At 62.8% G+C, this 226632-nt stretch carries 220 protein-coding genes, 1 tRNA gene and 1 other RNA gene (2 of these 222 running past the window's edge); 129 read left to right on the plus strand and 93 right to left on the minus strand.

All coding sequences use genetic code 11. From position 1 onward, the window contains the following. Positions 1-306: the 5' portion of a D-Ala-D-Ala carboxypeptidase family metallohydrolase gene (locus HB375_RS06230; RefSeq protein ID WP_205800080.1), read on the minus strand. The gene continues 69 nt to the left of window position 1, outside the view; only the first 306 of its 375 coding nucleotides appear in the window; the start codon lies at positions 304-306; the stop codon falls past the left edge of the window. A gap of 497 nt (positions 307-803) precedes the next feature. On the opposite strand from HB375_RS06230, the gene HB375_RS06235 reads away from it, so the two are divergent. Further along, positions 804-1205, plus strand: coding sequence for a DUF4112 domain-containing protein (locus HB375_RS06235; protein ID WP_167672110.1), 402 nt, complete (start codon positions 804-806; stop codon positions 1203-1205). 87 nt (positions 1206-1292) lie between these two features. On the opposite strand, the gene HB375_RS06240 is transcribed toward HB375_RS06235, so the two are convergent. From HB375_RS06240 to HB375_RS06265, 6 genes are all read right to left on the minus strand, one after another. Next, on the minus strand, positions 1293-2087 hold the full coding sequence (locus HB375_RS06240) for an ABC transporter ATP-binding protein (RefSeq protein ID WP_167672111.1): 795 nt from the start codon (positions 2085-2087) through the stop codon (positions 1293-1295). Then, positions 2080-2805, minus strand: a complete 726-nt coding sequence (locus HB375_RS06245) for an ABC transporter permease (protein WP_167672112.1) — start codon at positions 2803-2805, stop codon at positions 2080-2082. Before HB375_RS06245 ends, HB375_RS06240 begins: the two co-directional genes overlap by 8 nt. After that, entirely contained in the window at positions 2805-3527 is a 723-nt protein-coding gene (locus HB375_RS06250) for an ABC transporter permease subunit (protein WP_167672113.1), read from the minus strand. The genes HB375_RS06245 and HB375_RS06250 overlap by 1 nt, the downstream gene beginning before the upstream one ends. An 80-nt stretch (positions 3528-3607) precedes the next feature. Next, on the minus strand, positions 3608-4453 hold the full coding sequence (locus HB375_RS06255) for a transporter substrate-binding domain-containing protein (RefSeq protein ID WP_167672114.1): 846 nt from the start codon (positions 4451-4453) through the stop codon (positions 3608-3610). A 226-nt stretch (positions 4454-4679) separates the two neighbouring features. Further along, a complete protein-coding gene (locus tag HB375_RS06260; RefSeq protein WP_167672115.1) occupies positions 4680-5525 on the minus strand; it encodes a lysine/arginine/ornithine ABC transporter substrate-binding protein in 846 nt (281 codons plus the stop codon). Positions 5526-5649: 124 nt separating this feature from the next. Then, positions 5650-6348 carry a fumarylacetoacetate hydrolase family protein gene (locus HB375_RS06265; RefSeq protein WP_167672116.1) on the minus strand — a complete coding sequence of 233 codons (699 nt, stop codon included), beginning with the start codon at positions 6346-6348 and terminating at the stop codon, positions 5650-5652. 139 nt (positions 6349-6487) lie between these two features. On the opposite strand from HB375_RS06265, the gene HB375_RS06270 reads away from it, so the two are divergent. Continuing rightward, positions 6488-7957: an FAD-binding oxidoreductase gene (locus HB375_RS06270; RefSeq protein ID WP_167672117.1), complete on the plus strand. Its 1470-nt coding sequence runs from the start codon at positions 6488-6490 to the stop codon at positions 7955-7957. Further along, on the plus strand, positions 7954-8877 hold the full coding sequence (locus HB375_RS06275) for a sugar kinase (RefSeq protein ID WP_167672118.1): 924 nt from the start codon (positions 7954-7956) through the stop codon (positions 8875-8877). The genes HB375_RS06270 and HB375_RS06275 overlap by 4 nt, the downstream gene beginning before the upstream one ends. Here the strand turns inward: HB375_RS06275 and HB375_RS06280 are convergent. From HB375_RS06280 to mbfA, 3 genes are read right to left on the minus strand one after another with little or no spacing between them, the layout of a single operon-like run. Continuing rightward, entirely contained in the window at positions 8864-9349 is a 486-nt protein-coding gene (locus tag HB375_RS06280) for a YbaK/EbsC family protein (protein ID WP_167672119.1), read from the minus strand. The genes HB375_RS06275 and HB375_RS06280 overlap by 14 nt on opposite strands. Continuing rightward, on the minus strand, positions 9346-10257 hold the full coding sequence (locus HB375_RS06285) for a metallophosphoesterase family protein (RefSeq protein ID WP_167672120.1): 912 nt from the start codon (positions 10255-10257) through the stop codon (positions 9346-9348). The genes HB375_RS06280 and HB375_RS06285 overlap by 4 nt, the downstream gene beginning before the upstream one ends. Positions 10258-10311: 54 nt before the next feature. Further along, positions 10312-11283 (minus strand): iron exporter MbfA, encoded by a 972-nt coding sequence (mbfA, locus tag HB375_RS06290; RefSeq protein WP_167672121.1) that lies wholly within the window; start codon positions 11281-11283, stop codon positions 10312-10314. A gap of 339 nt (positions 11284-11622) precedes the next feature. Between mbfA and HB375_RS06295 the strand changes: the two genes are divergently transcribed. Next, positions 11623-12105 (plus strand): NUDIX domain-containing protein, encoded by a 483-nt coding sequence (locus tag HB375_RS06295; protein WP_167672122.1) that lies wholly within the window; start codon positions 11623-11625, stop codon positions 12103-12105. A 151-nt stretch (positions 12106-12256) separates the two neighbouring features. Beyond that, positions 12257-12757, plus strand: a complete 501-nt coding sequence (locus HB375_RS06300) for a GNAT family N-acetyltransferase (RefSeq protein ID WP_167672123.1) — start codon at positions 12257-12259, stop codon at positions 12755-12757. Positions 12758-12853: 96 nt separating this feature from the next. Here HB375_RS06300 and HB375_RS06305 read toward each other — a convergent pair whose 3' ends face one another. The 4 genes from HB375_RS06305 to HB375_RS06320 are packed head-to-tail and all read right to left on the minus strand — an operon-like array spanning position 12854 to position 19706. After that, on the minus strand, positions 12854-14926 hold the full coding sequence (locus tag HB375_RS06305; protein WP_167672124.1) for a hypothetical protein: 2073 nt from the start codon (positions 14924-14926) through the stop codon (positions 12854-12856). 16 nt (positions 14927-14942) lie between these two features. Next, entirely contained in the window at positions 14943-17750 is a 2808-nt protein-coding gene (locus HB375_RS06310; RefSeq protein ID WP_167672125.1) for a DUF4159 domain-containing protein, read from the minus strand. 2 nt (positions 17751-17752) lie between these two features. Further along, the gene (locus HB375_RS06315) at positions 17753-18679 is read right to left on the minus strand and encodes a DUF58 domain-containing protein (RefSeq protein WP_167672126.1); all 927 of its coding nucleotides are present in this window, start codon (positions 18677-18679) and stop codon (positions 17753-17755) included. 10 nt (positions 18680-18689) lie between these two features. Continuing rightward, positions 18690-19706 (minus strand): AAA family ATPase, encoded by a 1017-nt coding sequence (locus HB375_RS06320; protein WP_167672127.1) that lies wholly within the window; start codon positions 19704-19706, stop codon positions 18690-18692. A 200-nt stretch (positions 19707-19906) separates the two neighbouring features. Between HB375_RS06320 and HB375_RS06325 the strand changes: the two genes are divergently transcribed. From HB375_RS06325 to HB375_RS06340, 4 genes are read left to right on the plus strand one after another with little or no spacing between them, the layout of a single operon-like run. After that, on the plus strand, positions 19907-20506 hold the full coding sequence (locus tag HB375_RS06325; RefSeq protein ID WP_167672128.1) for a DUF1285 domain-containing protein: 600 nt from the start codon (positions 19907-19909) through the stop codon (positions 20504-20506). Further along, positions 20506-21144 (plus strand): CoA pyrophosphatase, encoded by a 639-nt coding sequence (locus HB375_RS06330; protein WP_167672516.1) that lies wholly within the window; start codon positions 20506-20508, stop codon positions 21142-21144. The genes HB375_RS06325 and HB375_RS06330 overlap by 1 nt, the downstream gene beginning before the upstream one ends. Further along, positions 21141-21398: a DUF6111 family protein gene (locus HB375_RS06335; RefSeq protein ID WP_167672129.1), complete on the plus strand. Its 258-nt coding sequence runs from the start codon at positions 21141-21143 to the stop codon at positions 21396-21398. The genes HB375_RS06330 and HB375_RS06335 overlap by 4 nt, the downstream gene beginning before the upstream one ends. Further along, positions 21395-22636: a tRNA nucleotidyltransferase/poly(A) polymerase-related protein gene (locus HB375_RS06340; protein WP_167672130.1), complete on the plus strand. Its 1242-nt coding sequence runs from the start codon at positions 21395-21397 to the stop codon at positions 22634-22636. The genes HB375_RS06335 and HB375_RS06340 overlap by 4 nt, the downstream gene beginning before the upstream one ends. Positions 22637-22647: 11 nt before the next feature. Here the strand turns inward: HB375_RS06340 and hemF are convergent, their stop codons facing one another. Both hemF and HB375_RS06350 read right to left on the minus strand, forming a co-directional pair. Beyond that, positions 22648-23541 (minus strand): oxygen-dependent coproporphyrinogen oxidase, encoded by an 894-nt coding sequence (hemF, locus tag HB375_RS06345; protein ID WP_167672131.1) that lies wholly within the window; start codon positions 23539-23541, stop codon positions 22648-22650. After that, positions 23538-24032, minus strand: coding sequence for a tRNA (cytidine(34)-2'-O)-methyltransferase (locus HB375_RS06350; RefSeq protein ID WP_167672517.1), 495 nt, complete (start codon positions 24030-24032; stop codon positions 23538-23540). Before HB375_RS06350 ends, hemF begins: the two co-directional genes overlap by 4 nt. A 118-nt stretch (positions 24033-24150) precedes the next feature. Between HB375_RS06350 and HB375_RS06355 the strand changes: the two genes are divergently transcribed. The 5 genes from HB375_RS06355 (at position 24151) to HB375_RS06375 (ending at position 29929) form a co-directional block, all read left to right on the plus strand. Next, positions 24151-25998, plus strand: coding sequence for an ABC transporter ATP-binding protein (locus HB375_RS06355; RefSeq protein WP_167672132.1), 1848 nt, complete (start codon positions 24151-24153; stop codon positions 25996-25998). 191 nt (positions 25999-26189) lie between these two features. Then, the gene (petA, locus tag HB375_RS06360) at positions 26190-26753 is read left to right on the plus strand and encodes a ubiquinol-cytochrome c reductase iron-sulfur subunit (protein WP_167672133.1); all 564 of its coding nucleotides are present in this window, start codon (positions 26190-26192) and stop codon (positions 26751-26753) included. Between the two features lie 35 nt (positions 26754-26788). Beyond that, entirely contained in the window at positions 26789-28066 is a 1278-nt protein-coding gene (locus HB375_RS06365) for a cytochrome b (protein WP_167672134.1), read from the plus strand. 23 nt (positions 28067-28089) lie between these two features. Continuing rightward, complete coding sequence (locus HB375_RS06370; protein ID WP_167672135.1) at positions 28090-28929, plus strand: cytochrome c1; 840 nt, start codon at positions 28090-28092, stop codon at positions 28927-28929. A gap of 130 nt (positions 28930-29059) precedes the next feature. After that, positions 29060-29929, plus strand: a complete 870-nt coding sequence (locus tag HB375_RS06375; RefSeq protein WP_167672136.1) for an S-methyl-5'-thioadenosine phosphorylase — start codon at positions 29060-29062, stop codon at positions 29927-29929. Positions 29930-29936: 7 nt separating this feature from the next. Here the strand turns inward: HB375_RS06375 and HB375_RS06380 are convergent, their stop codons facing one another. After that, entirely contained in the window at positions 29937-30128 is a 192-nt protein-coding gene (locus HB375_RS06380) for a hypothetical protein (RefSeq protein WP_167672137.1), read from the minus strand. Between the two features lie 53 nt (positions 30129-30181). On the opposite strand from HB375_RS06380, the gene HB375_RS06385 reads away from it, so the two are divergent. Beyond that, positions 30182-30727, plus strand: coding sequence for an adenine phosphoribosyltransferase (locus HB375_RS06385; protein WP_167672138.1), 546 nt, complete (start codon positions 30182-30184; stop codon positions 30725-30727). A gap of 15 nt (positions 30728-30742) precedes the next feature. Next, positions 30743-31324: an HD domain-containing protein gene (locus tag HB375_RS06390; RefSeq protein ID WP_167672139.1), complete on the plus strand. Its 582-nt coding sequence runs from the start codon at positions 30743-30745 to the stop codon at positions 31322-31324. A gap of 4 nt (positions 31325-31328) precedes the next feature. On the opposite strand, the gene HB375_RS06395 is transcribed toward HB375_RS06390, so the two are convergent. The 10 genes from HB375_RS06395 to HB375_RS06440 all read right to left on the minus strand — a co-directional run bounded on the left by HB375_RS06395 (position 31329) and on the right by HB375_RS06440 (position 39381). Next, positions 31329-32330 carry a MaoC family dehydratase gene (locus HB375_RS06395; protein ID WP_167672140.1) on the minus strand — a complete coding sequence of 334 codons (1002 nt, stop codon included), beginning with the start codon at positions 32328-32330 and terminating at the stop codon, positions 31329-31331. A gap of 49 nt (positions 32331-32379) precedes the next feature. Further along, positions 32380-33048: a deoxyribonuclease V gene (nfi, locus tag HB375_RS06400; protein WP_167672141.1), complete on the minus strand. Its 669-nt coding sequence runs from the start codon at positions 33046-33048 to the stop codon at positions 32380-32382. 72 nt (positions 33049-33120) lie between these two features. After that, positions 33121-33300, minus strand: coding sequence for a hypothetical protein (locus HB375_RS06405; protein ID WP_167672142.1), 180 nt, complete (start codon positions 33298-33300; stop codon positions 33121-33123). Between the two features lie 73 nt (positions 33301-33373). After that, positions 33374-34471 (minus strand): redox-regulated ATPase YchF, encoded by a 1098-nt coding sequence (gene ychF / locus HB375_RS06410; protein ID WP_167672143.1) that lies wholly within the window; start codon positions 34469-34471, stop codon positions 33374-33376. A gap of 4 nt (positions 34472-34475) precedes the next feature. Further along, positions 34476-35099, minus strand: a complete 624-nt coding sequence (gene pth / locus HB375_RS06415) for an aminoacyl-tRNA hydrolase (protein WP_167672144.1) — start codon at positions 35097-35099, stop codon at positions 34476-34478. A 5-nt stretch (positions 35100-35104) separates the two neighbouring features. Further along, the gene (locus HB375_RS06420) at positions 35105-35527 is read right to left on the minus strand and encodes a hypothetical protein (protein WP_167672145.1); all 423 of its coding nucleotides are present in this window, start codon (positions 35525-35527) and stop codon (positions 35105-35107) included. Positions 35528-35623: 96 nt separating this feature from the next. Then, a complete protein-coding gene (locus HB375_RS06425; RefSeq protein ID WP_167672146.1) occupies positions 35624-36244 on the minus strand; it encodes a 50S ribosomal protein L25/general stress protein Ctc in 621 nt (206 codons plus the stop codon). Between the two features lie 311 nt (positions 36245-36555). Beyond that, positions 36556-37488, minus strand: a complete 933-nt coding sequence (locus tag HB375_RS06430; RefSeq protein WP_167672147.1) for a ribose-phosphate pyrophosphokinase — start codon at positions 37486-37488, stop codon at positions 36556-36558. A 153-nt stretch (positions 37489-37641) separates the two neighbouring features. Further along, positions 37642-38154 (minus strand): hypothetical protein, encoded by a 513-nt coding sequence (locus tag HB375_RS06435; protein WP_167672148.1) that lies wholly within the window; start codon positions 38152-38154, stop codon positions 37642-37644. A gap of 66 nt (positions 38155-38220) precedes the next feature. After that, a complete protein-coding gene (locus tag HB375_RS06440) occupies positions 38221-39381 on the minus strand; it encodes a benzoate/H(+) symporter BenE family transporter (protein WP_167672149.1) in 1161 nt (386 codons plus the stop codon). Positions 39382-39496: 115 nt separating this feature from the next. Between HB375_RS06440 and uvrC the strand changes: the two genes are divergently transcribed. From uvrC to HB375_RS06460, 4 genes are all read left to right on the plus strand, one after another. After that, positions 39497-41644: an excinuclease ABC subunit UvrC gene (gene uvrC / locus HB375_RS06445; RefSeq protein WP_167672150.1), complete on the plus strand. Its 2148-nt coding sequence runs from the start codon at positions 39497-39499 to the stop codon at positions 41642-41644. 96 nt (positions 41645-41740) lie between these two features. Further along, entirely contained in the window at positions 41741-42337 is a 597-nt protein-coding gene (pgsA, locus tag HB375_RS06450) for a CDP-diacylglycerol--glycerol-3-phosphate 3-phosphatidyltransferase (protein ID WP_167672151.1), read from the plus strand. A gap of 7 nt (positions 42338-42344) precedes the next feature. Then, positions 42345-42596 carry a molybdopterin converting factor subunit 1 gene (moaD, locus tag HB375_RS06455; RefSeq protein WP_167672152.1) on the plus strand — a complete coding sequence of 84 codons (252 nt, stop codon included), beginning with the start codon at positions 42345-42347 and terminating at the stop codon, positions 42594-42596. Between the two features lie 15 nt (positions 42597-42611). Next, a complete protein-coding gene (locus HB375_RS06460; protein ID WP_167672153.1) occupies positions 42612-43067 on the plus strand; it encodes a molybdenum cofactor biosynthesis protein MoaE in 456 nt (151 codons plus the stop codon). Here the strand turns inward: HB375_RS06460 and HB375_RS06465 are convergent. Continuing rightward, positions 43064-43633 (minus strand): GNAT family N-acetyltransferase, encoded by a 570-nt coding sequence (locus tag HB375_RS06465; protein ID WP_167672154.1) that lies wholly within the window; start codon positions 43631-43633, stop codon positions 43064-43066. The genes HB375_RS06460 and HB375_RS06465 overlap by 4 nt on opposite strands. A 92-nt stretch (positions 43634-43725) precedes the next feature. On the opposite strand from HB375_RS06465, the gene HB375_RS06470 reads away from it, so the two are divergent. The 6 genes from HB375_RS06470 (at position 43726) to HB375_RS06495 (ending at position 48088) form a co-directional block, all read left to right on the plus strand. Then, on the plus strand, positions 43726-43974 hold the full coding sequence (locus tag HB375_RS06470) for a hypothetical protein (protein ID WP_167672155.1): 249 nt from the start codon (positions 43726-43728) through the stop codon (positions 43972-43974). 499 nt (positions 43975-44473) lie between these two features. Continuing rightward, positions 44474-45394, plus strand: a complete 921-nt coding sequence (locus HB375_RS06475) for an extensin-like domain-containing protein (RefSeq protein WP_246728370.1) — start codon at positions 44474-44476, stop codon at positions 45392-45394. Between the two features lie 78 nt (positions 45395-45472). Beyond that, a complete protein-coding gene (locus HB375_RS06480; protein WP_167672157.1) occupies positions 45473-45901 on the plus strand; it encodes a hypothetical protein in 429 nt (142 codons plus the stop codon). Between the two features lie 65 nt (positions 45902-45966). Next, entirely contained in the window at positions 45967-46563 is a 597-nt protein-coding gene (locus HB375_RS06485; protein ID WP_167672518.1) for a ribonuclease T2 family protein, read from the plus strand. An 8-nt stretch (positions 46564-46571) separates the two neighbouring features. Continuing rightward, positions 46572-47420, plus strand: coding sequence for a 23S rRNA (adenine(2030)-N(6))-methyltransferase RlmJ (locus tag HB375_RS06490; protein WP_167672158.1), 849 nt, complete (start codon positions 46572-46574; stop codon positions 47418-47420). A 65-nt stretch (positions 47421-47485) separates the two neighbouring features. After that, positions 47486-48088, plus strand: coding sequence for a glutathione S-transferase (locus HB375_RS06495; RefSeq protein ID WP_167672159.1), 603 nt, complete (start codon positions 47486-47488; stop codon positions 48086-48088). 60 nt (positions 48089-48148) lie between these two features. Here HB375_RS06495 and HB375_RS06500 read toward each other — a convergent pair whose 3' ends face one another. After that, entirely contained in the window at positions 48149-48892 is a 744-nt protein-coding gene (locus tag HB375_RS06500; RefSeq protein WP_167672160.1) for an outer membrane protein, read from the minus strand. Positions 48893-49193: 301 nt separating this feature from the next. Between HB375_RS06500 and HB375_RS06505 the strand changes: the two genes are divergently transcribed. Next, a complete protein-coding gene (locus tag HB375_RS06505) occupies positions 49194-49949 on the plus strand; it encodes an SDR family oxidoreductase (protein WP_167672161.1) in 756 nt (251 codons plus the stop codon). Here the strand turns inward: HB375_RS06505 and pgeF are convergent. The 3 genes from pgeF to lgt are packed head-to-tail and all read right to left on the minus strand — an operon-like array spanning position 49939 to position 52646. Continuing rightward, positions 49939-50706 (minus strand): peptidoglycan editing factor PgeF, encoded by a 768-nt coding sequence (gene pgeF / locus HB375_RS06510; protein ID WP_167672162.1) that lies wholly within the window; start codon positions 50704-50706, stop codon positions 49939-49941. The genes HB375_RS06505 and pgeF overlap by 11 nt on opposite strands. Before the next feature lie 3 nt (positions 50707-50709). Next, on the minus strand, positions 50710-51786 hold the full coding sequence (locus HB375_RS06515) for a class I SAM-dependent methyltransferase (protein ID WP_343232359.1): 1077 nt from the start codon (positions 51784-51786) through the stop codon (positions 50710-50712). Then, on the minus strand, positions 51783-52646 hold the full coding sequence (lgt, locus tag HB375_RS06520; RefSeq protein ID WP_167672163.1) for a prolipoprotein diacylglyceryl transferase: 864 nt from the start codon (positions 52644-52646) through the stop codon (positions 51783-51785). The genes HB375_RS06515 and lgt overlap by 4 nt, the downstream gene beginning before the upstream one ends. Positions 52647-52774: 128 nt before the next feature. Here lgt and HB375_RS06525 point away from each other — a divergent pair, with 128 nt between their 5' ends. The 6 genes from HB375_RS06525 to HB375_RS06550 all read left to right on the plus strand — a co-directional run bounded on the left by HB375_RS06525 (position 52775) and on the right by HB375_RS06550 (position 56262). Next, positions 52775-53023 carry an accessory factor UbiK family protein gene (locus tag HB375_RS06525; RefSeq protein ID WP_167672164.1) on the plus strand — a complete coding sequence of 83 codons (249 nt, stop codon included), beginning with the start codon at positions 52775-52777 and terminating at the stop codon, positions 53021-53023. A gap of 284 nt (positions 53024-53307) precedes the next feature. Then, positions 53308-53808 carry a type III secretion system chaperone family protein gene (locus HB375_RS06530; RefSeq protein ID WP_167672165.1) on the plus strand — a complete coding sequence of 167 codons (501 nt, stop codon included), beginning with the start codon at positions 53308-53310 and terminating at the stop codon, positions 53806-53808. Between the two features lie 69 nt (positions 53809-53877). Further along, positions 53878-54705, plus strand: coding sequence for a pyrroline-5-carboxylate reductase (gene proC, locus HB375_RS06535; protein ID WP_167672166.1), 828 nt, complete (start codon positions 53878-53880; stop codon positions 54703-54705). Between the two features lie 70 nt (positions 54706-54775). Then, positions 54776-55471, plus strand: coding sequence for a TetR/AcrR family transcriptional regulator (locus HB375_RS06540; RefSeq protein ID WP_167672167.1), 696 nt, complete (start codon positions 54776-54778; stop codon positions 55469-55471). 18 nt (positions 55472-55489) lie between these two features. After that, positions 55490-55849 (plus strand): tRNA-binding protein, encoded by a 360-nt coding sequence (locus tag HB375_RS06545; protein ID WP_167672168.1) that lies wholly within the window; start codon positions 55490-55492, stop codon positions 55847-55849. Further along, positions 55849-56262: an NUDIX domain-containing protein gene (locus tag HB375_RS06550; RefSeq protein ID WP_167672169.1), complete on the plus strand. Its 414-nt coding sequence runs from the start codon at positions 55849-55851 to the stop codon at positions 56260-56262. The genes HB375_RS06545 and HB375_RS06550 overlap by 1 nt, the downstream gene beginning before the upstream one ends. On the opposite strand, the gene HB375_RS06555 is transcribed toward HB375_RS06550, so the two are convergent. Genes HB375_RS06555 through HB375_RS06565 form a run of 3 tightly spaced genes read right to left on the minus strand, consistent with a single transcriptional unit; the run spans position 56251 to position 58874 of the window. After that, positions 56251-57609: an ATP-binding protein gene (locus HB375_RS06555; RefSeq protein ID WP_167672170.1), complete on the minus strand. Its 1359-nt coding sequence runs from the start codon at positions 57607-57609 to the stop codon at positions 56251-56253. The two genes, HB375_RS06550 and HB375_RS06555, sit on opposite strands and share 12 nt — an antisense overlap. Beyond that, on the minus strand, positions 57606-58325 hold the full coding sequence (locus HB375_RS06560) for a response regulator (protein ID WP_167672171.1): 720 nt from the start codon (positions 58323-58325) through the stop codon (positions 57606-57608). The genes HB375_RS06555 and HB375_RS06560 overlap by 4 nt, the downstream gene beginning before the upstream one ends. A gap of 30 nt (positions 58326-58355) precedes the next feature. Then, a complete protein-coding gene (locus tag HB375_RS06565) occupies positions 58356-58874 on the minus strand; it encodes a MarR family winged helix-turn-helix transcriptional regulator (RefSeq protein WP_167672172.1) in 519 nt (172 codons plus the stop codon). A 162-nt stretch (positions 58875-59036) separates the two neighbouring features. On the opposite strand from HB375_RS06565, the gene HB375_RS06570 reads away from it, so the two are divergent. The 4 genes from HB375_RS06570 (at position 59037) to HB375_RS06585 (ending at position 62207) form a co-directional block, all read left to right on the plus strand. Then, positions 59037-59927 (plus strand): branched-chain amino acid aminotransferase, encoded by an 891-nt coding sequence (locus HB375_RS06570; RefSeq protein WP_167672173.1) that lies wholly within the window; start codon positions 59037-59039, stop codon positions 59925-59927. Positions 59928-60170: 243 nt separating this feature from the next. Beyond that, positions 60171-60446, plus strand: a complete 276-nt coding sequence (locus HB375_RS06575; protein WP_167672174.1) for a DUF3072 domain-containing protein — start codon at positions 60171-60173, stop codon at positions 60444-60446. 102 nt (positions 60447-60548) lie between these two features. Beyond that, positions 60549-61130, plus strand: coding sequence for a hypothetical protein (locus tag HB375_RS06580; protein ID WP_167672175.1), 582 nt, complete (start codon positions 60549-60551; stop codon positions 61128-61130). A 78-nt stretch (positions 61131-61208) separates the two neighbouring features. Continuing rightward, on the plus strand, positions 61209-62207 hold the full coding sequence (locus tag HB375_RS06585) for a Tim44 domain-containing protein (protein WP_167672176.1): 999 nt from the start codon (positions 61209-61211) through the stop codon (positions 62205-62207). A gap of 72 nt (positions 62208-62279) precedes the next feature. Here HB375_RS06585 and HB375_RS06590 read toward each other — a convergent pair whose 3' ends face one another. Both HB375_RS06590 and HB375_RS06595 read right to left on the minus strand, forming a co-directional pair. After that, entirely contained in the window at positions 62280-62651 is a 372-nt protein-coding gene (locus tag HB375_RS06590; RefSeq protein ID WP_167672177.1) for a hypothetical protein, read from the minus strand. A gap of 97 nt (positions 62652-62748) precedes the next feature. Beyond that, positions 62749-63489 (minus strand): BON domain-containing protein, encoded by a 741-nt coding sequence (locus tag HB375_RS06595; RefSeq protein WP_167672178.1) that lies wholly within the window; start codon positions 63487-63489, stop codon positions 62749-62751. Between the two features lie 346 nt (positions 63490-63835). Here HB375_RS06595 and HB375_RS06600 point away from each other — a divergent pair, with 346 nt between their 5' ends. Together HB375_RS06600 and infA are read left to right on the plus strand one after the other, a co-directional pair. Further along, complete coding sequence (locus HB375_RS06600; RefSeq protein ID WP_167672179.1) at positions 63836-64045, plus strand: cold-shock protein; 210 nt, start codon at positions 63836-63838, stop codon at positions 64043-64045. A 91-nt stretch (positions 64046-64136) separates the two neighbouring features. Continuing rightward, entirely contained in the window at positions 64137-64418 is a 282-nt protein-coding gene (gene infA, locus HB375_RS06605; RefSeq protein ID WP_009494617.1) for a translation initiation factor IF-1, read from the plus strand. Positions 64419-64437: 19 nt separating this feature from the next. Here the strand turns inward: infA and HB375_RS06610 are convergent, their stop codons facing one another. Next, positions 64438-64986, minus strand: a complete 549-nt coding sequence (locus HB375_RS06610) for a sigma-70 family RNA polymerase sigma factor (RefSeq protein WP_167672180.1) — start codon at positions 64984-64986, stop codon at positions 64438-64440. Continuing rightward, positions 64983-65195 carry a NepR family anti-sigma factor gene (locus HB375_RS06615; protein WP_167672181.1) on the minus strand — a complete coding sequence of 71 codons (213 nt, stop codon included), beginning with the start codon at positions 65193-65195 and terminating at the stop codon, positions 64983-64985. Before HB375_RS06615 ends, HB375_RS06610 begins: the two co-directional genes overlap by 4 nt. Positions 65196-65425: 230 nt before the next feature. Here HB375_RS06615 and HB375_RS06620 point away from each other — a divergent pair, with 230 nt between their 5' ends. Both HB375_RS06620 and HB375_RS06625 read left to right on the plus strand, forming a co-directional pair. Beyond that, positions 65426-65584, plus strand: coding sequence for a DUF3309 domain-containing protein (locus HB375_RS06620; protein WP_167672182.1), 159 nt, complete (start codon positions 65426-65428; stop codon positions 65582-65584). A gap of 332 nt (positions 65585-65916) precedes the next feature. Further along, positions 65917-67236: a sensor histidine kinase gene (locus HB375_RS06625; RefSeq protein WP_167672183.1), complete on the plus strand. Its 1320-nt coding sequence runs from the start codon at positions 65917-65919 to the stop codon at positions 67234-67236. A gap of 20 nt (positions 67237-67256) precedes the next feature. Here HB375_RS06625 and uvrB read toward each other — a convergent pair whose 3' ends face one another. Together uvrB and HB375_RS06635 are read right to left on the minus strand one after the other, a co-directional pair. Further along, positions 67257-69974: an excinuclease ABC subunit UvrB gene (uvrB, locus tag HB375_RS06630; RefSeq protein WP_167672184.1), complete on the minus strand. Its 2718-nt coding sequence runs from the start codon at positions 69972-69974 to the stop codon at positions 67257-67259. 62 nt (positions 69975-70036) lie between these two features. Beyond that, positions 70037-70867, minus strand: a complete 831-nt coding sequence (locus HB375_RS06635; protein ID WP_167672185.1) for a class I SAM-dependent methyltransferase — start codon at positions 70865-70867, stop codon at positions 70037-70039. A gap of 319 nt (positions 70868-71186) precedes the next feature. Between HB375_RS06635 and HB375_RS06640 the strand changes: the two genes are divergently transcribed. Beyond that, positions 71187-73370, plus strand: a complete 2184-nt coding sequence (locus HB375_RS06640; RefSeq protein WP_167672186.1) for an esterase-like activity of phytase family protein — start codon at positions 71187-71189, stop codon at positions 73368-73370. A 98-nt stretch (positions 73371-73468) separates the two neighbouring features. Here HB375_RS06640 and HB375_RS06645 read toward each other — a convergent pair whose 3' ends face one another. Then, entirely contained in the window at positions 73469-73699 is a 231-nt protein-coding gene (locus tag HB375_RS06645; protein ID WP_167672187.1) for a hypothetical protein, read from the minus strand. A gap of 166 nt (positions 73700-73865) precedes the next feature. Beyond that, a complete protein-coding gene (locus HB375_RS06650; protein ID WP_167672188.1) occupies positions 73866-74255 on the minus strand; it encodes a DUF3775 domain-containing protein in 390 nt (129 codons plus the stop codon). Positions 74256-74434: 179 nt separating this feature from the next. Between HB375_RS06650 and HB375_RS06655 the strand changes: the two genes are divergently transcribed. From HB375_RS06655 to HB375_RS06670, 4 genes are all read left to right on the plus strand, one after another. Continuing rightward, complete coding sequence (locus HB375_RS06655; protein WP_246728372.1) at positions 74435-74689, plus strand: SemiSWEET transporter; 255 nt, start codon at positions 74435-74437, stop codon at positions 74687-74689. 31 nt (positions 74690-74720) lie between these two features. Continuing rightward, the gene (locus HB375_RS06660; RefSeq protein ID WP_167672189.1) at positions 74721-75491 is read left to right on the plus strand and encodes a C13 family peptidase; all 771 of its coding nucleotides are present in this window, start codon (positions 74721-74723) and stop codon (positions 75489-75491) included. A 79-nt stretch (positions 75492-75570) separates the two neighbouring features. Continuing rightward, positions 75571-75912, plus strand: a complete 342-nt coding sequence (locus HB375_RS06665; protein WP_167672190.1) for a DMT family protein — start codon at positions 75571-75573, stop codon at positions 75910-75912. 119 nt (positions 75913-76031) lie between these two features. Next, positions 76032-77288, plus strand: a complete 1257-nt coding sequence (locus HB375_RS06670; protein WP_167672191.1) for an MFS transporter — start codon at positions 76032-76034, stop codon at positions 77286-77288. Here HB375_RS06670 and HB375_RS06675 read toward each other — a convergent pair. Next, positions 77285-78424: a PQQ-dependent sugar dehydrogenase gene (locus HB375_RS06675; protein WP_167672192.1), complete on the minus strand. Its 1140-nt coding sequence runs from the start codon at positions 78422-78424 to the stop codon at positions 77285-77287. The genes HB375_RS06670 and HB375_RS06675 overlap by 4 nt on opposite strands. Before the next feature lie 148 nt (positions 78425-78572). Next, complete coding sequence (locus tag HB375_RS06680; protein ID WP_167672193.1) at positions 78573-79553, minus strand: Bug family tripartite tricarboxylate transporter substrate binding protein; 981 nt, start codon at positions 79551-79553, stop codon at positions 78573-78575. A 122-nt stretch (positions 79554-79675) separates the two neighbouring features. Between HB375_RS06680 and HB375_RS06685 the strand changes: the two genes are divergently transcribed. From HB375_RS06685 to HB375_RS06700, 4 genes are all read left to right on the plus strand, one after another. Beyond that, the gene (locus HB375_RS06685; protein ID WP_167672194.1) at positions 79676-80878 is read left to right on the plus strand and encodes a pyridoxal phosphate-dependent aminotransferase; all 1203 of its coding nucleotides are present in this window, start codon (positions 79676-79678) and stop codon (positions 80876-80878) included. A gap of 139 nt (positions 80879-81017) precedes the next feature. After that, positions 81018-81491 (plus strand): DUF992 domain-containing protein, encoded by a 474-nt coding sequence (locus tag HB375_RS06690; RefSeq protein ID WP_167672195.1) that lies wholly within the window; start codon positions 81018-81020, stop codon positions 81489-81491. A gap of 166 nt (positions 81492-81657) precedes the next feature. Further along, complete coding sequence (locus HB375_RS06695) at positions 81658-83697, plus strand: elongation factor G (protein WP_167672196.1); 2040 nt, start codon at positions 81658-81660, stop codon at positions 83695-83697. Between the two features lie 144 nt (positions 83698-83841). Next, a complete protein-coding gene (locus tag HB375_RS06700) occupies positions 83842-85569 on the plus strand; it encodes an AMP-binding protein (protein ID WP_167672197.1) in 1728 nt (575 codons plus the stop codon). 370 nt (positions 85570-85939) lie between these two features. Here the strand turns inward: HB375_RS06700 and HB375_RS06705 are convergent, their stop codons facing one another. From HB375_RS06705 to HB375_RS06715, 3 genes are all read right to left on the minus strand, one after another. Further along, the gene (locus HB375_RS06705; protein WP_167672198.1) at positions 85940-86830 is read right to left on the minus strand and encodes a LysR substrate-binding domain-containing protein; all 891 of its coding nucleotides are present in this window, start codon (positions 86828-86830) and stop codon (positions 85940-85942) included. Between the two features lie 112 nt (positions 86831-86942). Continuing rightward, positions 86943-87905, minus strand: a complete 963-nt coding sequence (trxB, locus tag HB375_RS06710; protein WP_167672199.1) for a thioredoxin-disulfide reductase — start codon at positions 87903-87905, stop codon at positions 86943-86945. Beyond that, positions 87906-88937, minus strand: coding sequence for a mitochondrial fission ELM1 family protein (locus HB375_RS06715; RefSeq protein WP_167672200.1), 1032 nt, complete (start codon positions 88935-88937; stop codon positions 87906-87908). Between the two features lie 115 nt (positions 88938-89052). Here HB375_RS06715 and HB375_RS06720 point away from each other — a divergent pair, with 115 nt between their 5' ends. Next, positions 89053-89535 (plus strand): winged helix-turn-helix transcriptional regulator, encoded by a 483-nt coding sequence (locus HB375_RS06720; RefSeq protein ID WP_167672201.1) that lies wholly within the window; start codon positions 89053-89055, stop codon positions 89533-89535. Here the strand turns inward: HB375_RS06720 and HB375_RS06725 are convergent. The 4 genes from HB375_RS06725 to carB form a co-directional block, all read right to left on the minus strand. Then, a complete protein-coding gene (locus HB375_RS06725) occupies positions 89528-90043 on the minus strand; it encodes a hypothetical protein (RefSeq protein ID WP_167672202.1) in 516 nt (171 codons plus the stop codon). The genes HB375_RS06720 and HB375_RS06725 overlap by 8 nt on opposite strands. Before the next feature lie 110 nt (positions 90044-90153). After that, entirely contained in the window at positions 90154-92505 is a 2352-nt protein-coding gene (locus tag HB375_RS06730; RefSeq protein WP_167672203.1) for a hypothetical protein, read from the minus strand. Between the two features lie 203 nt (positions 92506-92708). Next, a complete protein-coding gene (greA, locus tag HB375_RS06735; RefSeq protein WP_167672204.1) occupies positions 92709-93182 on the minus strand; it encodes a transcription elongation factor GreA in 474 nt (157 codons plus the stop codon). A 105-nt stretch (positions 93183-93287) separates the two neighbouring features. Next, a complete protein-coding gene (gene carB / locus HB375_RS06740) occupies positions 93288-96794 on the minus strand; it encodes a carbamoyl-phosphate synthase large subunit (protein WP_425515163.1) in 3507 nt (1168 codons plus the stop codon). Positions 96795-96946: 152 nt separating this feature from the next. Between carB and HB375_RS06745 the strand changes: the two genes are divergently transcribed. Both HB375_RS06745 and HB375_RS06750 read left to right on the plus strand, forming a co-directional pair. Continuing rightward, positions 96947-97342: a GtrA family protein gene (locus tag HB375_RS06745; protein WP_167672206.1), complete on the plus strand. Its 396-nt coding sequence runs from the start codon at positions 96947-96949 to the stop codon at positions 97340-97342. Between the two features lie 167 nt (positions 97343-97509). Beyond that, the gene (locus HB375_RS06750) at positions 97510-98760 is read left to right on the plus strand and encodes an MFS transporter (protein ID WP_167672207.1); all 1251 of its coding nucleotides are present in this window, start codon (positions 97510-97512) and stop codon (positions 98758-98760) included. Positions 98761-98770: 10 nt separating this feature from the next. On the opposite strand, the gene HB375_RS06755 is transcribed toward HB375_RS06750, so the two are convergent. The 4 genes from HB375_RS06755 to carA all read right to left on the minus strand — a co-directional run bounded on the left by HB375_RS06755 (position 98771) and on the right by carA (position 102231). Beyond that, positions 98771-99460 (minus strand): class I SAM-dependent methyltransferase, encoded by a 690-nt coding sequence (locus tag HB375_RS06755; protein ID WP_167672208.1) that lies wholly within the window; start codon positions 99458-99460, stop codon positions 98771-98773. A 119-nt stretch (positions 99461-99579) separates the two neighbouring features. Beyond that, positions 99580-100431: an AraC family transcriptional regulator gene (locus HB375_RS06760; protein ID WP_167672209.1), complete on the minus strand. Its 852-nt coding sequence runs from the start codon at positions 100429-100431 to the stop codon at positions 99580-99582. 65 nt (positions 100432-100496) lie between these two features. Beyond that, a complete protein-coding gene (locus tag HB375_RS06765) occupies positions 100497-100871 on the minus strand; it encodes a hypothetical protein (RefSeq protein ID WP_167672210.1) in 375 nt (124 codons plus the stop codon). A gap of 157 nt (positions 100872-101028) precedes the next feature. Beyond that, on the minus strand, positions 101029-102231 hold the full coding sequence (gene carA, locus HB375_RS06770; RefSeq protein ID WP_205800082.1) for a glutamine-hydrolyzing carbamoyl-phosphate synthase small subunit: 1203 nt from the start codon (positions 102229-102231) through the stop codon (positions 101029-101031). A gap of 144 nt (positions 102232-102375) precedes the next feature. Here carA and HB375_RS06775 point away from each other — a divergent pair, with 144 nt between their 5' ends. From HB375_RS06775 to rpoD, 3 genes are all read left to right on the plus strand, one after another. Next, the gene (locus tag HB375_RS06775; RefSeq protein WP_167672212.1) at positions 102376-102834 is read left to right on the plus strand and encodes a GatB/YqeY domain-containing protein; all 459 of its coding nucleotides are present in this window, start codon (positions 102376-102378) and stop codon (positions 102832-102834) included. A 246-nt stretch (positions 102835-103080) separates the two neighbouring features. Continuing rightward, on the plus strand, positions 103081-104973 hold the full coding sequence (gene dnaG, locus HB375_RS06780; RefSeq protein ID WP_167672213.1) for a DNA primase: 1893 nt from the start codon (positions 103081-103083) through the stop codon (positions 104971-104973). Between the two features lie 191 nt (positions 104974-105164). Then, positions 105165-107165, plus strand: coding sequence for an RNA polymerase sigma factor RpoD (rpoD, locus tag HB375_RS06785; RefSeq protein WP_167672214.1), 2001 nt, complete (start codon positions 105165-105167; stop codon positions 107163-107165). A 41-nt stretch (positions 107166-107206) separates the two neighbouring features. Here the strand turns inward: rpoD and HB375_RS06790 are convergent, their stop codons facing one another. The 6 genes from HB375_RS06790 to HB375_RS06815 all read right to left on the minus strand — a co-directional run bounded on the left by HB375_RS06790 (position 107207) and on the right by HB375_RS06815 (position 113477). Then, a complete protein-coding gene (locus HB375_RS06790) occupies positions 107207-108481 on the minus strand; it encodes an MgtC/SapB family protein (protein ID WP_343232360.1) in 1275 nt (424 codons plus the stop codon). Between the two features lie 83 nt (positions 108482-108564). Next, a complete protein-coding gene (locus HB375_RS06795; RefSeq protein ID WP_167672215.1) occupies positions 108565-109404 on the minus strand; it encodes an endonuclease/exonuclease/phosphatase family protein in 840 nt (279 codons plus the stop codon). Positions 109405-109424: 20 nt separating this feature from the next. Beyond that, positions 109425-110228 carry an ABC transporter permease gene (locus tag HB375_RS06800; protein WP_167672522.1) on the minus strand — a complete coding sequence of 268 codons (804 nt, stop codon included), beginning with the start codon at positions 110226-110228 and terminating at the stop codon, positions 109425-109427. 86 nt (positions 110229-110314) lie between these two features. Beyond that, on the minus strand, positions 110315-111145 hold the full coding sequence (locus HB375_RS06805) for an ABC transporter permease (RefSeq protein WP_167672216.1): 831 nt from the start codon (positions 111143-111145) through the stop codon (positions 110315-110317). A gap of 107 nt (positions 111146-111252) precedes the next feature. Continuing rightward, a complete protein-coding gene (locus HB375_RS06810; RefSeq protein WP_167672217.1) occupies positions 111253-112389 on the minus strand; it encodes an ABC transporter substrate-binding protein in 1137 nt (378 codons plus the stop codon). 11 nt (positions 112390-112400) lie between these two features. Next, the gene (locus HB375_RS06815) at positions 112401-113477 is read right to left on the minus strand and encodes an ABC transporter ATP-binding protein (protein WP_167672218.1); all 1077 of its coding nucleotides are present in this window, start codon (positions 113475-113477) and stop codon (positions 112401-112403) included. A 223-nt stretch (positions 113478-113700) separates the two neighbouring features. Between HB375_RS06815 and HB375_RS06820 the strand changes: the two genes are divergently transcribed. Continuing rightward, positions 113701-114123, plus strand: coding sequence for a YkgJ family cysteine cluster protein (locus tag HB375_RS06820; RefSeq protein ID WP_167672219.1), 423 nt, complete (start codon positions 113701-113703; stop codon positions 114121-114123). On the opposite strand, the gene HB375_RS06825 is transcribed toward HB375_RS06820, so the two are convergent. From HB375_RS06825 to HB375_RS18120, 3 genes are read right to left on the minus strand one after another with little or no spacing between them, the layout of a single operon-like run. After that, positions 114092-115051, minus strand: a complete 960-nt coding sequence (locus tag HB375_RS06825; protein WP_167672220.1) for an efflux RND transporter periplasmic adaptor subunit — start codon at positions 115049-115051, stop codon at positions 114092-114094. The two genes, HB375_RS06820 and HB375_RS06825, sit on opposite strands and share 32 nt — an antisense overlap. Before the next feature lie 3 nt (positions 115052-115054). After that, the gene (locus tag HB375_RS18115) at positions 115055-115195 is read right to left on the minus strand and encodes a DUF1656 domain-containing protein (RefSeq protein ID WP_343232361.1); all 141 of its coding nucleotides are present in this window, start codon (positions 115193-115195) and stop codon (positions 115055-115057) included. Next, complete coding sequence (locus tag HB375_RS18120; RefSeq protein ID WP_167672221.1) at positions 115165-117330, minus strand: FUSC family protein; 2166 nt, start codon at positions 117328-117330, stop codon at positions 115165-115167. Before HB375_RS18120 ends, HB375_RS18115 begins: the two co-directional genes overlap by 31 nt. A 216-nt stretch (positions 117331-117546) precedes the next feature. Between HB375_RS18120 and HB375_RS06840 the strand changes: the two genes are divergently transcribed. Both HB375_RS06840 and HB375_RS06845 read left to right on the plus strand, forming a co-directional pair. After that, positions 117547-118770, plus strand: a complete 1224-nt coding sequence (locus HB375_RS06840; protein ID WP_167672222.1) for an MFS transporter — start codon at positions 117547-117549, stop codon at positions 118768-118770. 86 nt (positions 118771-118856) lie between these two features. Continuing rightward, positions 118857-119225, plus strand: coding sequence for an antibiotic biosynthesis monooxygenase family protein (locus HB375_RS06845; protein WP_167672223.1), 369 nt, complete (start codon positions 118857-118859; stop codon positions 119223-119225). Positions 119226-119227: 2 nt separating this feature from the next. On the opposite strand, the gene HB375_RS06850 is transcribed toward HB375_RS06845, so the two are convergent. Then, positions 119228-120559, minus strand: coding sequence for a cytochrome c peroxidase (locus HB375_RS06850; protein ID WP_246728373.1), 1332 nt, complete (start codon positions 120557-120559; stop codon positions 119228-119230). A 1-nt stretch (position 120560) separates the two neighbouring features. Then, a complete protein-coding gene (locus HB375_RS06855; RefSeq protein ID WP_167672224.1) occupies positions 120561-121424 on the minus strand; it encodes a hypothetical protein in 864 nt (287 codons plus the stop codon). Positions 121425-121554: 130 nt separating this feature from the next. Between HB375_RS06855 and HB375_RS06860 the strand changes: the two genes are divergently transcribed. Further along, on the plus strand, positions 121555-122214 hold the full coding sequence (locus HB375_RS06860; RefSeq protein ID WP_167672225.1) for a Fe2+-dependent dioxygenase: 660 nt from the start codon (positions 121555-121557) through the stop codon (positions 122212-122214). Between the two features lie 4 nt (positions 122215-122218). Here HB375_RS06860 and HB375_RS06865 read toward each other — a convergent pair whose 3' ends face one another. Next, a complete protein-coding gene (locus HB375_RS06865) occupies positions 122219-122839 on the minus strand; it encodes a TIGR02466 family protein (protein WP_167672226.1) in 621 nt (206 codons plus the stop codon). Between the two features lie 170 nt (positions 122840-123009). Between HB375_RS06865 and HB375_RS06870 the strand changes: the two genes are divergently transcribed. Both HB375_RS06870 and HB375_RS06875 read left to right on the plus strand, forming a co-directional pair. Further along, positions 123010-124194, plus strand: coding sequence for an adenylate/guanylate cyclase domain-containing protein (locus HB375_RS06870; RefSeq protein ID WP_246728416.1), 1185 nt, complete (start codon positions 123010-123012; stop codon positions 124192-124194). Positions 124195-124404: 210 nt separating this feature from the next. Further along, positions 124405-124959, plus strand: a complete 555-nt coding sequence (locus tag HB375_RS06875; RefSeq protein WP_167672228.1) for a hypothetical protein — start codon at positions 124405-124407, stop codon at positions 124957-124959. Positions 124960-124961: 2 nt separating this feature from the next. Here the strand turns inward: HB375_RS06875 and HB375_RS06880 are convergent, their stop codons facing one another. Further along, entirely contained in the window at positions 124962-125591 is a 630-nt protein-coding gene (locus HB375_RS06880) for a hypothetical protein (protein ID WP_167672229.1), read from the minus strand. A 158-nt stretch (positions 125592-125749) separates the two neighbouring features. Beyond that, positions 125750-126238 (minus strand): GAF domain-containing protein, encoded by a 489-nt coding sequence (locus HB375_RS06885; RefSeq protein ID WP_167672230.1) that lies wholly within the window; start codon positions 126236-126238, stop codon positions 125750-125752. A gap of 187 nt (positions 126239-126425) precedes the next feature. Here HB375_RS06885 and HB375_RS06890 point away from each other — a divergent pair. Both HB375_RS06890 and HB375_RS06895 read left to right on the plus strand, forming a co-directional pair. Next, positions 126426-126501: transfer RNA gene (locus tag HB375_RS06890), tRNA-Ile, on the plus strand. A gap of 291 nt (positions 126502-126792) precedes the next feature. Next, complete coding sequence (locus HB375_RS06895; protein ID WP_167672231.1) at positions 126793-127380, plus strand: demethoxyubiquinone hydroxylase family protein; 588 nt, start codon at positions 126793-126795, stop codon at positions 127378-127380. 200 nt (positions 127381-127580) lie between these two features. Here the strand turns inward: HB375_RS06895 and HB375_RS06900 are convergent, their stop codons facing one another. The 4 genes from HB375_RS06900 to HB375_RS06915 form a co-directional block, all read right to left on the minus strand. Further along, positions 127581-129281 (minus strand): flotillin family protein, encoded by a 1701-nt coding sequence (locus HB375_RS06900; protein ID WP_167672232.1) that lies wholly within the window; start codon positions 129279-129281, stop codon positions 127581-127583. Between the two features lie 23 nt (positions 129282-129304). Then, positions 129305-129961, minus strand: coding sequence for an OB-fold-containig protein (locus HB375_RS06905; RefSeq protein WP_167672233.1), 657 nt, complete (start codon positions 129959-129961; stop codon positions 129305-129307). Positions 129962-129973: 12 nt separating this feature from the next. Continuing rightward, positions 129974-131131: a PspA/IM30 family protein gene (locus tag HB375_RS06910; RefSeq protein ID WP_167672234.1), complete on the minus strand. Its 1158-nt coding sequence runs from the start codon at positions 131129-131131 to the stop codon at positions 129974-129976. A 218-nt stretch (positions 131132-131349) separates the two neighbouring features. Further along, positions 131350-132870 carry an MFS transporter gene (locus tag HB375_RS06915; RefSeq protein ID WP_167672235.1) on the minus strand — a complete coding sequence of 507 codons (1521 nt, stop codon included), beginning with the start codon at positions 132868-132870 and terminating at the stop codon, positions 131350-131352. A gap of 136 nt (positions 132871-133006) precedes the next feature. Between HB375_RS06915 and HB375_RS06920 the strand changes: the two genes are divergently transcribed. The 3 genes from HB375_RS06920 (at position 133007) to HB375_RS06930 (ending at position 137370) form a co-directional block, all read left to right on the plus strand. Next, on the plus strand, positions 133007-133855 hold the full coding sequence (locus tag HB375_RS06920) for a cytochrome b/b6 domain-containing protein (RefSeq protein WP_167672236.1): 849 nt from the start codon (positions 133007-133009) through the stop codon (positions 133853-133855). Then, positions 133852-134628 (plus strand): molybdopterin-binding protein, encoded by a 777-nt coding sequence (locus tag HB375_RS06925; RefSeq protein WP_167672237.1) that lies wholly within the window; start codon positions 133852-133854, stop codon positions 134626-134628. The genes HB375_RS06920 and HB375_RS06925 overlap by 4 nt, the downstream gene beginning before the upstream one ends. A gap of 204 nt (positions 134629-134832) precedes the next feature. After that, positions 134833-137370 carry a calcium-binding protein gene (locus HB375_RS06930; protein WP_167672238.1) on the plus strand — a complete coding sequence of 846 codons (2538 nt, stop codon included), beginning with the start codon at positions 134833-134835 and terminating at the stop codon, positions 137368-137370. A gap of 32 nt (positions 137371-137402) precedes the next feature. Here the strand turns inward: HB375_RS06930 and HB375_RS06935 are convergent, their stop codons facing one another. The 3 genes from HB375_RS06935 to HB375_RS06945 are packed head-to-tail and all read right to left on the minus strand — an operon-like array spanning position 137403 to position 141226. Beyond that, positions 137403-138992 (minus strand): sensor histidine kinase, encoded by a 1590-nt coding sequence (locus HB375_RS06935; RefSeq protein ID WP_167672239.1) that lies wholly within the window; start codon positions 138990-138992, stop codon positions 137403-137405. Further along, entirely contained in the window at positions 138989-139687 is a 699-nt protein-coding gene (locus HB375_RS06940) for a response regulator (protein ID WP_167672240.1), read from the minus strand. The genes HB375_RS06935 and HB375_RS06940 overlap by 4 nt, the downstream gene beginning before the upstream one ends. A gap of 9 nt (positions 139688-139696) precedes the next feature. After that, entirely contained in the window at positions 139697-141226 is a 1530-nt protein-coding gene (locus HB375_RS06945) for a DUF4153 domain-containing protein (protein ID WP_167672241.1), read from the minus strand. 90 nt (positions 141227-141316) lie between these two features. Between HB375_RS06945 and HB375_RS06950 the strand changes: the two genes are divergently transcribed. The 8 genes from HB375_RS06950 (at position 141317) to HB375_RS06985 (ending at position 148749) form a co-directional block, all read left to right on the plus strand. Beyond that, the gene (locus tag HB375_RS06950) at positions 141317-141565 is read left to right on the plus strand and encodes a hypothetical protein (protein ID WP_167672242.1); all 249 of its coding nucleotides are present in this window, start codon (positions 141317-141319) and stop codon (positions 141563-141565) included. A gap of 74 nt (positions 141566-141639) precedes the next feature. After that, positions 141640-143166 carry an ABC transporter substrate-binding protein gene (locus HB375_RS06955; protein ID WP_167672243.1) on the plus strand — a complete coding sequence of 509 codons (1527 nt, stop codon included), beginning with the start codon at positions 141640-141642 and terminating at the stop codon, positions 143164-143166. Between the two features lie 73 nt (positions 143167-143239). Further along, complete coding sequence (locus tag HB375_RS06960; protein WP_167672244.1) at positions 143240-144181, plus strand: ABC transporter permease; 942 nt, start codon at positions 143240-143242, stop codon at positions 144179-144181. Continuing rightward, positions 144181-145047 carry an ABC transporter permease gene (locus HB375_RS06965; RefSeq protein WP_167672245.1) on the plus strand — a complete coding sequence of 289 codons (867 nt, stop codon included), beginning with the start codon at positions 144181-144183 and terminating at the stop codon, positions 145045-145047. The genes HB375_RS06960 and HB375_RS06965 overlap by 1 nt, the downstream gene beginning before the upstream one ends. Before the next feature lie 3 nt (positions 145048-145050). After that, positions 145051-146274: an amidohydrolase/deacetylase family metallohydrolase gene (locus HB375_RS06970; protein ID WP_167672246.1), complete on the plus strand. Its 1224-nt coding sequence runs from the start codon at positions 145051-145053 to the stop codon at positions 146272-146274. Next, the gene (locus tag HB375_RS06975) at positions 146271-147284 is read left to right on the plus strand and encodes an ABC transporter ATP-binding protein (protein ID WP_167672247.1); all 1014 of its coding nucleotides are present in this window, start codon (positions 146271-146273) and stop codon (positions 147282-147284) included. The genes HB375_RS06970 and HB375_RS06975 overlap by 4 nt, the downstream gene beginning before the upstream one ends. Continuing rightward, positions 147281-148267, plus strand: a complete 987-nt coding sequence (locus HB375_RS06980; protein WP_167672248.1) for an ABC transporter ATP-binding protein — start codon at positions 147281-147283, stop codon at positions 148265-148267. Before HB375_RS06975 ends, HB375_RS06980 begins: the two co-directional genes overlap by 4 nt. Continuing rightward, positions 148264-148749, plus strand: a complete 486-nt coding sequence (locus HB375_RS06985; protein WP_167672249.1) for an Atu1372/SO_1960 family protein — start codon at positions 148264-148266, stop codon at positions 148747-148749. The genes HB375_RS06980 and HB375_RS06985 overlap by 4 nt, the downstream gene beginning before the upstream one ends. Positions 148750-148768: 19 nt before the next feature. Here HB375_RS06985 and HB375_RS06990 read toward each other — a convergent pair whose 3' ends face one another. Next, positions 148769-149575, minus strand: coding sequence for an IclR family transcriptional regulator (locus tag HB375_RS06990; protein WP_167672250.1), 807 nt, complete (start codon positions 149573-149575; stop codon positions 148769-148771). Positions 149576-149682: 107 nt separating this feature from the next. Between HB375_RS06990 and HB375_RS06995 the strand changes: the two genes are divergently transcribed. From HB375_RS06995 to HB375_RS07010, 4 genes are all read left to right on the plus strand, one after another. Further along, complete coding sequence (locus HB375_RS06995) at positions 149683-150882, plus strand: aminotransferase class V-fold PLP-dependent enzyme (protein WP_167672251.1); 1200 nt, start codon at positions 149683-149685, stop codon at positions 150880-150882. Between the two features lie 181 nt (positions 150883-151063). Continuing rightward, a complete protein-coding gene (locus tag HB375_RS07000) occupies positions 151064-152068 on the plus strand; it encodes a patatin-like phospholipase family protein (RefSeq protein ID WP_343232363.1) in 1005 nt (334 codons plus the stop codon). A 78-nt stretch (positions 152069-152146) separates the two neighbouring features. Next, complete coding sequence (locus HB375_RS07005; RefSeq protein ID WP_167672252.1) at positions 152147-152386, plus strand: DUF3297 family protein; 240 nt, start codon at positions 152147-152149, stop codon at positions 152384-152386. 160 nt (positions 152387-152546) lie between these two features. After that, positions 152547-153848 carry a flavin monoamine oxidase family protein gene (locus HB375_RS07010; protein WP_167672253.1) on the plus strand — a complete coding sequence of 434 codons (1302 nt, stop codon included), beginning with the start codon at positions 152547-152549 and terminating at the stop codon, positions 153846-153848. Between the two features lie 7 nt (positions 153849-153855). Here HB375_RS07010 and HB375_RS07015 read toward each other — a convergent pair whose 3' ends face one another. The 3 genes from HB375_RS07015 to HB375_RS07025 all read right to left on the minus strand — a co-directional run bounded on the left by HB375_RS07015 (position 153856) and on the right by HB375_RS07025 (position 157098). Further along, the gene (locus HB375_RS07015; RefSeq protein ID WP_167672254.1) at positions 153856-154200 is read right to left on the minus strand and encodes a DUF5335 domain-containing protein; all 345 of its coding nucleotides are present in this window, start codon (positions 154198-154200) and stop codon (positions 153856-153858) included. Between the two features lie 64 nt (positions 154201-154264). Continuing rightward, positions 154265-154711, minus strand: a complete 447-nt coding sequence (locus HB375_RS07020; protein ID WP_167672255.1) for a host attachment protein — start codon at positions 154709-154711, stop codon at positions 154265-154267. Between the two features lie 59 nt (positions 154712-154770). Further along, the gene (locus HB375_RS07025; RefSeq protein WP_246728374.1) at positions 154771-157098 is read right to left on the minus strand and encodes a tetratricopeptide repeat protein; all 2328 of its coding nucleotides are present in this window, start codon (positions 157096-157098) and stop codon (positions 154771-154773) included. Between the two features lie 742 nt (positions 157099-157840). Between HB375_RS07025 and HB375_RS07030 the strand changes: the two genes are divergently transcribed. After that, positions 157841-159643, plus strand: a complete 1803-nt coding sequence (locus HB375_RS07030; protein WP_167672256.1) for a sensor histidine kinase — start codon at positions 157841-157843, stop codon at positions 159641-159643. 68 nt (positions 159644-159711) lie between these two features. Here HB375_RS07030 and HB375_RS07035 read toward each other — a convergent pair whose 3' ends face one another. Then, positions 159712-159951 (minus strand): hypothetical protein, encoded by a 240-nt coding sequence (locus HB375_RS07035; RefSeq protein WP_167672257.1) that lies wholly within the window; start codon positions 159949-159951, stop codon positions 159712-159714. A gap of 308 nt (positions 159952-160259) precedes the next feature. Between HB375_RS07035 and HB375_RS07040 the strand changes: the two genes are divergently transcribed. Genes HB375_RS07040 through cls form a run of 4 tightly spaced genes read left to right on the plus strand, consistent with a single transcriptional unit; the run spans position 160260 to position 162791 of the window. Beyond that, a complete protein-coding gene (locus tag HB375_RS07040) occupies positions 160260-160496 on the plus strand; it encodes a hypothetical protein (RefSeq protein ID WP_167672258.1) in 237 nt (78 codons plus the stop codon). 2 nt (positions 160497-160498) lie between these two features. Continuing rightward, positions 160499-160798, plus strand: coding sequence for a hypothetical protein (locus tag HB375_RS07045; protein WP_167672259.1), 300 nt, complete (start codon positions 160499-160501; stop codon positions 160796-160798). A gap of 3 nt (positions 160799-160801) precedes the next feature. Continuing rightward, complete coding sequence (locus tag HB375_RS07050) at positions 160802-161305, plus strand: phage holin family protein (RefSeq protein WP_205800083.1); 504 nt, start codon at positions 160802-160804, stop codon at positions 161303-161305. Positions 161306-161354: 49 nt separating this feature from the next. Further along, a complete protein-coding gene (cls, locus tag HB375_RS07055; protein ID WP_167672261.1) occupies positions 161355-162791 on the plus strand; it encodes a cardiolipin synthase in 1437 nt (478 codons plus the stop codon). A gap of 15 nt (positions 162792-162806) precedes the next feature. Here the strand turns inward: cls and HB375_RS07060 are convergent, their stop codons facing one another. The 4 genes from HB375_RS07060 to HB375_RS07075 form a co-directional block, all read right to left on the minus strand. Beyond that, the gene (locus HB375_RS07060) at positions 162807-164627 is read right to left on the minus strand and encodes a DEAD/DEAH box helicase (protein ID WP_167672262.1); all 1821 of its coding nucleotides are present in this window, start codon (positions 164625-164627) and stop codon (positions 162807-162809) included. A 98-nt stretch (positions 164628-164725) separates the two neighbouring features. After that, complete coding sequence (locus tag HB375_RS07065; RefSeq protein WP_167672263.1) at positions 164726-165046, minus strand: hypothetical protein; 321 nt, start codon at positions 165044-165046, stop codon at positions 164726-164728. A gap of 63 nt (positions 165047-165109) precedes the next feature. Continuing rightward, positions 165110-165577, minus strand: a complete 468-nt coding sequence (locus tag HB375_RS07070) for a ribonuclease H family protein (protein WP_167672264.1) — start codon at positions 165575-165577, stop codon at positions 165110-165112. Beyond that, positions 165574-166407, minus strand: a complete 834-nt coding sequence (locus tag HB375_RS07075) for an exonuclease domain-containing protein (RefSeq protein ID WP_167672265.1) — start codon at positions 166405-166407, stop codon at positions 165574-165576. The genes HB375_RS07070 and HB375_RS07075 overlap by 4 nt, the downstream gene beginning before the upstream one ends. 130 nt (positions 166408-166537) lie before the next feature. Between HB375_RS07075 and HB375_RS07080 the strand changes: the two genes are divergently transcribed. From HB375_RS07080 to HB375_RS07190, 23 genes are all read left to right on the plus strand, one after another. Beyond that, the gene (locus HB375_RS07080) at positions 166538-167602 is read left to right on the plus strand and encodes a 3-carboxy-cis,cis-muconate cycloisomerase (RefSeq protein ID WP_167672266.1); all 1065 of its coding nucleotides are present in this window, start codon (positions 166538-166540) and stop codon (positions 167600-167602) included. A 378-nt stretch (positions 167603-167980) separates the two neighbouring features. Next, the gene (locus HB375_RS07085) at positions 167981-168859 is read left to right on the plus strand and encodes a hypothetical protein (protein WP_167672267.1); all 879 of its coding nucleotides are present in this window, start codon (positions 167981-167983) and stop codon (positions 168857-168859) included. 63 nt (positions 168860-168922) lie between these two features. Further along, positions 168923-170170: an extracellular solute-binding protein gene (locus tag HB375_RS07090; protein WP_167672268.1), complete on the plus strand. Its 1248-nt coding sequence runs from the start codon at positions 168923-168925 to the stop codon at positions 170168-170170. Positions 170171-170228: 58 nt separating this feature from the next. Beyond that, positions 170229-171161 carry a carbohydrate ABC transporter permease gene (locus tag HB375_RS07095; protein WP_167672269.1) on the plus strand — a complete coding sequence of 311 codons (933 nt, stop codon included), beginning with the start codon at positions 170229-170231 and terminating at the stop codon, positions 171159-171161. Further along, on the plus strand, positions 171158-172027 hold the full coding sequence (locus HB375_RS07100; RefSeq protein ID WP_246728375.1) for a carbohydrate ABC transporter permease: 870 nt from the start codon (positions 171158-171160) through the stop codon (positions 172025-172027). Before HB375_RS07095 ends, HB375_RS07100 begins: the two co-directional genes overlap by 4 nt. A gap of 10 nt (positions 172028-172037) precedes the next feature. Beyond that, positions 172038-172718: an N-acetylmannosamine-6-phosphate 2-epimerase gene (locus tag HB375_RS07105; RefSeq protein ID WP_167672270.1), complete on the plus strand. Its 681-nt coding sequence runs from the start codon at positions 172038-172040 to the stop codon at positions 172716-172718. Positions 172719-172733: 15 nt separating this feature from the next. Then, positions 172734-173804: an ABC transporter ATP-binding protein gene (locus tag HB375_RS07110; protein WP_167672271.1), complete on the plus strand. Its 1071-nt coding sequence runs from the start codon at positions 172734-172736 to the stop codon at positions 173802-173804. 86 nt (positions 173805-173890) lie between these two features. Continuing rightward, positions 173891-174841: a protein-methionine-sulfoxide reductase catalytic subunit MsrP gene (gene msrP / locus HB375_RS07115; protein WP_167672272.1), complete on the plus strand. Its 951-nt coding sequence runs from the start codon at positions 173891-173893 to the stop codon at positions 174839-174841. Further along, on the plus strand, positions 174841-175485 hold the full coding sequence (gene msrQ / locus HB375_RS07120; protein WP_167672273.1) for a protein-methionine-sulfoxide reductase heme-binding subunit MsrQ: 645 nt from the start codon (positions 174841-174843) through the stop codon (positions 175483-175485). Before msrP ends, msrQ begins: the two co-directional genes overlap by 1 nt. A 66-nt stretch (positions 175486-175551) precedes the next feature. Continuing rightward, the gene (gene modA / locus HB375_RS07125; RefSeq protein WP_167672274.1) at positions 175552-176367 is read left to right on the plus strand and encodes a molybdate ABC transporter substrate-binding protein; all 816 of its coding nucleotides are present in this window, start codon (positions 175552-175554) and stop codon (positions 176365-176367) included. Further along, complete coding sequence (gene modB / locus HB375_RS07130; protein ID WP_425515164.1) at positions 176364-177059, plus strand: molybdate ABC transporter permease subunit; 696 nt, start codon at positions 176364-176366, stop codon at positions 177057-177059. The genes modA and modB overlap by 4 nt, the downstream gene beginning before the upstream one ends. Then, positions 177059-178165: a molybdenum ABC transporter ATP-binding protein gene (gene modC / locus HB375_RS07135; RefSeq protein WP_167672529.1), complete on the plus strand. Its 1107-nt coding sequence runs from the start codon at positions 177059-177061 to the stop codon at positions 178163-178165. The genes modB and modC overlap by 1 nt, the downstream gene beginning before the upstream one ends. 73 nt (positions 178166-178238) lie before the next feature. Then, positions 178239-179501: an aminopeptidase gene (locus tag HB375_RS07140; RefSeq protein WP_167672275.1), complete on the plus strand. Its 1263-nt coding sequence runs from the start codon at positions 178239-178241 to the stop codon at positions 179499-179501. Between the two features lie 169 nt (positions 179502-179670). Next, positions 179671-181554: an ABC transporter ATP-binding protein gene (locus HB375_RS07145; protein ID WP_167672276.1), complete on the plus strand. Its 1884-nt coding sequence runs from the start codon at positions 179671-179673 to the stop codon at positions 181552-181554. A gap of 26 nt (positions 181555-181580) precedes the next feature. Next, a complete protein-coding gene (locus HB375_RS07150) occupies positions 181581-183107 on the plus strand; it encodes an ABC transporter substrate-binding protein (RefSeq protein ID WP_167672277.1) in 1527 nt (508 codons plus the stop codon). 40 nt (positions 183108-183147) lie between these two features. Continuing rightward, positions 183148-184071, plus strand: coding sequence for an ABC transporter permease (locus HB375_RS07155; RefSeq protein WP_167672278.1), 924 nt, complete (start codon positions 183148-183150; stop codon positions 184069-184071). A gap of 5 nt (positions 184072-184076) precedes the next feature. After that, the gene (locus tag HB375_RS07160; RefSeq protein WP_167672279.1) at positions 184077-184934 is read left to right on the plus strand and encodes an ABC transporter permease; all 858 of its coding nucleotides are present in this window, start codon (positions 184077-184079) and stop codon (positions 184932-184934) included. Next, on the plus strand, positions 184931-186679 hold the full coding sequence (locus tag HB375_RS07165; RefSeq protein WP_167672280.1) for a M14 family zinc carboxypeptidase: 1749 nt from the start codon (positions 184931-184933) through the stop codon (positions 186677-186679). The genes HB375_RS07160 and HB375_RS07165 overlap by 4 nt, the downstream gene beginning before the upstream one ends. A 115-nt stretch (positions 186680-186794) precedes the next feature. Next, positions 186795-188753 carry a mechanosensitive ion channel family protein gene (locus tag HB375_RS07170; RefSeq protein ID WP_167672281.1) on the plus strand — a complete coding sequence of 653 codons (1959 nt, stop codon included), beginning with the start codon at positions 186795-186797 and terminating at the stop codon, positions 188751-188753. A 42-nt stretch (positions 188754-188795) separates the two neighbouring features. Beyond that, positions 188796-190139: an erythromycin esterase family protein gene (locus tag HB375_RS07175; RefSeq protein WP_167672282.1), complete on the plus strand. Its 1344-nt coding sequence runs from the start codon at positions 188796-188798 to the stop codon at positions 190137-190139. An 86-nt stretch (positions 190140-190225) separates the two neighbouring features. Then, positions 190226-191878 (plus strand): energy-dependent translational throttle protein EttA, encoded by a 1653-nt coding sequence (gene ettA, locus HB375_RS07180; protein WP_167672283.1) that lies wholly within the window; start codon positions 190226-190228, stop codon positions 191876-191878. Between the two features lie 9 nt (positions 191879-191887). Then, positions 191888-192574, plus strand: coding sequence for an SDR family oxidoreductase (locus tag HB375_RS07185; protein WP_167672284.1), 687 nt, complete (start codon positions 191888-191890; stop codon positions 192572-192574). Between the two features lie 107 nt (positions 192575-192681). After that, entirely contained in the window at positions 192682-194160 is a 1479-nt protein-coding gene (locus tag HB375_RS07190) for an AMP nucleosidase (protein ID WP_167672285.1), read from the plus strand. Positions 194161-194214: 54 nt separating this feature from the next. Here HB375_RS07190 and HB375_RS07195 read toward each other — a convergent pair whose 3' ends face one another. Continuing rightward, complete coding sequence (locus tag HB375_RS07195) at positions 194215-194568, minus strand: hypothetical protein (RefSeq protein ID WP_246728377.1); 354 nt, start codon at positions 194566-194568, stop codon at positions 194215-194217. Positions 194569-194799: 231 nt separating this feature from the next. Here HB375_RS07195 and HB375_RS07200 point away from each other — a divergent pair, with 231 nt between their 5' ends. From HB375_RS07200 to metH, 4 genes are read left to right on the plus strand one after another with little or no spacing between them, the layout of a single operon-like run. Then, complete coding sequence (locus HB375_RS07200) at positions 194800-195813, plus strand: ArsR/SmtB family transcription factor (RefSeq protein WP_167672286.1); 1014 nt, start codon at positions 194800-194802, stop codon at positions 195811-195813. Continuing rightward, complete coding sequence (gene metF, locus HB375_RS07205) at positions 195813-196724, plus strand: methylenetetrahydrofolate reductase [NAD(P)H] (RefSeq protein WP_167672287.1); 912 nt, start codon at positions 195813-195815, stop codon at positions 196722-196724. Before HB375_RS07200 ends, metF begins: the two co-directional genes overlap by 1 nt. Then, positions 196721-197272 carry a hypothetical protein gene (locus HB375_RS07210; protein ID WP_167672288.1) on the plus strand — a complete coding sequence of 184 codons (552 nt, stop codon included), beginning with the start codon at positions 196721-196723 and terminating at the stop codon, positions 197270-197272. Before metF ends, HB375_RS07210 begins: the two co-directional genes overlap by 4 nt. A 17-nt stretch (positions 197273-197289) precedes the next feature. After that, positions 197290-201039, plus strand: a complete 3750-nt coding sequence (gene metH / locus HB375_RS07215) for a methionine synthase (protein ID WP_167672289.1) — start codon at positions 197290-197292, stop codon at positions 201037-201039. A gap of 87 nt (positions 201040-201126) precedes the next feature. Here metH and HB375_RS07220 read toward each other — a convergent pair whose 3' ends face one another. The 6 genes from HB375_RS07220 to HB375_RS07245 all read right to left on the minus strand — a co-directional run bounded on the left by HB375_RS07220 (position 201127) and on the right by HB375_RS07245 (position 206478). Next, complete coding sequence (locus tag HB375_RS07220; RefSeq protein ID WP_167672290.1) at positions 201127-202359, minus strand: ABC transporter permease; 1233 nt, start codon at positions 202357-202359, stop codon at positions 201127-201129. Then, positions 202356-203081: an ABC transporter ATP-binding protein gene (locus HB375_RS07225; protein WP_343232364.1), complete on the minus strand. Its 726-nt coding sequence runs from the start codon at positions 203079-203081 to the stop codon at positions 202356-202358. Before HB375_RS07225 ends, HB375_RS07220 begins: the two co-directional genes overlap by 4 nt. Positions 203082-203091: 10 nt before the next feature. Then, positions 203092-204525, minus strand: a complete 1434-nt coding sequence (locus HB375_RS07230) for an efflux RND transporter periplasmic adaptor subunit (protein WP_167672292.1) — start codon at positions 204523-204525, stop codon at positions 203092-203094. Between the two features lie 80 nt (positions 204526-204605). Next, a complete protein-coding gene (locus tag HB375_RS07235; RefSeq protein WP_167672293.1) occupies positions 204606-205379 on the minus strand; it encodes an N-acetylmuramoyl-L-alanine amidase in 774 nt (257 codons plus the stop codon). Positions 205380-205386: 7 nt separating this feature from the next. After that, on the minus strand, positions 205387-206112 hold the full coding sequence (locus HB375_RS07240; RefSeq protein WP_167672294.1) for a TerB family tellurite resistance protein: 726 nt from the start codon (positions 206110-206112) through the stop codon (positions 205387-205389). A gap of 87 nt (positions 206113-206199) precedes the next feature. Then, the gene (locus HB375_RS07245) at positions 206200-206478 is read right to left on the minus strand and encodes a hypothetical protein (RefSeq protein ID WP_167672295.1); all 279 of its coding nucleotides are present in this window, start codon (positions 206476-206478) and stop codon (positions 206200-206202) included. Between the two features lie 321 nt (positions 206479-206799). On the opposite strand from HB375_RS07245, the gene HB375_RS07250 reads away from it, so the two are divergent. From HB375_RS07250 to ftsZ, 18 genes are all read left to right on the plus strand, one after another. Next, positions 206800-207549 (plus strand): lytic transglycosylase domain-containing protein, encoded by a 750-nt coding sequence (locus HB375_RS07250; RefSeq protein WP_167672296.1) that lies wholly within the window; start codon positions 206800-206802, stop codon positions 207547-207549. Positions 207550-207595: 46 nt separating this feature from the next. Beyond that, positions 207596-207985: RNase P RNA component class A (rnpB, locus tag HB375_RS07255), an RNA gene on the plus strand. Positions 207986-208296: 311 nt separating this feature from the next. Beyond that, positions 208297-208794: a division/cell wall cluster transcriptional repressor MraZ gene (gene mraZ, locus HB375_RS07260; protein WP_167672297.1), complete on the plus strand. Its 498-nt coding sequence runs from the start codon at positions 208297-208299 to the stop codon at positions 208792-208794. After that, positions 208791-209840 carry a 16S rRNA (cytosine(1402)-N(4))-methyltransferase RsmH gene (gene rsmH, locus HB375_RS07265; protein WP_167672298.1) on the plus strand — a complete coding sequence of 350 codons (1050 nt, stop codon included), beginning with the start codon at positions 208791-208793 and terminating at the stop codon, positions 209838-209840. The genes mraZ and rsmH overlap by 4 nt, the downstream gene beginning before the upstream one ends. After that, on the plus strand, positions 209837-210214 hold the full coding sequence (gene ftsL / locus HB375_RS07270; RefSeq protein ID WP_167672299.1) for a cell division protein FtsL: 378 nt from the start codon (positions 209837-209839) through the stop codon (positions 210212-210214). Before rsmH ends, ftsL begins: the two co-directional genes overlap by 4 nt. A gap of 5 nt (positions 210215-210219) precedes the next feature. Then, positions 210220-211983, plus strand: coding sequence for a peptidoglycan D,D-transpeptidase FtsI family protein (locus HB375_RS07275; RefSeq protein ID WP_425515165.1), 1764 nt, complete (start codon positions 210220-210222; stop codon positions 211981-211983). Then, positions 211983-213446 carry a UDP-N-acetylmuramoyl-L-alanyl-D-glutamate--2,6-diaminopimelate ligase gene (locus HB375_RS07280; RefSeq protein ID WP_167672300.1) on the plus strand — a complete coding sequence of 488 codons (1464 nt, stop codon included), beginning with the start codon at positions 211983-211985 and terminating at the stop codon, positions 213444-213446. The genes HB375_RS07275 and HB375_RS07280 overlap by 1 nt, the downstream gene beginning before the upstream one ends. Next, positions 213443-214876 (plus strand): UDP-N-acetylmuramoylalanyl-D-glutamyl-2,6-diaminopimelate--D-alanyl-D-alanine ligase, encoded by a 1434-nt coding sequence (locus HB375_RS07285; protein WP_167672301.1) that lies wholly within the window; start codon positions 213443-213445, stop codon positions 214874-214876. Before HB375_RS07280 ends, HB375_RS07285 begins: the two co-directional genes overlap by 4 nt. 3 nt (positions 214877-214879) lie before the next feature. Further along, on the plus strand, positions 214880-215965 hold the full coding sequence (mraY, locus tag HB375_RS07290; protein WP_167672302.1) for a phospho-N-acetylmuramoyl-pentapeptide-transferase: 1086 nt from the start codon (positions 214880-214882) through the stop codon (positions 215963-215965). Positions 215966-215969: 4 nt separating this feature from the next. Continuing rightward, a complete protein-coding gene (gene murD / locus HB375_RS07295) occupies positions 215970-217364 on the plus strand; it encodes a UDP-N-acetylmuramoyl-L-alanine--D-glutamate ligase (protein ID WP_167672303.1) in 1395 nt (464 codons plus the stop codon). A 4-nt stretch (positions 217365-217368) separates the two neighbouring features. Continuing rightward, the gene (locus HB375_RS07300; protein ID WP_167672304.1) at positions 217369-218514 is read left to right on the plus strand and encodes an FtsW/RodA/SpoVE family cell cycle protein; all 1146 of its coding nucleotides are present in this window, start codon (positions 217369-217371) and stop codon (positions 218512-218514) included. Beyond that, on the plus strand, positions 218511-219629 hold the full coding sequence (gene murG, locus HB375_RS07305) for an undecaprenyldiphospho-muramoylpentapeptide beta-N-acetylglucosaminyltransferase (RefSeq protein WP_167672305.1): 1119 nt from the start codon (positions 218511-218513) through the stop codon (positions 219627-219629). Before HB375_RS07300 ends, murG begins: the two co-directional genes overlap by 4 nt. Then, complete coding sequence (gene murC, locus HB375_RS07310) at positions 219626-221041, plus strand: UDP-N-acetylmuramate--L-alanine ligase (protein ID WP_167672306.1); 1416 nt, start codon at positions 219626-219628, stop codon at positions 221039-221041. The genes murG and murC overlap by 4 nt, the downstream gene beginning before the upstream one ends. Further along, positions 221038-221955: a UDP-N-acetylmuramate dehydrogenase gene (gene murB, locus HB375_RS07315; protein ID WP_167672532.1), complete on the plus strand. Its 918-nt coding sequence runs from the start codon at positions 221038-221040 to the stop codon at positions 221953-221955. Before murC ends, murB begins: the two co-directional genes overlap by 4 nt. Before the next feature lie 21 nt (positions 221956-221976). Beyond that, positions 221977-222900: a D-alanine--D-alanine ligase gene (locus HB375_RS07320; protein WP_167672307.1), complete on the plus strand. Its 924-nt coding sequence runs from the start codon at positions 221977-221979 to the stop codon at positions 222898-222900. Further along, a complete protein-coding gene (locus HB375_RS07325; RefSeq protein ID WP_167672308.1) occupies positions 222867-223841 on the plus strand; it encodes a cell division protein FtsQ/DivIB in 975 nt (324 codons plus the stop codon). The genes HB375_RS07320 and HB375_RS07325 overlap by 34 nt, the downstream gene beginning before the upstream one ends. Further along, positions 223838-225160, plus strand: coding sequence for a cell division protein FtsA (gene ftsA, locus HB375_RS07330; protein WP_167672309.1), 1323 nt, complete (start codon positions 223838-223840; stop codon positions 225158-225160). The genes HB375_RS07325 and ftsA overlap by 4 nt, the downstream gene beginning before the upstream one ends. Before the next feature lie 105 nt (positions 225161-225265). After that, positions 225266-226632 carry the 5' portion of a cell division protein FtsZ gene (ftsZ, locus tag HB375_RS07335; protein WP_167672310.1) on the plus strand. 373 nt of this gene lie beyond the right edge of the window, so the window shows 1367 of its 1740 coding nt (coding positions 1-1367); its start codon is at positions 225266-225268; the stop codon falls past the right edge of the window.

Raw genomic sequence — 226632 nt, forward strand, 5'->3', positions numbered from 1 at the left:
TTCGGGACGCGAGCGTAAATACGCCATCAGACCCCTCGTGCGGGAGTGAACCCGCATGTCGATGGCTCGACAGGAGAGGTGGAGCGAGTGGCGCGCCCCTCCGGCGCGCCAGTTATGGCCGGCGGTTCTGTGGGTGGATTCGATGCTGACAGTGCCGAACTTGGCCGCGATGTCGCCCACAACCTCCCTAAGATCGCCGGGCAGGCACTTTGTTGGCGCGCTGGCTTGGACGGTGATGGCGCCCTGCTCAACATAGGCATAGAAGCCGGACAAAGTCCTGGGGCCTTGCGAGGGAAGGCTCCCCATTTTCGATGGGGGCTTCAAGCTATCTGCCGGAGGCAAGCTTGCGAAGCGGAGCGGTTGCTCCTCGCCGCTTTCGGCATGGACCGATGCAACAGGTACTCCTGACAAAAACGCGCTCGCCAAAAGCACGAGCCAAGGCGCTCGATGGACTCGAGGGACGGTGCTCATCGGGTCTCTCCCCGTCTTGAGCCCCCACTTCCACTGACCGCGTGCAAACGATCAGCGCGACGGTTTACGTCGCTTAGTGGCCAGTCAACTGGCGTTGGCCCCCCGTACAGCGAAGCTAACTAAACTGCTTGTTTAGGAAGACAAGTGTGCAATCGAGGTATTAATTGGTTGCTTGTTCGCAAAGCGTGGGAAAACAAGGCAGTAAATGAGATTCTTTAGGCTGGAGTTTTTGTATTTTTCTTGAAATAAAGTTGCGATCCCTCAGCCTTGTGGGGGATGGTCACAAGACACACATTCTGCCTCGGTGGCGTTACGTTCACGGAGAGTGAGGAATGGCAGCATCCGGTGCCGGGTACTTCGATTACGTCAAGGTTGTCGGTTCGAGCCGTGAGGAGACCATTGCGCGCGTAACATTGGTCGCCACGCTTCTCGATAGCGCCTTCCGCATTCCGGGCTTGAGGCGCCGCATCGGGCTCGACGCGGTAATCGGCCTTGCTCCCGGCGTCGGCGATCTGATCGCTGCGGCGCTCGGCAGCTACATCATCTGGGAGGCGAGCAGGCTCGGCCTGCCACGGCGGAAGATCGCGCGGATGATTGCCAATCTGGTTTTCGACACCGCCATCGGCGCCGTCCCCGTTGCCGGAGACGCCTTCGACATCTTCTTCAAAGCGAACATGCGAAACCTGCGCATCATTCATGAACATTTCGGCATGCGGAAACGCGGGCCCTCGTGAAATCGACGGCTCCGGCGTTCACATTGGCGAGCGCTGAGCTGTCTTCAGCCTCATGAAAAAGGCGCGGTCGGGGCCGCGCCTTTTTTCTTATCGATGGCTTGAGATGAACTGCTTGAAGCGTTCCGATTTCGGCGCGCCGAACACCTCAGCGGGCGGGCCTTCTTCTTCCACCACGCCCTTGTGGAGAAACACGACGCGGTTCGACACATCGCGGGCGAAGCCCATTTCGTGCGTCACCACCAGCATCGTGCGGCCCTCTTCAGCCAGCGAGCGCATGACGCGCAGCACTTCGCCGACGAGTTCGGGGTCGAGAGCGGATGTCGGCTCGTCGAACAGCATCACGTTGGGCCGCATCGCGAGCGCGCGCGCAATGGCCGCACGCTGTTGCTGGCCGCCGGAGAGGTGAGAGGGATATTGATTGCGCTTGTCGGCAATGCCGACCTTCGCGAGCAATTCCTCGGCCTCCGCAATACACTCCGCCTTGGGGCGCTTCTGCACATGGACGGGCGCTTCGATCACGTTCTCAAGGATGGTCATGTGGGACCAGAGATTGAAGCTCTGGAACACCATCGCCACACGCGAGCGGATGCGGTCGACCTGGCCGCGATCCGCAGGCTCCATGCCGCGCCGGCCTTGTTTCAGCTTGATCGTCTCGCCGCCGATGCGGATGTCGCCGGAATCGGGAACCTCCAGCATGTTGATGCAGCGGAGCATGGTCGACTTGCCAGAGCCGGAAGCGCCGAGGATCGAGATCACATCGCCCTCCTTCGCATCGAGCGACACGCCCTTGAGGACCTCGAGCGAGCCGAAGCTCTTGCGAAGATTGCTGACGGAAACGGCGGGAGTGGTCTGAGATGACACGGATGTGACTCCACTAGACATGGACGGCCTCCAAAGCCGGCTTGACGGCCGGCGGACGGCGCAGGTGGGGCGAAAGCCACCACTCGATTGCCATGATGATGCGCGTGATGGTGAAGTTGAGGATCAGGTAGATGACCCCGGCAACCACGAAGACTTCGACGGCGCGGAACGTCTGCGAGATCAGCTTCGCGGCAATGCCCGTCACTTCCATCATGGTGATGATGGAGGCCAGCGACGTCGCCTTGACCATGAGGATGAGTTCACTGCCATAGGCCGGCAGCGCCTGACGCACGGCGATGGGGAACACGATGCGGCGGAAGAGCAGGAAGCCCGACATGCCGCAGGCCCGCGCCGCTTCAACCTGCTGGTGCGGCACCGACTGCAATCCCCCGCGAATGATCTCGCTGGCATAGGCGGCGGTGTTGAGCGTCAGCGCGAGAATGGCGCACCAATAGGGTTCGCGGAAGAAAGTCCACAATCCCCATTCCTGCAGAGTCGGGCGGAACTGGCCAAGGCCGTAATAGATCAGGAAGATCTGCACGAGTAGTGGTGAGCCGCGAAACACGAAGACATAGGCCCGCGCGAACCAGTCGAGCACCTTCACGCCGGACATGCGCATGAGCGCGAGCAGCATGGCGAAGACGGCGCCGAAGGCGACCGAGGTGAACGCGAGGTTCAGCGTCAATGGCACGCCGCTAAGGAGGCGCAGGAAGGTGTCCTGCATGAATTCGAAATCCATCAGGAAGCCCTCCGCATGCCGCGCATCGAATGGGTTTCCGCGCGCTGGAACAGGTATGTCGAAACCCAGGTGATGAGGAGATAGAGAATGGCTGCCGTAACGTAGAAATCGAACGGACGGCGCGTGGAACCTGCGGCGATATGCGACTGGCGCAGAAGCTCAACGAGGCCGGTGACCGAGATCAGCGCGGATTCTTTGAGAACCAGCTGCCACGTGTTTCCGAGGCCGGGGATCGCATAGCGCAGAACCTGCGGAGCGATGATGCGGCGGAACATCAGCCAGCGATGCATGCCGACCGAACGCGCCGCTTCGATCTCGCCGCGGCTGACGACCTGAAACGCGCCCCGGAACACTTCGGCCTGGTAGGCCCCGGAGACAATGCCGATGGCGAGCGCGCCGGTGAGAAACGCCGGTACGCCGATGAAGCCATCCTCGCCGAAGAGGCTCGCGATGGCGCCGAGTGCTGCGCTGCCGCCGAAATAGAACAGGTAAATGACGAGAAGATCGGGAATGCCGCGGAGAATGGTGGTGTAACCGTCCGCGACGCTACGGGCGACGAGGCCGCCCGAAAGCTTCGCCCAGGCCACGAACGTGCCGAGGACGGAGCCGGCCAGGAAGCCGCAAAGAGCAACGGCCAGCGTCATGCCTGTCGCGGTGAGCAACGCGAGGCCCCAGCCTTGCGGCCCGAACCCGACGAGCTCGAAATAGCTCAAGTGCTGCACGATTGAATATCCTGCTGGGCGTCATCCCCGCGAGGCGCGGGGATGACCGTGTGCGGGAAGGTCTTTATCGCGGAAGAGCCTTAGCTCTGCGGCGACATATCGACCGTGAACCACTTTTGGGTGAGCTTCTGGATTGTGCCGTCCTTGATCGCGTCCTGGATGGCCGCGTCGAACTGGCCCCTCAGCTCAGTCTCACCCTTGCGCAGACCGACCGCGACGCCACGTCCGAGAACGCCGCCCGACATGCCGCCACCGGTAATCATCATGTTCTTGAATTCCGGCTGGTCGAGCGTCGCCTTCAGCGAGGAATGCGCGGCGAAGATTGCGTCCACACGGCCCGCCGCGAGGTCGAGATCGTGCTGCTCGGTGGTCTTGTACTCGCGGATGGTGATGACGTCCTTGAGATACTTTTCCAGGAACGCCGAGTTCACGGTAGAGCCCTGGACGCCGACGGTCTTGCCCTTCAGAAGGGTCTTCCACTCGTCGATCATCGTCTGGGCGCCAGCAGCATCCTTATCCAGGTTGGCGCGCTGTCCAAGGCCCGCCAGTTTTGCGATGGCTGAGCCCTTCATGGTCGCGAAGCCATGGAGACCGGAGGCGTAGGGGCGCGAAAAGTCGATGACCTCAAGGCGTTTGTCGGTGATGTTCATGCCGGCCATGATGGCATCGTATTTCTTGGCGTTGAGCGCCGGAATGATGCCGTCCCAGTCCTGGGCGACGATCTCGCACTTGACCTTCATGCGGGCGCAGAGGTCGTTGGCGAGGTCGATCTCGAAGCCTTCGAGCTTGCCGCCCGCGCCCGTGAAGTTCCACGGAGCATAGGCGCCTTCGGTGGCGATCTTGACCGTCTTGCCCTGGGCTGCCGCGCCGCCGATGGCGAGGGCGGAGGCCAGCAGGCCAAGGCCGAATGCCTTGAACAGTTTCATCGTCGTTCCCTGTTATTGAACTTGTTGAGCCGTTTCACCCGATCTCCCGGCGGACCCGCAGGGAGCGGTGACCGGCCCGAAAAGTAACAGCCAAAAGCCAAGCCAGCGCAAGCCCCCATGGTGCCGATTAACCCGATCGGGCTGACGTTTTCAGTCGCACTTTGCCTTGGTTCATACAAAAAGGGCGCGGTCGGAACCGCGCCCTGTCGTGTTGTTGATAGCCGGATCAGCTCTTCGGGCTGATGTCGACCTTGAACCACTTCATCGACAGCTTCTTGACCGTGCCGTCCTTGATGGCGGCATCGATCGCCTCGTTGAAAGCCTTCTTCAGGTCCTGGTCCTGCTTGCGCAGGCCGACGCCGACGCCGGCGCCGAGCATGCCGCCGGTGATCGACGGGCCGACCAGGGCGTAGTCCTTGAATTCGGGCTTCTCGAGCGTGCCCATGATCGAGGTCGCATCCGCGAGAACCGCATCGATGCGGCCGGCGGCGAGGTCGAGGTCGTGGGCTTCAGTGGTCTTGTACTCGCGGATTTCGGCGGTGCCCTTCAGGTACTTGTCGGCGAAATTCGCGTGGATGGTCGAGCCCTGGACGCCGACGGTCTTGCCCTTCAGGAGCGCCTTGGTGGCCTCGATCGCCTTTTCGGCATCAGCCTGCTGGTTGGTCAGATTGAAGGCCTGGCCGGTGCCCGGCATCTTGGCCAGCGGTGAGCTCTTGGCGACGAGGAAGCCGTTCGGGCCGTTGGCATAGGCGGCAGAGAAATCGATGGTCTTCTTGCGCTCTTCGGTGATGCTCATGCCGGCCATGATGGCATCGTACTTCTTGGCGTTGAGCGCCGGAATGATGCCGTCCCAGTCCTGGGCCACGATCTCGCACTTGACCTTCATGCGGGCGCAGAGGTCGTTGGCGAGGTCGATCTCGAAGCCATCGAGCTTGCCGCCCGCGCCCGTGAAGTTCCACGGAGCATAGGCACCTTCGGTGGCGATCTTGACCGTCTTGCCCTGGGCCGCCGCGCCGCCGATGGCGAGGGCGCTGCCGACGAGGGCCAGACTGACGGTTTTGAAGAACTTCATAATCGTTCCCTTGTTTTGAGAGACTCGCGCTTGGCGGCGAGCCTTGCTTCCCGCGATCGTGGAGACCGCGCCGAAACGCAGTAACCGCCAATCCGGCAAAAAAGGCAAGCGCCGGTTGCAGGGGCTAAACAACTCTTAGAGTGATCTGGCCCAGCCCCTCGATTGCTCCGGTCATGGTCTGACCTTGCGCCACCGCGCCCACGCCCTCAGGGGTGCCGGAAAAGATGACATCGCCGGGGAAAAGCTCGAAATAGGCCGAAAGATAGGAAATTTGTTCGGCCACGGACCAGACCATGTCCGAGAGGTCAGCCTTCTGGCGCTGAACCCCGTCCACGCTCAAGGAAATCGTTCCGCTCGTCGGGTGGCCGACACGGGATGTGGGGAAAAGTGGGCCGACTGGCCCCGAATGGTCCGCCGCCTTGCCGAGTTCCCAAGGGCGGCGCAGTTGCTTGGCCTCGTCCTGAAGGTCGCGGCGAGTCATATCAAGGCCGACGGCGTAGCCGAAGACATGGTCGAGCGCCTGCGAGACCGGGATATCCCGGCCGCCCTTGGCGAGCGCGACCACCATCTCGATTTCGAAATGATAGTTCGCGGTCTTGGGCGGGTAGGGGTGATCGACCGTCCGGCCCTGGGGCACGACCTGCAGCGCATCGGCCGGCTTCATGAAGAAGAACGGCGGTTCACGGGTCGGATCCCCGCCCATCTCCCGCGCATGGGCAGCATAGTTGCGCCCGACGCAATAGACCCGGCGCACGGGAAATAGATCGCTCGAATCGGCGATTGGAAGGGCAGGGAGCTGGGGAGCAGGAATGACATAAGCCATTGGGAAATCCGCGAGCGCTGGTGGGTTATGGGGTTCTCTGAGCCCGGCCTTCCTGTGAGGCTGGCCGGACTTCTTCTTCCTACACCTTGCGATCCGGGCCACAAGACGCAATGACTAGGTTCGCTTACGAGGAGTGAGGATGGCGATCCCGTCGGCCGTCGGCAAAACCCTGATCGAGACCCTGACCGCGAGGCTCGGGGAAGCCTCCGTTTTGACCGACGCGGGGTCCAAGGAACCCTATCTCACCGAGACGCGGGGCCTTTATCGGGGGGATGCGCTTGCCGTGGTGCGGCCTCGCGACTGCGACGAGGTGTCGTTCGTCGTCGGCGAATGTGCCCGGGCCGGTATCCCGGTCGTGCCGCAGGGCGGCAATACGGGGCTTGTGGGCGGCGGCGTGCCCTTCGGCGGGGTGGTCCTGTCGCTGACCCGTCTCGACCGCATTCGCGAGATCGACGGCTCGAACGCCACGATCACCGTCGAGGCCGGCTGCATCCTCAAGACGGTGCAGGATGCGGCGGATGCGGCGGGCTATCTCTTTCCGCTTTCGTTGGCCTCCGAAGGCTCATGCCGGATCGGCGGCAACCTCGCGACGAACGCGGGCGGCACCGCTGTCCTTCGCTACGGCAACATGCGCGAACTGGCCCTCGGCCTCGAAGTCGTGCTCGCGGACGGACGCGTCTGGCACGGCCTCAAAGGGCTTCGCAAGGACAACACGGGCTACGACCTGCGCGATCTTTTCATTGGCTCGGAAGGCACGCTCGGTGTCATCACGGCGGCGGTGCTGAAACTTTTCCCCAAACCACAGGCGCGGGTGACGGCGTTCGTGGCGACGGCCTCGACGCATAAAGCGCTGAACCTATTCGAGCGGCTGCGCGAGAGCGCCGGCGATCAACTCACCGCCTTCGAATACCTGCCGGAGTTCGGCCTCGAGATCGTGCTCAAGCACAAGTCCGGCGCGGTCCGCCCGCTCTCTGATCGCTATCCATCGTACGCACTGATCGAATTGTCGTCGCCACAAAAGGACGCTGATCTACAAGGCCGTCTTGAGACCATTCTCGGGGCGGCGATGGAAGATGGGCTCGTGGACGACGCGGTGCTCGGGTCGAGCGAGGCGCAGAGCCTCGCGCTCTGGGCGCTGCGCGAAAGCCTGTCGGAAGTGCAACGTTACGAGGGCGGTTCGATCAAGCACGATGTCGCCGTGCCCGTGTCGCGCGTTGCGGAATTTATCGAAGCCGCAACCAAGGCCTGCGAGGCGGAGATGCCGGGGTTGCGCGTCTGCGCCTTCGGCCATTTTGGCGACGGCAATATTCACTTCAACCTGTCGCAGCCCGTCGGCATGGACAAACAGGCCTTCCTCGCAGAGTGGGGCCGCTTCAACCACATCGTCCACGATATCGTCAACGCCATGGGCGGATCGATTTCCGCCGAGCATGGAATCGGCCTCATCAAGCGCGATGAGCTGAAGCTCTACAAGGACCCCGTTGCGCTCGACCTGATGCGCGCGCTTAAACAGACTCTCGATCCTCAAAACATTCTCAACCCCGGAAAGGTCATCGCGCTCGGCGACAACAAATCCGCATCGTTTTCGGCACTCACAGGACAATCATGAAATCGATCGATCTTCTGACCTTCGGCGAGCCGTTGATGGAGTTCGCCGAGGTCGAGCGACAGGGTGAGCGACTCTATCTGCCGGGCTTCGGCGGCGACGTGTCCAACACCGCCGTTGCGGCTGCGCGGCAGGGCGCGAGGGTTGCGATTTTCACGGCTGTTGGTGGCGACTCGTTCGGGCAAGATTTTCTCAAACTCTGGGATCGGGAAGACATCGACCGCTCGTCGGTGATCGTGCGCAAGGACGGGCGCACGGGCGCTTACTTCATCAGCTATGGCGAGGAGGGGCACGTCTTCTCCTATGCGCGGGCTGGCTCGGCCGCGAGCCTTGTGACAGTTGGCGAATTGCCGTTGGCGCAGATTGCGGCATCGCGCGTGCTGCATGTTTCCGGCATCAGCCAAGCGATTTCCGAGAGCTGCGCCGATGCGGTCTTCGGCGCTATCCGTCACGCGAAAGCGAGCGATACGGTTGTCAGCTACGACACCAATTTGCGCCTGCGGCTTTGGCCGCTTGATCGTGCGCGCGCGATCATTCACGGCGCAGTCGCGCTGTCCGACATCGCGTTGCCCGGCCTCGACGATGCACAGCAACTCACAGGCCTCGACCGCGCGGAGGACGTCTGCGCGTTTTATCTCAATCTCGGCTGTAGCGTCGTCGCGTTGACTATGGGCAAATCAGGCACGATGGTTGCGACGTCGGACCGTCTCGAGGTCATTCCGGCGCGCCCCGTGTCGGCCATCGATGCGACCGGCGCGGGCGATACCTTCGACGGCGCTTTTCTGGCGGAGTGGGTGGTTCACCGCGACGCGTTCCGCGCGGCGGCTTATGCGAATGCGGCGGCGGCTCTTTCGACGCTCGGACGAGGCGCGGTTGCGCCCATGCCGCAGCGCGCGAAGGTCGAGGCGTTCATTCGCCAGTGACGGCGATAACGGTCGCGTCGACCGCCTGAGCGAGCGCTTTCGGCTCAACGGAAAACACCGTTTGCGGTGTGCCGGCGGCAGCCCAAACGACAGGGTGATCGAGAAGATCGCGATCGATGAACGTGCGCATCGGCGTGTCGTGCCCGAAAGGCGGTATGCCGCCGATGGCATAGCCGGTCCACGCCCGCACCTGTGCCGCGTCGGGGCGCGTCAACGCCTCGCCGATGGTGCGCGTTACGCCTTCCTGATCGACACGGTTTTTGCCGGAGACGAGCAGAAGATAAGGGGTGCCGCTCGTCGCCCCTTGAAAAACGAGAGACTTGACGATCTGGCCCACGGCGCATTCACACGCGGCGGCGGCTTCCTCCGCCGTACGTGTCGATTGCGGCATCTCGCGAATGAGAACATCGAGACGAAGCTCCGCAGCTGCGCGCTGCACGCGCTGCGTGCTGGGAGGAAGTTGAACGTTCATGAGTCCTCCGCAAGTGTATGGGGTGTAAGCGAGAGAAGGCCGAGGCTGCCGAAGCTTCCATCCGGCTTCAATCCGCGCCGCTCCGCCCTGATCGTGAATCCGGCTTCCGTCTGGTTGATCTCGAAGAGATGATAGCCCGCGCGGTGCGTCGCTGTTCCGCTGCCCGCAGAGGCGGAGGGCGCACCGACAACCGGCATGAGGCCCCGCGGCCCCGGCAGATGCGCCACCGATCCCACATGGTTGTGACCGTGCAGGACAAGCTCGGCACCAACCCGCGCGATCATCGCTTCGAAGGCGCGTGCGTCTTTGAGATTACGACCGGCCGATGTGCCGCCGACATGCGGTGGGTGATGGATCAGCACGATGCGAAAACAAGATTCATCCTCCCCCAGATCGCGCAAAAGATGCTCCGCCGCCATCATCTGCTGGCGGCCGATCCGTCCGCTCGCGATGAAGGGCATTGTCGGGATCGCGGAAGAAAGACCGATCAGCGCGATGGAGCCGTAACGGCGCAGAAACGGAAACACGCGCTCCGATCCGTCGTCGCTTCGTGTCCAGGGGCCGACCTCCCGCAGCAATCCCTCGAGTGCACCTGGCACATAGGCATCATGATTGCCGGGCACGAAGCTGACATGCTCGGGATCGCCCAAGCCTTCCAGGAACACGCGCGACGTCGCCCATTCGCTCGGCAAGCCGATATTGCAGGTGTCGCCTGTGCAGGCGATGTGTGTTGGGTGCTGTGCGCGAAGATCCGCGACCAGCGTGGCCAAAAGGGCCATGTCGTGCGCTTCGCGGCGGCTGCGTTGCCAGTTGATCCAGCCGGTCAGGCGCTTGCTCATCAATTGCCGCAGCTGGGGCCGGGGAAGCGGCCCCACATGGGGGTCTGAGAGATGCGCGAGGCGGAACATGGCGGCCCGATGGTTGGAAAGGCCGGCGAGAGTTCGCCGACCCGGCCGCCCGCGTCAAGCGCTGCCGATAAAGATGCCGGCGAGCAGCACCAGCACACCGCCGACAATGACCTGGAAGGCCGCCCTCAAGAAAGGCGTATCCATGTACTTGGTGCGGACCCACGAGATCGCGACGAGTTCGACAGCGACCACGAGGGAGGCGATGGCCGTTGCGAGGAGGAAGGCGTTCGGCCAGGAATCGGGAATGAGATAGGGGAGGGTGTGGCCCAGGCCACCGACGGCGGTCATCAGGCCGCAGATGATGCCCCTGATCAGGGGCGATCCGCGCCCAGTGATGGCGCCGTCGTCGGAAAGCGCCTCGGTCAGACCCATGCTGATGCCCGCGCCCACGGAGGCCGCAAGGCCGACGAGGAAGGTTTCCCAGTTGTTCTGGGTGGCAAAGGCTGCCGCGAAAAGCGGGGCGAGGGTCGAGACGGAGCCGTCGATCAGGCCGGCGAGGCCGGGCTGGACATATTGCAGGACGAACAATTTCCGGCGGGCATGTTCTTCTGCCGCTTCGACGTTTTCGTTGAGGTGAGCCTCGTGCAGCTCGTTGGCCTTGCGTTCATGGCCACGCTCCACCTCCGCCAGCTTGGTGAAAAGCTCGCGAACGCCGACATCGAGGGTCTGCTGCGCCGCCTTGTCATAGAAGTTGGCGGCCTGCAGCTCCATCACCTCGGCCTCGCGACGCATCTTGTCGAGGTCGAGATGGGGGCTCCACCAGAAGGCGCGGCGCTTCAGGAAACCGCGCACGTCCTCGCGGCGGATCGGCGGCAGATGTTCGCCGAAGCGGGAGCGATAGAAATCATAAAGGGAGTTGCGGTGGTCCCGCTCCTCATCGGCCATTTCGGCGAAGATGTCGGCCGAGGCAGGAAAATCGGGACGGAGGCGATCCGCGAAAGCCTGATAAATCCGTGAATCTTCCTCTTCATTGGCAATGGCGAGGGCGACAACCTCGCGCTCGGACAGTTCCGAGAGACTCTTCATCGATAGCTCCTGTTTAGAAATATTCTAAACAGGAGCGGGGCCGTTGCAAGCCTGTTGGGAAAACTTGTCCCCCGAAAGGGGCTGATTAATACTGGGCGCCGGGGATCAGGGTCGAATAGACCGTGCGATCCTCAAGATCGAGAGCGGGCGACCAAGTGAAACGGGCCGTGCGGTTCAGACGGGCAAGAAGCAGGGAGAGGAACATGGGAGCACCTTTTGGTTGGCGCCCTTCTACTCCTGCGTGGAATGCATGTCACGCGCCTTAACCAAGGGACAGATATGCGTCTCATGTATAGGTTTGTTCATGTTCCTGTAATCTTGTTGTGATTTGTTGATGCGATGTCCGATACGCCCGAGCCGAAAGTGATCTCCCGCTTCATCAGTTGGGGACTGCATACCTATTGGCGGTTCTCGCGTGGCTTGACGCTCGGGGTGCGAGGCGTGGTCCTCGACGCCGAGAACCGCGTCTTCCTCATCCGGCACACCTATGTTCGCGGCTGGCATCTGCCGGGCGGCGGCGTCGAAACGGGCGAGACGGCGCTGGAGGCCCTAACGCGCGAATTGCGCGAGGAGGGCAACATCGTCATCGATGAAGCCCCTAGCTTGTGGGGCATTTTCTTCAACTCCAAGACGTCGCCGCGCGACCATGTGCTCGTCTATGTAATCCGCGAATACTCGGTTCTTGGCCCCAAGACGCCCGACAGGGAGATTGCCGAGGCCGGTTTCTTCCCCCTCGACCGGCTGCCGGAGGGAACGACCCGTGCAACCCGGCGTCGGCTGGCCGAGATATTCGAGGATGCGCCGCCCACAATCACCTGGTGAGAAGAGTTTGCACCGCCCCCCGGACACTGCTATGGCCAAGGACACTTAAGGGAACGCTCCGGCTCATGACCATCATTCGGATCTCGCGACGACGAAACGGCTGATCTCGATTCAGTCGCCATTGCTTTTCGTTCTCGCCCCGAGTCCGTCCATGACCGAACTCTCTCTCTTGATCCGCACTGAACAGCCCATCGATTCCGAGGCCATCGAGCGCCTGCACGAGCGCGCCTTTGGGCCTGGACGGTTCGCCCGCACGGCCTCACGGCTGCGCGAGGGCGCGCCGCATTTGATGGACCTGTCCTTCACCGCGCTCGTCGGCACTTTGCTCGTCGGCTCCGTGCGCCTGACGCCGGTCCTAGCGGGTAAGGAACCCGCTCTGATGCTCGGGCCGCTGACCGTCGAGCCCGCGTTCGAAAACCGCGGGATCGGCGGCGCATTGATGCGCCGTTCCCTGGACGCGGCGCAGGAGAAGGGGCATTCGCTCGTGCTCCTTGTCGGCGACGAGCCGTATTATCGCCGGTTCGGCTTCAAGCGCGTGCCGCGCGATCTACAGCTACCCGGGCCGGTCAATCCGGACCGCTTTTTAGCGCTTGAATTGGCGGAGGGCGCTCTTCTTCGCGCCAAGGGAATCGTTTCCGCTCTTCCGGTCTAGAGCATCCGATCTGACAGGATCATATCGGATGCTCTATCTTATTTCTCTTGCCGCATTTTCCTCGCCGAACCGGTGTCCACTTCGTCGGAAAATGCTCTAGGCTTGCCTGCGACCCTCGGCGACCCAGGCCGCGAGCGTCGTTCCAACCAGAAGCAGAAGGCCGAGGAAGCCAAGCGCCATCGGGATCACGGTGACGCCACGCACGATGGCGCTATCGCTCGGCTTGACGCCGATCCAATCGCTCCCGGCAAGACGTGAGCTGGAGCGGATTTCAAGAATGCGGGGAATGGTGATGCTCTTCTCGCCCGCCATCGCCACGCGCCGCACCGAGCCTCCGTTCGCCTCGGCGATGGGGCGCAACAGCTCCGTGTTGCTGAACACGTCGGTCAGTTCGCGCGGGTTCGCGGGTCCTACACTGACGAAGGCGACGAGGTCGCCGGAACGTAGGGTGTGAAGGCCCGTCTCGTGGCTTTGCACCTGCGCTGAAAACAGCCCCGGCTTGTCGGGCCTGAGCGTGATGGTGCTTTGCGTGCCGCTCGGCGCGATCAGGGTCACGGGGTCCACCGTGTCCTTCATGGTCTGCCGTTCGATGCGAATGTCACGCCCTGCGGCCGAGGCGCGCAGAGCTTCCTCTTCAAGCGCGGGCTCCTTCATCAGCCAATGCGCGAGGCGCCGCAGCAAGTCGAGATGCGGACCGCCATCCTGATAGCCGCGTGCCCAGAGCCAGGCATGGTCGGAGAGCAGAAGCGCGACGCGGCCCTTTTCCTCACGTCGTAGAACGAGAAGCGGCAGATCGTTCGCACCTGACATGACCGTATCGCCGGATCGGACCTGCGCGCCGATGATGCGCAGCCAATCGCCCCAGGACGGAGGCTGCGTCTCCGAGCCGGGCAGTTCACGCGTCACCGGATGCCGTGTGCCGGTTGCGGTAATCGCAGCCTTGTAAGGGCGCTCCACGATGCGCCCGTCCGGAATGCCGGGGATGATCGGAGACAGGCGCGTCTGGGCAAGGCTGTCATAGCCCGCGAATTCCGGCCCCGCTCCGACAAGCAGCGCTCCGCCTTCGCGGACATAGCGCACGATGTTGTCGAAATAGGCCGCAGGCAGAATGGTTTGGTTGGCGTAGCGATCAAAGATGATGAGGTCGAAATCCTTGATCTTCTGCTGGAACAGTTCGCGCGTCGGAAAAGCGATCAGCGATAGCTCATTGATCGGCGTCGCATCCTGCTTTTCGAGCGGACGCAGAATCGTGAAATGGACGAGATCGACATTCGCATCCGACTTGAGCAAGTTGCGCCATGTGCGCTCGCCCGCATTGGGTTCACCGGACACGAGCAGAACCCGCAGCTTCTCGCGAATGCCTTCGATGGGCACGACCGCGCGGTTGTTTGCGAGCGTCAGTTCGTCCGGCAATCCTTCCACTTCGAGTTCGATGACATTCGGTCCGCCGTGCTCGATCCGCACCTGTACGGAGAAGGGCGTATCCGCCTTGACCATTTGGCGATTAAAAATCTGCCCGTCGCGGCGAATGGTGACGAGCGCCGATCCCGTGCCGCCGCGCTCCATCACCTCGGCGCGGATGGTCTGGTCTTTTCCGACGATGCCGAAGCGGGGCGCTTCGAGAAGCTTGATCTGCCTGTCGCGCTCGTCGGGTCGCCCGGTGATGAGGGCGTGGATCGGCGCCTTGAAGCCCAGGCTGTCGGCGCTGGAGGGAATGTCGTGCACGACACCATCTGTGACGAGAATGACGCCTACCAGGCGATCCGGTGGCACGTCGGCGAGTCCGTTGGACAAAGCGGCGAACAGGCGCGTGCCGCCATCACTGCCGTCGTCGCCCGCCTCGATAAAGCGCGGCTCGACATTGGCGAGGCCTCCGAAGCGGCGCTGCAACTCGGCTTTGACCTGATCCGTCATCGCCTGCCGGTCGCCGAGCGTCTGCGAGGTCGTGCGGTCGATGACCACGGCCACGATGTCCTTCACCTTCTCCCGTTCTTCCTGAACGAGCGACGGATTGGCGAGTGCCAGCAGAATGAGGCCGAGGGCCAGCGCTCTCAAAGCGGCGAGAAACCCGCGCGATACGAAGGCCAGTACCGTCAGCATGGCGACGACGGCGGCCAACGACCACAGCGCGTAGGTTGGGATGAGAGGGGAGAAGCCGATTGAGAGCAAAGATTACCTCCTCACCCTATTGACCGATGCGCTCGAGCAACGCCGGAACATGGACCTGATCGGCCTTGTAGTTTCCGGTGAGCGCATACATGACGATGTTGATGCCGCCGCGATAGGCCAGCTCCCTCTGGCGCAGCTGGTCGTTGCCGACGACCGGGTAGAGATATTCCCCGCGTTGGCCGACGGCCCACGCCGCCGCGAGATCATTCGACGTGAGGATGATCGGAGACACGCCGTCGCCGGAGCGTGCCGGACGCGCCTGCTCGCCCTCGGCCTGCGGTGGCAGCGCCTCGATCCATGTCTGGCCCGTGGCGTAGCGGCCCGGGAAGTTGTCGAGAATGTAGAAGGTCTTGGTCACCACGTGGTCGCGCGGCACCGGTTCAAGCTCGGGAATATCCAGTGTCGCGAGCATACGGCGCAGATATTGCCCCTCCGGGCTGACGACGCCGTCGGGCCTGCTGTTGAGCGCATCGCGCGTGTCGAAGATCACCGTTCCGCCGCCTTTCATGAAGGCATCGAGGTGTCGGGTCGCTGCTTCGCTTGGCGGTGGCCTGTTCGCGACAATCGGCCAATAGATCAGCGGGTAGAACGCCATCTCGTCCCTGGCCGGATCGATGCCGATAGGCTCGCCGGGTTGCAGCGCTGTGCGTTGACCGATGACCTGCGTCAATCCGGAGAGACCAGCCTTGCTTGTCGCATCGACCTGGGGATCGCCGGTGATCACATAGGCAAGCCGCGTCACGAGGGCGGAGGCGATGTCCTCCCGGGGAGCGGGCTGCCTGAGTTCCTGTGCGCGAAGAGGGGAGCCGGAGGCGGCAATCAAAACCGCCGCGAGGACGAGGGCCGCGCCGGTTCCAGCGCGACGAAGGCGTCCTGACAAGAATGCCAGATGGCCGCCAAGCCAAAGTGACGCCACCGTATCGATCAGCAGGAGAATGAGTGCGAGCGTGAAGAGCGGCGCGCGCAGGTCAACCGTCTGCGCGCCGGCGAGCGGCGCTTCGCGCGCCTTCAACGGTGCGAAGTTCAAAGCCGCAAGACGGTCGCCGGGGATCAGCGTGTTGACGACAAAACTGGAATCGACGGGGCCATAAAAGCCGGGCGGATGTTCGCCGTTGGCGCGCTCCGCATAATCCCGCGTCACGGCGCGGGCATTCGCGGGCGGTGAGGTGAAGGCGCCGTAGCCGTCCAAGGTCAGGCGCGGCGCAACCAGCTGATTTTGTGCGCCGGGCGCCTCTGTGCTCATGTCACGCGTCGATCCTGCGAGCGCAACGATCCGGCGCAGCATGTCGACGAAAAGACCTGACAGCGGCAGGTTCGACCATGTCGTGTCCGCGGTCACGTGAAAGAGCACGATCAAACCATCGCCACGCTTATCCGCCGTGACAATGGGCGTGCCGTCGACGAGTGCTGCCCAGATCTTGGAGGGAAGATCCCCTTCGGGCTCAGCGAGAATCTGACGGCGGATGCCGATTTCATCTGGAACCTTTAGCCCAAAGAATGGGCTCTCGCGCGTGAAGGGCGCAAATGTCTTCGGCGTGTCCCAGGACAGCGTGCCGCCAAGTGTTCTGCCACCTCGACGCAAATGCACCGGCACGAGCTCGTCATTGCCGGCGGCAAGCCGCGATCCAGCAAAGCGCAACAGCAATCCACCCTGCTCAACGAAGGCGGTGGCTCTCGAAAGCGATTCCTGATCAAGCCCTCCGACATCGGCAAGAACGAGCACTGACACCTGTTCGTCGATCAGCTGGTTCACCGCGTCCGCCACGGCGCCGTGGCCTAAGCGAATTTCGCCGTAAGGGGCGAGGGCGCGCTCGATGTAGTAGAGCGGCGACAGCAGCGGCTGAGCCTGTTCGGATGTGCCACCGAAGATCAGCCCGACGCGACGGCGCTTTCCGCTCTCGTCGAGAAGGCTCACCGCTCCGGCCGAATTCTCACCCAGAACCTCGAACCGCGCGATTGCATTTCTCACTTCCGTCGGCACGTCGAAACTGACGGAGGTTTCTGTCGCATTGGGCGCGAAGGCGAAACGCGCATCGGCTAGCGGAAGGTTCTTCAGGTCGAGGGCGCGAATGATTCCGCTATCGCGGCCGTTCGGTTCTGCTCGCACAATCCGGACACGCGGCTGTCCTCCCGTCGTCTCGATGCCTGCGAGCGCGATGGGCGGCGCGCGCTCGGCCCTCAAGACGGTGATGCGATGTCCTTCAGCCAGGCGGGCGAGCCCGTCGATGAAGCCCTGTCCATCAACGCCCGCGACGCCGTCGCTGATCCAGACGATCTCGGCATCCGGCGTGTCTTTCAAGAACTTTGCGATGGAGTCGAGATGGGCTTGGCGATTGGGGAGATGCGGCTGCGGCTTGAACGAACGCAGACGCTCGAGCGCATCCGCGGGATTCGAGGGCTGCACGACAGACGGCTCGGCTGCTGTCGCAAGCACGGTGACAACACGCCCCTCCCGCGCTGCACCCTCGATGCGCTCGGAGGCGATGGTCATGCGCTCGCGCCAATCGTGCGCGGCGGCAAAACCGTTGTCGACGATCAGGAGGAGCGGGGAGCGGCTTTCGCCTTCCGCCAGCGGGTTCCAGATCGGGCCCGCCGCCGCGACGATCAGGATGGCCGCGAGAACGAGCCGCAACAGCAGCAGCCACCACGGGGTGCGCGCGGGCGTCTCGCGATCAGGACGGAGGTCGGCGAGAATTCGCAAAGGAGGAAAATCGATCCGCCTCGGCTGCGGCGGCGTGATCCGCAACAACAGCCAGATGGCCGGCAGCGCCGCCAGCGCCACAAGGACCAGCGGCGCAGTAAAGGTCAGCGGAGGGCCGAGCATCGCTACCGCCCTCCCAGTCCGAGGCCTCGCGAAGAGGTCACGAGGTTGAGCACGTGCAAAGCCGCTTCGCTTGCAGGGCGGTCTGTTCGGTGGATCGTGAGCGTCCAGCCGCGGCGGCGGACCAGTTCACTGACTTCCGCGCGGTGCCTTTCGATGCGCTCGCGATAAGACTTGCCCCAACTCTCGGCATCGCCGATCCGCAGCGAAAGGCCTTCTTCAAGATCGTGCAGGATCGCTTGCCCCTGAAACGGGAAGGTCTCCTCGACCGGATCGACGATCATGACCAGATGGCCCCGCGCGCCGTGGCCCGAGATGCCCTCGATCACGGCGGCGATTTCGCCGGGGAGAGAGAGAAAATCGCTGACGAGGATGGCCTCGTGGAATGCGGGGATGGGGGCCTGCGGCGGCAGATCGTCGGTCAGTGCTCCGTGATCGGCCACCATGGCCTCCGCCATGAGTTCCGCGATGCGGCTCGTCGCGCGGGGCGGCATGAGGCCAAGCAATCCCGCTCGCTCTCCGGCATCAACGCTGCAATCGGCAAGGGCAAGGCCCAGCACGATGGCCCGTTCGATCTTGGGGGCCTGTGCGAGGCTTGAGGCAAAGCCCATCGATGCGGAGCGGTCGATCCAGAACCAGATGGTTTGCGTCGTCTCCCATTCTCGCTCGCGCACATAAAGCCGGTCGTCACGGGCGGAGCGTCGCCAGTCGATGCGTTGCGCCGCCTCGCCGGTAACGAAGGGCCGGAATTGCCAGAAACTTTCGCCTGGCCCTGCGCGCCTGCGGCCATGAAGACCATGTGAGAGGTTGGCCGCGACGCGCCGCGCCTCCAGCACGAGACGAGGCATGCGCTCCGAAAGGGAAAGCGCCGTTTCGGTTTCGCGATGACTTGGGAAGCGTGCGCTTTCCGGGAGAACCCGGACACGGGCCATGCGCGAATTCCTAACCTGTCAGCCGCGAGGTCAGGCGGCCGATGACGGTCTTGACGGTTTCTCCCTCAGCGCGGGCGGAGAAAGTCAGCGCGATGCGATGCTTCAGCACGGGCTCGGCCAACGCGACCACGTCGGCGATGGAGGGGGCGACACGGCCTTCGATGAGCGCGCGGGCGCGGACGGCCAACATGAGGGCCTGACTGGCGCGCGGGCCAGGGCCCCACAGCAGCTTGTCGGTCACTCCTTCCAGAGGCTCGCCTTCGGGCCGGGCTGAGCGCACGAGATCGAGAATCGCATCGACCACGCTTTCCCCGACGGGGAGGCGCCGCACGAGGCGCTGCGCGTTCATGAGGCCGTCGGCGTTCATCGCCGCGACGGGCTTATGGGCTTCGACGCCGGTCGTTTCGATGAGGATGCGCCGCTCGGCGTCGCGGTCGGGGTAGCCGACGTCGATTTGCAGCAGGAAACGGTCGAGCTGAGCTTCGGGCAGGGGGTAGGTGCCCTCCTGCTCGATGGGGTTTTGCGTGGCGAGGACGTGGAAGGGCTGGGGCAGATCGTGCCGCTCGCCGCCGATCGACACGTGATGTTCCTGCATCGCCTGCAGCAAGGCCGATTGCGTGCGCGGGCTCGCCCGGTTGATCTCGTCGGCCATCAGAAGCTGGGTGAAGACGGGGCCCTTCACGAAGCGGAAGGAACGCCGTCGGTCGGCCCCCTCGTCGAGAACCTCCGAGCCCAGAATGTCGGAGGGCATGAGATCGGGGGTAAACTGCACCCGGCGCGCATCGAGACCCAGCACAATGCCCAAGGTCTCCACGAGCTTGGTCTTGGCCAGGCCCGGCACGCCGACCAGAAGCCCGTGGCCGCCGGCGAGCAGCGTGATGAGCGTCAGATCGACGACTTTTTCCTGGCCGAAGATAACCGAATGGATCGCTTCCCTAGCTTGGCCGACCGTCTCGAGCGTCGCCTCTGCATTTCGGATGATGGCGTCGTCCAGGGCGGTAGGAGCTTGAGCGATGCTGGCCGTCATGAGGGAATCTCCACCGTTCGCGTCCGCCCCGAAGACAGCTACTTTGCCTTCGGTCGCTCGTTCGATGCAAGCGGGTCGGTGCGCCGCATCCGGGGTTTTGTGAGCTGGACGGAAAAATCGGTAACACTATGCTCTAGGAATTATCCAATGATGGCATTTCGTCGATCCTCGGGGTTCAATTTCTTGTTCACGCTTGCGTCATGACACATTCGGCGACACCTGCACCCGGTAGCGCACTGACGCGCCTCATCGAAACGCTCGGCCCCGGCGCTGACCGCAAGGGCTTGCCGCCCGTGGAGCGTTGGAACCCGGCCTATTGCGGCGAGATCGACATGCGCATCGCGGCGGACGGGACCTGGCACTATATGGGCTCCCCCATTCGCCGGCCGGCTCTGGTCAAGCTGTTTTCGACCGTTCTGCGCAAGGACCCGGAGCGCTACGTGCTCGTCACCCCGGTCGAGCGGGTCGGCATTGTGGTCGAGGACGTGCCCTTCGTCGCGGTCGAGATGGCGGTCGAAGGGGAGGGCGAGGCCCGCGACATCGTATTCCGCACCAATGTGGACGATCTGGTCCAGGTGGGGCCCGACCATCCCCTGCGCTTCGAGCTGGAGGAGGGAGGGGGTGTGAAGCCTTATGTCGGCATTCGGGGAGGTTTGTGGGCCCGCCTGACGCGGGCGCTCGCGCTCGATCTGATCAATCTGGCCGAAGAGCGGCAGGTCGAGGGCGTGGCCGTGTTCGGTGTCGCGGTGAAAGGTGCCTTCTTTCCCATCGCTCCGGTTTCGGAACTGAGCGCTTCGTGATGGAGCTGGCCCCGTTGGACGCCGACCATTTCCTTGCGCTCGCGGTCGAGCGCCTGCGCTCCGAGCCGCCGGACCCGACCGATGCCCTGTCCAATCCGCGCGGGGATCACAGCATCGACGAGGAGCCCCTCGTTCATCCGCTTAACCCGAAGATCGCCGCCGTACTCGTGCCCATCGTGACGCGGGACGAGCCAAGCGTGCTCTTGACCGAGCGCGCGGCGCAACTGCGGCAGCATTCGGGGCAGATCGCCTTTCCGGGCGGCCGCGTCGACCCGACCGACGCCTCCGTTCTGGCGGCGGCTTATCGCGAGGCCGAAGAAGAAATCGGGCTGGAGCGACGCTTCATCAGCCCGCTCGGCTATCTCGATCCCTATTTGTCCACGACCAATTATCTGGTCATGCCGGTCGTGGGCCGGGTCGAGCCTTCATACACGCTCAACCTTAATCCGCTTGAGGTGGCGGACACTTTCGAGGTTCCGCTGAGCTTTCTCATGGACCCCGCCCATCACGAACTGCATGCCCGGGAGTGGAAGGGCCGGGTGCGCCGCTACTATGCAATGCCTTATCAGGAGCGTTACATCTGGGGTGTGACGGCGGGCATCATCCGCAATCTCTATGAGAGGCTCTACACGCCATGACGCGGGCGATCATCCAGGAGTTGCTGCTTTTCTTCCTGCCATTCGCCGCCTTTGCCGTTTACCTCATCGTCCGTCGCCGCAATCCGCTGGCATGGTCGTCTTGGAGCGATCAATCGGTCTGGCTCGTGATTGCGGGTTTGGTTGTCGTTATTGGGTCACTGCTCGCAGCTGGCATTTTCACGGACCACGAGACCGGCGCTTTTGTGCCGACCCATATCGAAAATGGAAAAGTCGTTCCCGGGCGGTTCAAGTGATTCAGTCTCTCAACCAAAAGGCACTGGCTGACCTTTTGCGGCTACCCCACCTGGCGCGACTGCTCGCGGCTTTCAACGGGGATGGCGTCGAGACGCGCATCGTCGGTGGCGCGGTGCGCAATGCCCTGCTCGGACGGCCCGTGATCGATCTGGACTGCGCCACGACGATCATGCCCGACCGCATCATGATGCTCGCGGAGAAGGCCGGGTTCAGGGCTGTCCCGACAGGAATCGACCATGGCACGATCACCGTGATTGTGGATGGCGAGCCTTTCGAGGTCACGACGCTCCGCGAAGATGTGGAGACGGACGGACGCTACGCGGTTGTCCATTTCGGCCATGACTTCGAAGCCGATGCGCGGCGGCGCGATTTCACCATGAACGCGTTGTCGCTGGGCGCAGACGGTCGCATTTATGACTATACCGGCGGCGTCGACGATCTCGCGGCAAGGCGCGTCCGTTTCATCGGCGACGCGCACACTCGCATCCGCGAGGATTACCTGCGCATTCTGCGGTTCTTTCGCTTCCATGCAGAATACGCGGAAGGCGATCCTGATCCTGAAGGGCTCGCCGCTGCCGGTGTCGAGCGCGAGGGACTCGGCATCCTCTCGCGCGAACGCATCAGGCATGAACTCCTGCGGCTGCTGGTCGCGAGAAGGGCGGAGGACACGGTTCGGGTTCTCGCAGAGCACGGTTTTTTGACATGGCTTCTGGACGGAGCCGCCGAATTCGGACGCTTCCGTAAAATGATCACTGCGGATGCAGCGAAGCCTGTTGCGATCTGGCGGCTCGCAGTGCTTGCCGTGATGGTCGAGCAGGACTCCGAGCGACTGCGCGAGCGCTTGAGATTGTCGAACGACGAGGAAAACAAGCTCGCTGCTTACGCCAAAGTCCTCTGCATTCTCAAAGCCTCTGCTTCTTCGCTCGACGCGGTTGCCATTCGCCGCCTCGTCGCCGAGCACGGAGTCGAGACGCTGTCCGTCGCTCTTTCGGCTATTGCCGGCGAGCCCACGCCTGTCGTTCGGGACGACGCGCTGAGCGCGCTTCGTCGCTTCGAGAGCGGGGAGGAGCCAGTGCCGGTCTTCCCATTGCGCGGTGCAGATCTCGTCGAACGCGGCATTCCCAAGGGACCGAAGATCGGCGAGCTTCTTGCACTGGCGCGCGAGACTTGGCTTGCCGGGGGCTGCCGCACGGATGAAGAGACTACCACGCAATTGCTACGCGGCATCCTCGACTAGTCGGAAACGATTTAGGGCCAGCGAACCGTCGGCGGCATGGACGAGAGGATCGACTCGATATTGCCGCCGGTCTTCAGCCCGAAGATCGTGCCGCGGTCGTAGAGCAGATTGAACTCCACATAGCGCCCGCGCCGCACCTGCTGCTCGATCCTGTCCGCCTCGGTCCAGGGCGTCGTGACATTGCGGCGGACGATTTCCGGATAGATCTTCAGGAAGGCTTCCCCGACATCGCGGGTGAAAGCGAGGTCTTCTTCCCGGTCGCCGGTCCAGTGATAGTCATAGAAGATGCCGCCGATGCCACGCGGCTCGTTGCGATGCTTGAGAAAGAAGTACTCGTCGCACCAGTTTTTGTACTTCTCATAAGGGGCATCCGGGTGCCGGTCGCAGGCCGCCTTCATGGTCGCGTGGAAGGCGAGAGTATCCGGGTCGTCTTGCGTCCGACGCCGGTCGAGAACCGGCGTCAGATCGGCACCGCCGCCAAACCACGCCTTTGTCGTCACCACGAACCGGGTGTTCATGTGAACGGTCGGCACGTTCGGGTTCCAGGGATGGGCGATGAGCGAGATGCCGGAGGCCCAGAAGCGCGGGTCCTGATCGGAGCCCGGAATCTGGCCGCGAAATTCGGGGGCGAATTCGCCATGCACGGTCGAGACATGAACACCGACCTTTTCAAACACGCGGCCGCGCATCATGGACATGACCCCGCCACCACCCGGAGCGCCGCTGTGGTCCTTGCGCTCCCAAGGCTTGCGCTCGAAACGCCCCGGCGCAGAGGCCTCCGGCGGAAGCGGGGCCGTCACCTCGTCCTCCAGCGCCTCGAAGGCGGCGCAGATCCGGTCACGGAGCGAGGCGAACCAGATCGGCGCTTCCGCTTGCAGGTGAGCGATGTCGGCGTTGTCGGTCATGGTGTAGGCGCTCCGGGTGCCGGGGTGGCTGGGATGGGAAAGGCTTTAGTCTGCCGCAGGGACTCTCCCAGAAGCATCGCCGCGGTCACGGCGACGTTGAGGGAGCGAAGGCCCGGCTGCATGGGAATGACGATCCGAGCATCGGCGGCTTCATGCACTTCGTCCGGCACCCCCGCCGACTCGCGGCCCACGAGGATGATGTCCTCCGGCGCGAAGGCAAAATCCGTGTAGGGCACCGAACTCTTGGTGGTCGCGAGAACGAGGCGGGCTTTGTTTTCCTGACGCCAGGCCTCGAAGCTCCGCCACGAGATGTGACGGGTGATCGCCGTGTGGCCGATATAGTCCATGCCCGAACGGCGCAGGTTCCGGTCCGAAACGTCGAAACCGGCCGGCTCGATGATCTCCACCGGCACGCCGAGGCAGGCCGCGAGGCGCAGCATGGTGCCGGTGTTCTGCGGAATGTCCGGTTGATAGATGGCGAGGCGAGGCATGGCATGCGTCATCGGGGCTCGTCGCATCCGCGTCAAGTGACCCCTTCGCCGCTCTCCCCTCCGGCCATCGTTATGCTAAGGAGGCTCGCGCGAGGGTTGAGGGTGGAGATTGAGCACAATGTACCGGCGACTGGAAAAGAAGATCGACCCCTTTGCCCCCTTCGACGAAGACCAGACCCCTCCGGCGACCGTGGCAGCCTTCTCCTGGCACTATCTGAAGCCGATCAAATCCTGGTTCGTGATACTTTTCATCGCCTCGTTGGTCGTCGGCCTGTTCGAGTCTTCTCTTTATGTCCTCATGGGCTGGTTGGTGGACCTTCTGGCTCACGCGACCCCCGACCGGTTCTGGGCCGACCATGGCAACACGCTGTTGGTAGTGGGCGGTGTAGTCCTCTTCATGAGGCCGATTCTGCACTTTATGCATGAGGCGATCACGAACCAGATCATCGTGGCACAGAGCACCAACATGATCCGCTGGCGGACCCATGTTTATACGCTCGGCCATGCCTTGAGCTATTTCCAGGCGGATTTCGCCGGGCGCCTCGCTAACCGCATCACGCAAGCGGGCTCCGCGATCCGCGAAATCGCGGTGACGGTGCTCGATACGCTGCTCTATGTGGCAATCTTCGCCTTTATCGCTTTGGGCATGTTCTCCTCGGTCAGCCCCTGGCTCGCCCTGCCCATGGGGCTGTGGATCATCGGCTATGTGGCTCTGCTCAACTTCTTCGTGCCCCGCGCGAGAGAGCGCTCCGTCAAGGTCGCGGATGCGCGCTCGGTCCTGGTGGGCCGCGTGGTGGACAGCTACACCAACATCCTGACCGTCAAGCTCTTCGCCCGTGGTGCGGAGGAGCGCTCCGCCGTCCGTGATGCCCTCAGCGCTCATACCCAGGCCTTTTTGCATTCCTTCCGGCTCATCACGAGCGTCTCGGGCATTCTCGCGATCATGAACAGCATCCTGCTGGTCTCGACCGGGGCGCTCTCCGTGACTTTGTGGATGCGAGGGGCCATGACGAGCGGCGAGGCGGCCGCCGGTCTGGCTCTCGTGATGCGCATCCTCGCTATGTCGGGCTGGGTCATGCAGACCGTGCGCGGCGTCTTCGAGAATATCGGCATCGTCCAGGAGAGCATGGAAACTATCGCCCGCCCGCACGGCATTGTGGACGCGCCCGTGGCTCCGGCGCTTCAGGTGGCGAAAGGGGAGGTCCGTTTCGAGGACGTGTCTTTCCACTATGGCAAGGAGGATGGGGTTATCGAGCGCCTCAACCTGACGATTCGGGCGGGAGAAAAGGTCGGGCTCGTCGGTACCAGCGGAGCGGGCAAGACAACCATCACCTCCCTCCTGCTGCGCCTCCACGACGTGGAGGGCGGGCGGATTCTGGTGGATGGGCAGGATATTTCGAAAGTCAGCCAGGACAGCCTGCGCTCCTCCATCGCCGTCGTGACCCAGGACACCTCGCTCCTCCACCGCTCGATCCGGGACAACATCGCCTACGGGCGACCAGGCTCGCCGGAGCAGGACATCGAGGAGGCGGCGCGCCTTGCCCATGCGCACGACTTCATCATGCAGCTCGAGGATCACCGCGGGCGGCGGGGGTATGACGCACATGTGGGCGAACGGGGCGTGAAGCTCTCGGGCGGACAGCGCCAGCGCGTCGCCATTGCCCGCGTCATCCTCAAGGATGCTCCGATCCTGGTGCTGGACGAGGCGACCTCCGCCCTCGATTCCGAGGTCGAGGCGGCGATTCAGGAGTCCCTGTCGACCCTGATGGAGGGCAAGACCGTACTCGCCATCGCACACCGCCTGTCCACCATCGCAGCCCTCGACAGGCTCATCGTCATCGAGCGCGGGCAGATCGTGGAGGAGGGGAGCCACGCCGAGCTTCTGAAGCGGGACGGGCTCTATGCGCGGCTCTGGCGGCGCCAGTCGGGTGGGTTCCTCGGAGCCGAAGAAACCGCGGTGATCTGAGATTTCTCATCTGGAACAACTCCAATCCGGCTATGGACAGCCGCGCTTCGCCGTGCCAAAGAGCCTCTGCGCGGCGACCCCCGGTCGCATTGCGCGCGCGTTGGCGCGTATGCTTGTTCCGACAGGAGGCAGCGTGCCGAATGCCTGGGTTACCAAGCATTTTCAAGCGCGCGGTTCTCGTTTGTTGAAGAATGCTGGAGAGCCAAGTGGCCGAGACCACCACAGCCATCGCTGAGCCGACACGGCGCGATTTCCTCTTTATCGCCACGGGCGCAGCCGCCGCCGTCGGTGGTGCAGCCCTCGTTTGGCCCTTCATCCAGTCGATGACGCCTGACGCTGCGACCATTGCGGCGGGCGCGCCCGTCGAGGTCGATCTGACCCCGATCGCCGAAGGGCAGATCGTGAAGGTCTTCTGGCGCGGCAAGCTCATCTTCGTCCGTCACCGGACCCCGGCCGAGATCAAGGCCGCCGAGGATGTGAACGTCGCCTCCCTGCGCGACCCGCAGCCCGACGCGGCCCGCGTGAAGCCCGGCCATGCCCAGTGGCTCATCGTTTACGGCAACTGCACCCATCTCGGCTGCGTTCCGCTGGGTCAGCAGGGCGAGTACAAGGGCTGGTTCTGCCCGTGCCACGGTTCGGTGTTCGACACCTCTGGGCGCGTTCGCGGCGGTCCGGCGCCGATCAACCTGCCGATCCCGCCCTACACCTTCGCGTCCGACACCAAGATCGTTATCGGTCAAGGCGCCACTGCGTAACCCTTCGGCGACGATCCATTCGATCAGGCGATATCATGAGCCAGCATTCCTCCACCTACGTTCCCAAGAGCGCCTTCGGCAAATGGTTCGAGAGCCGTCTGCCTATTGCGAGCCTCATCCATTCCTCGTTCATCGCTTATCCGGTGCCGCGGAACATCAACTATTTCTGGACCTTCGGCGCGATCCTCTCCTTCATGCTCGCGTCGCAGATCCTGACCGGCGTGTTCCTGGCGATGTACTACACGCCGCACGCGTCGCTGGCTTTCCAGTCGGTCGAGCACATCATGCGCGACGTGAACTTCGGCTGGCTCATCCGTTACATGCACGCCAACGGCGCTTCGATGTTCTTCGTCGCCGTGTACATTCACATCTTCCGCGGCATCTACTACGGGTCGTATAAGGCTCCGCGCGAGATCCTCTGGATCCTCGGCGTGATCATCTACGGCCTGATGATGGCGACCGCTTTCATGGGCTACGTGCTGCCGTGGGGCCAGATGAGCTTCTGGGGCGCGACCGTGATCACCAACATCCTGGCGGCGATCCCGGTGATCGGCGACACGATCCAGAGCCTGCTCTGGGGCGGTTACTCGGTCGGCAACCCGACCCTGAACCGCTTCTTCTCGATCCACTACCTGCTGCCGTTCATGATCGCGGGCGTCGTCGTCCTGCACGTCTGGGCGCTGCACGTTCCGGGCCAGAACAACCCGACCGGCGTTCCGATCAAGTCGGACAAGGACTGGGTTCCGTTCACGCCGTTCGCGACCATCAAGGATCTGTTCGCCACCGCGGTGTTCATGCTCGTCTTCGCGTGGTTCATCTTCTACATCCCGAACTATATGGGTCACGCGGACAACTACGTTCCGGCGAACCCCTCCGTGACGCCCGCGCACATCGTTCCTGAATGGTACTTCCTGCCGTTCTACGCGATCCTGCGCGCCATTCCGGACAAGCTCGGCGGCGTCATCGCCATGTTCGCCTCCATCGCGGTCCTGGCCTTCCTGCCGTGGCTCGACACCTCGAAGGTGCGCTCCACCTCCTACCGTCCGCTCTACAAGCAGTTCTTCTGGATCCTCGTGGCCGATACGCTGCTTCTGGGCTGGCTCGGCGCCAAGCCGCCGGAGGGCTGGTACGTCATCGTCTCGCAGATCGCGACCGCCTATTACTTCATCCACTTCCTGGTCATCCTGCCGCTGCTCGGCTTCATCGAGCGCCCGCTGCCGCTGCCGAATTCGATCCTCGAATCCGTGCTCGGCCAGAAGGGTGGGGCAGGCCTGCCGTCCGGCGCCAATGCCGAGCCGCAGTCCAAGGGCTGATGCGAGCGCTGGGGAATAAGAAAATGATGAAGCGTACTCTTCTCATCGCCGCCGCCGTTCTCGGCCTGTCGGCTCCGGCCATCGCTTCGGAGGGCTCGACCCCTCCGCAGCTCAAGTGGAGCTTCTCCGGTCCTTTCGGTAAGTTCGACGAGGCTCAGCTCCAGCGTGGCTTCAAGGTCTATCGGGAGGTTTGCTCCTCCTGCCATAGCCTGAACTACGTCGCCTTCCGCAACCTGGCGCAGCCTGGCGGGCCCGGTTTCTCCGAGGCCCAGGTCAGGGCGCTCGCGGCGGAATACAAGGTCCAGGACGGCCCGAACGAGGCCGGCGACATGTTCGAACGTGCGGGCCGCCCGGCCGATCATTTCCCGGCTCCGTTCCCGAACGAGAACGCTGCAGCCGCGGCCAATGGCGGCAAGGCTCCCCCGGATCTCTCGCTGATGCCGAAGGCGCGCACCTACGAGCGCGGCTTCCCGTGGTTCATCTTCGACATCTTCACCCAGTTCGCGGAAACCGGCCCGGACTACGTGGTTGCTGTGCTCAACGGCTATCATGAGGCTCCCGCAGGCTTCTCGGTTCCGGCTGGCGGTCACTACAACACGTCCTTCCCGGGCAACGTGATCGCGATGCCGAAGCCGCTGAGCGACGGCCAGGTCGAATATCCGAAGGGACCCGACGGCAAGTCGCCGGTTCCTGAGACGGTCGACCAGTACGCCCGAGACGTGACGGCGTTCCTGATGTGGACGGCAGAACCTCACCTCGATGCCCGCAAGCGCATCGGCTTCCAGGTGATGCTGTTCCTCCTCGTCCTCTCCGGCCTCCTCTACTTCACGAAGAAGAAGATCTGGGCCCGCGTCGAGCACTAAGACGCACTGGATTGAACCGATTTGAGAAAGGCCCCTTCCGGGGCCTTTTTCTTTGGATCGTCCGAGGGTGGCGGTGGTGTTGCGGCCGGTGCTCGCCCTATGGTTTCCTTAAGAAGAGCGGGACCATCACATGACGAAAGCGGTTTTGGGCATCATCGGCGGGTCGGGCGTTTACGATCTGCCGGGGCTGGAGGACGTGCGCGAGGAGCGAATCTCGTCTCCCTTCGGCGAGCCGTCGGATGCCCTGCGGATCGGGCGCGTCGGTAACACGGAGGTGGTGTTCCTTGCCCGCCACGGACGGGGGCACCGCTACTCGCCTTCGGATATCAACTACCGCGCCAACATCGACGCGATGAAGCGGGCAGGGGTCACTGACCTGATCTCGGTTTCGGCCTGCGGTTCCTTCAAGCAGGAATACTACCCGGGCTTTTTCGTACTGGTGGACCAGTTCGTCGACCGCACTCACAAGCGCGAGACGTCCTTTTTCGGCAAGGGCTGCGTCGCGCATGTGCCGATGGCCCATCCGGTCGGCCCGCGCCTGCAGGAGCGCATCGCCGAGGCTGCGAAGACTGAGGGCATTCCCTTCAGCCGTGGCGGCACGCATGTGACCATCGAGGGGCCGCAATTCTCCACTTACGCCGAATCGATGACCTACAAGAACCTCGGCTACGACGTGATCGGCATGACGGCGATGCCGGAGGCCAAGCTCGCCCGCGAGGCCGAAATTACCTACGCCATTATCGCCATGGTGACGGATTTCGATTGCTGGCACCCCGAGCATGACGATGTCGATGTCGCATCCGTCGTCGCGGTGGCGCAGAAAAACGCGACCAAGGTCGCCCGGCTCGTCGCCCGCGTGGCGCGCGATTTTCCGGCGGAGCACGAGCCATGCCCCAAAGGCTCCGACCGCGCCCTTGATGGCGCCATCATGACTGCGCCCTCTGCCCGCGACCCAGAACTTCTCAAAAAACTCGACGCCGTGGCGGGCCGGGTGCTCTAAAATCTCATCACGTCATCATCCCGCCCATGTGACCGAAGCCGAACAGGAGCCGGAAGATCCAGCCGATGAAGGCCAGGATCAGGGCGACGATGAAGGTGGCGGGGATTGCGGCAAGCGCGGCCTTGACGAAAAAGAGGACGAGGCTTCCAAAGGGGATATCGATATCCGTCAGGACGGTCCGGGAGGACGGTTCGGGCATGGCGAAACTCCGCTAAGTATCTTCAACCTTCCTGACCTATGGCAGACTTTCCTATGGACCAGCGCCTCGTTACCGATCTCAAAGCCGCGATCCGCTCGATTCCGGATTATCCGAAGCCCGGCATCATCTTCCGGGACATTACGACCCTGCTCGGTGATGCACGCGCCTTCCGCCGTGCAGTGGACGAGCTCGTTCACCCCTTCGCCGGCGGACGTGTCGACAAAATCGCGGGCATCGAGGCGCGCGGTTTCATTCTCGGCGGAGCGATGGCGCATCAGCTCTCCTCCGGCTTCGTGCCGATCCGCAAGAAGGGCAAGCTGCCGCACGAGACCGTGCGGATTGCCTATTCGCTTGAATACGGCGTCGATGAAATGGAAATCCACACGGATGCCATCGGCCAGGAAGAGCGTGTCGTCCTCGTCGACGATCTGATCGCAACCGGCGGTACGGCGGTTGCTGCAACGCAGCTCCTGCGCCAGATGGGCGCGAACATCGTCGCTGCCTGCTTTATCATCGACCTGCCCGATCTCGGCGGCGCGAAAAAGCTGCGCGATCTCGGGGTCGAGGTGCGTAGCCTCGTCAGCTTCGAAGGGCACTAGCATTACGAGCGGGCCATGACCGCCGAGGACATGAAAGGTGCTCTCGATTTTCTGAAGAGCGCCGAAAAGCTGAAAGACACCCTCCGCAGCGGGCACACGTCCGGCGGGCGGCCGGAGAGCACAGCGGAGCATACGTGGCGGCTCTGCCTGATGGTTATCGTCTTCGCGCATGAACTGCCCGGCATCGACATCGCGAAGCTTTTGAAATTGTGCATCGTGCACGATCTCGGCGAGGCCTTGAGCGGTGATATTCCAGCGATCATGCAGAGTGCCGACACCAACAAGAGCGAGCAGGAACGCGCCGACCTCCAGGTGCTGACGCAATCGCTGCCGCCTGCTCAACGCAGCGAAATTCTCTCGCTCTGGGAGGAATACGAGGCCGCCTCATCGCCCGAGGCCGTATTGGCGAAAGGCTTCGACAAGCTCGAAACCATTCTGCAGCACAATCAGGGTCTTAACCCGGCCGACTTCGATTACGCCTTCAACCTGACCTATGGACTGAAGCAGACGTCCCGCCATCCGCTGATCGCAAGCATCCGCACGATCCTCGACGAGGAGACGCGCGCTCATGCGTTAAAGCAGAACCCGAATATGTGAACGATTATCGCTCAGGCCGTCTCTCCCAAAACACCGAGCCGTCGAACGAAATCACCTCTTCGCCCCGCTGGTTGATGCCGGTGTTGTGGTGGAAGGCGAGCCCCCAGCCCGGACGTGAGGCGGAAACGCGCTTGCTCACCAGCGTCGAGCGATAGGTGATGGTGTCTCCCGCATAGACGGGCTTGAGCCATTTCAGGTTGGTGAAGCCGGGGGAGGACCCGAGCCGCGCCGGACGCTCGCCCCGCGCGAGCGCTTCCATACGGACGTGCTCGCGATAAGCGATCATCTGCTTCATCCAGATGCTGACCGTGTGCCAGCCCGAGGCGCAAAGACCTCCGAACAAACTTTTCTTGGCGGCCTCCGGGTCCACGTGGAAACGCTGTGGATCGTATTGTTTGGCGAAACGGATGATGTCGTCCGGGTGGAATGTGTAGGAGCCGAGTTCATCGGTCTCGCCCGCCAGCAGGTCCTCGAGATAGGGATTGGCCGAGATGGCCTGGGTCTCGCGCACGGGCGCCGGATCCGTGTGAGGAGCTGCTGCCGGGATCGCCGGCACCTCCACGCCGCGACGGGCGAACATGATCCAGTTGCCCTGGGACATGACGGTTTCGTCGTTCTGGTTCAGCAACTCGCCGTGAAACTGAACGAGGCCGATGGTGGGGCGGCTTTTCGAGGGGCGCGTGTCGAGGATCGTCAGCCGCGACCGAAGCGTGTCGCCGGGGCGGACGGGGCGCATCCATTTGACCTCATCGATTCCGGGCGATCCCATGGATGTGGAATCGAGCAGCAACTCATCGGCCAGAAGCCGCATGTTGATGGCGCAGGTGTGCCAACCCGATGCGATCAGCGTGCCGACAAAACTATCCTTGGCCGCGATCTCGTCGACATGAAAAGGCTGCGGGTCGAATTCGCGCGCGAAGGAGATGATGTCTTCCTTCGATACCGAAACAGGACCGAGCATATGGGTCGAACCGGGCACGAAGTCTTCGAAAGCAAAGCGGGGCATGGGCTTGTCTGTCTGGGCGGGAGGCGGCGCGAAGTGGTCCGCGCTCTCTTCAAAGAGAAAACTGTCCGGCGGCGTTGTGCGCCAGACGGATCGGCTCGGGCAATCGGTATTTAGGCGAACATTGCAGGACGAGCGCCGCCGCGCTCGGAATGTCGGCGAGATGGCCCGGCGAGATAAACATGGGGTTCTTGGCGGTGCGGGTGCGCAAGGCGACGCCGATGGTCTCTTCCTTATGGATCAGGGCCGCGGACGTTCCCTTCTCCTGCCCAAGTGCTTCGTAGCTCCCGCAGAGAAGCGACTTGCCGCAGCCGATTGTCGGACGCTGCAGCCACAGGCCCATGTGACTGGCGATGCCGATGCGGCGAGGATGGGCGATGCCCATGCCGTCGAACAGAAACACGTCCGGGTTGCTGCGCAGCTTCTCGAAAGCTTTCTGAAGCACCGGCCCTTCGCGAAAGCTCAACAGGCCGGGAATGTAAGGGAAAGGCGTCGGCAGCGCGGCGAGCACCGTTTCAACGGGTTCGAAATCCGGAAAGGTCACGACCACCACTGCGGCCTGGGACCGGTTGTTGCGCACGCTGACGTCGACGCCGGCGACGAGCCGCACCGTGTGGATATCGATGGCTAGGTCGGAGACGACTTCCGATCGCAATTCTTTCTGAAGGGCGATGGCCTCAGAGGGGGACAAATTCCATGAATGGCGTGCATGGATCTGCATGGGCGAGTTCAATTCCCCCGACCCGCCGGCAGACCGGCAGGCCCATCCCGCCACGCGAACGACAGCTTCACTTTACCGACGCCCCTTCCACCCGGTCTCGTCCGAGCCATGCTTGGCGAAAAGGGCATGGAACGCGGTGAACGCGAGGAAGCAGGCCACCAGAAGGGCAATCAGAAGCTCGCCGCTTCCGGGCCCCGGTGACACAAGGGCGCCGCCAACCGTGTAGGCGACATCTTCAAGCGAATCCTGCATGGATCGACTCCTCCATGCAGCAGAAACGCATAACCGATCTGAACGTGTCGCGAAGCTTCCGTTCACAAATCCGTTAGTTTGCGAAGCGGAAGTGCAGCACGTCGCCGTCCTGGACCGTGTATTCCTTGCCTTCAAGGCGAAGCTTGCCGGCTTCGCGGGCTCCGGCCTCGCCCTTCAGGGACACGTAGTCGCCAAAAGCGATCGTCTCCGCGCGGATGAAGCCCTTTTCGAAGTCCGTGTGAATGACGCCGGCGGCCTGCGGCGCGCGGGTGCCTTGGGTGATGGTCCAGGCGCGCGCTTCCTTCGGGCCAACGGTGAAATAGGTGATGAGGCCGAGGAGCTCATAGCCCGCGCGGATGACGCGGTTGAGGCCCGGCTCTGCAAGCCCGATGGCGTCGAGATAGTCCTTCTGCTCGTCGGGCGCGAGAACGGCGATCTCGCTCTCGATCTTGGCGGAGACGACGACGGCCTTGGCACCTTCCTGTTTCGCGCGCTCGAACACCTTGGCGGAGAAGGCATTGCCCTGGTCGGCCGAAGTCTCTTCGACGTTGCAGACGTAGAGCACCGGCTTCGAGGTCAGAAGGCCGAGCATCTGGAACAGGCGCTCTTCCTCGGGCTTGCGCTCGACGGCGCGGGCGGGCTTGCCATCGCGCAGCAGGACGAGCGAGCGGTTGACGAGGTCGAGGGTTTCCTTCGCTTCCTTGTCGTTGCCCTTGGCCTTCTTCTCGAGCGCGGTGATGCGCTTCTCGAGGCTATCGAGATCGGCCAGCATCAGCTCGGTTTCGATGATGTCGATATCGGCCAGCGGGTCGATCTTGCCTTCGACGTGGGTGATGTCCGTGTCCTCGAAGCAGCGCACCACGTGAGCGACCGCATCGACCTCGCGGATGTTCGCGAGGAACTGGTTGCCGAGGCCCTCGCCCTTGGACGCGCCGCGCACCAGGCCCGCGATGTCCACGAAGGTGAGGCGGGTCGGGATGATCTGCTGCGAGCCGGCGATGCCGGAAAGCTTTTCAAGGCGGTCATCGGGAACGGCCACGTCGCCCACGTTCGGCTCGATGGTGCAGAATGGATAGTTCGCCGCCTGCGCGGCTGCCGTTTGCGTCAGCGCATTGAAGAGGGTGGACTTGCCCACGTTCGGCAGACCGACGATGCCCATCTTGAAGCCCATGGCCTTACTCCTTGTTGCTTTCGGCCTTTTCACCGGGCCGTTTCACGTCCGTCCAGCCTCTCGCCTCCATGGCGAGGTGGACCTTGTTCTGAAAGCTCGCATCCTCGCCCTGGGCGAGAAGCGGCGCGCCGTCGGCGATGGCGCGGGTCAGATCATCGACCCAGGGCGCCTCCGCCTTGCCGAAATCGCCCAGCACCCAGCCGTGCACGAGGTGCTTGTGCCCCGGATGGCCGATGCCGAGCCGGACCCGGCGATAATCGTTGCCGCAATGGGCGGTGATCGACCGCAGGCCGTTATGGCCCGCATTGCCGCCGCCGACCTTCACCCGAAGCTTGGCGGGCGGGAGATCGAGCTCGTCGTAAAAGACGGTCACGTCCGCAAGCGGGATCTTGAAGAAGCGCTGCGCTTCCGCCACCGCGCGGCCGGACTCGTTCATGTAGGTCTGCGGCTTGATGAGCAGCACCTTTTCGCCGCCGATCATCGCTTCCGCCGTCTCGCCCTGGAACCGGCTGCGCCACGGAGCGGCGCGATGAACGCGCGCGATCTCATCCACGGCCATGAAGCCGATATTGTGGCGGTTTCCGGCATATCGGGCGCCCGGATTACCCAGGCCGACGAAGAGGCGCATGTCTATTATGTGTTCCCCTGCGATCGCCTTTCCTCGCGCTCGATCGTCAGCGGATCTGAGCCGAGGGTCTCGCGAGCAATCTTCATGGCGATGAGATAGGTGAGGTTGTTAGGCTTCCCTCTCAGGTGCTTTTTCCAGTCCACTGGGTGTATGACTTTCACCTCAATTGCGGCTAGGTCGAGCACGGCCTCAGGCTCCCGGGGAACTTCAAAACAGGCAAAGGCCGAGCCATTGACGAGGATACTGTAAAAATCTTCACCCTGGTCCGGCGTCCAGCCCACGACCATGGCGGATCGAAGATCTCCAAATGTTCTCGTCAGCAACGTTCTGAGCAATTGCTGATCCGGATCATTGAGAAGCGACGATTGCGACGCCCGCAGTTGGGCCTCGATCTCTCGCTCCATTCTGCTCCCGATCAGCTTCATCACCAGAGCCCGATCTCAGTGCGGTCATAAGAAACGCTCCGGCCTTGCGGTCGGAGCGTTAAAGCCGTTTCGATGGGCGTAATCGCCCGGTTCGAAAACTTAAGCCTTGGCCGGAGCCGCCGCTTCAGCCGCCGGAGCCGCAGCCTCTTCCTTCATGCCCGACGGGGCAACGACGGTGACGAGGGTGACGTTCTCAGCGGAAACCGACTTCACGCCCTTCGGCAGCTTGATGTCCGACAGGTGGACCGAGGTGCCGATGTCGAGATCGGCGACCGAGGCCTCGATGAAGTCCGGGATCGCGTCGGACGGAACGAGCAGTTCCACCGAGTGCTCGACGATCTGCAGCGTGCCGCCGCGCTTCACGCCCGGGCACTTGTCCTGGCCGACGACGTGCACCGGCACGACGACCTTGATCGCCTGGCCCTTGGCAAGACGCAGGAAATCGACGTGGACCGGGAAGTCTCGGACCGGGTCGAGCTGGTAGTCGCGCGGAATGGCGCGGGTCTTCTTACCGTTCACGTCGATCTCGAAGATCGTGGTGAGGAAGTGGCCGGCGAAGATCAGCTGCTTGGTCTGGTTGAAGTCGAGAGCAATCGCCTCGGCGGCCTGGCCGCCTCCATAGATGACGGCAGGAACTTGGCCTTGGCGACGAACGGCCCGGGCGGCCCCCTTGCCGGCCCGGTCGCGCGCCACGGCCGTGATTTGCTTAATTTCGCTCATGGTCGTGGTCCTTAAATCAGGTTGCTAAAAACCGAAGGCCGCCTGAAGGCGGCCACGGCTTGCGCCCGTGCCTCCAAGGGTGTCGAGCGGGCGCGAGGCGGCTTATAGAGAAAGCGGGCTGCAATTGCAAGGAATGGCGGGCCTCCCATCCTGAGGAGCGCTCGGCGTTGGGCTCAGAAGCACCTAGGGCGCTCCTCACCTCTCCCGTGTGGGAGACGTCGAGCGGATCTTGGGCCTCACGCGCCACGTCCCGAAAGCAAAATGGCCGGAACGAGCCCGGCCATGACACCTTTGGAACAGTGACGCCTGTCTTAGTCGAACAGGCTCGACACCGAGCTTTCCGTCGCGGTGCGGCCGATGGCTTCGCCGATCAGCGGGGCGATGCCGATGGCGCGGATGTTGTGGGCGACCTTCACGGCTTCCGTCGGCATGATGGAATCGGTGATCACCAGTTCCTTCAGGCGGGAATTGGCGATGCGGGAGACCGCGCCGCCGGAAAGCACGCCGTGGGTGATGTAGGCGTAGACCTCCTTCGCGCCGTTGGCGAGGAGGGCATCGGCGGCGTTCACCAGGGTGCCGCCGGAATCCACGATGTCGTCGAGCAGGATGCAGGACCGGCCTTCGACATCGCCGATGATGTTCATGACTTCCGACTCACCAGGGCGCTCGCGGCGCTTGTCGACGATGGCGAGCGGCGCGTCGATGCGCTTGGCGAGCGAGCGGGCGCGCACCACGCCGCCGACGTCGGGCGAGACCACCATGTGGTTGCGGCCGTCGAGCCGCTCCTTGATGTCGCGCGCCATGAGCGGCACGCTGAACAGGTTGTCGGTCGGGATGTCGAAGAAACCCTGGATCTGCCCGGCATGGAGATCGAGCGTCAGCACGCGGTCGGCGCCGGCATTGGTGATGAGGTTCGCCACGAGCTTGGCCGAGATCGGCGTGCGGCCCGAGGTGCGCCGGTCCTGGCGGGCATAGCCGAAATACGGGAGCACCGCCGTGATGCGGCGCGCCGAGGAGCGGCGCAGCGCGTCGATGATGATCAAAAGCTCCATCAGGTGGTCGTTCGCGGGGTACGAGGTCGACTGGATGACGAACACGTCTTCGCCGCGCACGTTCTCCTGAATCTCGACGAACACTTCCATGTCCGCAAAGCGCTTCACCTGGCATTTGGCGAGCGGCACATTGAGATAGGCGGAGATGGCCTCCGCCAGCGGACGATTGGAATTTCCCGCAACGAGCTTCATGACGGCTTCTTTGTCTCTGTGTGACCTGAGGAGCTCGCCGCGTCACGTTGTTGCCCCTGCGCGGCAAGGCGCTTGGGTCTTAGCAGCGATAAGAAACCGTCACAATATGCGAGAGGCCGCAGATGTGCGGCATTCTCGACTTGTTCAAGGGCGTTACTGCGCCGCAACAGGCGCAGGCTCGGACGCAGCATTCGCGGTCTGGAACGGTGTCTCGGCCTTGGCCGCCGCCAGGAACTCGGCGATCTCGTCCATGCTGGCGCCCGCGAGCTTGGCGAGCGTTTCCTTGTCGAGAGACGAGATGGAGGCGACCCGCAAGGGGCTCGTGCCCGCGAGGCGCTTCGCGCGGCGCTTCTCCGAATCGAAGACGTCCCACACGTAGGAGACCTTCGTCTCGCCGTCCTCAACCTCGGTCGAGATGTAGCCGCGCACGCGATAGCGCGCCTGGGAACTCGCGCCGACAAGCTCGACCTTGCGGTCGGTGGCGGCGGTGGACAGCTCTGCCATGAGCGCCGTCTTCATGGGGGCCGGCGCGCCGTCGATGCTCTCGAGCGCAATGGGCACGCCCTCGGGCGACCCACTCAAGCTGCCGCTCGAGCCGTTGCAGGCTCCCAGAGCGGCCATCATCATCACGGCGGTAATGCGTCCCACATGCTTTGCAGCAGCCATGGAATCTCCCTTAACTGTTACTCACGTTAACGGGATTTTAAGCTTAAGCGGCCCCCGACGTCCAGCTCAGACCCCTTTACGGGCAAAAACCATAAGAGATTCAAGGGTGAGCGCGATCAGCCCCGCGACCAGCCCCCAGAACGCGGAGCCGATGCCGAAGAGGGTGAGTCCCGAAGCCGTGACCACCAAAGTCAGCACCGCCGGAAAGCGCTTTTGCTCGTCCGCAAGGGCGGAGGTCAGCGCCCCCAGAAACGCGCCGATGAGCGCCAGCCCCGCCACTGTCTTGATGAGCGCGGCGGGCAGGGCCGCGATCAGGCCGATCAGGGCGGCGCTGAAAGCAGCGAAGATCAGGTAGGTCGCGGCATAGAACGGGCCGACCTGCCAGCGCTTGGCGGGGTCGGGATGCGTATCCAGCCCGGTGCAGATCGCTGCCGAGATCGCCGCGAGATTGCTCGTATGCGCGCCGAAAAGGGCGGTGACGATCGAGGAGAGGCCGGTGACGGCGAGAATCGGTCGGGTCGGCGGCGAATAGCCGGACGCGCGCAGCACCGCGAAGCCCGGCAGGTTCTGGGAGGCCATGGTGACGAGAAAGAGCGGCAGGCCCAGGCCGATCAGCGCGGTCGGCTCGAAGGCCGGTGTGATGAAGGTCAGCGACGAGAGGCTGAAATCCGCCGCAAGCGGCTGCGCATGACCGCCGCCGAGGGCGAGCCCCAAGCCGACAAAGAGCACGGCCAACACCGCAAGCGCGGGATTGAACAAACGCACCACCAAAAACACCGCGACGAGGGGCAGGACGAGGCTTGGTGCCGTCTGCGCGCTCTCGAACACCGCCGTCACGAAACGGATGAGCACGCCTGCCAGCATCGCGGCGGCGATGGAGGAGGGGATGCGCTCGATCAGGCGTCCGAACGGCTTGACGAAGGCGGCGAGCACGATGAGTCCGCCGGCTAGCAGGAAGGAGCCGACCGCAGCATGAATCGAGATGCCGGTCGACGCCGCAATCAGCGCCGCGCCAGGTGTCGACCAGGCGGTGACGACGGGGATCCGGTAGCGCACGCTCAAAATGCCGCTGGTCGCCGCCATGCTGAGGCAGAGGGCCGCCACCCATGAGGTCGTCTGCGCCGCATCCGCTCCCACGGCCTGAGCAGCCGCAATGATGATCGCGATGGTGCTGCCGAAGCCCACAAGGGCCGCAACGACGGCGGACGTGACGATCGACAGGCGCATGGTGAGGGGGGCTCCGGTGAGGAGGGCGAGCTTAGCGGTTTAGACCGAAACGATGTGGCAAGGCTAGTTCGCGGCCGCTCTTCCCTGCGAAGCCGGGACCTCTTAAATCTGGCCCATGAGTCGCAACACCACCAATGATGTGCCGCCGGATATTCTAGGCGACGACGAGGATGAGGATCTCGTTGCCGTCGAGAGCGGGTCGGATGTCGAGTTCGATCTGGAGGCCCATCCCGGCTCGGTCACGCGCGGGACAGAGGTCATCAAGCACTTTTGGGCCACCTTGCCGCAGGCGCCGGGCGTGTATCGCATGCTCGATGGCAAGGGCGACGTGCTCTATGTGGGCAAGGCGAAAAGCCTGAAGGCCCGCGTCGGGTCTTATGCGCGCGGTCAGGTGCATTCCAACCGCATCGCCCGCATGGTTGCCGAGACGACCTCCATGGAGTTCGTCACCACGGCGACGGAGACCGAGGCGCTGCTGCTGGAAGCGAACCTCATCAAGCAGCTTAAACCCCGCTACAACGTGCTGCTGCGGGACGACAAGTCGCTCCCCTACATTCTGCTCACCGCCGATCATGAGGCGCCGCAGCTCGTGAAGCATCGCGGCGCGCGCAAGCGTAAAGGGGATTACTACGGCCCCTTCGCCAGCGTGTGGGCGGTGAACCGCACCATCAACGCATTGCAGCGCGCATTCCTTCTGCGCTCGTGCAACGACAGCTATTATGAGAACCGCACGCGCCCCTGCCTGCTGTTCCAAATCAAGCGCTGCTCCGGCCCCTGCACCAAGGAAATTTCCGTCGACGATTACGCTGAACTCGCGGCGGAGGCGCGGGCGTTTCTGTCGGGCAAGTCGAATGCGGTGAAGGCACACATTACGCAGGAAATGCAGGAAGCGGCGGAGATGCTCGAATTCGAGCGCGCGGCGCGCTGCCGCGACAGGCTCGCGGCGTTATCTGCCATTCAGGGCGTGCAGGGCATCAACACACAATCCGTGGAAGAGGCAGATGTGTTCGCCATCGACGAACAGGCCGGACAGTTCTGCGTGGAGGTGTTCTTCTTCCGCAACTGGCAGAACTGGGGCAACCGCGCGTACTTCCCGAAGGCCGACAAGACGATGACGCCCGGCGAGGTTCTGACATCGTTCCTCGCGCAGTTCTATGACGACAAACCCGCGCCGCGCCTCGTGCTGCTCTCGCACCAGATCGACGAGCCCGAGTTGATGGCGGAGGCTTTGTCCACACGCACGGAATCGAAGGTCGAGATCGTCACGCCGCAGCGCGGCGAGCGGCGCCAGCTCATCGATTACGTGATGCGCAACGCCAAGGAGGCGCTGGGACGCAGGCTGGCGGACACGGCTTCGCAGCAGAAGCTTCTGGTGTCGCTCGGCCAAGCCTTCGGATTGGAGAAAACGCCGCGTCGTGTGGAGGTCTATGACAACTCGCACATCATGGGCACGAACGCGGTAGGCGCGATGATCGTGGCGGGTGCGAACGGCTTCATGAAGCAGCATTACCGCACGTTCAACATGAAGTCGGAGGATCTCAAGCCCGGCGACGATTACGGCATGATGCGAGAGATGCTGCAGCGGCGCTTCGCGCGCTTGGTGAAGGAGGAGCCGCGGTCTCCCTCTGACGCTATCGCCAACTCCCTCCTCCTTGTGGGGAGGGCTGGGGAGGGGGTGTCAGCGCCGGTCTCAGAAGATGTTGGCGCCAACACCCCCACCTCCAACTCCTCCCCACAAGGAGGAGGAAGAGGGTTGTCCGGTGCGGGCGACGAAGGGCCTGAACCTCCCGATGACAGCTTCCCCTCCTGGCCCGATCTCGTCCTCATCGACGGCGGCAAGGGGCAGCTGGAGGCGGCCCGTCAGGCGCTGGCGGAAGTCGGCGTTGGGGAGAACGACGTGGCGCTCGTCGGCATTGCCAAGGGGCGGGACCGGGATGCGGGGCGCGAGACCTTTTTCCGGCACGGCCGGCCGACCTTCAAGCTGCCGCCGCGCGACCCGGCGCTCTATTTCGTCCAGCGGCTGCGTGACGAGGCTCACCGCTTCGCTATCGGGACGCACCGCGCCAAGCGCAAGCGCGAGATGGTGAAAAACCCGCTCGACGAGATTGCCGGCATCGGCCCGACGCGCAAGCGCGCGCTGCTCCATCATTTCGGAACCGTGAAGGCCATCCAGCGCGCTGCGCTGGAAGACCTTATGAAAGCGCCGGGTGTGAACGCGGCGACCGCCAAGGCGGTCTATGAGTTCTTCCACGAACGGGGGTAGGCCTCGCTTGCCAAGGCGGGACAATCCCTCCACGTAACCGGGATGTGACCCGACTCCGGTTGACGGAGGGACCGCCGACATGTTTCCTGCCCGCTTATGAGCATCGCACCATCCATGCGCCGATCCAAAGCCTTCAATCTCGCCAATCTGCTGACCTATGGCCGGCTTGTGGCAGTGCCTGTCGTCGTCGGATTGTTGTTCTGGCCGGAAGATCACTGGTCGCGGTGGGCGGCGCTGGCCATCTTCGCACTGGCGGCCGTTACGGATTATCTCGACGGCTACATCGCCCGCGCCTATGCGCAGCAATCGTCCCTGGGACGCATGCTCGACCCCATTGCGGACAAGCTTCTGGTCGCAGCCTGCCTCCTCATGCTCGTGGCCGACAAGACCATTCAGGGTTGGGCTCTGTGGGCGGCCATCGTCATCCTCTGTCGCGAAATCCTGGTGTCGGGCCTGCGGGAATTTCTGGCCGAGTTGAAAGTCAGCGTGCCGGTGAGCAAGGTCGCCAAGTGGAAGACGACGTTGCAGCTTCTCGCCGTCGGTTTTCTGATCGCAGGTCCTGCGGGCGAGACGGTGCTGCCTCACACGGTGCTCATCGGCACGATCCTGCTGTGGGCCTCCGCCATCCTGACCATCTATACCGGCTGGGATTATCTCAAGACCGGCATTCATCACCTGATGGACGAGGAATAGCGCTCTCATGAAGCTCGTCTATTTCGCCTGGGTGCGCGAGCGGGTCGGCAAGACGGACGAGGATGTGGAATTGCCTACGAGCGTCTCCACTGTCGCCGATCTCGTGCGCTGGCTCAAAGGCCGGGGCGAGGAATATGAATACGCCTTCGAGAATGAAGGCATCGTCCGCGCCGCCATCGACCATGTGCATGTCAAGCCGGAAGCCTCGGTGTTGCAGGCGCGCGAGGTTGCGTTCTTCCCGCCCATGACGGGCGGCTAAGCCGGGCAGGGGCCTATGGCCGTCACCATCCGCATCCAGACAGAGCATTTCGATGTCACCGCCGAAACCGCGAGGCTGACGGCTGGGCGCGCGGATATCGGCGCCGTTGTCGCCTTTACGGGCTTGTGCCGCGATGAAGGCGGGCGGCTATCTGCGCTCGAACTGGAACATTATCCGGGAATGGCGGAAGCGGAGATGTCCCGCATCGCGACAGAGGCGCAGGAGCGCTGGCCGTTGATGGGGCTGACGATCATTCACCGCTTCGGGATGATCGCGCCGCGGGAGGAGATCGTGCTGGTGCTCACCGCCTCCACCCATCGCCACGCCGCCTTCCATGCGGCAGAGTTTTTGATGGATTATCTCAAGACGCAGGCGCCGTTCTGGAAACGGGAACACCTGAAGGACGGGACGGTGGGAGAGTGGGTCCAGGCCAAAGGCGTGGACGATCTTGCCGCGGGGCGGTGGGTTTAGGATCGCCCAGTCGCGCGAATGCCATCCTCCAACCCCTCCAGCGACGACCAGTGATAAATCACAAGCGGCCATTCACGGCCGTCGACGGACGACGTGATGGATTTTAACTCCCGCCCGCCAATGAAGCTGTAAAAGCTCCGGAAGGGGCTTTGCTCGTATGCGGCGATGGTGATGGCGCCGGGCGCGCGCTCCTTCAGGTCTGAGATTGCCGACAACAGAAGCTGCCGCCCAACCCCTTGCCCCTGCGCCTCGGGCGTGACGTAGAGCAGCGTAATCTTGCTCGCCGCTCCCGTGTCGTCGCGGTCGCCGAGACGGGCCGCGACGAATCCGAGAACGGTGTCGGCGCGCTCGGCTACCAGAAGCAGGTCAACTGCCGGGTCGAAATCGCTCGACAGCCACTCCGTGATCTCGCCGGCTCGATAGACGGGATCGGCGCGCCGATGAAGCATCTCCTTCGGCATGAAGCCCGAATAGGCCTGCTGCCAGCCCGCAGCGAGAATCCGCGCGATGGCGGCGCTATCCGCCAGCGTCCCTAAACGGATATCAAGAGGAGAGGTGCGCTGCATAAGGGCTCCGGTGCATTCGTCGAACGGCTCCGCTTGACGTTATAGCAGCTTGGGAGGACCCTTCTACCGGGCTGGCGAAGCGGAGGTGCGTCATGCGCTACGTCGTCGTGTTGTCGGCCATGCTCGCCGGTGCTCCCGGCGCGGGTGCCGAGCCCGGTTCATTCCAGCTGGCTCAGGCGCCAAATCAACCCAACTGCCATTGCCGCGCAAACGGACAGCTCTTTGAGCTCGGCCAGAAAACGTGCCTCAAGACGGCGCGGGGGCCGCGGATCGCGCAATGCAGTATCGCGATCAACGTCACGAACTGGGAGTTCACGGAAACGCCGTGCCCTGAATCATGATTGCAGACGTCATCTAGAAAACGCCGATGACGATGGCGCCGATGAAGCCAAGCGAAACGCAGAAAGCCGCGATATGCAGTGTCGACGCGGAATAAGAACGGGACATCGGGTTCATGGCGTTCCCCTCTGTTCAGAGTTCCAGCTTAACAAACGGCGCAGGGCGCGAAAAGGTTCAGCTTGAACTCGCTCCACAGTGGAGGAATGTCGAATCGTGGAATTTACTTCTTAAGTGTTAAACGCTCGTTTCGTCTTAGAAGACGTCATCCTAAAGCTCCGTTCTTCAAGCGATTTTTCTTGAATCGTCGTGATGCAATTTTGTTTCTTCCGATTGCGAGGCTGACCTGATCTTCGCCGATGGAATCTATCCGCGCGCTTCGAGCCGCTGAAGGCGCGTTGACGCGATGTTTACGCAATCCGGATTAGGGTCCGGCCCATGCGTCGTGGGTTAGTTGCGGTTTTTGCCCTATCGCTTGTCGGATTTGGGCTTACGGGTTGCGGGTTGTTTCGGTTCGAACAACGCGAGCCTTGGCGCGCGCAAGCCGAACAGGCGTGCCTCTCTCAGCGTCTCGTGCAGCCTTCCGCCTACATGGCCCTGTCTTCGAAGATTGACGGGCCGGGCATCTGCGGCATGGATCACCCCTTCAAGGTCTCCGCCTTCACCAACGGCTCGGTGGGGTTGACCTCCAAGGTGACGCTCGCTTGCCCGATCATTCCGAGCATCGACACTTGGCTCGACGAGATCGTGAAGCCCGCGGCTGAACTGTATTTTGGCGTGCAGGTGGTCGACCTCAAAGCCGGGTCCTATTCCTGCCGGCCGCGCAACAACCAGCGGGGCGCGAAGCTCTCCGAGCACGCCTTCGGCAACGCCCTCGACATCATGGCCTTCGTTCTGACGGATGGCAGGGAAGTATCCGTGGTGAAGGGGTGGAAGAGCGGCGATCCGCGGGAGCAGGACTTTTTGCGCGAGGCGTTCGTCGGTGCCTGCCGCTACTTCACCACCGTGCTCGCGCCCGGGTCGGATCAGTTCCACTACGATCATCTGCACATCGATCTGGCGCGGCACGATCCGCGTGGCGAGCGGCGCATCTGCAAGCCGATCATCAAGTTCGCGGCGCGCATCGATCCTGATAAAGGCCGCGCTTTTGCGCAGGCGAAAATCCCGCAGCCGCCCGCCGCCGATCTGCCGCCCATCGACATGGAGGAGGATGTGCCGGAGCAGGACCTCGCCGCCGCTCTGCCGGGCTCTTCCGCGCCGTATGTCCCCAGCACGCCACCGCGTCCCTCCGTCGGTTTCCTGGCCGATCTGCCGCCGCCGGCACCCTATCGGCCGGTGCAGCAGCCTTTGGCGCAGACCTATGCCCCGCTACCCCTGCGGCGGCCGGCGGCGAACGAGCCGCTCGCGCTGAACGGGCTCTATTAATGCCCGCCGAACCTTGACCTTCCGCTATGCCGCCCAAATGGTCCTTCATAGGACCCACTGACAGGTCGGAGCGGAACGATGAAGAAGCTGGTGGCTTTGGTATCCTGCTTGGCTGTGAGCGCTCCGGCCCTGGCCCGCGACATTCTTCCGGCAGAACAGCGCTATCCACGTTATCACGCCTATCTGCCAGGCTGCGAGGATCCAGACGTCTTGTCCAACATCGCCTCGCGCTTCGGCACGCAGGAACGGCGGTTCTGGAACTCGCTCGCCATCGTCGGCTTCGAGAGTGTCGGCGAAGTGGCGTGGCGGCCCTGGGGGCTCGACTACATTCCGCGCCGGTTCTGCTCCGGCACGGTGCTGACCTCGGACGGCTACCGGCGGCGGATCAATTTCTCCGTCCGCGAGAGCCTGGGATTTATCGGGTACAGCTGGGGAACGGAGTGGTGCATTGATGGGCTCGACCGCTATTATGCGTTCGCCCCGCATTGCAAACAGGCTCTGCCTTGACCTTTTACCGTTCTCTCGCCGCCCTCGGTTTTCTCCTCCTGTCGCTGACCGCTACCGCGCAGCCGATGCAGGAGGTGAGGGGGGCGCCCTCAGGCGCTTTCGACTTTTATGTCTTGTCCCTGTCCTGGTCGCCCGGGTATTGCGAAACCACCGGCACCACCCAGGGGCGCAAGCAATGCGCCGAAGGCAACAATCTCGGCTTCGTGCTGCATGGATTGTGGCCTCAGAGCGAGCGGGGTTATCCGAGCTTCTGCGAGCCGAGCGGCCGCTTTGTGCCGCGCGCGGTGATCGAGGACATGCGGGGGCTGTTTCCCGACGACAACCTTGCGCGCTACGAATGGCGCAAGCACGGAACCTGCAGCGGCGAGAATCCACGCGCGTATTTTCGCGCCGTACAGCGCGCGCGGGACTTTATCAAGATTCCGGAAGCCTTGACGCGCCCGCAAAGCGACACCAAAGTCATGCCCATCGAGATTGAGCGCGCCTTTGTGGAGGCTAATCCCGGCCTGCACCTCGACATGATGTCGGTTTCCTGCCCGCGGCGCATCCTTCAGGAAATCCGCATCTGCCTCAATCGCGATCTTCGCGGCTTCCACCAATGCCCGCAGGTCGATCGCGAGGGATGCCGCGCCGAGGAAATCACGATCCCGGCCATCCGGTAAGGACTTTTATGAACTATCGTCACGCCTTTCACGCCGGCAATTTCGCCGACGTCATGAAACACGCGCTTCTGGTGCGGATCATCGCCTATCTGCAACGGAAAGAAACGCCGTTACGGGTCATCGACACCCATGCGGGCATTGGGCTCTACGACCTTGCGGGCGATGAATCCGGGCGGACAGGCGAATGGGTCGACGGAATCGGGCGGATCGATGAGGCACTCACCCCCGATGCGGAAGTGCTTCTCGCGCCCTATCGCAAAGTGATCGCCGATGTGCGCGCGCGGCACGGCGAGACGGCCTATCCCGGCTCGCCCGCGATCATCCGCGAAATCCTGCGGCGGCAGGACCGGGGTGTGTTCGTCGAGCTGCATCCCGCCGACTACAAGGTGCTGAGCGACGCCTTCAACGAAGTCACCAATCTCAAGGTCCTGCATCTCGACGGATGGACCGCGCTTCACGCGCTGATCCCGCCGAAGGAGAAGCGCGGTCTCGTGCTCATCGACCCGCCTTATGAGAAGCCGAACGAACTGGAGCGCCTGGGCGACGAGCTTCTCGCCGCCGTGAAGAAGTGGCCGACGGGCGTTTATGCGGGCTGGTATCCGATCAAGGCTCTCGCCCCGGTCGATGCGGTGGCGGCGCGGCTTCACGCGGAATGTCCGCGTCCGGGCCTTCGCCTCGAGCTTCTGGTGGACGATCCGCGCGATGCGACGCGGCTCAACGGCAGCGGGCTCTTCGTGATCAATCCACCCTGGTCCTTGCGCGAGGAAGCGGAGACGCTGCTCCCCGCTCTCGCGGAGCGATTGTCGCGCGGTGCTTATGGCGGCTATCGCTGCGAGGCGTTCGGGCCGAGCGCATAAAATCGTTGCCGGTTGATGCTTGCGGGTCCATGAAGGGAGCCTTCCTTTTGGCAGGACTCTCTCGCATGCTTACTCTCCGCACCTCGCCCGCGTCTCCTTTCGGCCGCAAGGTCAAGATCGCCGCGGCTCTTCTCGGATTGTCAGACAAGATCGAACTTGTAGACGCCGACACAACGAGCCCGACCGACACGCTCCGCCAGCAGAACCCGCTCGGGAAAATCCCGGCGCTGATCCTGGAAAACGGCGAGACGCTGTATGACTCACGCGTGATCGTCGACTACCTCGATCACCTCGCCGGTGGCGGCGTGATCCCCACAGGGTGGGAGCGTTTCGCGGCTTTGCGTCAGCAGGCGCTCGCGGACGGCCTCATGGATGCCGCGCTGCTCCAGGTTTATGAGGGCCGCTGGCGCGCTGAAGACAAGCGCGAGCCGAAATGGGTCGAGCATCAGCAGGGTAAGGTCCAGCGCGCGCTTGACTATGCGGAGGCGCATCTCTCCACGCCGAGCACCACGATCCACATTGGCCACATCACGCTCGCCTGCGCGTTAGGCTATCTCGATCTGCGCATGGCTGGAAAGTGGCGCGAGAGCTATCCCAAGCTCGTGGCGTGGCTCGCCGATTTCGAGGCGCGCGTACCCGCCTTTGCAAAAACAAAATTCACGGCTTGATCCATGAAAAAAGGCCCGGGTTTCCCCGGGCCTTTTGCTGATCGCTGACGCGATACGATCTTAGTAGGTGTTGAACTTGTAGTTCAGGCCGGCGCGGACGACGCCGAACTCGTTGTTCTTCCGATTCTCGAAACCGAACGTATTCACGGTGTTCAGGAAGAGGAAGTCGTTGTTGCGGTTCCGCTCGAGGCTCACGAACAGACCTTCGAGCCGCGCGGTCAGGTTGTTGGTGAAGGCGTATTCCACGCCGCCGCCGACCGTCCAGCCGGCGTTGGTGTTGTTGTTGTTCCCGAAGAAGTCGTTGCCGCCGCCGGTGTCGCCATAGGCGAAACCACCGGTGACGTAGAGCAGCGTCCGGTCAAAGGCGTAACCCGCGCGGGCGCGGACCGTGCCGAAGAAGTTGTTGCCGTTGTTGTTATTGCGGAGGCCGAAAAAGTTCGGGTTGTTCACGAACAGGAAGTCGTTGTCGCGGTTGTTGCCACCGAGGTCCGCGAACTGGATATCGGTCTCGAGGCCGATGACCCACCCGCCGACCTGGTAATTGTAGCCGATCTGGCCGCCGCCGGTGAACCCGCCGTTATTGCCGCCGCCGGTGTTCACGAAGCCGACGCCGGGGACGAAAACGTCATGATTGTTGTTGTTGCTCCAGGCGCCACCGGCGTTCACGCCGACGTAGAAGCCTGTCCAGGTGAAGATCGGAACGACAATCGGAGCGGGCGGGGCGGCCCGAACCGGAAGATCAGCAGCCGCTGCCGCCCCGGCGAGGCCGAAGAGAGCAACACTGGCAAGAAGGAATTTCTTCATGGTCTCATTCCTATCGATGTCTTGGTCGATCGGGCCGGAAGACTTTTGTCTCAGGCCAAATCCGACGACGAGGTCAATATAGAGCGGAAGCCTCATGAGAGCTGTGACATGACAACCACAGAGCGAAATCCTACTATGGCAGCATTGTGGCGACAAGTTGTAGTTTATTCCCCTTTGGCATTACGCGGATTCCTAACGCTTAAGGTCGCATTTGGTTCGGTGCGGCGTAGAAAAAATGTTCTTTTCTGGGCAATTGGACCATAATGCAAGAGAGTTACATTTGGTAAACGAGGGGAAACATATGGGGCAGGTGGCGCTGATTACTGGCGGTGCACGACGAATCGGCCGGTGCATCGTCGAGCGAATCGCTCGCAGCGGTTATGCCGTCGCGATCCACTGCAACCGGTCATCGGATGAAGCCGAGCGGATTGCCGCCCGCATTCGCTCCGAAGGGGGTAGGGCTGTCGTCGTCCGGGCCGATTTGGCGGACGCGGTGGCGGTGGCTGAGTTGGTCGAGCAGGCCGTTCGGGCGCTTGGGCCTTTGACTCTTCTCGTCAACAACGCCTCCGAGTTCGAGCCCGACGAGGTGCTAACCCTCGACGAGGCGCGATGGGACCGGCACTTCGCCGTCAACCTGCGCGCACCCGCCTTTCTCGCGCGGGACTTCGCCGGTCAGCTTCCCGCCGATGCGGAGGGCTGCATCATCAACATCGTCGATCAGCGCGTCTGGAAGCCGACGCCGCAATTCTTCTCCTACACGCTGACGAAGGCGGCTCTGTTTACCGCGACGCAAACCATGGCGCAGGCGCTGGCTCCTCGCATTCGCGTCAATGCGGTCGGGCCCGGTCCGACATTGGCCAATGAACGGCAGGAGAGTGAGGACTTCGCAAAGCAGAGCGCCGCCGTCCCCCTCGGGCATGGCGCGACGCCGGAAGAGATTGCCGACACCGTCCTATTCCTCGCAAGCGCCCGCAGCATCACGGGGCAGATGATCGCCGTCGATGGCGGCCAGCACCTCGCCTGGCAGACGCCGGACGTCGTAGGCGTCAGGGAGTGAGGGTGATCGCCGAAATCAGCCGCCCGTAATCGGGCTCATTGCGATGCGTCGTGCGGCGATAGCTGAAGAAGTAATCCTCGTTCGTGTAGGTGCAGAGCCCGAGGTTCGCGAATTCCGCAATGCCTGCCGCCTCAACGCGCATGCCGATGAAGCCGGGAAGGTCAAACATCGCGTGGTCTGCCCGCTCGCTCGGCATGAAGAAGCGCTTGTAGTCGGCGCTCGCATCGGTGAAGCGCGTTACGAAATCAGGTCCGACCTCATAGGCCGCCTGACTGATCGTGGGTCCGAGCACCGCGACGATCTGCTTGCGCTTGGCGCCCAAGCTTTCCATCGCTGCAATCGTGCTTTCCAAAACGCCGGTGAGCGCGCCGCGCCAGCCGGCATGGGCGGCACCGATCACCCCCGCATGCGGATCAGCGAAAAGGATCGGACCGCAATCGGCCGTCGTAACTCCCAGCGCGAGGCCCGGCACCGCTGTCGCCATGCCATCGGCCTTGGGCCGCTCCGCAGGCCATGGTCCTTCGACGGTCACCGCATCCGGCGAATGGACCTGATGCACGCTGATGAGCGCGCTCGAGGCAACGTCCAGATCTTCCGCCATGCGGCGGCGGTTCTCGGCAACATTCGCGGGATCATCCGATGAGCCGAGGCCGCCATTGAGAGACGCATAGATCCCTTCCGACACGCCGCCTTGGCGCGTGAAGAACGCGTGATGAATGTTGGGATAGGAGGCGAGTTCGGGCGCTTCGATGAACATGTTTCACAGTCTCGCCTGGAGAGGGGCCAGTCCGGGCACGGCTTCGATGTCGGCGTGGCTTATCGCCAAAACCTTAAAGAGCTCACCCATCTCCGTCGGCCCGCGCGCGGTGAGGCGCGAAAGCGCACTGTCGATGTCCGCCGCTTGCGCAGGCGTCGCGCGCTGCTTCAAGGCGGCGGCGCGTGCTGCGATGCCGAGCGCGTCGAGAAAGTCACCCTGCATCGCCGGGCCGTGGATGCGAACGCGGTTCCGTCCGGCTGATTCCGCGATGTGGTGAAAATCGACATGCGTCGTCAGGTCCGCCTCGCCGGGTTCGTAGAGCGGATCGTGATAGTCATGTCGCTTCAGGGCCTGAAGCGTGTCGCCAAGGACCGGGCCCCAATAGCCGTAATCGATGATGAGCGCCGCGCCGCCTTCGTTCGCGAAACGATGCGACAGGCCCTTCATCAGATCGATGGATGCCGCTGGCCATTCGAGAATGGCGCCTTCGTGCGGCGGTTTGCCGAGCGCTGCCTCTGGCTCTGGTCGCAAGCCGAAAACGAAGCGGTCGTCATTAAGCCCGACGAGCCGTTCGCACCAGCCGCGATCCGTTGCCTGAAACTGGCGCACGGGCAGGGCGTCGAAGAACTCGTTCGCCACCAGAAGGGCAGGGCCTTCGGGGACGTCCTCGATCCGCGTATGCCAAGTGACGTGAAAGCCGGACGTGGCGAGCATCTGTCGTTGCCGCTCGTGCAGGCTCGAGCTCGTCTCCACGAGATGCACGGTCACCGAGGATTGGAAATCCGGGATCAGGCGCGTCGCGCGTAAAAAATCCGCCATCAGCGTGCCGCGTCCGGGCCCCAGCTCGATCAGGCGGCAGGGGGCGGGGCTGCCCATGGCCTGCCAGATCTCCAGCATCCAGAGGCCGATCAGTTCGCCGAACATCTGGCTGATTTCGGGCGCTGTCGTGAAGTCACCGCCCGCGCCGAGAGGATCGCGCGTGTCGTAGTAGTGCCGGAGGCACATGCTCATGTAGCGCTCGACCGTGATCGGCCCCTCGAGGGCGATCAGGTCGCGCAACTGGTCCGCAAACGGTTTCACGCCGATGCCAGTGTCGCCGGGCGCGTGGTGCCGCGCGCGGCGATCCAGATGACCGCGATGCCGAGAAGCGCCATTGGGAAGGACAATAGCATTCCCATGGTGATGCCACCGCTCAGCGCCTGGACGGTCGTGCCGAACAGGAAGCCCAGCTGCTCATCCGGCTCGCGGAAGAACTCGCACGCGATGCGTGCGATGGAATAACCGAGGATGAAGATGCCGCCGACAAGGCCCGGGCGGCGGAAGCCGAAGCGGTTCGCCGCAAAGGCCATGACGATGAAGAGGATCAAGCCTTCGCCGAACGCCTCATAGATCTGGCTCGGGTGGCGCGGGATCGGCCCTGCATGCGGAAACACGATGGCATAGGGGAAGTCGGGCGCGGGCCGGCCCCACAATTCGCCATTGATGAAGTTGGCGATGCGCCCGAAGAACAGGCCGATGGGCGCGACGACCGAGACGAGATCGAGCATCGCCAGCGTGTTGAGGCCGCGGGAGCGAGACAGGAGGATGACGGCCAGCGTTGCCCCGATCAGGCCGCCATGGAACGACATGCCGCCGCGCCACACCGCCAGGATTTCGAGCGGCTCCGCGAGATAGGCGCTCAGGTTGTAGAACAGCACGTAGCCGAGCCGGCCGCCGAGCACGACGCCAAGCGCCACCCAGACGACGAGATCGTCGATGTCGAGTGGCTTGGGCTGCCGTAAGCCATCCCACAACCGGGTACTGGCCGCGAGGCGCTTGGCGTAGAACCAGCCTCCCAAAAGGCCCACCACATAAGCCAGCGCGTACCACCGGATCGCGAAGGGGCCGATGGAGATGGCGACCGGGTCGATCACGGGAAAGGAGAGGGCAACGAGAGGCATGGGTGATGAAGCCTTTCAAAACGCGGAGCCATTGGACCCGAGGCACAGGGATCGTCAACCCTGTTGCAGTTTGCCTTAAATGAGCCCACATGTGGGCGAAACCACCCCATTCGATGACGGACGCATCCATGACCCAGTCTTCCAACCGGATTTTCGACGAACTCGCTCGCCTGGCGACGGATGCCGCCGGTGCCGCGCAAGGGGTCCGGCGCGAGGTCGAGACCGTGATGCGAACCCAGATCGAGCGCCTCATCAAGGACATGGACATCGCCACTCGCGAAGAGGTCGAGGTGCTGCGCGAGATGGTTGTCGCCGCACGTGAGGAAAATGAGCGCCTCGAGGCGCGGATCAAGGCTCTGGAAGAAAAGCAGGGCTGAGCCGAAGGCGGGGGGCCTTCGCCGCCGTCACGAGCCATCCTCCCCCAAGCACTCCCCCTATTCGCTAAGCGCAGACGGGCTGCTGTGGACAGGGCGAAGCGGCGCATTGTGAGCCAGATCAAAATCTAAGACTGTCGATTCATGAGCTGATTCTCGTTTGGAGCGGGGGGAAGTGTCGAATACTCAGCGTATTCGGTGGTTTTCATTCGATCTGCGCCTGAATTTACGTAACGCTATTGCCTGGGTGCGTTCATTGTGCGGGCGATTGAGTTCTCTGGATCAACATGCCGCAGCTTCTCATCGAAATAGAGCGTTCCGAGCATCCGCTCGATATTGTCGAGCGCCTGGCCGCGCTGCGTGACTGGATTTTCGATCGGGCGGAAACGGACGAGATGTCCGTGTCGGTTTCGGGGCGGTGGGCGGATTATCACATCGCCTTCACCTGGATCGAGGATGTGGAGGCACTGCATGTGGCCTGCGCCTTCGATCTGAAGGTGCCGGAGCGGCGTCGCCAAGATATTCTGCAGCTCATTTCTCGCATCAACGAGCAGCTTTGGGTCGGCCATTTCGATCTCTGGAGTTCGGAGAACGTGGTGATGTTCCGCCATGCGCTGCTTCTGGCCGGCGGCGCCGAGCCGACGCATGGGCAATGCGAGGCGGTTCTGCGCGTCGCGGTGGATACCTGCGAGCGCTATTTCCAGGCCTTCCAGTTCGTCATGTGGGCAGGCAAGTCGCCCCGCGAGGCGCTGGACAGCGTGCTCTTCGAGACCGAGGGCGAGGCCTGAGGCGGCCTCGACAGGGCAGGGCGGAGATGGCTACAGTTTAAGCCGCTTTTATTCCCCTGCCAGGTCCCCATGACGAAACCCTCCTCACAACTGCCTTCCTCGCTGACCCTTGTCGGAGCCGGAAAAATGGGCGGCTCCATGCTGGAGGGATGGCTCGCCCTGGGGCTGCCGTCATCCGGCGTGACGGTGATCGATCCGCGTCCCTCCGAGGAGGTGTCTCGGCTGTGCGGCGAGCGGGGAATCGCGCTCAATCCGGCACAGCCGCCCGTGTCCGAGGTGCTTGTCCTCGCCATCAAGCCGCAGATGCTGGACGAGGCGGCGGGGCGGCTCAACGGCCTTCTGGGGCCGAAAACGCTCATCGTTTCGATTCTCGCGGGCAAAACCATCGGCGACTTGAAGAGCCGTCTGCCGGCGGCCACCGCCATCGTGCGCGCCATGCCAAACCTGCCTGCCAGCATCGGGCGGGGGGCGACGGGGGCCGCCGCCAGTGGCGAGGTCACGGACGCGCAGCGCAGCACGGCGGACGCGTTGCTTCGCGCCAACGGTATCGTCGAATGGCTGCCCTCGGAGGACCTGATCGATGCGGTGACCGCCGTTTCGGGCTCTGGCCCCGCTTATGTCTTCCATCTGGTCGAATGTCTCGCGGAGGCGGGCACGGCAGCGGGCCTGCCGCCGGACCTCGCGCAGCGCCTCGCACGGGCAACCGTGATCGGTGCGGGCGAGTTGCTGTTCCAGAGCGGGTTGTCGCCGGAAACGTTGCGGCAGAACGTGACCTCGCCCGGCGGCACGACCGCGGCCGCGCTTGGCGTTTTGATGGCCGAACCCCACGGCCTGAAGGCGCTGATGCGCGATACCGTTGCTGCGGCAAAGCGGCGTGCGGAGGAACTTGCGGGCTAAGCGACCCATGTTCGTTCGCCGGCGGAGGCCTAGATTAAAGCTCTTGAGAGGCTGATCGAGGAGGAGTGCCATGACGTCCGAAGCTCATGCCAAGCGCAAGGCGATTGTCGAAGCCCTCATGGATCTGGCCTCGCGGCGGCGGTGGTCCGAAATCGAGATCAAGGACATCGCGCAGGCGGCAAACGTTTCGCTTGCGGAATTCAGCGACGCTTTCCCCTCGAAAGGCGCGGTGCTCGGCGCCTTCTCGCGCCAGATCGACCGCACGGTTCTGGAGGGCACGACCGATGAGCTTGCCAAGGAACCGCCGCGCGATCGCATCTTCGACGTGATGATGCGCCGCCTCGATGCGCTGGCGCCCTACAAGCCTGCGCTGCGGCGCATCGCCAAGGAACTTCGCTTCGATCCGCTTTCGCTGGCGGCGCTCAGTCGCGCTGCGATCAATTCCCAGCGGTTCATGCTGTCCGCCGCCAACATTTCGACGGAAGGCCCCCTCGGAGCGCTAAAGCTGCAAGGGGCGGCTCTCGTCTTCGCCAAGACGCTCGATACCTGGCTCCACGACGACGATCCGTCTCAGGCCAAAACCATGGCGCGGCTCGACAAGGAGCTTCGCCGTGGCGAGCGCATGCTTGAACGCGCCGACGATTGCCGGCGTTTGACGGCCCCGTTCCGGGCGTTCGGCCGGGCTGTCATCGAGAGCTGTGGGCCGCACAGGCGCAGAGGGCGCACCAAGGACGGTGAAGCCGAAAATCCGGCGGCAACGATTTAAGAGATTAAAGGGGGCACAATGGATCAATCCAGTTCGGCGACGCCGCAGATCGCGTTTGGCGATTTTCTGAAAGTCGATATCCGGGTCGGCTGCATCATCGCCGCCGAGCCGTTTCCGGAGGCGCGCAAGCCCGCGTTCAAACTGACCATCGATTTCGGGCCCGAGATCGGCACGAAGCGCTCGTCGGCGCAGATCACGGTCAATCACTCGCTTGAAAGCCTCATCGGCCGTCAGGTTCTCGCCGTGGTGAATTTCCCGCCGCGCCAGATCGGGCCGTTCATGTCGGAGGTCCTGACCCTCGGCGTGCCGGACGGTAATGGCGAGGTCATGCTGATCGGGCCGGATCGCGACGTGCCGATCGGGGGGAGGCTTTATTGATGCGGGATATCGCGCAAGGTGTTCTCGCCGACGCTGAAGGGCGCGTGCTCCTCGGCTTCCGCGCCGAGCACAAGCTCTCTTATCCGCATTTCTGGGACCTGTTCGGCGGCCATGTCGAAGAGGGAGAGCCGATTGAGCAGGCGCTGGTGCGGGAGTTCTTTGAAGAGCTCGGTATCGTCGTGACACGGTTCCGCCGGCTCGGGCTAAGCATCGAGCCGAAGCCTGAGGTGAACGGCCCGAAGACCTACCATACGTTCGTGATCGAAGCGTGGAAGGGAAAGCCGGAGAACGTGAGCGGCGAGCACACGGTCATCGAATGGTTCACGCCGGCAAAAGCCCTTGCGCTCGAAACGTTGACCGACCCCGCCCGTGAAGCCATCGAGACGTGGAGGGCTCTGCCTTCAGGCCGGTAGGCGTACCGTCGCGCGCAAGCCGCCTAACGGGCTGTCGCTCAAGGAGATGTCGCCGCCGTGGGAGCGTGCGATGTCGAGCGCAATGGCGAGGCCAAGGCCGGAGCCGCCTTCATCCTGATTGCGTGCCTCATCCAGTCGCACGAAGGGCTTGAACACTTCGTCGCGCATCTCAACGGGGATTCCCGGCCCGTCATCATCCACATGCAGCACGAGCCACCGGGTTTCGTGGTTGGCGGAAATCGAGATGTTCTCGCTATGCCGCGCCGCATTGGCGACGAGGTTGAAGAGAAGGCGACGGAACGCGTCGGGGCGCACTGTGATGATGGGATCGCCGACGATATCGAGATCGGTCGGCTGGCCCTGGCGCTCCGCGTCGGACTGAACCTCTTCCAAGAGCACGCGCAAATCCGTTTGAATCGCCTGCTCGCCGGTGTCGCCGCGCGCGAAGGCGAGGTAGCCTTCCAGCATCCGGCTCATCTCATCCACGTCGCGCTTGAGATCCTCTACCTCCGGCGTTTGCTTGATGAGAGCAAGCGATAGCTTGAAGCGGGTGAGGATGGTGCGCAGGTCGTGACTCACGCCGTTCAGCATGGTCGTGCGCTGTTCCATGTTGCGCTCGATGCGCCGCTTCATCTCGAGGAAGGAATGGCCGGCTTGGCGAACTTCGCGCGCACCGCGCGGACGGAACTCGATCTCGCGCCCCTTGCCGAGCGCTTCGGCTGCTTCCGCCAGACGCAGGATCGGGCGGATCTGGTTGCGCAGGAAAAGGATCGCGATGCCGAGAAGCACGAAGGAAGAACCGCCCATCCAGACCAGGAAGATGTGCGAGTTCGACGCATACGCCTGACTGCGCCGCGCGATCACGCGCAGCACGTTGTCCTTATCGAGCTTGACGCGAATTTCGATGTAGTTCGATTGCCCGACCGTATCCATCCAATACGGCCGGTCGATCTGGCGGCGCAGTTCTTCCGAGAGCGTTTCGTCGAGGATCGAGAAGAACGGCTTCGGTCCGGGCGGCGGTAGATCGGTGTCGTGCAGAACGTCGACGTCGAGCTGCAGGCGATCCGAGGCAATGCGCTGCAAGGTCGTGGCATCCGCATCCTGCGGATAGCTGTCGTAGATATCGACGAGTGCTGCGATATCCGCCGTCACCGCCGAGGACAGGCGGCGGGTGACGAGCTGCCAGTGGCGTTCCATGAACACATAGGCCACGACCGATTGCAGCAACAGCACGGGCGCGATGATGATGATAAGCGAACGGGCATAGAGCCCCTTCGGCAAAAACCGGCCAAACCACCGCGCCGCGCGGTCGAGCGGGGCATAGTTGAAGAGCGCGCCGATCTTCATCGATCGACGAGAAGGCGGTAGCCGACACCGCGCACGGTTTGGAGGAAGATGGGGTTCGCCGGATCGATCTCGATCTTGCGGCGCAGGCGGTTGATCTGGACGTCGACCGTGCGCTCGTTTGCGGCGGCTCCGTTGCCCGAGAGCGCCTCGCGCGGAACGTTGTCGCCTGCTTTCGTGCCGAGGATCGTCAGGATCTCGCGCTCGCGTTCGGTGATGCGCACAATCTCATCCTCGCGCCGCAACTCGCCCCGGTCGAAGTGGAAGGAGAACGGTCCGAAATAGATCATCTCCGGCGCGTTGCCGGCTCCGTCACTTGGCGTAGCGATGGCGCGCTTCAGGATGTTGCCGAGGCGCAGGAGAAGTTCGCGCGGCTCGAAGGGTTTGGACAGGTAATCGTCGGCGCCGATTTCGAGCCCTGTCACCCGGTCATCCGCATCGGCGCGCGCGGTGAGCATCAGAATGGGGATTTGCGAATGCTGGCGCAGGCTGCGGGCATAGTCGAACCCCGTCTCGCCCGGCATCATCACATCGAGGACGAGGACGTCGAAGACGAAGCTCTCGGTTTTCGCCCGCGCCTCGGCGGCGCTCGCCGCCGTCGTCACACGATAGCCGTTCTCGGTCAGGAAGCGAGCCAGGAGGTCGCGAAGCCGCCGGTCGTCGTCGACCACGAGGACGTGCGGCGCGTGATCGGGAATGTCGATACGGGTGGCTTCCATTCGGCTCAGGCTTCTATCGGGTCCTGTTTATCAGGTTTTTCCGGCCCCGAATACGAGGCGCTCCACATGCTCGCGGTCGTCCGGGTCGATGACGCGCAGAAGGTAGCTGCTGACCAATTCCTTCGCCTCCGGTTCCAGATCGGCCAACGCGCCCAGGATGCGGCGCGTCTGCAATTTGGCGAGCTTCAGGGCCAAATCATGGCCTTGGCCCGTTACATAGAGCAACCTTTGCCGTCGGTCAGACGTTCCCATACGGCTTTCGACGAAATCCTTTTCGATCAGCTCCTTCAGCACCCGGTTGAGGCTCTGCTTGGTGATGCGCAGGATGTCGAGAAGCTCGGCAATCGTCAGGCCCGGCTGCCGGTCGACGAAGTGGAGGACACGATGGTGCGCGCGCCCGAAGCCATACTCGTCAAGAATCCGGTCCGGATCGCTGACGAAATCGCGATAGGCGAAGAAGAACAGTTCGATAAGGTCATAGGCGGGCAACTCGTCCAAGAGGTCCTTGCCAAGTGTCGGGGAGTGTACAGCCGGGATCGCGTCAGGCACCGTCCTTAGTCCATTTTATGTCAGCCTTGTTGACATATCTCAGGACGATTGTTACTCGTCAAGGCGCTTCCGTGAAATGAATGAACTCGAAACCGCACGGAGGCGCGCCGGAAATTACAAGGCCCCGGCGAGCCAGAAGGCCGATATCCAAGGAGAAAAACGATGTCCGCGACCCCCTTCGATCAACGTGATGGATGGATCTGGTATGACGGGCAGATCGTACCGTGGAAAGAGGCCAAGATTCACATCCTTTCACACGGCCTCCATTACGGATCGAGCGTTTTCGAGGGCGAGCGCGCCTATGGCGGCGAGATCTTCAAATCCACGGAGCATTCCGAGCGCCTGAAGAAATCCGCCGAAATCCTTGATTTCGAGATTCCCTACACCGTGGCCGAGATCGACGCGGCCAAGCGCCTGGTGATCGAGAAGAACGGGCAGACGGATGCCTATCTGCGTCCCGTCGCCTGGCGCGGCTCGGAAATGATGGGCGTCGCGGCGCAGCACAACAAGATCCACCTCGCCATCGCGAGCTGGGAATGGCCGAGCTATTTCGACCCGGCTCAGAAGATGAAGGGCATCCGCATCGACATGGCGGATTACCGTCGTCCCGATCCGGCAACCGCGCCCTCCACCGCGAAGGCGGCGGGCCTCTACATGATTTGCACGATCTCCAAGCACCGCGCTGAGCGCCGGGGCTATGCCGACGCCCTGATGCTCGACTGGCAGGGCCGCGTGGCCGAATGCACGGGGGCGAACGTGTTCTTTGTCCGTGACGGCGCGGTCCACACACCCATCGCCGACTGCTTCCTCGACGGCATCACCCGCCGTACGGTGATCGACCTCGCCAAGCGGCGCGGCTTCGAGGTGCAGGAGCGCCGGATCATGCCGGAGGAGCTGTCCAGCTTCAGCGAGTGCTTCATCACCGGCACAGCGGCCGAAGTGACCCCGGTGTCCGAAATCGGGTCTTACACCTTCAAGCCCGGCAACATGACCAAGACGCTCATGGACGACTACACCGCCGAGGTGCAGCCCAAGAAGGCCAAGGCCGCCTAAACGGCCATAAGATCGCTTTCAGAAAAATCCCGGCGCGTTCCCGCGCCGGGATTTTTGTTTGGGGCAGGCGAGGGGCTTCGGGTTGAGAACAAACGAGGAAGATGAGGAATTTCGAGATTCGAAATAGTTTCCTGTGGATAACGGGGATGACTCACGCTTGGCCGCTCTGCATTTCCGTTGTGGAACAGTCCTTACAGCCTAGACGTTCTTATAGGGAACGTTTCAGGAACAATACGAGCCCGAATGTCCGTGGACCCCAAATCGGCCGATTGGACCGCAGGCCGACATCCCGATCCTCCCGAGGTTGCCGACCCCAAGGCCGGTCCGGCCCCGCCCGCCGAGCAGGGCGAGGACCCGGAGGAGTGGGTCATCGGGCTCGAACCCATGACGCCCGCCCAGGCCGAGTATCTCAAAGACCTCTCCGAGCAGGCCCACGAGCCTGAAGCCTACGATCCCGAACTGGACAAGGCCGAGGCGGCCAAGCGCATCGATCAGCTCAAGCGCGAAACCGGGCTCTGATCCTTGGGCTGAACGGTTTGTACCGTCCGGTCGGCGGTCTTATATAACGCACAATTTCCGTCCAAGCCTGCGACCGGAAGCCATGCGATGAGCGATGCGCCGATGATGAAGTCCCCTGTCTTGAAGCGCCTCCTGAACGCGCCGCTCCTGGCGATTGCCGTGGTCGTCGTGCTCGTCGACGACGTCTTCCGGGCAGTGGTGGTGCCCGCGGTACAGGCGCTGGCGCGACTCGCGCCGATCAAGCGCCTCGAGGCGGCGATTGCCGCCCTGCCGGCGCCGGTGATCCTGCTCCTGTTTCTCATTCCGGTGGCGATCCTCGAACCGTTCAAGCTCTATGCCCTTTATCTCTTCAGCCAGGGCAAGCTCATTTCCGGCACGATGACCTTCGTAGTCGCCAAGGTCGTCGGTCTTGGCCTTGCAGAGCGGCTTTTTGCCGTGGGGCGCGACAAGCTGCTGTCGATCCGGTGGTTTGCGTGGTGCTTTCGGCGAACCATCGCGATCCGCGATTACGTGCATGGCTGGCTCGTCACCACGAAGGTCTGGCAGCAGGCCTTGGTCGTCGTCCGCATGGTCCGTGAGACGGTGAAGCAAGGTCGGGAGGCGCTGAGGAAATTCGCCGCAGCCGGTCAGGGCGGGCGTTTCGCCGCTGCGCGCCGGCGGGTCCGCCGTTATTGGGCGACGTAAAGGTCGCCTCTTTCAACGAAGCTGCGCCGTCACCACATGAGGCGCGGGAGCGTCTCGCTCCAAGGGATGAAGAAAACAATGATGAAGATTGCCTCTCGCCGAAGCCGCATCATGGTCGCGCTCGCGGCTGCGTTGGTTTTCGCCGGAAGCGCAGCTGAGGCTCGCGTCGGCGGGGGAAAAAGCAGCTTCGGGTCGCGCGGCGCGCGGACCTATAGCGCTCCGCCGAGCACCAACACGGCGCCGAGCGCGGCCGCGCCCATTCAGCGTTCGCAGACGCCGAACCAGGGCCCGAGCATGAGCCAGCCCGGCATGGCCTCGCAGGCCACCCAGCCCCGCCGCTTCGGTTTCGGCACCGGCCTGATGGCGGGCCTTCTCGGCGCGGGTCTGTTCGGGATGTTGATGGGCCACGGGTTCTTCGGCGGTCTGGCGGGTATCGGCTCGTTCCTCGGCCTCCTGCTCCAGATCGGTCTCATCGTGCTGGTGGTATCCTTTGCCATGAAGTGGTTCCGCCGCCGGCAGCAGGGAGCCTATGCGGGGCCGGGGCAAAGTTATGAACGCTCCATGCCGGGCGCGGGGCTTTCCGGCGGTCTCGGAGGTCTTAGCGGTGGCCTCGGCGGGTTGGGCGGCGGTCTCGGAGGCGCGCAGCAGGCGCCCCGTTCCGGCCCGGTTGACGAGGTCGGCATCGGCGAGCGCGATTATGCCGCTTTCGAAAAGGCGTTGATCGACGTTCAGGACGCTTATACGCGCGGTGACGCAGGCGCACTTTGGGCCCTCGCGACGCCCGAAATGGCCGGCTACATGCAGGAAGAACTGCACGACAATGCCGCGCGCGGCGTGGTGAATAAGGTGTCCGACGTCCGCCTGCTCCAGGGCGATCTCGCGGAATCCTGGCGCGAAGGAGGCGCCGAATACGCCACCGTTGCCATGCGCTATTCGCTCATCGACGTGACGATGGACAAGGCGACGAGCCGCGTCGTCGAGGGGCATCCGTCGCAGCCGGTCGAGGCGACCGAACTCTGGACCTTCCGGCGCGACCAGGGCGGCCCTTGGAAGCTTTCGGCGATGCAGCAAAGCTAATCGCGCCAAACAAGCCTTAAAATGCGAAACGCGGCCGGTGATGAACCGGCCGCGTTTTCGTTGAAGCCCTACTCAATGCCCGCCGAGTGAGATGCGCGCATCGCGCGGGCTGTTCAGAATTTCCAAAAGACTGCTGGCGATGTGCCGCGCCTCGTCGTCCTTCAGCCGCAGCATGAAGGGCGGCAAGGGCCCCGCCTGCAGCGCAACGACCGCCGAGCCGTGTTCGTCCATGCCGATATCGATGGTCGGCGAGGTGACATCGATCATCTCCTCCATGGCGTCGCTCTCATCCGTGCTTTCGCCAATCGCGATCAGAAGCTGGCTCAGCGCCTTGACGAGCGAACGGGCCGCATGGGGGTCCATGACCACCGCGGTCGATTGTTCGCCCTTCTGAAAGGCAAGCTGGATGTTGTCGCCATCAAGCGTGACGGAAATGCCGGCCATTCTGATCCTCGGTCCTGAGCGATGGATATGGGGTTGCAGGCCGCCGAGCGAAAGGCAAGGGCCTCATTTCAGAAATGGCGATGCTTGGCCGTAGCTTTCAGGCGGACGATGAGCCGCCGGTCTCGGCATAGGGCCGGACGCGCAGGTTGTTCTGCACGTGCTTTATGCCGGAAACGGAATCGGCCAGATCCTCGGCATGGCGCTTTTCGAACCGGCTGGCGACGGTGCCGCTCAGCGTGACTTCGCCCTCCGTCGCCGACACTTCGATGTCGGTCGCATCGATATAAGGGTCGTCCGTCAGGTGGTCGTTGACGTCCTCGAGGATGCGCGCGTCGGGGCGCTGATAGCCCTTGGGGCCGCGGCCGCGATAGGTGAGGTGTCGGACATCCATGTCGCGGCGGCGGTCGGCTTCCTCGTCGCCGAACCAGGAGCGGATCTCATCGCCGGCCCGCTCGAAGAGGCTGCGCTCTTCGCCGTAATCGCGAGAGCCCCGACCGAAAACGTCGCGGTCGTACTCATAGGACGAACTGTAGTAATCCCGGTCGCGGGCGCGGCCATAGTCGATGCCGAAAGCGGTTTCGCCGGCCATGCGGTCCTCGCCGACGACATCGCGCCAGTCACGCTCCGAGCCGCCGGTGCCATACCCGGCGGAGTCGCCGAAATCCCGCTCCGGGCCCACGGCATAGCGGTCCTCGTAGATGTCGCGCTCGTAGCCCGCCGACGGGTTGCCGAAGCCGCGCTGTGCGATATAGCCGTTATCCTCCGGCCGGAGGTCCCGCTCGGGGCGGCCCCGCCAATCGCGCGGGTGGCCGCGATAGCGGCGGTTGCGGGTGGCCATGAACCCCTCCGTTCGTGCACGGGCTGCACCACCGTGGCTAACGTGAGGAAATGGAGGGAGTTCCTGGGGTTCGAAGCCCCGAAAGCGCCCGCAACCTTGGCGCGAAACATGATAAACTAGGCCGTTCCTTCCCGGCATCAAGATCCCCTTGTTTAGCCAATGAGGCTAAGACGACACGCCTTGCAATTGGCCCGTCCTTCCCCTAGTTATTCCGCATCGACATTTGGCCGGACGACTGGGCTACACCGCTTTGGCACTGCCGAGCGCACGTTCCTCTCTCTACCAATATCGACGGGTGGTCGCCCTCGGCGCCATCCACGTGCAAACGACAGTGAAAGGAATTCCCATGGAAACGGGAACCGTGAAGTGGTACAATGAAACCAAAGGTTATGGTTTCATTCAGCCCGACAACGGCGGCAAGGACGTGTTCGTTCACGCGACGGCGCTTGAGCGCGCCGGCATGCGTGGCCTGCGCGAAGGTCAGAAGATCACCTACGAGCTTCAGACCGACCAGCGCACCGGCCGCGCTTCCGCAGTGAACCTGCAGAACGCGTAAGGTTTCGTGCAAGAGGGCGCTTCGCGCGCCCTCTCGCATAAAGCCGTTCCGTCAGGGAGCGGCTTTTTTGTTGTTAGATGGAAGGCTTTGCATGGCAAAGGAAGAACTGATTACGTTCGAAGGGCTTGTGACCGAAATTCTGCCCGATGCGCGCTATCGCGTGCAGCTCGACAATGGGCATGAGGTGATTGCCTATACGGCCGGCAAGATGAAGAAGAACCGCATCAAGACCCTTGCGGGCGACCGCGTGACCGTCGAGATGTCGCCTTACGACCTCGAGAAGGGCCGTCTCATCTTCCGCCACAAGGATTCAGGCGCCTCGAGCGGTCCTCGTCCGCCCCAGCGCGGTAATCAGCAGTTCCGGCGGCGTTAAGGCCTAGGGCCGAGAGGCCTCATGCGACCGCGTGCATCACCGACAGGATGACGCGGTCTGGGCCGATATCCTCCTCGATATCGGTAAAGTGCATCAGTTCCGCTAGACGGTGCCGGGCCCGGTTGACCCGGCTTTTGATGGTGCCTACGGCGCAGCCGCAGATTTCGGCTGCCTGCTCGTATGAGAAGCCGGACGCGCCGACGAGCAGCAACGCCTCGCGCTGATCGTGGGGCAGGCGCGCGAGAGCTTTCTGCAGATCCTCGAAATCGAGATGCGGCAACTGGCTCGGCTGGACCGACAGCGAAGCTGCGTATTTCCCGTCCGCGTCTTCCACCTCGCGGCGGCGCTTGCGGTATTCCGAGTGAAAGAGATTGCGCAGGATCGTGAAGAGCCAGGCCTGCATGTTGGTGCCGGGCTGGAAGCGATCGATATTGGCGATCGCGCGCATGAGCGTTTCCTGCACGAGATCGTCCGCGCGATCCACGTTGTTCGTCAACGAAATGGCGAAGGCCCGCAGGTTCGGCGTGGCCCGGAGCATGGACTCGCGAAGGGAGGTGTCGATGCTCATGGCTGAGCCTTTTCTGACAACCCCTCGGTCAAGCGGTCGATGAGCTCGACGAACCGGTCTGGGACCGGCTGCTCGCCGAGGGCGAGGGACTCGTAGAACTGACGCAGACGCAAGCCCAACTGCGCCTGCACGGTGCGAGACACGGCAGGGGATTTCTTATGCGGCTCCGATGTCGGTTCGAAATCGGAGAGATGTCTGGAACTCTTCATCTTAACGGCGCCATCCTGCTCCATTCGATCTCGCAACCTCCGAGCGGGCGCGCTTACGGACAGCGCCCCACTGAGGGACCAACGCCAAGCCTGGGGGATCGTTCCCCGTCGGATGGGATTCCTTTCGAGCCACGGCCTTGAAAGGGAACTTAGTCCTCGCCTTGGCCGTTCTGCGTGCAGCGGACCGGGGCGCTGACGCGGCAGCGCAAAGACAAGGGGAGCATCAGGACATGAGTGCCACCACCATCCTGCTCATCGTCATCATCCTTCTTCTTCTGGGCGCGGTTCCCTCCTGGCCCTACAGCCGCAACTGGGGCTACGGCCCAAGCGGTATTCTGGGCGTCCTCTTCATCATTCTGATCGTGTTGCTGTTGCTGGGGCGCATCTAGCGTGCGGCAGGGCTGCCGGTGCGACGTCGCACACCGCGCGACGATGTGACGGTGTACCGATATCGCGCCGCTGCCGCCTCGGCGAGCGAGGACCGAAAGTCGCGTTGTAGAGAGACGCTTTCGCTCTCGCGCCCCCCGACGTGGCGGTGCGGTCGTGTCCTTGGACTACCAGGGCAGCCCCCGCCATCCGATCCCCTTGGGTGGCGGGGGTGTCGTGCGCCCTCGCGGTTAGCAAAACACGGCGGCATTCCGCAGGGTCGGAATTGACTTGACGCGCACAATGCTGAACCTGCAACAATATCCGCTACGGAAACTATCGCCGGGGCCGTTCCTTGTTGAACCGTTATACCAATCTTGCGCCAGCCAATTCCCCGGCCGCTTATGCCATTACGGCGGTCATGGTGGCGCTTGCGATCACGGTGCGCATGGCCCTTCAGCCTCTGCTCGGCGACAACCTGCTCTACATCACGCTCTATCCTGTCGTGCTCACGGTCACCGTATTCGGCGGCGGCAGAGCAGGGATGCTGGCGCTTGTGCTGGGGCTCTTTGTTGCGGCGGCCTTTCCGGCGGAGACGGGCAAGCCGCTGCTCAGTGCCGGCACACTGGTGGGTCTGGGGCTTTACCTTGCCGGCGCAGGGCTGTCCGTTTGGGTCGCTGACGCGCTAAGGCGCACGGTGGAGCGGCTGGAGGTGGAGCGGGAAAAACTCGTGACGACCCTCGGCGCCACGGGCGCGGGCACCTGGCGATGGGACTTTCGGGAGGATTGCATCGAGTGGGACCCAGCCCTGGCGAGTCTTTTTCGCCTCGATCCTGCCGATGTGCCCCGGCGCGGTGCGGAGTTCATACGGTTCGTCTACCCGGAGGACCTGGCCTATGTGGAAGGGGCCGTCCGCAAGGCGGCGGAGACGGGAAGCGGCGAATACGAATTCAGGGCAGTGCTTCCCGACGGCGATATCCGCTGGATGTATTGCCGCTGTCGGATGATCCGCGACCCGAAGCGGTTGCCTTATCCGTTGATGGTGGGCGCGTGTCTTGACGTGACTGAGCGCAAGCAGGGGCTGGAGCGCCAGAACCTTTTGGTGCACGAGCTGAACCACCGGGTGAAGAACACTCTTTCCGTGGTGCAATCCCTCGCGCTTCAAACCCTGCGCGGCAGCACCAGCCTTGAATCCTTCAAGGAGGCGTTTCAGGCTCGCCTCTTGGCGCTGTCGGCCACCCACAACATCCTCACGGAGGCCTTGTGGGAAAGCGCCTGCATGCGCGAAATTCTCTCCGCCGAACTCGAGCCCTTCGGCGGCATCGACGAGCGGCGCGTGAGCGCCGTAGGAGACGAGATCCGCCTCACACCGCACCAGGCGCTCACCTTCGGCATGGCCTTCCACGAACTCGCCACCAACGCAGCAAAATACGGTGCGCTTTCCGCGCCGCAGGGCAGCATCGATATCGCCTGGCGCACCGAGCAGGACTCCAGCGGCCGGTCTCTCCTCAAGGTCGATTGGGTGGAACGCAACGGCCCGCCGGTGCACGAACCGACGCGCAAGGGCTTTGGCTCAAAACTCATCGAGCGCGGCATCCGCCACGAACTCGAAGGCTCGCTGGATATGCGGTTTCTGACGGAAGGACTGCGCTGCTCGTTTGCTGTGCCGCTGTAAGTGGTCCATGGCGCGCCGCCTTAGCGCCCCTTCCGCCCCTTATACTTCGGCTTCTGCCCCGCGAACCCTTGCGTACTGCGCGCCATCGGGCGTTCCTTGAAGTTCAGCGGCACTTCGCGGTCCGTGCCGGGGCCCATTTCGTCGAGGGTTGGTTTGCGGATGCGGGTGCCTTCGTCCGAGCGGCCGCGGCCTGCGGGACCCCAGGCGGCGGCGTCCTCGTCGCCGCCGCTGGCGCCTTCGGGTGAGGCTGGCAGGCCCTTCGGGGGCAAGTTGGCGCTGCGGCCGTATTTGCGTGCACCGCCATAGCGGCCCGCTTCGCGCTCAACCTCCGCCTGACGGGCGAGGGGATCGTCGCCGATCGCGAGTTCGGTCGCCTGCAGGCGCTTGAGTTCGTCGCGCAAGCGAGCGGCTTCTTCGAATTCCAGGTTCGCGGCGGCCTCGCGCATGCGCTTTTCGAGATCCGCCATGACGGCCTTGAGATTGTGGCCCACCGTCTCGCCCTGTTTCGCGAGGCCGGTATCGACGGTGACGTGATCGCGCTCGTAAACGCTTTCCAGAATATCCGCGATGTTCTTCTTGACCGATTGCGGCGTGATGCCGTGCGCGGCGTTGTAAGCCATCTGCTTGTCGCGGCGGCGGTTGGTTTCCGCAATCGCGCGCTCCATGGAGCCGGTCATCTGGTCGGCATAGAGAATGACGCGGCCTTCCGCGTTGCGCGCGGCGCGGCCGATGGTCTGCACCAGCGAGGTTTCGGAACGCAAGAAGCCTTCCTTGTCCGCATCGAGAATGGCGACGAGCGCGCATTCCGGAATGTCGAGACCCTCGCGCAAAAGGTTGATGCCGATGAGCACGTCGAACGCGCCAAGGCGCAGATCGCGGATGATCTCGATGCGCTCCAGCGTGTCGATGTCGGAGTGCATGTAGCGCACGCGCACGCCGTTCTCGTGCAGATATTCGGTGAGGTCTTCCGCCATACGCTTGGTGAGCGTGGTGACGAGCGTGCGATGCCCCTTCGCCGCCATCTCCTTCACCTCGCCTAAAAGGTCGTCGACCTGCGAACGCGCGGGACGAATGTCCACCACCGGGTCCACGAGGCCCGTGGGGCGAATGACCTGTTCCACGAACACACCGCCGGTCTGCTGCATCTCCCATTTCTGCGGCGTCGCGGACACGTGGACGGATTGCGGACGCATCGCATCCCATTCCTCGAAACGAAGCGGGCGGTTGTCCATGCACGAGGGCAGGCGGAAGCCGTATTCGGCGAGCGTTGCCTTGCGGCGGAAGTCGCCACGATACATGCCGCCGATCTGCGGCACGGTGACGTGGCTCTCGTCCGTGAAGACGAGGGCGTTGTCGGGCAGATACTCGAAAAGGGTCGGCGGCGGCTCGCCGGGCTTGCGGCCGGTGAGGTAGCGCGAATAGTTCTCGATGCCGTTGCACACGCCGGTCGCTTCGATCATCTCCAGGTCGAACTGCGTGCGCTGCTCCAGCCGCTGCGCTTCGAGCAACCGGCCCATGCGGGCGAGCTCCTTCAGGCGAAGCTGCAACTCGTCCTGAATGCCCTTCACCGCTTGTTGCAGGGTGGGGCGCGGCGTGACGTAGTGCGAGTTCGCATAGACCTTCACGAAGGACAGATCGTTGGTCTTCTTGCCGGTGAGCGGATCGAACTCCACGATGCTTTCGATCTCATCGCCGAAGAGGCCGATGCGCCACGCGCGATCTTCCAAGTGTGCAGGAAACAGTTCGATGACATCGCCGCGCACGCGAAAAGTGCCACGCGCGAAATCGTTCTGAATGCGCTTGTATTGCAGGGCCACCAGATCCGCGATGAGCTGGCGCTGTTCGATGCGCTCGCCCACCTTCACGGAGAAGGTCATGGCCGTATAGGTTTCGACCGAGCCGATACCGTAGATGCACGACACGGAGGCGACAATGATGACGTCGTCGCGTTCGATCAGGGCGCGCGTCGCCGCATGGCGCATGCGGTCGATCTGCTCGTTAATGGAGGATTCCTTCTCAATGAACGTATCCGAGCGCGGTACATAGGCTTCCGGCTGGTAGTAGTCGTAATACGAGACGAAATATTCCACCGCGTTGTCGGGGAAGAACGATTTGAACTCGCCGTAAAGCTGCGCGGCCAGCGTCTTGTTGGGCGCGAGGATCAGCGCGGGGCGCTGCGTCTCCTCGATCACCTTCGCCATGGTGAAGGTCTTGCCTGAACCCGTGACGCCGAGCAGCACCTGATCGCGCTCGCTCCGGCGCACACCGTCCACCAGTTCCGCGATGGCCGTGGGCTGGTCGCCGGCGGGCTTGAAATCCGACACGATCTTGAAAGGGATTCCGCCTTCCGATTTTTCGGGACGAGGCGGCCGGTGGGGCACCCAGGGTTGGCCGTTCTTGAAGCGCGGGTCGCCTTCCGTCAGAAGCTTGGTGAGCGCATCGACCGTTGCTGACACGCCAGAGGTGCCGAGGGGCGCGTCATCGCCCAACTCATCCGCCACATCCGGCCCATCGTCGAATCCCTTCATGCCGAGTTTCTTGGCGAGCGCGGGGTCCACATCCGTCATCTCGCCGTGGATGAAGGTTTCCTGCACGCGCTCGGCGAATCCTTCCGCCGCCTCCCGCTCCCGGTTGACGGCGGGATTGAGGAGATCGGCCAGATAGGAATCCAGCGGTTTCAACTCAGGTTTCGACGCCTTCCCGGTGGAAAGCTTTGGTTTCTTCGGTGCCTTGGCCATAGAACGAATATGGTACAAAAGCGCCGATGAGGGAAGGGTGTTCGGACCGAATTCGGACCGGCTCAGGCCATGCCCTTCACCATCCGAAGCGAAACCGAAAGCGGGATTGGCACAGCGCCGTCGGGCAGGCGGAACATGCCATGGCCCGCAGACACCATCGAGGGGAACAGCTTGTAAGGCAGCAATTCGTGCTCGCTTAAGGTCTCAAGCCGAAGCCCTGCTTCCATTAAGCTACCAATGATATCGGAGAGCGGATGGATCCAATTGTACTGAGTGCTCGCTTCATCGTGGACATCGCCGGTATAGGATTGCGTTTCCTCAAAGACATCCGGCTTTTCGACAGGTGTGCGCCAAGCGAAGCTCGGAACGATCCGGCCCTCGCGCTCATCCAGCATTTGGGCGCACGGATGTGAATCCGCAAAATAAAATGAGCCGCCGGGAGCCAACATATCCGCCACAACTTTGGCCCAGCGTTTGATGTCCGGAAGCCAGCAGATCGTGCCCCAAGTGGTGTAGACGAGATCGAACTCACCCTTGATGCTTTGGCGAGCGTCATAGACATCCGACTCCACGAAGGCCGCTTGCAGGTTCGCCCGTGCAGCGAGATCACGCGCAGCTGTCACGGCTGTCGGCGAAAAATCGAGCCCCGTCACAATCGCGCCGCGACGCGCAAGGGAAAGCGAGTCGAGCCCAAAATGACATTGAAGGTGCAGCAGGCGCTTGCCTTTCACATCCCCGATTTCGCTGGCCTCTACCGGGTAGAGGGTATCACGTCCGGCGATGAAGCCATCGATATCGTAGAAACCCGTCGCATCGCGAATGTGCAGTGCGGCCCGCTTGTTCCAATTGGACAGGTTGGACTTCTTCCAGATCTCACTCAAGGGAAAGCTCATTGTAATTTCATTTCATTCTGCGTCCGTTGTTATGGGCCAAACGGGCTCAGTGCAAGGAAATAAGCGCGGCGAGTTCAAGGATTTCCCGCTTGGCAGGAGGCGACGGCCGTTGCGATGCGTCCCAGTTCGGTGACGTCCACGCACGTTCCACAAAATGGCCGACCTGGGTTGCATCCAGCTGGAAGACCACCTGCTTGCGCGTTCCGCGTCATCGCCTCGCAACCGCGGTTGAGACGCTTGCCGGCTGTTGGGGGCGTCATTCGCCCGTCATGGGAATGTCGCATGTGGGTCTTGCTGCATATATTCCAGTGAGGGCACCATGCATCATCGTTTCGCCGTCGGCTCGCTTGCTGCGATCCTTCTGTCCGGCACCGCTTTTTCGGCATCTGCCGCCGAGTATTTCGACCGCATCGCGAGTTTCCCCATCATCGCGAACTTGCCGAAGGACGCGGATCCAAAGGGCGCGACGGTGGCGGAGATCATTTCCGCAAGCGAGGATGGTAAGCTGCTCGTCTATACCGACAGCCCGCGCAAGGCGATCGGCTTCATCGACATCGCGAACCCGGCCCAGCCGATGCCCGGCGGCCTCGTGAACGTGGGCGGCGAGCCGACCTCGGTGAAGGTCATCGGGTCCCGCGCTTTCGTTGCGGTCAACACGTCGGAAAGCTACACCAATCCGAGCGGCAAGTTGGTACTTGTCGATCTCGCCGACAAGAAGATTTCCGGCGAATGCAAGCTGCCAGGTCAGCCGGACTCGATTTCCTCCAAGGCGGGTGTTCTCGCCATCGCCATCGAAAACGAGCGTGACGAGAAGGTGAATGACGGCGCGCTGCCGCAGATGCCGGCCGGGATGCTGGTGCTCGGCGCGCTCAATGGCGACAAGTTCGAGTGCGCGAGCCTCAAGACCGTCGACGTGACGGGCCTTGCGACGATTGCCCGTGAGGACCCGGAACCGGAATTCGTTGACGTATCGGATGACGGCAAGGTCGTTCTCTCGCTGCAGGAGAACAACCACATCGTGATCGTCGATGGCCGCAGCGGAAAAATCGAGACGCACTTTTCTGCCGGCAGCGTCGACCTGAAGAACATCGACACCAAGAAGGACGGTAAGATCGACCTGAGCGGCTCGATGAAGGACGTTCCGCGCGAGCCCGATGCGGTGCATTGGCTCGATGCGAACCGCTTCGTCACTGCGAACGAAGGTGATTGGAAGGGTGGATCGCGCGGCTTCACCATCTTCAACAAGGACGGCTCGGTGGCTTACGAATCCGGCCCGAGCCTGGAGCATGAGATCGTTTCCATCGGCCACTATCCTGACAAGCGCAACAAGAAGGGCGTCGAGATCGAAGGTCTTGAGGTCGCTGAGTTCGGCAAGGATCGTCTGATCTTCGTCGGCTCCGAGCGCGGTTCGGTTGTCGCGGTTTATCGCGACACTGGCGCTGCACCGGAACCGTTGCAGATCCTGCCGACCGGCAGTGGTCCTGAGGGGCTTCTCGCGATCCCCTCGCGCAATCTGTTCGTCGCCACGAGCGAAACCGGCTTCCAGGCTGAAGGCGGTGTCGCGCCGCATGTGATGATCTATGAACGCGCCGAGCGCGCGGCTCCCGCTTATCCGACGATCCGCTCCGTGAAGAACGCGGCCGGATTGCCGATGGGTTGGGGAGCGCTCTCCGGCCTTGCGGCGGACAGGACGCAGGCCGGAAAGCTCTATGCGATCACCGACAGCTTCTATGAAGGTGCTCCACGCATCCTCACCATCGATGCGACCAAGAAGCCCGCTCTCATCATGGCCGAGACTTTCGTGACCCGCAACGGCGCGGTCGCTGAAAAGCTCGATCTCGAGGGCATCGCCACCGCGTCTGATGGCGGCTTCTGGCTGGCGTCGGAAGGCAATCTCGAAAAGGGCGTGAAAAACCTGCTCATCAAGGTCGATGCCAAGGGCACGATCCAGGAAGAGATCAACGTTTCCGCAAGCCTCGAACAGGGCGCGAAGAACTACGGCTTTGAAGGCGTCACGGTGACGGGCTTGGGTGCGAGCGAAACCATCTGGCTCGCGGTTCAGCGTGAGTGGGCGGATGATGGCAAGGGTTTCGTGAAGCTTCTCGCTTACACGCCCGCGACCAAGAGCTGGGGCGCCGTGCGCTACCCGCTCGACAAGACGGAGAACGGCTGGATCGGCCTGTCCGAAATCACCGCCGTCGGCGACCGCTTCATCGTCATCGAGCGCGACAACCAGATCGCCGAGAAGGCCAAGGTGAAGAAGCTTTACGTCATCGCTGCAGCCGACATGAAGCCTGCGCCTCTCGGCGGCGAACTGCCCGTCGTCAAGAAGACCGAGCTGCGCGATCTGCTGCCGGATCTGAAAGCCGCCAAGGGCTATGTGCTCGACAAGGTCGAGGGCTTCACGGTGGATGCGGCGGGCGACGCCTACTTCGTCACCGACAATGACGGTGTTGACAATTCTTCGGGCGAGACGCAGTTCATCAAGCTCGGCAAGCTCTGATTAAACACGCATTGGTGCAAGCGGCCGCTCAAGCCGAGCGGCCCTTTTTGCTGCGCGCTGCGCCGGTGCCGCGTGAGATCGGGATGCGAGAGAAGCCGTTAGGCGGAAAAGGCCGTGGGGCCTTTCAGGTAAAGCTCGATGCGAGCTTCTTCCGACGCTTCGTCGGGGGATGTGTTGGTCGCCAGTTCTTCTTGCAGCAACTCGGTCCACTGGCTCGGGTTGATCGAGTCGCTGGCGGGAACGGTATCGATCAGCGCGGCATCAAGAGCCTCCTCGAGAATGCTTCTCGCGCTTCGGTCGGGCGGCGGCTGCGGTCGTCGTCGGATCATGAGGCATCATCCTTTCGAGGTATTTTCCAGTTTTCGCGTGATCGGTGTCGCAATTGCGGCATGGCCGCAAGATTGGTCGCGACCTCACTGGACCGTGAACAGGTTGCTCAAGCGCCGCTGAGCCCTTCCACATGGTGCCGCAGCTCACCAAAAGAGGTAAGCCATCTCAAGCGCAGCTCTGGCCGAGGGCACTCAAGCCCTCCTCCCAGAGATCGCCGAGGTTCGGGATGCCGAGAAGCCAGTCGGCGGTCGGCAGGGAGCTTGCCTGCTCCCGCTCGCGGGCAAGCCGAACGGCCGCGCCCCATTCCTCCGGCTCCATATCGCCGCGCCCGATATAGACCAGCGCGATCAGGTCGATGCGCTCGTCGTCGTTGAGGCCGGCGATGACATCGCGGAACTCGTCTTCGGTCGCGTCGTCCGGGGAGGAGGTGAGCGAGTCGATGCTGCCGTCGTCGATGGGGTTGGAGCCTGAGGCGGGGTCCGTCAGGCCTTCCTTCACGTCGATGGCTCTCGCGTGGAGAATGAGTTCGCAGACCTTGTCGAGAGCGATATCCATGAAAGCCTCTTGTCACAGCCGGTGACAAGAAAACCCGGATCGCGCCCTTCAGTTCAGCTCTCGATGGCGGCTAGGCCCGATGCAAACAGCAAAGCAGGGCTGGTGAGCCGGAATAGCATGGGCTGCACCGGGGAACGCGTGATAAGGAGACACTATTCCCTGATCTGATTCACCCATCCATGCCCGCACTTGAAATCCTTGGCTTCGTGGCCGCCGTTCTGACGACCCTCTGCTGGTTGCCGCAGGCCCTTCGGACCTTGCGGACCAAGGATACGAAGTCCTTGTCGCTGGTGACGCAAAGCTCCCTGACGCTCGGGGTCGGCCTGTGGCTGATCTACGGAATCCTCTTGGGCAACCTGCCGCTTATCCTCGCGAACGCGGTGACCTTCGTTCTGGTGGTGCTAATACTCGCCATGAAACTGCGTTACGGATAAGCTGCCTCGGACCTCGCCGGGGAGATTTTCGATGCGCAAGCTTTTCGCCCAGGGCCTAATCTGTCTCGCTCTCATGCTCGCATGCTCCGTTTCGGCTGGGGCGCAGAACGGGCGTGGAGGAGGGGAATTCAAGCTCCAGCCGCAACGGCCCGGCTATACGGACGTCTACGTTCTCTCGTTCGGGTTGTGGGGGCCGCAGAGTGTCTTTGAGAGCGAGGCGCGGGGCGCGGCGCGCATTCTCGAGGCGAATTGGGGCGCGAAGGGCCGCGTCATCGTCCGTTCCAACACCAAGAGCCGCGCGGACGCCGCGCCGTCCACCCTTCTCGCCGCCTCCGAGGCCGTCGGCGAGGTCATCGACCCTCAGGAGGACATCGTCGTTCTGGTGCTAACCTCCCATGGCGGGCCTGACGGCGTCGGCGTTATTGCGCGGCAGAACAAATGGCTTCTGACGCCGAGACACGTCGAAGCGCTGTTGGATCAGACCAAGGCGCGTTACCGGGTGGTCATCGTCTCCGCCTGCTATTCCGGCATTTTCGCGCGGGCGCTTGCCGATGAGCGCACCCTCGTCATCACCGCCGCCGCGGCGGACAAGCCGTCCTTCGGCTGCCGGGACGGCGCGGCCTGGACCTATTTCGGCGATGCGTTCTTCAACAAGGCGCTACGCAAGGAGAAGCGGCTCGATGTCGCCTTCGAGAAAGCGCGCGCCCTCGTGACGGCTCGCGAGGAGCGGGAGGGCTTCGAACCATCCAACCCACAGATCGCCGGCGGCGAGGCCGTGCTGACGCTTCTCGGAGCGCGCTGAGCGCTCCGGCCGCGCTTGACAATGGGAGAGAGTGGATTAGCCAAAGTCTCCTCCCGTTGCTCGTTCCAAATGGTTTTCCATGAATCCCTATGTCGCCCCGCTGGTCATGTTGGTCGCCTCGAATGTCTTCATGACCTTTGCCTGGTATGGGCATCTCAAATTCAAAGTCACGCCGCTCTGGATCGCCGTTATGGTCAGCTGGGGCATTGCCTTTTTCGAATACTGGCTTGCGGTGCCGGCCAACCGCATCGGATCGTCGGTCTATTCGGCGGCGCAGTTGAAGACCATGCAGGAAGTGGTCACGCTTACGGTCTTCGCGGGCTTCTCGGTGCTCTACCTGAAAGAGCCGCTCGGCTGGAACCACCTCATCGGCTTCGCGCTGATCGCTCTTGGTGCGGCGTTCATCTTCCAGACCCGCTAAACTCGTGCGGCCGATGAATTCCGGTTCGGATCGAAACTCGCGAGACGTAGGAATTTGCGCTAGCTAAAGAACCGCAAAGAAATGAATGCGCCCGAGAACAATCGGGCTTGGGGGGAGATATGGCGATCTATGATGAGCGGACCGGGCGGACCGTGGCCCTGCTGCTGATCGCGGGTTCGGGCATCACGTCTCTTGCCAGAAGCATGACGCTGACCTTCATGGCTTTGAAGTTGCAGCGCGAATTCGGGCTTGCTCCGGCCGCCATCGGCGCGATCTTGGGCGCAGGGCCGCTGCTGGGCGCGGTTGCCGCGCCGTTGGCCGGTGCAGTTTCGGATCGCGTGGGCCGCAAGCGTGTGTTTCTCACAAGCCTGACGCTCATTTCGCTGGGCCTTATGGGCATCGGTCTTTCCGGCTCCGTCGTGACGCTTTGCGTCGCGCAAATCGTGAGCGCCGTCGCGCTGGCCGTTTTCCAGCCGATGACGCGGGCGCTCATCAGCGATGCCGCGCCAGCACATCTGCGTCTGCGCTTCTTCTCATGGCGACATCTCGTCACCAATGCCGGATTCGCCATCGGCCCGATGATAGGCGTGGCGACGGGAACCGGCTCATCAGCGCTCTTTGTGGCGGCGAGCCTGCTTTATGCATCGTACGGCGTTGTGGTCTTGTTCATCGTGCCTTCGGTGAGCGGCGGCAAGCGTGTGACGAGGGGTGTGGCGGACCTATTGGGGCTGCGCAATCTTAGACTGGCACTACGCGACCGGCGGCTCACATTCTTTCTCGGCGGCGGCACGCTGCTCGTGGCCGTCTATGGCCAATGGTCCGCCACTCTCTCGCAATATGTCGGCAGCAATTTCGAAGACGGGATCAACGCCTTCGCCCTTCTGGTGATGACCAATGCCATCGGCGTCGTGTTGGCGAATGTGCCTGCGCGCCATGTGGTGGAGAGGATCGGCGCGCTTCCTTCGCTGGTTCTCGGATGCATCCTGTTCCTCGCAGGCGAGGTCGGGTTTGCCCTCTCCAGCGGTCTCGAAATGCTCGTCGTTTCAATGGTCGTTTTCACGCTTGGCGAAGTGCTCGTGGTGCCGTCGGAATATATCCTCGTCGACGATATTGCGAATGACGACAATCGCGGCAGCTATTTCGGCGCGCAGGCCTTCTCGTCGATCGGCAGCTTCCTTGGCCCGCTTCTCGGCGGCATCGCGCTCGGCGCGTTGGGAGGAGCTGGAATGTTCTTCCTCTTCTCCGTCTTCGCGGCGCTCAGCGCCCTGCTGTTCATGGTCGGACACAGCCTGCCGCCGCCGAAGTCGACACTGCCTGACGCGCAACGCGTCGTGCCCGTCGCGCTCGACAGAAACGCTCTTTCTTTCGGGCTTTAATCGGCTGGCTTCACGCGCAGGATGCGGCCCTCGCTTGAATCGGTCAGGAGATAGACGAGCCCGTCCGGTCCCTGCCGCACATCGCGGATGCGCTCGCCGATATTGCGCAGCATGCGCTCCTCGCCGGTCACCTTCTCGCCCTCGATGTCGAGGCGCGACACCGATTTGCTTGCGAGCCCGCCGATGAGAATGTTGCCGCGCCAGGCGGGGAATTTGTCGCCCGTGTAAAACGCCATGCCGGACGGCGCGATGGACGGGTCCCAGTAATAGACGGGCTGCTCCATGCCCGCCTTCTTTGTACCTTCGCCGATCTTCGCACCGGAATAATCGACACCGTAGGAGATCACCGGCCAGCCATAGTTCTTCGCCTTGCGGGGAATGTTGATCTCGTCGCCGCCGCGCGCGCCGTGCTCGGCGGTCCAGAGTTCGCCGGTTGTCGGGTTGAGCGCCGCACCCTGCACGTTGCGGTGGCCGATGGACCAGATTTCCGGTCGCGTGCCTTGCACATCCCGGAACGGATTGTTGCTGGCCGCACCGCCCTCGGGCTTGATGTGCACGATTTTGCCGAGATGGTTTGCAGGGTTCTGCGCCTGCTCACGCAGATCGAAGCGTTCTCCGAGTGTGACGAACAAATTGCCGTCGCGGTCGAAGACGAGGCGCGAGCCAAAGTGATTGTCGCCGGTATGTGCGGGCTCCTGGCGAAAGATGACTTGCAGATTCTCAAGCGTCTTGCCGTCGTCGGACAGGCGCGCCCGCGCGACGCTGGTGCCCGCTCGGTCTTCACCGCGGTTCTCGGCAAAACTGAGATAGATCAGCCGGTTCTGTGCGAATTTCGGATCGAGCGTGACGTCGAGCAATCCGCCCTGTCCGTGCGCTGCGACAGGTGGGACGTTCGCAATCGGCGCGGAAAGCTTGCCGTCAGCCGAGACGATGCGCAGTCGGCCGGGCCGCTCCGTTACCAGCATGCGATTGTCCGGCAGGAAGGCGAGGCTCCACGGGTTCTCGAGCCCGCGCGCCACAGTCTCGACGATCACTTCCACCTTGTCGGTGCGAACGCGCTGCGTGTCCTGCGCGAAAGCCGCAGGCGCCACGCCGAGTGCGAGGGCAAAGGAAAGGGCGAGGGAAGGGCGCATCATGAAGCCTCCGTCAAACGAGCGGTTCGAAGAGCTAACCCGTCTGCGCAACGCGTCAACCTCAAATCCGATATGCGCCTCTCGCGAGGCATCCGCCGCTTTCCCTCCCCGCAAGGGGGAGAGGAGAGGCGGCGGTGCTCGACTGCAATCCTCACTCGGCCTTGATATTCGCCGTCTTGATGATCTCGGCCCAGGTCTGCATTTCCTTGGCGAGATACGGCTTGAAGGCTTCCGGATCGCGGACGTTCAGGGTGAAACCGAGCTTGGTGATGCGCTCCTTGATCTCAGGCTTCTTCAGGATCGCGATGATCGTGCCGGAGAGCTTGTCGAGGATCGGTTTCGGCGTGTTCACCGGAGCAAAGAAAGCGGTCCAGGATTCCGCGTCCGCATCGGTGATGCCCTGTTCGCGCAGGGTCGGCACGTCCGGCGCTTGCGGCGTGCGCTGCGGGCTGGCGAGGCCGATGGCGCGCATCTGACCGGCCTGGAACTGGGACAGAACGCTCGGCAGGGTGGAGTTCGACACGTCGAGGCGACCGGCCATGAGGTCCGTCACCAGGGGAGCGGCCCCGCGGAAGGGGACATGGGTCATCTGGATGCCGGTGCGAACCATGAAGAGTTCGGTCGCCAGATGCGACCCCGAGCCGATGCCGGTCGAGCCGTAATTGAGCTTGCCCGGGTCTTTCTTCGCCAAGGCGATGAGTTCCGGGATGGTTTTAACGGGCAGGTCGTTGCTGACCACGAAGACGTGCTCGAACGCACCCACGCCCGCAAGCGGCGCGAAATCCTTCACCGCGTCGTAGCCCGGCTCTTTCAGCAGGAACATGTTGTTCCCGTGAGTCTGGTTGTTGCCGAACACGATGGTGTAGCCGTCCGCTTCAGCCTTCGCGACCGCGCGGGTGCCGACCGCGCCCGAAGCGCCGGCCAGATTCTCTACGATCACGTTCTGGCCCAGTTCCTTGCCCATATCTTCTGCCACGATCCGGGCGATGACATCGGTGGGGCCGCCGGCCGGGTAGGGCACGACCATCTTGATGATGCGGTTCGGATAGGTCTGCGCGCCGGCAGCGGTAGCAAACAGGGTCATCCCGGCGGCAAGGCCGAGCGCGAAGCGGCGGGTAAAAGACGTGGACATGGGAGCGACGATTTCCTCAAAAACCCGTCAGGGAGGGGCTGTTTTACTTGCTTGGACGGCCTTGGCGGACTAGGGTCCCGCGCCGTCACAATCCCTTCTAACGCCCCGATTGGAGGATTCCCATGGGCTTTTTGTCTGACGCCCTCTCGCGCATCAAGCCGTCTGCGACCATCGTCATCACGCAGAAAGCGCGAGATCTCAAAGCCCAGGGTCGGGACGTGATCAGCCTTTCCGTCGGCGAGCCGGATTTCGACACGCCGGAAAACGTCAAGGAAGCGGCCATGGCGGCGATCCGCCGCGGCGAGACGAAGTATACGCCCGTGCCCGGCATCGTCCCGCTGCGCGAGGCCATTGCCCGCAAGTTCAAGCGCGAAAACGGGCTCGACTACACCCCGGCGCAGACCATCGTCTCCACCGGCGGCAAGCAGGTCATCTACAACGCGCTGCTCGCCACCCTGAACCCGGGCGACGAGGTTGTCATCCCCACGCCGTACTGGGTGTCCTATCCTGAAATGGTGGGCCTGTGCGGCGGCAAGGCGGTGTTCGTCGAGACCACGATGGAACATAATTTCAAGCTCCAGCCGGAGCCTCTCGAGCGCGCCATCACGCCGAAGACCAAGTGGATCATTCTCAACTCGCCGTCGAACCCCACCGGCGCGGCTTATACGCATGCCGAGATGAAGGCGATCACCGATGTCCTCATGCGTCATCCGCATGTCTGGGTGCTCACCGACGACATGTATGAGCACCTGACCTACGGCGATTTCGAGTTCGTCACGCCCGCGCAGGTGGAGCCCGGCCTCTATGGCCGCACGCTCACCATGAATGGCGTGTCGAAGTCCTATGCCATGACCGGCTGGCGTATCGGCTATGCGGCTGGCCCCGAGAACCTGATCAAGGCCATGGATTTCGTGCAGGGCCAGCAGACCTCGGGCGCATGCTCGATCGCTCAATGGGCAGCGGTGGAAGCTCTCAATGGTCCGCAGGATCACCTCAAGGTGTTCAAGAAGGCTTTCGAGGAGCGTCGCGACCTCGTGGTGTCGATGCTCAACCAATCGAAGTACCTGAAGTGCCCGATGCCGGAAGGCGCGTTCTACGTGTATCCGTCTTGCGCCGAGGCCATCGGCAAGACTTCGCCCTCGGGCAAGGTTCTGCACACGGACGAGGATTTCGTGTCGGAGCTGCTCGAAACCGAAGGCGTCGCGGCAGTGCACGGCTCGGCCTTCGGTCTTGGCCCGAACTTCCGCATCTCCTACGCCACGTCGAATGCCGCGCTTGAGGAAGCGTGCAACCGCATCCAGCGCTTCTGCGCTTCGCTGCGCTAAGACGTTTCTCGATCTTTCGACATCATCATGGCCGGTGCCAATCCGGCCATGATGAAAAAGGATTTCTCTCCTTTTTCGGAACCGCATTCTTCTTAAGCCGTTGACGCCTGCACTGCAGGTCAAGCTTAGGAGATCGGTTATGTTGCGAACTTCGACCGCGCTCGTTGCCCTCGCTTTGGCAGCTTCCTTCGGCATCACATCAGCACAGGCTCAGACCCGCACCCGGGTCGGCATGCTCACCTGCAACGTCTCCAGCGGTGTGGGGCTCATCGTCACTTCGCAAAAAGGGGCCGCCTGCACGTTTCAGCCGCGCCGCGGGTACCCTGAACATTATCTCGGCGTGATCCGCAAATACGGCCTCGATATCGGCGGGACATCGCGCGGCGTTCTCGCCTGGGCTGTCTTCGCGCATGGCAGCCCGTTTCCCGGCTCGCTTGCGGGCAACTATGTCGGCGCGACAGTGGAAGCGACCGTAGGCGCCGGACTTGGGACAAATGTCCTCGTTGGCGGATCCAATCAATCCGTCGCGCTGCAGCCGATTTCCGTGACCGGTCAGAACGGGCTCAATCTCGCCGTTGGCGTCGGCGATTTCGTATTGCGGGCAGCGCCTTAAAAGCTTTTGCTTTTTCAAGCATGGCCGGGTGAACGCCCGGCCGTTTTGCGTCCAAAGACTGCTCTTGCGGATAAGCGTCTTGCCAAAGGCGCGTGAGAGGCAGAGCATCGTGCAGGACGCGACCGCCACAAAGGCCGCGCTGACGGGGGCAGGGAAGGAGACTCTCATGGCACCCAACGGCAGAGGACCGGCGGGCCCGCGATGCATCGCCATCGTAGGCCCATTCCAAAGCGGCAAGACCACCCTCCTGGAGGCGATCCTGGAGCGGACCGGGGGGATAACCCGGGCAGGTCGCGTGACCAACGGGGACACGGTTGGAGATGCAAGCGCGGAGGCCCGCGCACACGTCATGAGCATCGAGCCCAACGTGGCGACCGTTCAATTTCTCGGCGAAACCATGACCTTCGTCGATTGTCCCGGCTCCATGGAATTCATGCACGAGATGCACAACATCGCACCCGTTTGCGACGCAGCCGTCGTCGTGTGCGAGGCGGATGAGCGCAAAATCCCCGCCCTCGAAATCGTCTTGCGCGAGCTGGAAGAGGCGGACATTCCGCGCTTCCTCTTCATCAACAAGATCGACACCGCAACAAGGCGCGTGCGTGAATCCCTGTCGATGCTGCAACGCGCATCGCGCACACCGCTGCTGCTGCGCCAGATTCCGATCTGGAAGGATGGCATCGCCGTCGGCTTCATCGATCTCGCGTTGGAGCGCGCCTTCATCTATCGCGAGCACGCGCCGAGCGAAGTGGTTGATCTGCCTGATGTCGAGGCGCTGCGCGAACGCGAAGCGCGCTTTGCGATGCTGGAGCGATTGGCTGATTACGACGATGAGTTGATGGAGGAGTTGATCTCCGAGATCGAGCCTCCACGCGACCGTGTCTTCGACGATCTGGCACGCGAATTGCGAGAGCGGCATGTCATGCCTGCCTTCATCGGCTCCGCGGATCGCGGTAATGGCGTGACGCGATTGCTCAAGGCGTTGCGGCATGAAGCGCCGGGCTTGGACAACACCCGTGCTCGCCTTGGTGTTTCTCCGGAAGGCGCGCCGCTCGCGCAGGTGATGAAGACGTTGCATATGGGGCAGGGTGGCAAGCTCTCGATTGCCCGCATTCTGCGCGGAAGCTTCCATGAGGGCGATACGGTGCTCGGCTCGCGCGGCGCGGAAGCGCGCGTGGGAAGTCTGCTCTCGCTCGTCGGCACCGCGACCACGCGGGTCGGCGAAGTGAAGGCCGGCGACGTCGCGGGCTTCGGACGGCTCGAAGGCATCGCGACGGGTGACAGTTTCGCGATGGACAAGACCCGCCCCGAGGCCATTCTGTCTCAGGCGCCGCCGGAGCCGGTTTATGCGGTGTCGGTCAAGGTCAAGGATCGCAAGGACGATGTGCGCCTCTCCAGCGCGCTGACCAAACTGACGGAAGAAGATCCCTCTCTGACGGTCGATGCCCGCCCTGACATGGGCGAGATCCGTCTGCTCGGGCAGGGAGAGATGCATCTGCGCGTCGTCGTGGAGCGGCTCGCTTCTCGCTTCCAGGTCGGAGTCGAGACGGGCAGGCCGCGTGTGGGTTATGCCGAGACGATCCGCTCCCACGCCTCGGCGCGCGGGCGGCACCGCAAACAGACCGGCGGCCATGGTCAGTTCGGCGATGTGATGATCGAGATCCGGCCTTTGCCACGTGGCGAGGGGTTCGCGTTTCAGGACAGCATCACCGGTGGCGTGGTGCCCCGCCAGTACATTCCCTCGGTCGAAACCGGCGTGCGGGACGCGATCAAATCGGGGCCGCTCGGCTTCCCCGTCGTCGATCTCGCCGTCGAACTGACGGACGGTTCCTACCACACCGTGGATTCGTCGGACGCGGCTTTCCAGGCGGCGGCAAGGCTTGCTCTCGCGGAGGCTTTGCCAAAGGCGAAGCCCGTTCTGCTGGAGCCGATCCTGTCCGTCGAGATCACGACGCCGACTGAAGCATTGTCCAAGGCCACGGGGCTCGTGACCGCGCGGCGAGGGCAGATCCTCGGTTATAACGGGCGGCCGGGATGGTCCGGCTGGGATGTCATCAGCGCCACAATCCCAGAGGCGGAGATCGGTGACCTGATCGTGGAACTGCGGTCGGCCACGGCCGGCGTGGGGACGTTTTCGACCAAGTTCGACCATATGGCCGAACTGAGCGGACGCCCCGCCGAGATGGTTCTGCACAAAGCGCACTAAGCCATTGAAGGATTGGATGAATGGCCGGTTTCCGCCCGAAACCGGCCATTGTTACGTCTCGACAAACCATCCCCGGCGCGCCAAGTTACCTTATGACGGAGACGCCATCTCCCAGTGAACAACCGCGCAAAGCGGAGGACATGAATGAGCGCAACGATTCCGGCGACCGCGTCCGCGGGCGCTTCAGAAGACTTCCCCGCACGGCCTTGGGTGCGCTCGTATCCGCCACAGGTTCCCAAGACCATCGATGAAGCCAGGATCGGAACGGTCATCGACATCTTCCGGGAAGGTGTCGCGACTTATCCGACACGCCCTGCCGCCGAGAGCTTCGGCAAGATAATGACCTATGCCGAGTTGGGGCACGCCTCCAATGCGGTCGCGTCCTGGCTGCAGATGCAGGGGTTGAAGAAAGGCGACCGCGTCGCGATCATGATGCCGAACGTGATGGCCTATCCGCCCGTCATGTTCGGGGCTCTGATCGCAGGCGCGGAAGTGGTGAACGTCAACCCGCTCTACACGCAGCGGGAATTCACGCACCAGATGCGGGATTCGGGCGCACGGTTTCTCTTCGTGCTCGAAAATTTCGCGGCGACCGCAGCCGATGCACTACCGGACCTCAAGGTCGATCGCGTCGTCATCGTGAAGCCCGGCGATCTTCTCGGCCTGAAAGGCGCGATCATCAATCTCGTGTCGCGCTATGTGAAGAAAGCGGTGAAGCCATTCCACATCACGGGTGCGGTGCCCTTCAGCGCGGTTGTCGCCGAAGGCAGGAAACGGCCGCCGCAGCCGACGCTCGTAACACCGGACGACATCGCGTTCCTGCAATATACGGGTGGAACGACGGGCGTTGCGAAGGGCGCGGTGCTGCTTCACCGCAACGTCGCGGCGAACGTTCTGCAATGCGAAGCCTGGATGCGGCCTTTCTTCGGTGAGCGGGAGGATCACGTGATGGTGACCGCACTGCCGCTCTATCACATCTTCGGCCTGACCGTTTGCGCGCTCTTCATGACGAAGATCGGCGGTTGCCAATTGCTCATCGCCAATCCTCGCGACATCGCCGGTTTCGTAAAAACCCTCAAGTCACACCGCATCACGCTGATGTCGGGGGTCAATACGCTCTACAACGCGCTCGCCAATGCGCCGGGCATCAAAGATGTGGATTTCTCGCAGCTCGTTTTTGCGGTGTCGGGAGGCATGGCGACACAGGCTGCTGTCGCCAAAAAATGGAAAGAGGTGTCCGGGCAACCCATCGTCGAGGGCTATGGTCTGTCCGAAACTTCGCCGGTGGTCTGCGCCAACCGGCTCGACATCGAAGAGTTCACTGGCACCATCGGCTATCCCTTGCCGTCGACCGATGTTTCTATCCGCAACAGCGACGGCGCGCCTCTGCCGTTCGGCGAGAGGGGCGAATTGTGCGTCAAGGGACCGCAGGTCATGCCGGGCTATTGGCAGCGTCCCGACGAGACCGCGAAGGTCATGACGGCGGACGGCTATTTCCGCACCGGCGACGTGGCGGTGATGCAGCCGGACGGTGAGATCAAGATCGTGGACCGGATGAAGGACATGATTCTGGTTTCCGGCTTCAACGTCTACCCGAACGAGGTCGAAGACGTTTTGGCCCATCATCCGGGTGTCATGGAAGCGGCGGTGATCGGTTTGCCGGATGAGCAATCGGGCGAAGCGGTGGCGGCTTATGTGGTGCGTCGCGATCCGACCCTGACTGCGGATGCACTGCGCGCCTATTGCCGCCAGAACATGACCGGATACAAGGTGCCGCGCCACATCGAGTTCCGCGATGCGTTGCCCAAAACCAATGTGGGCAAGGTGCTGCGCCGGGTGCTGAAGGACGAGGTTCTGCCGCCTGCCTCATGAGGCGGCACGCATCGAACAAGCCTCTGAAAAGAAAAAAGCCGGGCACAAGGCCCGGCTAAGTAGAGGTCTGACAAAAGTCAAAACCTTCCAGAGGGAACGGCCGACACGGCAGCGCCGGGAGGAAGAAAGCGATGCCGCGTTGAAATCAGCCGATGCTCATATCGACTGCATCGCGCCCTTTTGCAATGCAACATGCCTCATAAAAGGGCTGCGCAGAATGCATGGCTCATCTTAAGAGCCTGAAAGCGTTGCTGGCCATGGAGCTTGGCCGTGCGCTCAAGCCGAATTCATTCGAGGTAGTCACGGAACCGTTACAGCCACGCTTGTAAACTGCGGCCCCTCCGCAGCGCGCTTTCGCGTCGCACGAGCCTCAGAACGTCCAGCGCTGAGCCTTGGTGATGAGGAAGTCGCGGAAGGCCTGCACGCGGGCGACCGAGCGCATTTCCTCGGCATAGACGAGGTAGCTGTCGAGCGACGGCATCTCGATATCGCGCAGGATCTGCGTGAGGTTGGGATTGCCGACGACCGCGTAGTCCGGCAGCACCGCGATGCCCGCGCCTGTCTCAACCGCGATCTTCAGCGCGGTGATGTTGTTGACGACGTAGTGGTACTGGCGCGGCTCGCGCCCGTCGCGGCCGGCGGTGGCGAGCCAGTGCACGGCCATGAGATAGGACGGCTGGTCGCCGCCGAAGGAAATGATGCGGTGCTCGTCGAGATCCTCCAGCGTCTTCGGTTCGCCGAACCGCTTCAGGTAGTCGTTCGACGCATAGACGTGGAAGTGCACGGTAAAGAGGCGGCGCTGGATCAGGTCCGGCTGGGCGGGGCGGCGCAGGCGGATCGCCACGTCCGCCTCGCGCATGGCGAGATCGAGTTCCTCATTGGAGAGGATCAGCTCGACGCGCACATCTGGATAGAGATCCATGAACTCGGAGATGCGCTGGGCGAGCCAGATCGAGCCGAGGCCGACAGTCGTGGTGACCTTGAGGTCACCGGAGGGGCGCTCGCTCGTTTCCACCAATCGGGCCTTGGTGGTTTCCAGCCGCATGCGCATGTCGCGCGCGGCGCGGAACAGCAGGTCGCCTTGTTCGGTCAGGATCAGGCCGCGGGCATGGCGGTGGAAGAGGGGGGCCTTCAACTCGCGCTCGAGCGCGCTGATCTGGCGGCTGACGGCGGATTGGCTCAACCCTAGATCATCACCCGCCCGCGTGAAGCTGCCCGCTTCCGCGACGGTATAGAAAATCCGGATCTTGTCCCAATCCACGGCGTATTCCCCCGACATCCCGCCCTGCAAAGGCAGGTTGTCTTATCTCTTATGAGCATCCGGCCTTACGCAACAGGAATTCGATCCGAATGCTAACCAGCTGTTTATAAAGTCATTCGGCTGCCTGCTGAGTCACTTCCAGCGCGGCCAAATAGCGCTCCGTCTCGAGCGCAGCCATGCAGCCCATTCCTGCTGCGGTCACGGCCTGGCGATAGACATCGTCGGCGACGTCGCCGGCGGCAAAGACGCCGGGGATATTCGTGGCGGTCGAATCGGGCTTGGTCAGGAGATAGCCGCCCGGCTTCATGTCGAGCTGGCCGGCGAAAAGTTCGGTGGAGGGCTTGTGGCCGATGGCGATGAAGACGCCGTCGGTCTTCAATTCCGAAATCTGGCCGGACACCATGTTCTTCAACCGGACATGGGTGACCGAATTCGGGTTCTCCGTGCCGCAGATTTCCTCAACGGCCGAGTTCCACACCACCTCGACATTGGGATGCTTGAACAGGCGCTCTTGCAGGATGCGCTCGGCGCGGAACGAGTCGCGGCGATGGACGACCGTGACCTTGGCGGCGAGGTTCGCGAGGTAGAGCGCTTCCTCCACAGCGGTGTTGCCACCGCCGACGACCACGACTTCCTTGCCGCGGAAGAAGAAGCCGTCGCAGGTGGCGCAGGCCGAAACGCCGAAGCCCTGGAACAAAGCTTCCGAGGGCAGGCCCAGCCACTTCGCCTGCGCTCCGGTCGCCACAATGAGCGCGTCGCAGGTGTAGGTCTCGCCGGAATCGCCTTCGAGGCGGAAGGGGCGCTGGTTCAGGTCGACTTTGACGATGTGATCTGAATGCATGCGGGTGCCCACATGCTCAGCCTGCAGGCGCATCTGTTCCATGAGCCAGGGCCCCTGGATCACGTCGGCGAAGCCCGGATAATTTTCCACGTCGGTGGTGATCATGAGCTGGCCGCCGGGCTGGAAGCCCGAGATCAACATCGGCTCGAGCAGCGCGCGTGCCGCATAGATCGCCGCCGTATAGCCCGCCGGCCCCGAGCCGATGATGATGAGCTTGGCATGGGTGTGGGCCATTTAAGAATTCTCCAATGAAAGCGCCGCGTCCGGCAATCCGAGAGCGCGGCGATGGCGGGCCAGCCCTTCGGCAATGGCGCTCGCAATCTGAAGGGTGGAATTTAAGGGTGTGTAGCCGCGTCCTTCAAGCCGACCCTCGAAGGGATACACAGCTCCCTCCGCCTTCAGGCCGTTCATGAAGGTCACGAGCTTGCGATGTCCGCCCGACGGCTCGAACACCAGAAGCGGCCGTCCCGTGGCCGCGGCTTCGCCAACCATGTTGGTGGAATCCGCCGTGACGACGATGAAATCCGCAAGCGCCAGAATCGACACGTAAGGATTCTCGCCCGTCCCATCCCAAAAGAAACCGCCATGCTTGCGGGCGAGTTCGGTCAGAGCCTCGCGCAATTCCCGCGGCGTGCGGCGGGAGGCGGTCATCATCAGGCCGACGCCCGTCGAGGCCAACTCCGTGAGGTGTGCGATGAAGCGGGCAATGTCCTCATCCGTGAAGCGATGGTGACGGCTGTTGCCGCCCGCGATCACCGCGACCCTCGGCGTCGGGAGATGGACGAGGCGAGGATCGGGCGTCTCGCGCGCTGCCGTCAGGCGCTCGGCGGAGGCCCGGTGCGGGGAGGTCAGGGTGTTGAGCACATTGGGGCCACGCAGCCGGTCATAGGCAGGCGCCCAAATGAAGTCCGCGGATGCCGGTCCGGTGCGCGGGTCCTTCAGAAAGACCGTGAAGGTGCGCCCGCCTGACGCCTTCTTCACGAAGCGCATATACGGCACCGAGCGTCGGCCGGAGGCGATGAGGATATCGGGGTAGGGCGGGGCGATGGGGCTGCCCGGCGCGCTCGGCCGCTCGCGCGGGTCGATGGGGCCGGAGGGCGCAAACCAGCTGAAAGGGGCCTTTGGGCGCACGCGCCTGATCTCGGGCTTGAGGCCGAGGGCGTCCATCACGCTCAGGGCCGGAAGCTCGTCTCCCGCCTTTCCGTCCGTCAGGACCCAGGATGACAGGGCCGGCTGTCCGCTCAGCCCTTCCATTTCACGCAACATTCGATCAAGGAGCCTGTGGAGTTCATGAAGTTCGTTGCGACTTAATCGCCAGCCCTTCTTGTGCTGCCTCTCTACACGGTCTACTCAGCCGAGACGAGCCTTTCCCGGAGTTAACGTGCGCGGACGCCTCGATTCGATAGACTGGGCCATCCTGAAGGAACTGCAAGCCGACGGCAGCATCACCAATGTGGAGCTGGCCCGTCGTGTCGGCTTGTCGGCACCGCCTTGCCTGCGCCGTGTGCGGGCGCTGGAAAGCGCCGGCATCATCAAGGCCTATCGCGCCATGCTCGACCCCAAGGCCTTGGGCTTCGAGATCGTGTGCTTCGCCATGGTGCAGCTCGATGTGCAGGGCAAGAAGGAACTCAACGAGTTCGAGCAGCGCATCAAAGACTGGTCCATGGTGCGCGAGTGCTGGACGCTCTCCGGCGACATCGACTTCATCCTGAAATGCGTCGCGCCGAATCTTGCGGCCTTCCAGAACTTCGTCTCGGACCTCACGGCGCTGACAAACGTGCGCAACGTTCGCACGGCCCTGACCCTCGACCTGATCAAGGACGAGCCGCTGGTGCCGATCGAGGAAGCGGCGGAAGCTAACTGATCAACTGCCGCCTGAGCCACTGCACGTAGAACCGCGCCACCTCGACCGCGCGGCCCGGCTCGTTCGGCGTCAGAATGCTGGTGTTAACCGGCCGGACCGCCAGTTGCGGGTGGCGGGCGAGAATTTCGCCGCGCGGTCCAACCGCCAGAGCCTCGCCTTCGAGCGAATCCGTGCCGCCTCCGCCGCCCTGAAAACGCCGGTCGCCGCCTCCGCCGTCAGGAAATGGGGTGAGGAAGATCCCGGTCAGGCGCACCATGAGACGTGGCCCTCGCCGGTCGATCCGGTCGGCGAAGGCGCGGGTTAGTTCTTCGAGCGTGGCGGCGGCGACAAGATCGGCGAACGGACCGAGCCCTTTCTCCTTCAGAGCACTTACATCGACCGCGAAAGACGAAAAGGTCTGAGGAAAGACCTGCGCAAAAACTCTCGAATTGGCGGCGCTCCAAAAGCCGACGGAGCAGGCGACCAGTCTGAGCGCTCCGAGGAAGCGTCGGCGCGAGAGATATTGCATGACCGTTTCTCCGGAGGCTTGAGGCGTCGCAGTAGCATTATCTGAAACGCGGCGCATGCGGCCCAGGTTTCGAGCCGTTGTGCTTGTCGTTCCGGAGCGGCGGACGTTCGTCAAATCACGAAGAAGTCTGCCAGGGTGATCTTCGCCTTGTTCGTGAAAACCGCGATATCGACGGCTTTGCCAGCTCCGCTTCCATCCGCGTCATATGACAGGACGCCGGTCTTGCGGTTGTAGATCAGGTAGTCGTTGGCGTCTTTGGGCGCGTCGTAGGCGAAGAACGCCTTGTTGAGCTTCACGGGCTTCTGCAACGTGCCCGCCTTGCCGAGCTTGGGGAAAAAGGCGTTGTCGAGATAGATCGAGTCCAGCCGCGGATCGAAATCCGCCACCTTATCGCGATTGGCGCTAATCGGCCGGGTATTGAACATCACGATGTCCTTCCCCGTCCCGGTGGCCATGTAATCCTGCCCGAGATCGCCTGCGAGCAGGTCATTTCCGGCTCCGCCGCTCAGGGTGTCGTTGCCCAATTCGCCGTAGAGAGTGTCGTTGCCGGCGGTGCCGCGTAATTTCAGCGGTGTCTTTTCCAGGAGGTTGGTGACGGTGACCGTCACGTCCTGCACGTAGGTTCCGCCGTTCGAATCTTTGACCTCGATGTGCAGAGTATGAGAGCGAGCTTTCTCGTAATCGAGCGTCGAACCCAACTTCAGCCGGATGAGGTTGCCGTCGAGTTTGAAGAGCGGATGGCTCGCGTCGCCCCCCGCGCCGTCGATGAGGCGATAGGTAAAGGTATCGCCTTTGTCGACATCAACTGCCGAAAGGGTGCCCGCGACGGCGCTTGCCTTGGCGTCTTCGCGGATGGAGCCTTTCAAGGCGATGGCGGTGGGGGCCGCGTTCAGAAGGAAGTGTTGGAAGAAGAAGCCGCCGCCTTCGCCGGTGGAATCGTCATAGGGGTCTTCCTGGCCGGCTACCTCGCCGTTGCCCATCCAAGTGACATACCAGGAACCGTCCGGCGAAGCGGTGGCTGTCGGCGAGATCTGATCTCCGGTGACCGATGTCGCAACGCGCGTCTCGCCGCCGATCCGATTGAAGTTGGCGTCGAAAATCTGCTGGAAGATGCCCTTAGTGTCCTCTTGCCCCGACACGGTGCTTTTGCCGGCCCAGACAGCGACGAACTGGCCGCCAGGCAATTCGGTCAGGGAGAGGTTTTCCACGACTCCGTCCTTGGAGGTGTTGATGCGCGTCTCGCCGCCGACCTTCGCGCCTTGGGCATTGAAGCGCTGGAAAAAATAGCCGCCGTCGGCATCGTCCTGGCCGGCCACCGTTCCCTTGCCTCTCCAGACCAGCACCAGGCCGCCATCCTTCAAACTCAGGATCTGCGTTCGGATTTGTTCGCCTTCCGTCGATTCGGTGGCCGGCATCTTGCCGCCGACCTTGGCGCCGTTGGCGTCATAGACTTGATAGTAAAGGTCCCGCGGGTCGAGGACTAAACCTTCGTGCCAGAAGGTCATCCATTTGCCGTCGGCCAGCGCATAAGCGCGCGGAGAAAGCGAGGAAGACGCGGTATCGACGGGAAGTTTGATTTCCCCGCCGCGCTTCGTCCCATTGGCGTCGAAAACTTGCTGAAAGGCTTCCGTGGTGGCGCCGGCTGATGCCCTGTAGGTGATGACGAAACCGCCATTGGAGAGTTGGGTATAGCCGCTGAAAGATTCGAACCGGCCGGTCACGAAGGTGTTGACGAGAATCTCCCCGCCGATCGGCGTCCAGTCCTCATCGAAGAGTTGCAGGAACAAGCCCGTGTCGTCTGCCTGCCCCGGCTGCGTGCCTGAGCCCCGCCACATGACGGCGAAGCCGTTGCCCAGCTGAGTGAGCGTGAAGGGGAGCTGATCGCCATCAGTCGATGTATTGACGCGGGTCTCGCCCCCGACTTTGGTGCCGTCCGCATGAAAGCGCTGATAGAAAATCCCGCTCGTGTCTTCCTGGCCCGGCTGCGTGCTTTGGCCATGCCAGGTCAGCACAAAGTCACCGCCGGGGAGGGTGGTGCTCTGCACCGAGCTCCCGACACCATCCGCGGTGTTGACTTGTACCTCACCGCCGACCCGCCCGTTGGCGTCGAAGATCTGCAGGAAATTGTTCGACAGTCCACTGACCGGATCGGTTGAGGTCCAGGTCGTGGCCCATTTGCCGTCGGACAGGTCAAAGGTTACGCCATCCCAGAATTCCTCACCCGTCGACGTCGTATTGACGCGAATTTCGCCGCCGATTTTGTTCCCGCTCGGACCGAAGACCTGCTGGAAGACGCCGAAATCATCCTCTTGTCCAAGCTGTGTGCCGTTGCCGGTCCAGGTGGCTACCACTCGCCCATCGGCCAGAACGGTGACTTCGCTGAAGAGGGGCGCGAATTGCGCTCCCTCCTTTGTGGTATTGATGCGGGTTTCAGTGCCAAGGCGGACGAGGTTGTAGGGCATGACCGGACCTCCCGGGAGCGGCAGGTGCACGGAAAAAGCCGCTACGATCCGGTTAAGATATATAACCTAACGAGAGGCGACGGGAAGACGATAGACGGGAATGAGACCCGCCGGCGTCGACGTTCGGGCAATAAGCCAGAAATAAAAGAACCTGCCCATGTTCGCCACATGAGCAGGCCCGGAAGATTCGGTTCGTGAAGGCTTCAGCCGAAGCGGACGCCGACCACCTCGTAGGACTTTCCGCCGCCGGGGGTCGAGACTTCGACCGTGTCGCCGACCGTCTTGCCCATGAGGGCGCGAGCGATGGGGGAGGAAACCGACACGCGGCCCGAGCGCACATCCGCCTCCGGCTCGCCGACGATCTGGTAGGTCTTCTCTTCTTCCGTGTCCTCGTCCACGAGCTTCACGGTCGCGCCGAACTTGATCCGCTCGCCCGAAAGCTTTGAAATGTCGATGACTTCGGCCCGGGAGATCAGGCTCTCCAGCTCAAGGATGCGCCCCTCGTTCAGGGACTGGGCCTCCTTGGCGGCATGGTATTCGGCGTTTTCCGACAGGTCGCCGAGCGCGCGCGCTTCCGAGATCGCCTGGATGATCCGGGGGCGCTCAACCTGTTGGCGCTGCTTGAGTTCTTCCTCAAGCGTCGCGTAACCTTTGATCGTCAGCGGAACCTTGTCCATCGTTCGTCTCGTTCAAAAAGAGGTACGAGGCCGCCGTTGCCGACGCCCTCGCTCATCAACGAATACTTTCTCAGAAAGCTTCGCGGTTCGATGTGGCCGTGTGCCTCAGGCAAAATATTCCTGAAGCGCCCGGACCTCGAGATCGCCGCCGAGATAGGCTTTGATGCCTTCGGCTGCAGCGATCGCCCCTGCAAGAGTGGTGTAGTAGGGTATCTTATGCAAGAGGGCGGCCTGCCGAAGGCTGCGGGAATCTGACAGAGCCCCTGCGCCTTCGGTGGTATTGAAGACCAGTTGAATATCCCCGTTCTTGATGGCGTCCACCACGTGCGGACGGCCTTCCAGCACCTTGTTGATCCGGGTCGCCTTGACGCCGTTTTCCTCAAGATACTTCTGGGTACCTCCGGTTGCAACGATCTGGAACCCAATTTCCTGGAGCATCCGGACGGTCGGCAGAATGCGTTCCTTGTCCGAATCGCGCACCGAAACAAAGACCGTTCCGGTCTTGGGAACCTGGCTGCCCGCGCCGAGCTGGCTCTTGGCGAAAGCGACCCCGAAGCCACGATCCAGACCGATGACCTCGCCGGTCGAGCGCATTTCCGGGCCCAACAGCACGTCCACGCCGGGGAAGCGGGCGAAGGGGAAGACCGCTTCCTTGACGCCGATATGCGGCAGCTCCTTCGGGGTCAGGGCGAACTTGGCGAGGCTCTCGCCCGCCATGACGCGGGCCGCGATCTTCGCCACCGGCTCGCCGATGACCTTCGCGACGAACGGCACCGTGCGCGAGGCGCGGGGGTTGACCTCAAGGACGTAAATCTCGCCGTCCTTGATGGCGTATTGCACGTTCATCAGGCCGCCGACCTCGAGCGCGAGGGCCAGCGCCTTGGTCTGGCGCTCCAGCTCCGCAATGATCTGGGGGGAGAGTGAGCGGGGCGGCAGGGAGCAGGCGGAATCGCCCGAATGGATGCCTGCCTCCTCGATGTGCTCCATGATGCCGGCGATGAACACGTCCTTGCCGTCGCACAGGCAGTCCACATCCACCTCGATGGCGTCCGACAGGTAGCGGTCGAACAGCAGCGGGTTCTTGCCCAGCACCGTGTTGATCTGGCCGGTCTTGTCGTTCGGATAGCGCGCCTTGATGTCGGATGGGATTAGGCTCGGCAGGGTACCGAGCAGATAGTCTTCGAACTGCGCCTCATCGCGGATGATCGCCATCGCGCGGCCGCCGAGCACGTAGGACGGGCGCACCACGAAGGGCAGGCCAAGATCGGCAGCGATCAGGCGGCTCTGTTCCACTGAATAGGCGATGCCGTTCTTCGGCTGCTTGAGGTGCAGCTTGTCGAGCAGGCGCTTGAACCGGTCCCGGTCCTCCGCGAGGTCGATGGCGTCCGGCGAGGTGCCGAGAATGCGCACACCCGCCTCTTCGAGCGCGTGGGCGAGTTTCAGAGGGGTCTGCCCGCCGAACTGCACGATCACGCCGTGCAGCGTGCCGTTCGAGCGCTCGGTCTCGATGATTTCGAGCACGTCTTCCTGGGTCAGCGGCTCGAAATAGAGGCGATCCGAGGTGTCGTAGTCGGTTGAGACCGTCTCCGGGTTGCAGTTGACCATGATGGTCTCATAGCCCGCGTCTTTCAGCGCGAAGCAGGCATGGCAGCAGCAATAGTCGAACTCGATGCCTTGGCCGATGCGGTTCGGGCCGCCGCCGAGAATGATGACCTTCTTCTTATCCGAGGGACGCGCCTCGTCCGCCGGCTGCCCGGCGAAGGGGGCGGCGTAGGTCGAGTACATATAGGCAGTGGGAGAGGCGAACTCCGCCGCGCAGGTGTCGATGCGCTTGAAGACCGGGCGCACGGAGAGCGAGCGGCGCAGAGTGCAGACTTCCGCTTCGGTCTTGCCGGAGAGCACCGCAAGGCGCGCATCCGAGAAGCCCATGCTTTTAAGCTGGCGGAACGCACCCGCCGTCTGAGGCAGACCGTGGGCCTTCACCTTGGCTTCAAGATCCACGATGGCCTGGAGCTGCTCCAGGAACCAGCGGTCGATCTTGCAGCACTCATAGACCTCGTCGTGGCTGATGCCGAGGCGCAGCGCCTGCGCGACCTTCAAGAGCCGGTCCGGTGTCGGGGTGCCCAGCGCCGCCTTGATAGCGTTCCGATCATCACCCTTGCCGAGACCCTCGATCTCGATCTCGTCGAGGCCGGTGAGGCCGGTTTCGAGCGAGCGCAGGGCTTTCTGAAGAGATTCCGGCAGGGTCCGGCCGATGGACATGGCCTCGCCGACCGACTTCATGGCGGTGGTCAGCGTCGGCTCGGCGCCGGGGAACTTTTCAAAGGCGAAGCGTGGAATCTTCGTGACCACGTAGTCGATGGTCGGTTCAAACGAGGCCGGCGTCGCGCCGCCGGTGATGTCGTTGGCGATCTCGTCGAGCGTGTAGCCGACCGCGAGCTTCGCCGCGACTTTCGCGATGGGGAAGCCGGTCGCCTTCGAGGCCAGCGCCGAGGAGCGCGAGACGCGCGGGTTCATCTCGATCACGATCATGCGGCCGTTCTCGGGGTTGACCGCGAACTGCACATTCGAACCGCCCGTTTCGACGCCGATCTCGCGCAGCACCGCCAGCGAGGCGTCGCGCATGATCTGGTATTCCTTGTCGGTGAGCGTCAGCGCAGGCGCCACGGTGATCGAGTCGCCTGTGTGCACGCCCATCGGGTCGATGTTCTCGATGGAGCAGACGATGATGCAGTTATCCGCCTTATCGCGGACGACCTCCATCTCGTATTCCTTCCAGCCGAGAACGCTTTCTTCGATCAGCACCTCGTTGGTGGGGGAGGCGTCGAGACCGCGCTCGACGATGTCGAGAAACTCCTCGCGGTTATAGGCGATGCCGCCGCCCGTCCCGCCCATGGTGAAAGAGGGGCGGATGATGGCCGGCACGCCGACATCGGCGAGAGCCAGCAGAGCTTCGCCCATGGCGTGCTCCTGATACCGCTTGCGGCGGTCGTTCTCGGCAGAATCCCACTTGAGCTTGTAGCTTGCGATCATCCGTTTCTTGTCGCCGGGGTGGACGTCGAGCGCTTCGAGCCGCGCGAGTTCGGCGAGATAGGCATCGCGGTCGGCCTTTTTCAGCGCCGAAGCGTTGGCGAGGCGGGATTTTGGCGTGTCGAGGCCGATTTTGGTCATGGCTTCGCGGAAGAGCTGGCGGTCTTCAGCCTTGTCGATGGCCTCGGCGGTTGCGCCGATCATCTCGACGCCGAATTTCTCCAAAACGCCCATCTTCTTGAGCGACAGGGCGCAGTTCAGCGCCGTCTGACCGCCCATGGTCGGGAGCAGCGCGTCTGGGCGCTCCTTCTCGATGATCTTAGCGACGATTTCGGGTGTGATCGGCTCGACGTAGGTGGCGTCTGCGAGATCCGGGTCCGTCATGATGGTCGCCGGATTCGAGTTCACCAGGATGATACGGTAGCCCTCTTCCTTCAGCGCCTTACAGGCCTGTGTTCCCGAGTAATCGAATTCGCAGGCTTGTCCGATGATGATCGGACCCGCGCCGACGATGAGAATGGAAGAGATGTCTGTCCGCTTCGGCATATGGCCACCCAGGCGTGTCCAGCCGCGCGGCCGCATGATGCGGCGCTTTCGAGCGCAGCTGGCGTGTGTTCTGATTGAAGGTTGAGAGAGGCTCTTACACGGCCTTCTCCTCTAAAGGAAGTGCCAAGGAGCCGCTTCCCGCCCATGAAATGCGTGACCGCGCCGCTCGAAGGCGCTAACGAGGGGAAGTGACGACATTTCCTTCCCTACTCCGCCTCTTCCGCCAGTTTCTCGCCTTTTTCGGCGTGGGGCTGGCTGCGGCCGTGGTGCATTACGGCCTGCTGATCGGCCTCGTCGAGGGCGCGGGCGCCGATCCCATTCCGGCAACGCTTGCCGGCTATGTGGCGGGCGGGGTGGCGTCCTACATCCTCAACCGACGGCACACCTACGGCAGCGATCGGCCGCACCGGGAGGCCACCTGGCGCTTCGCGCTGGTGGCGCTTGTCGGCTTCCTGCTCACCTGGCTTTTCATGCACCTTTTCGTCGACGCGCTCGGCGCGTCGTATCTTCCGGCGCAGGTCGTCACGACGGGAATCGTGATGCTGTGGAGCTTTTTGGCCCACAAGGCCTGGACCTTCGCTTGACCAGGCCAGCGAAGATGTTCTGAGCGCAGTCCAGATCTGCACGTGTGGGGCTGTCTGGTCTTTTTGTTGCGGTGCAATATAGACACCCGCTGAGACTAGAGGGCCTTCGTGACGATGCGCTGGGCCCATTCGACGCGACTAAGCAACGACGATTCTCCGGGGATTCCATGTCCGATCTTTCGATTGGCGAAAACGCCTTGGCGCGGGCCAGCGAGCCCCTTCGCCCTTCGCGACTTTCCGTGGCGCTTATCGAACTGGCCCTGGCGGTCGGCAGTTTCGGCATCGGGACTGGCGAATTCGCGATCATGGGCCTTTTGCCCAATGTGGCAGAGGAATTCCGTGTCACAACGCCCCAAGCCGGATATGCGATTAGCGCCTATGCGCTCGGCGTGGTGGTTGGCGCACCGATCATCGCGGTGCTTGCGGCAAAATTGCCGCGCCGGACGTTGCTTCTGCTTCTCATGGCGATCTTCGCTGTCGGCAACATTGTCAGCTCGTTTGCGCCGACCTTCGACTCCTTCATCGCGGTGCGATTCCTCACTGGTCTGCCGCATGGCGCTTACTTTGGAGTCGCCGCGCTGGTCGCGGCTTCATTGGTCGATGTCGGCAAACGCACGCAGGCCGTGGCCCGTGTGATGACGGGGCTGACGGTCGCGACGCTTCTCGGCACGCCCATCGCCACTTTCTTCGGACAAGCGATGACCTGGCGCATTGCCTTTGGGGCGGTGGGCTTTTTGGGCGCTCTAACGGTTCTCCTGATCTGGATTTACCTGCCCAAGGATCGGGTGGCTGAAGGCGCGAGCCCGATGCGGGAGCTCGGCGCTTTCGCGCGCAAGCAAGTCTGGCTCACGCTCGGCATCGGCGCCATCGGGTTCGGTGGTCTCTTCTCCGTCTTTTCCTATATCGCCTCAACCGCGACGCAGGTGGCGCAGATGTCGGAAACGATGATCCCGGTCATGATGGCCCTGTTCGGCTTGGGCATGATCGTCGGCAACCTTGTGGGCGCTTGGTTCGCAGACCGGTCGATGATGGGCACCATTGCGGGCACGCTGATCGGTAGCGCCGTCGTAATGACGCTTTTCTACCTCACCGCCAGCAATCTCTATCTGCTCTCGATCTGCGCCTTCCTCGTCGGGTGCAGCGTTGCTCTCGGGCCGACTTTGCAGACGCGTTTGATGGATGTGGCCGCCGATGCGCAGACGCTGGCGGCGGCGCTGCACCACGCGGCCTTCAACCTAGCCAATGCGCTCGGCGCTTGGCTCGGTGGCCTCGCGATCTCGGCCGGCTTCGGCTTCGCGTCGACGGGATGGGTCGGCGCACTTCTGGCTCTTGGCGGGCTCGCGGTCTTCGGCGTGTCCCTGGCGAGCGAGCGGCAAGCCCGCAGGCCTGTCGGCGAGCAGTGCCGCTGCGCAGCGTAAAGCGGCGCGCCTAAACCGGTCGAGCGATAAAGGTCATCCGCGCCTGATTGTGCCCGAGATTACGCTCCCGGCGAGCGGCGGCGAAGCCGGCGTCGCGGAGGACATCGAGCATGTCGGTCTGGCTGTAATGCGACAGGCCGATTTCTTCGCGGATCTTGCGGTAGTCGGACAAGGCGGTTCTGACGAGGCCGGCGAGCGCGGCTTTCAAAAAACCGCCCTTCCAGGCGAAGGAGAGCAGGGCTTGGGCGTCGACCAGCGGGCTCACATTCGGCGGGATCACGTCGGCGATGATCAGCCGCCCGTCTTCCTTGAGCTTGGCATGCCAGAGCTTCAGCACGCTGCGCAGCTCATCCAGCGAGAGGTATTGCAGCAGCGAGTTCACGACGATTAGGTCGAGCGACCCGTCGGGCACCGCGGGTAGATCCTCCGGCGAGAGGACGGTGATCTTGCCGTTCGCCCCGAACTTCTCCCGCAGCCGGTCGCGGACGAGGGGGGCTGCGTCGCACAGGTAGAGCGCGCCGCACTGCGCCGCGACCCGATCCGCAAACAGCGCCTCGCCGCAGCCGTAATCGAGCACCCTCGTCTCGGGGGAGATGATGAGATCGATGATGTCGTTGGCGATGAGCCGATAATGCAGGAGCTTGTGCCGCTCGCCGGCATAGATCGGGGTATCTTGGTTCCAGTAGTCGCGCCAGTTCATGAAGGGCTGTCACCCGAAGAGTTGAGGTTCGCGGAGAACCTGCCCCAGAGCGCGACGGGATGAAAGCCCCCTGTGAACCGTCCCCGGATGGTCCGGGGGCGGTTCGGGTGGTTTTCTCGTCAGCCTCTCAGCGGCAAGTTTACCTCGGTCAGCAATTCCGAGGGCGGGGTGTCGCGCGGATTGTTGAGATATTGCTCGAAGGCGGGTTGGTCGCTCGCCTCTTCGCCGCTGCCGGGAAGCCAGCCGCAGTAGAGCTGGCGATAGACCTCTTCCAGACCGGTATAGGGACCCTTGTGGACGATCGTCGCCACGCGGCCGGCAGGGATGTGGCGCAGGACGATCCCGTCATCAAGCGACATGGCGGGATCGACCTCAAGGCCCGCCTCCGAGCGAAGCTGCGCCTGCGGCACGCTCTCCGGGTCGTCGTAATAGATGCCGATCATGCGGCGGGGGCGGTCGAAAAGGCCGCGGGTGGCCGCCCAGACTCCAAGCTTGTCGAAGGCCTTGCCGATCTCATGGTAATCGCCGCGGTGCGCGACCGTGGCGAGGTGAACGCCGTCGAATTGCCTGACTTTTACGGGGATCATGATGTCGTCTCCGGTTCCAAAGGGTTGAAACGGAGTGAACCGTGCCCGGAACGCGCCCGGCGGCTCGCCATGGCCTGAGCCGAAAGCCCGCGTGAAGGCTTCGACCGAACCATACCCGGCCCGACGGGCGATGCGCTCGATGGGATAGGCCGAGCGGGCCAACTCGCCCGCCGCCCGGTGCAGCCTCAGACGCCGGACCGTGTCCGCGACCGTCTCGCCGGCAATCGACCGATAGATGCGGTGGAAATGATAGGGCGAGAAGCACGCGATTTCCGCCAGCTTGTCGAGGGAAAGATCCTCGTCGAGATGGTCGGCGATGTAGGCCATGACCCGCTCGACGCGGTGGCCGTAATCAAAGCGTGTTTGGGGTTTTGTCTGCAGCATGGATCACTCCGAAGCCCGACGTTACGGGCTTCGATTTGATCACGGTTGCGGACTTTGCGCGAGTTTTAAGACCCGATCAGCAGGGCGGCGACCGCCCGGTCGATGGAGAGATAGAACAGGGCGAAGGCCACGGCGCCCGCGATGCCAAACTCGATCGTCTGGTTCTTCAGCATCTTGATGTGACGCAGGATCTCGCGGCCCGAGAAGGACATGATCCACGCCACGCTCAGCACGAGCGGAAAGGCGAACAGGAACGACCAGGTGCTTTCCGGCTGGCCGACGTAAGAGGGGTCGATCAGCGGGCGAATGTTACGCACCCAGGGAGCGTAGCTCGCGGCATAGAGGGCGGTGAGCCAGGAGAGGGTGACCGCGACGCCGAGATGGAACGTGAACAGTTGGTGCAAACGGCCGAACTGGCCTGCGCTCTTGTCGGCTGTCATCGGAGAACCCCCAAATCGCGTTTTGGAATCGTCAACTGTGCTGGTTAACGATCGGTTAACGTGATTTGGGGACGGGATGCAATGATCCGCATTGTCGCGGCATGGAACCATTTGCGATGTCGCGTAAACGGTTCCTGCCGCGAGGGTGCGAAATGCCTTAGTGGGCAGCCTTGGCCTTGTTCTCTTCGATCAGCTTCACGAACCGGTCGAAGAGATAGTGGCTATCCTGCGGGCCGGGCGAGGCTTCCGGGTGGTACTGCACCGAGAAGGCCGGGCGGTCGGTGAGCGCGATGCCACAATTCGAACCGTCGAAGAGCGAGACGTGGGTCTCGACCGCGTTCGCGGGCAGGCTGTCCGGGTCCACAGCAAAGCCGTGGTTCATGGAGGTGATTTCCACCTTGCCGGTGGTCTTGTCCTTCACCGGATGGTTCGCGCCATGGTGGCCCTGGTGCATCTTCTTCGTCTTGCCGCCGACGGCGAGGCTCATCATCTGGTGGCCGAGGCAGATGCCGAAGGTCGGGATCTTTTCGTCCAGCACTTTCTTGATGACGGGCACCGCGTATTCGCCGGTCGCCGCCGGGTCGCCGGGGCCGTTGGAGAGGAAAACGCCATCGGGCTTGAGCGCCAGCACCTCGTCCGCCGTGGCGGTGGCTGGCAGCACCGTGACCTTGCAGCCGGCGCGGGCGAGCAGGCGCAGGATGTTGCGTTTAACGCCGTAATCGAGGGCGACTACATGGTGTTTCGCTTCAGCCCGCTTGCCGTAGCCTTCGCCGAGCGTCCAGGTGGTCTCGTCCCAATCGAAGCGCTGGGCGCTCGTGACCATGGGCACGAGGTCGAGGCCGTCCATGGAGGGCAGGGCGGCAGCCTTGGCCTTGAGCGCGGGAATGTCGAATTGGCCGTTCGGATCATGGGCGATGACCGCGTTCGGCATGCCCTTCTCGCGGATGAGGGCGGTCAGCGCGCGGGTGTCGATGCCGGTCAGGCCGACGATGTTGCGGGCTTTCAACCACGCATCGAGATGGCGCGAGGCGCGCCAGTTCGAAGGATCGGTGACGCTCGCCGCCATCACTGCGCCGCGCACGCCGGAGGCCGAGGCGGCGTTGACGCTCTCGATGTCTTCCTCGTTCGTGCCGACATTGCCGATATGCGGGAAGGTGAAGGTGATGATCTGACCCGCGTAGGACGGGTCGGTCAGGATTTCCTGGTAGCCGGTCATGGCCGTGTTGAAGCAGACCTCGCCGGTCGCTTCGCCCACCGCGCCGATGCCGAAACCTTCCAGCACCGTGCCGTCCTGAAGCACGAGAACGGCCGTCGCGTGCGGCTCCGTCCAGCCACTCGCTGTGTCTTTGTCTTGCAGCATCGTCATGATCTCTTTAAGTCGAAAGCCCAATGGGCCGCGCCTGAGCGGGCCGCCGCGGCAGCTTCGAAACCGTATTGACGGTGACTTAAGGGGCCGCTCGCGCCGCGTCAACGCTTGAGTGCCTTAAAATTAAAGGAAATCCGCATGCTGCGCGAACGTTTCACCGCCGACATGAAAGACGCCATGAAGGCTGGCGACAAGGGCAAGCTTGGCGCGATCCGCCTGATTCAGGCCGCCCTGAAGGACAAGGACATCGAGGCCCGCGGCAACGGCAAGGAGCCCCTCTCGGACGAGGAGATCCTGGCCCTCCTGCAGAAGATGGTGAAGCAGCGCCAGGAATCGATCGCCATGTACGAGCAGGGCGGCCGCGAGGAGTTGGCGCAGGCTGAAAAGAGCGAGATCGAAGTCATCTCCGCCTACCTGCCGAAGCAGATGGACGACGCCGAGATGAAGGCCGCCATCGAAGCCGCCATCGCCGAGACGGGCGCGGCTTCCATGAAGGACATGGGCAAGGTCGTCGGCACCTTACGCGCCAAATACGTGGGCCGCATGGATTTCGCCAAGGCGAGCGGGATCGTGAAGGATCTGCTGCCGAAGGGGTGATTAGTTCGATGCGGCGTTATCGGGTGCGCTGAATTAACGCCGGATGTTTGTCACCCCGGGCTTGTTCCGGGGATCCCGGCTCTTTGGGATAGCGCGGGTCCCGGATCGAGATGGCCGGGACAAGCGCGGCCATGACAGTCGTGGGCGCAGGGTGAAGCAACCGGCTTGACCCGGCACCCCTCACGAACCATGACCTAGGCTCATCCCTCAGCCGCGCTTAGAATGGCGCGGTCCCAGGAGCCCCCGTTGCGTTACCCGCCCCAAATCCTTGAAGAGATCCGCGCCCGGCTGCCGGTTTCGGCTGTCGTGGGCAAGCGCGTGCGTCTTAAAAAGGCGGGGCGCGAGTGGAAGGGGCTTTCTCCGTTCAATGCGGAGAAGACGCCGTCCTTTTATGTGAACGACCAGAAGCAGTTCTATCACTGCTTCTCCTCCGGCAAGCACGGCGACATTTTCACCTTCGTCATGGAGACGGAGGGGCTCTCGTTCCCCGAGGCTGTGGAGCGGCTGGCGGCGGAGGCGGGGGTCGCTTTACCAACGCTCTCGCACGAGGACCGGGAGCAGGAGGTCAAGCGCAAGACGCTTTATGACGTCATGGATATGGCGGCGGCGTTTTTTCGCGCATCTCTCGAGGGGCGGGCCGGGGCGAAGGCGCGGGATTACCTTGCCGGCCGCAGTTTGAGCCCCGAGACGCAAGGACGCTTCGGCATCGGCTATGCGCCGCCGGACCGCTATGCGCTGCGCGACCATCTGGCGGGGAAGGGCGTCTCGCTGGAGATGATGGACGAGGCGGGGCTTCTCACCTCCAGCGAGGGCGAGAATGTTTTGCGCGACCGCTTCCGTGACCGGGTGATGTTCCCGATCTGCGACGTGCGGGGCCGTGTCGTGGCCTTCGGCGGGCGGGCGATGAGCGCCGACGTGCCCGCAAAATATCTCAACTCGCCGGATACACCGCTCTTCAACAAGGGGCGGCTCCTCTACAACTACCACCTCGCCCGAAAGCCCGCCCATGACCGGGGCACGGTGATTGCGGTTGAGGGCTATGTGGACGTGATTTCGCTCAGCGTGGTGGGCATTCACAACGCCGTCGCGCCGCTCGGCACCGCGCTCACCGAGGACCAGCTCACGCTCCTCTGGCGCATGGCGGATGAGCCGATCCTTTGCTTCGACGGCGACAAGGCGGGGCGGCGGGCGGCTTTTCGGGCGCTCGATGTCGCACTGCCGCATCTGACCCCCGGCAAGTCCCTGCGTTTCGCCATGCTTCCCGAAGGGCAGGACCCGGACGATCTCGCCCGTTCAGGGGGAGCGTCGGCGGTGGAGCGGGTGCTTTCTTCCGCCAAGCCCCTGGTCGACGTGCTCTGGGCGCGGGAGCTGGAGGCCGGGCCGCTCGATACGCCGGAAAAGCGCGCGGCGCTGGAGCATCGCCTCCGCGAATCACTTGCACTGATTCGCGACGAAACCCTGAAACGGTATTACCGGGAGGAGGTTCAGGCCCGCATCGCGGCGCAAAATCCGGACCCGCGCGGGACCCGGTTCAACCGGCGCGAGGGCGGTGGAAAACGGGATCGGTGGGGGCCTTCCCCGACCACGCCGAGCGCCCGTTTGAGCGTCTCGCCGCTCCTGGCGCAAAGCCGGCTCTTTACCGGCGGAGCGGCGGAAAGCCCGCGCGAGGCGATGATCCTCTGCGCGTTTCTCGCCCATCCGGAATTGTTGCAGCGGCACGCGGAAACCCTTGTGGAGCTTGAACTTGAGGGCCGAGGCGCGCAGGCGCTCCGCAGCCTTCTCCTGGACAGCGCGGCAAGCGGGGAGCCGGCCGACCTGCCGGTCATGCAAGCCCGACAGGAGCGGGCTGGGCTGACCCTCGCGGCGGAAAAACTGAACGCGTTGGTGCGCGCCGGAGACCGGTGGATGCTGGATCCCCATGCCGATCCGTTGCGGCTTGAGGACGCATTGAGGCAAGCGATCACCTTGCATCGGCGCGCACGCACGTTACATAGCGAACTTCGGGCTGCTGAGCGCGCGCTCGCCGAAGAGGACAATGAGGCCAATCTCGCTTGGATACGAGAGGTCCAAAACCAGCTGTCTTCCGTCGAGGGTGCCGAGGCCGACCTGGACAACGGCGTTGTCCATCGCGAACATTGATGTCTAAGGGTCGGCGCACGGCAGAGGCGGTGCTGCCTGTTGAGCGGGGGATAGTTAACGGTTAGTCAAGCGACTTACTGTTTTATCGTCGGTATCGGATTTTCGGGTGGTGAGGCTGGAGAGCTTTGCCGCCCATTCGCGCATCATCGGGCTTGTTGGCGGGCCGGTGGGGCGGTGGAGTAGTGCAAAGCATGGCGACAAAGGCAACCGAACGGGACGAGGCTGAGACAGCGGCTCCGGAGCAGCAGAGCGACGGGCCTTTGCTTGACCTGACCGATGCCGCCGTTCGGCGGATGATCAAGCTCGCGAAGAAGCGCGGCTATGTGACCTATGACGAGCTGAATGAAGTCCTGCCCTCCGAGGAGTTCTCCTCGGAGCAGATCGAGGACGTCCTGGGCCAGTTGTCCGAAATGGGCATCAACGTGGTCGAGTCCGAGGAAGCCGAAGAGGGCGAGAAGGCGGAAGCGGAGGAGGAGGAGGCCGACGGCGGCGATCTCGTCGAGGTGGCGCAGACCCGCGCTGTCGCGGTGCGTGAAACCACCGCCAAGGAGCCGACCGACCGCACGGACGACCCAGTCCGCATGTACCTGCGCGAGATGGGCTCGGTGGAGCTTCTCTCCCGCGAGGGCGAAATCGCCATCGCTAAGCGCATCGAGGCCGGCCGCGAAGCCATGATCGCCGGCCTCTGCGAGAGCCCGCTGACCTTCCAGGCCATCATCATCTGGCGCGACGAACTCGTCGAAGGCCGGGTGCTGTTGCGCGACATCATCGACCTCGAGGCGACCTATGCCGGTCCGGACGGCAAGGGTGCGCCGAAGGTCGACGCACTGGGTGACGGCGAGGATGAGACTGCCACCGCCGGCGAGGACGCCGAGGGTGCCACTCCGCCGGAAGGCGAGATGGACGACGACGACATGGAGAACAACGTGTCGCTCTCGGCCATGGAAGCCGAGTTGAAGCCGCGCGTTCTCGAAACCTTCGATTCCATCGCCGACAACTACAAGAAGCTGCGCCGCCTCCAGGTGGAGCACGTTGAGCAGCGCTTGCAGAACAAGCAGCTGACCCCGGCTCAGGAGCGCAAGTATAAGACCTTGAAGAGCGACATCGTCGCTTCGGTGAAGTCGCTTTCGCTCAACAACAACCGCATCGAGGCGCTGGTCGAGCAGCTTTACGATATCAACAAGCGGCTCATCTCGCATGAGGGCCGCCTGATGCGCTTTGCTGAGAGCCATGGCGTCGCGCGCGAAGAGTTCTTGAAGCACTACCAGGGCTGGGAACTTGATCCGAAGTGGGTGCTACGTGTCTCCAAACTCGGCGGCAAGGGCTGGAAGGACTTTGTCGCCAAGGGCAAGGAGCAGATCCACGAGCTGCGCGAGCAGATCCACAATCTCGCTTCCGAGACGGGCCTGGAGATCCAGGAATTCCGCCGCATCGTCATGATGGTGCAGAAGGGCGAGCGCGAGGCACGGCAGGCGAAGAAGGAAATGATCGAGGCGAACCTGCGCCTCGTGATCTCGATCGCCAAGAAGTACACCAACCGCGGTCTGCAATTCCTGGACCTGATCCAGGAGGGCAATATCGGCCTCATGAAGGCGGTCGATAAGTTCGAGTATCGCCGCGGCTACAAGTTCTCGACCTACGCCACATGGTGGATCAGGCAGGCGATCACGCGCTCCATCGCGGATCAGGCCCGCACGATCCGTATTCCGGTGCACATGATCGAGACGATCAACAAGATCGTCCGCACTTCGCGCCAGATGCTGCACGAGATCGGCCGCGAGCCGACCCCGGAAGAGCTGGCCGAAAAGCTTGCGATGCCGCTGGAAAAGGTGCGCAAGGTTCTCAAGATCGCCAAAGAGCCGATCTCCCTCGAAACGCCCATCGGCGACGAGGAGGATTCACACCTCGGCGATTTCATCGAGGACAAGAACGCGATCCTGCCCATCGACGCGGCGATCCAGTCGAACCTGCGCGAGACCACGACACGCGTTCTCGCCTCGCTCACGCCGCGTGAAGAACGCGTGCTGCGCATGCGCTTCGGCATCGGCATGAACACCGATCACACGCTGGAAGAAGTCGGCCAGCAGTTCTCGGTGACGCGCGAGCGTATCCGTCAGATCGAGGCGAAGGCGCTGCGCAAGCTGAAGCACCCCTCGCGGTCGCGGAAGCTCCGGAGCTTCCTGGACAACTGAGATTAGAAAGGCGGGTCCCAGGCCCGCCTTTTTCTTTTCGCTCACATCACCAAGAACACGAAAGCAGCGGCTCCTGCCGTGATGGCGGCGGCGCTGATGGCGCTGACGATCCAGCCGGCCTTGCGTGTGCCGACGGCAAACGTCATGCCCGCCTTCACGATGGTGTTCACTCCCGCCGCGACACCCATGCCGCTTGCCGCCGCCTGCAGACCGATGCTGCCATGCGACAGGCGGGAATAGGACAGGGTGATCGCGTCCACATCCGCGATGCCGGAGATGGCGGCGAGCGCGTTGAGGCCAGCTTCGCCCAGATAGGCCGTGACGATCTTGGCGAGAAAACTGATGACGGCGACGAGCGCAGCGAGTTGGAACGCCATACTGAGATCGAGTGGGTTCTTGAGTTTGATTTTGGGTCGCGCCGTTTCCGACCCGCCGTGCACGAGAAGGAGAAAGCCTGCCCCGAGTGCGAGAACGAGCCCCGCCGCGCCGAGTGTCCAGCCGAGCGGCACGAGAAGCGCGGGATTGATGGCCGTTGCGATGATGAGCATGCGCACCACCATCACCGCGCCCGCCAGCAGGATGCCGCCGGACACGAGGGATGATGCGGGCGGATGCTCTCTCGCCATGCGGCTAAGGGTCAGCGTGGTCGCTGTGGAGGAGGCGAGCCCACCCGCGAGCGCCGCCGCTGCAACCCCCGCCTGACTGCCCATGATGCGGATGGCGAAATAGCCGACGAAGGAAATGCCGGCGAGAATGATGACCAGAAGCCAGATCGCGGCTGGGTTGATCGCGCCCCAAGGATCGACGGTTTGGTTGGGCAGGAGCGGCAGTGCAAGGAAGGTCATCGCGAGAAGGATTAGCGCCGACCTGATCTCCGGCCATGTCAGCCGCCGCAGCCATGCGTGAAGCGGGCGCTTTAGCGCCAGGATGAGCGTAACGGCCACGCTTGCCGCGACTGCGACCTGAAGATCGCCGAGGACCGCATAGGCCCCGAGCGAAAAAGTGAGGAGAGCGGCGACGACGCCCGTAACGCTGAAGTTCTGTTCGGATTGAGCCTCCAGCCAGGCGAAGGCGCTGAAGCCTACGGCGAAGCCGAGAAAGGACAGGCCGAGGAAAAACGGGCTCGTCTCCTGAGCCAGAACGGCCGAGAGCGCCCCGAGGATCGCGGAGAGCGTGTAGGTGCGCAGACCCGCGGTGCGCTCGCCTTCGGCTTCCTCCCGCTGCTGCCAGCCGCGCTCTAGGCCGATCATCAGGCCGATGGCGAGCGCCACGGCAAAGCGCAGGAAAAGAGGATTTTGCAGGAAGGGACTCGACACCGGGTACTCTCGCAACGAGCTGGAACTGCCGCAGTATGCCGGTTCCGTGGTCGCCTGGGTAGAGCGCCCGCCGCGAACCGGGTTCAGCGCGCGAGTTCGATCAGGACGGGTTGATGATCGGAGGCCTGGGAGTCCTGGTCATAGACAACGCGCGAGACGCGGTGCGCCAAATCCTCGCTGACGAAGATGAAATCGCAGCAATGCGGCTGGCCGCTGGTCCGGTCATAAATGCAGAAGGAGGGCGGGTGATCCTGCGCGCCGTTCAAAAGCCGCCAGGAATCCATCAGCGCGGGCGCGCCGTTGTCGAAGTCCTCCGAGATCCTGAGCTTCGTCGGATCGTGCGGCCTCATGTTGAAGTCGCCGGTCAGCACGGCGGAGCGCGATGTCGGGAATTGCGCGTAAGTTCCCGGGCCGTCCTCTCGCGGCAGAGCCACGCGATCACACGCCATGCGGTGCGCTTCGCGGATTCCATCAACCTGCGCGCGACGGATCTTGTCGGACGAATACTCCAGATGCGTCGTCATCACCCGCACCGGGCCGAAGGGCGCTTCGACCACCGCCTCCAGCAGTTGGCGCGGCATGTTGCGTGTGGTGTCCGCTTCCCACGGCAGGGTGTGGCGCAGCACCTGCGCGACGGGGAGACGCGACAAAATCATGTTGCCGAAGCGGCGGCGTCCGCCCTTGCCGTCCGGTACATCGAGCGCGATGCCTTCAACGGCGGTGTAGCCGGGAAGCAGTGCGGCGATGGCGGCGAACTGGTTCTCGCCACCATTCTCTTTGAGGCCTGCGAAATTGTCTGACACTTCCTGCAGACAGAGCACGTCGAAATCCGCGATGGCTTTGGCGTCGGAGACGAGACGCGCGAGATCGAGGCGGCCGTCGGCGCCGAGGCCCCATTGGATGTTCCAGGTGATGAGTTTCATAATGTGTCCGATAACGCGGGTTACTGGCCGACCTTGCTCAAAACATCCGCTTTCAGGAAGCGCTCGATGATGAGCATGAAGAGAACCGACGGTACCAGCAAGATCAAGGCCGTGATCGAGGCGATCTGATAGTTGCCGCCCATGCTCGCATTGTAGAGCAGCAGCGGCAGCGTCGTGACCTGTGGTACGCCGACGAAGAATGTGCCGGTGAATTCGTCGAGGGATTCGAGAAACACGAAAATGCCGCTCGCCATGATACCCGGCATCGCCAGCGGCAACGTGACGGTCATGAAGGCGCGCAAGGGCGACGCGCCCATGTTGCGCGCGGCAAGTTCGAGGTCGCGATCCACGGCGGAGAAGGCGGCAGCCGCGATCCAGACCGAATAGACGAGGCCATGTGCTGCGTGCACCAGCACCACACCGGGAATCGTGCCGGTCAGCCCGAGGCTGTAGAAGACGCGCGCCACGTTGATGTAGATGGCGACGGAGGGAAACGCCTGCGGCAGCAGGAACAAGATCATGATGAACGTGCGCCATGGCAGGCGCAGACGCGCGAGCGCATAACCTGCCGGAACGGAGACGGCGAGCGCGACGACGACCACGAGGCTCGCGATGCCAACGCTGGTGGCGAGCGACGACATGGCATCACCCGTGGGGCGGAAGACGACTTCCCAATAACGCAGGCCGTAGCTGACGGGTAGTTTGAACGGCGCGTACCACCGCTCCGCGACAGACCAGAGCGCGAGATTGGCGAGCGGGCCGAAGAGCAGGAAGGCGAACACGGCGAGCGCCGCAGCCTTCAGCAATGTGCTGCCGATCTTCATGCTGCCAGTCAGGAAAGCGGGAAGTGCGACAGGCCGCGCGCGCAAAGCTGCGCTGGAGGCCAAGGCTGCCGATTGCGACTGATCGTTCATGCCTGCACCTCCCGCTTGACGTTGTGGCGGAGATAGATCCACGCCGCCGCGGCGGAGAGGGCGTAGGAGATGACGCCAAGCGCGTTGGCGGTGGCGTAATCACCGTAGGAGTTGATGCGGAAGGCCATGTCGACGGTGAGCATGGTGGGTTGCGAACCCGCCACCATCATCGGCACGGAGAGAACCGACAGCATGGTGACGAAGGAGAGAACGAGGCCGACGAGCAGCGTCTGCGCCACTTGCGGCAGCACCAGCTCAACCAGGATGCGGGGACGTGAGGCGCCGAGATTGCGGCCCGCCTCGATGGTCGCGCGATCGATGGAGGCCATCGCGCCCGCGAGCATGAGAGTGACGAACGGCACCTGCTTCCACACGAAGGTGATGATGATGCCGCGCCAGTCGAGGAAGCTTGTCGCCTGTAGCGGTTCGAGGACGCCCGTTGCGACCAGCGTGTTGTTCATCAAACCGTTCTTGGCCAAAAAGGTGCGCATGCATTGCGCCGCCACGATAAACGGGATGAAGAGCGGCCAGCGGTAGAGCGCGCGCAATCCCGCAACCAGCCAAGGCGTTTCGCTGAGCGTCAGCACACCTGCGATGAGAACGGAGAAGAGTGCCGTGAGGAGCGTTGAGACGACCACCACGAAGATCGTGAACAGAATGTCGGTCGAGTAAAGCTCGAAGGCTTTCTCAAAATGCGTCAGCGACGGCTGTCCGCCTGCGGTGAACGCGGCGCCGAGCGAGAAGCCGAGCGGATAGAGAAACAGCACGCCGATCATGAGAAGCGCCGGCGCGATGAGCAGAAAGCCGAGGAGGGAAGGTCGCGACATCTGGATTGCTTTTTATGTTGTGGTCATGGCCGGACATGTTCCGGCCATGACATTTCTTAAGTCTGTGCCAAGGCGTGGATGCTCGGCGCGAGGCCGAGCACTGCGCCTTAGTTGGCGACCTTTTTCTCGTACGATTCGAGAATGTCGTTGAAGTACGGGCCGATCGGGAACGGCTTGCCCTTGGCCGAGAGATCCTCAGGCGAGATGTCCGTGAAGAGCGCTTGCCAAGCGGCCTTGTCGAGCTTGCCTTCGAGATTTTTGGCGTCGATGCCCGGATACCAGTTGAAGCGCTTCACGATGCCTTCGGCCTGCACGTCCGGGCTGGTGGCGAGCGCAACGAACTCGGCGGCGAGTTTTTCCTGCGCGGTCTTGTTCGGGATCGCGTAGTACATCGGCTGGCCCGGCATGCCGGGCGAGATGAGCTTCAGGCGCATGTTCGGCGGCAGCTTGCCGTCGGCTTTCCAGGTGTAGAACATGTCGACCCAAACCGGACCCATGGCGATTTCGCCGCGGTTCAACATGTCGAGCGTGCCCGCGTTGCCGGGGGTGATGATGACGTTCTTGTTGAAGTCCTTGAGGTCGGCGAGGGACTTATCCCAAGCGGCCTTGGTGGCTGCATCATAGGGGCCGGCTTCCAGCTTCGCCGCGTCGCCGCCGAAGGCAGTGACCCAGCCCGTCACGAAAGCGACGCCGGACATGCCGCCCTTGATGCCGTTATAGCCGAATTGCTTCGGGTTCTTCGCAGCCCAGTCGCGCAGCTCGACATAGCTCGACGGCGGGGTCTTCACGAGGTCGGGGTTGTAGGCGATGGCCGTCTGCGAGTGGAACATCGGCATCACGTAGCCCGACACATCCGCGCCGAGCGAGTTCGTCGCCGTGTCGCGCGTCACCAGTTTACCAGTCGACAGCTTGTCGCGATACTTGTTGAGCAGGCCTTCCTGCACCATCGTGCCGGCGGCTTTCTGGTGAATCACGACCACGTCGAAATCGACAGCAGCGGCGCCTGCCTTCTTCTGCGCATCAAGCTTCTCATAGATCTTCTGCGAACCGCCGTCGCCGGGGCCGGTGCCGACCGCGACAACCTTCACGCCGGGATGCGACTTCTCGAACATCGGCCCGAGATAGTCCTTGATATAATCGACCATGTTCTGGTCGCCTGCAGTCGCGACGTTCAAGGTCTGCGCCTGAGCCGGGAGGGCCAGCAGAGCGGCCGTGAAGCTCAGAGCCATGACGCTCTTGTGCATGGTGGTGGTCCTTATTGGGCGCTTGGGAACAGGTGAAGGGATTCCAGCGGCAAGCGCAGTCCGACTGGATGACCGAGGTCGAGATAGCGATCGTCTGTCACGGTAAAGTGACGGTCCTTCGTGGCGACGACATAGCGATAATGTCCGCCCGGATAGGTGCGCTGCGTGATGCTGCCCGGCAGCACGATGGCGCCTTCACTCTTCGCGTCGGGAGCTTGGATCGATGCGACGTCGTCGCGGAAATAGGCCGTAACCGCGCCCATCGGCGCGTTGCCGTTCCACAGCGTCGGCGCATCCTGCCCGTGCGCCATCACCTCCAACCCGGAAGCGCCCTGGCGGACGTCGAGATCGAGGGTGTTGTCCGCGCCCATGAAGCTCGCGACGAAGGGCGAGACCGGGTTGTCGTAGACGTCCTTCGGCGCTCCCACCTGCGCGATTCGGCCCGCGTCCATCACCACGATCCGGTCGGCCATGGTCATGGCCTCCTCACGGTCGTGCGTGACCTGGATGGCGGTGAAGCCGAGGCGGCTCTGCAGCGACTTGATTTCCGCACGCACCTGGATGCGCACCTTCGCGTCGAGGTTCGACAAAGGCTCGTCGAGAAGCAGGAGGTCGGGCTCGATGGCGAGCGCGCGGCCCAGCGCAACGCGCTGGCGCTGGCCACCGGAGAGCTGGGTGACCTTGCGGTCTTCAAGCCCGGTGAGGTTGAGCATCCGCAGCACGATCTCAACCCGCGCGCGTGTATCCGCCTTCGATAGGCCGCGAAGGCGCAGGCCGTAGCCCACATTGCCGAGAACGGTCATGTGCGGCCAGAGCGCGTAAGATTGAAACATCATGGCAATGCCGCGCTTTTCCGGCGGCGTGTTCACCACGTCCTGGCCGAAAAGCCGGATCGCGCCGCCAGCGGCTTTCTGGAAGCCGGCGATGGTGCGTAACAATGTTGTCTTGCCGCAGCCCGACGAGCCCAGGATGGCGATGAATTCGCCCGGCGCCACGTCGAGATCGACGCCATGAAGCACGCGCTGCGTGCCGTAATCGACCTTGAGGTCGTCGATTGCGATCGCAATCGAGGCAGATGTCCCGGCCATTGTAATCCTCCCACATCGCACGCTTCAGCGTGTCTCTCGTAGGCACGCATCAAAACACGGTTGCCGGCTAAGGAAAAGATCCTTCTCTTAGGGCCGCCAGATTTCCTCTACGGACGGGGTATTTCAGTTCTGTGACATCCCGGTACCCTTTGAAGGCACGCCGCGTTGTGCCAAAGGGAGTATGCGCGGCGACCGCGCACGAGTTCGGCTTAAAGGAGATGTCATGACGGATAAGGTGACCAAGAACAGCGGGCCGCGTTTGCATTACGATTGCACCAAGTGCCTGGCGTTCTGCTGCTCGATCTATGAGCGCGTCGCGGTCACCAAGCGGGACATCGCCCGCCTCGGCAAGCATTTCGGCGTTTCGGCGGAAGAAGCGAAACGGCGTTACACGACCGATTTCCAAGGCGAGCGGGTGCTAAAGCGCGTGAAGGACGTGGTCTTCGAGGAGACCTGCGCCTTCCTCGACCAGAAGACGCGCGGCTGCACGATCTATCACGGCCGCCCGGAAGTCTGCCGCACCTATCCCGGCCAGTCGCGCTGCGCCTATTACGACGTGCTAAAGTTCGAGCGCACGCAGCAGGACGATCCGAATGTTGTGCCTCAGGTGAAGATCATCTTTCGTGAGGACGAGGCGGGGGAATAGGGATAGGTGCAGGCGGGGGCGCGGCGGGAGACGCTGTGCTCTCGGGCGAGGGCGTGACCTTCGTTCCCGGTTCGACGACGATCGTCGCAGTCATGCCTGCACTCAACCTCACCGTGTCCGGCACATGATCGAGCGCGATGCGCACCGGGATGCGCTGCGCCAACCTCACCCAACTGAAGGTGGGATTGACGTTGGCGATGAGATCGCCAGCGCCCTGAATCATCTCGCGGTCGACGATGGCGCGAGCCACGCTCTCCACATGTCCTTCGATTTCGTCGGGAAAGCCCATCAACCGCACCGCGGCCTTGTTGCCTTCATGGATGTGGCGGAGCTTCGTCTCCTCGAAATAACCTGAGACATAGAACGAGTCACTGTTGACCACGGCGACCACCGGCTTGCCTGCCGTCGCGTAGTCGCCCGCGTTGAGGCGAAGGTTCGTCACGTAACCGTTGACCGGTGAGCGAACCTCTGTCCGATCCAGGTTGAGTTGCGCGACATTGAGCGCGGCAAGCGCTTGGTCGTAGGCCGTCGCCGCAGTTGCCGCGGCGGTTTCGGCCTGTTCGCGCGCTTCTGCCGTGATGGCCAAGCTGCTCAAGAGGTTGCGCCGCTCCAATTCGCGTTGGCGCTGTTGCTGCTGTTGTTCCAGGCCGGAAAGATTGGCCTGGGCCTGCGCGAGCGCATAGCGATAGCGCTCGGGATCGATAACGAAGAGAAGGTCTCCCTTCTTGACCGTTTGATTGTCCTTCACATGCACCTGCGCGATAGGACCCGACACGTCGGGCGCGATCTCGACGATGTCGACGCGCACGCGTCCATCCCGCGTCCAGGGATTGGTGACGTAGGACTGCCAGGCGAACCAGCCCGCCGCTGCAGCCGCTGCGGCGACGAAAGTCGTGATGACGACGCGGGTGGTGCGAGAAACGGCCACGGCTCAACCACCCCATCGAAAGACGGCAAGGATGCAGCCGGACAGGATGAGGACATAAAGCGCCGTGTTGAAGAGGGAGGGATGCCACACGACGCGCTCGATCCCCATCCAGCTCAGAACCTTCGACAACGCGTACCACAACACGCCGGCCAGAGCTGCGTAGGCCAGAAGAGGCGGCAGGAAGATTCCAAAGAAGTCGATTTCCTTGATCCTGTGGGCGCCTCGTTGCGCAGGACCTCCGGCACGAGATGCGGCCGCGCGACGTCGAAGAAATCCTGGTGCCGATGCAGAGCGCTTCCCAACGCGACGAGCGCGGTCAGTACGTCTGCGCCCGCAGCGCCGCCTTCCTCCAGCAGCAGCGCCGCCGCCCAGTCGATTTCGGGCAGCGCGGTTATGTGCGAGACGCCGTCTTTGAGCGCGCCGAAATGCGCGGCGAGCGCGGCAAAGACCTGATCGAGCGAACGGGCGAGGGGGGCGGACAGTGATGTTCTGGCTTGTTTCAAATTCAGGATGTTGAAGCCGACGCGCAGGGCCGAGAGCGCGCTTCGCATGATCGCGCGCTGATCCGGATGCCGGGTGTCGAGGCGTGAGAAGAGCGCGTTGATGCGGTCGAACATCCGGCTCGCGAAGCGGTTGCGATCGACTGGCGATATCGCGGCGGCGATGCGCTCGAGATCGCGCAGGATGCCGCGCCGGATGCGTCGCACTGTCCATTCAGTTCCGAGCGGGCGCAGAAGGCGGAAACTCAGGATGCTCGCCACGATACCGATGAGAAGCGCCGAGGCGGAATTGATATAGGCCGCCATGTCGGTCTGCATGGATGTGTTGGAAAGGCTTAAGAGCGCGGCGAGGTTCAGGCCAAGCGGCGTGACCAGTGTGCCGATGCGCGGCAGGGCCAGAAGCACGCCGAAGGGCAGGTAGAACGGCAGCAGCACTATCACCAGGGAGGGAAAGTCGTCGATCAGAGGAAAGACCGCGAAGAGGTAAATCGCGGCGACGACTGCCGAGAGAAAGGTCATGCGCAAAAAGTTCTCCGCCGCTGTTGCCGGATCGTCGAGGGAGGCGAGAATGCTGCACATGATGCCGCTGAAGATGACCGCCGAACTACCATGCGGCCAGCCTGTCGCGACCCAGAATGCGGAGGCAAGCAAAACCGTGACCGTCGAGATCGCGCCCGCGACGAGCGCCAGAGTTAGATCGCGATAGCGCGCGGAAGAGGGCGCGGCTTCCGGCATCTGCAAGGGGCGCCCGGCATAAAGGCTGTCGCGCAGCACAAGGACGCGCTGCCACGTTCCCAAAGCATCGCGCAGGCGGGTCAGGATGTTGCGCACCAGAATGTTTTGATGATCGCGCACCAGATCGTCGAAGCCGGGTAATGCATGCGCGAGCCTGCTTTGAAGGTCGGTAATCCAGGATGACAGCTCGGGGTCTCGTGCGAGCGGCTCGTCGCGGTCGAGCAAAGCCGCGACCTCGTCGAAGAAGGGCCGCAACGCTCCCTGCTTGGTTGGCGCGTGGCTTCGCAGAAGCGCTGCCCGGTCGTTGATGGCGACGAGAAGCGAGAGCAGCATCAGCACCTGTCCCTGCAAGTGGCGCGTGACATCGCCCGCGGCGCGAACGGACGGCGTGTCGAAGGCCGCATAGACGCGAAGTGCGTCGAGGGCGATCACATCGGCGATCATCTTGCGCTGGTCGGCGAGGGTCTTTTCTTCCTCGCTCTCACCGCGGAGCACGTCGCCGACCCAGCGCGCGGCCGCGGTCAGCGTCGCGTCGACGGAAATGCGCAGGGCCTCGCCGGCACGGCGCGGAAACACGAGCTGGCTCACCAGCGTGGCGCAGCCGATTCCGATGATGATTTCGAGGCAGCGGCCAACCGCATAGTCGAAGGCCGTGTCCGGCGCGAGCGCCGCGGGAATGCCGATGATCGCGGCGGTGTAGCCCGACAGCATCGCGCCATAGGCCGCGGGCGCGTCGCGCAGCAGCACCGCGACGAAGGTGCAAAGGCCGATCCAGAGGGCAAGCGATGTGAGGAAGAACGGGCCGACCTGGGCAAAGGCCCCAACGAGGACGAGAGCGACCACGGCGCCCACCACCGTTCCCGTGACCCGGAACAGGGACTTCGCCACCACCATGCCGGTGATGGGCTGGGACACGACGAAGACCGTCAGCATGGCCCAGCTCGGCTGGGTCAGGTCGAGAATGAAGGCGAGGTAGAGGGCAAGCATCGCCGCGCCGAAGGTCTTCATCGCGAAAACCACCTCTCGCCAGCTCGGCTGCGGCATGAATTAAATGTCCCTCAGGGGCGCGGTATTCCAAGGATAGATAGAGTGGGACAGGGGGAGGCCCAGGCTGTGCGGCGGCATGGCTCGGGATGCCGGACTGGCAACCCAGCCTTGCACCTTGCGGCGGGGCTTGGCGAGTGGTTCTGGTCTATAGCCAACTCGGAGAACGTATCAAAAATCCGGGGCGCGCCCGGATTGCGAAAAAAGAAACGCCACATGGACACGAGATCGCCGGCTCTTGCCGCTACGCCCCCAAAGACCCTGGCCGATGGCACGGTGGTTCCGATTCTCGCGGCGATCAGCGTCTCGCACATGCTGAACGACCTGATCCAGTCGTTGCTCCCGGCGATCTATCCGATCCTCAAGGCGAACTTTCGCCTCGACTTCGGCCAGATCGGCCTGTTGACGCTGACCTTCCAGTTCACCGCCTCTCTTCTCCAGCCTCTGGTCGGGTACTTCACGGACCTCAGGCCGCGCCCGTTCTCGCTGGTCGTCGGCATGGGCTTCACGCTGCTCGGGCTGCTCACGCTCTCGCAGGCCGGCTCCTATCCGCTGCTGCTTCTCGGCGCGGGGCTCGTCGGCATGGGCTCCTCCGTGTTCCACCCGGAATCCTCCCGCGTCGCACGCATGGCCTCCGGCGGCAGGCATGGGTTGGCGCAGTCGGTGTTTCAGGTCGGTGGCAATGCGGGCTCGGCTCTCGGGCCGCTGCTCGCCGCCTTCATCGTCGTGCCCTTCGGTCAGGGGAGTATCGCTTGGTTCTCAGGCGTCGCGTTGATCGCCATGATCATCCTGTTCAATGTCGGGCGTTGGTACCATGTCAAGGTTGCGGCGCTGAAGGCGAAGCCGCGCACGGCTGACACGAAATCGGCCTTCTCGAAAAAGCGCATCGCGGTCTCGATTACGATCCTCATGCTGCTGGTGTTCTCGAAGAACTTTTATACGGCGAGCATCAGCAGCTATTTCACCTTCTATCTCATCGGCAAATTCCATCTGCCGGTGCAGGATGCGCAGATCTATCTCTTCATCTTCCTCGCCGCGATCGCGGCGGGCACGGTGCTCGGCGGCATCATCGGCGATAGGATCGGGCGGCGTTACGTGATCTGGATCTCGATCCTCGGCGTGCTGCCGTTCACGCTCGTCCTGCCTTACGCCAACCTGTTCTGGACGGGTGTGCTGAGCGTGCTGATCGGGTTGATCCTCGCCTCCGCCTTCTCAGCTATTCTCGTCTATGCGACAGAACTGGTGCCGGGCCGCGTCGGCATGATCGCCGGGCTGTTCTTCGGCCTGTCCTTCGGCATGGGCGGGTTGGGCGCGGCGGTGCTGGGGCAGCTGGCGGACCACACGAGTATCGACTTCGTCTATCGCGTCTGCTCATTCCTGCCGGCTATCGGGCTGCTCGCGTACTTCCTGCCGAAGATCGAGCGTCCGCACGCGCGCTAGACGGAACAGGTCGAGAATGAGATCGGTCAAGACGGTGCCGGCAGCATCATGACAAGGTGGGGCAGCCACATTGGCGGAGGCCTGTCATGTCGCTGCTGCGCCCGCTGGATCCTGCCTTCCCGATTGAACGTCAGATCGCACTCGATGTCGCCCCGGTCGTGCTCGTGAACCTCTTCACACTCGACAAGGCGGACGAGCAAAAGTTCCTGCAAGCCTGGCAGGACGACGCCGCATTCATGAAGCGGCAGCCGGGCTTCATCTCCACTCAACTTCACCGCGCGATTGGCGAAAATCCGACCTATCTCAACTATGCGGTTTGGGAATCGATCGCCGCCTTTCGTGCAGCGTTCACACATCCGGAATTCAGGGCGAGCCTGTCGGCTTATCCATCCTCGGCCGTCGCGTCCCTGCATCTGTTCCAGAAAGTGAGCGTGCCGGGTATCTGCGTGGCGTAGGGCTATTTCCTCGGCGCGACATCGACGCTCAGGCGCATCTCCGGGTGAATGCCGCAGATCGCCTCGAAATGGCCGGGCCGATCAAAGCCGATGGTCACGGTGTCGCCGGGGTTCTGGCCGTCCGAGTTGTAGCTCAGGCCGGGCCCCTCGATGCGCACGTTATGCACGCGCGTGTCGTCGTTGACGATGCGCAGAACCTCGCCGACCTTGAGCAGGATCGCTCTCGGCGAAAACTTCCGATCCTTCTGCCCGACGGTGGAGGTCGCAACCGCCTCGGCGCTGACCCCGACCGACATGGTGCGCGCCGGAAGCGACGTGGCGCGCGGCGGATCTTCGCTCGACAGTGTGTTGAGAAACGCGACAAGCTGCGCGCGCTCGGTCGCCGTGAGCGTGAAATTGCGCGGCAGATCGGCTGAGAGGGTGGGGCGTGAGACGACGCCATCTGCATAGTGGTTCACCACATCCTCGAAGGTCGCGAGCGAACCATTGTGCATGTAGGGCGCGGTCCACACGCGCTCACGCAGGCTCGGCGTCTTGAAGGCGTGGTCGGCGGCTCTCACACCCAGCACCTTGCCGCGCCCGAGGTCGTCGCCGGGTAGGCCGATATCGTGAAAAGCCTCATCGGTGAAACGCCAACCCTGATGGCAACTGACGCAAGCCCCTTTGCCGACAAAGAGCTTCAGGCCGGCAAACTCATCCGGCTCAAGAGCTTTGTCGTCGCCTGTCACCCATCGGTCGAAACGCGTCTCCGGCGAGACGAGCGTGCGCTCGAATGCGGCGATCGCCTTGGTGAGATTGGCGCGGGTCACCATCGGATTATCGGGGAAGGCCTTCGCGAAAGCGCGCGCCATTTGCGGATCGGCCGCGAGTGTGCTCACCGCGCGGTCGAGATTGCCCGCCATTTCGCGCGCGTTCTCGATGGGCCCCCCGGCCTGCGCTTCGATGCTCGGCGCGCGCCCGTCCCAGAACCACGACAGGCCCCACGCCATGTTCCACAGCGGAGGCGTGCGGCGGTCGAGCGGCAGGCCGTCGAGGCCCATATGGGTCGGCACGCCGTCGGAGAAGGAGAGTTCGGCCTGATGGCAGCTGGCGCAAGAAACGTCGCCCGTGCCGGAGAGGCGCTTGTCCTCGAAAAGCTTTGCGCCGAGCGCCACCTTTTCCGGCGTCGCCGGATTGTCGGGCGGGTTCGGCGTATGGTCAGGTCGTGCAAAAACCTGCCGCCAATGGACGGCATCGAACGGCGCGGGTCCTGCTGCTGTGCCGCCGACGAGCGCGGCGAGGCTCAAGCCCGCCAACACCCGAGCGACCGAGGAAAGACCCGCGCGCGTCATCATCTTAACGGAAGTTTCCGAGTTGCAGCTCGAACTTGGCGACGCTGCTCAGGAACTGGCCGTGATCCTTCACCACCTTTTCGGGCGGCATCACAGTCGGGAAGGTGGCCTTCAGATCGTCGAGGCTCGCGCGCAGCGCTTTTACCGCTTCCGCGTTCTTGGCGTTCAAAGCCTCAGTGATGGTACCGATGAGACGGTCCGCCTCGAACACGAAGCCGCGCGCATCCTGATACTCGACGACATTGGCAATGCGGCCCTTCTTGAAGGCCTCGCCATATTCGTCGGTCGATTGCTGCAGCGTTTCGAGCGCCGCTTCGAGCACGAAATGGACTTTGTCCTTTTCCTTCTCCTGCACGAGCTTTTCCGCTGCATCGAGCCGCTCGACCAAGGCCACTCGGGCGCGGACATAGGCTTCCTTGTTCTTCGCCTTCACGGTCTGCGAGAGCGCCTTCAGCGCCACCTGGAAGGGCGCGATGTTGAGGCTCTTCAGGTCCTCGCGGAGCGAGTTGTAGATCTCTTCCTCCGGATGCAGGAAATGCGGCAGCGATTCCGCCCAACGTCCGCTCTCGATGAGTTCCCCGCCGACCAGAAGGTGGCCGCGGATCAGCTCCAGACCGCGATAGAAATGCAGCGAGGGCGAGAGCGTCGTTCCGCCACCGCCTTCACCTTCTCCGTCATCGGCGGGCTTCGCCTTTGCGGGCTGGGCGGCGTGTCCCTTGTGCTGGGCCTGGGCCAGCTGGAGCAGGCCGTGATCCGCCTTCGCCTCTACGGCGTGCGGATGCGCGGGCAGGGCGGCTGCCTGCGACACGGCCGGCGTGGCGACCAGAACGGCGGAGCTTAGACCCGCCCAGATTTTCCGTCTTTGCATCGTTTTCTCCCCCTCGGCGGATCAAGGGCCGCCGGCGGCTAGTTTAGAAAAGCTAAAAAGTACAAGTCTTTACAGGTACTTAGCTACAGGCTAAGCCCTTCTATGGCAACCCCGGAGAGTTTTTCGTCCCATGCTGATCACGATTGCCGACGTGCTGCCCCAAAGCGAGCTTGAGGAGATCCGCGCCATGCTCGGCGCGATGCGTTTCGAGGACGGGCGCGCGACGGCGGGGTGGAGCGCCACGCTCGTGAAGGACAACGAGCAGGCGCGCGAGGGCGCCGCGCTGAGCTTATTGAGAGAACGGGTATCGAAGGCCATTTTGGAAAATGAGGTTTTCAGCCTCGCCACACGTCCGAAAGCGCTGACTCCTCTCATCTTCAGCCGCTACGGGCAGGGTAAGCACTACGGCACGCATGTCGACAATCCGCTGATGGATGGCATCCGCACGGACGTGTCGTTCACGCTCTTCCTCGCCGAGCCCGACACCTATGACGGCGGCGAACTGGTGATCGAGACCATGGCGGGGGAAGAGGAAGTGAAGCTCGCCGCCGGCCACCTCGTCGCCTACGACTCGACAACCTTGCACCGCGTCGCGCCGGTGACGCGCGGTGAGCGGCTGGCCACGGTGGGATGGGCGCAGAGCTACATTCGCGACAGCGCGAAACGCGAGCTTCTGTTCGATCTGGAAACCGCGCGGCGAAACCTTTTCGCGCAAGCGGGCAAGACACCGGAATTCGACCTTCTCGCGAAGACCGGCGCGAATCTGTTTCGGATGTGGGCGGAGGTTTAGGCCGCTACTGCCAGGCGTAGTTGAAGCTGATGCTGATGCGCTCGCTGTCCGCTTCGTTGACCGGCACCTCATGGCGCAGCCAGCTTTCCCACAACAGCACCGTGCCGGGGCTCGGTGTCATGTAGGCGAATTGCCGGTTCTCCAGCTTCGCCTTGGCCTTGCGGGGCGGGGCCGCCATCATGAAGCCGAGGCGCGGGTCCTCAAGCTTGAGCGCGCTCGCGCCTTCGGGGATCGTCACATAATAAGTGCCGCTGATGACCGAATGCGGGTGGATGTGCGAGGTGTGCACGCCGCCCGGCGGCAGGATGTTGATCCACAGGCTGTCGAGGACGAGCTTGCGGCCCTTCAGGTCGAATTCCAGTTCCTTGGCGAAAGCCGCCACATGGCTATCGACAGCCTTCAGAAGCTCGCCGAAGACCGGAACCCGCCAGGGCAGGTCGTTCAGCGAGGCGTAGGACGTGTAGCCGGGATAGCCGTTCTTCGCGCACCAGCGCTGGCCGGCCTCATCGTCTTCCGCAATGGACAAGCTTGCGGCTTCGAGCTCCGCATTCAGGCGCTCGGCCTTCTGGCCGGAGAGTTCGGCCCGGTAAATTTTCGTGACGAAAAGCGTTTCGATGGTTGCCATGGTTGGGCTCTAGAACGGCGAAAGGCGCCTGTCAAAGGTATCGGCGGCACTCCGGCCTCGCCAGCTTTTTCACCGCCGTTTCTTTGCCGCAGCTTGCAGGAGGGCCTCAAGCGACCCACCTTGGCTTCATGACCTCCTCCTCTGCAGCCGCCCCCGTTCTCCAGGACGACATGCTGACCCTGGCCCGGAGCCTCGACCCCGGGCTTCTCTCGCGCGTCATGGCGCTGCGGGACTGGCTGGTGACGACCGCCACCCGCTTGGACGACACGAACGACGTCATGACGGGTTTCATCGAAAGGCTGCGGGATTTAGGCGTGCCCATCGACCGCGCCGCCATGGCCATCGAGGCGCTGCATTCCGAATATGCCGGGATCGGCCGGTTCTGGACCCCGGAGGAGGGGACCGCCGTGCGGTATCTGCCTCATGGCGAGCGCCGCGACGTGGTGTATCAGTCGAGCCCCTTCGCCCATGTGAACCGCACCGGTGAATGGCTCTTTCTCGATCTTTCCGAAACGCCGGACGATCTTTTTCCGATTGTTCCCGAACTCAAGCAGGCGGGATATCACCACTATATCACCGTGCCGTTCCGGTTCACCAACGGCGCGGAGAACGGCATCTCCTTTGCCACGCGCTTGCCGCAAGGGTTTGGCGAACAGGGGCTCAAGATCCTGCGCCTCGTCATGCCATCCTTTGCGCTCGTGATGGAGCTGCGCAGCACCAGCAACAGGCTCGATGAGGTGCTGCGCATCTATGTGGGCGACGAGCCGCACCGCGCCATCCTCTCCGGTGCGATCATTCGCGGACAAGTCACGCGCATCCGCTCGGCCATTCTGTTTGCTGACATGCGCGACTACACGCGCATTTCTTCGACTTTGGATCCGGAGGATGCGGTCGATCTTTTAAACAACTACTTCGACTGCCTCGTGCCGCCCATCGAGGATGAAGGCGGCGAGGTGTTGAAGTATCTCGGCGACGGACTTCTGGCGATCGTCCGCGACCGAGGCGACGACACGGGCGGCGCGCCGCAATCGGCTCTCACTGCCGCGACGAACGCGCTGCGGCGCATCGAGGCTGCCAACAACGAAGGCCGTTTTCCCGTGCGTATCAATGCGGGCATCGCGCTTCATCACGGGGATGCCGCCTACGGCAATGTCGGCTCCGGCCGCAGGCTCGATTTCACGGTGATCGGACGCGACGTGAATCTGGCAAGCCGCATCGCGGATCTGAACAAGCGACTCGGCGAGCCGCTTCTCATGTCGAAGGCCTTCGTCAATCATCTCTGGGGCAATCCGATACCGCTCGGCTCCCACGAGGTCGAAGGGTTCGAAGAGAAGATTGAAGTCTTCAAGCCGTGAGTCTAATCCTGTCCCGCGGAGCGCGGGGGCTGTAATGACAATTCGAAACAAGATGATGGCGGCTGCAGCTTTGCTGGTTACATCCGTGTGTGCAGCGCGTGCGCAAGAGGGCAATTGCGAGGGCTTCCAGAGCCTCGACTCCTCAGCCGCAATCGTGCTCGGTACGGTCGAGCCCCACGTCGGTCGTGTCAATTTCATTAAGAACCTAGCATGCAGAAAAGCTGCCCGAGCGCGGATGCGGCCTGCCGCGACAAGGCCTATCTCGTGTCGGGCGACCAAGTGATCGTCAGCACGGCGGAAGCTAATTTCGTTTGCGCCGATTACGTCAACAGCAAGGGATTGACGCGCGCCGGCTGGCTGCCGCGTTCCGCCATCGTCATGCAACCCAAACCGACGAGCGCTCGCGCGGACGATTGGGTGGGGCAGTGGCAGGGTGGGCCGGAGCAACAGATCTCGATTGTGAAGGCCGCGAAATCCGCGTCTGACATCGAGATCTCCGGTGAAGCGACCTTCGGTGCGCTCGATCCGGCGCGCGTGAAGCGCGGCGCGGTCAATCTTGGCGAGGTCGCCGCGACTGTCACGCCCGACGGCGCGTCACTCGACTTCACCATGGGCGATCGTGAGACACTGCCTTATGAGAAAGGCGATGACGATGCATGCCGCGTGCGGATGCGCCTCGTCGGGGCATTCCTGCTCGTCGAGGACAATCGCAATTGCGGCGGCATGAACGTGTCGTTCTCAGGGATCTATCGAAAACGCAGCTGAGGTCACGCCGCGTCCGGCTCCGGCACCTCGCGCGGGGGCTCGTAGGAAACCTTTTTCAGAATCTGCTCGACCTCGTCGACGACGGTCTCATCGATATTCACCTGCCTTCTGTCGGCAGCGAATTTCAAAAGCCAAAGAAGGCCCAGTTCGACGATACCCGTGACCGCCCAAGACGACAGCGAATAGTCGAGCTCGGCCTGATAGCGAAGCCACAGCATAGTGAGCCCCGACAACACAAAGGCGGCCGCAAAAAGCGTAATGCGCTCGAGCATCTTCACAGCGGCGAGGGGGAAAGGATGCCGGTAATCGACCGGCCCCGAGCCGCGCGGAAAAGCCCAGGTGCGGTTTATCGTGTGGTTCACGAGGCCGACGAGGGGCCCCCGCTCGTCGGTGACCTTGCGGGCATAAACAAGCGAGACGTCGTCGTGCGGTGTCACCTTGACGGTGTCAGGCAAGGTTACGGTGCGTTTCGAACCGTCCTCGCCCAGAATGCGGACCTCGATGGTCTTTTTTGCCTGCACGGTCTCGGCCGAGCCGCCCGACGCTTTGGTCACGACCCACGTGGCATTGACGAAACCGCGCCAGGTCCAAAAGTCGATGTCCTGGTTGTTGATGGTTTTGACAAGTTCCATATCGGCCCCCTCGGAAGGTTTAGAGCCGTTTTAGATCAACAAGAACGTTGCGTCATCTCGGACAAAAGATGCGAAGTCAGCTTCGCGAAAGGTATCTCATCTGGCGAAAGGTGGGAGTTTTGGCTGTCGATTAAGAATCTCGTCTTGCCTCGCTGCGACTACGCACGCCATTCCAGCAGGACCGGCAGGATCTGCCGCGCGATGACCATGGCCGGTTCAAGGTGATGCTCCTGATAGACCCCTTCGCGGTCGAGCAAGTTCACGGTGCCGAGCAATTCCCCACCGAAGACGATGGGCAGGTTCATGACGCAGCCCAGGCCAAGGCCGGTGATCGTTTCATGATCGGGGAAAAGGGGCGTAAAGCCAGCGGGCGTGGATGCCAGAAACGGCTTTCGCTCTTTGCGCACGCGCTCGGTAAAGGCGTTCGGCAGAACGGGTTTGCGTCCGCCGACAGGATAGACCTCAGGGTTCGTCGAGTGGATCCGCTCAACCTCCCGGCCGCCGGCCAGGTTGCGGGTGACCGTATAGAGCCGGTGCCCGACAAACGTCGCAAAGGCCTGCCCGGCGGCCTCTAGCACGGCCGAGGGCTGCTGCGGCGCGGCCCAGGCCTGCTGAACGCCAAGAGCGAGTTGAGCGACATCCGTCATCGTGAATCCCCATGGAAAGAAAGCCGTTTCGCCCGGAACCGAGCGATTCCGAAGCGTCAGCATTCCACGGATCGCCGCCGGAGTAAAAACCTTGATGCAACGTCCGAAAGCCTGCTTGTGAGCGGCGCCACGATAAGGGGTGACGCGCGCCTCCCGGTCCAGTAGAAGAAACCCGCCTCTTCAAAAGGGGCCTGTAGCTCAATGGTTAGAGCCGGCCGCTCATAACGGTCTGGTTGCAGGTTCGAGTCCTGCCGGGCCCACCACTGATTCCATTGATGAATTTCCCCTCCATCGCTTGGTCTGAGAAGCTTACGGCAATCATTACGGCAATCATTGCCGTGCCCTCTTCCTCGTGAGCCGATCTGCAGCCGTGTGCATGAAGTCAGGGTGATGATGACCATAGACGTCAGGGATCAACCTGCTGACCTTATAGCGGACGCCTTAGGGATGGGTGCCTGAAAGCGAAAGCGTAAGATGATCAAGACGTCACACTCTTGACGATAGCAGCGGCACTTCCTCTACTGACGGTAGGCGCATCACGAGCAACATTGGTAATGATTGATCTGTCGAGCAAGTTGGCCAACCGTGATCCGGCGATCACCATTCGTCGCATACTCAAGGTCAATCACGCGGGCGAGTTCGGCGCAATTCGGATTTATGGCGCCCAGATCACGGTGGCTCGGCAGCTATTCCCTGACATCGTTCCGTCGCTCGAAGAAATGCGCGACGACGAGATCAATCATTGCCGCCTGTTTCGTGAGGCAATGCCTACAAGAAGCGCCAAACCTTGCCGCATCATGTCGCTTTGGAGCCTTGGCGGTTATGTGCTCGGCTTTCTGGCTGCGCTCGGCGGTCGCAATACGGTCTGGATCTGCACCGAAGCTGTAGAAAGCGCGGTCCATCGACACCTGGAAGATCAACTGGCCTTCCTTGCCTCGCGCGATCCAGATCTTCATGCCCTAATCGCTTCGATTCAGGAACAGGAATTGGCACACCTGAACGAGGCCGAAAACAACCAGAAAAGACGAGGACTGAGCCGCGCTATGCTATTGCCGGTCATCGGCGGCCTTACAGACCTCATGATCTGGCTTTCAACATGGGGAGATTCAAGCTGGATGCGCGCTGAGATGGCGCGGGCCTGAAAGGCTGACTAGGCGAGGGCATCCATGCTCTGCTGTTTGGCGTTTCGCCGGTCTAGCTGTCGCAGCTCTCGTTCATTCGCTTTCGCCACACGCTTCCCCGAACCGTCGAGACACATCACCCACCGCGCGGTTGCCTCGGATGACGCTTCCGCCATCCGAGGCAAAGTCTTTCCGTCGGTCAGCGGCGCGACGCAGCCGGACTAGACAGTCTTGCTCGCTTCCGGCCGTGCGGACCCGGCGCCGTCGGCCTTGATGGGTTCTTGTCCGGTGACCGATCCCAGCAGGGTGTCGATGGCGTTGCCGCCGCCCGCAAATCCTGCCTCTGCCAAGATCGTATTCACGATCGGCTTGTTGGCCTGCAGGGACAGGAGCTGAGCGGCCAGTCCATCGCCAAGGCCGAGCCCGCCATTTTCGGAATTTCCTTTCCCGTTGACCAAGCCCCCCGTGTCGAAAATCCGGATGTCCTTGATCTTCTCGATCGGCTTCACCGCTTCGGCGAGAGCCGACGGGATGACGCGGATGCGCTCGCGCGCCAGTTCGAACTCGATGATGGCAGCGGACAGCTTGTTGCGGGCTTCCGTCATCGCGGCCTCGGCCTCAGCCTGGGCTGCGCCCTTCTCGCGGATCGCTTCGGCTTCGATCTTGGCGGCGTCGGCTTCAGCGAGAGCGATGGTTTTGATGGCCTGAGCCTTGCTGTCGGCGGCATCCTTTTCCGCCTGCGCCGCGACGACCACGTTCGTCGCCTCGGTCTGCGCCTCCTGCTCGGCGGCGATGACGGCGATGCGCTTCTGACGCTCGGCGATTTCGACCTCGCGAGCGGTGGCGACTTTTTCATCGGCCGAGACTGCAAGGGCCTCCGCCGCCTTCGCGGCCGCCTTGGCTTCCGACTCCTCGCGGCTCTTGTTGGCGACGGTGATGGCGCTTTCCTGAGCGACGATCTGGACGTCGCGCTTCGCCTCCAGTTCCGATTGCTGGACGGCGCGGCTTGCCACGATGTTGGCGTTCTCCTTGATCCGCTTCGCTTCAGCTTCGCGCTCCGCAATGGCAAGTTCGGAGGCGATTCTTGCAGTCTCCTCAGCCTGGCGGGCGGCGGCTTCCTTCTCGGCCTGTTCGGCGCGCGTCTTCGCGGTGGCGTTGGCGATATCGCGCTGCTGGGCGAGTTCCGCCTCCTTGGAGGCGCGGTCGATCTCGAGCTTGCGCTGAAGCGCCTCGCGGTCCTTTTCCGCAATGGCGACTTCCGTATCGCGCACAACCTCGTTGCGCTCCTTCTTGCGCTGCTCGGTGATCTTCGTCAGGGTTGCAAGACCTTCGGCGTCGAAGCTGTTGTTCGGGTTGAAGTGCTTGATGTCGGTCTGATCGAGGCGAGTCAGTGAGACGCTTTCGAGTTCGAGACCGTTGGAGGTGAGGTCGGCCGCGACCGTCTCCTGCACGGCTTTCACGAACTCCGTGCGCTTTTCCTGAAGATCGTTCAGGGACATCGTTGCCGCAACCGAGCGGAGCGCATCGACGAATTTCGCTTCGATGAGCTGACGCAGAGCATCGGCATTGTTGGTGCGGTCGCCGAGGGTCTGGGCCGCAAGCGCGATGGAATCGGCTTCCGGGCGGACGCGCACGTAGAATTCCGCGCCGATATCGACGCGCATTCTGTCCCGCGTGATGAGGGCGTCGCCTTCACCGCGGCGGACTTCGAGGCGCAGGGTGTTGAGAACGACCCACGCGATGGAGTGAAAGACCGGCAGCACGATGGAGCCGCCGTCGAGCACGACCTTCTTGCCGCCGAGGCCGGTGCGGACATAGGCCTGGTCGCGGGTCGAACGCTTGTAGAGGATGCCGATCACCACGCCGATGCCGATGATGGCAACAAGGCCGAGGATGACCGGGATGACGATGCCGTTGAGCATGAAAGTTCTCCGGAAGATGGGCTTTAGCTGGTTGGTGTGAGGTCTTTAGGGGCCGGAATGGCCAGGAAGGTCGGACCGTTTCTGTCGACGAGCAGGACGGAAGCGCCTGTGGGAATTGGGGTCTCGCCTGCGGCGGCCTTGGCCATGAGAAAGTGCCAGTTCCCGTGGGGATCCTGGACCTTGACGCGTCCGGCTGGACCCTGATCGAGAGGGCCGAGGGTGACCTCGGCAATCCGCCCGACGAGATCCTCGTTCGATACCGCATATGTTTCGTCGCGCGGCACGATGGCGGACACCAGCCGCGTGGTGGTGCGCGTCGTTGGAGTGGCAACACAGAATGCGATGAGGCTTGCAACGAGTACCGGCAGCGGCGCGAGAAAGCTGATCGCGAGAGTCTGGATGACGAAGCCCACAGCGGCGAAGGCCGCAAGCCATGTGATGATGAGGATTAGCACCGGCACGCGACCGGCGTTGAGCCAACCCATCAGGCCTCCGAGGGAGCCTGCGCTCCCGACATCGCCGGGATGGCCGCCATAAACGTCGGGATCGAGGCCCTGCTCGATGAAGAGGCTGAGAGAGAAGCCGACGATCAACGAGGCTGTCTCGATCAGAACGAGACCGACCATGATCAGACCTGCAATCGTGAACGGCTGGTAGCTTGCCGAAAGAAGGGTGTCCATCGAGCGCTCCGGTTATTCCTTGGCTTTCGCTTTGAAGGCTGCGAGCCGCTCCTCGACGGTTTTGTCGCGGTGCATCCGCTCCAGCTCGTTCATCTGAGAGGCGTGAGGATTGCCGCCGGAGGAGGGAACGCCGGTGACGCGCGAGATCGCTTCGAGCGAACGAAGCGCCTTGTCCGTGGACGAGGCGGAGCGCGAGGTTCCGTTTCCGGACGATGCGGATGCTTGCTCCTTCGCAAGAGAGCGCTTCAGTTCCGCAAGACGTGCCTCGCCCTCGCGGCGGGCGGCGATGACCGCCTGAACCGCCCCTTGAGCCTCGTGGATCCGTTCACTGACATCCGTGATGGCAACCTGCAGCGCGGTGATCTGTGCTTCGATATCGATTTGCCGTTCGATTCCCGCTTTCGCGAGATCGTCTCGCCCCTCCTTCAGGGCTGTCGCGATCTTGTCAGACAAGGCCGATAGCTCCGCATCCAATTCGCGCGTGCGGCTTTCGAGTCGGTGCTGCTCGGCGGTGTGCTTGCCGAGCGCAGCGCGAGCCGATTCCGCTTCGCGGTCGATCTCCCTGATGGCCTGCTCGACCACCGCCACGGGGTCCTTCTGCTCGGCCCTCTCGACCGTCGCATGGGCAAAGCCCGCGACCAGACGTCCGACACGGGACAGAATGCCTTCGTAAGCCATCGATTTCTCCTCTGCTGAACGGATGACGGGATTGACGCCGACGATGATCTCGAAGCCGACATCGGTGGGGACGAGGCGGGCAGGGGCGGAACCACGCCAGCCCTCCCCATAACCGGCCACGTCGTAGTGCACGGTCACGCGCCCCTGGACCGTGGAGAGAGTCAGGCTTGCGGCGCCTTTGACCGTGTAGAGCTTGTCGTCCAGGGGGATGCCCGGCAGCTCTTCTCCCGAACTGCGCCGGGCCGCGAAATCCCGGATTCCGAGCAGAACCAGTTGAGCCGGAAGCTGGGTCTCCGACCGTATCGACTCGTAGGCGAGCTTCTGAAGGCGCACCACGTCGGACTTGATGCCCTCGCGCTCCGCAATCCCCTCGAGCAGGGTCATCATGGAGCTGTACTGCACGAGCGTCTCGGCAACGGCCTCCAGATCCGCAGGCCTCAGATAGAGGAGGTAGCGGAGGGTCGACGATGGGACTGAATGCCTCGGTTTCATGTCTCAGATGATAAGTGACTTATTTGGTCACTTCAAGGGGTATTGTCATTATTTTCCTGTGAAGGGCAGGTCTCACGACGGCATCCCGAACTGTCGGCGGATCCGCACCTGCGTGAGCACTCCCACGTTCACGCGTTCGCGATTGGCGATCTGCACCGGCACAGGCCTGCTGGCGGAGAGAGGTCGCGATAGGAATAAGATTCTGTCTGCCGCTTGAGTCACACCGACTTCGTCGAGCGATAGCCGAAGTACCCGCTGAGAATGGCTGCCAGCGCGCAGATCAAAGCCACGGTGCCGAACCCGGTGACCGTTGCGTGCGCATAAAATTCCGCCACCCGCCCCGAAGCAGATGCATTGATGGGAGTTGGTGGAGGGGCGCCGAATGTCGTGTGCCCCAGGATCGCCGCAACCGCCGGATCGGCCGTCATAACGATGCGTTGAAAGCCGAGCACCGCGACGGCACCCAGACTGGCGACGGCGATCAAACCGGCGACGCGGGATATGGCGTTGTTGATGCCCGAGGCCACGCCCATCCGGTCTGCGGGAACTGAATTCATCACCGTGGTGGAAAGAGGTGCGACGGTGATGCCCATGCCCAATCCCATCAGCGTCATGACGGGAACGATGGCGAACCAGTACCGACCGTCCGCAGCGGCGAGGGCGAGGAAGCCGAAGCTCACTCCGGTGATAACAGGCCCGATGGTGAGAAGAGGCCGAACGCCGAACCGGTCGGCGAGCGTTCCTCCCAACCGCGAGAGCAGTGCCATCACAAGGGTGAAGGGCAGAAAGACCGAGCCCGCTCTCGTTGCCGAGTATCCGTGCGCTTCAATGAGCGTCGAAGGGAGAAAGAAGAGCGCACCGGCGAGTGCGAAGTAGAGCAGAAGCGTCAAGGCATTGACGCCGGCAAAAGCCGGCACCCGAAAAAGCTCGAGCGGCATCATCGGTGCGTCGGCGCGCTTTTCGTGCATCACGAATGTGACAAGGAGGACGCCTCCGATCAGAAGAAAGAAAAGATCGAGTCCGCGCGCGCCATTCGCATCGCTGAGAGACGTCAAGCCGAGCGCTAAGGCACCGAGGCCCGCGACGGCGAGGCTACCGCCAAGCCAATCCATGCCAACCGCATGGAAGGGTGGCACGTCCGGCACCTGTTTCCAACACATCCAAAGAGCGAGCGCGGCGACCGGGACATTGATCCAGAAAATCGCCTGCCACGGACCGATATCGATGAGCCAGCCGCCGAGAATGGGACCGAGAGCTGCCGCGATCCCTGAGGCCGCCGCCCAGGTTCCGATAGCTCTCCCGCGCTCTTCGGGAAGAAAGTTGGCGCTGATCAGCGCCAACGATCCTGGGATCATCAAAGCTCCACCAATTCCCTGAACGGTTCGGGCCGCGATCAGCATTTCAGCGGAGTGGGAGAGCCCACACCAGAGAGAGGCGAGGCCGAAGAGGGCGATGCCGATCATGAAGACACGCTTCAGACCATAAGCATCGCCGGCCGCGCCGCCCAGCAGGAGGAAGGCGGAAAGCGTCAGCCCATAGGCATTGGTGACCCACTGGATCTGCGAAAGCGATGCCGCCAGGCTCTCACGCATCTGCGGCATGGCGACCGTGACCACGGTGCTGTCGATGAAAGCGAGGCTGGACGCGAGAATAGTCGTCCACACCACATAGGGCTTGGCGGAATCCGGGCAGGGTGGACGCGTCAGACGATGCTTCTCTCGGGCTGTCACCTCGGGCATTCCAAGAACCTCAAGTGATCGTCGGACCGGGATCTCGCGTCGCACCGCATTGGGGCCGAATCCATAAAGAAGTGATCGGAGGCTGGTGTTAGTTTTGGTAAGATAGGGCTTGTTTGGCAAGGAAGGATCCTGGGCGATGGAGGTTTCCGATCGCGGACGGGCTCAGTCCGAGAGCAAGCTCATCTACAGACACTCAAGCCTCGTGCGCGTGACGCACTGGATCAACGTGTTGTGCTTGACTGTTCTGTTGATGAGCGGATTACAGATCTTCAATGCTCATCCGCGCCTCTACTGGGGACAGTACGGCGCCGATAGCGACCCTGCCATTGTGTCGCTCGACGCTGAGGAGACTGACGGCAGTGTCCGCGGCGTCACGCGCATCGGTTCTGTCGCGATCCCGACCACCGGCTTTCTGGGCGCATCGAAGGTCGAGGGGGAACTGACGCCGAGGGGCTTTCCCTCATGGCTGACATTGCCGAGCTATCAGGATCTTGCGACCGGCCGGCGGTGGCACTTTTTCTTTGCTTGGCTCTTCGTCTTCAACGGCATTTGCTATCTGATTTATAGCTTTTTAAGCGGACATGTCCGTCGCGATCTGAAGCCTGATCGCGATCAGCTCACGGCTCGCCATTTCATTCAAGAAATCGCCGACCATGCGCGCCTGAGATTTGCGCGCGGGGATGAGGCGCGCCGCTACAACGCCTTGCAGAAAATGGCCTACCTTGTGGTCATTTTCGTCCTCCTACCTCTCATGCTGGCGACCGGTCTCACCATGTCGCCAGGAATCGACGCGGCCCTTCCATGGCTAGTCGATTTCTTTGGGGGCCGTCAGTCGGCGCGGATGATTCACTTCGTCACCGCCTCTTTGATAGTGGCATTCGTCGCCATTCACATCGCGATGGTGCTGGTATCCGGCGTCTGGAACAACCTGCGCTCGATGATCACGGGATACTATGTCATCAAGCCGGAAAGGCCGCCGATATGAGTGGTCTCTTCTCCCGACGCCGCTTTCTCGGATTGTCGACGATAGGCGCGAGCGCGATGTTCCTCAGCGGGTGTGACCGGCTCGCGCAGAATGAGAAAGTGCGGAACGTCCTCGACATGGCCGAGACTCTGACGAAAACGACGCAGCGCGCTCTTCTGTCTCAAGGAGCTTTGGCGCGCGAATATCCGGAGGCGGACATCTCTCCCGTGTTTAAGGTCAATGGAACGAGCATGCCGGATGGGGAGGAATATGCGCGGCTCTTGGAGGGAGGCTTCGCGGATTGGCGGCTCGTCGTGGATGGCCTAGTGCGTCAGCCGTTGAGTCTGTCGCTGGCAGATCTCAAAAATCTCCCTTCACGGACACAAGTCACGCGGCATGATTGCGTGGAGGGATGGAGCGCCATCGGCAAATGGACGGGTGTTCCCCTTAGCGTCGTTCTTGAGAAGGTCGGGCTTTTGCCGAGTGCCCGCTATGTCGTGTTCCATTGCGCCGATGATCTCGGACAAACTCTCGGTGGATCGGGCCGCTATTATGAAAGCCTCGATCTAGTCGACGCTTTCCATCCGCAGACCATTTTGGCCTATGGCATGAATGGGGAAGACCTGCCTGTGGCCCATGGTGCTCCCTTGAGACTGCGTGTCGAGCGGCAGCTCGGCTACAAGCACGCGAAGTACCTCCTGCGGGTCCAGGCAACCGATAGCTTCGCGGGGATAGAAGGCGGGAAGGGCGGATTCTGGGAAGACTTTGGTTACGAGTGGTACGCGGGCATTTGACGGTACCGCTTCCGCGGTCAGTGAGGCGGAATCGCTTCAGGCATGCGCGCATGCAACCTGTCGGAATGTTTCGCAATTAAAGACAAATCAAAAGTAATAATTATACTATAACATGGCGACTAATTATCCTAATATTGTAATTATTTCAATTGACTCCAAGGCATCGTTCGAATTCATGTCGCCTCATGATTTCGGGGCGCTGGCATGTCATCTACGTCACTCAGGACGATCGACTTTCTCATTGACGGAGAGCCAGGCGCCCTCATCACCGTCACCGAGACGGCAGCCGGTGAGCTCAATTTAAATGTCCGCGTGACCGACGTGATTTCGGGGCCCAAGGATCTGCCGGATATCGGGGATCTCCGGGGCCTCTTCTTTCATGTCTCCGACGAAAGCCTGCTCAAGGGATTGTCGATCTCGGGCAGCGACGTTTCAGCCTACAAGATCGGCGCCAACGCGATCATGCAGGTTGACGGCGACGTCAACATGAATGGAGAAGTCGGCAAGGCGGTTGGTCCGTTTGATGTGGGTATCGCATTCGGCACGCCGGGTATCGGCAAGGACGACATCCGCGAAACCGCATTCACGCTGTCAGGCTCCGAACCGCTGAATCTCGATTGGGTTCTCCAGCAGCATTTCGGACTTCGTCTGACCAGCGTCAGCGACAATGGCGCGGGACGCAATCTCAGCCTCAAGCTGGCGGGTCAGATGACAGGCACTCCTAAAGTGCTGAACCCGGACCCGGTCGATCCAGGACCGACCGATCCTGGCCCCGTCGATCCTCATCCGACGAAACCGAATCCCGATCCGACCAATCCGCCCGGCTCCACCGACCCAACTCATCCGGTGTCCTACGACGACCTCATCGAGGGCGGTGACGGGAACGATACGATCTATGGCGGCCTCGGCAACGACGAGATGCAGGGCGAGGGCGGAGACGACCTCATCATCGGTGGCAAGGACGACGGACGCCTCGACTGGACGCATGGCCTGAGTGTCGCCATCGGCGACAATCTCTACGGCAATGACGGCCGCGACACGTACCTTTACAAGAAGGGCGACGGCGTCGACCTCATCTGGGATTTTCAGCCCGGTCAGGACGTGATCAGGCTGACAGGCTACAAGCTGCAGGATGTGGCCGCCATCACCCTCGTCAAAGAGGTGGCCAACCGCATCCATACCGACAGCCACGACAAGATCGCGCTTATTCTGGATAAAAGCGGGGATGCGATCATCTTCAACGATTTTCCGAATCCGAGCGAGAACGACGTCGCCATCGTGTTCGCCGATGGCCGCACCCTTTCCTCGGCGCAACTGCTGGCTCTCGCGAAGGCCAATCCGATTGAAGGGGGATCCGCTTTTTCGTCTATGACCGGTGCCAACTCGAATGGGTCCTCTTCAAATGGCCCAGGCGCAAGCCCACTCGATCTCTATGGCAACAACGACGACGACATCCTGATCGGCGGCCTCGGCGATGACCGGCTTTACGGAAACGAAGGCGTCAACGGCCTCAACGGTAGAGGCGGCAACGATCAGCTGTTCGGTGGTAACACGCGGGATACAATCATCGGCGGGGAAGGAGACGACTCCGCCTACGGCAACGGAGGCGATGATATCATCATCGGCAATGCGGGGGGCGACAAGCTTTACGGCGCAGGCGGAGACGATCTGATCTTCGGCGACGATGCCGAAGGCGTGGATCTGCCTTCGCTGCTGACATCCTATACGCCTGCCGCCGCGGGCGAGGAGGTCGGCGCGACCATCCGGATTAAGAGAACCTGGTGGGGTGGCTTCGAGGGCGAGATCGACATTACGGCTAATGAAAGCCTCGGCCATTGGGGCATCTTTCTGTGCAGCAAATTCAATCTCGACAATGTCTGGGGTGCCAGGACGGTCGGGGAAACGAGCTGGTCCAAGGGCGTCGTCTATAAACTCGACAACGCGAATTGGAACGGTTCGCTGTCGGTCGGACAGAAGACGACAATCGGCTTCACTGCACAGACCGGCGTGAACGGCGTCGTGGATATCAAGACGCTTCTGGCTGGCCTTTCGATCGTGAAGGACATCACGACGGCCGAACCGACGGGGCAGGACGTCACCATGTTCCTTGGCAACACGCTGCGCGGCTTCGGCGGCGCCGATACTCTCGTCGGCACGGCGGATGACGACACGTTCTACATCGACGACACCCGGGACAAGGTCAGCGAAAGAGCCTCCAGCAGCACGCACGACAAAATCGTCACCTCCGTCAGCTATGCGCTGGCTTCAAACGTCGAAGACATGGCTGCGACCACCGGCGCAGGCGGGATCAGCCTGAGTGGAAACGCTATCGGCAACGGGATCCAAGGCAACGACCGCGCCAACAGGATCAATGGCGGCCTGGGCAACGATACGCTGACTGGCGGCGCGGGCAAGGACACCTTTGTGTTCGATACGAAGCTCGGTACGTACAAGACGAACAAATCGGTGAACCTCGACAAGATCACCGACTTTTCCGTCAAGGACGATACGATCTGGCTCGATAACGCGATCTTCAAGAAGCTCGGGAAGGCCGGCAAGTTGAACAAGGACTTCTTCGTCGTCGGCAGCAAAGCGCAGGACGGGGACGACTATCTGATCTACGATAAGAAGACCGGCAAGCTCTTCTACGATGCCGATGGGGCTGGTGGGGGCAAGGCGACCGAATTCGCACAGCTCTCGAAAAACCTGAAGCTGACCTACGCCGACTTTCTCGTCATCTGACGGGGCGTACGCCGTGATCTTACGGCGTGCAATCAAGCTTTCGGCAGGCGGATTTCAAAGACCGCGCCTTTGTCCGAAGCCAGGAGCCGGATTAATCCACCATGTGCGCGTAGCATGGCTTGAACGATGCCGAGGCCCATTCCCGTCCCGCCGGACTCACGGCGTGTCGTGAAAAAGGCATCGAAGATCCTGTCCCGATTGGCCGGGGATATTCCCTCGCCGTCATCGCATAGGGTCATGATAACGTCATGACCGGCCGAGCGCCCGGATACTGTGAGAGCGCGGGCGCGATGGCGAATGGAATTGTCGGCGAGGTGTGACAGAACGATGGAGAGGTTCTCCGCAGAGATCGCGACACTGCTGTCGAGCGATCCCTCGACCCGGATGTCCAAATTCGCAAAGGCGCTCTTGAGGTCTGCGACGCTTGTCGAGAGAAGCGTGTTCCCGCGAATTTCCGGGTTGTCGGCACGAGCCAACTCGCGCAGGCGGTGCAGCATGGCCGCCAGGCGTGTGGTGTCGGCGATGATGTTGTCGAGAAAACGCAGGCGCTCGGGGCCCGTCATGGACCCGGGCGCCGCAGCGGCGTCATCCCGCAAGAGCTCCGCCGCGCCCTGGATCGAGGTGAGCGGCGTTTTCAACTCGTGCGAGACATGGGCCGCGAACGTTCTGATATAATCGGAGCGCTCGTGCAGCCGTTCGGTCATGTCGATGAAGCTTTGCGACAGAAGAGCGATCTCGCGGGTACCGTGATGGGCAAGCGGTTCAAGGGCTTCGCGCCTACCGCGCCCCATTTCGACCGCGCGTGCGACGAGCGCATGGATGGGGCGGGTAATGGTGCGCGAAAAGATGAAGCCGATGACCAGCGTCGCCCCAAAGATTGTGAAACCGGCAAGGATGAACTTCCGCTGCTCGCCATAGATGTGCTTGACGATATTGTTGGGTGTTCGTGACGCATAGATCACGCCGGCCACGCGGTCCCGGACGATGACCGGCATGGCCGAGAAAACGCGAATGCGCGTTCCCCGGCTGAGAGAGTAGAGCGGCGGAGGCGGCTCGTCGGAGATGCGTGTGCGCAGGACGGCCTTGTAACGCCCTTGCAGCGCCTGCTCGACCTCTTTGACGTGCGCCAGGGACAGGCCGTGTTCTTCCCGCCCTGCAATGACGACACCGTGCGAGTCGAGCAGCCTGAAACCTGCAAGCGTCACGGATTGGGTCTGTAGCGCGACGACCTGCAACCGCTGACCGATCGCGATCAGGGGAGGGGCGGGCGGAACGGCGGCCGGAGCGGCTTCCGGCCGGGGACCGAGAAGGTCCTCGCCGGCCAAGTCGAGGGATGGCTGAAGGGAGCGGTCGAAGCCGTTGTCGCCGGAGGGCGCAGGCGACAGCACCGCCGCCCCCAAAAGCGAGATCGGATCAGGCGTCGATTCCACTTCCTGCGCGAAGATCGCGGCGAGCACCGCGCTTTGTGCGATCAATTCCGCCTCGGTTTGGCGGATGAGTTCGTTCTCGTAGAGCCGAAAGAAGAACAGACTGACCAGCGGCAACGTCAGCACCGTCATCAAGACGGCGAAAATGATCATGCCGAGCGTCGGCCGCCACTTGGCCATGACCCGGGTCGTCATGGGGCGGCCTCGCAGGAGCCCAGCTTGAAGCCGACGCCATGCACCGTCTCGATAACGCTGCTGCAGCCGGCTGCTTGAAATTTCGCACGGATGTTGCGGATGTGACTGTCGATGGTCCTGTCGGAAACGTAGATCTGAATGTCGTAAGCGGCATTCATGATCTGCTCGCGCGTGAGCACGATGCCCGGGCGGGTGACGAAGCTTTTCAGAATCATGAACTCTATGGCCGTCAGCGTCACGGGAGATCCGTCGAACGCCGCCGCATGATGAAGGGCGTTCATGGACAGGCGCCCCTGCGCCAACGGTTGAATCTCAGATTGCGCAGGAACTCTTTTGGTGCGTCTGAGAATGACATTCGCGCGGGCGACCAGCTCTCGCGGGCTGAACGGTTTGGTGACATAATCGTCGCCGCCGATCTCAAGGCCCAGGACGCGGTCGATCTCCTCATCCCGGGCCGACAGAAACAGGATCGGAACATCGGAGGTCTTCCGAATCTGGCGGCAGACTTCGAGCCCGTCCATCTCCGGAATTCCGATATCGAGAACGATTAGGTCCGGCGAGAACTCTGCAAATCGGTTCAGTGCCTCTCTGCCGTCGCGGGCGATGGCTGTCGCCATGCCGCCCTTCTCGAGCGCAAAGCAGACCACCTCCCGGATATGCGGATCGTCATCGACGACAAGGATCCGGTGCGCCACTCCTGTCTCCTATGGATTGCTGGGTCTCTCTGGCGTTACAATGGCTCCTTCCTTAGCATCGACCCGACGGTCGAGATAGCGTTGCAATCGCCAATCCCGGAAAGCCCAGGCCCGCCAATCGTCCATGCTTTTGATATGGGCGAGAGCCGCCTCTTTGCGCCATTGGACGAGGGGGTGAGAGGTCATGAGGCCACGGCGCACGACGTAGCGATCGAGGGCCGGAATGGCGTGGGGGCCGAGCGCCCGGAGATAAATCAAGTCGGGCGATGTCGCGCCCGACACGGCTTCGCGTTTGTAGGAGAGATTGTAGTTCGCGATCATCGCGGTGAAGTTGATGAGGCTGCAGGCGTAGAGCGTCAGGGCCAGAGCGAGCGCATTGGCCCCGACCAGCCATCCGTTGGAGCGCCGCAAGGCGATGCGCACCATGATGAGGACCAGCCCGACCGCCACGAGAGACATCCAGATGAAGGCCGCGATGCGCAGATGGGTCAGGGAGTAGACTTCCACGTAGAGATCGAGGCGCAGGATCGAGGAGATCACGAGAAGGACGTTCTGTCCGACCCAGATATAGACTAGCCGCCGGATAAGGGGAGATTGTTCGCCGGCTCCGCCGGGGCGCATGGCCGCCAGGACGAAGGCTGCCGCCAGAAGGGCCGTGACGATCAGCGGATAGGCTCCGCGATGGGCATATGTCGCATAGGTCATGCCCTGCGGCAGCGCGGCTCCGCCCCAAAGATACATGGCGTCGAGGACGGTCTGCACGGCAAATAACGCGTTGAACAGAACGAGAGAGCGTTGAATCGTTGCCGGTCCGAGCAAGAGGTTCCTGCTTTCAACGCGAGGGACGTCCGTAGTCGGCGGGGTCTGTCTCACGCGTCTTTCACACAGGCGGACAGAGAGAAAAGGCCAGGCGACCATGAGCAGCGCGCCCCAAAAGAGCGCCCGGGCGACGTCGAAGTCCCAACTTTGCCGTGACACGTCGAAGACTGCGAGCCATTGCTCGATCAGGGGATTGGCAGAGGCGAAGAGTGCGGTGAAGACAGCGCCGCAGAGGATGGGAACGACCCAACCCACCAGCACATCCAGCCGCAGCCACTTCCGCCCCTGGCTCTGGAACTCACGTTGGGTCTGAAGCAGATCGGGAAACAATTGGAAGGCGCCTTTCAGAAGCAGCCTTCGAGTCGAAATCGCCACAGCGTCCCATCCATTCGTCAGCCCGCCCGTCATGACGACTGCGGCAAGGGCCGTTCCGAGAATGCCGAACAGAAGGGCGATCATCCCGGTTGCCTCCACGAGGGGGAGGAGCGCTAACAGCAGAATCGGCGCTGCAGTCCGGACGTTGCGCCGCTCACTCGGCTGGGGACGCATGAGAAAGGACCCTGTGGCGAGGAGGGTCAGGAACAAGACGAGCGAGAGGCCGGCCGCATGACCGTAAAAGAGCCGGTCGCCGATCGCCGCGATCGCGGCCGCAATGGCGAGCTTCGAGCTGAATCTGGAGTGAGGCGGGATGGTGGTGTCGGCATTGAGGGCAGCGGTCATGTGAGATCGGCCTGTTGTTGAGAAGGTGAGATCTCATCCAGGCTTTCGATCCGGTCGACTGCCTCGGTCCTCCGGTCAGGAAAGGTGAGAATGGTCGCCGTCGGTTTTGCGATCTCGTCGCAAAGCCACCATCCCTCTTTCAGGAGGCAGGTGGGCAAAGTGGGCGAAAGGGGACTGGATGATCTCATGCCGCCAACCTGCCTGGGCGCTTTGCAGAACGGTCAGAGGACTTGCTCAGGATTTGAGGATTTTCGTGCAGCTTTTGTGCATGGACTCGGTTTGTTGCGCGTGCTTCCGCGCCATTTCAATGCCGGGTTCGCCGCCCATCGTTGCTATTGACGTAAAGGCACGTTTCTCGCACTATGACATAACTAGAGGGCATAATCCATAAATATGGAATAGGGGAGAGTGCAATGAAGCTTCTGGCAGGTGCATTACTGTCCGGCGTCATGATGCTCGGGGCCGGTTCGGCCTTGGCTCAGCAGCCGGGAGGAATCGTCAACGTGGCGACCATTGGCGAGCCGCCGACGTTGGACCCGATGGTCTCGACCGCCGATCTCGTCGGCATCGTCACGCAGCATTTCTTCGAAACCCTGTTCACCTTCGACAAGGATTGGAACGTCACTCCGCTTCTCGCGGAGAGCCTTCCCGAGATCACCGACGGCGGCAAGACCTACACCATCAAGCTGCGCACCGGCGTGACGTTCCATGACGGATCGGCCATGACGGCCGACGATGTCGTGGCGTCGCTCAAGCGTTGGATGGACCTTGCTTCGCGCGGCAAGCAGACGGCGGGCAACATCGACAAGGTGGAAGTCGTCGCCCCCTCGACCGTTCGCATTGTTCTGAAGGCACCTTACGCACCGTTGCTGGCGCTTCTGTCGTTCAACAATTCCGCGGCCGTCATTATGCCGGCGAGCAAGATGAGCAATCCGCTCACCGAGCCGGTCGGAACGGGTCCCTACAAGCTTAAAGAACGCAAGCCGGATCAGTATATCCAGCTCGTCCGCCATGAGAGCTACAAGCCGCGCGCCGGCAGCGCCGACGGTTATGGCGGGGCGCGCAAGCCGCTGCTCGATGAGATCCGTTTCGTGCCGGTTCCCGATGCCAACACCCGCATCGAAGGCGCGATTTCGGGCCAGTTCGATTATGTGGACTCGCTTCCCGTCGAATCCTATGACCGCATCAAGAACCTGCAGACCACGAAGCCGGTTTTGCTCAAGCCGTTCGGCTGGCCCGTCTTCGTGATGAACACGAAGCAGGGCGTAATGGCCAATACCGATACCCGTATGGCGGTGCGGTTGGCCTTGAGCATGGAGGACATGCTGGCGGCGGCCTTCGGCAGCAAGGAGTTCTATTCGCTCGATGCTGCTATGTATCCGAAGGGCTACGTGTGGCACTCCGAGGCGGGGACGGAAGGCAAGTACAACGTCGCCGATGCCGACAAAGCGAAGGCGCTTCTCAAGAAAGCGAATTACGACGGAAAGCCGGTGCGCATTCTCACCAGCCGCCAATACGAGTTCCACTACAAGATGGCGCAGGTCGCGGCGGAGTATCTGAAGCAGGCGGAATTTGCCGTCGACATGCAAGTGGTGGATTGGGCGACCCTGACGCAGCGCCGCGCCGATGCCGCCCTGTGGGACATCTATATCACGCATAGCCCGTTCCTGCCGGAACCCGCGCTCATCGGTCAGCTCTCGGAAAGCTCGCCGGGCTGGTGGTCGACGCCCGCGCGTAAAGCGGCCGTGGACGCCTTCAACACCGAGAGCGATCCCAAGAAGCGTCCCGCGCTCTGGGCCGAGGTGCAGAAGGTCATGTATGCCGAGACGCCGAGCATCAAGATCGGTGATTTCAATGCGCTCTCTGCGCAATCGCCGAAGCTCGATGGCGTCATGCCGGCTCCGTGGCCTTACTTCTGGAACGTCTCGATCAAGAAGTAGCCTGTCAAACGCCTGATCGAAGGGCGTCCTCCGTGACGCCCTTCGCCGCTCCTCAAGGTTGAAGTCAAAAGGTATGAGCCGCTACGTCTTCCAACGTTTGCTCGGCATGCTCGTGGTGATGTTCGTGGTCGTCACGATCGTGTTCATCATCGTGCGCATTGCGCCCGGCGATCCCGCCGCGGTCATGCTCGGGCCGGATGCCACGGCGCAGGATGTTTCAGCCTTGCGCACGCGCCTTGGGCTGGACAGCCCCATCATCGTACAATACGGCATCTTCTTCGGCCAGCTACTGCAGGGCGACCTCGGGGAATCCATCTTTCTGAACCGGCCCGTCCTGACCGCGCTTGCAGACCGCGCGGAGCCGACATTTTTCCTCACCCTCTTCTCCATTCTCATCGCTGCGCTCATCGCGATCCCCGTCGGCATCATGTCTGCCTACTGGCGCGGTTCGCTCTTCGACCAGGGTGCGACGACCCTCGCCATGCTCGCAGCATCCATTCCGAGTTTCTGGCTCGGACTCATCCTCATTCAGATCCTCGCGGTGCGATGGGGCGTGTTTCCGGTCTCCGGCTATGGCGGGCCCGGCGCGAGCCTCATGACGCGCCTGTCGCATCTCGTCCTGCCTGCGATCTCGCTCGGCGTCGTGTCCTCCGCCTTGATCCTGCGCTTCACGCGGGCGAGCATGCTCGACGTGCTCAATGACGATTATGTCCGCACGGCCCGTTCGAAGGGCATGAGCGAATTCCGCGTGATCATGAAGCACGCCTTCAAGAATGCGCTCATTCCGGTTCTTACGGTTATCGGCATCACGGCGGCGCTTCTCGTTTCCGGCGCAGTGGTTACCGAAACGGTGTTCGGCTTACCCGGCGTCGGAAGCCTCGTCGTCTCGGCGGTTTTGCGTCGTGATTATCCGGTGATCCAGGGCGCGCTTCTCATCATCGCCGCGCTTTATGTGCTCATCAATTTCCTGATCGATATGCTCTATCTGCTCGTCGACCCGAGAGTGCGCTACTGATGGCCGCCGCTGCATCCTCTTCCGTGCCGACGCCCACGCATTTTGTCTTGCGGCTCATCAGCCGGAAGACGGTCCTGGTCGGCCTCCTCGCGTTGCTCACCATCGCGGTCGTCGCCATTCTCGCGCCGGTTCTCGCGCCCTATGCGCCGAACAAGCTTTCAGTCGTCAACCGGTTGAAGCCGCCGGGCGCGACCTTCTGGTTTGGCACCGATGAATTCGGGCGCGACGTGTTCAGCCGAACGATCTATGCGGGCCGCCTGTCGCTCCTTGTCGGCGCGTCGGTTGTGACTTTTGCTGCGATCTTCGGCGTGGCACTCGGCCTCATCGCCGGGTTCTTCAAACGGCTCGATACTCCCATTGCCCGCATCATCGACGCGATGATGGCGTTTCCCGATATTCTGCTTGCGATTGCACTCGTTGCCGCGCTGGGACCGTCGCTTCTCACCGTCATCATCGCGCTCGGCATCGTCTATACGCCACGTCTTGCCCGCATCGTGCGCGCCTCGACTCTGGTGATCCGCGAATTGCCTTATGTGGAGGCGGCGAGGGCACTCGGCGTTCCGACCTGGCGGATCATGACGCGGCATGTGTTGCGTAATCTCGTGTCGCCGATCCTCGTCCAGGCCACTTTCATTTTCGCTTACGCGATGCTGGCGGAAGCCGGGCTTTCCTTCCTCGGCCTCGGTGTCAGCCCTGAAATCCCGACCTGGGGAACGATGATTGCGGCGGGCCGCCAATATATCGGCCAGGCCGATTGGATGACGTTGTTTCCCGGCATCGCGATCATCGTTTCCGTGCTCTCCCTTCAGATGGTCGGCGATGGATTCCGCGATCTGCTTGACCCGCGCTTGAGAAAGGACCTTTGATCCATGACTTTCGCAGAAACAGGACGGCCGCTCCTGCTGACCGGCGTGAAGCCCGTCGCCTTTGGGGCCGGCTCGCCTGATACGGCGGTCGATATCCTGATCGGCGGCGACGGTACGATCCAGACGGTCGGTGCGTCTCTTGCGGCACCGGAAGGCGCGCAGCGGATCGATTCATCCGGCGCTTACGTCTCGCCCGGCTGGGTCGATCTTCATGCCCATGTCTGGCACGGCGGCACCGACATTTCGATCAAGCCGCAGGTCTGCGGCGTCGAGCGCGGCGTCACCACCATCGTCGATGCGGGGTCGGCGGGCGAAGCGAATTTCCATGGGTTTCGCGAATACATCATCGAGCCCGCGAAGGAGCGCATCAAGGCGTTCCTGAATATTGGTTCCATCGGCCTCGTCGCCTGCAACCGGGTGAGCGAACTGATCGATATGCGGTCTATCGACATCGACCGCACCCTTGCCTGCGTCGAAGCGAACCGCGATGTCATCATCGGCATCAAGGTCCGCGCCAGCGGCGTCATTCTGGGGTCCTGGGGTATCACGCCGGTCAAGATCGCGAAAAAGGTCGCCAAGGTCCTCAAGCTTCCGCTGATGGTGCATGTGGGCGAACCACCTCCGCTCTTTGACGAAGTGCTGGAGATCCTGGGGCCCGGCGACGTCATCACCCACTGCTTCAACGGAAAGCCTGCGGGCAACATTCTGGAAGACGAGGATCTCTTCCTCCTCGCCGAGCGCTGCGCCAAGGACGGCGTGCGCCTCGATGTCGGCCATGGCGGCGCGTCGTTCTCATTCCGCGTCGCGGAAATTGCCATTCAGCGTGGACTTCTGCCGTTCTCGATCTCGACCGACCTGCACAACCGCTCGCTGGATAATCCGGTGTGGGACATGGGCACGACCATGTCGAAGCTCTTGTCGGTCGGTATGCCGTTTGCGGACGTGATCGAAGCTTCCACCCGCGCGCCGATGTCGGTGATCGGACTGTCGAGCGAAAACCTTCTCAAGCCCGGAACGCGGGCGGAGTTTACGCTGTTCGACGTGAAGGACAGCGATCTCAAGATCCGCGATTCCATGGGGCATGAAGCGCATCTCAAAAAGATGATTACGCCGCGCTTTACGGTTCTCGGGTCCGAGGCGATCAAGGCGAGCCGTTACGAGCCGAAAGTCAAGGCGACGCTGGAAAGTTCCGCGTGCCCTCATTGCGGTTGGGTGGGGGCGCGATGAGCGAGCTTCCCGCCGATATCGTCCTGCGCGTCGACGACCTGCGCACCTATTTCGAGGCCGGTAGCCGGGTCGCGAAATCGGTCGACGGGGTCAGCTTCGACGTGAAGCGGGGGGAGACCGTCGCGGTCGTGGGTGAGTCCGGCTCGGGTAAGTCGGTAACGAGCCTGTCGATCATGCGGCTCCTCTCCGCGCCTGGTCGGATCGTCGGCGGGGACATTCTCTATCGCACCAGCGACGGGCGCGTGCTCGACTTGGCGAGGATGCCGGAAAAGGCGATGCGCGGCATTCGCGGCCAGGAGGTCGCCATGATCTTCCAGGAGCCGATGACGAGCCTCAACCCGCTTTACACCGTCGGGGACCAGATCATGGAGATGATAAAGATCCACGAGCCGGTCTCCCGCATGGAGGCGCGCAAGCGCGCCAAGCGGATGCTGGAGCTGGTCGAAATCCCGGCGGCCGAACGGCGTCTCGATGAATATCCGCATCAGATGTCCGGCGGCATGCGGCAGCGCGCCATGATCGCGCTCGCGCTGGCCTGCAACCCGCGGCTTCTCATCGCGGATGAGCCGACGACGGCGCTCGACGTAACGATTCAGGCGCAGATTCTCGATCTCCTGCGCCGCCTGCAAGCCGAGATCGGCATGAGCATTCTCTTCATCACCCACAATCTTGGCGTGGTGGCCGAGATCGCGCACGATGTGGTGGTGATGTATGCGGGCCGCGTTGTGGAGAAGGCATCGGTCGATGCGCTCTTCGACAACCAGAAGCACCCCTATACGCGCGGCCTCCTGGCCTGCATCCCGAATGCCGCGCGGGATCGTTCCGAGAGCGGTGAGCGGCTGCGCCTGAACCCAATTCCCGGCAGCGTACCGAGCATCCTTGCCCTGCCTGAAGGATGCAGCTTCGCGCCGCGCTGCTCTTTTACGACCGCGGAATGTGACCAGAACCCGTCGCTTCTCGCTGCCGGTCCCGATCATTTGAGCCGCTGCTGGAGGCACGAGATCCTATGAGCGGCAAAGACGTTCTTCTTCAGGTCGACAATCTGACAAAGAACTTTCAGACCGGCAGCGGCATCGTGAAGGCGGTCGATGGTGTCAGCTTCGACGTGAAGCGCGGCACCATCGTCGGCCTCGTTGGCGAATCCGGCTCCGGCAAGACGACCGCCGGACGCTGCACGCTGCGCCTCATCGAGCCGAGCGGCGGGCGTCTCCTGTATGACGGCGTCGATCTTCGTAACTTATCCGAACGCGAGATGCGGGCCTACCGGCGGCGTCTTCAGATCGTCTTTCAAGACCCTTATTCCAGCCTCAATCCGCGCCTTCGCGTCGAAGACATCATCGGCGAGGCGCTCGACACGCATGGCCTCGCGAAGGGGACCGCGCGGCGTGATCGCATTGCGGAGCTGCTCTCCCGCGTCGGGCTCAACCCCGATCACGCCCGGCGCTTCCCGCATGAATTCTCCGGCGGGCAGCGGCAGCGGATCGGCATTGCGCGCGCACTGGCGGTGGAGCCGGAATTCATCGTTGCGGATGAACCTGTCTCGGCCCTCGACGTTTCCGTTCAGGCGCAGGTGCTCAACCTCATTCAAGACCTGCAGAAGAGCTTTGGGCTGACCATGCTCTTCATCGCGCACGATCTCGCAGTCGTGGAATATCTCTGCGATGAAGTGGTGGTGATGTATCTCGGCCGTGTCATGGAGAGAGGGCCGAGCCGCAGCGTCTATGCCAAGCCGCGCCATCCCTACACGCAGGCACTTCTGTCGGCGGCGCCTGTGCCTGATCCCAAAGCTGGCCGGCAGCGCGTGGTGTTGAAGGGGGATATTCCAAGCCCCATGAATCCGCCGTCAGGCTGCGTGTTCAGAACGCGCTGCCCCTTCGCCATCGCCGAATGCGCTCAAGTCGTGCCCTCTTTCGATGCGGTGGGGCACCAACATCACGTCGCCTGCATTCGCCACAGCGATCCTGAAGTTATTTCTCAAGGACATCAATTGTGAACGACGTTCGATATTCAGCTAGGGGGCCGCAAGCGCGCCTGAAGGCGCTTGGCATTTCGCTGCCTGCGTCGCCGACGCCCATCGCCAATTTTGTGACCTATGTGCGCGAGGGAAATCTGCTTTTCCTCTCGGGGCAGGGCCCTCAGGAAGCGAACGGATTTCTACATACGGGCAAGGTCGGCGCGGATGTGACAACCGAGAAAGCTTATGAACACGCCAGGCTCACCGGCATCAATCTGATCGCCGTCATGCAGGATGCGCTGGGTGACCTCTCGCGCGTCAAGCGCGTCGTGAAGCTGCTCGGCATGGTGAATGCGGCGCCGGATTTTACCGAACATCCGAAGGTGATCAACGGCTGCTCCGACCTAATGGTGGAGGTCTTTGGAGAAGCCGGCGTGCATGCGCGCTCGGCGGTCGGCTTCGGCTCCTTGCCGAACAACATCACCGTCGAGATCGAAGCGATTGTCGCCGTTGAGGATTGAGGACCGAAAAATGTCCGGTTCAGCGCCAGCCCAGCGTCGTCTCGATCCGCTCCGCTGCGGCGCGGACGGCGGTGGTGTAGCGCGCCTTGTCCTGCATCACGCGGTGCTCCGGCAGCACGATCGATACCGTGGCGACGCACGCGCCCGCCGGATCGCAGATCGGCGAGGCGATGCAGGCGACGGAGAAATCCGACTCGTTGACCTGAATCGACAGGCGATCTTTCAAAGCCGCCTCGGCGGCTTTCGACAGCGCCGCGGCGTCGGTGTTCGCACGGCCGGTAGGCGAGACCTTCGAGGCGTGACGGAAAATGTCCTGTCGCTCCGCATCGGACAGGTGGCCGACGAGCAAACGCCCGGACGCGGTCCAGTTCAGCGGAACGCGGGAGCCGAGCTTCGACGTCACACGAAAATGGCCGGGTCCATCCGCCATTGCCATGACGACCATATGGTCGCCGTCGCGTCCGCAAATCTGGATGGTCTCCTCAACCTCGCGGCAGAGGTCCTGCATTTCGTGCGAGGCGACATCGAGAAAGTCGAGCGATTGCGCGTAGGCCAAACCGTAATGATAGAGGCGGGGTCCGAGCCAGATCATGCCATCGCTACGGCGTTGCAGCAGCCGCTTCTCGACGAGGTCGTCGATGATGACATAGACGGTGGAGAGCGGCGCGCCGATGGCCTTGGCCACGGCATAGGCTCCGGCAGGTTTCGTTTCTTCCTGAAGATAGTCCAGAATCTGCAAAGCGCGGTCGATGCCGCTCACGCGGGCACCACGACCCTTTTTCTCCGTCGGTGCGGCCTTCGCGATTTTCGGTGTCTTCGCGTCCAACGGATCGCTCCCTGCTGCATCTCTGCGATTTGCAGAATTATACAATCAGTTCCTCAACAATGGAATATCGGTCGCATTCGCGGCGCAAAGTGAAGAAGAGGCTCATCATGGACCAGCAAGACATCCGCAGCGAATTGGGCCTGCGCCCCATCGTCAACGTTTCCGGCACCATGACATCGCTCGGGGCGTCGATTGTCGTGCCCGAAGCCATCGCTGCAGTGTCCGCAATACTGCCGCAATTCGTCGAGATCAACGACCTGCAGAAAAAGGCGAGCCGGGTGATCGCCCGCCTGTGCGAGACGGAGGCGGGTTTCGTCACGGCATCGTGCGCCGCCGGGATTACGCTCGCGGTCGCGGGCGCCATGACGGGCTCGGACCTCGCCGCCATCGAGCGCTTGCCGGATACCACGGGCCTCAAGAACGAAGTGCTGATTATGGCCGGGCACATGGTGAGTTACGGCGCACCGGTGGAGCAGGGCATTCGCCTTGCGGGCGCCAAGGTCGTCCCCGTCGGACAGGCGACGAGCGCTCGAGCCTATCAGCTCGACGGCGCGATCACAGACAAGACGGCGGCTGCGGTCTATGTGGTTTCGCACCATACCGTTCAATACGGCCTGCTTCCGCTGGAAGAGTTCGTCGCCATCTGCCACGCGCGCGGCGTTCCCGTTATCGTGGATGCGGCTTCGGAATATGACCTGAAAGGGTTTCTCGCCACGGGCGCGGATGTGGCGCTGTACTCTTCGCACAAGTTCCTCGGCGGCCCGACCGGCGGCATCGTTGCAGGACGAACTGATCTCGTGCGGGCCGCGTTCCTGCAGAACTCGGGCATCGGGCGCGGCATGAAGGTTGGCAAGGAGAGCATCGCCGGCACGATGGCTGCGCTCGAAGCCTGGGAAACGCGCGATCACGCAGCGGCGCGGGCGCGCGAGACAGGTTATCTGGAACTCTGGCAACAGACGCTCTCGGAACGGCCCGGCGTGACGGCGACGCGCGAGCCTGATCCGACAAACAATCCGCTCGACCGATTGAAGGTCGCTGTCGAGCCAAAAGCGGCGCACATCACGGCCTGGGATCTTGCTGACGCGCTTGCGACCGGGCCGAGGCCGATCATCGTGCGCGATCACGAAGTCGAGCACGGTTTCTTCTATCTCGACCCCTGCAATCTCCATCCTGGACAGGAGATGATCGTGGCTGAACGGCTCGTTGAGGAGTTGGAGAAAGCACGCCGCTCGAACGAGATCATCGCGACCCCGCTCGAGCTCCGGCGCAATCGCGGAGCCGAGGCCCTCAGGCGCTGGCCGGAGTAAAGCGGAGCCGTAAGCGGCCGGGATGGCTCCGCTGAGAATCGGATGGTCCCGGCGTCCTCGTGCTCTACATGAGGTCGGCGGGGACGAGTTTTGACATCCGGCGCGAAGGGCGCGGTCCCCGGGATGGAGAGGCACCCTGGCCCGCTCGGTCTCATCGAAATCGCATTCCGGCCCGGCTCCGGTGACCGTCGATCTGGCACTGCAGGGTGGGGGCGCGCATGGCGCGTTCACGTGGGGCGTGCTCGACAGGCTGATCGAGGAGCCGTGGCTCACCATCGAGGGCATTTCGGGCACATCGGCGGGCGCGATGAATGCCGCGGTGATGGCCGACGGCTATACGCAAGGCGGGAGGGAAGGGGCGAAGGCTGCGCTCGGGCAGTTTTGGCGGCGGGTGTCGGATGCGGCGCTTCTCAGTCCGTTCCGGCGCGGTCCGCTCGACATCCTGATGGGACGCTGGACGTTGGATTCCTCGCCGGTCTTCATCGCGTTCGACCTGCTGGCGCGGATCTTTTCGCCCTACGATCTCAATCCGCGCGGCGCCAATCCGCTGCGCGATATTCTGGCGGCAAGCATCGACTTCAAGCGCCTGGAAACCTCGCGCGTCCGGCTTTACGTCACCGCGACCAATGTGCGCACGGGCGAGGGGCGGGTGTTCCGGCACGACGAACTGTCGCCCGAGGTGCTGCTCGCTTCCGCCTGCCTTCCGACCCTGTTTCAAGCCATCGAGATCGACGGCGAGGCCTATTGGGACGGCGGCTATACGGGCAATCCGACCATTTCACCGCTGATCCGGGAATGCGCCTCAAACGATACGGTGCTGGTGCAGATCAACCCGGTCGAGCGATCCGGCACGCCGCGGACGGCACGCGAGATTCTGAACCGGCTCAACGAAGTGTCCTTCAATGCCTGCCTTTTGAAGGAACTGCGGATGATGGCCCTGTTGCGTCAGGCCGCCGCACACGGCAGTCAGGAATGCGACCGGTGGGCGAAAATGCGCATCCATCGGATCGAGAGCGATGTGATGACGGAGCTGGGATATTCCTCCAAACTCAATGCAGAGTGGGAGTTCCTGACGAAGCTTCGCGATGAAGGCCGTCGGGCGGCGGGCGCCTTTCTGGCGGCGCATGGGAGCGATCTCGGCCATCGCTCTTCGCTCGACCTCGACGCATATCTTAAGTTGGTATGAACCTTGGCTACCAGTTGGAAATGGAGCCGCGAGCCGCTATTGGGGCGAGTCACACCCCCTGCTTTAAAAGGTTGTTCCATGACCGATACCCCTCCTGACCGCCTGTCCATCGACCCCCAAAGCCCGTATTTCGATGCGGCCGTGCTTGAGCGGAACGTCGGCATCCGCTTCAAGGGCGTCGAAAAGACCAATGTGGAAGAGTACTGCGTCAGCGAGGGCTGGGTTCGCGTGTCCGTGGGCAATGCCAAGGACCGCCACGGCAATCCCATGACAATCAAGCTGCGTGGAACGGTCGAGCCTTATTTTCGAGAGACTTAAGCTTGGCTTTGCCGGCTGGGGAAACCCCTCGTCTTGCCATAAAAATGAGCCAGTCTGCCCTCAAGTCCCCCGTGCCTCGACGGCAACGCGCGGCAATCCACCTGTCTCCTTCAGGGATGTCGCGCGTTTGTGGAATGTGGATTTGAAAGAGATTGGCTCCATGCGGATTACCCGACGCGGCCTTCTGGCCGGAACGGCTTCCCTCATGATCGCGCGCCGGGCGCTTGCTTCCGATGTCGACGTTCTCGTCGTCGGGGCGGGCGCTGCGGGTCTTGCCGCGGCTAAGACGCTGCGCGCCGCCGGGCGGACCGTGACGGTCGTCGAGGCGCGCTCACGCATCGGGGGGCGCGCGCATACGGATAGCTCGCTCGGTGCCTCCTTCGATGCCGGCGCGCATTACGTCCATTGGAGCGAGCGCAATCCCTGGCGCAAGATCGCGGACGAGCTCGGCATTCGCCTCAACGAGGACGATGATGGGGGCGGCCTGCGCGTCTATCGCGACGGCGTGGTCATGTCCGAGGCCGAACGACGGCGGCGGCGCAGCGCCAACGGGCAGATCGAGCGGTTGGTCCAGGCGGCGGGCGCGATGGATTATTCCTTCGCCGATGCGGTGCGCGGCAAGCCGCCGGAAATGGCGGACGCGGCGGGTGGCATCACGTTGTTTGCGCTCGGAGAAGACCCTGAGCGCGTGTCTTTGCACGACTACGATCAGTTGTGGAGCGGCGACGATTATATCCCGGCGGGCGGGTATGGGGCGCTGGTCGCGCGCTACGGCGCCGACGTGCCGGTTCAGCTCGACACGCCGGTGACCCATCTGTACTGGGGCGATGGGCGCGTGGCGGCTGATACGCCGCGCGGCACTGTGCGGGCTCAGGCCGCCATCGTGACGGTGCCGGTGGGCGTGCTTCAAGCCGGCGGCATCCGCTTCACGCCCGAGCTGCCGGCGGAAATCCAAGAGGCGCTTGAGGGGCTGCACATGGGCGCCTTGACCAAGATCGCTCTTCGCGTGGATCGCGAGCGCTTCGGCAAGATCGACGTGACGGATCTCGTGGATGTTCAGCAGGGCGGGCCGGTCACCAGCTTCGAGCTATGGCCCGACGATGAGGATCTGGTATTGGCCTATATTGGCGGCGACCATGCGCGCGAGCTGTGCCGGGCGGGCGAAAGCGCCGCGACCGATTTCGCCGTCAACCGTCTTGCCTCGATGCTCGGCGCGCGCGCCCGCGACGCCGTGACCGGTGGGCGCCTTGCTGGTTGGTGGAGCGATCCTTACGCCATGGGCTCCTATTCCATCGTGAAGCCAGGATATGTTTTGGCGCGCGAAGGATTGCGTCTTCCCATCGGCGATCGGCTCTGGCTGGCAGGCGAGGCGACGGCGGGCGGCGGGGCGATGACTGTCGGTGGCGCCACACTGGAAGGTGAACGCGCGGCCAACGAGTTGATGGTTCGCCTCGGAGCGTGAAAGCGCGTCAACTTGCTGCGTGCAGCGGCAGCATCAGGGGATCGCGTAAGGTGACGATTGTCTTGGTGCCTTCGCCGTCGACGATTTCAAAATTCGCCAAGCCCGCTACGCTTTCATCAGCGTAAAGTTCCTGTGGCTTCTGAATGATGTGATCGACGCCGTCGAGGGCGATTTCGAGCGTGTCCTCTTTCGGCTCGTAAACGAGGCCGATCAGAGGAATCCACTCCGCTTCAATCTGACTGCCGATCCTGGGCGAAGCAATTTGAACCTCGGCGAGCCTTCCCGAAAGACCTTTCGAGACGCGGTTGCAGAACGCGCTCCATTCGCCTCGCTGAAGCTGATGGACGGTCATTGTATGCCTCCACTTCGCGTGCTGGAAAAATATCCGTCAAAAGCGACCATCCCGTGGCGTGCCGTCACGCTGGCGTCAGGTGCTGCTCGATCTCTTTGGGCGTGCAGTGGGTGAGATCCTTGTCGATCTCGGTTCTGACGAGTTTTTTAAGAGGCTCGGGCATTTCCTGCCGCAGATAGGACAGGGTCCGCGGCGGCGCAACAAGGATCAGTCCATCCACCGGGTGCTGCTGGTGAAGAGATTTTACTGCGGCAACCACATCCCGCGCGAATTGCTGCTCCTGCATCTCGTGCCAATCCGTCTGCTCCATGGCGCTGCGCATGGAGCCGACGCTTTGAAACGCGCGGCCTGGTTTGTCCGTGCCCTGAACACGCGTCGGCGGGTTGGGGGTGGATTCCAAGCTTTGCGTGAGATGGAGATGCGGCTTCAGCGCTGTCCCGCTATCGTCGAGAAGAGACGCCTTGCGGCCATCGGCAACGACGACCAAAATATGAGATCGGGGATGAGGCATAACGATGAACTCCGTCTCTCTCAATGCTTGTCGAGGGCCGCCGGTTTCAATGTCGGGTCTTAGGGCTTCGGGGCCTGTTTGAGCTGGCCGATGAGGCGTGACAGGTTCAGATCGTCGGGCGTCAGAATGCGCAGTCGCTCTGCGTAGCCGAGGGCCATTGCGATGTCGCGCTGGCGCAAGGAATCCTGCATCAGCGCCGCAAGGATCTCGGCATTATCGGGGCGCGCCCCAAGCGCCTGTTCAAGAATGCGGCGAGCCTCGTCCGGTTGTCCTGCGGATTGCAGGGCCACCGCATAAACATAGGCGTAGCGTGCATTGTTTGCCTCGAGCTCGGCGGCGCGGCGCAGCTGCTCCAGCGCCTCCGGATAGCGTTTGAGTCGCACCAGCGTCAGGCCCAGCGCGTGACGAGGCGCTGCGGCTTCCGGCGCGACGGAAATGGCAGAGCGCAGCAGTTGCTCGGCCTGCGCATCGCGCCCTTGCGTACGATAGAGATCCGCAAGATTCACCCGTGCGGGGACAGAGGCGGGGGCGAGTTTGATGGCGGCGAGATATTCGGCCTCCGCTTCCGCCGTCTTGCCCTGACGCGCGAAGAACCCGGCGAGATTGTTGCGGCTTTCGGGGCGGTCCGCGTTGAAGCGTTCAGATGCCACATACTCTTCGGCTGCGCGCTCGAAGGCTGCGCGGCTTTCGGGTGGTATTGCGGTAGCCGGAACGCCCGCAAGCGCGAGCGCGGCCGCAATGCGCACGCCTTGTACGGGATCGGAAAGAAGAGGGCTTACGCGCCGCCCGCGCTGGTCCGGCGGAAGCGAGACGACGCCGCGCAGGGCAGCGATGCGCACCATCGGATCGGGGTCACTCAGGCTCGTTGCGATGACGGAATCGACCTCAGCCGAAGGGCGCCCGTTGAGTTCGATGAGCGCGGTCCCGCGGGCAATGGCGGGTGCCGCGCCGTCCTGCGCCACCTTGAGAAGAAGCTCGCGCGCCTCGGGACGATTCTGCCGCGCGGCATGGAAGGCTTCAGCATAAGTCTGGAAACCCTTGCGGGTCGGTCCGTGCCACCGCTCCACCGCACTTGAGGACCACGCGGCGGTCTTGTCCGTGTGGCAATCGTTGCAGGCATTGGGCGTATTAAGCGTGACCGAGAGATCGGGACGCGGAATGCGGAAGCTGTGATCGTGCCGCTTGTCTACCACCATGTAGGTACGATCGGGCATGTGGCACGAAATGCAATCAGGCGCGGAAGGCCCTGCGGCATGGCCGGTATGCACAATGGTCGCGAATTTTTCAAGCCGATGACACTGCGAGCAGACTTCCGCTCCTGCAGCTTTGAGTTTGCCGCTATGTGGATCGTGGCAGTCGGTGCAGACGACTCCCTTCGCGTACATCTTGCTCTGCAGAAAAGACGCGTAGTTATAAACCTCGTCGCGCATCTGACCGTCGGCCTCGAAAAGATCGGCGGTCAGGAAAGTGGGTAGATGCGTATCGGCGAGTGGGCGTCCCGGACGCCAGGCATCGCTGAACTGGCCCCGGCGCGCGTGACAACGCGCGCACATCTCCACCTCGCCGCCATGGGCCTGCGGCACGGTGTTGGCAGGACTTCCGGTTTTCGGGTCGGGAAACCAGGTGATGGGCGCGCGCGGCGTCACGACGGATGCAAATCCGGAATGCGCCACACCAGCGGGTTGCCCGCCATTGGCCCAGGCCAGATGACCCGATGCGGGGCCATGGCAGGATTCGCAGCCGAGGCTGATTTCCGAGAATGTCGTGTGAAAAGTGTTTTTCTCCGAGTCGTAGCCTTTCTTCACGTTAGTCGAATGGCATTCGGCACACATGTAATTCCAGTTCTGGAAAAGGCCGGTCCAATGCAGCGGGTCGGTGTGCGGCATCGGCGTGTCGGGGTAGAGATGGAACCAGCGCTGCCCGCCTTCCGCAGCTTTTCGCGTATCCCACGCGAAGGGGAGTGCCTGCAGGCGTCCGTCAGGAAACTCGACCAGATATTGCTGCAGCGGTTCGAGCCCAAAGGTGTACTTCACCGTGAACGCGGCAGTCTTTCCGTCCTTGCTGTCAGTCTCGACGACGAAGCGGCCGTCCTTGCGGAAGAACCGAGCCTTGGAGCCGTAGTGCTCGGCGAACGCGTCGTTGAAGTCCCCGAGAACGGTCGTGTCGTTCGCCTCCTGCATCGCGCGGGCGTGTTGGGAGGTGCGCCACGCGTTCGCTTCGGTGGCATGACAACCCATGCAAGTCGCTGAGCCCACATAAGTCTCTCCCCCCGTTTCGGCATGGAGGGGTTGAGAGCCCCCATCGATCATGAAGGCTGCGCCGACGAGGCCGAGGGAGAGGGCAAAGACCCAAGCAATGGAGTTCAGCGGCTGGAGCATCTTGTGCATGATGCCATCCAAACGTTGCAGCGCAGCTTGGCGTTCCAGAAAAGGGGATTTCTCCTAGGGGCTACTACGCGGCCTCGCCTTTCCGATGGCAGAAGCGTGGGGCGGCAAAACGTATAAGTGAGAAGCGCTCGCAGGTGAGTCTCCCTGCTCCCTACGAGAGCTTTCCAAAGCGCGGTATCGCCCGACTTTTCATTGGCCGCTGGGGATGCTGAGTGCGGTTCGAATCCGAGGAAAGTTCAGCATCTTGCCTTAATTGCATGGTCAAATGCGGCGTTGCCAAGTTTGGCCAGATTTCAAAGGCCCATTTAAGTTTTTAGTCTCACAAACTCATGTCGAATGCTCGCTCTTCTCGCGAAAATGCCGCTTCAAATGTCGTTGCGTTGCGTTATATAGTGGCGCGAGCGGACGGATATGCTCACAACGAACCGCGCGGACATGAAGTCGGGAATGAACGGGCAGGTTGCATGATGGGGCAGAGATGCGGGTCGACCTGCCGGCGTCCTCCAGGCGGCCAACCGCACAGCGAGAACTCTTGATGGACGCGAGAATGGTCGACTCTCCTCAAGAGAAACGCTTCTTCCTTTCCGGCGGCGGCGAAATGGGCGCTTTGATGAGGGCTCATGATTGGAAGCGAACGCCGCTCGGAGACACGGCAGCGTGGCCACAATCTCTGCGGACCCTCGTCGGTGTCTTGCTCGGTTCCCGACGTCCGGGGTTCATCGTCTGGGGTCCGGACCGGGCGATGCTTTACAATGATGGCTATGCGCCACTGCTCGGACAGCGTCATCCAGCTGCGCTCGGGCGGCCTTTCGGCGAGGTCTGGCCCGATCTGGTTGAGACGATGGGGCCCGCCTTGGACAGGGCCTATGCCGGCGATGCGGTGTCGGCGGACGAGATCACCTTCGTCATGCAACCCGGGGACGATCTGGAGGGGGTCCATTTCGCCTTCTCCTGCACGCCGATCATTGTCGGCGACGAGGAGGTTGCTGGCCTGATTTGCCTCGGCGCCAAGACGCGTGCGCAAATGCTTGCCGAAAAGCATATGAGGTTCCGCCTTGAGCTTGACGAGCGGCTGCGCCACCTCGCCGATCCGCGTGAGGTCATGGCGGTCGCGGCCGAGATGCTGGGGCGTCATCTTCGCGCTTCGCGCGCCAATTACGGATACATCTCGGACACGCCGGCGGGGGAAATCTTCACGGTCGAGCGCGATTGGACCGACGGTCAGACGCCGAGCCTCGTAGGGCAATATCGCGTCGACGATTTCGGCGAACCCCTGATCCGGGAATTGAAGCAGGGAAACACGGTCTGCCTGCATGACGCCTTCAATGACGAGATGACTGCGGGTGCGGGCATCGCCGCGACCTATGTCGCTATCGGCGCTCGCTCGGGCATCACCGTGCCGCTCATCAAAGGTGGGCGTGCCGCGGCGGCTCTGCTGGTTCATCAGGTCGAGCCGCGCCAGTGGCGCGAGGATGAGGAAGTGCTGACGCGACAGGTCGCAGAACGCACGTGGGATGCTGTGGAACGTGCGCTTGCGGAGATGGCTCTGCGACGGAGCGAGGCGCGCTCACGCGATATTCTGGAAAGCATCAATGATGCCTTCTATGCCGTCGATCACGAGTGGCGCTTCACTTATGTTAATCGCCGCACGGAGGAGTTCTGGGGGCGAAAGCGCGAGGAATTGATGGGGCGGGTGCTGTGGGAGGCCTTTCCCGAGGCGGCGGCGGGGGAAACGCACCGGGCCCACGTCACAGCGATGGAGGGCGGGCGCCCCATTCAATTGGAAGCGCCGTCGCCATTTGATCAGCGATGGCTCGACATCAGCATCTTTCCCAAGGCAGACAAGGGCCTGTCCGTTTATTTCCGAGACATCACCGAGCGCAAGCGCGTGGAGGCGCATCGCGAACTGCTGCTCAACGAGTTGAACCACCGCGTCAAGAATACGCTTGCTACCGTGCAGTCCATTGCAATCCAGACCTTGCGCAACGCCGACGTGGCAGGCGACGCCCGCAATTCGCTTGAATCACGCCTGTTTGCGCTCTCGCGCGCCCACGACATTCTCACACAAAGGCACTGGGAGGGCGCGGCGCTCGCGCAGATCGTAGCGCAGGCTCTGGAGCCATATCGCGGCGAGCGCGAAAAGCGCCTCCACAGCGAGGGGCCGGATATCAATCTCGCCCCACGCGCGGCACTCGCCATTGCCATGGCCTTGCAAGAGCTCGCTACGAACGCCGTGAAATACGGAGCGTTGTCGAACGAGACAGGCGAGGTTTTCATCCGCTGGTCGCTCGACGATGCGGCCGAGCCGTCCTTGCTGACATTGACCTGGGAAGAACGAGGCGGTCCGACGGTGCAGCCGCCGCAGCGGCGCGGGTTCGGATCGCGTCTGATCGAGCGGAGTTTGGTGCAGGATCTTCACGGCGGGGCGAAAATCGAATTCGCGCCGACGGGTGTGGTTTGCGCGGTCGATATTCCGCTGCCCGTGGCAAAAGCCGGGTTGTCGCTGCTGGACGAGAAAGGGCAGGGATTTAGCCCTTCCGCATAGTCCCCAAAACTTTGGTCACCGCCGGTGCCGCGGCGATCCGGTTTTGCGGGATACTTCCCCCGCGAGGCTCAGTTGAGCGCGTGGGTCGGCGCATCGCCCATCAGCGCGGCGCGTGCTGCCAGCATCAACGCTTCGCCAAGTTCGAGCGCATGCTCGGGCGTCATCGCCACCGGCATCTGATGCCGGATGCCTTGCTCAAATTCGGCCGGCGTCTTGGCCATTTCGATCACCATCATCGCGTCGCGGCCGTCAAGCGTGCCGACCGAGAAGCTGGTGAGGGCCCCAATTCCTTCGAGATCTTTGGACATGTGTTGTCTCCGTTTTCTATTGCCGCGAGATTTACTCCCATGCCCCAACGTTGTCTGCTCTCCGACTATAGAGTGGATAATATTACTATGTCGATTTTTCTTATTTTCTTTAGATTCTCGCAACGGAATTTAACATTATTACATACCGTCGCCGAAGCTGCGGCTTGACCAAGATCAATGTCCTAAAAGGCCATTGAACCTAGACGCTAAGGCCGTCCCCTCTTTGATGGACCTTGCCATTCCAGGAGCGGAGCCAAAAATCTCAAGCGTTGCCGCCGGTCGGAAAGGGCCGACAGAAAGGACGACAGATGCCCGATTTCTCAAAACTTTACGACGATCTCAAGCGTGCCCGAGACGAGATCAAGCTCAAGATACATCTCGGCTCCAAGGACGCTCAGGACGAATGGGCCGAACTCGAACGGCGCTGGGCTACTTTCGAAAACAAGGCTGAACTCGAGCGCAGTGCGAAAGATGTAAGCGATGCAGTAAAGATTCTCGGCTCCGAACTGAAGGACGCCTTCCAGCGCGTACGCAAGGCCCTTTGACCATGGCGCGCTCGACACCGGTTCAGGAAGAGCTCGGCGCCTTGCAGGCCGAGCTCCGCAAGATGCCGAAATCCGAGACGCGCGGGAACGCGGAAAGCCGGGCGCAGGCTCGGGCCGAGGAAAACGCGGCACCCACCGAGAATGCCGCCGATGAACTCGAAGCGCAGTTGAGTGATCTCGGCGATGCCTTGTCAGGCTATGCGGGCCAAGCCGAGGATTTCATCGCCAAGCACCCGCTCGTCTCCGTTCTGACGGCTTTCGCGCTGGGCGTCGCCATCGGCGGGCTGCTGAGGAGAGACTAAATCATGATGGACAGCCTCATGCGTAACCTTCGCGTCCTGTGGCGCGCGGAAACGATCATCGCCGACATCAGGTTCCGGCAGATCGCAACGCGCTCGGGCTTGCGCGGAGCGGCGGCTTTCCTTGGCATCTTCGCTTATCTGATGGCCAATCTCGCGGTGTTCTTCGCGCTCCTGCCGGCCTGGGGCTCGATTGGGGCGGCGGCGCTCATCGCGCTTGGAAACATCGTCCTCGCGATCCTCCTTCTGGTGCTCGCCGAGCGGTCGCGGCCGGGGCGGGAGATGGAACTGGCCTTGGAGGTGCGCAACGCGGCGCTTCAGGGCCTGGAAACCGATGCACAGGCCGTGCAGGCGCAACTGGCCGAACTGCGCGACGAGGTGAGGGGAATGCGACAGGCCGTTGTCGGCTTCGTGCGCCATCCCGTCGATTCCGTTTTGCCGGGATTGATCGTGCCGCTGGCCGGCGCGATTATCAAAGGGCTGAAGAAGTCCGACGGGGAGAAGACGTGACGATAGCCTCTTGCGCGCGCGGCGCGATCCATAGGCCCCGGCAGGTGCGATGAGCCTCATCGGCGCCATTTCGTGGGCCGAAATCTATCTCGCTTCCGAATGGGTCATTCGGATCGTGATGCTGATCGTCGTACCGTTCAGGCGCTCGCCGGAAGCGGCGAAGGGTTGGCTGCTCTTCGTCTTCTTCCTGCCGTGGCCGGCGCTGATCGTCTATCTCTTCATCGGCCGTCCGGCCTATCCCCGCTGGCGGCGTGAGCGGTTCGCGCGTCTGCCGGTGGTGTTCAAGACCGTCACTGACCGAGTGCGGGAGGTCACGGCGCGCCAGGAGCCCGACCTTCCGGCCAACCTGATCCAGGCGGCAACGCTGATCCAAAATCTCGGACGCTTCCCGAGTCTCGACGGCAACGCCGCCGAACTGTTGACCGATTACCAGGGCTCCATCGACCGGCTGGTGGCCGATATCGACAAGGCCCGTTCGCACATCCACCTGCTGTTCTACATCTTCGCCAATGACGAGACAGGCTGGAAGGTCATCAGCGCACTCACCCGCGCAACCGAGCGCGGCGTCACCTGCCGCGTGCTCATCGACGCGCTCGGGTCGCGGCCATGGGCCGCCAGCGTGGTCGAGGCATTGAAGGCAGGCGGGGTTGCCGTGCAACTTGTTCTGCCGGTCAGCTTGCTGCGCCCAACGTCCACCCGCGCGGATTTGCGCAACCACCGCAAGATCGCCGTCATCGACGGCGAGATCGGCTATGTCGGTTCGCAGAATATCGTCAATGCCGATTTCAATGCGGGCATCGTCAACCAGGAGCTGGTCGTGCGCACACGAGGGCCCGTGGTTCTCGAATTGCAGGCCGTGTTCGTCGCCGACTGGTTCCTGGAAACCGAGGAGGTTTTAGACGATCCGGCCCTTTTCCCCGAACCGAGGCGCTTGGGTGACATCGTCGCGCAGGTCTTGCCGAGCGGGCCGGATTATCCGGAGGCCGGCACGGGACGGTTGATCGAGGCGATGGTTCATGGTGCGCGCAAGCGCGTCGTGATGACGACGCCCTATTTCATTCCGAACGAGGCGCTGCTCAACGCGCTGGAAACCGCCGTGCTGCGCGGTGTTGAGGTGCACATCGTGCTGTCCCGCCCGGTCGATCAGGTGCTCGTGAACCTCGCACAGCGCTCCTATTACGCGGAACTGCTTGAGGCTGGCGTCAGAATCCACCTCTATCGTGACAAGCTGCTCCACGCGAAGACCGTGAGCGTGGACAACCGGGTTTCGCTGATCGGGTCGAGCAACATCGACATCCGCTCTTTCGTCCTCAATGCCGAGGCCAGCGTGATTTTGTTCGACCGGGAGGTCAACCGATTGCTGCGCAAGGAGCAGGAGCGCTATTTCGCCGCGAGCGAGACGCTGACGCTCGAAGCATGGAACGCTCGGCCGCTTTACGCGAAAGCGACCGAGAATATTGCGCGCCTGATGAGCCCGCTCTTGTGAGCGGTTGCGTCGGCGCTAGTCGTGCTTGCGCTTCTTCGGCTTCTTGTGGGGAGGCTTGCCAGGCGCAAATTTCTCGGGCGATTTTCCCGGAGCGAATTTGCCACCCTTTTTCGGCCCCCCGCGAGGCACGCCACGAGGCCCGCCGTCGTCCCGCTTGTCGCCACGGACGAACTCCGCCGGCTCGATGCGGATGTCCTCGTCATTCGTCTTCCGCACGGCGGCGGCGAATTTGGGTGCGTGGGATTTCGCGATCTGGAATTTGCTCTCGCGGTCGAAGATCTTGATCGAACCGATCTCATTACGCGTGACGTGGCCGAGGCGGCAGATGATCGGCAACAGCCAACGGGGGTCGGCATTGTTGCGGCGGCCGACGCTCATGCGGAACCACACCATGTCGTCGGACGCGCCGTAGGACTCGTCTCCCGATGCCGCGCGACCGCGCTCTCGCGGAAGGCCACGCTCGCCACGGGATCGCTCTTCCTGCCGCTCGCGCTTATCCTTGCGCTGGCGCGGCTCGCGCTCGCCCCCCGCATCGAAGATGTCTTCCGGTGCAGGAAGCTGCGCCCGGTGGAACCGCACCAAGGCCATGGCGACCTCTTCGGCGGAACGTTCCGCCAGAAGCGCTTTAGCTATGGTGAGGTCTTCTTCGCTTGCCTCTTCCGAAAAGGCCGGGTCCTGCAGCAGGCGCTGGCGGTCCTGCTGGCGAATTTCGTCGGCGGACGGCGGGCCGCCCCAGGTGACGTCGATGCCGGCGGAATCGATCAGGCGCTCGGCCTTGCGGCGGCGGGTGTAAGGCACCAGCATCACGCAGACGCCTTTGCGCCCCGCGCGCCCCGTGCGGCCGCTGCGGTGAAGCAGGGTTTCGTGTTCGTTCGGCAGATCGGCGTGAATGACGAGGCCGAGATCAGGCAGGTCGATGCCGCGTGCGGCGACGTCGGTCGCGACGCAGACGCGCGCCCGCCCGTCACGCAAGGCTTGCAGTGCATGGCTGCGCTCGTTCTGGCTCAGCTCGCCCGACAGCGCGACGGCGGCAAAGCCGCGTTCACCGAGGCTCGCGTGCAGATGGCGGACCGCCTCGCGGGTATGGCAAAAAACCATCGCGCCGCGCGCATCGAAGAAGCGCAGCACGTTCACGACAGCAAGCTCGACCTCGTTCGGCGCGATGCGCACGGCGCGGTACTCGATGTCGCCATGAGGCTGGTTTTCGACAATCGTGTCGATGCGAAAGGCGTCGCGCTGATAGCGGCGCGCCAAGGTCACGATGTTGCGCGGCAGCGTTGCCGAGAACAGAAGCGTCCGGCGCTCCGGCGGCGTGGCGTCGAGGATGAACTCAAGGTCTTCGCGGAAGCCGAGATCGAGCATCTCGTCGGCTTCGTCGAGCACGATGGCCCTGAGCTTGGAAATGTCGAGTCGTCCGCGCTCCAAATGATCGCGCAGGCGGCCCGGCGTGCCGACGACGATGTGACAGCCATCCTCCAACGCGCGCTGCTCGCGCCGCACGTCCATGCCGCCGACGCAGGAGGCGACACGTGCGCCAGCCGGGCCATAGAGCCAGATCAGCTCGCGGTTGACCTGAAGCGCCAGCTCGCGGGTGGGCGCAATGATGAGCGCCAAGGGCTCCCGCGGCGCGCCGAATCGCTCCGCTTGCCCCAAAAGGGTCGAAGCCATGGCAAGGCCGTAGGCCACGGTCTTGCCGGAGCCGGTCTGGGCGGAAACGAGCAGGTCGTGGTCCAGCGCCTCCGGCTGGAGCACGGCGGCCTGGACGGGAGTCGGGTCGTTGTAGCCTCGATCGGCAAGAGCGCGTTCGAGGCTAGGATTGGTCTTGGGAAAGGGCATGAACCGCCTATTCGAGCGGAATTCTTCCGCTGTGTCAGCGCGTCCGCCCTGTCTCTTCAATGGGATGAAAGGAGCCTCGTCAGGCTCCGGCCGATGGGTTAGTGCGTAGCGCCTTCGTCGTCGATCTCGTCGATCGACACCAGGAATACGACGTCGATGTCGAGGCCCTCTTCGTCCTCGTCCTCCTCGTTGCCGAATTCCTCGTCCTCTTCCTCCATGACCTCGTTGAAGGCATCGATTTCGTCTTCCGAGGCCGTCCGGGTGACCAGGTCGGCAGAGCCGTCCCAGAGGGGGCGCCCCTCGCTCTTAAACGACAGAAGGTCGTCTTTGAAGCTGTCGCTAAGGAAGAGTTCCTTCGCCTGCTCCTCATCGGCGTTGGTCACGGCCACGGCCGTCCCGGCAATCTCAAGCGTATACATGGGTTCTTCCTTCGATAAGGGCAGTTCGATCATAGGCTCTAACGCCCATGACTGCCATTCCGCTCAGCGTTTGCCAAGCTTGGAATGCTCATTCGCCTGCTGGGCCTGGGCATAGGCGAGGGTGTGGGCCTGCTCGTTGCGGCGATCGCCCGCGTGGCCCTTCAGCCAGACCCAGGAGACGGGCCGCTCCTGTATCAGGGCGGCGAGGCGCTGCCAAAGATCCCGGTTCGCAAGCTTTCCACCCTTCACGATGCGCCAGCCGCGTGAGCGCCACCAGGGCAGGCGCTCGGTCGCGCCGGAAACGACATAGTGGCTGTCGGTGTGGATGCTGGCGGAAAGGCCGGGCGGGAGGGCCTCCAGTGCGGCGATGGCGCCCATCAGTTCCATGGCCGTGTTCGTCGTCGAGGCGCTTCGTCCCGTAACCAGCCGCTCCTCGTCGCCGATGAGGATGACGGCAGCATAGCCGCCCGGGCAATTTCCGCCGCTGCCGATGCAGGCGCCGTCGGTGTAGATGACCGCTTGCGCCGTCATGCGGACATCAGCTGCCAGAACTCGGCTTCGCTGAGAATGGAGAGAGGATGCCCGCCGGCCACGAGCCGCTCCGCCTCGCGCACCTTGGAGCTTTTGTCCGAGGTGGTGCGTTCCGTTCCGACGCAGAGGATGGTGGTTTCGGGCGAGATGGTCGCGCCGACGGTGAAGCCGCGCTCCCCTGCCAGCCGCGTCGCCTCCTGGCGCGTCACCCTCAGCCGCCCGGTGAACACGACCGTCTTTCCCGCGTGGGGGCCTTCGCCCGTTCCGCACTGGACGATGGAGGTCCGCAGGTGCGCGCGCGCCGCGACGGTGGAGACCCAGTCGCTCGCAGTCTTGCCGCTCTCGGTGAGCGCCCGGCGGAAGATGTGGGCGGTTGCCACCGCGTCCTCGAGCGCGTCGTGGTGGCGGAATTCGATCCCAAAGTGCTGGGCGAGGTTGCCGAGCGAATAACCGCGCTTGGCGAATTGCTGCCATGTGCGACGCACGACGGTCTGGTTGTCGAGCCAATAAGCGTCGACAGCGGGAACCCCGTGCTTTTGGCAGGCCCTGGCGATGGCGAGCCGGTCAAACGAGCCGTGCGTGACGATGATGCGCTGATGGAGGAGGGGCGACAGCTCGTCCAGAACCTCGGGAAAGGTCGGGCAACCGGCCACATGCTCCGGCTCGATGCCGTGCACCTTGATGTTCCAGTAGTCGAAATGATCCTGCGGATCGATGAGGCGGGAAAGCGTTCCTGCAATCTCTCCGTTTTCGACCAGCACGATGCCCACCTGGCAGATGGAGGCGCTGTCGGGATTGGCCGTTTCGAGGTCAAGGACGAGGTAATTCATGTGCGCTTTGTTCTACGGCCGGGCAATTTTGTCGAGTCGGGTGCTCAAAAGGTGTAGCGCACTCGCCTCGTGCAGCACCGGTGTCGGGCAGGGCATTTCCATAGCCCTGGAACGGGTTTAGGCTTTGCCGATGACCTCGCCAGCGCTTCCTTTTCCGCTGCTTCAGGCTCTCGTCGGCGACGAGGAGATGGCCGCGTTCTTCTCGAACGAGGCCGAACTCGCCGCCATGTTGCAGACGGAAGCCGCGCTGGCGGAGGCCGAAGCCGAAATCGGGCTGATCGCGGAAGAGGCGGCTTACCGCATCGCGCAAGCTTGCCGCGCCTTTCAACCGGACTGGAATGCGCTCGCCAAAGGGCTGGCGCAGGACGGCGTGGTTGTTCCGGAACTCGTGAAGCAGTTGCGCGCCGCCGTGGGCGAGCCGCACGCCAGCGCAGTGCATCTCGGCGCGACTAGCCAGGACATCGTCGACACTGGCCTCGTGCTGCGCCTGAAAGGCGCGACAGCGCTCCTGCTGCAGCGCGTCGAAGCGCTCGTCCTCACGTTTCACGAGTTGAAGCGACGTGACGGCGCGACGCCGCTCATGGCCCATACGCGGATGCAGCAGGCGCTGCCCTTCACCGCCGCCGACAAGATCGACACCTGGATCGGCCCGCTCGATCGGCATGGCGAAACGTTGAGGGAAATAGCGCCGCGTCTCCTGTCTCTCCAACTTGGCGGCCCCATTGGCACACGTCGCGAGTTAAAGGGGCATGGCGATGCGGTCGCTGATGCGATGGCTGATCGTCTCGATCTCGGTTACGCGCCGTCCTGGCATTCGCAGCGCGACAGGATCGGCGAGTTCGCCTCGTGGCTGTCGCTTCTCTCCGGTACGCTCGGCAAGATCGGACAGGATATCGCACTGATGGCGCAGAACGAGGTGGGCGAGGTGCGGCTGGCAAGCGGTGGCGGCTCGCCCGCCATGCCGCACAAGTCCAATCCCGTTCCAGCGGAGGTACTGGTGACGCTCGCGCGCTTTAATGCGGGATTGCTCGGTACGCTGCATCAGGCGCTCGTGCACGAGAACGAACGGTCAGGTGCGGCCTGGACGCTCGAATGGATGGTTCTGCCGCAGATGGTCGTGGCGGCGGGAGCGGGGCTCAACCATGCGCATGCGCTTTTGCAGAGCCTGACCTTCCAGCCTTCGTCCGCGCGCTGAGCTAGCCTCGGCGCTCTGCTCATTTTCGAGGTGCGGAAGGCATTCTCGTCCCGAGGCCGTCGTGCATGAAGAATCGATCCCACCGGTCTCCTGCTGGGATGGCCGCTCGGCGGGCTTGCTCTCGCGGGCGTGGAGGGGGCGGTCCATTCTCTGGCGGATGACCTAGATCCTCCACACTTTTCCGGACACCGATTCCTTTGGCCGCAAGATGCAGCGGATCGAGTTCGACTATCTGGTCAGCTCCCCGGCAGCGGCTCGGGCGATGGCGGAAAACTATACAGGGCTTCCGATCTAGGAGGTGGGCCGTACCCCGAAGGGATGTGAAAAGCCGTTAAGACCAGTATGGACACGAAGCGACCAATATGAGACCAGTTAGGGGTGAACGAAACTGGTCCCATCCCGCGCTTCCGGTCCTTGTACCGGCAGTCCTTACCCGGTTCTCGCGTGAACGAGGACGGGCTCGGCTTGTGCGGTCGCCATGCCTGGATCATCGATGGAGCGACCGGGGTGTCAGTCCAGCGGCTGCCCGGTGCTTCCAGTGACGCAGCCTGGCTCTCGGGGGAAATCAGTACGAAAATTCAAGACCTTGCCGCCTCCGAACGGGCCGCTGAGGCGATTTTCGGAGCCCTCGAAGGCGAGATTAGCCGCGTTTTCACGAAAGCCATACCGCCCGCTGACGCGGCGAATGACGACCACGCGCCGTCCGCCTGCCTCGGTCTCATCGGCCTCCGCTCCGGCTTAAAAGGCGAGACGGTGGTCGAGGGCTCTTTCCTTGGCGATGTGGTGGCTTTGGTGCCGACGGAACAAGGTGTCGTCCGCTGGACGGATGAGAGGGCCAAACCCTTTGAAAAGCGTACGCTTGCCGCTCTTGGCGGCGCGACGCGCGAGCCGGGTCAGGTCCCCGAGGCGGTAAGGCGGCAGATTCTGGAAAATCGGACCAAGCTTAATCGGCCGGACGGCTATTGGGTGGTCAATCCGCTCCGGTCCTGGGCCGGGCGGGAACTGCGTTTCGAGGCGCGCCTTGCGCCGGACCAGCCCATCGTGCTGGCGACAGATGGTTTCATGCGACTCGTCGACGTGTTCGCGACCTATTCCGACGCCTCCCTCCATACCGCGCTGGCGCAGGGCAGGGGCGAGGCCTTGATGCAAGAGTTGCGGGACCTGGAGAGCGGCGACCCGATGGCGGACGCCTATCCTCGTGTTAAGACTCACGACGATGCGACGGTTCTCGTGATCGCAGCCGAGTCATACGGCTAAAGGAATTCCGAAGGCGCGGAGCGCTATTCGGTGGGAGGAAGGACTTCAATGATGAGGGACAACATGAAACTGACGAGACGCATTCTGATGGGCGCCGCCGTGGGCGGCTACCTTCTGTCGGGCGCGGCTGCGATGGCCAAGACCGAGCTGACGTTCTGGAGCTGGCGCCAGGAGGACAAGGCCTTCTACCAGGACATCATCAAGAAGTTCGAGGCGAAAGAGCCCGAAATCTCGGTGAAATTCGAGACCTACGCACCTGAGAACTACCAGACCATCCTGTCCACGGCGCTGGCCGCCGGACGCGGTCCGGACGTGATCCAGGTTCGCGCTTACGGCAACCTTGAAACCATCGCGACCCCCGGCTACCTCCTCGCGCTCGACAAGCAGAGCGTGCCAGAGCTAGCGAACTTCCCCGATTCCGCTCTCGCCGCCGAGACAGTGCGCGCGGACGGCAAGGTCTATGCGGTGCCCTTCGCGACGCAGACCATGTTGGTCGTCTACAACAAGAAGATCTTCAAGGACGCTGGCGTGAACCCGCCGCAGACCTGGGACGAGCTTGTTGCGCTAACCCAGGCCCTCAAGGCCAAGAACATCACGCCTTTCGCCAACGGCACGGCGACCGCGTGGCAGAACGAGACCATCGTCGCGGCGCTTCTCAGCTCGCAGCTGGGCAAGCAGTTCGAGGATGACATCGTCTCCGGCAAGGCGAACTTCACCGATGCGCGTTTCGTCAATGCGCTCGCCAAGCTGAAGGACATCAGCGCGAACTTCTCGCCGAACTTCACGGGTGTCGATTATCCGTCCTCGCAGCAGCTCTTCGTGGCTGGCCGCGCGGCGATGTTCGCAGGCGGTTCCTTCGAAGTCGCGAACTTCAAGAGCCAGAACCCGAGCCTCGATCTCGGCGTGTTCGCGTCTCCGGTCGCCAAGGCCGGTGATGAGCGCCTCATCGCTCGCTACTACGACGGCGGTTATGCGGTGAACGCCAAGAGCGACAAGAAGGACGCGGCGGTGAAGTTCATCCGCTTCCTCGCGACCCCGGACTACGGCACTGCCTTCACCAATCAGTTGAAGAACCTGTCGCCGATCAAGGGCATCAAGATCGAGGATCCGATCACCCAGGACGTCGCGAAGCTCGCAGACAACTCCATGTCCTACCTGATGCTCGTGCGCTTCCGCTATCAGGAGCCGAGCGGTTCGGTGCTGCTGCAGTCGAACGTGCAGAAGATGCTCGCTGGTCAGCAGACGCCTGAGCAGGCCGCTGCCGAGATCAACAAGGGCATCACGACCTACTACAAGCCGTTCCAGAAGTAAGACACGCAATAAGTGGCGGTGGGCGTCAGGCCCGCCGCCATTTTTGAAGGTTCAGTCCATGCCCGTTTCGCCCAAACAGGCCCGCACGCTGAAGCATCGGAGCTGGGTGGCTTTTCTCGTCATCCCGCCCATCGTCTTCATGTCGCTGTTCGTGGTCTATCCGATCCTCTCGGCCTTCGCTTACGCCTTCTATGAATGGCGCGGGCTGGCGCGCGGCGACTTCGTAGGCTTGGCGAATTTCAAGGACGTGCTCTTCGGCCCCACCATGGGTCCCGTGGTGTGGAACGCGTTCCTTCATAACGTTTATGCGCTCATTGCGTTGATGATCATCCAGAACGGTGGCGGCTTCCTGCTGGCGTGGCTGCTCTACAAGGAGCCCTTCGGCTTCCGCTTTCACCGCGTCGCGGTTTTCGTGCCGGTGGTTCTGTCGACGATCATCGTCGGCTTTCTCTGGAAGCTGTTTCTCAACCCCAATTTCGGCCTCGTGAACCAAGCGCTTTATTCCGTCGGCCTCGATGCCCTGGCCAAGCCCTGGCTCGGCGATTCGTCGACCGCGCTCGGCGCGCTCATTCTGGCCAATGCCTGGCACTTCGTCGGTTTCCCGACGCTGGTCTATCTCGCCGGCATGCAGCGCATTCCCTCCGAGATCATCGAGGCTGCGCGGCTTGATGGCACGACCGAATGGCAATTGCTGAAGAACGTCGTGTGGCCGCTCGTTGCGCCGAGCACGACCATTCTCTTCACGCTTCTCTTTATCGGCGCGTTCAACTGGTTCGAGATTCCTTATGTGATGGTCGGCCTCGACGGCTCACCCTTCGGATCGACCGATGTCTTAGGCCTCGTCTTCTATCGCACCGCCTTCGGCAACCAGAGCGCCAGCATCCAAAATTTCGGGCAGGGCTCGGCGCTAGCGACAATCCTGTTTTTGTTCATCGTCGTGTTTGCATCGCTGCTCACCCTGTGGCTGCGCCGTCGGGAGATCCAGTTTTGACCATCGCTTTCGCGCCATCCACCGTCGCCGCCCGCTCCAGCGAGACGCGGGCGATGTCCTTCGCGTTCCTGGCTCAGATCATCCTGATCCTGAACTCGTTCGTCATGCTCTACCCCGTGGTCGTGATGGTCTTTTCGGCCTTCAAATCGACCGGCGAGATTTTCGAGCATCCCTTCGCGCTTCCCGATTTCACGCAGGTGCAGAACTTTGCCCGCGTGCTCGGCGAAACGTCGATGCCGACCTACTTCCTCAATTCCATCGTCGTTACCGGCGTCTCGATCCTCCTCATCCTCTTGCTCGGCACCATGGCGGGCTACGCGGTGGCGCGCTATGAGTCTCGCACGAACACGGTCGTCCTGCTGTTCTTCCTCGCGGGGCTCATGCTCCCGCTCAAGCTTGCAGTCATTCCGCTCTTCATCCTGCTGCGCGACCTGAGCCTGCTCGACAGCCGATGGAGCCTGATCGTCACCTACACGGCCATCGGCCTGCCATCGGCGGTGTTCATCATGGCCGGCTTCCTGCGCTCGCTGCCCTCAGAACTGGAGGATGCGGCGCGCATCGACGGGGCTTCCGAGCCGCGTATCATGTGGTCTGTCATGCTGCCGCTCGCGCGCCCGCCCATGGCCATTGCCGCGATTCAGAATGCGGTGCCGATCTGGAACGACTTCTTCTTCCCGCTGGTCTTCATCCAGACGGACTCGGCCAAGACCCTGCCGCAGGGCCTCACCACCTTCATGGGCGAGTACACGACCGATTGGGGCATGCTGTTTGCCGGCCTCACCATCGCGGCGGCTCCGATCACGCTTCTTTATATCGCGTTGTCGCGCCAGTTCATTCAGGGCATGACCGCTGGCGCGGTGAAGTAGGAGAGTGGCGATGCTGATTCCAAAAGGCGCTCTCGTCGTCTCCTGTCAGGCGCGCGCAGACAATCCTTTGCACGGCCCGATCTTCATGTCCGCCATGGCCCGCGCGGCAGCGGCGGGTGGCGCGAAGGGCTTTCGCGCCAACGGCGCGGAGGACGTGGCGGCGATCCGCGCTGTTTCCACCATGCCGATCATCGGCATCTCGAAGGTGTGGGACGACCGTTTCCCGGTCTACATTACGCCCGATTTCGACAGCGCCTCGCGCATCGCGGCGGCAGGAGCCGACGTCATCGCGCTCGACGCGACCCCGCGTCCGCGCAACGGCGAACCGGTGGACCGGCTGATCGCGCGTATTCGCAGCGAGTTGAAGCGCGAGGTTTTTGCCGACATCTCCACGCTGGAGGAGGGCAAGGCCGCGAGCGCCCATGGCGCGACCTACATCGCCACCACGCTTTCAGGCTACACGGAAGAGACCGCAGCGACGAAGACGCTGGGTCCCGATCTCGACCTTCTCTCCGCACTCGTGGCTGCGGTGCCGACGCCCGTCATTGCAGAGGGATGCTTCGACACGCCTGAGCTGGTGGAGGCCGCTTTCGAGTGCGGCGCGTATGCGGTCGTCGTCGGCACGGCAATCACCAATCCTCGTGAAATCACCAAGAAATTCGCTCGCGCCACTGAGCGCTGGGCGTCCTAAGAACCGGAGACTGTCATGGCGAATGTCTCGATCCGCGACATCAAAAAGTCCTTTGGCCCCGTGTCGATCATCAAGGGTGTCGACGTCGATATCGAAGACGGCGAGTTCGTCATCCTCGTCGGCCCGTCAGGCTGCGGAAAATCCACGCTGCTGCGCATGATCGCGGGGCTTGAGGACATCACGAGCGGCGAAATCCGCATCGGCCCACGCGTGGTCAACGACGTGCCGCCGAAAGATCGCGACATTGCCATGGTGTTCCAGAGCTACGCGCTCTATCCGCACATGACGGTTGCGGAGAACATGGCGTTTTCGCTCAAGCTCAAGGGCGTGCCGCAGGCCGAGCAGAAGAAGCGCGTGTCGGATGCGGCGACTTCGCTTGGTCTGACGCCGCTGCTTGATCGCTATCCACGCCAGCTCTCCGGCGGCCAGCGCCAGCGTGTCGCCATGGGGCGCGCCATCGTGCGCGATCCGCAGGTGTTTCTGTTCGACGAGCCGTTGTCGAACCTCGATGCCAAGCTGCGTGTGGCGATGCGCGCGGAAATCAAGGAATTGCACCAGCGCCTCAAGACCACGACGATCTATGTCACGCACGATCAGATCGAAGCCATGACCATGGCGGACAAGATCGTGGTGATGCATGACGGCGTGGTGGAGCAGATCGGCGCGCCGCTCGAACTTTACGACCGGCCCGCCAACCGTTTCGTTGCCGGGTTTATCGGCTCGCCGTCCATGAACTTCATCGACGGTCATCTCGATGCGGGCGGCCTCGCGCTGCCGAGCGGGACGGTTCTGCCGCTTCAGGTGCGACCCGCCCTGTCGTCCGACAACAAGCTGACCTACGGCATCCGGCCCGAGCACCTGGAGCTCGCGGCGCCCGGCACGGCGGGAGCGATCCCGGCAACCGTCTCGGTCGTGGAACCGACCGGAGCGGACACGACCCTCATCGCCAAGACCGAGGGCGGTTCGGTTACGGCAGTGCTGCGGGAGCGGTTTCACCTCAAACCCGGCGAGGCCGTGGCGCTGAAACCTGCGATTCATAAGGCGCATCTGTTCGACAGCGCGGGCATCCGAGTTTCGTCGAACTGAGGATCGACGGCAATAACGCAAACGTGACGTGGCGTCTTGCTTTCCCGGGTGTACCCATTCCACACTGGGACAAACGAGGTGCCGCCGTGCTGATCCGCCGTCCGATCGATATTCCCGCTTCCGAGATCACTCCTCGGGAGGTGTACCTCAATCGGCGCCAGCTAATGGCCGGCGCTGCAGGGTTTGCGCTTGCGGCATCAGGCTTGCCGGGCAAGGCGCTGGCCGCGCCGCTGACCTTCGAGAAAAGCCCGCTCTCGGCAACCGACGAGAAGCTGACGAGCCTCGAGGACGTTACGCACTACAACAACTATTACGAGTTCGGCGTGGACAAGACCGCGCCTGCTGCCCATGCCCACACACTCAAAACCTCGCCATGGACGGTGAAGGTTGACGGGCTCGTCGCCAAGCCCGGCGAATTCGCGATCGACGACCTCGTCAAGACCTCGACCTTGGAAGAGCGCATCTATCGGATGCGCTGTGTCGAGGGCTGGTCGATGGTGATCCCGTGGATCGGCTTTCCGCTGGCGGACCTCATCAAGCGCGTGGAGCCGCAAGGAAGCGCCAAGTATGTGGCTTTCGAAACGGTCTATCGTCCACCGGAAATGGTCGGCCAGCAATCCGCCTTCCCGGTGCTCGACTGGCCCTATGTGGAGGGGCTTCGGCTCGACGAGGCCATGCATCCGCTCGCCATCCTTGCGGTCGGGCTCTATGGCGAAGCGCTGCCGAACCAGAACGGCGCGCCCATCCGCCTCGTGGTGCCGTGGAAGTATGGCTTCAAGGGCATCAAGTCGATCACGCGCATCAGTTTCGTCGAGAAGCAGCCTGAGACCTCGTGGAGCCGTCAGGCGCCGGACGAATACGGCTTCTACGCCAACGTGAACCCGAACGTGGACCACCCGCGCTGGAGTCAGAAGACGGAACGGCGGATTGGGGAGGGCGGCCTGTTCGTGAAGCGCCGGCCGACGCTGCCCTTCAACGGCTATGCCGATCAAGTGGCGCAGCTCTATTCCGGCATGGACCTGCGAAAGTTCTACTGATGGCTGGCCAGGCCACAGCACAGCGCGGCAAACACGGCTTTGCCATGCCGCGGGTGCCGAAGATCTTGATTTACATCGTCGGCTTCGTTCCGGCAGTCGTGCTGTTCTATCTCGGCGTCAACGACCAGCTCGGCGCGGACCCGATGCGCTATCTCGAGCAATCGCTGGGCTTATGGGCGCTGCGTTTCCTCATCGCGACGCTCGCGATTACGCCCTTGCGGCAGATCCTCAATATCAACCTGCTGCGCTACCGCCGCGCCATCGGGCTTCTGTGCTTCTATTATGCGGCCTTGCACCTGTTGACCTACGTGGTGCTCGACCAGGGCTTCGATTTCGAGGCGATTTGGACCGACATCGTCAAGCGACCCTACATCACCATCGGCATGGCGACCTTCATCGTTCTGACCCCGCTCGCGGTCACATCGAACAATGCCGCCATCCGCCGTCTCGGCGGCCAGGTCTGGGCGCGGATTCATCGGCTCGTTTATATCGCGGCCATCGGTGCGGCTTTGCATTTCCTCCTCGTGGTGAAATCCTGGCCGCCGGAGCCAATGGTCTATGCCGCCATCGTCGCCTCCCTTCTCGGCTACCGGTTCGTCCGTTCGCTTGTCAAAAGGAGCATGCCGAAGCGCCGGGCCGCTTGAAGACAGGGCGATGTCCATTAGGATGCCATTCATGATGGCGAGCCTTCGCCCCGAATGGAGATCGTTATGAAGCACGTCTGTCGCAGCTTGGCCGGAGCGCTCCGGGTGGTGTCGCTAGGCCTTGTCCTGGCCGGCGTCTCATTGACCTCGATCGCTTATGCGCAGGGCAAGGACGTGGTCGTTTTCGCGGCCGCTAGCCTGAAGAATGCACTCGACGACATCAATGCGGCCTGGGAGAAAGAAACCGGCAAGAAGGCCGTGATTTCCTACGCTGCGAGCAATGCGCTCGCGAAGCAGATCGAAGCCGGCGCCCCGGCGGATATCTTCTTCTCCGCCGATCTCGATTGGATGGACTATCTCGCTTCCAAGAACCTGATCCAGCCTCAGACCCGCTTGAACCTTCTCGGCAACTCCATCGTGCTCGTCGCGCCAAAAGACTCGACCGTGCAGGTGTCGGTTGCGCAAGGTTTCGATCTGGCCGCGGTCCTGGGGCAGGGGCGTCTTGCCATGGGCAATGTGGATGCGGTGCCCGCGGGCAAATACGGCAAGGCGGCGCTGGAAAAACTCGGTGCCTGGAACGGCGTGAAGGACAAGGTCGCTCAAGCCGAGAGCGTGCGCGCGGCACTGCTTCTCGTCTCGCGCGGCGAAGCACCGCTCGGCATCGTCTATCGCACGGACGCCGCTTCCGATCCGAACGTCAAGATCGTCGGTGAGTTTCCGCAGGATAGCCATCCGCCGATCATCTATCCGGTGGCGCTCTTGAAGGCCTCGGCGAAGCCCGATGCGCAGGCTTTCCTGACCTATATGCGCTCGGCGAAGGCCCGTCCATTCTTCGACAAGCAGGGCTTCACGTTCATCAACAAGCCGGTATCCGGTTCGTGATTGATTGGCTGTCCCCGCAGGAGTGGATGGCGGTCCATCTCAGCCTGAAGGTCGCGCTGACGGCGATGGCGGCGAGCCTCGTTCCCGGCATCGTCGTTGCGCTGCTTCTGGAGCGCGGACGTTTCTGGGGGCGTCAGGCGCTTGATGTCATCGTGCATCTGCCGCTCGTGCTGCCGCCTGTCGTGGTGGGTTATTTCCTGCTGCTCTGGTTCGGCAAACGCGGGCCCATCGGGGCGCTCCTCAACGAGTATTTCGGAATCGTGTTCTCGTTCCGCTGGACCGGTGCGGCGTTGGCTTGCGCGATCATGGGCTTTCCGCTGTTGGTGCGCGCCATTCGCCTGTCGATCGAGGCCGTCGACCGCAAACTGGAGGATGCGGCGGGCACGCTTGGGGCAAACCGAGTCTGGGTTTTCCTCGTCGTCACGCTGCCGTTGATCCTGCCCGGCATCATTGCGGGAATGGTCTTGTCCTTCGCAAAAGCCATGGGTGAGTTCGGCGCGACGATCACGTTCGTGTCGAACATTCCCGGTGAGACGCAGACGTTGCCAACGGCCATCTACACCTTCACGCAAGTGCCCGGCGGGGAGGGCGGCGCGCTGCGCCTGACTGTTGTTTCCATCGTGATCTCCGTCGCCGCGCTCTGGGTTTCCGAATGGATGGCGCGCCGAGTCAGGCGGAGGTTTCTGGCCTGATGACGCTCGATCTCGATATCTGCCATCGGCAGGGCTCTTTCACGCTTGAAGCCCGCATTCACTCGGAGGGGCGTCTCACGGCTCTGTTCGGGCAGTCCGGTGCGGGCAAGACGACGATCATCAATGCCATCGGTGGCCTCATCCGCCCGTCGCAGGGTCGTATCGTGGTCAATGGCCGCGTGCTCGTCGATACGCAAAGCGGTATCTTCGTGCCGAAGCATAAACGGCACATTGGCACCGTGTTTCAGGAGGGGCGGCTCTTTCCGCATCTGAACGTGCGCCAGAACCTTCTGTTCGGGCGCTGGTTCACGCCAAGGCGGGAGCGCGTGGCGGATTTCTCGGCAATCGTCGATCTTCTCGGAATCGGCCATCTGCTCGACCGGAATCCCGCCACACTGTCGGGCGGTGAAAAGCAGCGCGTCGCCATTGGGCGCGCCTTGCTCACGGACCCGCAATTGCTCCTGATGGATGAACCTCTCGCATCGCTCGATGAGGCGCGAAAGAGCGAGATCTATCCTTATATCGAGAGGCTGCGGGACGAGGGGAACGTCCCCATCGTGCTCGTCAGCCATTCGGTGACGGAAATCGCGCGGCTTGCGACCTCCATCGTGATCTTGTCCGATGGCCGCGTAACGGCGGCGGGACCGGCGGAAGACATCCTGCGCCAGACGAACCTTTTCCCGCAGACCGGCCCCGCCGAGACGGGCGCGCTCATCGAGACCCACGTTTTACATCACGAGGAGGCCTTCGGTCTCACCGTGCTGCAAACTCGGGCTGGCACCCTGACCGTGCCGCTTCTCGATCTCGCTCCCGGTGCACCGCTGCGCGTACGCCTTCGCGCCCGCGACATTATTCTCTCGCTCCAGCCGCCCGAGGGCTTGAGCGCGCTCAACGTACTACCAGGAAAAGTCTCCTCCATCGGGGAGCCGGACGGGTCGAGTGTCGACGTGATGCTCGATTGCGGTGGCGACAGCCTCGTCGCCCGGGTGACGCGCAAATCGGTGGAGCGCCTCGGCCTGAGGGCGGGACTGCCAGTCCACGCCATCATCAAGAGCATCGCCTTCGACCGCGAGGCGGTTGGCCGCGCTCCGACCGAGGAAACCTGAACATTCCAAGGGTTGCACCCTACCGTGGGCCGTGTAGCCTGCCGCCAGCATTTCGTTTCGAGAAAGAGAGACCATGAACGATCAATTCCGCGCCCCGTCCGCCATGTCCCACGAGGTTCTGCTCGACCGGCTGGCGGAGGTGGCGGTGCGGGTCGGGTTGGGGCTGAACCCGGGCCAGGAAGTCGTCATGACCGCGCCGCTCGAGGCTGCGGCACTCGCCCGGCGCATCACGGAGCAGGCCTACAAGGCCGGCGCATCCCTCGTCACCACGTTTTTCTCGGACGATCAGGCGACATTGATGCGCTATCGCCATGCCCGCGATGAGAGCTTCGATGTTGCATCCGCCTGGCTCTATGAGGGCATGGCGGCAGCCTTCAAGAACGGCGCGGCCCGCCTCGCCATCGTGGGCGACGACCCCTCGCTTCTGGCGAAGGAAGACCCGGAAAAGGTCTCCCGCGCCAACCGCGCGCGCTCCAAGGCCTATCAGCCGGCGCTGAACCTGATCGCGGGTTTCGACACCAATTGGACCATCGTCTCCGCCGCCACCCCGGCCTGGGCGAAGGCGGTGTTCCCGAACGATGCGGAGGAGGTTGCGGTCGCCAAGTTGTGGCAGGCAATTTTCGCCGCCTCGCGGGCGGATGTTGAGGACCCCATCGGGGCATGGGGCATCCACAACCGAAGCCTGCGCGCCCGCACTCGCATGTTGAACGCGAAAAACTACGCCGCCCTGCATTTCCGCGGCCCGGGCACGGATCTGCGCGTCGGGCTTGCGGATGGGCACGAATGGGCGGGCGGCTCGACAACGGCGAAAAACGGTGTCGTCTGCAACGCCAACATTCCGACGGAAGAGGTTTTCACGACCCCGCACAAGGACCGCGTCGAAGGCTATGTCACCAGCACCAAGCCGCTCTCCTATCAGGGCACCCTGATCCAGGACATTCAGGTGAAGTTCGAGGGCGGCCAGATCGTCGAGAGCAAGGCGCGGACTGGCGAGACGGTTCTCAACAAGGTCCTGGACACCGATGAGGGTGCACGCCGTCTCGGAGAGGTGGCGCTGGTGCCTTATTCGTCGCCGATTTCGAAGAGTGGCCTTCTGTTCCTTAACACGCTCTTCGACGAGAATGCGGCGAGTCACATCGCGCTCGGTCAGGCCTACAGCAAGTGCCTTGTGAATGGCGGCAGCATGAGCGAGGAGGAACTCACCTCGCGCGGAGCCAACAAGAGCCTCATCCACATCGACTGGATGATAGGGTCCGATAAGATTGATGTAGATGGAGTCGCGGCAGACGGGACGGCAGAGCCTCTCATGCGCGGCGGGGAGTGGGTGACGCCGTAATGAGAGGGACGGCTGCGGCATTTCTGCCCAGCTTTTAATCCAGCAATTCCTTGCGGCAGTTAAAGAAAGGCTTGACGAAAGCCCCCTGTCGCGGTGTCCTGTGACAGGTATTAAAGAGGTACTGTTCTGACGTTGCGTCAGAGCAGTACTTCAGCATAGCGATGGTTCGATGTCTGACGCCACAGCCAAACGCGGAGCGGCCCGTGAGCCTCTCCTTTCCGTTCGTTCCCTTTCCGTGGAATTCCGGACCGAGCAGGGGCCTTTCAGGGCCGTCAAGGAAGTGAGCTTCGACGTCGAGCCGGGCAAGACGCTCGCCGTGGTGGGCGAGTCCGGTTCCGGCAAGTCGGTTACATCGCTCGCGATCATGCGCCTCACCGACTATACGGGCGGGCGCATCGTGGGTGGCGAAGTTCTGTTCCGCCCGAACGGCGGCGAGGCACTCGATCTCGTGAAGGCATCCGATGACACGCTGCGGAGCATCCGCGGCAAGGACATCGCGATGATCTTCCAGGAGCCGATGACCTCGCTCAATCCGGTCTTCACCATCGGCAACCAGATCGGCGAAACATTGAGCCTGCACGAGGGCCTGAACGCGCGCGAGGCGCGCCTGCGTGCGAAGGACCTGTTGCAGAAGGTTCGTCTTCCCGACGCTGAAAAGCTGCTCGACCGTTATCCGCATCAGCTCTCCGGCGGCATGCGCCAGCGCGTGATGATCGCGATGGCGCTCGCCTGCAATCCAAAGCTGCTGATTGCCGACGAGCCGACGACCGCACTCGACGTGACGATCCAGGCGCAGATCCTCAACATCATCCGCGATCTGCAGCAGGAGATGGGCACTGCCGTCATCTTCATCACCCACGACATGGGCGTGGTGGCCGAAATGGCCGACGACGTGGTGGTGATGTGGAAGGGCGACAAGGTGGAGCAGGCGCCTGTGCGCGACATCTTCGCCGCGCCGCAGCATCCTTACACCCGGGCGCTCCTTTCCGCCGTGCCGCGCCTCGGCAGCCTCAAAGGGCAGCCGTTGCCGAAGCGCACGCCGGTTATGTTGATGGATGGCGGCGAGCCTCGCCAAGTGGGCGAGACTCACGTGCAGAACACCGCCAACTACACGAAGCCGGTCTTGCAGGTGGAGAAGCTCACCACGCGCTTCGACGTGGGCAAGACGTTCCTCGGCCGCGTTACGCATCGCGTGCATGCGGTGGAAGAGGTGAGTTTCGAGATCTATCCGGGCGAGACCCTGGCGCTGGTGGGCGAGTCCGGTAGCGGCAAGTCCACCATCGGGCGCACCTTGCAGCAGCTCATCGAGCCGACCGGCGGCACCGTCCGTTTCGACGGGCGCGACATGAACGCCATGAGCCATGGCGAGCGGCGCAAGCTGCGCCAGCAGATCCAGTACATCTTCCAGGACCCGTTCGCCTCGCTCGATCCGCGCCACACGGTCGGCTACAGCATTGCCGAACCGATTGTCGTCCATGGCCTCATCAAGGACCGCAAGGCCATCGACAAGCGCGTGCATGAATTGATGGAGCAGGTCGGGCTGCAGCCGCAGCACGCCAAGCGCTATCCGCACGAATTCTCTGGCGGCCAGCGCCAGCGCGTGTGCATCGCGCGCGCTCTGGCGAGTGATCCGAAGCTGATCATCGCGGATGAATCCGTTTCCGCGCTCGACGTGTCGATCCAGGCGCAGATCGTCAATCTGTTGATGGAACTGCAGGCGAAGCGCGGGCTCTCCTATCTCTTCATCACGCACGACATGGCGGTGGTGGAGAAGATCAGCCACCGCGTGGCCGTGATGTATCTCGGACAGATCGTCGAGATCGGAACGCGGCAGGCGGTGTTCGAGAACCCGCAACATTCCTACACCCGCAAGCTGCTCTCCGCGGTGCCCATCGCGGACCCGCAGCGCGAGCGCGCGAAAACTCGCATCGAAGGTGAAATTCCAAGCCCGGTTCGGCCGGTCGGGAAAGAGCCCACCATTCACCGCATGCACGAGGTCGAGCCCGGGCATTGGGTCGCGCTGGAAGCCGATGCCATGCGCGGCGCGGCATAAGAACTCTAAACGAGGGGACTGAAAACATGACGTTTTCGAAATTTCTGACGGCTCTCGGCTTCACGGCCGCCGCTCTCGCGGCACCGATGGCTGCTCCGAGCGCGCAGGCCGCCGGCACCTTGACGGTCGGCCTCACCATCGATCCCGGCAGCTGGGACCCGATCGACACCTTCCTGGTGCCGTGGGCTTCCGCCGCGACGAACATCTATGACGGTCTGACCTCGCGCGGGCCGGACATGAAGCTCAATCCCGGTCTCGCGACGAGCTGGGAATTTCTCGACAACAACAACCGCATCCGCTTCAAGCTGCGCCAGAATGTGAAGTTTCACAACGGCGAGCCGTTCAACGCGGCGGCGGTGAAGTTCACCTTCGACCGTCTACTCGGTGACGAGGGCAAGAAGGGGCCGCAGCAGTCGAACTACAATTCTATCGACCACGTGGAGATCGTCGACGACAACACGGTCGATTTCGTGATGAAGCAGGCCGATCCGGTGCTTCTCACCAAGCTCGCCGGCTACGGGGCGATGATCGTGCCGCCGAAGTACCTTCAGGAGAAGGGTGACGAGTATTTCAACACCCACCCCGTCGGCACCGGCCCGTTCAAGTTTGTCGAGTACAACCCGAAGGTCAATCTGACCCTCGAAGCCTTCCCTGAGCACTGGGGCGGCGCGCCGAAGCTCGACAAGGTCGTCTATCGCATGATCGCGGAAGCGAACACGCAGATCGCCGAATTGCAGGCTGGCCGCATCGATATCGCGACGCTCATCCCGTTCGCGCTGACGCCGACTGTGCAGCAGGCGTCGAACCTGCAGCTCGTCAGCATCACCGGCCCGACGGTCGTCGCGCTGCGTCTCAACACGCGTGACGGCATCACGAAGGACGTGAAGGTCCGCAAAGCCCTCAACATGGCGGTCGACCGCGAGGCGATCATCAAGGCCGTTCTGCTCGGCCATGCGAAGCCCATCGCGAGCTTCCAGTCAGAACTGTCCTTCGGCTACGATCCGAACCTGAAGCCGGTTCCCTTCGATCTCGCCAAGGCCAAGCAGCTCTTGCAGGAAGCCGGCGTGCAGCCGGGCTCTGCCATCAAGATCGACTTCCGCGGCAACGACGCAACCTTCCGCGAAGTTGCGCAGGCGGCAGCCGGTTACTTCCAGGCGCTCGGCCTGAAGCCGTCCGTCCAGCCCTACGAGCCGGCGGTTCTGCTCAACGACATCATCCCGAACGGCAAGACGGGCGAAGCCTGGCACAACAGCTGGGGTGGCTGGACCTTCGACTACGACAACACCGCTTACCTGATGTACCACTCGGGTGAGAAGTGGAACCCCTACGGCAACGACAAGAAGCTCGACGAACTTCTGGAAAGCCAGCGCAAGATCTATGACGTGAAGGCGCGTGAGAAGGTTCTTCAGGAAGTGGCGCGCTACGTGGCCGATCAGGCACTCGAAATCCCGCTTTACAACCAGAACACCATTCTGGGCGTGAACAAGCGCGTGAAGAACTTCGTCGCTCCGGCGGACCTGCGCTTCCGCCTCAACGACGTGTCGGTCGACTAAACGATCACTTGAAAGAACAATAAGAAAACAGGATCACGAAATGGCGGGCTTCATCCTCAAGCGGCTGTTGCAGGCTGTCTTCGTGATCCTGGCTGTGACCCTGATCGTGTCGTTCGCGGTCAGGCTGTCGGGCGATCCGGCGATCATGCTCACCGGTGGCGCGGGCGGTGTCACCGAGCAGGATCTCCAGAATATCCGGAAATCGCTCGGCCTCGAACGTCCGTTCATCATCCAATATTTCAGCTTTCTCCAAGGGATCGTCGTCGGCGATTTCGGCCGCAGCTTCATGGGCGGAACGCCCGTGGCGAAGCTGATCGGCAACGCTCTTCCCGCGACACTGCTTCTCGCCTTCGCATCGCTTCTGACCTCGATCGCGTTTTCCGTTCCGCTTGGCGTCTATGCGGCGGTCAAGCGTGGGCGCTGGCCGGACCAGCTTATCCGCATTCTCTCCCTCGTCGGCCTGTCGTTCCCGAACTTCTGGCTCGCGATCATGATGGTGCTGTTCTTCTCCATCTTTCTCGGCTGGCTCCCGCCGAGCGGCATGGAGGGGCCGCAGAGCTTCGTGATGCCCGCGCTCACCATGGCGATCATCCTCACCGCGACAAATGTCCGGCTGGTGCGCACCTCGATGCTCGAGACGCTCTCGCAGCAATACATCATGGTGGCGCGCTCCAAAGGCCTCAAGGATTGGGTCGTGCTCTACAAGCACGCGCTGCGCAATTCCGCCATTCCGCTCGTCACCTATATCGGCCTGCAATTCGGCGGTCTGATCGGCAGCATCGTCATCGTCGAACGCGTGTTCAACTGGCCCGGTATGGGCACGCTCGCCTTCGACGCCATTTCGGCGCGTGATTATCCCGTGCTTCAGGGCACCATTACGGTGCTGGCGCTGTTCATCGTTTTCATCAACATCGTGATCGATATCGCCTACGGCTTCATCGATCCCCGCATCCGGACGGAGTGAGGATCATGGCAACCGCTCAAGCCATCTCTTCAAGCCGCCGGCGCTTCCGGTCGCTCGAATTCACCCTCGGCGCTCTGCTCGCAGGCGGCATGGCCATCGCCGTCGTGCTGTCGCCGTTCCTGTTCCCGGATGGCGGCGAAAGCATGGACCTGATGGCGCGCCTCGTGCCGCCGTTCCAGAAGGCCGCACACATCCTCGGCACCGATCCGCTCGGCCGCGATATGCTCGCGCGCGTCGTCGTGGGTGGAAAGATATCACTGACGGTCGGTCTGCTCTCGATGCTGGGCGCGATGACGCTCGGCACGCTGATCGGCCTTGCGGCGGGCTATTATCGCGGCATTGCGGAAATCCTGCTGATGCGCTTTGCCGACATTCAGCTCGCGCTGCCGTTCATCCTCGTCGCCATCATGTTTCTCGCCATTCTGGGAACCGGCGTCGACAAGGTGATCTTCTTCATGATCGTCGCGCAATGGGTGCAATATGCGCGCCTCGTGCGCGGCTCCGTGCTGGCGCTGCGCGAGCGCGAATTCATTCACTCCGCCCGCGCCATCGGCGTCGGTAACGGGCGGATCATCTTCACGCATATCCTGCCCAACGTGCTTGGTCCCATCGTCATTCTGATGACGCTGAATGTGGCGAACAACATCTTGCTGGAGAGCAGCTTGACGTTCATCGGCCTTGGCGTCGATCCGCTCATTCCGAGCTGGGGCGGCATGCTGGCGGACGGGCGCACCTATCTGCAGACGGCGTGGTGGGTCAGCGTCTTCCCCGGCCTTGCCATCATGTTCACCGTGCTTGGCTTGAACCTTCTTGGCGATTGGCTGCGCGATTTGTTGGACCCGACGGGACAGGCCGGAAAATGACCATTTTGCTTGACGCGCGTATTCCGCGCACCCTCGATGTTCTTCTCCGTGACTGGGCGAGAGAAGAACATCGCGGCGCTCGCCTCGAAGCATGGCTGTTCGAGGATGAGGCGGCCCGGCGCACGGCGGAGAAGGCATTCGCACGTGTCGGCGTCGAAGCCCGCCTGCACAGCGCTTACAAGCCGCTTCTTCATGCGGTGCTTGAAGACATCGACACGCGCGACCTCAAGCGCTTCACGCTTCGCTTTCCAGTCCATGCCAAGGCGAAGCCTCTACGGTTTCTCTCGGAGGCCTATCCGCTGGCTGCTTTGCTAGACGGCGTCGAGACGCATTTCGAGCCCGGCACAGCGGATCTGACCTACCGCGTGACCGCCGAATATCGCGACGGGCGCGTTGCGGAGCACGAGGTTTTCGCGCCGAACCGTCTGCGCAAGAACCATCTCGATGAAACCGACCTGACGCCGACGGGCTGGCTCAGGGTGACGAAGCGCCCCGGCGGCGCGCCCGATCTCGACCACGCGGTCGAGACCGAGGCGGAAGCTGTGTTCCACAAAGTGATGGCCGCCATCGCCGCGCATTCGTGGCCGGCGCAGGAGCCTTATGCGGAAACCATCGCCATCGACGTGACGATGCCCGGCATCGAGCGCGAGCTGCCTTATGGCGATGAAGTCATGAGCACGCGCGAGGCGCTGCACGAGGACTTTTACTTTTCGCTGCTCGAATTCTTCAAGCGTAAATCCGGCCGCCCGCCGGAGGATCGCGGCGTGCAGCCGGGCCAGATCGTGCCGGATATTCGCGCAGGCGAGGGCGACGCGCATGTGCGGTTGGAACTGCGTCCCTTCGGTGCTCCGCAAGATCCGGTGAGGCCCGAGCAGGTGATTGATACCGCCGATGCCGCGCCGGGTCTCGCGCAGATCGACCGGGAGTTCGCAGGCCTGCCCGGCGAGCGGTTCGAAGGCCGCTCCCATGAAGGGCGTCCCATCCGGGGGCTCTACCGCAAGGGCTCGCGCCCGGCGGTTCTGGTGAGTTCGGGCCAGCACGCCAACGAGACATCCGCGCCCGTTGGCGCGCTGCGCGCGATGCGTCGCCTGCTCGCCGATCCGGATGCAAACATCGCCTTCATCCCCGTCGAGAATCCCGACGGTTATGCGTTGCATGGGCGCCTCTGCGAGGGCAATCCGCGCCACATGCACCATGCGGCGCGCTATACCTCGCTCGGTTGCGATGTCGAGTTCGGCAGCGAGCGTCCCACCGCCGAGATCGGCGCGCGCCTCAAGGCGCTGGAACTGTCGGGCGCGCAGCTGCACGTCAATCTCCATGGCTATCCGGCGCATGAGTGGACGCGGCCCTTCACCGGCTATCTGCCGCGCGGCTTCGAATTGTGGACCATTCCGAAGGGCTTCTTCCTGATCCTGCGGCATCATCCATCCTGGACGGATCGCGCGCGGTTCCTTGTCGAGGCCGTGACGAAGCGGCTGGCAGCCATTCCGGGGCTGGTGGAGTTCAACCGGCGGCAGATCGAAATCTGCTCGATCCATACCGGCGGCACGCCCTATGAGATCATCAACGGCGTGCCCTCGCTGCTGACGGCTGAGGAGCGCCATCCTACGCCGCTGACCCTCATCACCGAGTTCCCTGACGAGACGATCTATGGAGAGCCTTATCGCTTCGCCCATACGGTCCAGATGACCACCGTCCTCGCCGCCGAGGAGGCCATGGCCGAGATCATGGCGGCGGTCGCTTAAGCCTAACCGAACGGAGTTTCTGTCAAGATCGCCGCCGCGCCCTATCTAACCACCTCGCGAAGGGGTCCGCCGGTGCCTCTGGCCGTCCGGCGGCCGGGAAGCGAGGTATCGGGCGATGAAACGGTTCGGTTCGAGCGTTGCAGTTGCTTTGGCCGTTTTCCCTACGTTTGGCGGGAAGGCGATGGCGCAGGAGGATGCTTCGGCTCTCGTCGCAGCCTCCGAACAGATCGCGGAAAAAGTTCTCGCTCATGCCGAGACGCTGAGACGAGGGCTCGATCTTCTGCCGGATGCGCTCACGCGGACGGTCCAGTGGATCGTGGATGATCGCCCGCCATTGCGGGCGATGCTGTTTCTCCTTCTCTTCGTCACGGCGACGATCCTCGCGGGTTATGCGCTTGAGAATCTCGCAAGGCGCTTCTGGCGCTCCCGCGATCCGCAGAAGGTGGGGCCGGGGAGGGCCGGATCGCTGCTGCTCAGCCTCCTCGTTCCGCTGCCGTCGCTTGTGTTTTTCGCGTTCCGGGGCTCACCCATCCGGTCGACCGCTTTGGCTCTTGCCGTGGGATGGAGCCTCGTCCACATCATCGGCGCGTTTCTCAAATCTCTCGTCAAACCGCAGAGCGTGGACATCGCGCGAAAGCCCTTGCGGCGGATCCAGCTCTGTCTCGGCGTTCTCGTGTTCAGCTATATCGGCCTTGGCCTGATGCGTATCGCGGGAAGCGAGCCCGAGCCGCGGCTCGCGCTGGTGACGATCTTGTGGGTCGTGTTCATGGGCTTGGGCTTTGCGGCGCTGAAGGCGTTTCGGGATGCGCTGCCGCTCGATTGGGGGCTGCCGCACGAGCGGGGCGATCTCATCGTGCGTTACATCCGTCCGCATTGGTACGGCGTTTCCCTGTTCATGCTGGCCCTGACCGGCGTGGCGGCGCTCGTCGCCTCGATCAACCAGAGCGGCTTCGCCTTCGTAAGGGGGGCGGCCAGCGTTCTTCTCCTCGGCGTCGTCCTCGTCTTCCTGTTCTTGAAACCCGACATCGCGACGGACGAGACACATCCCTGGCGGCAAGCTTTGCGCCGCTGTGCGCGGCTTGCGGTCTTTGCAGGTTACTGGATTGGGCTCGCGCTGATCTGGGGCATCGATCCGCTGCTTCTGGCATCGGACCGCGTGAGCCAGCCAGTTGCGCGGGCGCTGATCGATATTGGCATTGCCTGCGCCGTAGCGCTGATGTTGTGGGAACTTATTCGAACGGCTTTGGATTCTTATGCGGCTCCCGCACCAACCGCGGGAGAGCATGGCGAAGAGCCAGGCCATGCCAAAGCCTCGACGCGCATTCAGACCTTTCTGCCGCTGCTGCGGGCCGCAATCGCCATCTTCATTGCGGTTGTCACTGCCATGGTGATCCTTGCCTCTTTCGGCGTGAATATCGGGCCAATGCTCGCCGGTGCCGGCGTGGTCGGCATCGCCATCGGCTTCGGATCGCAAACGCTCGTGAAGGACGTGATCTCCGGCTTGTTCTTTCTCGCCGACGATGCGTTCCGGCTCGGCGAATACATCGAGATCGGCAACGCGAAGGGCAATGTGGAGAAAATGTCGATCCGCTCCCTTCGTCTGCGTCATCCGCGCGGCCCGCTTTACACGGTGCCGTTCGGCGAGATCCGGCAGATCGTCAATCACAGCCGCGACTACGCCATTGTGAAGATGGAGTTTACCATCGCCTTCGACACCGATCTCGTGAAAGCGAAGAAGATCGTGAAGCAGATCGCCGCCGAGCTGAACAACGACCCCGAGCTGATGCAGCACCTGTTGCAGCCGCTGAAGTTTCAGGGCGTGCGCCGTATGGAGCAATATGGGCTTGTGGTCGGTGTGAAGTACACCGCCAAACCCGGCGAGCAATTCGAGCTGAGGCGCGAAGTTTTCCACCGCATCCGCGATGCATTCTCTCGCGAAGGTATCGACTTCGCGCGCCCGCAGGTCGTGGTGCAGATGCCCCCTGGTGTCGATAATCCCGAAGTGGTGAAGGCGGCAGTGCTGAGCACCTTGAACGGCGGGCCTGCTACGCCGGAACAGGGCAACAAAGCCTGACGTTGGTGGGGCGAAACGACACTCCACTTCGGAGCGAGGACCATGGCGTGGTTGCGCTGGCAGCACAGCGAAAGCGAAACGGCGATCAGGGAGGCCGTTGCGACGCTGCGCGACCAAGGCGAACCGCTGCCGCCTGTTTTTGAGGCGGAAGACTTCGGGGCCATGTTCGATCGCTTTGCCGATGCGCGGGTCGTGCTGCTCGGCGAAGCGACGCACGGCACCTCCGAATTCTATCGCGCCCGCGCGGCGATCACGCGACGGCTCATCGAGGAGCATGGTTTTACCATCGTTGCGGTCGAGGCCGACTGGCCGGATGCCGCGCGGATTGACGCTTATGTCCGGCACAAATCCATCCCGCCGGGCGAGGATGCCGCCTTCGAGCGCTTTCCCACCTGGATGTGGCGTAACGAGGAGGTAGCCGACTTCGCTAACTGGCTGCGCGCGTACAACAAAGACTGTCCGACTGCGCATCGGGTCGAGTTCCGGGGGCTCGACATCTATAGCCTGAATGCCTCTGTCCGCGCCGTGCTTGACTATCTCGACAAGGTCGACCCAGAGGCGGCCGAGGAAGCGAGGGCGCGGTTCGGGTGTCTGAGCCCCTGGCAATCCGACCCGGCGCGCTATGGCAAAGCCGTCCTGACGGGCCAGAAGCGCCCCTGCGACCGTGCGCTCCTCGCGCAGCTTCAGGATATGCTCGACCGCCGGCTCGATTTTCTGGCGGTCGATGGCAGCGACGAGTTTCTGGATGCACTCCAGAACGCCAAGATCGTCCATGCGGCGGAGCACTACTACCGCATCATGTATGAGGGCGCGACGGAGTCCTGGAACCTGCGCGACCGCCATATGTTCGAGACCCTCGAAAGCCTGCTGGCGCGGCGGGAGGAGGCCAAGGCGGTGGTCTGGGCCCACAATTCCCACATCGGCAACGCTTCGGCGACGGCGATGGGTTGGCAGGGCGAGTTCAATATCGGCGGGCTGTGCCGGACCTCCTACCGCGACAAGGCGGTTCTGATCGGCTTCGGCACAGATCGTGGCACGGTTGCCGCTGCGAGCGGCTGGGACGCCCCCATGGAGATCAAGGACGTGCTGCCTGCCCGCCCCGACAGTCACGAGCGCCTGTTCCGTGACACCGGCCTTAGCCGCTTCCTGACCGATTGGCGGGAGAATGGGCAGAGTGATCTCGTCGAGGCCCTGTCCCGACCCCGCCTGGAGCGGGCCATCGGCGTGATCTACCGGCCTGAAAGCGAACTCTACAGCCATTATTTCGAGGCGATCCTGGCCGAGCAGTTCGACGCTTTCGTCTGGTTCGACAAGACCAAGGCCGTGACGCCCCTGTCCCACGCCCACGGGGTGGGGCAGCCGGAGACCTACCCGTTCGGGCTCTGAGGACATTCGTCCGCCTTGCCCCGACCCGGTCCCCCTGCTAACTGACGCGCAACTCCTTCCACCCGTTGTCAGCAGGGCTTATTTCCGTGTCCCGTCAGTTCATCTACCACATGCGTGGCCTCACCAAGACCTATTCCAGCGGGAAGAAGGTTTTGGAAAACATTCACCTGTCCTTCTATCCGGATGCGAAAATCGGCGTGCTCGGCGTCAACGGCGCGGGTAAGTCGACGCTTCTGCGCATCATGGCCGGCATCGACACCGACTGGAACGGCGAGGGTTGGGTAGCGGAGGGTGCGCGCGTCGGCTACCTGCCGCAGGAGCCGCAGCTCGACCCCTCGAAGACCGTGCGCGAGAACGTGCTGGAAGGCGTCGCGCCCCAGCGGGCGATTCTCGACCGCTACAACGAACTAGCCATGAACTACTCGGAAGAGACGGCGGACGAGATGACCCGCCTTCAGGACGAGATCGAGGCGAAGGGCCTGTGGGATCTCGATTCCAAGGTCGATCAGGCGATGGACGCGCTTCGCTGCCCGCCGGACGATTGGGGCGTGGACAAGCTTTCGGGCGGTGAGCGCCGCCGCGTGGCGCTCTGCAAGCTGCTTTTGGAACAGCCCGAACTGCTCCTCCTCGACGAGCCGACCAACCATTTGGACGCCGAAACCACCGCGTGGCTCGAAGGGCATCTGCGCACCTATCCCGGCGCGATCCTGATCGTCACCCACGACCGCTACTTCCTCGACAACGTGACCGGTTGGATTCTCGAACTCGACCGCGGCCGCGGCATTCCTTACGAGGGCAATTACTCCTCCTGGCTGGAGCAGAAGCAGAAGCGTCTCGAGCAGGAAGGACGCGAGGATGAGGCGCATAAGCGCACCATCGAGCGCGAGCGCGAATGGGTGTCGGCCTCGCCCAAGGCCCGTCAAGCCAAGTCGAAGGCCCGTATCCAGCGCTATGAGGAACTCGTCGCCAAGGCGAACGAGAAGGCTCCCACGACCGCGCAGATCATCATCCCGATCGCCGAGCGGCTCGGCAACAACGTCATCGAGTTCGACGGCTTGAAGAAAGCCTTCGGCGACAAGATGCTGATCGATGGATTGTCCTTCAAGCTCCCGCCGGGCGGCATTGTCGGCATCATCGGTCCGAACGGCGCGGGTAAGACGACGCTGTTCCGCATGATCACCGGTCAGGAGCAGCCGGACGAGGGCAAGATCTCCATCGGCGAGAGCGTGAAGCTCGGCTACGTCGACCAGAGCCGCGACTCGCTCGATGCGAACAAGACGCTCTATGAGGAAATCTCAGGCGGCAACGAGGTGCTCTATCTCGGCAAGCGTGAAATCAACGCGCGTGCCTATTGTGGCGCGTTCAACTTCAAGGGCGCGGACCAGCAGAAGAAGGTCGGCGTGCTTTCGGGCGGTGAGCGCAACCGCGTGCACCTCGCCAAGATCCTGAAGTCGGGCGCAAACGTTCTGCTCCTCGACGAACCGACCAACGACCTCGACGTTGATACCTTGCGCGCACTCGAAGAGGCGCTTGAGGATTATGCGGGCTGCGCCGTCATCATCAGCCACGACCGCTGGTTCCTCGACCGCATCGCCACCCACATCCTGGCGTTTGAAGGCGACAGCCATGTGGAGTGGTTCGAGGGCAACTTCGCGGATTACGAGGAAGACAAGAAGCGTCGCCTCGGCGTCGATTCCACCATTCCTCACCGCATCAAGTACAAGAAGTTCTCGCGCTAAAGGATTGGCATGAGCACCGTTCTCATCACGGGTGTCGGACGCGGCATAGGCGAGGAGCTTACCCGCGTCCTGCTCGCCCGTGGAGATCGGGTGATCGGAACCGTTCGCGATCCTGCGAAGGTACTGGCCGAATGGCGGACCTACGTCGAGAATGGGCAGCTTCGGTTGCTCAAGCTCGACGTGCGCGACGAAGTCTCGATTGCCGAAGCGGCGAAGCAGGTTGATGAGCCCGTCGACGTGCTCATCAACAATGCGGGCATCATCGGCCCGCAACAGCAATCGACCCTCGACATGGATTTCGAGGGCTTTCTCGATACGTTGCGCGTGAACACGCTCGGACCGCTGCGTGTCGTCCAGGCGTTCCTGCCGCACCTGCGCCGGTCAAGTGAGGCCAAGGTCGTGACGGTCTCAAGCCGCATGGGCTCCCTGTCTCACGCCAAGTCCGACCGGATCGCCTATCGCACCTCCAAGGCTGCGGTGAACAAGGTGGTGCAGGGCCTTGCCACCGACCTTGCAGATGATGGGATCACGGTGATTTCCGTCCACCCCGGCTGGGTGCAGACCGACATGGGCGGTGCCAGTGCGGATATTACCGTGCAGCAGAGCGCCGCCGGGCTGGTCAAGCTGATTGACGACCTGACCGTGGCGCAGACGGGCAGCTTCTTCGATTGGACGGGGGAGGCCATCCCCTTCTGACCAGAGGCCGGTCGGGAGTATCTATTTATTCCCCTAAAGGCAGTTGGGTTTGGCGCTGAAACAGTGTATGACCCTTGAGGCACGAGACACAAGAAAGAGAAGTTCACGTGCCCGCCGATCAAATTTCTCCCTTCAAATCCGTCGCCTCTCCCGAAGAAGCGGTTGCCCAGCTGATCCGGCTGCATGACGCCGCCATCGATGCGCAACGCCATGCGCTTGAACACTTTTTTGCCACTGGAACAGCGCCGACCGCCGGCGAGAGGGCGCGCTTTCGCTATCCCGAACTGCGGGTAATCTACCGCGCCAATTCAGTGCCGCCGGTCAAGCAGCGGGCGTATGCCAAGTTTCAGGGGCCGGGCGTCTATGCGACGACCGTGACGCAGCCAGATTTCTTCAAGTCCTACCTGCTGGAACAGCTGAACTATCTCGTACGCGACTACGGCGCAGTGCTGGAAGTCGGCGTCAGCGACCAGGAGATTCCCTATCCTTACGTCTTCGAGCGCGGCGACGAGCTCGGGCGCGGCGCGCATTCTGCAGCGGAGCTCGCCCAGCATTTTCCGACGCCGCTTCTCGCCAAGGTGGGCGACGAGATCGCCGACGGAGCCTGGATTTTCCATGAGGGCGAGCCGCGTCCGCTCTCGCTGTTCGACGCGGCGCGCGTGGATTACTCGCTGCGCCGTCTGGTGCATTATACCGGCAGCGATTGGCGCTCGATCCAACCCTGGATTCTTCTGACCAACTATCACCGCTATGTGGATCAGTTCGTCCGTTGGGCGGTGGGCGAATTGTCGAATGACAAGAGCCCTTACATTAAGCTGGTCCTGCCGGGCGGCATCACCATTGAGCGCGGCCTTGACGAGTCGGCTGTCGCGGAACTCGTGGCCTCATCGCCGTGGCATCGTTTCCAGATGCCGGCCTATCACCTCGTCCACCGCGATGGACATGGCGTGACACTGGTCAATATCGGCGTCGGTCCCTCGAACGCCAAGAATATCACGGACCATCTCGCAGTCCTCCGTCCGCATTGCTGGCTGATGGTCGGGCATTGCGGAGGCCTGCGTCAGTCTCAAACCATCGGCGATTACGTGCTGGCTCACGGCTACCTCCGCCGCGACCGCATTCTCGATGAAGCCGTGCCGCCGGAAATCCCGATCCCGGCACTGGCCGAGGTTCAAGTGGCGCTGCAGGAGGCTGCCGCCCGCGTCACGGGTGAGCGGGGCGAAGAGTTGAAACGCCGCCTGCGCACCGGCACGGTCGTGACCTATGACGACCGCAACTGGGAACTCCGCTGGAGTCAGGAGCGGCGACAGATCAATCTTTCCCGCGCCATCGCGGTGGACATGGAAAGCGGCACCATCGCCGCGCAGGGGTATCGCCTGCGGGTGCCCTATGGCACGCTGCTCTGCGTCTCAGACAAGCCACTGCATGGTGAGATCAAACTACCGGGCGCGGCGAACGCCTTCTATGAGCGCGCCGTAAGCGAGCATCTGATGATCGGCCTCGCCGCCATCGACATCTTGCGCGATCAACGCTCGTCGCTGCATTCGCGCAAGCTGCGCAGCTTCGACGAGCCACCTTTCCGCTAAGTCTTGTCGCGCATGGCCGCGCCGTTCAGGCGCGGCCATGTTTCGCAAAATATCTTAAGGCGCCTGCGTTCCGCTCATCGCCTGACGGACGAAGGCGACGATGAGGGTCAAAATCGCGCCGCCGACGCCGCCGCTTGCGATTTGGCTGATGATCGCACTGATATCCATTCCGCCCATCGTCGCTGCGGTTCCTGCCGCTCCGGTTCCGAGCATCATGCTCAGAAGCTGTCCGCCGCCGATGCCGCCGAGCGCGCCGGCGATGGTGTTGCCCACCGCGCCGAGATCGACCCGGTCGGAGGCCTTGCCGACGGCGTTGCCGCCGATAATGCCGCAAACGATCTGGATAATGAGATTGAGAAGCACCGTACTCATGGTCACGCCTTTCACATCGAGAAAGGTCGGAGCCATTCACGGTTACGGTCGCCGCCCTGGGGTCGACCTTTCAATGTCGTGAAATTGCGAGGCTGCGGGCCCAGCTTCCATGATTTTCGTCAAGACTTTCCGGCTTCTGTGAGGGCGAGAAAAGATGCCGCAGGCCCGATGGCAGATATTGGCTCGGTGAGTGGAACCCTCTGAGGCCCTTGCAGTTTCCCCAAAACGGATATAAACATATCTTTATATGTGAGATCGTGTTTCAAGATGGCCGAGAAAGCAGCTCCATCATTGGATTTGACACTGAGCATCCTGCGCGCGGCTGCCGAGGAAACGCGCCTGCGCATCCTGTCGCTCCTCGTCGAGGGTGAGCTCTCAGTTTCCGATCTCACCGACATTCTAGGCCAGTCCCAGCCTCGCATTTCCAGGCATCTGAAGCTTCTGGTGGAGGCCGGGCTCGTGGAACGGCACAGGGAAGGGGCGTGGGCCTTCTTCCGCCTCATGGATCATGGCGCGGCCGCGCCCATTTTGCGCCCGATGCTGGACAATCTCGACCGTTCCGACCCGCAATTGCTCGAGGACCGGACGCGGCTTGAGGCCGTGAGGGCCCAGCGCTCGCAAGCTGCGCAGGCCTTCTTCTCACGCCTCGCGCCGGAATGGGACCGGCTGCGGTCGCTTCATGCGCCCGAGGCGGTCGTCGAGGCGGCGGTGCTCGAAGCCCTTGGGTCGAAGGCGATCCGCAATCTCGTCGATCTCGGCACCGGCACGGGGCGGATGCTGCAGCTTCTCGCACCGCGTGCCTCGCGTACGGTGGGGCTCGATGCCAGTCACGCCATGCTCTCCGTCGCGCGTGCCAATCTGGAGAAAGCGGGGCTCCCGCGCATCGAATTGCGACAGGGCGACATCTACGCGCCGCCGTTTCCCCGCAACACGTTCGATCTCGTCGTCATTCATCAGGTGCTGCACTACCTCGACGATCCGGCCCGCGCGATCCGCGAGGCGGCGCGGCTCGTCGCGCCGGGCGGGCGTATCCTGGTGGTCGATTTCGCGCCGCATAATCTGGAATTCTTGCGGGAGACGCAGGCGCATCGCCGCCTCGGCTTCGCGCCCGATCAGGTCGCCGGTTGGCTCGACGAGGCCGGGCTCGATTGCACACTCACCCGCGAGATCGCTCCCTCCAAGAAGGGCGCGGAACAATTGATCGTTTCCCTTTGGCTGGGTCAGGACCGACGCGTGGCGACGGATTGGCCTCTGGCTGAAACCGACAAAGAGGTTGCCTGATGTCGCCGCTCACTCTCCGCCCCAGCCGACAGAGCACCGGATCGATCAAGGTTTCCTTCGAGTTCTTTCCACCGAAGACGTCCGAGATGGAGACGACCTTGTGGTCGTCCATCGAACGGCTTGCGCCTTTGTCTCCGCAATTCGTGTCGGTGACTTATGGCGCGGGCGGCTCCACGCGCGAGCGCACGCACGCCACCGTCTCGCGCCTCGTGCGCGAAACGAGCCTGAAGCCCGCAGCCCACCTGACCTGCGTCGCAGCGTCCAAGCAGGAGGTCGATGGCGTGATCCGCTCCTATTGGGATGCGGGCGTGCGCCATGTGGTGGCTTTGCGCGGCGATCCAGTCGGCGGCATCGGCACACGGTATGAGCCGCACCCGGACGGCTATCATCAGACCAGCGATCTCGTTGCCGGCATCAAGGCGATCGGCGATTTCGAGGTTTCCGTTTCGGCCTATCCCGAAAAGCACCCCGAGGCCGCGTCTCTTGATGCAGACATCGATGCGTTGAAGGCGAAGGTCGAGAGCGGCGCGGACCGCGCGATCACACAGTTCTTCTTCGATAACGATCTCTACTTCCGCTATCTCGACCGCGTGCGCGCGCGCGGCATCGACGTTCCCATCGTACCGGGTATCGTGCCGGTGCAGAACTTCAAGCAGACGGCGAAGTTTGCCGCCGTCGCTGGCGCGAGCGTTCCTGCGTGGCTAGCCGCCCGTTTCGACGGCTTGGACAACGACGTGGAAACCCGCAAGCTGATCGCTGCGGCGGTCGCAGCCGAGCAAGTGATCGACCTCGTGGACCGCGGCATCAACGAATTCCACTTCTACACCATGAACCGCGCCGATCTGGTTTACGCGATCTGTCACCTGTTGGGGCTGCGCGCCCCGACGCAACCGGAAAGGGTGGCCGCGTGACCTTGCTGCTACAGCGGAGCCTGCTTCTGGGATTCCTCGCTGTCTGCGTGGCTGGCGCTGCTGTGGCTCAAACCGAGCGTCCAAAACGTGTGGTTCCCGCGGAGGTTCAGCGGCAACGGCTCATGCTGAGCGAGGAATATGCACGCGAAGTGCGTGCGGCCAAGGAAGCCGGCACGTGGATCTCCCCGTGGGTCTCGAATGGCCGCGCGCATTGCCCGCCTGTGGCGACTCCTAGCGGATCCCTTGAAGAGCGCAGCAATTGGATAAGCCGCTCCCTGGAAACCGTTTCGCTTTTCGCGCACGACCAACCTGTCGGGATGGCAAAGACCAGAATCGAGTTGGCCTGCGGCTATAACGATGGTTACGAGCGTATTCTCGAATTGCCGGTGATTTGCCGCTTCGCCGACACGGCCCTTCCTGTCCGGCGTATTTCCGAGACAATTCCCAAACTCAAGAACGGGTCGCTGATCGTGTGCGACCGCAAATCCAAATCCTCCGACGAATGTGCAGTTCACTGCGAGGAACCTGCCGGGGCGCAGCCTCGATGACCGCGAAGAGAGAGTCTATGTACGTGCCGCAGCCTGCGAATGGTTCTGATGTCCTGAAAGCGCTTCGCGACATCGCGTCGAAGCGCATTCTCGTGCTCGACGGTGCGATGGGCACGGAGCTGCAGCGGTCCCGTTTCTCGGAAGAGGATTTTCGCGGACCGCGGTTCAAAGACTGGAAACAGGACGTCAAGGGGAACAACGACCTTCTCATCCTGACCCAGCCGGATGCGGTGCGCGCGGTACATCTCGATTATTTCCGCGCGGGCGCGGATATCGTCGAAACCAATACCTTTTCTGGCACCTCCATAGCCCAGGCCGATTACGGCATGGAGGAGCTGGTCTATGAACTGAACCACGAAGGTTCGCGCCTTGCACGTGAAGCCGCGCTGATCGCTGAAAAGGAAGACGGTCGCCGCCGATTCGTCGCCGGCGCCATCGGCCCGACGAACCGCACGCTGTCGATCTCGCCGGACGTGAACAATCCCGGCTACCGCGCCGTGACCTTCGATCAGGTGTGCGAGGCATATGCGGAGCAGGTGAGGGGGCTAGTGGATGGCGGTTCCGAGATCATCCTGATCGAGACGATTTTCGACACGCTCAACGCCAAGGCGGCGATTGTCGCAACCCATCAGGTGTTTGCGGAAAAGGGCGTGAAGCTGCCGATCATGATTTCCGGCACCATCACGGACCTGTCTGGCCGCACGCTTTCGGGCCAGACGCCGACCGCGTTCTGGCATTCGGTGCGCCATGCGGAGCCGTTCTCCATCGGCCTCAACTGCGCGCTCGGTGCGCGGGAGATGCGCGCGCACATTCAGGAAATCGGCAAGGTGGCCGAGACCTTCGTCTGCGCCTATCCGAATGCGGGCCTGCCGAACGAGTTCGGTTTGTATGACGAGCGCCCCGAGGCGACAGCGAACATGCTCGCCGAATTCGCCGATGCGGGCCTCGTCAACGTCGTCGGCGGCTGTTGTGGCACGACGCCGGATCACATCCGCGCCATCGCTGAGGCTGTGGCCGGAAAAGCGCCGCGTCAGGTGCCGGTGCTGAAGCCCATGATGCGCCTTTCTGGCCTCGAACCCTTCGTTCTCACCCCCGACATTCCGTTCGTGAACGTCGGCGAGCGCACGAACGTGACGGGATCGGCCAAGTTTCGCAAGCTCATCACCAACGGCGACTATGCCGCCGCTCTCGACGTCGCGCGCGATCAGGTGGCGAACGGCGCGCAGGTGATCGACATCAACATGGACGAAGGCCTGCTCGATTCCGAGAAGGCGATGGTCGAGTTCCTCAATCTTGTCGCCGCCGAGCCCGATATCGCTCGTGTGCCCGTGATGGTGGATTCTTCCAAGTTCCACGTCATCGAGGCTGGCCTGAAATGCATTCAGGGCAAAGCCATCGTCAACTCGATCTCGATGAAGGAAGGCATTGAAGCCTTCATCGAGCACGCGAAGATCTGCCGCTCTTATGGTGCCGCGGTCGTGGTAATGGCGTTCGACGAGCAGGGGCAGGCGGACACGCTGGAGCGCAAGGTCGAAATCTGTACGCGCGCCTATAAGATCCTGACCGAAGAGGTCGGCTTCCCGCCGGAAGACATCATTTTCGATCCGAATGTTTTTGCTGTTGCCACCGGCATCGAGGAGCATAACGGTTACGGCGTCGCCTTCATCGAGGCCACGCGCATCATCCGCGAGACGCTGCCCTACGCTCATATTTCAGGTGGCGTGTCGAACCTGTCCTTCTCCTTCCGCGGCAACGAGCCCGTGCGTGAGGCGATGCATTCGGTCTTCCTGTTCCATGCGATCAAGGTCGGCATGGATATGGGCATCGTGAATGCGGGGCAGTTGGCGGTTTATGAGCAGATCGATCCCGAACTGCGCGAATTGTGCGAGGATGTCGTTCTCAACCGCCGTCCCGACGCAACCGAACGGCTTCTGGAGGCAGCGCCCCGCTTCAAAGGCGACGGCTCTGGAGCGGTCAAGGCGGCTGATCTCGAATGGCGGAGCTGGCCCGTCGCGAAGCGTCTGGAACACGCGCTTGTCAATGGCATTACCGAGTTCATCGATCAGGATACGGAAGAGGCGCGTCAAGCCGCCGAGCGTCCACTCCACGTCATCGAAGGCCCGCTGATGGCCGGCATGAATGTCGTCGGCGATCTCTTCGGTGCAGGAAAAATGTTCCTGCCGCAGGTGGTGAAATCCGCCCGCGTCATGAAGCAGGCGGTGGCTTACCTCATGCCTTTCATGGAGGCGGAGAAGGAAGGCTCCGGCGCCGCTGCGCGCTCCGCTGCCGGCAAGGTGCTGATGGCGACCGTGAAGGGCGACGTGCACGATATCGGCAAGAACATCGTCGGCGTGGTTCTCGCCTGCAACAACTATGAGGTCATCGATCTCGGCGTCATGGTCTCCGCGCAGAAAATTCTGGAGACCGCGCGCGAGGAGAAGGTCGACATCGTCGGCCTCTCCGGCCTCATCACACCCTCGCTCGATGAGATGGTGCATGTGGCAAGCGAGATGGAGCGCGAGGGCTTCGACATTCCGCTCCTCATCGGTGGCGCCACGACCAGCCGCGTCCACACGGCGGTCAAAATCCATCCGAACTATCACAAGGGCCAGGCGGTCTATGTGACGGATGCGAGCCGCGCCGTCGGCGTCGTCTCCTCTCTGCTCTCGCCGGAGATGAAGGGCGACTACGTCGAAACGATTCGGGCGGAATACCGAAAAGTCGCGGAAGCCCACGCGCGCTCGGAAGCCGACAAAAAGCGTCTGCCGCTGGAGAAGGCGCGCGCCAATCCGCATAAGGTCGACTGGGCTTCCTACACCCCGCCGAAGCCGACTTTCACCGGCGCCCGCGTGTTCCGCAGCTACGACATTGCCGAACTCGTGCCGTATATCGACTGGACGCCCTTCTTCCAGACCTGGGAATTGAAGGGCCGCTTCCCGGCAATCCTCGACGATGCGGAGCAGGGCGCGGCGGCGCGTCAGCTTTGGGAGGATGCGCAGGCGATGCTGAAGCGGCTCGTAGACGAGCGCTGGTTCAACCCGAAGGCGGTGATCGGCTTCTGGCCCGCGAATACCGTCGGCGACGATATCCGCCTCTACACGGGCGAAAGCCGCTCGGACGAACTCGCAACCTTCCACGGCCTGCGCCAGCAGCTCTCGAAGCGCGACGGCAAGCCGAACCTGTGCCTGTCCGACTTCGTCGCGCCTGTTGAAAGCGGTAAGGCCGATTACATTGGCGGCTTCGTCGTGACCTCCGGCATCGAGGAAGTGCGCATCGCTGAAAGGTTCGAGCGCGCGAACGACGATTATCAGTCGATCCTCGTCAAAGCGCTTGCCGACCGTTTGGCGGAAGCTTTTGCCGAGCGCATGCATGAGCGCGTGCGCAAGGAGTTTTGGGCTTATGCGCCGGATGAAGCCTTGGGCAACGAGGCACTCATCCGCGAGGACTATCGCGGCATCCGCCCCGCACCCGGCTATCCCGCACAGCCCGATCATACGGAAAAGGCGACTCTGTTCCGCCTGCTCGACGCCGAACGCAAGATCGGCGTGTCGCTCACCGAGTCCTTCGCCATGTGGCCGGGCTCATCAGTGTCGGGCCTCTATCTCGCGCATCCGGACGCTTACTATTTCGGCGTCGCCAAAGTGGAGCGCGATCAGGTGGAGGATTACGCCGCGCGTAAGGGCATGAGCATTGTGGAAGTGGAGCGCTGGCTCTCACCGATCCTCAACTACGATCCGGCGTCGTACAACGTCATCGCGGCGGAGTAAGTCTCTCCTACTCGGTCATGGCCGGGCTTGTCCCGGCCATATGGGGGTCACCGGGGCAAGCCCGGTGATGACAAAGGAAGCGGGGCGTCACTCTCGCCGCAACGCTTCAATCGGATCGAGCTTCGCCGCGCGTTGCGCGGGATAGAACCCGAAGAAGATGCCGACCAGCGCGGAAAAGCCGACGGCGATGATCACCGCGTTGGGTGAAACCAGCGAAGGCCAGCCGGCAATGCGTGCGACGAGATAGGCGGCACCTGCGCCGAGCGCGACGCCTAATGCTCCGCCGATGGTGGAGAGCGTCGTCGCTTCGATCAAGAACTGACTCAAAATATCGCGCGGGCGCGCGCCGACGGCGAGGCGAAGGCCGATCTCGCGTGTTCGCTCGGTGACGGACACCAGCATGATGTTCATGATGCCAATGCCGCCGACGAGAAGCGACACGGCAGCGACGGCAGCGAGCAGCATGGACAGGGTGTTGGCGGAGGCAGACGCCGTGTTGGCGATCTCGGTCAGGTTGCGGATGGAAAAGTCGTCTTCCTGATCGCCGATGACGCGATGGCGCTGGCGCAAGAGGGTCGTCATGTTCTCGATGCCGGGCTCGATGTCCTCTTCATTCGCGAATTTCACGAAGATCGAGCCGACGGACCGGTCCTTCGCATAGTTGCGACCGATGACGCGGCGGCGGCCTGCATCGAGGGGCACGAAGATCACGTCGTCCTGATCCTGGCCGAAGGCGGACTGGCCCTTCGCGGCCATGACGCCGATGACGCGGAACGGGACGTTACGGACACGCACGACCTGATCAATGGGGTCCTCTTCGCCAAAGAGATTTTTGGCGACCGTCTGGCCAAGAATGACGACGATATCGCCTCGGCGCACCTCCTCCGGGTCGAAGGTGCGGCCCGTGGCGACGTCCCATTCACGGGCCGCGAACCAGTCGAGATCGATGGCGTAGATGCGCGTGCCCCAGTTGTTGCCACCGGCGATGACCTGCACCGTGCCCTGCACGAAGGGAGCCGCGGCGGTGACGCCGTCGATCTCGCGGCGGATCGCGTCGGCGTCTTCGTCTGTCAGCGTTGATGACGCGCCCGCGCCCAGTCGCGCGCCTCCTTGCGTGACGTTGCCCGGCGTGACGATGGCGAGATTTGCGCCGAGCGAGCGGATCTGCTGATCGACGAGGTTGCGCGCGCCCGAGCCGATGGCCACCATCGCGATAACGGCGGCAACGCCGATGACGATGCCGAGCATGGTGAGAAGGCTGCGCAAGGCATTGGCCGCGATGGCGGAGAGGGCGGAACGGATGGCCTCAACGAATCTCATGCCGCAGTCTCCGCAACGAGCAATTCGCGCGCATCGAGCGGCGTCTGGCGGTGATCCTCCAGAATCTTTCCGTCCTTGAACCGGATCAGGCGGCGCGCATGGCGGCCGACATCGGCATCGTGCGTCACCAGAACGATGGTCACGCCTTCGCGGTTGAGCTCCTGAAAGAGCGCGAGAATCTCAATGGCCGTGCGGCTGTCCAGCGCGCCGGTCGGTTCGTCGGCAAGCAGGAGGCTCGGGCTGTTCACGAGCGCCCGCGCGATGGCGACGCGCTGCTGCTGCCCGCCCGACAATTGCATGGGCCGATGATGCGCGCGCTCCGCCAGGCCCACACGGCCAAGCGCATGGAGCGCGCGCTCGCGGCGTGTCTTCTTGTCGACGCCGGCATAGACCATCGGCAGTTCCACATTGCCTAGCGCGTCGATGCGCGGAAGTAGGTTGAACTGCTGGAAAACGAAGCCGATCTCGCGGTTGCGCAAGCGCGCGAGGCCGTTCGCATCCAGGCTTTCCACGGCGGTACCCGCCAGCCGGTAGTGGCCGCTCGTCGGCTTGTCGAGGCAGCCGATGAGATTCATGAAGGTCGATTTGCCCGAGCCGGATGGCCCCATGACGGCGACGAAATCACCCTTCTCGACACTCAGCGAGGCGTGATCGAGCGCGACCACGCGGCCTGAATCGAGGTCATAGACCCGCCGCAACTCGTGCGTTTCGATGAGCGACACGGGCGAGTTCCTAGAACAGGCGCGGGCCGCGCTGGCGCGGCGCGGGCGGCGCGCCATTGCTCGCGTTACCACCAACGATGATCGCTGCGCCTTCTGTCAAATCGCCGCGCAGAACTTCCGTGTAATTGCCGTCTGTGATGCCGAGGCGCAGCGTGACGGCTTGCGGATTGCCGTCGGCGCCGGGCTGATAGACGCGTCCGGCAGACCAGTATTCTGCGTCGGCAGCCCGTGCCTCCTTGTTGCGTCCACCACGCCTGTTGCCGCCTTGAGCCTCGGTTGCGGGAGGCTTCGCGGCGACGGCGACGGCCGCCGGGACTCCCGCCGGGCGGAAGCGTAAGGCCGCATTCGGGATGCGCAAGGCGTTGTCGCGCTCCTCCGTAACGATCTGAAGATTGGCGGTCATGCCAGGCAACAGAGCCTGATCGTCATTCTTCACGCCGATGACGGCGGTGTAGGTGACGACGTTCTGCACCGTCTGCGCGCCGAGGCGCACCATGCGGACGACGCCTTCGAATGTCCGGTTGGGATAAGCGTTGACCGTGAAGCTCGCGCGTTGGCCAGCCTTGAGGCGGCCCACATCCGCCTCGTCGATATTGGCGTAGATGTCGATCGCACGCAGATCCTGCGCGACGGTGAAGAGGGTGGGGGAGGAGAGCGAGGCGGCGACCGTCTGGCCAAGTTCGATATCCCGCTTCACCACCACGCCTTCGACGGGAGAACGGATCTCCGTGCGCGCGAGATCGATCTCGATGTCTTTCAGTTTCGCCTCACGCTGCAGGATCAGCGCATCCGCCGATTTCAAGGCGGCGTCCGCGAGTGCGATGTCGGCCTTCAATCCAAGCTGCTCGGCTTGGTTGGAGGCAATCTGCGCGACGGCGGAAGCAATGGCCGCCTTCTGGACATCGAGTTGGGTCTTGGCCTGATCGAGCGCGTTCTGCGTGCCGACAGCGCGCGCGGTGAGTTCGGTCTGCCGGTCAAAATTGCGCTGCGCCTCGATAAGTTGCGCGGTGGCCCGGTCGCGCTGTGCAGCGAGATCGTCCGCGACGGCTTGCGCCTTTTGAAGAAGTGAGCGGGCCTTGTCGATCTGCGCGCTCTTCGTCTCGCGATCTGCCCTGGCCTGTGCCAGATCGGCCATGGCCGCGTCGCGGCGGGAGCGGATTTGTTCGGAATAGAGCCGCGCGACGACCTGGCCTTCCTTCACTGGCGTGTTGTAGTCGGCGAGCACCTCCACCACCTGGCCGGAGAGCTGCGAGCCGACGAGAACCGTGGTGACGGGGTTGAGCGTTCCGGTGGCGCGCACGCTCGCCACGATGGGGCCGCGCTCGACAGCGGCCAGTCGATACGCGGCGTCAGCCGCGCTGCCGCCCGCGGGTCTCCAGAGGAAAAATCCGGCTGCGCCCGCAAGGACTGCAAATCCACCCAACCAGAACCAGATACGCCGCAAGGAAGCCCCCCGAATCCGACAAGTTGTCGATTTTTCGCGAGTTTGACCGAAATCTCTTTGGAATTCGAGTTAACTCTTTGTCATGCGGCAACGCTGGCAGGCCGTTTGGCGATCAGGTTGCGCAGAGTGGTGATGGTCGAGGCGTCGGCAACCCCGTCCACCCGCTCGGGGCGGAAGTGGCGCTGGAAGGCCGAGACGACCTTTTCCGTGATTTCGTCGAACACGCCGGTGATCTTCACGCCATAGCCATACATGGCGAGCATCGCCTGAAGTGCCTCGATGGGCATGCCCTCATCGCCGCGCGAGAAGAAGCGTCCGTCGCTCATCGGTGCTGCGGGCACCCAATGGCCGATCCCCGCCTCATGCAGTCGGCCCCACGGAAAAACCTCACCCGGATCGACTTTGCGGCCCGGCGCGACATCCGAATGGCCGAGCACCCGCGTCGCTGGAATCCGCCAGCGGGTGACGATGTCTTTTGTCAGCGCAATGACGCTCTGCATCTGTACGTCGGGATAGGCGGGCAGGCCGCCCGGGTGGCCGGCATTCGCGATCTCGATGCCGATGGAGCACGAATTGATGTCCGTCTCCCCCTCCCAAGAGGAGGCGCCCGCGTGCCACGCGCGACGTGACTCGGGTACGAGTTGAAGGACGCGGCCGTCACTGAAAACGAAATAATGCGCAGAGACTTGCGAGACCGGGTTGCAAAGCCATTGCAGCGCCTCGCCCTCATCCGGCATGCCGGTATAGTGCAGCACAACCATGTTCGGACGCTGGCCGTTCTTCCTCTCGCCATGGTTGGGCGAAGGAAAAACCTTCGCGGCAACGGGACTTTCCGGGGAGAGCGGAGCGTTCATTTTCAAGTCACCTGATCTTCCGTTCGGCCGCGAGGCGTTCCCAGGCAGCGTTGATGATGGCCAATCGCTCGGTCGCGATCTTCACCGCCTCTGGTGGCAAGCCTCGCGCGATTTCGCGGTCGGGATGGTTTTCCGCAACGAGCTTGCGGTAATGCCGCTTCAATTCTTCGTCGCTGAAAGAGCGGTCGGCCTTGAGAATGAGATAAGGATCGTCCGCGCGCCGGACATGTCGCGCCGCGACGCGCTCGAACTCTGTGTCGGAAAAACCGAAGATCGCCGCTACGTCCTTGACGTAGGCGTATTCTGCGTCGTGGATCGCGCCGTCAGCCTTTGCGATGTGAAACAGCCCGTCGAGAACGTCTTCGAGCAGGGCGGGTTCATCCTTGAATTCGGCGCCGATCTGGCGGGCATAAGCCTCGAAACCATCGGTCGTTTTGTTGGCGAGGTCGAAGAGACGCTGCACGCGCTCGCGGTCGCTGGGGGAGACTTCAATAATCTGTTCGAATGCTCTGATCTCGCGATCCACCACGACGCCATCGGCTTTCGCCATCTTGGCGGCCAAAGCCACCAATCCCGTGGTGAAGATGACGTCGCGTGGCGGCCGACCGAAAATCGCGCCCTCACGGTCGATCAACATATGTCCTGCGACACCGCCAAGCAGTGCGCCAATCGGCCCACCCAGCGCCAGGCCGATGCCGGCACCACCGAGCTTACCCCAAATCGATTGAATCATCGTGATTCAGTGGTCGCTCAACTCCAGGCAAAAAGAAAGGGGGCCGAGACGAATCTCGGCCCCCAAAACGTGATGTTGGAGCGTCAATTAACGGCAATAGATGTTGCCGTAGACGTCCTGATAAGTGCCATAGGGGCAGGCCGGGCGAGCCGGAGCAGTGCCCGCGCCAATGATCGCACCGCCCGCAGCGCCAATCGCAGCGCCGGCAAGAGCGCCACCCGCACGGCCCGTGGCCGCACCACCAATCGCTGCACCGGCAAGGCCGCCAATGGCTGCGCCGCCGACGGCGCGTTCGCCGGGGGTGTTGCAGGCCGCCATCGAAAGGGTGAGCGCGCCGGCGGCAATCGCTGTGATGATCTTTTTCATGGAAGCTTCCCTGTACTTAGTGGGCCGTAGCCTGCCCGAGCCCTACTTAACCTTAGCTTAACACCCAGGCCAACTCGCAAAGCCTGAATCCGTTCCTCATAATTGAACTGAGCTGTAGAAAACTCGTTCAGGCTTGTCTCTCAAGATTTTTCCAGTAAAACGGCCGAGCTTTCAGTCCTAAATGGTCTAGCTTAACGATCCGTTCAGAATCATTGTGTCTTTCCTCGCCACATCTTTGCCCTATTTCGACAGCACCCAAGCTTCGTCTGAAATTATTGGCTACCGAGGTTTTGAGTGACTTTGCAGCATTTTTTGAGAACGATGGCGGTCGCAATTTTGGGCGCAATTGCACTTTCACTTGTGTCTCAAGCCAAGGCTGAAAGCGGCGAGGGCAATGGCATTCTGCCCCCCGGCAATTCCGAGATCGAAGCTTCTCAAAATGCGGCTCCCGCTCAAGAAGCGGAGGACAAGAGTCCTGCGAAGAAGCCCGCGAAGGCCGCCGTGAAAACCCCGGTAGAGCAGGGTGCCAAGCCGGCGGCCCCGGCTCGTGAAGAGGCCTCCGCCGACGCGGCCGTGTCGGAAACCGCAAGTGCTGAGGCCGGGCAGGACAACATTCCAAGTATCGAGGTGACCTCGGCCATCTTGTCCGGTCAAAGCGATGCACGTCTCCGGCTGAAGCCGGTGGACGTCACGCGGGCCGACACGATCCGCCCGATGATCGCGCGCCATGCGTCCGAGAACGGCGTGCCGTTCGCGCTGGTCGATGCCGTCGTCCGTATCGAAAGCCGCTACAACCCGGTTGCGCGCAACGGCGTGAATGTCGGCCTGACCCAGATCAATGTCCGTACCGCACAATCCCTCGGCTACCAGGGCGGAGCCGCCGGTCTTTTCGATGCCGAGACCAACCTGCGTTATGGCGTCAAATATCTCGCCCAGGCCTACAAACTTGCCCGCGGCGACACCTGCGGCACCATCCTGCGCTATCAGGCGGGGCATCGGGCCGAGACGATGACCAGGGCGTCCCGCACCTATTGCGGCAAGGTGAAGACGTTGATCGGGGCCTCGAGCTAACCTTGCGCCTTGACGAGGGTGGGCCTTTCGCACCACATCGGCATTGTCAGTCGGCTGGGCGGCCGCTCCGAGTTTCGCTCGGGGAGGAAAGTCCGGGCTCCATGGAAGTACGGTGCCGGATAACGTCCGGCGGGGGCGACCCCAGGGAAAGTGCCACAGAAAGCAAACCGCCCCATCAGGTCTTCGGACCTCGGGGCAAGGGTGAAAGGGTGCGGTAAGAGCGCACCGCGGACGCAGTAATGCGGACGGCAAGGTAAACCCCACCGGGAGCAAAACCGAATAGGGACGACAGGCGTTCGCGCCAGGCCCGTTTCCAGGCCCGTCGTCCGGGTTGGTTGCTTGAGGCGGTCAGCAATGACCGTCCCAGAGGAATGGCCGCCACGTCCAGGCGCAAGCCTGGGCCCTACAGAACCCGGCTTATAGGCCGACTGACACCTCAATTTCGACGCGAGTTTTGTGGAGAGGAAGGCGCAAACCGTTGTGCCGCTTACGATTCATTAACCGTAAACACGTCTGATGGGGTCGAATGCCGAAAAGCCTGCCGACTCAATCGTTTCCGTTGACGCCCATAGTATCCCATGTTATCCCAAATCATCCCGTCGGCGGTTTCTTCCCAAGGGGACATCGGGCGCCCGGTTGGCGCAGGTCTCTCTGAGCGGAAAGTAGCGTTCATGCCGGCGCCGGGGGGCGGTGGATCCGTTCGATCCGCCGCGGGGCTGACAAGCAGAAGCGAGCGAGCCGCGGCCGATGAACCGCTTCGTGTCCAATTTCACCAACAAGTTGGACTCGAAAGGTCGGGTTTCGATCCCGGCGTCTTTCCGGGCCATTCTGGCCACGGATGGGTTCGAGGGGCTCTACGTGCATCCGGCGCTCGACGCGCCGGCTCTGGACGCGGGCGGCAACGTGCTTCTGAACGAGATCGATGCGTTTTTGTCGACGCTGTCACCCTATTCGGACGAGCGGGATCAGCTGTCGACGGCGTTGTTCGGCACCAGCGAAATCCTCAAAGTCGATCCGGAAGGGCGTGTCATCCTGACGGATTCAGTGAAAGTCCATGCCGGCATTGCGGACGCGGTTACGTTCGTGGGGCTGGGTCACAAGTTCCAGATTTGGGAGCCCGAGAGTTTCCGTGCGCACTTGGAGGAGGCGCGCACGAAGGTCAGAGACCTGAAGAAGGTTTTGGGAACGCGGAATATGGAACAACGTTTGGTGCAGGATATCTCACCAGGAGCACGGGAACGATGATGGGACGCGGCGACGGCCCAGGAGCCGGAGCCGCTGGCGGACCGACCCGTCACGTTCCCGTCCTCCTGGCAGAGGTCCTGACGGCGCTCGATGTGAAGCGCGGCGGCACTTTCATTGATGGTACATTCGGCGCGGGCGGATACACGCGCGCCATTCTCGACGGACATCCCCGCAACTCGGTAGTCGCCATTGACCGCGATCCCGATGCCATTGCGGGCGGCGAGGCCTTGGTCGCGAAGGTCAAGAAGCGCCTGACGCTCGTGCATGGGCGGTTCGGCGACCTCGACGAGATCACGAAGGCGCAAGGGGTGGAGAGCGTCGACGGTGTCGTGCTCGACATCGGCGTGTCCTCGATGCAGCTCGACGAAGCCGAGCGCGGCTTCTCGTTCCGCGGCGAAGGCCCGCTCGACATGCGCATGGAGCAGTCGGGTCCGAGCGCGGCGGATCTCGTCAATGAGGCCTCGGAAGCCGAGCTTGCGGACATTTTCTATCATTACGGCGAGGAGCGCCGCGCCCGGTTCGTGGCTCGCGCCATCATCGAGGCGCGCCGCCGTGAGCCTTTCGAGACGACGCGCCAGCTTGCGGATCTCGTCGCTTCGCTGATCCGGCAGGAGCCCGGCGGCATTCATCCGGCGACGCGGGTGTTTCAGGGGCTGCGCATCGCGGTCAATGACGAACTTGGCGAACTGGTTCGTGCACTTCACTCGGCGGAACGCATTCTCAAGCCCGGCGGACGGCTGGTCGTCGTCACCTTCCATTCGCTTGAAGACCGCATCGTAAAACAGTTCTTCGCGGCCCGTACGGGGCGCGCGCCGAGCGGTTCGCGCCATCTGCCGACCATGAATGTGGTGGAGCCGACCTTCGACGCCATCACCAAGGGGCCGGTGGGGCCGAGCGATCAAGAAATCGCGCGCAATCCACGTGCACGCTCGGCGAAACTCCGGGCCGGTGCGCGCACGACTGCGCCCGCGCAGGAGCCGTTGAGCGCCATTACTATGCTGGCTGAATTGCCGCAGACGGCCGAGAAACGGGGAGGGCGCCGGTGATCCGATTTCTGCATATGGTCGCCATCTCCGCGCTCATCGCGTCGGCGGGTTATGCCTATTCGATCAAGTATGAGACGTTGTCGCACGTCGAGCAGGTGGCGAAGTTGAAGGCGAAGGTGCAGCGCGAGCGCGATGCCATCGCCGTGCTCCAGGCCGAGTGGCAATATCTCGACCGTCCTGATCGCTTGCAGGATGCCGTCAATCAGCATCTCGATCTTCAGCCCATGAAGATCCAGCAATTGGCCCGCTTGTCCGAGCTTCCCAACCGCCCCGTCCGCGACGACGAAATCGGCCGTTTGCTCGAGCCGACGGCAACGCCGAAAGACAAGACAACCGACGCCCGCACTCCGACAACACAAACCCCGAAACGGTAAAACCCGTGTTGCAAGAGACCGATCCCGACCTCCTGGCCAAGTCTGCTCCGCCAAAGCGGGGTATCCTCGGTCATATCCGCGAGCTGTTTCGCCTGCGCGTGGACAAGAGCACGGCGCGCGTCGGTCTTGCAGCGTTCTGCTTCGTGATGCTCTTCGGCGTCATCGGCGGTAGGCTGGTTTTCCTGGCGATGACGAGCGACAATTCGAGCGCCATGCGCCGGGCCGCTTCGTCGGAAATCTCGGCAGCCCGTCCCGACATCACCGACCGCAACGGCGAGATTCTCGCGACCGACGTGAAGATGGTGTCTGTCTTTGCGGAACCGCGCAACATCATCGACAAGGACGAGGCGACGGAGCTTCTCACCGCCGTCCTGCCGGATCTCGACGCCACCGACCTGCGCAACAAGCTCGGCACCAAGAAGGGCTTCGTGTGGGTCAAGCGCGAGATCACGCCGCGCCAGCAGGCGGAGGTGCATCGCCTCGGCATTCCAGGCATCGGCTTCCTGCCCGAGAACAAGCGCGTCTATCCCAATGCCAACGCCGCAGCCCACGTGCTGGGTTTCGCCAATGTCGACAATGTCGGCATCGCGGGCATGGAGAAATACATCGATAGCCAAGGCCTGCAGGATCTCAACGGCGCAGGCTTCAGCATTTCGGCGTCCGACTTGAAGCCGGTGCAGCTCTCCCTCGACCTACGCGTGCAACACGCGCTGCGCGACGAGCTGGCCAAGGGCATGGCGAAGTACAAAGCCAAGGCGACCGCCGGCGCGATCATGGACGTGAACACAGGCGAGATCATCGCACTTGCCTCGCTGCCGGACTACGATCCGAACAACCCGGTCGATGCGCTGGAGCCCGACCGCATCAATCGCATCAATGTCGGCGTGTTCGAGATGGGCTCGACCTTCAAGGCGCTGACGACTGCGATGGCGCTCGACTCCGGCAAGTACACCATCAACTCGACCTTGGATGCGCGCTCCGGTCTGCGCTATGGCAAGTTCACCATCGGCGATTACCACGCGACGCACCGCGTTCTCACTGTGCCGGAGGTGTTCATCCATTCCTCGAATATCGGCACGGCTCGCATGGCGCTCGGCATCGGCGTCGAGGGACACAAGGCTTTCCTGCGCAAGATGGGGCAGCTCACGCGCCTGGAAACCGAGCTCCCTGAAAACGCCGCGCCCATCGTTCCGCCGCGCTGGGGCGAACTCAACACCATGACCATCGCTTTCGGTCACGGCCTTGCGGTCGCGCCGCTTCAGGCGTTGATGGCGGTGGGTGCTCTCGTGAACGGTGGCGCCCTCATTCCGCCGACCTTCCTGAAGCGGGATGAGGTCACCGCACGACAGAACGCGCTGCAGGTTCTCAAGCCCGAGACCAGCGAAGCGATGCGCTATGTGATGCGCCTCAACGCCTCGAATCCTGCTGGATCGGCCTCGGCGGTCGCCATTGCGGGTTATTTCGTCGGCGGCAAGACCGGCACGGCGGAAAAAGTCATCAACGGGCGTTATTCGAAGAACAAGAATTTTACGACGTTCACGGCGATCCTGCCCGCAGACAAGCCGAAGTATGTGTTTTTGACGATCATGGACGAGCCGCAGGCGGTGGAAGGCACTTATGGATTCTCGACGGCGGGCTGGAATGCCGGTCCTGTCACCGGGAACATCATCGAGCGGATCGCGCCGATCCTCGGTGTGCCGCCGCGCTTCGAGCCGCCGGTCATGCCGTTCCCGCTGATGTCGCGCCTCAATGCGTGGGGGATCAAGTAATGAGTGCCCGCATGATTCCTCTCGGCGATCTTCTGCCGGAAGCCGGTCAGGCTTCTGCTGTCATCATCGCGAAGATTGCATCGGACAGCCGCAAGGTCGGTCCGGGCACGGTTTTCTTCGCGGTGCCGGGCACGAAGGTCGATGGCATGAGTTTCGTGCCGCAGGCCGTCGCTTCCGGCGCGGTCGCGGTTGTAGGGGAAGCGGAGCGCCCCACCAACCTCACGGCGAACGTCGCTTATGTTCGCGTGCTGGACGTGCGCCTCGCCCTCGCGATGGCGGCTTCGCGCTTCTATCCTCGCCAGCCTGAAAAGGTTGTGGCCGTCACCGGCACGAGCGGAAAAAGCTCGGTTGCGGATTTCACGCGCCAGCTCTTTGCGGTGTTGGGATACAAATCCGCGAGCCTCGGAACGCTCGGCGTCATCACGTCGGATGGCGCAGCCTATGGCTCGCTGACGACGCCGGACCCAATTTCGTTGCACGAGACGCTGGACCGTTTGGCAGGTGACGGCGTGCGTCGGCTGGCGATGGAAGCGTCTTCCCACGGCATCGACCAGCGGCGGCTCGACGGTGTGCGTCTGAGCGCAGCGGGCTTCACCAATCTCGGCCGCGACCATCTTGATTATCACGGCACGACAGAAGCCTATGCGGCGGCAAAGCTGCGCCTCTTCGATACGCTTCTCCCTGCCGATGCACCTGCGGTCATCAACGCGGACGGTCCGTTTTCCGATGTCTTCTTACAGGGCGTGCGCAATCGCGGCTTGAGGATGATGACGACCGGGAGCGCGGGCGAGACGCTCAAGCTGATTGAAGCGAAGCCTGGCGGCTTCGGGCAGGCGTTGACCGTTGAGGCCTTCGGCAAGACGCATCACACGACCCTTCCGCTTCTCGGCACGTTCCAGGTTGAGAATGCACTCCTGGCCGCCGGGCTCGTGCTCGCCGCCGAAGGAGAGGAGAGGGCGGCGGAAGTCATCGCAGGCTTTGCCGGGCTCAAGGGCGTCTCGGGCCGTCTGGAGCGGGTCGGCGAGATCGATGGCGCGCTCTGCATCGTCGACTACGCGCACAAGCCGGACGCGCTCGCGCATGTGCTCGATGCGCTCAGGCCTTTCACGAAGGGCCGCCTCGTCTGCATCGTCGGTTGCGGCGGCGACAGGGATCGCGGCAAGCGTCCGCTCATGGGGCGCATCGCAGTCGAGAAGGCGGACGTGGTGATCGTCACGGACGATAATCCTCGCTCCGAAGATCCGGCTACCATCCGCGCGGAGGTCATGAAGGGAGCGCCCGGCGCCAAGGAGATCGGCGATCGCTCTCTGGCGATCCGCACGGCGGTCAAGGACTTGCGTCCTGGCGATATTCTCGTGGTTGCGGGCAAAGGCCATGAAACGGGCCAAATCATCGGCGACCGGACGTTGCCGTTCTCGGATCACGACGAGGTGCGGGCGGCTATCGCGGAGAGGCAGGCATGAGCACCCCGTTGTGGACCATCGATGAGATTTTGGCCGCCACCGATGCGCGGATCGGCAGTGGAGTCACGCAAGCCTCCGGTGCGTCCATCGACACGCGTACGCTCAACGCGGGCGATCTTTACTTCTCTATCAAGGGCGACGTGCATGACGGGCACGATTTCGTGCCCGCTGCGCTGGAGAAGGGCGCTGCTGCCGCCGTCGTCTCCGAGGCGAAAGCTCCCAGCTTTAAGGAGCAGGACCGGCTCATCATCGTGCCCGACGTTCTGGACGCCATGCGCCGTCTCGGCATCGCGGCGCGCAAACGCAGCCATGCCAAAGTGGTCGCCATTACCGGCTCCGTCGGCAAGACCGGCACGAAGGAGGCCATGCGCCTCGCGCTGTCGCGGCAGGGTTCGACGCACGCTTCTGTCGCGTCCTACAACAACCATTGGGGCGTTCCGCTCACCCTGGCGCGTATGCCGCGCGAAACCGAGTTCGGCATCTTTGAAATTGGCATGAACCATGCGGGAGAAATCCTGCCGCTGACGGCCATGGTCCGCCCGCATGTGGCTGTCATCACCACCGTCGAGCCGGTTCACATCGAGTTTTTCCCCTCGCTCTGGGGCATTGCGGACGCGAAGGGCGAGATTTTCTCCGGTCTTGAGCCCGGCGGCACGGCGGTGATCAACCGCGACAGCCCCTATTTCGAACGCATGGCCGCGCATGCCATGGCCTCGAAGGCCGGTCGCGTCGTGAGCTTCGGCGAAAGCGAGGCGGCGCATATCCGGGCCGAGCGTATCCTCGTAAGGCCCGATTTTTCACTCGTCGAAGCGCGCATCTTCGGTGAACCGCTCACCTATCGTATCGGTACGGCAGGGCGGCACATCGCGCTCAACTCACTCAGCGTACTCGCGGCAGCGCATGCGCTGGGCGTCGATCCGCTTTCAGTCGCGCAATCCTTTACCGAATTGAAGCCGCCGGTCGGACGCGGCGAGCGGACCATGCTTTCGGTCGGCGCGGGTGAAGCGCTTCTGATCGATGAAAGCTACAACGCCAACCCGGCCTCGGTCCGCGCGGCGCTGAACAATCTTGGCGCTGTGGAGCTGGCGGGAGCAGGGCGGCGCATCGCCGTTCTCGGCGACATGAAGGAACTGGGAGAAAAAGGTCCTGAACTACACGAGGGCTTGGCGGACGCGGTCGAGGCCAATGGCATCGACCTGCTGTTTGCCGCTGGACCTCTGATGCAGAATCTGATCGACCGGCTGCCAAAAGCGAAAATTGCCGCTCACGCCCCGACTTCGGCCGATCTGGTCGATGCCGTCTGCGCCGCCATTCGCCCCGGCGATGCGGTGATGGTGAAGGGCTCGCTCAGCATGAAGATGGCCCTGGTTGTCAAGGCTCTGAAAGAACGTTACGGCGCAAGCTCCGCGGCGCAAGCGCTGAAAGGATGATCGATGTTGACCTGGTTGGCTGATCTCAGCCCCTATTTCAGCCCTCTCAATATTTTTCGGTACATCACGTTCCGCACGGGCGGCGCCACGGCGACGGCACTGCTCTTCGTGTTTCTGTTCGGCCCCAAGATGATTTCGCTGCTACGGCTTCGCCAGGGTAAGGGCCAACCGATCCGCGAGGACGGGCCGAAATCGCACCTCCAAACCAAGCGCGGCACGCCGACCATGGGCGGGCTCATGATCATGGCGGGCGTGTTGGCTTCGACGCTGCTGTGGGCGAACTTGGCGAACCACTATGTGTGGATCGTGCTTTTCGTCACGATCGGTTTCGGCGCCATCGGGTTCTACGACGACTTTTTGAAAGTCACGAAGCAGTCGCACAAGGGCTTTTCCGGCCGCTCGCGCCTCGCTCTCGAGGCGGTGATTGCGGGGCTCGCGTGTCTGGCGATTTCCTATCTCGGCACGCCCGGCCTCGCCAACAAGCTGGCATTGCCCTTCTCGAAGGAATTGATCTTCAATCTCGGCTGGTTCTACCTGATCTTCGGCGCCTTCGTGGTTGTCGGTGCGGGCAATGCGGTCAACATCACGGACGGTCTCGACGGCCTTGCCATTGTGCCGGTGATGATTGCGGCCGGCACCTTCGGCTTCATCGCCTATCTTGCCGGTAACGCGGTCTTCGCGAACTACCTGCAAATCCATTTCGTGCCCGGAACCGGTGAACTCGCGGTCGTCTGTGGCGCGCTGATCGGGGCGGGCCTCGGCTTCCTGTGGTTCAATGCGCCCCCCGCCCAGATCTTCATGGGTGATACCGGATCGCTCGCCCTCGGCGGCCTTCTCGGCACCATTGCGGTCGCGACGAAGCACGAGATCGTTCTCGCTATCGTCGGCGGCCTGTTCGTGCTGGAGATTCTCTCCGTCATCATTCAGGTCACGTCGTTCAAGCTCACGGGCAAGCGCGTGTTCAAGATGGCGCCGATCCACCATCACTTCGAACAGCTCGGCTGGACGGAGCCGCAGGTGGTGATCCGCTTCTGGATCATCTCCGTGGTGTTGGCCCTCGTCGGCCTCGCGACCCTCAAGCTGCGGTGATGTCATGACGCCGGTCACCAGCTTTTCGGGTAAGACGGTCGCGCTCTTCGGCCTTGGCGGGTCGGGGCTCGTGACCGCGCTCGCCCTCAAAGCAGGCGGCGCGCATGTGATCGCGTGCGACGACAACCCGGCGAAGATGGCGGAAGCCAATTCCAAAGGCATCGAGACGGCGGATTTGAAAAGCGCCGACTGGTCGCGCTTTTCCTCGTTCATCCTCTCGCCCGGCGTTCCCTTGACGCATCCGGAGCCGCACTGGTCGGTCAAACTCGCGAAGGCGGCAGGCGTCGAGATCATCGGCGATATCGAACTTTTCTGCCGTGAGCGGGCCAAGGTCGCACCGAATGCACCCTTCGTTGCGATCACGGGCACCAACGGCAAATCCACCACGACCGCGCTCATCGCTCATATCCTGCGCGAAGCAGGTCACGACGCGCAGATGGGCGGAAATATCGGCACCGCGATCCTGTCGCTCGAACCGCCTGCCGAGAACCGCATTCACGTCATCGAATGCTCGTCCTTCCAAATCGACCTCGCGCCGTCGCTTGCGCCCACCATCGGCGTTCTCCTCAACATCACGCCGGATCATCTCGACCGGCATGGGACGATGGAGACCTACGCGGCTATCAAGGAAAGGCTGGTGGCGAAAGCTCGCGTCGCCATCCTCGGCGTCGATGACGATTGGACCTCGTCCGTTGCCGCACGTTGCGCGGAGAGCGGCACTGAGGTCATTCGGGTGTCTGCCGAGCCGACAGGCGGAAACAGCGTGTCGGCACATGGCGAGACGATCGTTCGGTTGTCGGCGTCTGGCTCAGCCTCAGTGGCCGACCTTACCGGTATCGGCTCCCTTCGTGGCGGACACAATGCGCAGAATGCGGCGGCGGCTGTGGCTATCGCGTTGGCGTTGAGTGTCCCAGAGGAAGACATCAGAGCCGGTCTGCGCTCCTTCCCCGGATTGCCACACCGCATGGAGGAAATCGGTCGCCTCCGTGAGACGCTGTTCATCAACGACTCCAAAGCCACCAACGCCGACTCCACCGAGAAGGCGCTCAAATCCTTCGACAACATCCTCTGGATTCTTGGCGGGAAGGCGAAGGAAGGCGGCATCGCTCCCTTGAAGCCCTATTTCCCGAAGATCCGTAAAGCCTACCTGATCGGCGCGGCATCGGATGAATTCGCCGAGACCCTCGATGGCTTGGTCGCGTTCGTTCGCAGCAACACGCTCGAAAACGCAGTTCAACAGGCGGCCGGTGATGCGGCGGCGCTCGGCAGTCCGTCCGTGGTCCTGCTCTCGCCCGCCTGCGCGTCATACGATCAGTTTCCGAATTTCGAGGTGCGCGGAGATCACTTCCGCAATCTCGTCCGCGCGTTGCCCGGCATCGACCTCACCAAGGGAGCCTGACATCATGGTATCTCGCGTCGAACGCTCGCCTCTTGGTGATTGGTGGTGGACCATCGACCGGCTGCTGCTTGGCGCGTTGGCGGTGCTGGTGCTCGCGGGTCTCGTCTTTCTCATGGCAGGCGGACCGCCGGTCGCGGAGCGGCTGGGGCTTTCGACGTTCCATTTTGTGAACCGTCAGGTTCTCTTTCTCTTGCCCGCACTGGCCATTATGCTGCCGGTGTCGTTTCTCTCGTTGCGCCATGTCAGGCGTCTGGCGCTGCTCGTCTATATCGGCAGCATGGCTTTGATCGGCCTTGCGTTCCAGTTCGGTCCCGAGATCAAGGGCGCGCATCGCTGGATCATGCTGGGCCCCATGGGCATTCAGCCCTCCGAATTCGTGAAACCCGCCTTCGTCGTGCTCGCGGCCTGGGCTTTCTCGGAAGGCGCGCGGCGTAAGGATATGCCGGGGGCGTTCCTGGCCTTCCTTATCCTTCCCGCCACCATTGTGCCGCTGATCCTGCAGCCGGATTTCGGCCAGACCATGCTCATCACCATTGTGTGGTGCGGCCTGTTTTTTGTCGCGGGCTTGCACTGGTTCTGGGTGATGGGCCTCGGCGGCGCGGGCCTTGTCGGCATCGTCGCGGCTTACGAATTCCTACCGCACGTGCGCGCCCGCATCGAGCGGTTCATGGACAAATCCTCCGGCGACACCTTTCAGGTCGACATGGCGATGGAGTCGTTCGCGCGTGGCGGCTGGTTCGGACGCGGGCCGGGCGAAGGCTCGGTCAAGCGCATCCTGCCTGACGCGCATACCGACTTCATCTTTGCGGTGACGGCGGAAGAATTCGGCATCGTCGTCTGCATCGGCCTGCTTCTCCTCTTCGCCTTCATCGTCCTGCGCGGCCTGTCGCTTGCGCGTCGCAGCGAGGATACGTTCTGCCGCCTTGCGGCGACTGGCCTCGTGCTGATGTTTGGCCTGCAGGCAGCCATCAACATGATGGTGAACGTTCATCTCATGCCCGCGAAAGGCATGACGCTGCCGTTTATTTCTTACGGCGGCTCCTCGCTTCTGTCGCTCGCGCTCGGCATGGGCTTTTTGATCGCGATCACCCGCCGTCGCCCGCGCTCCGAGATGATGGAGCACTTTGACTCGGATTGGTCGCGCCGATGACATCGCCTCTCATCCTTCTCACGGCAGGTGGTACGGGCGGGCATCTTTTCCCGGCGGAAGCGCTCGCGAATGCCCTGAAAGCGCACGGCGCGCGCGTGGTGCTGGCGACCGACAAACGCGCCAATGCCTATGCGGGCTCGTTCCCGGCGGATGAGATCATCGAAATTCCCTCGGCTACGCCCTCAGGCCGTTCGCTGCCGCAGATGGCGAAGGCCGCGCTGTTGCTTGGCTCGGGCACATTGAAGGCAATGTCCGCCATTCGCCGCATGAAGCCCGATGCCGTCGTGGGCTTCGGCGGTTATCCGACCGTCCCGCCCGTCATGGCCGCGTCGTTCTTGCGCGTCCCGGCCACCATCCACGAGGCGAATGGCGTGATGGGGCGCGCGAACCGTCTCCTCGCGCGCCGCGCTTCCGTGATCGCCACGGGTTTCGCGAACATCAAGGGCATTCCGACAGGCATTGCGGGCAAGGTGGTGCAGACCGGCAATCCGATCCGCCCATCGGTTCTGGATGCGTCGAGAGCGCCTTACCCAGAGCTGCAAAAAGACGGAAAGCTTCACCTCCTCGTTGTCGGCGGCAGCCAGGGCGCGCGGGTGATGAGCGACGTGGTGCCGCCGACTATCGAATTGCTCGCGGCCGATATTCGCGCTCGCCTTTCCATCTGCCAGCAGGCGCGGGGCGAGGATCTGGAGCGCGTTCGCGGCACGTACCAGCGCCTGATGGTCGATTTCGAGGCCGAGCCCTTCTTCAAAGATTTGCCGCAGCGCCTAGCCAAGGCGCATCTGGTGGTGTCGCGCTCCGGCGCATCGACGGTCGCGGAGCTGGCCGTGATCGGGCGCCCCTCGATCCTTGTGCCGCTGCCGGGTTCGCTCGATCAGGATCAGGCCGCCAACGCCAAGACCTTGGGCGATATCGGCGCGGCCATCGTTCTTCCACAAGTTCAGTTCACTCCGGAGCGCCTGGCTCAGGAGATTCGGTCCTTCATCGAGGAACCGGATCGTCTGGGTAAGGCCGCTGCCGCCGCACGCAGCGCCAGCATCACGGACGCGGCCGAGCGCCTCGCGCAAGCCGTCCTTGAGCTGGTCCCAACACACAACAACGGAAAACGCACATGAAACTGCCGCCGAAACTGGGTCCCATTCACTTCATCGGCATCGGCGGCATCGGCATGTCTGGCATCGCCGAGGTCATGCACAACCTTGGCTATACGGTGCAGGGCTCGGACGCCTCCGACAATTACAACGTCAAGCGCCTTGCCGATAAGGGCATGAAGACCTTTATCGGCCACAAGGCCGAGAATGTGGACGGCGCGGAAATCGTCGTGGTCTCGACCGCGATCAAGCGCGACAACCCGGAACTGATCGCCGCCCGCGAGAAGCGCCTTCCGGTCGTGCGCCGCGCGGAAATGCTCGCGGAACTCATGCGCTTCAAGTCCTGCGTCGCGGTGGCGGGCACGCACGGCAAGACCACCACGACCTCGCTCGTCGCGACCCTTCTCGATGCGGGTGGGCTCGACCCCACCGTCATCAACGGCGGCATCATCAACGCATATGGCACCAATGCCCGTATGGGTGACGGCCAGTGGATGGTGGTGGAGGCGGACGAGTCCGACGGCACCTTCCTGAAGTTGCCGGCCGACGTTGCCATCGTCACCAATATCGACCCCGAACATCTCGACCATTTCGGCAGCTTCGATGCGATCAAGGACGCCTTCCGCTCCTTCATCGACTCGATCCCGTTTTATGGGTTTGCCGTGATGTGCATCGACCATCCCATCGTGCAGGATCTGGTCGGCCGCATCGAAGATCGCCGCATCATCACCTATGGCGAGAACCCGCAGGCCGATGTGCGCATCATGGATATCGACCCGCGCGGTGGACAGACCAAGTTCCGCGTCATGATCCGCGACCGCCGTCCCGGCTTCCGGCAGGAATTGGAAGACCTCGTGCTGCCGATGCCCGGCGCGCACAACGCGCTCAACGCTACTGCCGCCATCGCGGTTGCGCATGAACTGGGCGTTTCGCCTGATGCAATCCGCAAGGCGCTTGGCGGCTTCGGCGGCGTGAAGCGTCGCTTCACCCGCACGGGCGATTGGAACGGCGTCACCGTGTTCGACGATTACGGCCACCATCCCGTCGAAATCTCAGCGGTGCTCCGCGCCGCGCGCGCCTCGACCGAAGGGCAGGTCATCGCCGTGGTGCAGCCGCACCGCTACACGCGCCTGTCCTCGCTCTTTGATCAGTTCTGCACCTGCTTCAACGATGCGGATGCGGTCATCGTCGCGCCGGTTTATGCGGCGGGCGAGCAGCCGGTTCCCGGCGCCGACCGCGACGCTCTGGTTTCCGGCCTGAAGGCGCGCGGCCACCGCAACGCCATGCCGCTCGACAAGCCTGAGGATCTCGCTGCCCTGGTGAAGGACATCGCGAAGCCGGGCGACTACGTCCTCTGCCTCGGTGCGGGCAACATTACGCAATGGGCTTATGCCCTGCCGGGCGAACTCAAGGCGCTCGACGACAAGGCGGCCTGATGTTCCCGGACCTGACAGGCGACCTCAAGACAAGGATGCCCGATCTCAAGGGCAAGCTGGAGGCCAACGCGCCGACGGCTCCCTTGTCGTGGTTCCGCACGGGCGGTCCGGCGCAGGTGCTGTTCACGCCTGCCGATGCTGACGATCTCTCTTACTTCCTCAAACATCTTGATCCCGCCATTCCTGTTCTCGTTGTCGGGCTCGGCTCCAACCTTCTGATCCGCGACGGTGGGTGGGAAGGCGTCATCGTCCGCTTGGCGAAAGGCTTTTCCGATATCGCCGTCGAGTCGGGACATCGCGTCCGCGCGGGCGCCGGTGCTGCCGACGTGAAGGTCGCGCGCACCGCAGCGGAAGCGGGGATTGCAGGGCTCTCATTCCTGCGCGGAATTCCCGGCACTATCGGTGGCGCGCTACGCATGAACGGCGGCGCCTATGGCGGCGAGACAAAGGACGTGCTTGTCGAAGCGATGGGCGTCACGCGGTCGGGAGAAGAGGTGCGCTTTACGAATGTGGAGATGGGTTTCACCTATCGCCATTCGAGCGTGCCGGATGATGTGATCTTCACCGAGGCTCTCTTCGAAGGCTGCCCGGGCGATCCGGCTGAGATTCTCTCCGAGATGAACGCCATCACCGAAGCCCGGTCATCGACCCAGCCGGTCAACACGCGTACGGGCGGTTCGACCTTCAAGAATCCTCCCGGTCGGAAGGCGTGGGAATTGGTCGATGCCGCCGGATGCCGTGGACTGCGCCGGGGCGATGCGCAGGTTTCCGAGATGCATTGCAACTTCCTCATCAACCACGGCTCGGCCTCGGCTGCCGATATCGAGGGGCTGGGTGAAGAAGTGCGTCGGCGGGTTCTGGAAACTTCGGGCGTGCAGCTCGAATGGGAAATCAAGCGCGTCGGGCTCACCTGAGCCTGAGCAAGGAGGGCCATGATGGCCAAGCACGTTGCCGTTCTTCATGGCGGTTGGTCGGCGGAGCGCAAAGTCAGCCTGTCCACAGGCAGCGCCTGCGCCAAGGCGCTGGAAGGGCAGGGCTACAAGGTCGCGCTGATCGACGTTCAGCGCGATATCGCCGACGTGCTGAAAGCCGTCGCGCCAGATGTCGTGTTCAACGCGCTTCACGGCCGGTTCGGCGAAGATGGCACGATCCAGGGGCTACTGGAGCTTTTGCAAATTCCCTACACCCATTCGGGCGTGCTGGCTTCCGCGCTTGCCATGCAGAAGGACAGGGCGAAGGTCGTCATGAAGGCCGCCGGCGTCCCGGTTCCGCATGGGCTGGTCGTTAACCGTTTCGAGGCGGCGAAGGAGCACGTCCTGCCCGCGCCCTATGTCATCAAGCCGGTCAGCGAGGGCTCCTCCGTGGGGGTCATCATCGTGCGCGAGGACCGCAGCCATCCGCCCCAGGAGTTGCTGCGCGGTGACTGGGCTTTCGGGGACAATGTCCTTGTCGAATCATATGTTGCGGGCCGGGAATTGACCTGCGCGGTGATGGGCGACAGGGCCCTTGGGGTCATCGATATCCGCCCGGCGACCGGCGTGTTCTACGATTACGATGCAAAGTACGCGAAGGGAGGGTCCATTCACGTCCTCCCGGCAGAAATTAAACCGAATATTTACCAAAAGGTCCAAGAGTTAGCGTTAACGGCGCATCAAGCGCTCGGCTGTCGGGGAATCAGCCGCGCTGACTTGCGGTACGACGACACCTCCGGGGGAACCGGGGAACTCGTCGTTCTTGAGGTCAACACGCAACCCGGAATGACCGAGACGAGCTTGGTGCCGGAACTGGCAGCCCATGCGGGCTATACGTTTGGCGAGCTTGTGCAATGGATGGTGGAGGACGCTACCTGCAACCGATGACGGCCTATCCGGCCGGCAGCACGGTTGCGCGCGCTTCCACCTTTGACGATTACGGGCACGGCTCCTCCCGAATCAATTTCTCCAAATCCGCTCCGCGCGGCGGCCGCCGTCGCTCGGTCACAGTGCCGTTGGCGCGGCGCCTGCCGCGCTTTCTCGGCACCGGTCTGACGCTTGCCTTCTATGGCGCGGTGACTCTCACGGGCCTGTGGCAGGGTGGTCATCTCGACGATTTCATTCGCAATAACGGCGAGCCGCACCACGCGATTGCCCGCATGATGGGCCTCGGGCTCGAGCAGGTGACGATTTCCGGCATTTCGCAGATCCGCGAGTCGGAAGTACTCGCCGCCGCCGGCTTGAATTCCCAGGTTTCCCTCGCGTTTCTTGACGTGAACGCCGTGCGCGAGCGTCTTGAACGCGTGCCGCTGATCAAGAGCGCGTCGGTCCGCAAGCTCTATCCCAACGAAGTCGTGATTACGCTCACTGAGCGCGAACCGAATGCGCTCTGGCAACTCAACGGCGAGCTTTTCGTCATCGCTGCCGACGGAACAGTGATCGACTTGATGCAGGACGGGCGCTTCGTTGATCTCCCCCTCTTGGTGGGTGAACGCGCGAACCTTCGCAGTAAGGAATATCTGGCGCTGCTCGAAGCGGCGGGGCCGCTGCGCAGCCGCATCCGCGCGGGAACGCTCGTGTCGGGTCGCCGCTGGAATCTCAAGATGGATAACGGCATGGACGTGCGCCTGCCGGAGCTGGGGGCCGTCGATGCGGTCACCCGGCTCGTGAAGCTCGAACAGGAACAGAAGATCCTGGAGAAGGATGTGCTGGCAGTCGATCTGCGCATCGCCGATCGGGTCGTCGTTCGCCTGACCGAAGAAGCAGCCTCCGCGCGAGCCGAGGCGCTCAAGAAGAAACCGATGCGCGGCAAGGGGGTCGACACATGAGTCTCTCAGGTCATGGTTTGACACCGCGCCTGAAGCCGCTGTCCGCGCGCAAAAGCGCCATTCTCTCGGTCCTCGATATCGGCACGAGCAAGGTCGTTTGCATCGTTGCGGAGCTAAAGCCCGCCGACGAGGTGGAAGCTCTGCGCAGCCGCACCCATGTGGCGCGCATTCTCGGCATCGGGCATCAGCGTTCCGTCGGCCTCAAAGGCGGCGTGATCGTCGATCTGGAAGCGGCCGAGTCCTCTATCCGGCAGGCGGTGCATGCCGCCGAGCGGATGGCGAAAGTCGAGATTCAGTCCGTCATCGTGAATCTCACCGGCGGCCGGCTCGGCTCCGAGCATTTCGATGCGCATATTCCCGTGCGCGGCGCGGTCGGCTCCGGCGATGTTCATCGCGTGCTTGATGCCGCGAGCAGCCACGACATGCGGCGGGGCAGGGCGGTTCTTCATGCGCTGCCCACGGGCTTCTCGCTCGACCGGCAGAATCATATCGTCGATCCCGCCGGCATGATCGGCGAGCAGCTCGGCGTCGATCTTCACGTCGTCACCTCGGAAGCTGCTGCGGCGCGCAATCTCATGCTCGCGGTCGAGCGCTGCCATCTCGGCATCGAGGCCGTGGTCGCCACGCCTTACGCCTCCGGCCTGTCGGCCCTGGTGGATGACGAGGCGGATATGGGCTGCGCGGTCATCGACATGGGCGGCGGCACGACGAGCGTCGGCATTTTCTCGAACGGTCACCTCGTTCACTCGGATGCCATCGCGGTTGGCGGTCACCACGTCACCATGGATATCGCGCGCGGTCTGACGACCCGCGTTTCCGCCGCGGAGCGGCTGAAGACCCTTTACGGTTCGGCGATCTCGTCGAGCGCGGATGACCGCGACATGATTGCGGTGCCGCAGGTGGATGAAGATGAGCGCGACGTTCCGAACCATCTGCCGAAATCCCACCTCGTGCGCATCATCAAGCCGCGCGTCGAGGAGGTTCTGGAACTCGCGCGTGACCGGTTGAAGAACGCCGGTTTCGCGGCGCAGGCCGGACGGCGCGTCATTCTGACGGGCGGCGCGAGCCAGCTCGTCGGCCTGCCGGAAACGGCACGGCGCATCCTTCAGGGACAGGTTCGTGTTGGGCGTCCGCTCGGCATCAAGGGCTTGCCCGAAGCGGCGAAGGGCCCCGCCTTCTCCGCAGTCGTCGGCCTCCTGGTTTATCCCCAGGTGGCTCATATCGAGTATTTCGAGCCGCGTTCCAGCGGCTTCTTCCAGGGTACGGGAACCGACGGCTACATCTCGCGTGTGGGCCGTTGGATTCGCGACAGTTTTTAAATGCGTAAGGCGGGGGCGCGGCGGCCTCCGTCATGAGTAAAAAGTCAACCAAAGTGAAGCGTCGGCCAAACGCTGTCGATACAAAGGCCAAAGAGGCAACAGGTCATGGCAATCAATCTGCAAGCTCCGGACATCCGCGAACTTAAGCCGCACATCACCGTCTTCGGCGTCGGTGGCGCCGGTGGCAACGCCGTGAACAACATGATCGAGTCTGGTCTCGAGGGCGTTGAGTTTGTGGTGTCCAATACCGACGCGCAGGCCCTGGCCTCTTCCAAGGCCCAGCGTATCATTCAGATGGGTCTCCAGGTGACGGAAGGTCTCGGCGCCGGCTCGCAGCCGGAAGTCGGCCGCGCTGCTGCTGAAGAAGTCATCGACGAAATCCGTGATCAGCTCTCCGGCTCGCACATGGTGTTCATCACCGCCGGCATGGGCGGCGGCACCGGCACCGGTGCTGCTCCGGTCGTCGCTCGCGCGGCCCGCGAACTCGGCATTCTCACCGTCGGCGTTGTGACGAAGCCCTTCCAGTTCGAAGGTGCGCGTCGCATGCGTCTTGCCGATGCCGGCATCACCGAGCTGCAGCAGTCGGTCGACACGCTCATCGTCATCCCGAACCAGAACCTCTTCCGTGTCGCCACGGAAAAGACGACCTTTGCGGACGCCTTCGCGATGGCCGACCAAGTGCTCTATTCGGGCGTCGCCTGCATCACCGACCTGATGGTGAAAGAAGGCCTCATCAACCTCGACTTCGCGGACGTTCGTTCCGTCATGCGCGGCATGGGCAAGGCGATGATGGGCACCGGCGAAGCCTCCGGCGAGAAGCGCGCGAGCCGCGCGGCCGAAGCCGCCATCGCCAACCCGCTCCTCGACGACGTATCGATGAAGGGCGCGCGCGGTCTGTTGATCTCGATCACCGGCGGCAACGACCTCACCCTCTATGAACTCGACGAAGCCGCCACCCGCATCCGCGAGGAAGTGGACCAGGATGCCAACATCATCCTCGGCGCGACCTTCGACGAGAATCTGGAAGGCATCATCCGCGTCTCGGTCGTCGCCACCGGCATCGACCACGCACTCGTGAGCAATACCGGCGAGCTGAACTCAACCGAGCAGCGCATTTCGGAAGTGGCCGAACGCCTGCGCGCCGAAGCCCGCGCTCGCGTGGCCCAGACGCAAGCCGTCCCCACCTTTCGCTCCGCCGCCCAGCCGTTTCCGGTGAAGGCGGCTGAAATTGAAACCGCTCCGGCCCCGGCCCCGGCCCCGGCCCCTGCCGCTCCGGCCTTCGTCTCCCTGGCGACCCCGGTCATCGAGCAGCCCCGCATGGAGCCCGCGCCGCAGCCGGTCATCCGCGACGACGTGGTGCTGACCCCCGCTCAGCCGAAGCCGGCCATGACCTTCGAAGCGCCGGTCGCGCCAGAACCGGTCTATGAAGAGCCGGTCGAGCAGACCTCGTTCATCCCGCCGCAGGCGGAGCG

The sequence above is a fragment of the Microvirga terricola genome, from assembly GCF_011777495.1.
GTDB lineage: Bacteria > Pseudomonadota > Alphaproteobacteria > Rhizobiales > Beijerinckiaceae > Microvirga > Microvirga terricola.

Bases quoted from the DNA above. Each gene is read 5' to 3' on its own strand.
- HB375_RS06325 (WP_167672128.1), top strand. From the start codon at position 19,907: ATGACACATTCGGCGACACCTGCACCCGGTAGCGCACTGACGCGCCTC.
- HB375_RS06655 (WP_246728372.1), top strand. From the start codon at position 74,435: ATGCCCGCACTTGAAATCCTTGGCTTCGTGGCCGCCGTTCTGACGACC.
- HB375_RS06765 (WP_167672210.1), bottom strand. From the start codon at position 100,871: ATGACAGCCGACAAGAGCGCAGGCCAGTTCGGCCGTTTGCACCAACTG.
- HB375_RS07110 (WP_167672271.1), top strand. From the start codon at position 172,734: ATGGCGAATGTCTCGATCCGCGACATCAAAAAGTCCTTTGGCCCCGTG.
- HB375_RS06875 (WP_167672228.1), top strand. From the start codon at position 124,405: ATGCAGAAAAGCTGCCCGAGCGCGGATGCGGCCTGCCGCGACAAGGCC.
- HB375_RS18120 (WP_167672221.1), bottom strand. From the start codon at position 117,330: ATGCCGCAGCCGAGCTGGCGAGAGGTGGTTTTCGCGATGAAGACCTTC.
- HB375_RS06435 (WP_167672148.1), bottom strand. From the start codon at position 38,154: ATGGCTGCTGCAAAGCATGTGGGACGCATTACCGCCGTGATGATGATG.
- HB375_RS06320 (WP_167672127.1), bottom strand. From the start codon at position 19,706: ATGACGGCCAGCATCGCTCAAGCTCCTACCGCCCTGGACGACGCCATC.
- HB375_RS06715 (WP_167672200.1), bottom strand. From the start codon at position 88,937: ATGTTGCGTGAAATGGAAGGGCTGAGCGGACAGCCGGCCCTGTCATCC.
- HB375_RS06815 (WP_167672218.1), bottom strand. From the start codon at position 113,477: ATGGCCGGGACATCTGCCTCGATTGCGATCGCAATCGACGACCTCAAG.
- HB375_RS06800 (WP_167672522.1), bottom strand. From the start codon at position 110,228: ATGAAGATCGGCAGCACATTGCTGAAGGCTGCGGCGCTCGCCGTGTTC.
- HB375_RS07175 (WP_167672282.1), top strand. From the start codon at position 188,796: ATGGCGTGGTTGCGCTGGCAGCACAGCGAAAGCGAAACGGCGATCAGG.
- HB375_RS06395 (WP_167672140.1), bottom strand. From the start codon at position 32,330: ATGCCCCGCTTTGCTTTCGAAGACTTCGTGCCCGGTTCGACCCATATG.
- mbfA (WP_167672121.1), bottom strand. From the start codon at position 11,283: ATGAAGAGTCTCTCGGAACTGTCCGAGCGCGAGGTTGTCGCCCTCGCC.
- HB375_RS07030 (WP_167672256.1), top strand. From the start codon at position 157,841: ATGCTTTACAATGATGGCTATGCGCCACTGCTCGGACAGCGTCATCCA.
- HB375_RS06480 (WP_167672157.1), top strand. From the start codon at position 45,473: ATGAAGAAGCTGGTGGCTTTGGTATCCTGCTTGGCTGTGAGCGCTCCG.
- greA (WP_167672204.1), bottom strand. From the start codon at position 93,182: ATGGACAAGGTTCCGCTGACGATCAAAGGTTACGCGACGCTTGAGGAA.
- HB375_RS06760 (WP_167672209.1), bottom strand. From the start codon at position 100,431: ATGCTGCAGACAAAACCCCAAACACGCTTTGATTACGGCCACCGCGTC.
- HB375_RS07325 (WP_167672308.1), top strand. From the start codon at position 222,867: ATGGATGGTGGAGGACGCTACCTGCAACCGATGACGGCCTATCCGGCC.
- HB375_RS06980 (WP_167672248.1), top strand. From the start codon at position 147,281: ATGAGCGGCAAAGACGTTCTTCTTCAGGTCGACAATCTGACAAAGAAC.
- HB375_RS07300 (WP_167672304.1), top strand. From the start codon at position 217,369: ATGGTATCTCGCGTCGAACGCTCGCCTCTTGGTGATTGGTGGTGGACC.
- pgeF (WP_167672162.1), bottom strand. From the start codon at position 50,706: ATGTTCATCGAAGCGCCCGAACTCGCCTCCTATCCCAACATTCATCAC.
- HB375_RS06610 (WP_167672180.1), bottom strand. From the start codon at position 64,986: ATGAGCATCGACACCTCCCTTCGCGAGTCCATGCTCCGGGCCACGCCG.
- HB375_RS06505 (WP_167672161.1), top strand. From the start codon at position 49,194: ATGGGGCAGGTGGCGCTGATTACTGGCGGTGCACGACGAATCGGCCGG.
- murD (WP_167672303.1), top strand. From the start codon at position 215,970: ATGACGCCGGTCACCAGCTTTTCGGGTAAGACGGTCGCGCTCTTCGGC.
- HB375_RS07040 (WP_167672258.1), top strand. From the start codon at position 160,260: ATGCCCGATTTCTCAAAACTTTACGACGATCTCAAGCGTGCCCGAGAC.
- HB375_RS06955 (WP_167672243.1), top strand. From the start codon at position 141,640: ATGAAGCTTCTGGCAGGTGCATTACTGTCCGGCGTCATGATGCTCGGG.
- HB375_RS06880 (WP_167672229.1), bottom strand. From the start codon at position 125,591: ATGGAACTTGTCAAAACCATCAACAACCAGGACATCGACTTTTGGACC.
- HB375_RS06810 (WP_167672217.1), bottom strand. From the start codon at position 112,389: ATGCACAAGAGCGTCATGGCTCTGAGCTTCACGGCCGCTCTGCTGGCC.
- HB375_RS06945 (WP_167672241.1), bottom strand. From the start codon at position 141,226: ATGACCGCTGCCCTCAATGCCGACACCACCATCCCGCCTCACTCCAGA.
- pth (WP_167672144.1), bottom strand. From the start codon at position 35,099: ATGCGCCTCTTCGTCGGCCTGGGTAATCCGGGCGCCCGATATGCCGGA.
- HB375_RS06795 (WP_167672215.1), bottom strand. From the start codon at position 109,404: ATGAAACTCATCACCTGGAACATCCAATGGGGCCTCGGCGCCGACGGC.
- metH (WP_167672289.1), top strand. From the start codon at position 197,290: ATGTACGTGCCGCAGCCTGCGAATGGTTCTGATGTCCTGAAAGCGCTT.
- HB375_RS07075 (WP_167672265.1), bottom strand. From the start codon at position 166,407: ATGAATTACCTCGTCCTTGACCTCGAAACGGCCAATCCCGACAGCGCC.
- HB375_RS07035 (WP_167672257.1), bottom strand. From the start codon at position 159,951: ATGTCCAAAGATCTCGAAGGAATTGGGGCCCTCACCAGCTTCTCGGTC.
- HB375_RS06660 (WP_167672189.1), top strand. From the start codon at position 74,721: ATGCGCAAGCTTTTCGCCCAGGGCCTAATCTGTCTCGCTCTCATGCTC.
- mraY (WP_167672302.1), top strand. From the start codon at position 214,880: ATGTTGACCTGGTTGGCTGATCTCAGCCCCTATTTCAGCCCTCTCAAT.
- HB375_RS06930 (WP_167672238.1), top strand. From the start codon at position 134,833: ATGTCATCTACGTCACTCAGGACGATCGACTTTCTCATTGACGGAGAG.
- HB375_RS07185 (WP_167672284.1), top strand. From the start codon at position 191,888: ATGAGCACCGTTCTCATCACGGGTGTCGGACGCGGCATAGGCGAGGAG.
- HB375_RS06370 (WP_167672135.1), top strand. From the start codon at position 28,090: ATGATGAAGCGTACTCTTCTCATCGCCGCCGCCGTTCTCGGCCTGTCG.
- HB375_RS06560 (WP_167672171.1), bottom strand. From the start codon at position 58,325: ATGGAAGCCACCCGTATCGACATTCCCGATCACGCGCCGCACGTCCTC.
- HB375_RS06335 (WP_167672129.1), top strand. From the start codon at position 21,141: ATGACGCGGGCGATCATCCAGGAGTTGCTGCTTTTCTTCCTGCCATTC.
- HB375_RS06960 (WP_167672244.1), top strand. From the start codon at position 143,240: ATGAGCCGCTACGTCTTCCAACGTTTGCTCGGCATGCTCGTGGTGATG.
- trxB (WP_167672199.1), bottom strand. From the start codon at position 87,905: ATGGCCCACACCCATGCCAAGCTCATCATCATCGGCTCGGGGCCGGCG.
- HB375_RS06725 (WP_167672202.1), bottom strand. From the start codon at position 90,043: ATGCAATATCTCTCGCGCCGACGCTTCCTCGGAGCGCTCAGACTGGTC.
- HB375_RS06995 (WP_167672251.1), top strand. From the start codon at position 149,683: ATGGACCAGCAAGACATCCGCAGCGAATTGGGCCTGCGCCCCATCGTC.
- HB375_RS07240 (WP_167672294.1), bottom strand. From the start codon at position 206,112: ATGATTCAATCGATTTGGGGTAAGCTCGGTGGTGCCGGCATCGGCCTG.
- HB375_RS06575 (WP_167672174.1), top strand. From the start codon at position 60,171: ATGTCCGTGGACCCCAAATCGGCCGATTGGACCGCAGGCCGACATCCC.
- HB375_RS06385 (WP_167672138.1), top strand. From the start codon at position 30,182: ATGGACCAGCGCCTCGTTACCGATCTCAAAGCCGCGATCCGCTCGATT.
- HB375_RS06685 (WP_167672194.1), top strand. From the start codon at position 79,676: ATGGGCTTTTTGTCTGACGCCCTCTCGCGCATCAAGCCGTCTGCGACC.
- HB375_RS06300 (WP_167672123.1), top strand. From the start codon at position 12,257: ATGACCGAACTCTCTCTCTTGATCCGCACTGAACAGCCCATCGATTCC.
- HB375_RS06675 (WP_167672192.1), bottom strand. From the start codon at position 78,424: ATGATGCGCCCTTCCCTCGCCCTTTCCTTTGCCCTCGCACTCGGCGTG.
- HB375_RS06920 (WP_167672236.1), top strand. From the start codon at position 133,007: ATGGAGGTTTCCGATCGCGGACGGGCTCAGTCCGAGAGCAAGCTCATC.
- HB375_RS06905 (WP_167672233.1), bottom strand. From the start codon at position 129,961: ATGGACACCCTTCTTTCGGCAAGCTACCAGCCGTTCACGATTGCAGGT.
- HB375_RS06570 (WP_167672173.1), top strand. From the start codon at position 59,037: ATGTCCGCGACCCCCTTCGATCAACGTGATGGATGGATCTGGTATGAC.
- modA (WP_167672274.1), top strand. From the start codon at position 175,552: ATGAAGCACGTCTGTCGCAGCTTGGCCGGAGCGCTCCGGGTGGTGTCG.
- HB375_RS06430 (WP_167672147.1), bottom strand. From the start codon at position 37,488: ATGAAGCTCGTTGCGGGAAATTCCAATCGTCCGCTGGCGGAGGCCATC.
- HB375_RS06640 (WP_167672186.1), top strand. From the start codon at position 71,187: ATGCATCATCGTTTCGCCGTCGGCTCGCTTGCTGCGATCCTTCTGTCC.
- HB375_RS06805 (WP_167672216.1), bottom strand. From the start codon at position 111,145: ATGTCGCGACCTTCCCTCCTCGGCTTTCTGCTCATCGCGCCGGCGCTT.
- HB375_RS06665 (WP_167672190.1), top strand. From the start codon at position 75,571: ATGAATCCCTATGTCGCCCCGCTGGTCATGTTGGTCGCCTCGAATGTC.
- HB375_RS07150 (WP_167672277.1), top strand. From the start codon at position 181,581: ATGACGTTTTCGAAATTTCTGACGGCTCTCGGCTTCACGGCCGCCGCT.
- carB (WP_425515163.1), bottom strand. From the start codon at position 96,794: ATGCGGCCGCGCGGCTGGACACGCCTGGGTGGCCATATGCCGAAGCGG.
- HB375_RS07200 (WP_167672286.1), top strand. From the start codon at position 194,800: ATGGCCGAGAAAGCAGCTCCATCATTGGATTTGACACTGAGCATCCTG.
- HB375_RS06255 (WP_167672114.1), bottom strand. From the start codon at position 4,453: ATGAAACTGTTCAAGGCATTCGGCCTTGGCCTGCTGGCCTCCGCCCTC.
- HB375_RS06695 (WP_167672196.1), top strand. From the start codon at position 81,658: ATGGCACCCAACGGCAGAGGACCGGCGGGCCCGCGATGCATCGCCATC.
- moaD (WP_167672152.1), top strand. From the start codon at position 42,345: ATGAAGCTCGTCTATTTCGCCTGGGTGCGCGAGCGGGTCGGCAAGACG.
- HB375_RS06260 (WP_167672115.1), bottom strand. From the start codon at position 5,525: ATGAAGTTCTTCAAAACCGTCAGTCTGGCCCTCGTCGGCAGCGCCCTC.
- infA (WP_009494617.1), top strand. From the start codon at position 64,137: ATGGCAAAGGAAGAACTGATTACGTTCGAAGGGCTTGTGACCGAAATT.
- HB375_RS07280 (WP_167672300.1), top strand. From the start codon at position 211,983: ATGAGTGCCCGCATGATTCCTCTCGGCGATCTTCTGCCGGAAGCCGGT.
- HB375_RS06245 (WP_167672112.1), bottom strand. From the start codon at position 2,805: ATGGATTTCGAATTCATGCAGGACACCTTCCTGCGCCTCCTTAGCGGC.
- HB375_RS06965 (WP_167672245.1), top strand. From the start codon at position 144,181: ATGGCCGCCGCTGCATCCTCTTCCGTGCCGACGCCCACGCATTTTGTC.
- HB375_RS06500 (WP_167672160.1), bottom strand. From the start codon at position 48,892: ATGAAGAAATTCCTTCTTGCCAGTGTTGCTCTCTTCGGCCTCGCCGGG.
- HB375_RS06750 (WP_167672207.1), top strand. From the start codon at position 97,510: ATGTCCGATCTTTCGATTGGCGAAAACGCCTTGGCGCGGGCCAGCGAG.
- HB375_RS06380 (WP_167672137.1), bottom strand. From the start codon at position 30,128: ATGCCCGAACCGTCCTCCCGGACCGTCCTGACGGATATCGATATCCCC.
- HB375_RS06240 (WP_167672111.1), bottom strand. From the start codon at position 2,087: ATGTCTAGTGGAGTCACATCCGTGTCATCTCAGACCACTCCCGCCGTT.
- HB375_RS07020 (WP_167672255.1), bottom strand. From the start codon at position 154,711: ATGCCTCATCCCCGATCTCATATTTTGGTCGTCGTTGCCGATGGCCGC.
- HB375_RS07065 (WP_167672263.1), bottom strand. From the start codon at position 165,046: ATGTATACGCTTGAGATTGCCGGGACGGCCGTGGCCGTGACCAACGCC.
- msrQ (WP_167672273.1), top strand. From the start codon at position 174,841: ATGGCTGGCCAGGCCACAGCACAGCGCGGCAAACACGGCTTTGCCATG.
- petA (WP_167672133.1), top strand. From the start codon at position 26,190: ATGCTGGAGAGCCAAGTGGCCGAGACCACCACAGCCATCGCTGAGCCG.
- HB375_RS06935 (WP_167672239.1), bottom strand. From the start codon at position 138,992: ATGACGACCCGGGTCATGGCCAAGTGGCGGCCGACGCTCGGCATGATC.
- HB375_RS06315 (WP_167672126.1), bottom strand. From the start codon at position 18,679: ATGGCCCGTGTCCGGGTTCTCCCGGAAAGCGCACGCTTCCCAAGTCAT.
- HB375_RS06275 (WP_167672118.1), top strand. From the start codon at position 7,954: ATGAAATCGATCGATCTTCTGACCTTCGGCGAGCCGTTGATGGAGTTC.
- HB375_RS06350 (WP_167672517.1), bottom strand. From the start codon at position 24,032: ATGCCTCGCCTCGCCATCTATCAACCGGACATTCCGCAGAACACCGGC.
- HB375_RS07045 (WP_167672259.1), top strand. From the start codon at position 160,499: ATGGCGCGCTCGACACCGGTTCAGGAAGAGCTCGGCGCCTTGCAGGCC.
- HB375_RS06650 (WP_167672188.1), bottom strand. From the start codon at position 74,255: ATGGATATCGCTCTCGACAAGGTCTGCGAACTCATTCTCCACGCGAGA.
- HB375_RS06950 (WP_167672242.1), top strand. From the start codon at position 141,317: ATGGTCGCCGTCGGTTTTGCGATCTCGTCGCAAAGCCACCATCCCTCT.
- HB375_RS06585 (WP_167672176.1), top strand. From the start codon at position 61,209: ATGATGAAGATTGCCTCTCGCCGAAGCCGCATCATGGTCGCGCTCGCG.
- HB375_RS06375 (WP_167672136.1), top strand. From the start codon at position 29,060: ATGACGAAAGCGGTTTTGGGCATCATCGGCGGGTCGGGCGTTTACGAT.
- HB375_RS06865 (WP_167672226.1), bottom strand. From the start codon at position 122,839: ATGGCAACCATCGAAACGCTTTTCGTCACGAAAATTTACCGGGCCGAA.
- HB375_RS06775 (WP_167672212.1), top strand. From the start codon at position 102,376: ATGCTGCGCGAACGTTTCACCGCCGACATGAAAGACGCCATGAAGGCT.
- HB375_RS07320 (WP_167672307.1), top strand. From the start codon at position 221,977: ATGGCCAAGCACGTTGCCGTTCTTCATGGCGGTTGGTCGGCGGAGCGC.
- HB375_RS06265 (WP_167672116.1), bottom strand. From the start codon at position 6,348: ATGGCTTATGTCATTCCTGCTCCCCAGCTCCCTGCCCTTCCAATCGCC.
- HB375_RS06525 (WP_167672164.1), top strand. From the start codon at position 52,775: ATGACCCAGTCTTCCAACCGGATTTTCGACGAACTCGCTCGCCTGGCG.
- HB375_RS06860 (WP_167672225.1), top strand. From the start codon at position 121,555: ATGCTGATCACGATTGCCGACGTGCTGCCCCAAAGCGAGCTTGAGGAG.
- HB375_RS06330 (WP_167672516.1), top strand. From the start codon at position 20,506: ATGGAGCTGGCCCCGTTGGACGCCGACCATTTCCTTGCGCTCGCGGTC.
- HB375_RS06670 (WP_167672191.1), top strand. From the start codon at position 76,032: ATGGCGATCTATGATGAGCGGACCGGGCGGACCGTGGCCCTGCTGCTG.
- modC (WP_167672529.1), top strand. From the start codon at position 177,059: ATGACGCTCGATCTCGATATCTGCCATCGGCAGGGCTCTTTCACGCTT.
- proC (WP_167672166.1), top strand. From the start codon at position 53,878: ATGACGAAACCCTCCTCACAACTGCCTTCCTCGCTGACCCTTGTCGGA.
- HB375_RS06550 (WP_167672169.1), top strand. From the start codon at position 55,849: ATGCGGGATATCGCGCAAGGTGTTCTCGCCGACGCTGAAGGGCGCGTG.
- HB375_RS06355 (WP_167672132.1), top strand. From the start codon at position 24,151: ATGTACCGGCGACTGGAAAAGAAGATCGACCCCTTTGCCCCCTTCGAC.
- HB375_RS06235 (WP_167672110.1), top strand. From the start codon at position 804: ATGGCAGCATCCGGTGCCGGGTACTTCGATTACGTCAAGGTTGTCGGT.
- HB375_RS06915 (WP_167672235.1), bottom strand. From the start codon at position 132,870: ATGCCCGAGGTGACAGCCCGAGAGAAGCATCGTCTGACGCGTCCACCC.
- HB375_RS06470 (WP_167672155.1), top strand. From the start codon at position 43,726: ATGCGCTACGTCGTCGTGTTGTCGGCCATGCTCGCCGGTGCTCCCGGC.
- HB375_RS07235 (WP_167672293.1), bottom strand. From the start codon at position 205,379: ATGAACGCTCCGCTCTCCCCGGAAAGTCCCGTTGCCGCGAAGGTTTTT.
- HB375_RS06295 (WP_167672122.1), top strand. From the start codon at position 11,623: ATGTCCGATACGCCCGAGCCGAAAGTGATCTCCCGCTTCATCAGTTGG.
- HB375_RS06390 (WP_167672139.1), top strand. From the start codon at position 30,743: ATGACCGCCGAGGACATGAAAGGTGCTCTCGATTTTCTGAAGAGCGCC.
- HB375_RS06310 (WP_167672125.1), bottom strand. From the start codon at position 17,750: ATGCTCGGCCCTCCGCTGACCTTTACTGCGCCGCTGGTCCTTGTGGCG.
- HB375_RS07105 (WP_167672270.1), top strand. From the start codon at position 172,038: ATGCTGATTCCAAAAGGCGCTCTCGTCGTCTCCTGTCAGGCGCGCGCA.
- HB375_RS07155 (WP_167672278.1), top strand. From the start codon at position 183,148: ATGGCGGGCTTCATCCTCAAGCGGCTGTTGCAGGCTGTCTTCGTGATC.
- HB375_RS07070 (WP_167672264.1), bottom strand. From the start codon at position 165,577: ATGACGGCGCAAGCGGTCATCTACACCGACGGCGCCTGCATCGGCAGC.
- HB375_RS07245 (WP_167672295.1), bottom strand. From the start codon at position 206,478: ATGAAAAAGATCATCACAGCGATTGCCGCCGGCGCGCTCACCCTTTCG.
- HB375_RS07025 (WP_246728374.1), bottom strand. From the start codon at position 157,098: ATGCACAAGATGCTCCAGCCGCTGAACTCCATTGCTTGGGTCTTTGCC.
- HB375_RS06895 (WP_167672231.1), top strand. From the start codon at position 126,793: ATGATTGATCTGTCGAGCAAGTTGGCCAACCGTGATCCGGCGATCACC.
- lgt (WP_167672163.1), bottom strand. From the start codon at position 52,646: ATGCCTCTCGTTGCCCTCTCCTTTCCCGTGATCGACCCGGTCGCCATC.
- HB375_RS07005 (WP_167672252.1), top strand. From the start codon at position 152,147: ATGACCGATACCCCTCCTGACCGCCTGTCCATCGACCCCCAAAGCCCG.
- HB375_RS06840 (WP_167672222.1), top strand. From the start codon at position 117,547: ATGGACACGAGATCGCCGGCTCTTGCCGCTACGCCCCCAAAGACCCTG.
- HB375_RS06850 (WP_246728373.1), bottom strand. From the start codon at position 120,559: ATGATGACGCGCGCGGGTCTTTCCTCGGTCGCTCGGGTGTTGGCGGGC.
- HB375_RS06635 (WP_167672185.1), bottom strand. From the start codon at position 70,867: ATGAGCTTTCCCTTGAGTGAGATCTGGAAGAAGTCCAACCTGTCCAAT.
- HB375_RS07140 (WP_167672275.1), top strand. From the start codon at position 178,239: ATGAACGATCAATTCCGCGCCCCGTCCGCCATGTCCCACGAGGTTCTG.
- HB375_RS06540 (WP_167672167.1), top strand. From the start codon at position 54,776: ATGACGTCCGAAGCTCATGCCAAGCGCAAGGCGATTGTCGAAGCCCTC.
- HB375_RS07010 (WP_167672253.1), top strand. From the start codon at position 152,547: ATGCGGATTACCCGACGCGGCCTTCTGGCCGGAACGGCTTCCCTCATG.
- HB375_RS06285 (WP_167672120.1), bottom strand. From the start codon at position 10,257: ATGTTCCGCCTCGCGCATCTCTCAGACCCCCATGTGGGGCCGCTTCCC.
- murC (WP_167672306.1), top strand. From the start codon at position 219,626: ATGAAACTGCCGCCGAAACTGGGTCCCATTCACTTCATCGGCATCGGC.
- HB375_RS06405 (WP_167672142.1), bottom strand. From the start codon at position 33,300: ATGCAGGATTCGCTTGAAGATGTCGCCTACACGGTTGGCGGCGCCCTT.
- HB375_RS06690 (WP_167672195.1), top strand. From the start codon at position 81,018: ATGTTGCGAACTTCGACCGCGCTCGTTGCCCTCGCTTTGGCAGCTTCC.
- HB375_RS06730 (WP_167672203.1), bottom strand. From the start codon at position 92,505: ATGCCCTACAACCTCGTCCGCCTTGGCACTGAAACCCGCATCAATACC.
- HB375_RS06280 (WP_167672119.1), bottom strand. From the start codon at position 9,349: ATGAACGTTCAACTTCCTCCCAGCACGCAGCGCGTGCAGCGCGCAGCT.
- HB375_RS06615 (WP_167672181.1), bottom strand. From the start codon at position 65,195: ATGAAGAGTTCCAGACATCTCTCCGATTTCGAACCGACATCGGAGCCG.
- HB375_RS07170 (WP_167672281.1), top strand. From the start codon at position 186,795: ATGAAACGGTTCGGTTCGAGCGTTGCAGTTGCTTTGGCCGTTTTCCCT.
- HB375_RS06495 (WP_167672159.1), top strand. From the start codon at position 47,486: ATGCTTACTCTCCGCACCTCGCCCGCGTCTCCTTTCGGCCGCAAGGTC.
- HB375_RS06975 (WP_167672247.1), top strand. From the start codon at position 146,271: ATGAGCGAGCTTCCCGCCGATATCGTCCTGCGCGTCGACGACCTGCGC.
- HB375_RS07145 (WP_167672276.1), top strand. From the start codon at position 179,671: ATGTCTGACGCCACAGCCAAACGCGGAGCGGCCCGTGAGCCTCTCCTT.
- HB375_RS06910 (WP_167672234.1), bottom strand. From the start codon at position 131,131: ATGAAACCGAGGCATTCAGTCCCATCGTCGACCCTCCGCTACCTCCTC.
- HB375_RS06820 (WP_167672219.1), top strand. From the start codon at position 113,701: ATGACGGATAAGGTGACCAAGAACAGCGGGCCGCGTTTGCATTACGAT.
- HB375_RS06465 (WP_167672154.1), bottom strand. From the start codon at position 43,633: ATGCAGCGCACCTCTCCTCTTGATATCCGTTTAGGGACGCTGGCGGAT.
- HB375_RS06755 (WP_167672208.1), bottom strand. From the start codon at position 99,460: ATGAACTGGCGCGACTACTGGAACCAAGATACCCCGATCTATGCCGGC.
- HB375_RS07060 (WP_167672262.1), bottom strand. From the start codon at position 164,627: ATGCCCTTTCCCAAGACCAATCCTAGCCTCGAACGCGCTCTTGCCGAT.
- HB375_RS06645 (WP_167672187.1), bottom strand. From the start codon at position 73,699: ATGATCCGACGACGACCGCAGCCGCCGCCCGACCGAAGCGCGAGAAGC.
- metF (WP_167672287.1), top strand. From the start codon at position 195,813: ATGTCGCCGCTCACTCTCCGCCCCAGCCGACAGAGCACCGGATCGATC.
- HB375_RS07220 (WP_167672290.1), bottom strand. From the start codon at position 202,359: ATGAGATTCGTTGAGGCCATCCGTTCCGCCCTCTCCGCCATCGCGGCC.
- carA (WP_205800082.1), bottom strand. From the start codon at position 102,231: ATGCTGCAAGACAAAGACACAGCGAGTGGCTGGACGGAGCCGCACGCG.
- nfi (WP_167672141.1), bottom strand. From the start codon at position 33,048: ATGCAGATCCATGCACGCCATTCATGGAATTTGTCCCCCTCTGAGGCC.
- pgsA (WP_167672151.1), top strand. From the start codon at position 41,741: ATGAGCATCGCACCATCCATGCGCCGATCCAAAGCCTTCAATCTCGCC.
- HB375_RS06970 (WP_167672246.1), top strand. From the start codon at position 145,051: ATGACTTTCGCAGAAACAGGACGGCCGCTCCTGCTGACCGGCGTGAAG.
- ftsA (WP_167672309.1), top strand. From the start codon at position 223,838: ATGAGTCTCTCAGGTCATGGTTTGACACCGCGCCTGAAGCCGCTGTCC.
- HB375_RS06440 (WP_167672149.1), bottom strand. From the start codon at position 39,381: ATGCGCCTGTCGATCGTCACGTCCGCCGTCGTTGCGGCCCTTGTGGGC.
- HB375_RS06855 (WP_167672224.1), bottom strand. From the start codon at position 121,424: ATGCAAAGACGGAAAATCTGGGCGGGTCTAAGCTCCGCCGTTCTGGTC.
- HB375_RS06620 (WP_167672182.1), top strand. From the start codon at position 65,426: ATGAGTGCCACCACCATCCTGCTCATCGTCATCATCCTTCTTCTTCTG.
- murG (WP_167672305.1), top strand. From the start codon at position 218,511: ATGACATCGCCTCTCATCCTTCTCACGGCAGGTGGTACGGGCGGGCAT.
- HB375_RS06900 (WP_167672232.1), bottom strand. From the start codon at position 129,281: ATGCTCAACGGCATCGTCATCCCGGTCATCCTCGGCCTTGTTGCCATC.
- HB375_RS06270 (WP_167672117.1), top strand. From the start codon at position 6,488: ATGGCGATCCCGTCGGCCGTCGGCAAAACCCTGATCGAGACCCTGACC.
- HB375_RS06845 (WP_167672223.1), top strand. From the start codon at position 118,857: ATGTCGCTGCTGCGCCCGCTGGATCCTGCCTTCCCGATTGAACGTCAG.
- mraZ (WP_167672297.1), top strand. From the start codon at position 208,297: ATGAACCGCTTCGTGTCCAATTTCACCAACAAGTTGGACTCGAAAGGT.
- HB375_RS06425 (WP_167672146.1), bottom strand. From the start codon at position 36,244: ATGAGCGAAATTAAGCAAATCACGGCCGTGGCGCGCGACCGGGCCGGC.
- HB375_RS07195 (WP_246728377.1), bottom strand. From the start codon at position 194,568: ATGGCTCCGACCTTTCTCGATGTGAAAGGCGTGACCATGAGTACGGTG.
- HB375_RS06590 (WP_167672177.1), bottom strand. From the start codon at position 62,651: ATGGCCGGCATTTCCGTCACGCTTGATGGCGACAACATCCAGCTTGCC.
- hemF (WP_167672131.1), bottom strand. From the start codon at position 23,541: ATGACCGACAACGCCGACATCGCTCACCTGCAAGCGGAAGCGCCGATC.
- uvrB (WP_167672184.1), bottom strand. From the start codon at position 69,974: ATGGCCAAGGCACCGAAGAAACCAAAGCTTTCCACCGGGAAGGCGTCG.
- cls (WP_167672261.1), top strand. From the start codon at position 161,355: ATGAGCCTCATCGGCGCCATTTCGTGGGCCGAAATCTATCTCGCTTCC.
- HB375_RS07050 (WP_205800083.1), top strand. From the start codon at position 160,802: ATGATGGACAGCCTCATGCGTAACCTTCGCGTCCTGTGGCGCGCGGAA.
- HB375_RS06545 (WP_167672168.1), top strand. From the start codon at position 55,490: ATGGATCAATCCAGTTCGGCGACGCCGCAGATCGCGTTTGGCGATTTT.
- HB375_RS06700 (WP_167672197.1), top strand. From the start codon at position 83,842: ATGAGCGCAACGATTCCGGCGACCGCGTCCGCGGGCGCTTCAGAAGAC.
- HB375_RS06870 (WP_246728416.1), top strand. From the start codon at position 123,010: ATGCTGACCCTGGCCCGGAGCCTCGACCCCGGGCTTCTCTCGCGCGTC.
- uvrC (WP_167672150.1), top strand. From the start codon at position 39,497: ATGAGTCGCAACACCACCAATGATGTGCCGCCGGATATTCTAGGCGAC.
- HB375_RS07090 (WP_167672268.1), top strand. From the start codon at position 168,923: ATGAAACTGACGAGACGCATTCTGATGGGCGCCGCCGTGGGCGGCTAC.
- HB375_RS06680 (WP_167672193.1), bottom strand. From the start codon at position 79,553: ATGTCCACGTCTTTTACCCGCCGCTTCGCGCTCGGCCTTGCCGCCGGG.
- rsmH (WP_167672298.1), top strand. From the start codon at position 208,791: ATGATGGGACGCGGCGACGGCCCAGGAGCCGGAGCCGCTGGCGGACCG.
- HB375_RS06530 (WP_167672165.1), top strand. From the start codon at position 53,308: ATGCCGCAGCTTCTCATCGAAATAGAGCGTTCCGAGCATCCGCTCGAT.
- HB375_RS06555 (WP_167672170.1), bottom strand. From the start codon at position 57,609: ATGAAGATCGGCGCGCTCTTCAACTATGCCCCGCTCGACCGCGCGGCG.
- HB375_RS07160 (WP_167672279.1), top strand. From the start codon at position 184,077: ATGGCAACCGCTCAAGCCATCTCTTCAAGCCGCCGGCGCTTCCGGTCG.
- HB375_RS07165 (WP_167672280.1), top strand. From the start codon at position 184,931: ATGACCATTTTGCTTGACGCGCGTATTCCGCGCACCCTCGATGTTCTT.
- HB375_RS07285 (WP_167672301.1), top strand. From the start codon at position 213,443: ATGAGCACCCCGTTGTGGACCATCGATGAGATTTTGGCCGCCACCGAT.
- HB375_RS06485 (WP_167672518.1), top strand. From the start codon at position 45,967: ATGCAGGAGGTGAGGGGGGCGCCCTCAGGCGCTTTCGACTTTTATGTC.
- HB375_RS06490 (WP_167672158.1), top strand. From the start codon at position 46,572: ATGAACTATCGTCACGCCTTTCACGCCGGCAATTTCGCCGACGTCATG.
- ychF (WP_167672143.1), bottom strand. From the start codon at position 34,471: ATGGGCTTCAAGATGGGCATCGTCGGTCTGCCGAACGTGGGCAAGTCC.
- HB375_RS06595 (WP_167672178.1), bottom strand. From the start codon at position 63,489: ATGGCCACCCGCAACCGCCGCTATCGCGGCCACCCGCGCGATTGGCGG.
- HB375_RS06925 (WP_167672237.1), top strand. From the start codon at position 133,852: ATGAGTGGTCTCTTCTCCCGACGCCGCTTTCTCGGATTGTCGACGATA.
- HB375_RS06885 (WP_167672230.1), bottom strand. From the start codon at position 126,238: ATGACGGATGTCGCTCAACTCGCTCTTGGCGTTCAGCAGGCCTGGGCC.
- HB375_RS07080 (WP_167672266.1), top strand. From the start codon at position 166,538: ATGACCTCGCCAGCGCTTCCTTTTCCGCTGCTTCAGGCTCTCGTCGGC.
- HB375_RS06365 (WP_167672134.1), top strand. From the start codon at position 26,789: ATGAGCCAGCATTCCTCCACCTACGTTCCCAAGAGCGCCTTCGGCAAA.
- HB375_RS07250 (WP_167672296.1), top strand. From the start codon at position 206,800: ATGGCGGTCGCAATTTTGGGCGCAATTGCACTTTCACTTGTGTCTCAA.
- HB375_RS06580 (WP_167672175.1), top strand. From the start codon at position 60,549: ATGATGAAGTCCCCTGTCTTGAAGCGCCTCCTGAACGCGCCGCTCCTG.
- HB375_RS06600 (WP_167672179.1), top strand. From the start codon at position 63,836: ATGGAAACGGGAACCGTGAAGTGGTACAATGAAACCAAAGGTTATGGT.
- HB375_RS07095 (WP_167672269.1), top strand. From the start codon at position 170,229: ATGCCCGTTTCGCCCAAACAGGCCCGCACGCTGAAGCATCGGAGCTGG.
- HB375_RS06460 (WP_167672153.1), top strand. From the start codon at position 42,612: ATGGCCGTCACCATCCGCATCCAGACAGAGCATTTCGATGTCACCGCC.
- rpoD (WP_167672214.1), top strand. From the start codon at position 105,165: ATGGCGACAAAGGCAACCGAACGGGACGAGGCTGAGACAGCGGCTCCG.
- HB375_RS07015 (WP_167672254.1), bottom strand. From the start codon at position 154,200: ATGACCGTCCATCAGCTTCAGCGAGGCGAATGGAGCGCGTTCTGCAAC.